The organism is Marinilactibacillus sp. Marseille-P9653, from assembly GCF_916618885.1.
Lineage (GTDB): Bacteria > Bacillota > Bacilli > Lactobacillales > Carnobacteriaceae_A > Marinilactibacillus.
This window is the reverse complement of record NZ_CAKAKH010000001.1, coordinates 576,714-807,399: the sequence shown is the minus strand read 5'-3', so window position 1 is coordinate 807,399 and position 230,686 is coordinate 576,714. Positions and strand designations below refer to the sequence as shown.

The window sequence follows — 230,686 nt, the reverse complement described above, 5'->3', positions numbered from 1 at the left end:
AACGTTTGAGCTGAATCTCCGTCACCGCTCTTACCTTTCAAGAAATCAAACATTCCCATTTTTAACCCTACTTTCTTAGAATTTGTATTCTCATACCCGACTGCTTTGCACTAGTCGACTACTTGATTTAGTTCATCTTACCATAGTTTCACTGAATAGATGAACCAATACGTACGAAACAAGTAATGGTGAACAAGTAATATCTTAATAAACCTTTAAACTTTCATCAAGTAGTTGGAAAATCGGGAAAATTTCGGTATGATAGACGAGGTCAAAATTTTACATAAAACGAATAGGAGTTTATTATGCTAATAGAAATTATCAAAGCCATTATTTTAGGAGTTGTACAAGGTATTACTGAATGGCTGCCAATCAGTAGTACGGGTCATATGATCTTGTTCGATGAATTTCTTGTATTAGATGCCAGTACTCAATTCAAAGAAATGTTTTTCGTTGTGATTCAGCTCGCTTCTATATTTGCTGTTATTTTGCTTTTCTTTAACAAATTAAATCCATTCGCACCTTCAAAAACACACGCACAGCAAAAAGAAACTTGGAACATCTGGTATAAAGTACTCGTAGGTATCATACCAGCAGGGATCATCGGATTTTTGTTCGAAGATCTCATCAACCAGTACTTCTATAATTGGGTAACCGTTTCGGTCGTTCTCATTATTTATGGTATAGCTTTTATTATTATTGAAAAAAGAAATAAGGGTAAGCAGCCAACTATATCCACTTGGGAAGAATTAACCTATAAGACTGCTTTCATCATCGGGATTTTCCAAGTGTTGGCTTTGATTCCTGGAACTTCACGATCTGGTGCAACGATCATCGGTGCTATCTTGATTGGAGCGGCTCGCCCCATTGCTGCTGAATATTCTTTCTTCTTATCGATTCCTATAATGGTTGGAGCAAGTGCACTTAAACTATTAAAATTCGGATTTAACTTTACAGCTGCTGAAATGACTATTCTACTAGTAGGCTGTGTTGTCTCCTTCGTCGTTTCCGTATTTGCTATTCGTTTCTTAATGGGATATATCCGCAGAAACGACTTTAGTGCCTTCGGCTGGTACAGGATTATTGCTGGAGTCGTCGTCATTGGCTATTTCTGGCTTATCGGTTAAACAAAGGCTTTAACGTTCATCTATTATTTAAGCTACTCTGCCTAAAAGCGAGTGGCTTTTTTTATTCAAAAATGAATTATCACCAATGAACACTAAATAATCAGTATCTTCCAATCAGCAATCATAACGTTCAAATTAGCTATTTCTTAACAAAAGACTTACAAAGCACCTCATTTAAGACAATAATTAAAATATTTGTAATATAACGAAACGATTTCTTATAATTAAAGCGAACAACTGTAATCTTTCTGATAACCTATTCGTGCTCATTAAGGGTATACTAACATTAGACAAACAAAAGCTACGCGTTGTCAAAGGAGTATTTTCATAATGAAGCACTTAACTTTTTTACAGAAACTCATGAACTGGATTAAACCAAGTCGCGTTCAAGCCAAATCCAATGAAGATTCTTTTTATGAATCAGATTTGATTGGAAATTGGTCAGTCAATGCACCAAAATCTTCAAAGAATGTTTCCCTGGAAATTTCTTCTGAAGGTACAGGTAAATATCATACCCAATCATTGAAGTCGATATTGCCTCAAGAAACACCAGGCCGTCTTGTACTCAGAGATGATTTTGGCTATCAATTAGTTGTTGAAAAAAAAGACAATGAGCAATACGTGCTGTTTGATGAGTTAGATGATGCAACCTACCCTATTGAAAAAAAGTAACCAGCATTTATAAACTATTAAAAGCTCGCTACAGAAGATGCGTTGGCACCTTCTGTAGCGAGCTTATTTTATTGCTATCAATTGATTAGGAATGTCGATATCAGGGTGAGTAAGAAAAGTAAGCTTATAATCCAGAGCACTTTATTAGTATCTTGTTTTTTTCCAGTAAGCATTTTTATAATCGGAAAAGCAATAAATCCATAAGCCATTCCTTCTACAATACTACCTGTCAACGGAATCAAAAGTATGATTAGTAATAACGGAATCCATTCAGCGATAGACTTCACTTTGATATTCAAATTACCAATAATCATAGACCCTCCCGTCACAACAATGACCGGTCCTACAGCTTCAGAAGGAATATACGATAAAAATGGCGTAATGACGATAGAAAGCAAAAACAATCCACTGACCGTAACAGCAGTCAACCCTGTTTTACCGCCTTCTGCTATCCCTGCACCACTTTCGGCAACGGGAATCGCAGGGCTGGTTCCCAATAACCCTGATAACAAGCCTGATATTGCTCCTACTTTGTACCCCTGATTTGTACGCTTCTGATCCGGAATAAAGGCTTCAAGCATTCCAATCGTTTCAAATATCAAGAGCATTAAAAGTGAGAATACCCCTAGCCAGAATTCAAAATCCAAAAACCGACTATAATCTGGTGCGCTTAAAAGCTCAGGATATCCTGCCAGAGCAGTTAGATCAAAACTAATTGGTTCAAAACTTTGACTATTCACAATCCAGTATAAAATCGTGGTCAAAAGAATCGCAATCAAGAAACCACCTTTAACATTTAGTTTCTTTAAAATAGCAACTAGAATCAAACCAGCTAAACCGATCCAATTAAGATGTAATTGACGATCAATCAAGATTCCCATGTTTTCTAAACCAATCAGGATTAGAAACAGTCCAATTCCAATCGTGATCGCTTGTTTTAATTCCTTAGGTATCGATTCACTGAACAACGTCATAATGCCTAAGAAAGCAACGAGTACGAACAGCACGCCTGTCACCACAACTGCAGCTAGTCCTTCCTGCCATGTCAAACCTAAACCTGCCACTAGAGTAAAGGCGAAAAAAGCATTTTCTCCCATTCCTGGGGCCATAACCAATGGTGCGTTTGCCATGATCCCCATTAAAAATGTTCCAATTGCTGCGACAAAGATTGTCGAAAATACACTATATTCAGCTGGTACACCAACTTGAGCTAGAATACTTGGATTTACAAATAAAATATAAGATACTGAAAAGAATGATACGATTCCTGCTAACACTTCTTGTTTAACGGTCGTCCCGAATTCATTTAAGCTAAATTTGTTGAACATTTTATCTCGTCCTTTTGCTTTACTTGAAATGCAATACAGCAAGATTTAGTGTATCAAGTAAATTCTAAAATTGAAAGCAAAATATTACGCTAGACAAGAAGTCATCTTAGTTATTTCACTTTTAGCACGGTCTTAAACTGGTTCATTTAATGGATGTACGCCTTCCTTTCCTGTACATTGTGGTTTCGCTTTCCATATTTCATCTGCATAACGCTTAATTGTATAATCGGCCGAAAATGGCGCTGAAGCTGCAATATTCAGTAATGACTTACGATTCCATGCTCGTTTGTCTGCGTATAAAGCGTCAATTTTATCTTGAGCATTTACATAATAATCAAAATCTTTTAATACAAAATATTCATCATTATAGTGTACCAGAGCGTCAAATACTGCTTCTCCTTCTTTTTGAGCATCTGGAATTGTTCCATCAACCAAAGCATTGAGGACTCTATTTAATCGCTTGTTTGAGTCATAGATACCTTTTGAATCATAACTATGGGTCTGCTCGTAAGCTTTAACTTCATCACTTGATAGACCAAAAGTAAAGAGATTTTCTTCTCCGGCGTACTCCATGATTTCAATATTTGCACCGTCAAGAGTCGCTAGTGTTAACGCTCCGTTGGCCATTAGTTTCATATTGCTTGTTCCAGAAGCTTCTTTACCGGCTAACGAAATTTGCTCACTAATTTCAGCTGCTGGAATGATTTTCTCAGCCAAAGATACACCATAATTTTCGAAGAAGACAACTTTTAATTGATCTCCTACATCAGGATCATTGTTGACTAGTTCTGCAATCGAATTGATCAATTTTATAATTTGTTTAGCATAAAGATAACTCGGTGCTGCTTTTGCTCCAAAAATAAATACTCTTGGCTGTATGCTGATTGAAGGATTGTCTTTGATTCTCAAATATCGGTCTAAAATGTGTAAAGCATTTAAATGCTGTCTCTTATAAGCGTGCAGGCGTTTAATTTGAACATCGAATAGTGCCTCAGGATTAATTTTGAGAGACTGTACTTTTTCTACATAATCTGCAAGTTTTACTTTATTCTGATATTTAATTTCGGCTAGTTGGTCCAGTGTTTGCTCATCTTTTTCCAACGCTTTAAGGAGCTTCAGTTCTGCCGGGTTCTGTTTCCACTCTTCACCAATTTTAGAATCGATTAGTTCTGTTAAAGTAGGATTAGCCAAATGCATCCAGCGTCTTTGAGTGATTCCATTCGTTTTATTATTGAATTTTCCTGGATATAGCGTAAAGAAATCTTTCAATACATCATTCATCAAAATATCGGTGTGTAATCGTGCTACTCCATTCACACTGTAACTTCCAATAATCGCAAGATGGGCCATATTTACCATACCATCTTGAAGAATGGCTGTTTTCCAAGTTAACGACTCTCCATATAGTGGTAAATTTTCTTCTACAAACCTATGGTTAATTTCGTCTATGATCATATAAATTCTTGGTAACAGTGATTTCATCATTTCAATAGGCCATTTTTCAAGAGCTTCTCTAAGAACTGTATGGTTTGTATAACTACACGTTTTACTAGTTATTTCCCAGGCTTGCTCCCAACTCAAGTGTTCTTCATCGATCAAGATCCGCATGAGTTCAGGCACTACAAGCGCTGGATGCGTATCATTAATGTGGATGGCAATTTTTTCTGGAAAGTATTTTCTAGGTAAATTGTATTTTCTAAATTGTCTTACAATAGATTGTACGCCGGCAGATACCATAAAGTATTCTTGTTTTAATCGGAGCAATCTACCTTCATAATTAGAGTCGTCTGGATAAAGTACTTGGGTAATTTCTTTGATTGGCTCTATTGCTTGAAGTGAATGATAGTTTTCTTCCTCTTCTACAGGAATTTCAGCAGACCACAACCTCAGGTTATTAATCTTATTCGTCTTATATCCAACCATAGGTGTATCGTAAGGAACAGCTAATACATTCTGAGTATCTTCGTATTGCGGAATCAGATGGCCCTGTTGATCTGCTTCTAGCCATATATTGCCTCCAAAGCGTACAATGTATGATGACTGATCATTTCTTGTCTCCCAAACATTCTGGTTACGTAGCCAATACTCGGGTAATTCAACTTGATGTCCATCTACAAATTTTTGGCGAAATAGTCCATATTGATATCGAATACCATTCCCATTTCCAGGTATACCCAAAGAAGCCAAAGAATCCATAAAACAAGAAGCCAATCTACCAAGCCCACCATTTCCGAGCGCTGGATCAGCTTCCGCCTCTACTAAATGTTCGAAATCAAGACCTAACGCCTGAACGCCTTCTTCGATTACGGGCAAAATATTCATGTTATAGGCATTGCTTTTCAACTGACGTCCTGGCAAAAATTCCATTGAAAAATAGTAGACTTGTTTGACTTTGTCCTCTAAGTATTGTTCACGTGTAGCTTTCCAGTTTTTGGAAAGCTTATTTTTGATCAGCGTACCTAACGCAGTATATTGTTGTTCATTTGTACCTTGATCGTATGTGAAAGCATATAAATTTTGAAACTGTTGCTTGTACTCTTGAGTGAATGCATCTACTGAATTAAACATAACTTCCTCCGTTTCTAATATCCCCATACTACAGCTTGATTAAAATAAATAACCCTTGAAATTTTCTACTGAATGATGGCAGGGAAATTTCAAGGGTTACCTCTATTAATAACTTAAATACTTATATTGATCTAAATATTTTTCAGCTGACTTTTTCCAGCTGTTGTCTTTTTTCATACCTCTAATCATCATGCCTTTCCAGTGTTCGGGGTGATCGTAGTATACCGATAAAGCACGATCAATGGTTTCAAGCATCATGGACGCCGTAAATCCATGAAAACTGAATCCAGTGCCTTCTCCATTACTAGAATTATAAGCTTGAACCGTGTCTACAAGTCCACCGACTTCATGCACGATTGGTAATGTCCCGTAACGAAGTGAATTTAATTGTGATAATCCACATGGTTCAAATTGCGATGGCATTAAAAATGCATCTGATCCAGCATAAATCAATTGTGCAAGATCACTATCAAATTCAATTCTTGCACTAAACTTCTCTGGATACCTTGAAGTGAAATAACGAAATGTATCTTCAAAATATTCTTTTCCTGTACCTAAAAGCACGACTTGAAGATTACGATGTGAAAGTAATTCGTCCATTGCTTCAGCAATCAATTGAATACCTTTTTGTTCATCTAAACGAGTGACCACACCAACTAATGCCGTTTCTTTGTCTTCAGGTAAAGCAAAAGCTTTTTGCAAAGCGGCTTTATTCTCATATTTTCCTGATAAATCTTCAACAGAAAATTGAGCAGGAATAACCTTATCCTTACTAGGATCATATATATCGTAATCGATACCGTTTAATATCCCAACAAGTTTATAGGAAATATTTTGTAAGTCATGGTCCAGTCCATATCCATTCTCAGGTGTCTTAATTTCCTCTGCATACGTCGGGCTAACGGTAGTGACAAGATCCGCATAATAGATACCACCTTTAAGCCAACCCACTTGATCTTCATGTTTGAGACCATGATCGTGAAAAGCACTGTATCCCATATCAAAGAAATCTGAAAGGATATATTGATCAAATTTACCTTGAAACAAAATGTTGTGAATGGTCAAAACGGTCTTGATATCCTTCAGCGCATTTACCCAGTGATATTTATCTTTCAGTAATACGGGAATCACCGCAGTCTGCCAATCATTGACGTGAAGAATATCAGGAATAAAATCAATTTTCTCTAGCATTTCTATTACAGCCATGCTGAAATATGCAAAGCGTTCTCCGTCATCTCCGTAGTCATACAAAGTTTCTCGATCAAAATAAAAAAGATTATCAATGAAATAGTATGTGACTTGATCCAAAACGAGTTCTTTAATACCACAATACTGGTTTCGCCAACCTACTTTAACATTAAAGCTGGCAACATCTTTTAATTGGCTCAGGTATTTTTCAGGCATTTTCTGCTTGTAGAAAGGCACAACAACGCGCACGTCGTTACCACCTTTAGCCAGTTCTTTTGGAAGTGCCCCCAAGACATCTCCCAGTCCGCCCGTTTTAAAGAACGGTGCACATTCAGATGCTGCAAACATAATATTCATACTGACTGTCACCCTTTCTTTAACTATTGTCCCCATCGACAACCGAATTTTTACTAATTACAATTGGATTTTCTGGTGTTCCTTCTAAACGAACACCTTTTTTAACATAAACATGCTTATCTAAGATGACATAATTCAAATAAACATCTTCTTCAATGTAGCAGTCTTGCATAATAATAGAATTTTCAACTTTTGCATTTTTAGCAATATTCGCTTTTCTAAAAATAAGCGAATTCTTAACTGATCCATAAATTTCACAATCATTCGCGACCTGTGAATTGTGAATTTCTGCATTCTCACCGTAAAAAGTTGGAGCAGAATTTTTCGAACGTGTCAGCACAGGATCCGCACGATAAAACAAAGCGTTAAAGTTATCTTCGTTTAACATCTCCATGTTGGCTTCAAAGTAGCTCTTAATATCTTCAATTGCTTTTAGATAACCTGTGTATTCGAAACCATACACTCCATCATCGTCTTGAAGTGCTAGTTCAGAGAAGGTCTTCACACTCACACATAAGTTGCGCTCTCTAGCCTTTTGAAGATAGTTCAAAAACGTTTTCTTGTTGATAACCATAACTTCAATGCCTACAGGTATACCTGTTTCTTCATAACCAATTTCCGTCAACGGTACGATTTTATTGATTCTACCGGTATCTTCATCATAGAATTCATAAGAACTATAAGCAGTATCTTCCCTAAATGCTTTGCGATCCATTTTTTTATAGGCGATTGTTACATCACTGGATTTATCGTTATGATAATTTACAATTGATTTAATCTGGATATTTGAAAGCATACTTGAACCCATTAATAGAATGTAATCCGCATGAGAACGTGTCACATATTTATAGTGATCATCATAATAAGCGGGCGTATAACCTTCTTCTGCATTAGAAGTTTTCAGACGAATTTGGGAGTGTGTAAATACCCCTCCGCCCGCAATTGAGTCAAGTCCCCATGTAGCACCAGATCTGATATGGTCATATAAAGAATGTCCCGATTCAGAAATGAATAATGCTGCAGAGATAGCCTCAGCATTATAAAGACTTGAAAAAGGAAAATCGATTAGTCTGTAGCGACAAGCAAATGGTAAAGAAGCAATCGGTCTTCTCTCCGTCAGAGGTCTTAACTTATCTTCATTTTCTACTAAATTAAATATTGCTGCAATTTCATTCCGCATCTTTGTATCCTCCTACTTCTTCTCCATAGCCTACTACTGAAATCTCACCATTATCGCCGATGATTTCTGCACCGTCGTAAATATAAGCATTTTCTCCAATAATTGCTTTTGTTATCGTAACATTTTCTCCAATTACTGCTCCTGGCATAATCACACTATCTTTTACAACGGAATTCTTACCGATTTTTACGTTATGTGAAAGAACTGAATGATTTACTTCACCTGCGATATAGCAACCATCAGTAATCATCGAATCTTTTACTTTAGCTGTATCCGTTAAGAACTGTGCTGTTGTATTTGGATTTTGAGAATAAACTTTCCAGTTTTTATCTCGAATATCTAATTCATGGTCAGGATTCAAAAACTCCATATTTGCGGCCCATAGACTTTCAACTGTTCCAACATCTTTCCAATATCCTTTAAATGAATAAGCATAAACAGACTCGCTGTTTCTCAAATATGCTGGAATAACGTGGTGGCCAAAGTCATCCATCTGTCTATTTTTTGCTTGATTATCTACAAGGTATTGCTTTAGTCTTGGCCAGTTAAAGATATAAATCCCCATTGAAGCTAGGTTAGATTTTGGCTCTGCCGGCTTTTCTTGAAATTCAGTGATCCGTTCCGTGCGGTCTGTATTCATAACACCAAAACGAGAAGCTTCTTCCCATTCAACGGGCATAACACCAACTGTCAAAGAAGCTGCCTTTTCTTTATGGAAATCCAGCATTTTCTCGTAATCCATTTTATAGATATGATCTCCGGAAAGAATGACAACATAATCTGGATTTTGCGCATCAATAAAACTGATATTCTGATAAACAGCATGTGATGTCCCTTTAAAGAATTTTTCTCCATCAACACTTGAATAAGGCTGTAAAATAGTTGCGCCTCCGTTGTGACGGTTTAGTCCCCAGCTTGCTCCATTACCAACATGCTGATTCAAGACTAATGGTTGATACTGCGTTACTACACCTACATTATTGATTCCTGAATTGGCACAATTGGATAAGGCGAAGTCTATGATACGATAATTACCACCAAATGGTACAGCTGGTTTGGCAATTTGTTTTGTCAGTTTACCTAGTCTAGATCCCTGTCCACCAGCTAATATCATTGCTACTGTTTCTGTTTTCATCTATATTCGGAAGTCTCTAAGAGAACTTCCTTCCCTCCTTTTTCTTGATGAGTCTGTTTACAATTACCTTTCGATGCTATTAATAAATTATGATGATTTGGGAACGCCGTAAACTCTTTTAGGTTTAAGAACGATAATACTTAATGCAGGTAACATCAATTCAACAGACTGCTCATACCCATTAGCGGAAATTGCATCGGTTTTTAAGACACCTTGTCCTTTTGTCCATGTCCCGCCTAAAGTGTCATATTCTGTATTCCATACTTCTTCGTATTGCCCTTTAAACGGTACACCAACTCGAATATTATGGCGTTCTACCGGAACAAAGTTACAAAGAACAATTAAGAAGTCTCTAGTTTTTTTACCTTTTCTAACAAAAAATAATGTTGTCTGTTCATTATTTGAAGCATCTAGAATTTCTAAACCGTCTTTTTGATGATCGACTTCCCATAATGCTTTTTCATTCTTATAAAAGTTGTTTAATTGTTTTGTAAATTCAAGATGACGATGGTTGTAAGGATCTTCTAAATTTGTCCATTCCAAACCTTCATCAAATCGCCACTCCAGAAATTGTCCAAATTCTGATCCCATAAACTGCAACTTTTTCCCAGGATGCATCATTTTATAGGTTTCAAGTGTTCTGAGTCCTGCAAACTGGTTGTATCGATCTCCAAACATTTTATCCATTAATGACTTTTTCCCGTGGACCACTTCGTCATGGGAGATTGGAAGAACAAAATTTTCATTGAATGTATACATGAAAGAGAACGTAATAAGATCAAAATGATATTTTCTTTCAATTGGATCCATTTCGAAAAATTTCAATGTATCATTCATCCAGCCCATATTCCATTTATAGTTGAAACCTAATCCACCCTCATGGACGGGATGTGTAACTTTACTCCAAGCTGTACTTTCTTCAGCCATGACTAACAAGTCAGGATGTCGCTCAAATAATACTCGATTCATTTTCTGTATAAAAGCAACCCCATCTCGATTGTGGTTAGATCCATCTTCATTCAGCGTGTGTTCACCAATGTCATAATCCAGATAAAGCATATTACTTACAGCATCGACCCTCAATCCATCAAGGTGAAACTGTTCAATCCAGAATAAGGCATTAGATATCAAAAAACTATGAATTTCAGATTTTGATAAATCAAAATTCAATGTACCCCACCTATTATTGATTGCACGATTTTCATCTTGATATTCAAATTGCGGCGTTCCATCAAAATAAGCTAATGCATAAGCATTTCTATTGAAATGACCTGGAACCCAGTCCATTATAACTCCAACATTCGCCTTATGTGCGGCTTCAACAAAATCTTGAAACTCTTCCATAGTGCCGTATTTTGAAGATAAGGCATAAAATCCAGTCGTTTGATATCCCCAACTAGCGTCTAGCGGATGCTCCATTAAAGGTAGAAATTCAATATGTGTGTATCCCATCTCTTTAACATACGGAATGAGCTCTTCTTGAAGTTGTTTGATTGAATACCAAGATCCATCTTCATTACGTTTCCAGGAACTCAAATGAACTTCATATATATTTAAAGGACGCTCATAGACTGACTTGCGTTTTCTATTCGCCATCCATAGTCCGTCAGACCATTTCTTTTCAGGAAGTCCTTTAACAATCGAAGCGTCTTTAGGTCTAACTTCAAATTCTTTTGCATAGGGATCAATTTTGTAAGTAATTGTTCCATCCTGCTGTACAATTTTGTATTTGTAGTGGTCACCTGTCCTAGCTTCTGGAACAGCCATTGACCAGGCTCCTGTTTCAGATATTCTTTGCATCATGGCTTCCTCTTGCCATTGATTGAAGTCACCTACTACATATACTTCAGCTGCACGAGGTGCCCATAGAGTAAAACGAAAACCGTTATCCAACTCAGTTGTTCCTAAAATAAAGTAACTATCAAAGTTTTCTCCTTTGTTGAATAGGTAAAGTGACTTTTCCATTTCTGAATCAGTCATCTTGGATGAAAATTCATTATCCATTCAAGAAGACCTCCTTTCACTTATTAATATGAGATGAGATGCTTCCTAAGAAACTACTCACATGTGTTGATAAAAACACACAAATATTCTATACGTTACAAATCTCATTTTATTCTCTTCTACCGATATTGTATCCTAACTTCATTATAACACCAAACAATTTCACTTATTCTATCCTATATGTATAGAGTGTGCTAAAGTATTGTAAAGTTTATATTATCTGAGTAAAAATTCATTCTGTTAGAATGTTAAGCACTTAAATTGATCGAACCCTAAAAGAACATTTCAAATAATTACTTATACTTATTTATAATTATTCATTTATAACATGCACGATATCTACTAAGAAATAATCTGCTTCATTCCAGATTTTAACCTTCTTTTCTGTTAAAATTAAGGCATAATTAACATCAAAAAAAAGGTACCAATATTTTATACTCAAGATTTATTTAGTTATATAAATTGTTACACAATAATAAGCAAAATCAATTAGGTTATCCGCCTCCAGACCGATGACTTTATAACAATAAAATGCTATCATTAGTATTGTAAGGTGATCGAAGGAGGTTACATACCGAGTAAAGGAGGCTAAAAAATGGAAGGATTACTACTCGCTATTGGTTTTATTGGAGTTGCTATTGCGATTTTGACACCATTATCAAAAACTGGTTTTTCAGTCACAATGCTCAGCTTTATTGCTTACTTTAGTGTCATTGGAATCGATACTTGGTTACCATTAGTTCTATTCACAGCTGGTTTACTATTGATTATCTTTGAGATATTTGTTCCAGAGTTCGGCGTTGCCGGAATACTGGGTGCACTCTTTTTGATATCCGGTCTCTACCTGACCCTTGGAGATATTACCATGACAATCAGAGATTTAAGTATGGCGATTGTGATCACGTCTGGTGTTGTATTCTATCTCGTAAGAACTGGCTATTCTCTTACGAATGTCAATAAATTGATATTGAATACTGATATAAAAGGCAATCAAAAATCAGCTACAAAAAAATCTACTATACAGATTGAACCAGGTCTTGAAGGCGTCACACAAACACCTTTACGTCCATCCGGTAAAGTCTCATTTGGAACCATCGATGGAATCTTAGTAGATGTATTAAGTGACGAAGGATACATTTCAAAAGATGTGACCGTCGTTATCGAAAAAGTTTTGGGTACAAAAGTGATTGTTAGAAAAAAATAGAATAGGAGACAAACTATATGAATGATTTTATGTTAGATGGTTTTTACGGCATCATTATTTTCGCAGTCTTTGCGATTGTTTTAATCAGTATTTTCCTAAGATTCGTCCCTGTTGGGTTATGGGTTACAGCCTACTTTTCTGGCGTTAAAGTAGGTATTGGAACACTGATTGGTATGAGATTACGTCAAGTTAGTCCTCATGCGATCATCAGACCTCTAATCAAAGCGACTAAAGCAGGTATCACCCTTTCTACAAACGAATTAGAAGCACATCATCTTGCAGGTGGTAATGTAAATGCAGTTATTGATGCATTGATCGCTTCTTACCGTGCAGATATTGACCTTGAATTTGAAAAAGCTGCAGCAATTGACTTAGCTGGTCGTAACGTATTTGAAGCCGTTCAATTTTCCGTTAATCCTAAAGTGATCGTTACTCCAGATATCGCTGCAGTTGCTAAAGATGGTATCGAAATCGTAGCGAAAGCGAAAGTAACTGTTCGTGCGAATATCGAGAGATTAGTCGGTGGTGCTGGTGAAGATACCATCATCGCTCGTGTTGGTGAGGGTGTTGTAACTACTGTTGGTTCTGCAGATAAACACTCAGACGTCCTTGAAAACCCGGATATGATTTCTAAAACTGTGTTAAGTAAAGGGTTGGACTCTGGTACTGCATTTGAGATTCTATCTATTGATATTGCGGATATCGATGTTGGTCGTAATATCGGAGCAAAACTACAAACAGAGCAAGCTGAAGCAGATAAAAATATTGCCCAAGCTAAAGCTGAAGAAAGACGTTCTATGGCGATTGCACAAGAACAAGAAATGCGTGCTGAAACTCAAAAAATGCGTGCTAAAGTTGTCGAGTCTGAAGCAAAAGTCCCACTTGCTATGGCTGAAGCATTGCGTAATGGTACAATCGGCGTAATGGATTACTATAAAATGCAGAATATAAATGCTGATACTGATATGAGAAGTTCTATATCAAATCAAGCCGGACCTACTGACGAAGAAGAGTGATAAGATATGGATATCCTGATCTGGTTAGTTCAATTAGTGATTTTCTTTAGTATTGTATCAGGTGTGCTGAACTCACTAAGTAAAAAAGCAAACAAGAATCAGTCTTCTAATAGAAGAAACGTTTTTAACGAACCGACTCAGACTTCTACTCGTAGATCTACTACTCAAGCTGCGCCTAAGCAAAATAGGCAAGCGACTCCTCAGAGATCCACTCAACAGCAGACTGTAAACCAAAGGCGTTCAGCTAGAGATAAGACTGTGCAAGATGCTAGTACCGCTAGAGGTGCTGCAAGAGATATTACGACTGAGCGAGAAAGACGTAGAAAAGATAGAGAAAAGCTTGATCAAGCTCGACAAGAACGTACAAACAAACTTAGAAATCAGTCCTCGAATACAATGACTGAAGTCAAATCATTGAAAACAAAAAGTATTTCTAAATCTAATGAAACAGCTGAATTTGGATTTACAGAAGATAACATTGTTAGAGCTTTTGCTTATAAAGAAATTCTAGATAAGCCTATTGCTTTAAGAGACGAATAAAAAAGACCCGTCATGATGCATACTGAATAATCAGTATACTTTCACGACGGGCTTTTTTTAATTTTTCGATTTATTTTATTAAACATTGGAATCAAAGGTGTATAAAGTAAAACCATAAATACACTATTCCCAATCGCATGATAGACATCGAACCAGATACCGGCAATCCAGTATCCGATAAACGCTGGAAAAACCATCTGATACATCAGGGCCTGAATGACGGAAATAATGAAACCAAACAAGATACCTGTTACGCCAGAAAAGATCACCCAATAGATAAAATCACCATCCAATTTCTTTATGCATAGGGAGAAAGCATAACTGACTAGAATGATGATGGTGAATGCAACAACCTGAGAGAGCGTCCATGGTCCCATCCCTAAAAATAAATTAGAGACAATAATTGAACCACACCCAACAATTATCGCATCCACAACACCAAATGTGATTGTCATTAAAATCAGAATCGTCGTAACCGGTTGTACATTTGGAAGAAAACTAAAGACCAGCCGACTAGTTTGTACGAGCGCAATCATCAGTGCCAGAACAGTTAATCTGTATACAGAAAATTGGTTCTTACTATTCCTCATCTTGACCCGTTTCAAGTTTCCAGGTAATCTCGTCACCTTCTTCTAAAACGTAATCACCTGCCCCTACCTGAGAAAACTCTCCGTTGATGTCAAATAACCAATAAGCCTTTTTATCATCTTTTTGTTCTAAGCCATTAATAGCAGTAATAAAACCATCGCTATCTACTGCACCGAACTCTTCATGCATGACTTCAAGTAATGTTGTATCTTTTGGACTATTCAATTCCTGATTCATCTCATCTTCATCGACACTATAGAGCTCATCATCGATAGAAAACTCAATCGTATACGTAACCTCTTCATTTTGATCCTGTGTATTTCCAGAAGTTTCTGATTCTGTCGATGCATTCTCTTGATTGCCACATCCTGCTACTAAAAAAATAAGCATGCAAAGTCCTAATATTTTTTTCATTCTAACTCTACTCCTCTTTCAATTATCATTCTGGTTTGAATCTACTTTTTCAGTGAGAAAAAATTCTCTTTTGATTTTGATGAATCGGATAAAATCATTCAAAATCTGAAATAAAATTGCCCTACTCTCAAATTCCTTTCTTGTTTGAGGTAGTTCAGACTCTTTGAACGTTTGATAAAGTTCTGAAATGTCTTGCAACAAGTCTAACCCTGTATTCTTTTCATGAAGTTGTTCTGCGGTTCCTTTGAAGAGATCCGCGAGTATTTGGTTTTGACTAGTCGCCAGTTTAATGGACGGAAGATTTTCACACATTTTCTGCAAGACAACAGATTGTTCTTTTCTCATTTGTGCATAACGCACATAGTAACTGGTTTTTTTGAAAACTTGATTCGCATATTCATTAAACGCAATACGGTTCATTTCTTGTATTCTTTTATCTAACTGTTTAAGCTGTTCAGATAATTCTCTGTAATTCTGATCTCCTTGTAATTGATCATAAAAAATCAAGAGTGCCTTACTCATTTTATTTTCGATTTCTTCAACGAACTTCTCTAATGTATATTGCTGTTTAGGCATCCATAAATTCACTAACAAAGCAGTAAATACACCTATTAGCATCAATGCTGTTCCATTGATCTGCCAGTTCCAAGAGATACTTTCAGCTGTGATGAAATGCGTAACAAGCACTGTTGTCGGCGCAATCCCTGACTCCATCTTACCTTTGCACGCTAAAGGAATAAAAATGGCTAAGTATAATCCAAAAGCAAAAAGAGAGAATCCCAAACTTGCAAACAAGATAGATGCAATACAAAAACCTAGTATCATTGAACCGATTCTTGCTAATGCAATTTTTATCGATTCCTGTTTTGTGTCTAAAACACTTAAAATCGCGATGACTCCGGCTGCTAGTGTATAATCTAGCTCGAATAACTGAGCCATCCATACAGCAAGAACCGTAGCTACCACGATTTTGATGGTTCTTTGAGTTGTATTCATTTTATAACTCCTACAGAAACTCAGTCTCATTCCATCAAGCCAGAGTTTTATTATTTATAAACGTGTCACAACGTACCTGAACGTATAATTGAAATCAGCAGCCATAATCCCATTATCCCAGCTCCTAAGAAAATAATGATAGCCAGAATAGATACGCTTGTCCCTTCTGCGACAGCTAAGATAACCGCTGAAGCTAAAATAAGCGCGGCTATAATGACAGCAAACACAATCCTGTTGACCATCTTATTTAATCCAGTCCATTTTTTATCGCCATCCACTAAATCCAAATGTACTTTAAGTCTACCATTATTAATGGTGTCAAGAGACTTTGTAATCTTTGTAGGAAGAGATGCTGAATGCTGAGCAAACTGATAAAGGCCAATCATGACTTTATCTTTTGAGATGGTTTCAAAAAAGGACACATCATCATTTTCTTTGATATAAGCAGATGCAATTTTTAGAACATTGATATCCGGATGCAATTCAGTGATAACACCTTCAAGTATCGTCATCGACTTTGCCAGTAACAGGAAATCATTTGGCATGATCATCTTATATTTGTTAGTAATATACAGTACGTCAGAAAAGAATGCACTCAAATCTATATTCTTGAAACTTCTTGAGGCATATATGTGATAAAAATCCGCAAGATCTTCACTTAATGCAAATCGATTAACTTTCGTTTTTACAATAGCCATCTGCAAGAGAATATTCATCATTCCCTCAATATCTTCCAGTACAAGCGCTTTGATCAAACGAATCAAGCTCTCTCTAACGTCAGAGGAAAGTTCTCCAGTTATACCAAAATCCAAAAAGACAATTTGTTTTCCTTTAATAATCAAATTTCCCTGATGCGGATCTCCATGAAAATAACCATCGTTAAATACTTGAGATAAAAAAGAATACATCAATTTTTCAGCAATATCTTTCTTGTCGTAGCCTTCTGTTATCAATTTAACGGGATCCAAGCCTTTGATTCCATCAATATATTCCTCAACTAGTACTCTTTTTGATGTATATTTCAAAAAAGGTTTTGGCGCCGTAACAGCTTTGATTTCTTTATTTAATCCTCTGAATCTAACTAGATATTTTGCTTCATTACGAAAATCAAGTTCGATTTTTGTAGTTGCTAAAATCTCATCAAACGCAGAGTCGGCATCTACCAGCATATCCTTGACCGTATTCGGTGCCATAGAAAGTATTTTAGAAAACAACTTAATATCCCTTAAGAGATTTTCTTCTATCTCTGGTCTCTGAACTTTTAAAATGACGCTTTCTCCAGTGTGTAGCTTCGCTTTATGTACTTGAGCAACCGATGCACTCGCAAGGGGCTTTTCTTCCACGTATTCAAAAATATCTTCAAGTGTCTGATCAAATTCCTCGCGAAAGATCTTCCTAATTTCAGAATATGGAAAATGAGGTGCATTATCTCTTAATTTCGATAGCTCTTCTATATAGTTATCCGGTAGCAGATCACGTCTTGTAGAAATAATCTGGCCAATTTTAATAAAACTAGGCCCTAATTCTTCAAAAGCCTGTCTAAGTCTTTGTGCATCTTGTTCATCATCCTTAGATCTTATACGTGTGTTATAAATATGTCCAAATCCATATGAAGCTAGCACTGTCCCGATTTCTTTTAATCTATCCCTACTTGTCTTTGACATAACGCATCCTCCTTTCAATTAAAAAAATGCTGGTTAGAATGAACTAACCAGCACCATTCCAATTATCTTTCGTTAGAGCTGTTTTCAAGTTTCTTTTCTAATTCTTGAACTTTTGCTTCGAGATCATCAATATCTTTTCTCTGAGCTACATTCATACTCAATAACAAAGCTTCTAATCTCTCTTTTTCTTCTGTATCTGTTGTATCCTGGTTTTTCTTTTGAATAAGTTCAGAAGTCAGTGTTTTACCCTCTTCAACTGAAAGCTTTCCTTTAGCAACAAGTCGATCGATTTGTTCCATTGATTTTTCGACAGCCAAAGCAGTACCCCCGACCCCGATCAGTAAAGCTTTTTTAATATCATCTACTAACATAAGCATACTCCTTTCAATGAACCTCATTTACAATTGATCTTACATCTATAGTATAGCACTCAAAAAAGAAATTGTCAGAGATTATCATCAAGATCAAGACTAATGATTCTTCAGTTGTTTAAGGTACGATGTTTCCTGCGGCTCTATATATTTCATACCATTCATCACGACTAATAACTTTACCGGAAGCCGATGCATAGGTTTTGATTCTTTCAGGATTCATGGTCCCTAGAATCACTTGCATTTTAGCTGGATGTCTCAATAACCAGGCAATAGCCGTGGCTTCATTATTCATTCCGTAGTTTTCTCCAATTTTACTCAAAACTTCATTAACTTCAGGGTAATCAGGATTATTTAAGAATACGCCGTTTTCACCTTGAACGGGTGACCATGGTTGGATCGTAATATCATTCAGACGACAATAATCTAAAATAGCACGATCATGGTCAATGGAATTCGCATCTTTCGTATTTACATGAATACCTGCATCGATCATACCTGTATGTGTCACACTTAATTGAAGCTGATTCGCTACAATGTCTTGCTCGATATATTTTTCAAGTAATTGTATTTGATAAGGACTGTGGTTACTTACTCCGAACTGTTTCACTTTCCCAGCTTTCTGTAGACTTGTGAAAACTTCTGCTACTTCTTCGGGTTCAACAAGTGCATCCGGTCTGTGTAGTAAAAGTACGTCCAAATAATCTGTTTCCAGTCTTTTCAAAATTCCTTCAACAGAAGAAGTTAAGTGTTCTTTAGAAAAATCATATTTTCCAAATCGAATACCCGCTTTAGATTGAATTAGAAAATTCTCTCTTTTAAGTGAGCTTTGCTTCAAAGCAGCCGCAAACCGCTCTTCTGATTCACCTTTTCCGTAAATATCAGCGTGGTCGTAAAAATTGATGCCGCTCTCATTTGCAGCTTCTAAAACAGCTGTTGCTTCTTTGACCTCTAATGCGTTCATTCTCATGCAGCCTAAGGCTACTTCTGATACATCTAATTGACTTTCACCTAATTTAATCGTTTTCATTATTATGCTCCTCGTTACAAATTTACTTTCTTATGTCATTTTATAAGTAACACTGAAAATAATCGAGAAATATTGTTTATTTTCTCAATATTTTCTATGGAAAATATTGTGTCAGAATTATGACAATCTAATGACTTTTATTAAATCGCGTATTTGTGACGAATTTTTGTCAAATTCTATTGATTTTTATCTCTATTACTCCTAAAATTGGTCTTGTAACAAATTGTTCACAAATTACACTTAAAACTAATCGGAGATCATTTTACATAAAATGATTAAGCACACTTTTGAAAAGGGGCAAACCAATCATGATTAAATTATACGTATCACCAAGTTGCACATCTTGTCGAAAAGCGAAAGCTTGGTTAGAAGAACAACAGTTAGAGTTCGAAGAAAAGAATATTTTCCACGAACCTCTATCAATAGAAGAAATCAAAAATATTTTGAGCTTAACTGAAGAAGGTACTGAAGAAATCATTTCATATCGTTCTCAAGCTTACCAGGCCTTAGATGTAGATATTGAAGACCTTTCTATGAACGAATTACTTACCTTATTTAAAACGCAACCGAGTTTAATCAGACGTCCTATCATTATGGATGATCGTCGTTTACAAATTGGATATAACGAAGAAGAAATTCGTTGCTTCCTTCCAAGAAAAGTTCGCGAGTTAGAACTTGCTGAAATCCACCGCAAGCTTGCTGATGAAGAATCCGTTGAAATTGCTTAAAGTTAATCACAGAAAATCCCTGAGCTGGTCAACATGATCAGTTCAGGGATTTTCTTATGATTCTTCTTTCTTGTTTTCCTCTTCTGTATCCTTATCATCATCACCGCTTGAGACGATTTCGATTTCTTTATCTGCGTCTTCTCGTTCTTCTTTTTCTTCCGGCGTATCTTCTTCATGTCTAGTTTTATTTTCCTGTTTCGCTTGCTCTTCCTTTTTTTCCTTTTCTTCTTGATCAATGCCATTCTCTTCAGAATCATCATAATAACCGTCATCCATTTTTTCTCCCAATACATCTTTTCTATATTGATTTTCACTATATAGATAGACATTGTGAACGATTCTGATGATTGGTCTCATTAAAAGAAAGAAACTAGCAAAGATATATAAATACATCCCTAGCCTTTCTAAGTTGGTAAAAGCCTGTGTTAAGCTGCCCGCCAGATATAAACCACCTGTAGCGATATCATTTCCAAGAGAAATAATTGTATAATAGTTTTGGAAGTATAATCTAAAATTACCCATTTTAATAATCATATCTTCATCTTTTTGAGGACGAACATCATGTTCTTTCTTTTCAATTTGTGGCATACTATGGATACTCCTTTACCATTATTGATAACTCTTATATTATCATAATCGTAACGTGGTGTCCTATACTTAAACTCTTATTTCACATTAATCTGATGCACTTCATATAAATAACAAAATAATTACGAATGTTAAACAACTGTTATTTTATATAATTTTCACATAAGACATTGTGGGTCTTCCCACTGTTCCGTAAGTACTATGCGCTTCAAGTATATTACTAGCCTCTAGATATCGTACATATTTCCTGACTGAAACATGCGATAAGGAAGATTTCTTTGTAAGCTCTTCTATGGTAAACGATCCTTCAAATTGATCAATTAGCTCTATCAGTAGATTTAATGTTTCTTTGGATAATCCTTTTTCAATCGAATCAGAATCCTGTGTGTAATCTAAATGATCAAACCAATAGTAATGGTCGATATCTTCTTGAGTAATCGCCTGCTTTCCTTTAAGCCATTCTGCTTGTTGCTTGAATTTAATCAGACTTTTCTCAAATCTGTCGAAACGAAATGGTTTTAAAATGTAATCTATTGCACCGTACTGCGCACATAGAGAAATAGTTTTTTCTTCACTCATTGCAGTAACCATAATGAAGTCGGTAGAGTACTCATTCGCTCTTAGCCATTTCACAAACTCCAATCCAGATTCATCATTTAAATGGATATCAATGAGCAAAAGATCTAGAGCCACTTTCCCTTTGATCAAGCACTCTTCTGCCGCTTTGACAGTTGACAGTTCAGCAGCTACTTCAAACCCCTCTACTCTAGAAACAAATCTTTTATTGATTGACGAAACCATTGGGTCATCTTCAATAATCCCAATATAATAAACCATTTAAGATTCCTCCTTTTTCATCCAGTTTTTCTTGATTCTATACCCTGTTTTGAATGTAACTTTTAATGAACCCCGATCTACTAAAATATGAACAGCATCTTGATCCAATGACTTAGCCATTTCTTCTAATTCGCTATCCAATCCTTTAATGTGATACGTCGTGAGAATCGCTTTATCAAGGTACCCTAGTTCAACATGGACCTTTTCAGCACGATTTAATAGTATATGATAATTCACTTCTTTCACTTTCTGAATCCATTTTTTCGTACATGATGGATTCGCGGCCGTTGGTATATCAGGATGAATTTCTACAGAGAAGGGAATAGTCTTCAAGGAAAACTTATGTCTTTCTCCTATCAAAAATCCAGCAATAATCGGTTCATAAATCAAATAAGCCATTCGTCTGGTAAATTCTTCTTCAGGTTCCAGTAGACTAGCTAAATAATTTTTCAATTCATCATATTCCTCTAAATCTGTTAATCCGTAAATGACATGTAATTTGTTCAAGAAATCATGAGACTGTGATTGTAAACTTTGGGCATAATTAGAAGTCGAATACAATTGATCTAATAAAAAATGCAATTCTGTAGCATCTCTCAAACTATATATATGCCCAATCACTTTTCCTTGAAGCAATATGGGTGCGATGGATACAACATAGTGATTGCCTTCAAATTTATAAATCGTTTCATTGGTTTGCTCAGTCTGATCGAGCGTTTCCTGGATATCTTTAGCAAAAGGTAATACTTCACTGATAGACTGATACAATGTTTTATTTTCATGCATAAATCGTTTTGTAGCTTCTTGATTCGCTAAGACGATTTCTTGTTGTAAATTCGTTGCTATAATTGCATCTTTTGCATACTCCATCATAGCATTTCGCTCTTTTAGTAAGCCAACAATTTCATGCGGTTCCATATCATTTAATTGTTTTTTCAAAGAAATGGCTACGATGAATGATACGATGATACCAAAAATACTACTGATTAATAACGCAGCTCTACTACTATTTTGAATTGTCTGTTGGAAGGACCGCATCGTTATACCTAAAGAGACCGCTCCTACGACATTGCCGTCTTTATAAACCGGAACAAAAGCTCTGATAGAGGGCCCTAAAGATCCTTTAGCCGTTGATACATATTCTTCCCCTTCAAAAACACGTTGCTCATCGTTTCCTTTAAAAGGCTGATTAATCAACTTTTCATTGGGGTGTGTTAGCCGTATACTTTCAATTGTCAGTATCACTGTATAATCCAAATCAAATTCCTGACTGATTTCGTTACTGTATGTTTGTAGCTGCTCACTTGTTTGTTTTGTTTCCACAGCACTTTCCACATTAGCTTCGTTGGCTACATGACGAGCAATCTTCAACAAATTCTCTTCCTGCTCTTGCCTTGCTGAGGAAGATAATTGGTGATTTAATAGAAAATAGAGTACAGTAACCGTAATTACTATCGTTGTTAAAATCATGAACATCAATCTATACAGCAATCGCTGTTTTCTCCATTGTTTAGCGACTTTAATCACCTTACCTTTCTTACAATGTATCAGATAGAATAGACTATCCCTTAACTTATTTCAATTACACTTAAATTAGTTTAATAATCTAGAAATCGATCTGTTTTAGGATTAGGATATATATGCATTTGAATAAACGCATTGAATAGGAGGTAAAAAGTTGTTTAACCATTCAAAAGAAATCCAGAAGAATTCAACGGGTCGTTTGTCTTTTCTAGGTCGCCTAAATGAAATTAAAGTCGGACCCTTGTCCTTACCGTATTTCTTAATCGCTTCAGTTATTATTATAATAGCCGTATATATGGATGAACTACCTACTGATGTTATGGGTGGGATGGGTGTCCTTCTCGTATTAGGTTGGTCATTAGGCAAAATTGGTAGCACTATTCCAATCTTAAATAAATTAGGCGGAGCGACAATCTTATCCATGTTGATTCCAGCCATCTTTGTTTTATTTCATCTAATCCCTGATAATGCCCTTAATTCAGTCGAGTTTCTGATGAGCGATGCAGATTTTTTAGATATCTACGTTTTTTCTCTCATTACTGGTAGTATTTTAGGTATGAATACCAAAGTACTAATTAACGGATTTGCTCGCATGGTCATTCCCATGATTGTCGGATTTGTTCTCGCTGTACTCATTCCTTCAACATTAGGCTGGATACTTGGGTTAGGATTCCAGCACACTTTGTTCTATATAGTTGGACCTACTTTGGCAGGTGGGATTGGCGGTGGTATACTCCCTTTAGCCTTAGGATATAGTCATATTACTAGTATCCCTTACGGCGAAGTCGTAGCAACTCTAGCACCAGCGACCATCATCGGTAACTTTTTTGCTATTATCATAGCGGCTTTGATCAATCGTCTTGGTGAAAAGAAACCTGAGTTAAACGGAAATGGTACGCTCATTAAAGCCGGTAAAGGTCTTGAGTTGGATTCAGACGATAAAAAAGTTTCTATACCGATTAGTTTTGGTATTATTGGAGCAGGGTTCTTCCTGGTTACGACTTTATATATTGGCGGCACCATGGCAGCTACTTTGATAGGTTTACCTGCAGCTGTTATCATTATCTTTGCTTCAACATTGCTTAAGTATTTCAGCGTGCTACCATCAAGTCTGGAATCTGGGGTACTTCAACTAAATAAATTGATATCGGCCAATTTCACTTATCCACTAATGGTTGGACTTGGTATCATTTATCTGTCACTTGAAGATGTTTTGAAAATCATGTCTTGGCAGTATGTATTGATCATACTCGTTACTGTCCTCACTTTAGGAGCAACTGGATTTTTCCTAGCCAATTATGTCCATCTTTATCCTATAGAATCGGCGATTATTTCATTGAATCAAGCCTCTATGGGCGGCACTGGTAATGTAGCCATTCTATCTACTGCAAATCGTCAAGAAATGATGCCTTTTGCACAAGTTGCGACTCGAATCGGTGGAGCCATCACAATCACTTTTATGATTTCGCTTCTACGATTTATTTTCTAATACACGGTATAAAAATTTAAAAAAAGATTTATAAAGGAGAACTGTATACAATGAATGTCAAAGAAGAAGCTCTAAAAATCAGTAAAGAAAAAGGTGGAAAAATTGAAGTAAATTCAAAAGTTTCCATCGAATCAATGGAAGATCTAGCTATTGCTTATACACCGGGTGTTGCTGCTGTAAGTTCTGCTATCGCTGAAAACAAAGAAGATGTTTACACATATACTTCTAAGAAAAACCTAGTAGCCGTTGTGACTGACGGATCGGCTGTTTTAGGATTAGGAAACATTGGACCGGAAGCAGCTATTCCCGTTATGGAAGGAAAAGCTGCTTTGTTCAAACGCTTTGCTAATGTTGATGCTGTACCTATCTCTCTTGATACACAAGATGTCGAAGAAATCATCTCACATGTACAAGCGATTGCCCCTTCATTTGGTGGGATTAACTTAGAAGATATCAGTGCACCACGTTGCTTTGAAATCGAGCGTCGTTTGAAAGAATCCCTAAACATCCCAGTATTCCACGATGATCAACACGGTACAGCGATTATTGTTCTAGCAGCAGTATATAACGCTTTGAAATTAAGCGAAAAAAATATTGAAGATGTAAGAATCGTTGTCAACGGTGGTGGAGCTGCAGGAATCGCCATCTCAAAACGTCTTCTTTCTGCTGGTGTCACAGATGTGTTACTAGTCGACAAAACAGGTATCATTTCTTCAAAAGATCCAAACCTTGAAGATCGTCATAAAGAAATTGCTAAAGTAACAAACAAAACAAATATACATGGTGATCTGCACACTGCATTGAAAGGTGCGGATATTTTCGTTGGTGTTTCTGCTCCTAACGTTTTGAAAAAAGAATGGATCGCTGATATGAATGACAAACCGGTTATCTTCGCAATGGCTAATCCAGAGCCAGAAATCAATCCTCAAGACGCAAAAGATGGTGGGGCCTTCATCGTAGGTACTGGTAGAAGTGACTTCCCTAACCAAATCAATAATGTTTTAGCTTTCCCGGGAATTTTCCGTGGTGCATTGGATGCTCGTGCAACAGATATCACAGATGATATGCAAATTGCTGCTGCTCAAGGAATTGCCAGTGTTATTCCAGATGATGAATTAACAGTAGACAATATTCTTCCTAACGTCTTTACTGAGGGTGTTTCAGATATCGTTGCAAACAGTGTTAAAAACGCAAAATAATATTCAAAATAACTCTTTTAATTTAAAAATAGTCTAACGATAAAAAGTGGAACGAATGTTATTCGTTTCGCTTTTTGTTTGTCTAAAACCACTTATTTCGCACAAAAAAAGCTAGGATTTTCATCCTAGCTTTTTTCAGCAACTTTAGTCAAACTAAAGTGAAGTATGATGTTCACAGCACCAGTGACTTCCGATACCAACTTCCTGTTGTGTGCAATGCACATGTATCGTGCTTGACAGTCCACAAATGTGGACTAATCGACTCATCGCATGGACTAACTATAGCACACCAAAACAGATAGTACAATATTTTTTAAAATTCAATCTGATTTATCCATGCTTCTTTGATAAGACCGTGACCTGCAACGGTAGGATGAATCCCATCTTCACCTGTATAGTATGGGTATCCGTACTTAACGCCTTGCGCGCTGAACAAGCCGTCTAGAGGAATTAAATCCGTCTGATACTCACGCGCCATTTTTCTGACGATTTGAATTCTTTGATCCAAGTCTTCTCTTAATTCTATTCTTTCTTTCGGATATGGAAGGACAAAAGGTTCTATTAATACAATTCTGGCATCCGTTCTTTGAATAAGCGACTTTAGTAAAAATCTGTAATCCTCTTCAAATTGCTCGATTGCATTCTGATCCATACGCTGATTTAAATTCAATTGGTGTGAGGAATCATTTATACCTACAAGAATAGATACGATGTCTGGATTTAGATCCAGACAATCTTCTTCCCACCTTGCCTTTAAATCAACCACTTTATCACCAGCAATCCCTTTATTATAAAAAGTCAGTTTTTCTTCTGGCAGCCCCGCCTGCAACTCAGCAGCAACCATTAGCGGATAGCCTTTTCCTAAATCATTAGGATTAGACCGATCTCTATCTACATCCGTGATGCTATCTCCAATAAATAGAATTTTATCTTGTGGTTTGATCTTCATCTACTTGTCCTCGTTTCTCATCTATAATTGACCATCGACTCTACTCAATCAAAAACTAAAGATTTTAAAATCATCCGCCTGATTTAGTTCAGTCTATCATTTCATGTTTTTGCATAAAATTATAGATAGCACCAATCAGATTCGCATCATTCTTAAAGTGACACAATTCAACTACTGGTCTGTAAGGTGGTACTCTCAACCTTGAAAATAGAGCATCCATTTCTTCATTGATTTTTTCAATAAGATCCGGTTTGTTGGATACACCCCCGCCTAATAATAAAACTTCTGGATCAAAGGAATAAGCTAAATTATATAATCCTCTAACCAAGTAATGAAAAAATTTCTGGACTTCTTCTTGAGCGATAGTATCTCCTTTTTCTGCTAACTGAAAGACTTCTTCCCCACTTACTTTGTTCGTCGGGATATTCATCCGCTTAGCATATCTTCTAGCCATTGCAACGGCTGTCCCAAGCTCACTGAATGTTCTCTCTCCATCCAACAGCATAAATCCAAACTCTCCGCCTAGCTGATGGTGTCCGTGCTGGATTTCACCATCTACAATGATCGCTCCTCCTATGCCGGTGCCCAACACGACAAAGAGTACATTGCTTTTATCCGTAGCAGCACCTCTCCAAATTTCTGCTAAACCTGCACTATTCGCATCATTTTCAAAAGAAACAGGTAAGCCAAACACTTTTTCCAACTCATCATAAATTGGAAAAAAATGGATATAAGGCACTTCACTTACACCTTCAATCTGTCTTTCTATTTGATTGATGGCTCCAGGTGCTGAAAAAGCAACACCTGATAGAATATAGTTTATTTCAAACTTTTCCTTTACGTGAAGTAATTGACTTTTTAACTCTTCCCAACTTTCAGGGGTCAAAAAGCTTCCTTTCTCTTTCAAACGATCCTCATCCCAAATAGCGTACTTAACTGAGGTTCCGCCTATATCGAAAGCCAGTAAGCTCATATTACCCCTCCTAAAACTACCTATTTAAATGAAAGTGCTTTCTAAATTATACCATGCTTCTATTTTTTTCGAAATATCTGTTTTTGAACTATTTGATAAGTTTACCAAGTTGCAATGTATCCATCAGCTCTTGGCTCTGTTCCACCAATCAGCACACCGTTTTGATTTCTTAAAATCACTTCGCCTCTACCAAACAAACCTTTTCCAGGTACGATCGTAACTTCGTGTCCTCTTTTGATTAAATCTTCAATAACGCTTAACGGCATTTCTGGTTCAATCGAGACTTTTTTCCCTTCATCCCAGTGCCACCTTGGGGCATCAAGTGCATTTTGCGGATTCAGATGAAAATCTATCATTGAGCTGATGACTTGTAGATGAGCTTGTGGCTGCATTTGTCCTCCCATAATCCCAAACGGTCCGACTGGCTGATCTCCTTTTGTAATAAAACCGGGGATAATCGTGTGGAAAGGTTTCTTGTTTGGACCGACAATGTTTGGATGTCCTTCTTCCATTGTAAATCCACACCCTCTATTTTGCAGACTCAAGCCATATTCTGGCACTACAACACCGGAGCCAAACCCCATATAATTACTTTGAATATAAGAAATCATATTGCCTTCTTCATCCGCTGCCGCTAGATAGACAGTTCCTGAATAATCGCGAATACCCGGTTTTGGATCTAGCGCTTCTTTTTGTACCAATGCAGCTCTTGACTTAGCGTAGTCTTTAGACAACAATTTATCAACGGTCTCATTCATATGCTTTAAGTCCGTTATGGTCGCCTGACCATCACTGAATGCCAGTTTTACAGCTTCGATTTGTTTATGAATCGTTTCAGGATCATCTTTTCCTTTCAATTCAAGGTTTTCTAGTATGGATAAGGCCATTAAGGCAATGATTCCTTGTCCGTTTGGTGGCATTTCCCAGATATCGTACCCTTTATAATTTGTTGAAATAGGCGCTATCCATTCGGGTTTATACTCCTTTAAATCTTCTTTTCTGATCAATCCCTGATATTTTTCTGAAGTACGATCGATTGCTTCTGCTATTTCCCCATTATAGAAAGCTTCTCCATCTGTTTCTCCAATCAATCGCAATGTTCTAGCATGCCCTTTAGACGCCCAGATTTCTCCTGGCTCAATCGGATGACCTTCGGGAGCAAACGTTTCAAACCAAGTCTCTAATTCTGGAAATTGTTCCAGTTTTTTCTTTAAAATGTTAAAGGTCCTTTTCCACGCATTTGAAACAACATTTGAAACAGGAAATCCCTCTTCTGCAATCTTAGCGGCAGGTTCTAGGATTTCTTTCAAAGGCAACTTTCCGTGTTTCTTGTTTAATTCTACCCATCCTGCTGGTACTCCTGGTACGGTGATTGGATCGATTCCATGTGTAGGAATCTCCTGATGCCCTTTTTCTATCAGATTGTCTCTTGTTAGTTGTTTGGGAGAGTGTCCGCTGGCATTTAATCCGTGCAGTTCTCCATCTTTCCACAAGATCGAAAAGCTATCTCCCCCTATACCATTCGATCCTGGTTCTACTACTGTTAACGCTGCAGCGGCTGCGATTACCGCATCGATCGCATTTCCTCCTTTTTTTAAGATTTCTAGACCAGCTTGAGAAGCTAACGGATGTGAAGTAGCCACCATCCCTTTTTTCCCGTATACAAGTTCTCTTCTAGACGCATAATTAAATACGCCTGCATCAAATTCTGGAATCGTCATGTCTTTCTCCCCTATTCTAAGTATGAAAGTAAGCCCGAGAAAAATTCTCGAGCTTACATTATAAAGCTATTTAATTGAATGATTATTTATCTTGAATAACTTCAATTTTGTAACCATCTGGATCTTTGATAAAGAAGTAGTTAGCTGCTCCGTCAGATAATCCTTTAAGTCCAGTTACTTCGTAATCTGTTTTACTATATTCTTCATGTGTAGCTTGTAAATCATCCACACTAATGGCTATATGACCATAACCATTTCCAATTTCATAAGGTTGTTCTTGATCATAGTTATATGTTAGTTCTACTTCGTAAGCGTCCCCAGGTAGTGCAAGATAAACCAATGTGAATTTATCGTCTGGATAATCTAACTTTTTAGTGATTTCCATTCCTAGTACATTTGTATAAAAATCGACTGATTTATCAAGATCCTTGACTCTGACACACGTATGCAATGCTTTTTTAGCCATACTGATTCCTCCTGAATTTAAGTAATATAGTTATTTTGCCTTATATTTTAATATGGGTCAAGTGAATGAACTAAGCACCAGTTGAAGAGTCTGTACAACAACTCTTACTTTTCGTATAACTCTAGCGGTAACTGATCAGGGTCTTTGAAAAATGTAAATCGTTTATCTGTAACTGGATCTACTCTAATAGGTTCCACTTCAACGCCTTTATGTTCCAGCCAGCGGACAGCATTCTCAATATCATTGACCTCAAAACACAGGTGTCTTAACCCTTGTGCCTCCGGTGTACTCGGTCTTTTAGGAGGGGTTGGAAAGGAAAATAGTTCTATCTGAGCGTCTCCGATCGCAAGATCCAATTTATAGGAATCTCGTTCTTCTCGGTAAAGTTCATGAATGATTTCAAGTTCAAGAACTTCTGTATAAAATTTCTTAGATTCTTCATAATTAGAAGCGATAATAGCAGTATGGTGAATACGTTCTAACATTGTAAGCTCCTTTCAGTTTTAACTATAGTATACAATAAAAACTTAATTAAATGGACCATTTGAATTGAATAAATCTTCTATTTGACGCATACTGGAGCTGTACATTTGGAGTGTTATTAGTATGGGACTTGGAAGGATGATCATAATGAATACCATCATTTTAATGACTTTGACAGGATTAATGACTCTTATACCGGCTGCGTTACTCGCATCTTTCTTTAACGATAACCAACCACAAAAAGTCCGCGTTCGTGTAGATGAAGATCAGGACTTTTATAGATAAAATGAAGCGACTCCCACTGGGGGTCGTTTTTATTCTTTTATTGACAATCCATCAAGCGTATAATGACTATTAAATAAGCCTTATTAAGGAGTGTCTATTATGAAAGAGTTTGAAGAATATCTTGAATCTATTGATGATATAGAACAGCGAGATAGGATGACGGAAATTTTAAATAGGATACACAGTGCTTTTCCAGATCTAGTTCCACGAATCGCTTGGAATCAGCCAAATTTTACGGACCATGGGACCTTTATTATCGGATTCAGTGTAGCAAAACATCATATCTCTATCGCTCCTGAAAAAAAAGCTCTTCGTCAGTTCGAATCTGAAATCAATGAAACAGATTACGCAACGACAAAAGAACTTATCAAGATCAAAAGTACTCAGAAAGTGGATTTTGATTTGATTGAAAAAATTGTTCAGTTCAATATTGAAGATAAAAAAGATTGCCAGACTTACTGGAGAAAATAAAAGAACAGGAGAGTAGCTGAAAATATCTACTCTCCTGTTCTTTTATTCCGTTCAGTTATGCACACGAGAAGACTCGAACTTCCACGGGGCATCGCCCCACCAGCCCCTCAAGCTGGCGCGTCTACCATTCCGCCACGTATGCTATTTGATACAATCACTATCATAACAACGTTTCTTGAATGTGTCAATCCTCTTTTTTAGGTCATGATTTATTATGAAGTGTGTCTTTTCCTAGTAGTTCGAGCCTTCCTCTGCAATTAGAACAGACATATCTTTCTGTATTTATCCTTCTTTTACGGTAATATAGCTGTCCACAACCGGAGCACTGATATTTCCACAACTGCTCGAAAACTTTTCTTTCCTTTAAGGCTGGTGTGAACCTTAGCCCAGCTACTTCTTTTAATAACGCTTTGAAATCAGCATCTTGATGCCGATGACCTTTTCCTTCTAAATGTAAGTGGTAGTGACACAGTTCATGCTTGACGACCCCTTCAAAAATATCCATCCCCAATACTTCTAAAACGAGTGGGTTAAAATCTAAGTTATGCGTTTTGAGAAAGTATCTGCCTCCGGTTGTCTTCAACCGTTTGTTGAAGGTGGCTTTATGTCTAAAGGGCTTTGAAAAAACATTGAGTGATAGTTCTTCGACAAATGCCTGCAACTTAACCTGATCCATAGCTTACTCCTTATAATAAAGAACGAGATGCACAGCAGCACCTCGTTACCGTCATTCAGTTCTTTTATTCTTTTCCAAGCATCGTCAAGGCAATACGGCCTTTTTTCAAATCGACTGAATCAATCCATACATTCACAATATCCCCAACAGCTACGACAGCGCTAGGATGCTTAATGAATTTTTTGCTCAGTTTTGATATATGCACGAGCCCATCTTGTTTCACGCCAATATCAACGAATGCACCAAAGTCCACAACGTTACGAACGGTTCCTTCAAGGGCCATTCCTTGCTGTAAGTCTTCCATTGTTAAGACATCAGTTCTGAGTAGTGGCGCTGGCATATCATCACGCATATCTCTTCCTGGAGCAACAAGGGCCTTCACAACATCTTTGAGCGTCTCTGAACCCAAGCCTGTTTCTGCCAGAACTTTTTCTTCATCCAGCGATTTCACACGCATACTTAAGTCTTCTGATCCGATATCAGATTTCTTCAGCCCAGCCATTTCAATAATCATTTTAGCTTCTTTATACGTTTCTGGGTGAATCCCAGTATGGTCAAGCGGTTCTTTTCCATCTGGAATTCTCAAGAATCCGACTGCCTGCTCATAAGCTTTTGGTCCTAGTCGTTTGACTTTTTTAAGTTGTGCTCGGCTCGTAAATTTACCGTTTTCTTCTCTGAAAGTCACAACATTTTCAGCAGTGGTTTTTGTCAGACCAGCAATATGCTTCAGTAAAGCAGCACTGGCAGTATTGACGTTCACACCGACTTGGTTAACCACTGTTTCGATGACAAAGTCCAACTGTTCCGTTAGTTTTTTCTGAGATACATCATGCTGATACTGACCAATACCAATCGATTTTGGATCAATTTTCACTAATTCTGCTAATGGATCTTGTAATCTTCTAGCAATACTGACTGCACTTCTTTCTTCAACCTGCAAATCTGGAAACTCTCTTCTTGCTTCGTCACTTGCGGAATAAACGGAAGCACCTGCCTCATTTACAATGACATAAGCGACTTTATGTCCCGACTCTTTAAGGTTTTCCGCAACAAATGTTTCTGATTCTCTACTTGCAGTACCATTACCAATAGCTACTGTATCTACATTAAATTCCTCAATCATTTTCTTGAAACGGTCTGACGCCTCTGCTCTTTTTTGTTGAGAAGCTGGTTTATGCGGATAAATAACATCAATTGCCAATACTTTTCCAGTCGCATCGATAACGGCTAATTTACACCCAGTTCGGTAAGCTGGATCCAAGCCTAATATTATCTGGTCTTTTAGAGGCGCTTGAAGTAAAAGATTTCTCAAGTTCTCTCCAAACACTTCAATCGCTTGTTCTTCCGCCTTTTCAGAAAGACCGTTACGGATTTCCCTTTCAATCGCTGGTCCGATAAACCGTTTATAGGCATCACTGATAGCTTCTTTTACTTTTTTAACAGCTGGCGTCAGTCGTACACTCTTGATTTCTTGCTTAATGATGTAGTGCTCTATGCGGTCTTCATCAACTTCAATATTGACAGACAGTACACCTTCTTTTTCTCCTCTGTTTAAAGCTAAGATACGGTGAGCAACAAGTGACTGTATGGTTTCTGAATAGTCATAGTACATTTCATAAACAGCTTTTTCATCTGCTGTTTGGTCTTTTACAGTAGAAAGTACTGTTCCTTGTTTACTTGTATATTCTCGAATCCACTCACGGTATTTGGGATTATCTGAAATATATTCAGCGATAATCTCATGTGCACCTGTCAGAACCTCTTCAATTGTCAAAACTTCTTTTTCTTCATTGATATAGCGTTCTGCTTCATTTTCAAGATCAGCCTCTGGAAAAGATAAAATCCAGTCTGCAAATAGCTGAAGACCTTGTTCTTTTGCAATGGTTGCTTTTGTACGACGTTTCTGTTTGAATGGTCGGTATAAATCTTCCACTTTTTGCATCTGTGTTGCTTTTTGAATGGCTTGCTCAAGTTCAGGTGTTAATTTCCCTTGCTCTTCAATAGAAGCTAAGACATCTGTTTTTCTTTTTTCTATATTTTTTATATAAGTATGGCGCTCTTCAATTTCTCTGATCTGGACCTCATCTAGTGAGCCCGTTACTTCTTTTCGGTAACGCGCAATAAAGGGAACTGTATTCCCATCATCTAGTAAATCCAGTACGGCATTGATTTGCTTTTTTGAATAATCTGTTAATTCTTTAATTAATAAGTCCATTACTTGTTTATTTTCTATTTCTACCAAAATATCCATCTCCAATGCATGTATTCAACTTTTCCATTTTATCACAAATCCGCTTAATCAAATACCCGAATTCAGTTCTCTCTCATTATGACTAAAAGATTATCGACACAAAGAAAGGTAGAAAACGAGAAACCTCGACTTCTACCTTTATCTTATAGATCGATTACGACCAGTGTTTTTTCTAGTTGTGCTTTGAAATTCTTGTTGCTCCAATGTCTCTTATTACCTATACACGCAGAAATATAAGTCCGGTCAGTATCTCGATAAGTTTTCCTAAAATGAACATGCCCCATCAAACTGTATTTAATCTGAGGATACTTTGTGTACAGTGACTCATACGACTTGGCTCCTAAAAATCCATTCGCATAATCATATATTCGATTCGGTAAGGGGACAACAAATTCTGAATGTGTCGCTACATGCGTCATCAAAATGATTTTCCGCTTACCAACGGATTCCATATCGCTTGTTAGTTGATCCAGCATCCTCTTACTGACACTCTGATCGTCCATTACCCAGTCTACGTAATGCCGATCATTCCAGGAAGCAAATTTATATTTTTTCTTGTCAAATTGCTCAATTGAATATTTTTGATGATCTCCATATCCATAATCATACCAACCTGGAGATCCTACAATGGCCCACTCATCATTAAGGATTTTAGGATTTCCTACCAGAGACTCTTTTTTTGAAGTGAAAAAAGCATCAATTTGGTTCGTATCTTTCACTTCATGTTCTTTTGACCAGTAATCATGATTCCCTGGTGTAAAAAACACTTGAACGTTCGTGGTCTCTTGTATGTCTTCCAGAAATTTCTGGCTTTTTTCGTAATGATTGGAAATATCTCCTGCAATCAATAAGATATCCAGTTTCTGATCTAAAATCATTTGCGTTACTAGAGATTCTGCAGTTTCACTTGCTTGTAGTGCCTTTTCATTGATATCTATATGCAGATCCGATATCATACCGATTTTCATACTATCCTTTATTCCTTTCGCAAATGGTCGCTGTACGCATACCCTTTGTTTTCAATACTATATTGATTGATTATACCTTCCTTGTCAATCACAATACCATGAAGGCTACCGCCATATACAGCTCCTCCATCAATACCGATTTTCCCATCATCTGTTTTCCATATTGAAGTATCTGTTGGATCTTCATTTAACATGGCTGTGACCGTATGCCCAAATATTATTGTCTTCCCTGTCTTATTTGGCTGATCGTAAAAACCTTCTCGAATCCACACCATATCTCGGTTGCTCGTATTTCTCCAGTTACGAATCGTCAAATTAATCCCAGCATGTACGATGAGAAAGCTTTCCCATTCAAATTTAAGAGGCAAGGTTTCAATAAATGATTTCAACCATGGCGCTTTTTTTTGAAGACTAATGGCTAATTCAGAAGGCTCTTTCCCTTTTAATTCTGTCTGCAAAAAAGAAGCTATCGTCACCATTCCTCCATTCATCGCATAATTAGAACTGAATTCATTCGGGTTTTTCATAAAATTCAGAAGCATCTCTTCATGATTTCCTCTTAGACAAATGGCGTGCTCTTTTTCTATCAGTTCTCTGACTTTTTCAAAACAAGCTTTTGGATTTTCGCCTCTGTCCCCCAAGTCTCCAACTAGTACGAGCTGTTCTTCTTCTTTGTTCCAGTGCTCTAAAAGTTGGTTAAACATGGTGATTTGACCATGAATATCTCCGATTATAAATAATTTATCTTTCACCTTAAACTCCCCCCATAACTCTCATCCTGACATCTGTGTAACTATCTTACCACACACATGAAATGGACTTATACTTTTAGGCATTTTATCAATTGAATCACTCTCCTATGTAGATTCGTGTAAAGGCTTATCATTATAAATTTAATCAACATTCATACATCTTCAAGTTTTCTTCATAGAAATCGTTCATATCGAACGGTATAATCATTATATGAATAAAAATGTACGAATGAAGAGAGGAAGCAGTGTAAATGAATTGGAAAAAATGGTTAGGTGCTATCGTATTGATAGCTGTTTTAGGGTTTATTGGATTTAGTATTTGGAATAGCTCACAAGATGAGCAATCCCTTACCGTGAGAACAGCGGAAGTCGGAGAAGATTCGGTCACAGAAGTTGTCGTTTCAAATGGAACAATTGTCCCTTCTGAAACTCAGGAAGTTTTAGGTCAAGGAATCGTTTCTGAGCTAAACGTAGCTGTTGGAGATACTGTTGAAGAAGATGACACGTTACTCACTTATCTAGACGGTACTGCTTATACTGCAAACTTCGATGGAACGATTACTGAAGTGAATGTTTCTGAAGAGGAACCCGACAATAATGTACAACAAGGACAAGCTTCTATCGTTTTAGCCGACTTAAATAATCTAGAAGTTATGATTCAGTTATCTCGCTCAGATGCTAACTTAGTAGAAGTTGATCAACCAGTATTGTTGACTTATTCAAATGAAGAATATCAAGGAACGGTCTCACGCATTGATCCTGTTGCAAAACAAGAACAATCTCAAGTTGGCTCTACTACATCGCTTGGTGCAGTGGTAACGTTTGATGACCAGCCTGAAGGATTGATTGCTGGATTTGAAATTGATGCTGATATTACGGTTGCTTCTGCTGACCAATCTTTAATTGTTCCTATTGAGGCTTTGAACTATGATGAAAACAATCAACCTTTCGTCTATACAGTTGTAGATCAGACAGCTCAAAGAGTCGAAATTGAGACGGGTATTCAATCAAATACCACTATTGAAGTAACGAATGGATTATCTGAAGGAGATCAAGTCATTTTATCTCCAGGAGACGACGTTACTCAAGACGCGCAAGTAGAACTAGAAGATTAATAGGAGGTATTCTCGTGATCGAGATCAAAGATATCGAAAAGATTTACCGAATGGGCGGGGAAACTTTAAAAGCATTAGATAAAGTTTCTTTATCTATTCAAGAAGGAGAATTCACCTCTATAATGGGTCCTAGTGGCTCGGGAAAATCTACCTTAATGAATATACTTGGATTATTAGATCAATTTGATAGTGGCACCTATCTTTTGAATGGAACAGATGTATCTGGAATTTCGGATAACGAACGGGCCCATATTCGAAACAAAGAAATCGGATTTGTCTTTCAGTCATTTAATTTGATGACTCGAATGAGTGTGCTGGAAAATGTCATGCTCCCTCTTGTCTACGCGAAGGTTCCAAGAAAAGAACGAAGTGAACGAGCGATTGAAGCCTTAGAAAAAGTGGGATTAGGTAATCGTATCAATCATCTCACAAATGAGATATCTGGTGGTCAAAAGCAACGTGTAGCGATTGCTAGAGCCATTGTAAATAATCCTTCAGTGTTGATGGCAGATGAGCCTACAGGCAATTTGGACTCTAAAACAACGGAAGACATTATGAGAATTTTTCAGGACCTGAATGATGAAGGTACAACGATTGTTATGGTTACTCACGAACCTGAAATGGCTGAGTATACTAAACGGACTATTCATTTCAGAGATGGTGTACTTCAAAAAAATGAATATCTGACGCCTAAACGTTTGAAACAAACGGAGGTGGATGAACATGTTCTTTAAAGAAAATCTAAAAATGGCACTGGATAGTATTTTTGCGAATAAAATGCGTTCTTTTCTGACCATGCTTGGAATTATTATCGGAATAGCCTCTGTTATTGCCATACTCGCAGTAGGAAATGGCGCCGCTAGTGAAATCACCGGTACATTTAGTGATTTGGGTGCGACAACGATCCAACTAAGTGCAAGTGATTCGGAGCAAAGTGGCGAAGCTCTATCCAACGAGGATTTATCGGTACTGAAAGAGTCTATAGAAGATATTCGCTATATTTCTCCAAACGAACAGACTCAAGGAACCATATCCTCTGATGATGAAACCCGACAAGCAGTTGTTTCATATGGTACGCCCGATCTTCAATACCTTAGTCAGACAATGAGTTCTGATCTGGTTGATGGTCGTTACTTTAACCAAAATGATTATGATGAATCCGCTGACGTTGTTGTGATTGATGAAGATGCGGCAGAAGCTCTATTCGGACGTACAAATGTCGTCGGAGAAACTTTGCGCGTAACGACAGCCCAGGTTCCACTTAATTTAAGAATCGTCGGGATTGTAGAAGGAAGATTTGGAGATATACAGGGTGCATTCGATACAAGTGAACTGCCATTGTTTATTGCGATGCCAAACTCTACAATTGGAAACGCCATTCCGCAGTTTGCTGGTATTAGTTCTGCTATTATCGAAGTTGGTGCGACTGAACAAATTGAGCCTGTTTCTAACCAGATCGTTCGCTTGCTTGAACTAAGAAACAATGCCGTAGGAGAAAATAAATATAACGCGACAAATTTCTTACAAGCACTAGATCAAGTGGATAATGTGCTTGGGCTATTCATCAACTTTATCGCGGCTGTTGCCGCAATCGCCTTACTAGTAGGTGGTATCGGAGTCATGAATATCATGCTTGTATCTGTTACTGAAAGAACGCGAGAAATCGGTACTCGAAAAGCACTCGGGGCAACAACCAATACGATTCTGACTCAATTTTTGATGGAGTCGATTATTTTGAGTTTGATTGGTGGATTAATTGGATTGACCTTAGGTATCTTGTTATCTAATATCATTGCCGGGTTCCTTGATATCATTCCAAATATTACATTTGGAAGTGTCGTGCTCGTGCTCGTATTTTCTACAGCTGTTGGGGTTTTCTTTGGTATTTACCCTGCAAGAAAAGCTGCAAAACTAGATCCAATCGAAGCTTTACGTTACGAATAAAAGTTATTAGAAAAACCTACGCTAACAATCAATTGATTGGCGTAGGCTTTTTTGTGTTTATATTTTAAATATTTGCCATTACAATAAAGTTAATAATAAATAAAGCTGCTGTGACCCAGATAACTGGATGAATGACTTTTGCTTTTCCTTTGACGACTTTAGTAATGATATAGAAAACAAATCCTGCTGCGATTCCGTAAGAAATACTGTAGGCAAATCCCATAAAGATCGATGCGAAGAATGCGGGTACTGCTTCTTCTAAATCATTCCAGTTAATTTCTCCAAATGCTGACATCATCATGATTCCTACTACAATCAACGCAGGTGCAGTTGCTGCTCCAGGTACGATTGCAATGACTGGAGAAAATACTGCAGCTAACAAAAACATAATCCCTGTAGCTACACTTGTCAGACCCGTACGACCTCCAGCTCCGATTCCTGCTGTACTTTCTACGAATGTCGTTACATTTGAAGTACCAAAAATTGAACCAGCAGTTGTTGCAATAGCATCTGCGAACAACGCTTTTTCCAGTTTCGTATTGATGCCTTTACCTTCGTCCATTGCTTTTTCATCATCTAAAGTGAAAATACCTGTTTTACGACCCGTACCAATAAACGTTCCGATCGTGTCAAAAATATCAGTGAGTGTAAATGCAAATACGGTAATAAATACGAGTGCATAGCGAGATGGATCAGCTAAAAGAGAGCCAAAACCTTCTGAACCAAATGCCGCTCCAAATGTGATTCCAAGATCAGAAAAAGCTGACCCTATTGAGTTTGAAGGATTTGTCAAACCCGACAGATCCGTTACGCCCATTGGTATACCAATCAACGTTGTTCCGATAATTCCGATTAAGATCGCGCCTTTAACATTGGCAATCAACAGGATAATCGTCAAGACTAATCCAATTAACCCCAGTAGTACATGGGGTGTCGCGAAAGCTGTAAGATCAGGAATAATTCCACCACCTGTTACAACTGTATTTAATCCACCTTGATACGTCTCCTTTGCAGCATCAAAAGCTTCATTATTAGCAGAGATGATATTTGGGGCTTCTGAAGTGAATTCTAAAAAATCTGCATTCTTTAATCCGATGTACGCAATAAATACACCGATTCCACCACCAATTGCATGTTGAAGGCTTTCTGGAATGGCATGGATAATCATTTTACGGATACTTGTCATCGTGATAATAATATTCACGATCCCACAGATAAAGACCATCGCTAATGCTTCTTGCCATGAGAACTCTAGTGCGAATACGACTGTATAAGTAAAGAAGGCATTCAGTCCCATACCTGGTGCCTGTGCATAAGGCACTTTAGCATAAAGCCCCATGATCAATGTCCCAATTGCTGAGGAGATGATTGTTGCAAGAAAGACAGCTTGAGATGGCATTCCTGTTAAAGATAAGATTTGTGGATTTACAAAAACGATATAAGACATCGCGAAGAAAGTCGTAACCCCTGCTGCGATTTCACGTCCTACATTTGTATTATTTTCTTTCAGTTGAAAATATTTTTCTAACACTGATATGACCCTCTTTCAAGATAGATACTTCGTTTGTCGAAGCTCTTGTATAACCTCTCTCAATTGTCAGCTTTTTACGGAACCATCTCGCTCTACATTTTTTGTCCGATTAAATCAAATAAGAGCATATAAAAAAGGATGAGAATACTCATCCCTAAAAACTAATCGATCTCTGAGAAATGAAAGAATCCATTATCTCTAGATCTAATAGTCAATCTTTTAAGGTGATTGGTAGAAACGTTAGCCCGTATCGCTAAACTATATTAGATGATTTATACAAATTCATTTCTCATTATAATAGGCATTTATTAAAAAAGCAACCTTATAATAGAACATTATCAGTTTACTTCTACTTAAAGTTCGTGTTTAAAGTCGATTCAATAGTTATTTATCTATTAAAGTTCAGATAAACGGTTTGAACCTGAACATGTAAAAGCTTACAAAATAAAAAGAGAACCTCATATAAAGGCTCTCTTAAAGCTTATCTCATCGTAACAAATTCTTCCGCTGCTGTTGGATGTATCGCCACAGTATCATCAAAATCTGTTTTTGTTGCACCCATCTTGATCGCTACTGCAAATCCTTGTAGCAATTCATCCATTCCTCGTCCAATACCATGAAGACCAACGATTTTTTCGTTTTCTCCTAAACAAACCAATTTCATATAAGATTTTTGTCTGTTTCGGGTAATTGAACTATGCATAGAGGTAAATCTGGAAGTATACACTTTTATGTTCTCTTCTCCATACTCATCTTTTGCTTGTTCTTCAGTCATACCTACTGTACCGATTGGAGGATGTGTGAAAAATACTGTAGGAACCAAAGTATAATCCAAGTATGAATCTTTTTTTCCATTGAACAGTCTTTCAGAAAGTCGTCTTCCAGCTGCGATTGCAACAGGTGTCAACTCAACTCTACCGGTAACGTCTCCTACTGCATAGATGTTATCTGCTGTTGTATTTTGATACTGATCTGTTTCTATATAGCCATTAGGGTAAAGATGTACGTTCGTAACCTCTAGATTTAGATTTTCTGTGTTCGGTGTTCTACCCGTAGCCCATAGTATCAGATCAGTTTCATGTGTTGATCCATCTTCAAAGTACATAATATAAGATCCATCTTCATTCTCTTTTACTTCTTTGACTGTTTTATTTGTATGAACGTTTTTACCTTCCGTTTCAGCAAGTTCAATAAACCCTTCAGTGATAATAGAATCAAATCCATGCAGTGGCATAGGTTTACGGATAAATAAGTGTGTATCGGCTTTAAACCCATGGAATATACCACTCATCTCGACTCCGATATAACCACCACCAACAACAGCTACTCTCTCTGGTAATTCAGTTAAATCAAATACATCATCTGAAATGATACCAAATTCACTACCAGGTATATTAGGACGTTTTGGTCTGCCACCTGTTGCAATTAAAATATGATCTGCCGTATAAATTTCCTCATTTACTTCAACGCTATATTGATCCACAAATTTAGCATACCCTCTGATCAATTCTACTCCATTACTATCCAAGCCACTTTTATAGGCACCATGTAGTCTTTCGATAAAGCTTCTTCTATTTTCAGCCATCTTTTTGAAATTCAGTTTAGGTGTTTGACTTAATTCTACGCCATAATCCTCAGCATATAAGTCCAGTTCTTCCATCATTTCAGAGACATGCCACATAATTTTCTTAGGTACACAGCCTAAATTCACACAAGTTCCACCGAGATCATTTGCTTCAATCAAACCTACTTTTGCACCATGCATACCGGCGCGGTTAGCAGAAGCAATGCCTCCACTACCACCGCCGATTACTAAATAATCATAATGATTTTTGTTGTTTGTCTTTGTCATTTTTTCCATCCTAACTTATACAGTATTCACTTACTTATTGTACAATGAATCTCTGTTCATACCTAGTATCTTTTCCCTAAAGAGTATCTTTCTATTAATGAACAGTTTAGTTCATATTCATTGTTTAATTGACTTGTTCTAACACTATTATAAAAGCATCTCTTTCTCAGCTTAGTGCTGCAAAGAGATGCTTTTTGATTTCGGATTATCTATTTAACTCACCTTGACGGTCATATTTCGTTGCTGGACGTGTTTTGTGTCCATAGATTCTAGGCATTAATTTGCCGTCGATAAAAGGAGCGAGGAAGTTCATAATTAAAATGGCAAACCCTACTCCACCAGGATAATTGAAGACGATTCTGAAGAAAGCTGTTAGCACCCCGCATCCAATCGCAAAAACAGTTTTCCCTGCTGGCGTCAGTGAACCTGAGCTATAATCTGTAGCCATATAAGTCGCTGCGAAAAAAAGCGTTCCAGTGAGTGCATGTGTCATCATAAAGTCGAAATTAAACGCACTCCAGAATCCCATAATTACTACAGTGGTCAATATATATAATATCGGAATTTTTGGATGAATAACTCTTCTAAAAATTAAGTACAGCATACCAATTAGTATAGCTAATTTAGATGTTTCACCAACGTTCCCTCCAAGGTTAATGCCCAAAAACAGCTCCCATAGTTCAGGTACCTGTTCTGAAACAGTCTGAGCACGATTCCCAATAAATTCGAGTGGGGTAGCACCAGCGACAGCATCTACTCCCCAAGCACTTGGTAAAACCCAGTTTGTTATCCATGGTGAGAAAAAAGCTTTCAGCATAACTCGAGCTGCAACAGCTGGATTAAAGTAATTTTTACCAATTCCGCCGTTGAGTTGCTTTACAATCACGATGGCAAATACTGACCCCAACACAACCGTCCAAAGGGGGGCTGTCACGGGCAAACTCAATCCTATCAGCATACCCGTAACGCCAGCACTCAAATCATTAATTTTGACTTGCTGATAACGAATTTTTTGATAGGCATATTCACTTAACACTGCCGACCCAATACCAACAGCTACCATTAAAAGAACTTGTAGTCCAAAGAAGAAAGTAGCAGCAATCATAGGAGGTATAAGGGCAATCATCACTTGTCCCATTATCCACGCTGATGTGCGTTTAGAACGAACATGTGGTGAAGGTCCTACTTTAAGATTCTTTTTAAGGTCCATTGTCTGCGCCATAATTGTCTACCCCGCTTCCTGTTCTTTTATTGCAGCTTTAGCAGCACGAATATTATCTAACAGAGGGATTTTTGATGGACAAATAAATGAGCAGTTACCGCATTCAATACAATCCATAGCACCTAACTCTTTTGCCTTCTGCAAATTTCCTCGATCAAATGCATCACTGATTAGAATAGGCTGTAAACTAACCGGACAAACATTTAGGCATTCTGAACACATGATACAGTCCTTTTCTTCGCCTTCATCTGCTTCTGCTGGAGTCAGGACTGTGATTGCTGTTGTTCCTTTGATGATTGAGATTCCTAGATCAGATACAGGTTTCCCCATCATAGGCCCTCCAGACAAAACTTTTCCTGGTACTTCAGAAAAACCTCCGCAGTCTTCAATCAAAGAATCCATCGGCGTACCGATTTTCACACGTAGATTCTTTGGTTCCTTGATTGGCGTACCTGAAACGGAAACGATTCTTTCAGTCAGTGGCTCTCCATATTCACATGCTCGGTAACAAGCTCGAAGTGTAGATGTATTCATGACCACACAACGCACTTCCGCTGGTAGTCCACCTGGTGGTACTTCTCTACCTGTCATCGTTTGAATCAGGTTCTTTTCTGACCCTTGTGGATACATGGTTTTTAAAGGCTGAACGATTACATCGCGGTAATTTTTTGTCGCTTCTTCCATTGCTTTCAGTGCATTTGGTTTATTGTCCTCAATCCCAATGTAAACTTTTTTAAGTTTGGGGAATAATTTTCTAATCACGTTGATTCCATTCACAATTTCTTCAGAATATTCAATCATCACACGATTATCTGAGGTCGAATATGGTTCACACTCAGCGCCATTGATAATCAACGTATCAATTGTCATTCCTGGTGGCGGACTTAATTTTACTGCCGTTGGAAAAGTTGCTCCACCCATTCCTACGATCCCTGCTTTACGAACTGTTTCAACAATTTCATCATCTGTCATATCCATTGATCTACCTGGTTCCACAATCGGTTCATCTTTTGTATACTCGAAGTCATTTTTAATAATCACTGAATCGATGTCCCCACCTGTGGAAGGTCTTTTTTCAACTGCAATCACTTCTCCTGATACAGAAGAATAAATGTTGGCAGAAATAAATCCCCCAGCTTCAGCAATCATTTGACCCACTTTAACTTTATCGCCAACTTCCACAATGGGTTTAGCAGGTGCTCCAATATGCATAGATACTGGAAAAATCAATACTTTAGGAACGGTCGCGTCTACAATTGGGAGTTTCCTGGTTTTGTCTTTTTTCTCTTCAGGATGTGATCCACCCTGTTTTCTCATAAAAGAAAACTGCATTTTGATCTTCCTCTCTAATTGATGATTTTCTAGTTTGTGTGGTCTTCGTTTAGTATAACTTTTTAATACAAAAGAATCTTTCCTAGAATACTATTATTATTACATTTTAATGATTATAAATTAGATAGTCTTAATTTAATTATACAGAATCCTATAATAATATAAAAGCATTTTCATTTATGATTTTTAATTATTGTAAATAGTTAACTTTGTAACCTATATTTAGTATGATAGAGCTATTATAAAGGACAATTCAGGTTGAGGAGGTTGATTGTATGGTATTCACTAATGTGGAATTACTATTGAGACTTTTAATCGCCGCTTCTCTAGGTGGCATTATTGGTTACGAACGAGAATTAAAAGGACGCGATGCGGGGATACGTACCCATACACTCGTTAGTTTAGGCGCTGCAATTATTACACTAACGCAGTTAGAAGCTAGTCAATGGGTCATAGAATTTGCTAGAGATAACACAGATCTCGCACCAATCGTCACAACCGATATTACTCGACTGACTGCACAAATTGTTAATGGGATTGGATTTTTAGGTGCTGGTACAATTATTGTGAGCAAACGAAGCGTTACTGGCCTAACCACAGCTGCTTCTATCTGGGCGGTAGCTAGTTTAGGGATTTCCGCGGGTATGGGTTATTATTTTATGGCCATTTCCAGTACCCTGATTATGTTACTCGTTTTAAGAACCGTCAAAAGTGTATTTAAAATTGAACGAACAAAGCAATTAGAAGTCCGTTATGTAAATAGAGACCAAACCTTAAGGTACTTGGAGAACTGTTTCAAAGAAAATCATATTAGCGTTGTTTCGACTGATCACTCCATAACGTATCGCGATGATGGTACGTCTGTCTGTCGAGATTTGTACACACTTCATCTTCCAGTGAAGTTCAATATGATGAAATTTATTGCTGTTCTTGGTGACAGCAATAATATCTTTGAAATCAATACGATTAAAACAACCCTGGATAATTAATCTTGAGCTATCAGATTTACTTATTTAAAAATATCGATATAAAAAGAGCGAAACCCCGGGGTTTCGCTCTTTTTCGTTTTATTTAAATTGTGATTCATGTAGTCTGTAGTAATAGCCTTTTTCTTTCATCAGCTCATCGTGATTTCCGACTTCTACTACATTACCTTTATCCATAACTAAGATGACATCTGCTTCTCGAATAGTTGAAAGTCTATGTGCAATAACAAAACTTGTTCTTCCATCCATCATTTTCAAGAAGGCTGTCTGGATTCTGATTTCAGTCAGCGTATCCACCGAACTCGTTGCTTCATCCAAAATCAGCATTGGTGGATCTGCTAGCATAACTCTTGCGATGGTCAGTAATTGCTGCTGACCAGTCGAAAGAGAAATCCCTTTGTTCCCTAATTTTGTATCATAGCCTTTAGGGAGACGTTCGATAAAGGAATGAGCATAAGCAGATTTGGCCGCTTCAATAATTTCTTCATCCGTAGCATCCGGTTTACCGTAACGAATATTTTCTTTCACGGTTCCGTTGAACAGCCAAGTATCTTGAAGAACCATACCAAAGCTCGTTCTCAAACTGTCTCGAGTATATTTCGTACTATCTATACCATCAATTTCAATCGTTCCTTTATCCAATTCGTAAAAACGCATTAGAAGGTTGATCAATGTCGATTTCCCTGCTCCGGTTTGCCCTACGATTGCAACAGTCTCTCCAGGTTCAACTGAAATTGTTAAATCTTCAATTAAGGTTGTCTTAGGATCATAAGAGAATGTAACATCTTTGAAATCTACTTTACCCTGAGGTTTATCTAGGACAATCGCATCTGGTTTATCTTGTCTTTCAACAGGCGTATCAATAATCTTAAAGATTCTACTTAGTCCTGCTATGGCAGTTTGGACTTGCGTCATGATACCTGAGATTTCGATAAATGGTTTCGAGAATTGCGAAGAATAGATAACGAAACTTGATATCGTACCGATTGTTACAGCCCCAGTACCATTAATAACCAGCAACCCACCGACAACACCAATCAACAAGTATGCAATATGATCGATAAAACGACTTGCAGGATTGGTTACAGAAGAAGTGAACTGTGCTTTCTGTCCCCAGTTATATAAATCCAAATTCATTCCTTGAAAGGTTTTTTCCATCTCTGCTTCATAACCGAAAGCTTTAACGACTTTCTGCCCCGTAATCATCTCTGAAGCATAACCAGATAAGTTCCCTAAGATATTCTGTTGTTTCGTGAAATATTTCTGGGAATATTTTGCTACTAACCATCCTACCAAGAAGAATAGTGGTGTAATAAGCACAATGACTAGGGTCAGGATTGGGCTTAAATATAACATAAAGGCTAATGAAGCTAGAATGATAATAACACCAGTAAATAAGTTACTCAAAATTAGTACCAATGCTTCTGATAAACTTTCTAGATCATTTGTGAAACGGCTAACGACATTCCCGTGACTTGTACGGTCAAAAAAGCTCAAGGGAAGCTGGTTCAGTTTGTAGAATGTATCTACACGTAAATCTCTAACAATTTTAAAGGAAACTTGATTAGATAAGACTCTTACTAGCCACTGAGACAATACGGTCACTAGATAAGCGACACCTAACCAGACCAATACACGGTATAAACCGGTGAAGTCCACCTCTCCTGCGCCGACCAGTGTATCAATACTAAGACCAATCAAGAAAGTAGACGCTACCGTTCCGACTCCTGAAACGATCCCAAAGATCAAAGCAACTATTGCAATGATCTTATAATTTTTTAAATATCCAGTTAGTCTTTTTAAATCTGAAGGATGAATTTTATTCTTTTTCATATTTTTTCTTCCTCCTTCAATATTGTCGATGACGGATCTGTTTGTGATTTGTAAATTTCATTGTAAGTTTCAGAACTTTCAAGTAAGGCATCGTGGGTGCCACTGCCTTCTAGTTGACCATTGTTCATTACAAGAATTTGGTCAGCTGATTGGATCGAGCTAATTCTCTGAGAAACAATAATGACCGTTGCGTCTTTAATGCCTTTCAGACTTTCACGTAAGTTATAATCTGTTTCATAGTCTAATGCACTTAATGAGTCATCTAAAATAATGATTTTGGGTTTAGAAACCAGTGCTCTAGCAATCGTCAGCCTTTGCTGCTGTCCACCAGAGAAGTTTTTACCGTTTTCTGATACTGGCGACTCTAAGCCATTTGGCATCCCTCTGACGAACTCTTCCATTTGAGCAATCCGCAGTGCTTCGTATAATTCTTCATCCGTTGCATCTGCTTTTCCCCATCTAAGATTTTCAGCAATGGTTCCACTGAATAAGGTATTTCTTTGAGGTACAAATCCAATCAGATTTCTCAGTTCTTTTAACTGGAAGTGTGTAACATCCTCATCATAAACAGAAATTTTTCCTTTTGTCGCATCGTAAAAACGAGGAATCAAATTGATTAGTGTACTCTTACCACTACCTGTAGGACCTGTAATTCCAAGGACTTTCCCAACAGGCACAGAGAAATCAATATCCGAAAATGCATCAGCTGCATCTGCATCATAATCAAATGACACATGATCAAATCTAATGACAGTTTGTGGTTGATCATGAACGTCTTCTAACGTATACGTACCAGTAGAATTTTCGATGCTCACCGTCGCATCCAATACCTCATTGATTCTTGAAGCAGATGCCTGTGATTTTGTAAAAATCACGACTAAGTTCGCTACAACAATCAACGCTAAAAGCATTTGATTCATGTAATTGATCAAAGCTAAAACTTCACCTTGGAACAAAGCGCCATTATTTGTCTGAATTGCTCCGATATATAAAATAACCATTATACCGATATTCATAACAAAGGTTGTCGCAGGTGTCATTAAAGCAGACAAATTATTTACAAGAATATTGGCTTTAGATAATTGCTCACTGTTTTCAGTTGAACGTTTCGCTTCATATCGTCTTCTAGCGAACGAACGAATCACTCGAACACCGCTCATGTTTTCACTAACCGTTTGGGCCATTTGGTCCAGTTTCAGCTGTACCCTTTTATATAAAGGTACAGTGATCCACATGATAATCCCTAGTATAATGGCAAAAATCGGTAACAGTACCGCAAACACAAGCGCCAATCTCGGACTGATGTAGATAGCCATAATAATCGACCCTACACTTAAGAATGGTGCTCTGATGACTAGACGTATCAACATTGCCAGAGCTAGTTGAAGCTGGTTGACATCATTTGTCACTCGCGTAATTAATGTTGAAGATCCAAAGTCATCAATTTCCTTGTGAGAGAATGTATTGATTTTTTTGATTAGAACCTCTCGTAGTTCTGTACCAAAACTTTGCGAAGCGATTGATGAAGAATATTGACAGGCCATAGCAAAGGCAAATCCAACTACAGAAAGTATGAGCATCAGTCCACCTACTCTAATCACGTAATCTGTATCTCCAGCATTTATTCCTTTATCAATCAGTCTTGCTAATAAAATTGGCAGGAATAATTCAAATACTGCTTCCAGTAATTTAGCTATCGCGCCCAAGTATGCATACATCTGGTTCTTTTTTGCGTATTTAAGTAATCTTATCAAGATAATTGAGCCCCTTATTTTAGTTTCCGTTCTTTCTCACTCTTTTGAGTGTAGACTAGTTCACTTATACGAACAAATACATAATAAATTTGTAAGTATACCCATATCAGTATATCACCGTATATTCTATACTAATTTATATAGATTCAATAGACTTTGCAAACGATTCGATAAATTCCAGTACAAGAGGTATATGCTGACGATCACTTTTCCAAACAACTGCCATTTGAGTCTGAAGCTCTTTGGCATCAATTTCTTTGTAAGTCATTTCTATTTTGTCTTGAGCAGTTAAAGCGGATAAGGGAACAATTCCAATACCAAAACCAGATTTCGTCCAGTTTAATGTCGTTCTTGCATCGTCATTTCTACATCTTATCGAAGGGGTGATTTGTTCTTTTTCAAAAGCGTCATGAATCAATTCTTCAAATCGTCTGTAGATGATTAATGGTTGGTCATACAATTCAATTAGTTCGATTAGATTTTTGTGTTTCCCGTGGTGCTGTCCTTCAGGGAAAACAGCTACAATCGGCTCGGACTTTGCATACCGGATTTCTAAACCACTCTTTTTAAATGGTGTTCTAACGATACCAACATCAATCACACCTTTTTCAAGCATCTCGATTACTTCGTAACTATTGCCTTCATGAATATCGAATTGAATATTTGGATATCGACTAGCAAACGATAAGATAGACTGGTTCGGAATGACGGTACTAGATGAAGAGATGGTCCCGATTGATAATGTTCCCGCATTTCCCTTTTTAAATAGTTCCATCTCTCGATTCGTAGCAGTTGTTAGAGAAAAAATTTGTTCAGCTCTTTGTTTCAGTAATTCTCCTGCCGGCGTCAAGGTAATCTTTCTTGAACCTCTTTTCATTAATTGTACTCCGAGATCTTCTTCAAGTAAGCGAAGCTGATAACTTAATGGCGGTTGTGCTATATGAAGTTTCTTAGCCGCAGCTGTAATCTGGCCTTCTTCTACGATCGTAAGAAAATATTCTAATTGTTTCAAATTCATGGACCCATCTCATTTCTTTATTGATTGACTGCTAATCATTCACAGCACATCAGTTGAGTAAACCTTCAACCATTATAACGAAACTCTTGAATTGAGCACAACCATTGTCTTTTAAATGCATCAACACAATCTTATTAGTTTAATTTTAGACAGATTATGTATAAGATAAATGTAACCACAGTTGAAAGGAGGAGCCTACTATGTCTACTGATAAAGCACCTTTCCCTTTGATTAATACTGTTCAATCCGGTCTTGGTACGATGGATTTTGAAGTCAAAAACGGCAAAGCTGAGTCTGTTCAAAAAATCGTTATTGAAGAAGAAAATGTTGTATTCTATGTACTACCTAATGATATTTTCCTATACTCACACCCTTTATCTACAGGAAGAGAATGGCATTCAAATGGTGCGATCTCTTTAAACGAAGAAGATAAATTGGTTATTGAGCTCGTTTAACGGATTAGCTATATAAAACTTTTAAAGTAGTCGAGATGTTTTGCATCTCGACTACTTTTTATATTGCTTGATGACGATCTCAATGGTACATTGAATAAGTTAGAACACACCTTAGATAGCGTGTCTCAGCACTTTACATTACTTCATTAAACCGAAAGGAACAAATACCTTGACTCTACTTAAGAAGTATTATGATCCTGTGATCATTGTTCTCGCACTTTTTTCTGTTTGTTTGGTCGTTTTGGATATCTTATCCGTACTTAATTTAACGCATTCCCCTTTTAAAGAGATTGATAGAATCATCCTATCACTATTTGCTCTAGACTATTTTGGTAGGTTCTTTGCTTCTAAAAACAAAGTCACTTTTTTTAATTCTAATTTGTTTGACTTGATCGCGATTATTCCTTTAAATTCTGTATTTGCCATGTTCAGACTAGCCAGATTATTTAGAATCACTCGTTTAACTAGAATTTCTCGCTTAGGCCGATTTTCTAGAATGATGAGATTGACTCGAATGATTGGACTGATTGGCAAAGCTACAAGGCACTTAAAACGATTCTTCAATACGAATGGCTTTTCTTACATGTTATACGCCGGTGGTATTATGCTCTTAATCGGTGCGTTTGTTTATTCTATAACGGAAAATGTTTCTTTTATCGATGCTTTATGGTGGGCTTTTGTGACTTCTACAACTGTTGGATACGGAGACATCTCTCCCACTACTCCTTTTGGTAGATTAGCCGCTATGATGTTGATGCTGACTGGTATCGGATTATTTGGTGCACTAACTAGCATCATTACTTCTTTTTTCATGAATACTAACGAAGAAGAGGTCATAGATCAAAGTAAAGCAATCCAAGAATTAAATGATAAAATTAGTTTGCTGCTCGTTAAAATGGATCAATTAGAAGATAAAAATCATCCTTCTTGAATTCTTGGCTACTAAAAAAGTACTGATCCTAATGACGATCAGCACTTTTTTATAATAGATCATTTAGATCAATCTATTCTTTATCCATTTCTTGTGGATAAACAAGTCCCATTTGATTACGACATTCATCTAATAAGCCCATGACTTCAATGGTACTTTTAGATGATACGTATTCCCCTTCTTTTCTTCCAGAGCGAATTTCTTGAGCAACATTTGAAAATTGTTTACCATATAGCAAATCTTCACTCGCCTGAAATTTTCCCTCTCCCTCATCTGTTGTCAATACGGCCTCTTGAGCCATATGGAACTGAGGGACGACTATTGAACCTTTCGTTCCTTTTATATTGAAAAAGTGTCCACCATCTTCTTTCATTGAAACCTTCATAGTTACTTCGAAGCTTGGATAGCGGAATACGATATCTTCTTTATAATCTACCTCGTGCATTTCCCCTTCACATTGAATCGATTCAGGTAACCCAAATAGCTCGTAGCTATATCTGATATTGTATACACCTAAATCCATTAATGCACCACCAAGCATCGAAGGTGTTGTTAGTCTTGGATTATCTGTATAGTTAAGTAAGGAGACTTCAAATGCACTATCAGCTGAGACAACTTCCCCTATTGCTCCAGAATGGATCCATTCTTTCACTTTTAGAGCAGTCTCGTTGTGCCAAGTCCACATCGCTTCTGAGACGTAAACATCTTGTTCTGTAGCGTGCTTAAAGACCTCTTTAGCTTCTTGTTCATTGATTGTAAAAGGCTTCTCGCAAAGAACCGCTTTTCCATTTTTGATAGCCAATTCTGTATAATAACCATGTTGATCTCCGTTCACATTGACGTAAATGCCTTCAACTTCTGGCGCATTAATCGCCTCTTCAGCTGTCGCATATACTGTCCCACCAAACTCTTCTACAAATGCATCAGCCTTAGATCTTGTTCTATTCCATACAGAAACAATCTGGTTGTCTTCTGTTTGAACCAGTTCTTTTGCTGTACCTTGAGCAATTCCGCCACAACCAATATAAGCCCATCCAAATTTTTTCATCTAAAGTATCCTCCGTTTTATCGTCGCTGGTCTATTTATATGGTCATTCATCATAAACCTTCTCTTAAAGATTCTGATGCAACCCCATATTAGTCCATAGGTTATTTTAATACATCTCTATAGTAACATAACGTTGGCGTTCGAAGTAAACGTATTCATTTTATCTAATATCTACGCTGATCTTTCCTTGAAAAATTCGTTTAAGCAGATACACGTTTTCAAAAGCGAAACAAAAAAAGCAGAAACGCTTTTGAATCAGCGTTTCTGCTCTATATGACCTCACCAGAGGGGGGAGATTTATAGTTTCCTACCATTATTTACCGCTTCGTGATAGTTATGAAATCAATCTATCACGCTATTTCTATTCCACACGATTACCAACCGATTCTTATTCTCCTTGGTCAAAACCTTGGTCATTTGTTTTTATAGATTTATCTATAGCATACTTATATGGAAGAAACTTTTTCGCTTCTCTCTTTAATTGAAGTCTTGCTCTTTGTTATGTATTCAGCTACGAAATAATTTATTGCTTTTGACGGTGTTGCTTTTATACTCTTGCAATATTGGGTAAAGAAACTATATGTACTTTCGTCCATTTCAATTTTGATTTTCAAAGTATGTACCTCCTTTTTCTAATTTAATTACTCTACTTTATTATAATACTGTTATTTATTTAAATAAAGTGACTTTTTGAATTTAAATTACTTGACCATTCGAACAAACGTTCCTATAATCATTATATACGGAACGTACATTCGTGTAAAGGAGTGATTGATATGCAAAATGCTAAAGAAGAAGTTACCTTATTGAATCCAGATAAATTGGGATACAAAGATCGTGGAAAGATGAAATGGCAGGGAATGATATTGTCTGAACAGAAAGATTATATCAGGAAAATGAAGATTGATGATGGTTTGGGAGAGATTGAACCTAAAGAAGAAATGACCGAAGAAGCAATCGCTGAGGTTTTGTATACGGCTTATGTGACGAAATTACCTGTAGCGATTCAAGCAGCGATACTTAGAGATGGACTTTACTATCCCGATGTTATAGGAATGGTATTAGGATTTGCGAATGACAAAGTAGTATTGGATGTTCGTAGGAATAATAAAGATAACGTAGAGAAAAGAGTTACACTTGATCAAATTAGAAATGTAGAGTTATTCGACATACTAAAATATTATAACAAAAGAAGAGCAGATGATTAGTCTGCCCTTAACTGTTCTCTTCTATCCCGAATAAGCTGCTCTAGTTCTTGAAGAGCCTCTTCATCAGCGTGATTTCGTATGAAGCTACGGGCTGTTCTGCGGTAGCTTTGAATGGTCGTTTTCTTACGATTTTTCTCTTCCCATTTTCTCGTTGCTTTGATCTGGGCATCACTTGTTTTCTTTTCTGGCATTATCGCTCTTCCTTCCAGTCTGAAATCAGTTCAATGATTTCAAGAACTACCACTACAAGTGTGGCACTATATGTTACGATTCTGATGTTGTCCCAAACTTTACTTTTAAATAGTTTCATAGTATATTATGAGTAAGAAGAAGGGGAGCGAACTCCCCACCTTATTATTTACAGACTAGTTTTAGAAGTTCTAGGAAGATTTTAAGCATTGTTGCGATTGCACTCGCTAGCTTAATCTTTTCTAGGGCTTCTTTTTTTCGTCTGTCCTTACGCTTACCCATATTTTTCACCTCCTTGTATTTATATTATACCGCATACGGTATAATTAAGCAAGTGATTTTTCTAAATTTATTACACTTATTTACTATATCGTTACACAAAAAAGACCCTCGCCAAAGCGAGGGTCAAAACATATACGAGGCGTAAACCTCACATCATAGGACTATGACTTGATAGTACGTTATGTAACTAGATTATATCCTTTAATACTTCTACTTTCAACAACGTAAAAAAATCCCTCATCCAATTAAGGACGAGGGATTTTAAACTTAAAAAGTCATTTATCGTTAACAGTCAAGAATCTAATCTTAATGCAGGTTCCAATCAATTTTAAACTATAGATTAGTGAGAAAACCACTATACACGAGGTAATAATTGATAGTATAGGCAATGAGACTATCCTAAAAGAATCAGATACCGGAAAATATGTGAACGCATAACTCACTGTGAGAATAAAAACTGAGAATAGATTCATAACTCCAGAAAAGTAAAATGTATACATTAATACTTTTATTTTGTAAAACGGATCAGGCTTATCTTCGTTATTTTGTTGACCTTGATTTTCAGAACTTTCTAATACGGAATATAAAAATGTATCACTAACTGTTGATGTTACTATAGCAATGGCCGACAGAGAAAATGCCATCAAACCAATCATTCCACCTATCATCGTTGGTAAAAGATTGGATAGAAAATTTATAGCTTGTCCTTTTGTGTTTAATAACATTACCAAAGCTGTAAACAATAATGATAATATTATTGAGATCCATTTTAAATCATCATTAAACAAGTCTTCCCACATTCTGATATTTTTCATCATGTCTCTATAACCTGATTCTTTAGATAACAAAATTAATTTTTTTCTCTTTTCATTCATTTTGATTACCTCTGCAATCTTATTCGTTTCTGCCAAATATTTTATTTTCTATATATTTATGTGAGTCTTTATTCGACTCGGAGATAGGATCTGTATCTAACACATCTTTTTTGGTATCAATAGTGACAGTTTTTCCCTTTTCTTCTGAATAACCAACTATATTTGCACTACCCCATCCGTTTGAGACGTATTTAAGTAACGCTTTAAATGTTTCTGAGCTTTTCTTCAAAGGACTTTTCTTATCTGCTTCCAAACTTATTTTGGACTTAGCAGCTCCCGTATCTGTTAACATATCAGCAAATTCTTCAACTTCTTCATCAGCTTTACCGTTAGGTTTTACTAGCGTAAATGTTGCGCGAGTTGCTTTGTCAATTTTAGACAGTCTTTTATTGAATGCCCTTTTATCAAATAATAATTGGAAATTAACTTCTTTGATTTCGGGTTGCATCTTAGTCAAGATCTTTCCAAAATACTTATGAAACTCATCTCTACTTAAATCCCTTTTAGGCACAAAAGCGACAATTTCTTGATCCACTTGAAAACTAAAGGCAACTTGAGAGAACATATTTTTAAGTATTTGAGATTCAACCTCTTCTCCATCCAAAAGATTAACTTCTTTACTCTTTTCAACTTTAAATAATCTTCCACTTACAGTTCTTAAAGCGAAATTCTTTTCTATATAATGTAGCCTATAATAGACGTTTTCATCTTCTTCACTATCAACCGACTGTCCAGATTCAAGCTCATTTAGCATTTTCGTGAGTATCTTGTTTAGATAACCAGGGTCTTTACGAATCTTTTCGGATATTTCACTCATATTTAATTTCGAACGATAAATTTTAGCCATTTTAGCTCCTCCTAATATGTACGTCTAAAACTATTAAAACAAAAGAAGAACGAGAAGACAATAGCTTCTCGTTCGACAATACATATATTATTGGAGAATATACTTAATTATAACATAAAAAACCCAAAAGGCAACAAACGTTCCTCTATTTCCTCAAATTATTTTTCCGAGTAAATCCAATATAATCCTGTTTTCCTTTCGTTTTAACCAAACGATAAGGATTTCTCCATTTTTTATCGATTTTATCAACGTATCCAGTTATTGCTGTTTTACGTGCTGGACTTTCTGCATTACTTGTTCCATACAGCTGACTAGCGGTCACTTTATCTCCTACTTTTATTGCTACTGGCATTTTAGCAGTTTGAACAGTTTTAAGACCTTCTAACTGATTCACTCGTGCTCTTACTTTTTCATATTCTGCAGCACTGATTTTAAGTGAATTCTGACGGTTGATATGACCATCCCCATGTTTTCCTTCTCTAACCTCTTGCGCCATCTGATCAATTGTTTTGTTTACTGGTTTTGGTGATAACTTCGTACCTAGTGTTCTTTCATTTACACGATTGCGAACTTGTTGATACATCGCATCCGTAAGACCTAGTGACTCTTGACGGTTCTTGTGTCCGTCGCCATGATCTCCATTAATAACTTCAGTAGCCATCTGTTCAATAGAACGCTCACGCTGAACGACTTCCGGACTGATCGGTTTAACTGCAACTGGTACATTCACTTTATCTAACTTGGTATTCAATACAGCCTCAAGTAAAGCTTTAGCGAATAGATCCGTATTCTGAACCATTTCTAGGACATCTTGCGAATTCGTACCAAAAGCTAGCTCTACTAGACGGTAGTTGATTCCTTTGTTCGCAGCGGTACGAGCGTTTCCTAGATTACGTCCGCTGATACCTAAATCTCCCTTATGAGAATAACGAATTGGAACTCGACTCTTAATCGCTTTAACTAGACTCAAATCAACTGAATCAGCTTTAAACTCATGCCATACGATAACGTGACCACCACGGGCCGCAGTCATTCCAGCATCATAATGCATTTCAATCACGATTGTATTCGGACCATAAGATTTAGCTAATTGTTCCAGATTGCCATGTGAGAGGACATTATAGTCGGAGAAGAAAACAACATTGGCGCCTTTAGGTAGTTGTTTCTTCATAGCTGGAAAGAGATCCTCTTTCATGTATTTATGCTCGCCTTTAGCGATTAACCCAGTTGCTCCTGGATCAAAGGTACCGTTCTTTCTTTTTCCATGTCCTGCGATAAATAAGATTGTTGATTTATTCATGTTATTCTTCCCCCTTATTTTTTAGTTGTTGAGATGTACTATTATTCAGAGTGTTTTCAATATCCGTCACACGTTTTTCTGTTTCTTCATTATTACCCTCAATTTTCATAACATTGGCATCAATATGAATTTTGTTCTCCGTCGACTTCTTCAATTTGATCAATGAACTTCTGACTACGTCTGGCAACGGCAACCCTAAATGGCCCCAGTTTTCTGTAAGACTTATTGCATACGTTATAATCATCCATAACGTAAAACCTTGCGCATACAAGGCAAAACCAAACAGTGGTAAATAGACATTCAAAACAAACATCAAAAGTACCACTAATGCATGTTTGGCTATCCCAAATAAACTAACTGTTGAACTTGTCTCTCCTGTTTTAAACGACTTCAATAGTCCTGTGAGGATATCAAAAAACACGCACCAGATCAGCGCGTGCATGAATCCATTCTTATAAATCTGTACAACTTGTCCTGTGATATCTGAATACTCTAGTAACAACACGGGTTTCCTCTTTTCTATAATTTTGTGTAAAGAAAAAGAGCAGCCGCTATTGGCTACTCTTTTTTGTAAATATTTTTAATTTCTTCATTTTCATATTTACTATACGCTTCGCTCAATTCGATAAAGCTTGAGGCAACTCTATCTTTTTCTCGTACAGTAGTTGTTACCCCTCCTATTTTTGATTTAAGAAGCTGAGCATGTTTATTCTTATTATTTATATTGATAATTGTTTTAGAAATAAACTCTGGATTTAAAGCATTTGATTTTCCTGTCGCTTTAATTGAATACGATTCTATCATTATTAGGAGTCCGTTTTTAAGAATCTTTAAATTGTTAAGCCTCAATTCTGCTCTTATATCCTTATGTTTCAATTTTTTAATGCTATATTGCTGATAGATTTGAAACAATAATACGCATATAGATATAATAGTTGTTACACTGGTCCATTGAAAATTTCCTAAGTGATCATAAAATAAATTATTATTTTCCATATTTAATCCACTCTCCTATATTTTATAATAATATCATAGAGTAATTAAAAAGAGACAAGCTTATTCGCCTGTCTCTACTAGTTTTGCAATCTTCACTTTCAATTTCTCCTGATCGCTACCAGCTTTCTCATATTCTTCTGCTGTCAATCGTACGCGACCACTAAGACTGTTGCCATCTTGTGGTTGTGGCGTTGAGAAATCGACATCATAGGCACTTGGTTCAAAATCTGAAGGCGTAGAGAATACTCTTCGGACATTATTAATTCTAAAGTTGATCATATCTAGTTCCTCCTTAATTTCGCTTCCGATTTCTGTTTTCAACTCAATCAATGATAGCGTTTCGATTTTTTCGAGTTCTAACGTCTGTCTCCCATCGAAAGCTGAACCGTCCTTCTCTACAACGTAGTTGGCCAACACTTGTGGATCATTAAAATCGATACTGGTTAAGTTCATTGTTCATCCTCCTTGTTTTCTTCATAGGCATCCATGAGTAACGAATACCCATAACTAACTTCTGCCGGAATCTTCTCTTCATATTCCTCTAAAGCCTTGAATAACGATTCATACTTTTTACTGTACTCCGCAAATTCAATTACGACTTCTTCATTTGAAAGGACGTCCATTGCATCAGTGAAAGCTTTTTGTTCTGCTTTAGTGGCATCTTTTCTCACTAATGGTCTAGAATCATCACTGTACTCGATCTCTCCGTTTTCATCTATTTGGGCAATCGTCTTCACAATCTCCATTTCATCCGTTGAGAATTCTTTCCGTTTTTCTTCTACACGGTCAAGTAGCTTGTGCTTTCCTCGAGTCGGCTTTGGAGCTAACGTCGCAGAATTTAAAAACCCTGCGATCTTCGGTAAATCTTTATTTTTGAATACTAGCTTTTTCATTAAGCAGCTCCTTCTAAGAGATCCAGTCTCTTTTTAAGTTTTTTGATTTCGATATCTCTTTTCAAATTGTCGTAAGCAATTCTTTCAAATTCACTCATGACATGTTCTTTAAGATTGATGACTTTATTGTCTACCTCTTGAACGGCTTTAATTAGATAGGCATCTACTTTGTAACCGTCAATACTATCTCCTTCTAAAGAAGCAACGATTTGACTATCCTCAGCAATTAGACCGATTTGCGTATGTTCAATACCATCTTTTAAGTCTTTGATCAGATAGTAGTTAACCACCTGTAAACCATGGATGATAGATAATGCATCTACATCTGTAGGGTGGATATTGGTTTTCAGTTTCCGGCTGGAAGAGGTTAAGAAGGTACTTGCACGAATATTGTAATAGTCTCCACTCGTATTCCCCACTCTTACTACGCCAGTTCCATTGGGTGATAAGAAGATATCTCTGGATCCTGTACGAGGGGTTTCGATTCGGTCTCCGATAATCCTGATGGTATTTCCAGTTGTATGTTGTGTTTCGTAATAACTGGCTTCAACTCCTGCATATCCACTGCCTCCAACATTACTATTGTAGATCTGCATTATGACACGACCACCTGTACCAGGCATGATATACATATGGTTATCTAATGCCAGTATACGTTGTTGATAATTTGGATCAGAAAACTGAATATACTTATAGGATCCACGCCCCGTACTAGATAATCTTAAAGATGTGTTCAAACCTGTTCCGGTATTCCCTGGACCATTTAATAGTTCCAAGCCCTCTGCGAAATAATTCAACTGACGACTTTGACTCCCACGGTTGAAAATGATTTGACCTTGAGTGAACGCAACGATATCACTTGTTGCTGGATTAATAAATTCCATTCGTCCAGTAGCCAAATTCCAGCTAGAATTCGCTCCGTTGATTGTACCTGTTGAAATCGCTCGAGCATTCATGTTGATAATATTTAATTGAGCACCGTTCAAAGTCCCTGTTGTAATGTTGTCAGCTGAAATGTCGATTGCCTTGATACTGGAGATAAAGGCTTGTTTAGACGTCAATCTGTCAATCAAAGCCGTTGTGGCAAAGAGTTTATCAATCATGGCTGTATCGGACTTGAGGTGAACGGCAGAGATCGTATTTGCAATGATAACTTTGGACCGTAACGTAACAAAATCTCCCTCGGTACCAAATATTTTATTGGCTTTAAGTTCTAAAATAGCGGCATCAGGAATAAACACCTTACCCGTAAAGTAAGTCGTCTCCGCATCCATCACAATTTGTTTGTTTTGGATCAGGTTTCGGCCAGCTTGTACATTAATACGGCCGACGACGTCGCCTTCTGTTACGGCTAAATCAATTTGATCTTTTAGTACCGATAGTTGCCCTTCTGAAGCGCCCCCGCCTTCAACTACAGAGACAGATCGAATTCTATACGTCCCTTTTTTATGAAAGTAAATTGATAATGTGTTGTCGTTTGTTGCTTCTAAAACAAAACTGATTGTGTTCACGCCATATGATAGTTTCTTTTTAACATTAGAAGCGTTATTCCCTTGGCCAATGGTGATTTCCTTATCGTAAGGAGAATCTGTATTAATAACAACTTTAATTGTGTAAACCATTCCTTTGGTCAAAATCATAGGCACTGATTGCCATATTCTACAACTACTGTCTGCGATAGCCGTATCTATCAATTGAGTAATCGTAAATCCTGGGTTGCTATCACCATGTTTAGTGACATTTGCGCCAGCCGACCAGGTATAGGACATTGCGTTGCCAGCTTCGCTTAAGGGTACTAAATTTTTCACTGTCTGCTTACTCAATACGCTAAAGCCATCACTCAACGTAGCGATTTGAGTAGATAATCCGTTAGGTCCACTTACCGTCTGTAATGTACCGTTGGCAGTGCTTTCTACCGTATTCAATCTCCCTTCAGCTGTTCCAATTCGATTGATTGTTCGATCAACATCAGACTGTAAAGTATTGAAAGCTTTTGTTTCGACCTTACCATCCAGTGTTGATTCAACACGTATAATGGATTGACTGAATCGTTCAGCCGTTTGTTCCATTTCAGTTTGCACTGTGGTTATAGCCTTGTTGGTATCTTCCGGGGCTTCAGACCAACCGGTATCTTTCGTACTTCTTGCAATTTTAACTTGACTTGAAGCTGGATAAGATACTTTTATATAGCGAATATTAACAGGAACAGTCCAAGTAAATTTATTGGTGTTATTTACTTGTCTGGTAACATAATTGACATCTGCATTGTACAAATTCCATCGCCAGTAATTATCCCCAGTCACAGATGTCTTAGTAAACATTAATGTTTCCCCAGGGACAACAGAAATCACAGATTTAATCGTACGCATTTCATGATTAGGCTGTAAAACACCATCGGAAACCAACCACCCTGGGACTTCATCGTGACGAATAACTAAATTACGGCTATCAACCTCTATTCCATCAATTGCATTCGTAATATCCGTCTGCCATACTCGGTTTCGAATACTACCATTAACCTCGTCGACTTTTTGGTCTACACCGTTAATTTTCGTATCTAACTTCCCTGTTTCGTTGAACGAGTCCAAAGCCTTGTTATAAGCTTCTCTCGCTGTCTGATCAGCTGTATTAGACTGTTGGATGATTCGATCAGTCAGGTCCGCAAGGGTTCCGCCAAACCCAGCACGTTGGATAGCATCCTCAATTTGTTGAGGAGCCGTTACGGCAATGTTTCGTACCTTGTCCAATTCACTGTTGAATTCGATTTCAAACTCTTGGCTTTTTTGATTTGTGTATTGTTCAGCATCCACGAGTACTTGTTCGATAGCCTCTTGCGTATTCTTGCGATCTGTCTCAGCATCTTCGATGACAGCTTCAACTTCACGTTTGACTTTGTCGACGTCTTCAGTATTAATTTTTACAATCCATTGACTGCCATCCCATACTTTGAGAAGTGTGTGCGTGCCATTTTCATCGAACCAAACATCCCCAATTTTGTGCTCCATGTCTTCGGGAGGTGTTGAATACCAAACTCTATTACCAGCAGCGTTAATTACGTAAAGCATCTGGTTCTTTTGCTCTTTTTCGATTTTATTCAATCGTTCTGTGGTATTGCCGGTTAACACTTGCCCGAATCTCTGTCCAATAACTCCTAACTCAACCGATTTATTTTCCTCTTTTATCGGATCATAAACAATGACTACTGCCTTAGCTTGATTGTTAGTGATATCAAACTTAGGATAATAAATAGGCAGTCGGTCATTCAGTTCGACTTCTTCCATGTATTCGAATTGTTCATAGTCTAGAGTCTTAGCAAGATCTACATATTCTACTTTGATGTTGGTGTGTGGCGCTCCTACTTCATTACTTTCAATATATTTCTTTGCTAGTTCTCTAACTTTAGTTACTGTGGGTTTATTATCATTATCGAATTCAGAAGTGAAATCAACTAGCTGTATTTTCCTGTGATCATACATACCGGCATACTTGCTATCAATATAGTACTCAGGAAGAGAAACAATTTGAGTAGTGTCCCGATTTTCAGGCGTAAAAGTAGCGAATGGATAAATAGCCGTATACTTACTTTCGTTCTGGTCTTCTTTCTCGATGCTGATAATATTACGTCCATATTCAAGAACGATAGGAGCGTTTCTACCCATTTCTTTATGCAATCGGATCATCTGATTATCAAATTCAAATTCTCCACCTATACGGTCTAGAATCGAACCTTCACGACCACCCAGTACTTCACGAGCGTTGTCAAAATCTTCAATTGACCAGTTAACGGAAACTTGAGTAGATACATCGGACCAAACATCCCATTGATCATCACCTACTAAATTGTTAGCCCATAACCTTAACAGACCTTGTCCGTCCAAATTACTCCCACTGACTTTAGGCTTAATCACATCTTTAGCTGTCCTCATAGAAATATGATTCGCATATACTTGGATGTTTTCACCTGAACGTTTTACAACTCTGTTAATTTCAAACGTTTGCCACTTAGTTCTAACACCAGCATCGGACTTGATTTTCATACCTTCATCTAATTGATCAGCAAGAACACCATCTGGAGCGTACTCCATATAAAAAGTATAGAGTCCATTACGCTCTCTTCTAACTTCTGGAGAAAGTGTAAAATCAGATAATTCTCCTATGCCATAGGTCCGAAATTGCTTCTCATCTTTTTTAAATAAAATAGGTATCACAATTTAACACCTTCAAACATCTTGATTTTTGCTGTAAAAGTTCCTGTCCAATTAATTGTATTGTTACCTACATCCAAGTAAGGTTTATGAGAGTTAGATTCCCTTACCAACTTGTTCCAGGCGCTTAAATTACCGCTATAAACCATGCTGTTTTGCATGTCTAAGACGATTGATCCTTGAACATCTTCAAGCACCGTACGCCTGCCATTAATGGTAATAACGGTATCCCCGTTTCCGGTCAAAGTGATAATTGGATCAGCTCTCACGTTCCCTCTGTTATTGATGATTTGACCTTTAGTTAACGTCCGTTCGACCAAAGAAGTCTTTAAAAACTTAATTGGATGCACTAAAAAAGCAACTCGAATTTTCCCGAATTGCTTGATAACTTCTTCGATACTGATTGAGTTGATTACTGTCGCTTTATACTGATAGTCGGGATCCCAAGAAAGTAGTAATTCATGCCATCCTTTCACATTCAACCATTCACTAATTGGTGCAGTGCTTTGGTAGACATCTTTTCGAAGATGCATCGGATAAGCTTTTTCAATCGGTTTAAGCCTTTGCTTATCAAAAAGTAATACACCGTCTCTACCTTCTATTTCCAACACTTCAATATCATTACTCGCTAATTCATGTTCAACTTCATTGACCATAATTAAACCTAATTCTTCACTGTTCTTTCCGTTATACTTGATATTAGCCATCCAATACACCTCCTTCTTGTTTGATGTACCAGGTAAATTCTTTAAACAACCTTTGTAGGTCTTCTCTTGAGAAGTTGCTAGTACCACTGTTGTTTGCATTTAAAGTATATGATTGATTATTGTTGTAAACATTTCCTGCCATTGCTGAAGTACCCACTAAACCAAGAGATCGACCAACATCAATCTGAGGTAATGCTTTTTGAGCCATCTCTCCAGCAATTTTCTCAACATCTCTAACTCTATTTTTCATACCTTCTACCAAACCGTCACCAGTAAATTGACCTAAAGCAGTGGTAACTCTTGATGGAGAATGGATTTTCAAAGCGCTCTTGATTGTATTAGCTGCACTATTCGCAATAGAACGTGCAGTATTCAATATACCGCCGGTAGTGGATGCTAGACCGTTTCTAAAACCTAATCCCATGTTCTGACCAGCGTATCTAGCTTGACTAGCTGTACTGTTCATAATGGCTGTTGCTTGGCTCATAGTCGATCTTGTAACACCTACCATGTTATTAAGATTTGATTGAGCAGCAGAACGCATAGCGTTATAGCCTGTTTGAGTAGCTTTTTGCTGTGCTTGAATATTTCTTTGAGTTGACTGAACCATTGCACGTTGTTCACGCTCTGTGTTCGTTCTGATTTGCTGATATGAACGCTGATAAGTCAGTGTGATCTGTCTTGTGCCAGTTGTCGCTGTCTGATTCATTTTCTGCATGGATTGCTGCATTTGATTATTAATCGCCGTAGTTTCTGTTTTAACATTTTGATTCATGCCTTTAAATGATTGAGAAATAGTATTCCCTAGTTGTTTCCATCCAGAAACTGATGTCGTATTAATACTTTTTAATGATTGAGTAAAAGCTTTATTTATACCATCAGCCAGCTGGTTAACAGAAGTTAACACTTGAGGACTGGCTGAACTTATTCCTTGTAGTAATCCAGCTACAATATCAGATCCATGACCAATAAAGACTCTAGATGGTGAGTGGATACCTAATTGACCAGCAAAGTTCTTGTCTGCAGTCTTGGCCATATCGATGGTAGCTTCTCCGACGTCTGCCGTACTATCTTTGACGCCTTTAGCAGCGCCTTCTCCGACCATACGCCCATACTCTTCAAATCCTGCACCTTCAATTGCATCCTTCAGACTAGTTTCCGCATTTTGCCAGCCTTCAATCATCACGTTTCCGGCTTCTTCCATGCCTTCACCTAAACTTGTACTGAAAGCTTCACTAGCTGTTTGAGGTGCCTCGTTCATCAAATCAATGAATCTTTGTAGTTCAGTATCACCCATATCAGCAACAACTGCTAATTCAGCTGCAGAGTCCGGTCCTAACCCTTCTAACCATTTAAGGAACCCAGCGTTACCATCCTGAGAAGCGACTTCCATTAGTTGGGCTCTATTGTCCCCCCACTCTTTAGTCATCTTAGCGTTGTGTTCAAGGTTAGCGATCATTTCATCCGCTGATACACTTGACTCTTCATTCATACGAGAGAACGCATCTTGAGTGTTCGAAACCATTTCGTCATAGGTGCCTTTCATGGTTTCCGCTACTTCTCTTTGTTTATCTGTCATGATATCCATAGAGATTCCGAAGTTGGCTACTTGTTCACGTCTGGCATCTTCTGCTTCTCTAGCTGCCTGATTAATCTGAGCTTGTGCTTCAGCTTGTTCAAACGCTAAATCTTGTATAGATTCACCATTACGATTTTGTGCTTCAGTCAGCTCTTCAAGGGCTTCTTCTGCTTCTTTATGAGCATTGAAAACGCCAGCCGCTGTTCCCATAAAACCTTGACGATCTTCATCTAACTGTTTTTCTGTCTCAGCCAGAAGTTTGGTATTTTCTTCCGACTGTTTCATTGCCTCAGCGCGTTCTTCTTCTATTTCAGTAATCCGTTCACGTGCCGCAACTTCTTTTTGTTCCGCTTCATATAGATTCAATCTAGCTTGAAGCGCTTCGTTAGAAATGTTAAGTGAGCCTGTCTCTTCGTTGTAAGCTAAATTAAGACCGTCTAACGCTCCATTAAGTTCTTCAATATTATTCTTCAAGTCACGCTTAGTTATAGCATTAGATCGTTCAGCATCAGCTAAAGCAACAGTCTCACTAGCTAATGTCCTTAATGAATTGACTTGACCTTCAATTCGATTCTGAGTAGATTCATAACTCTCTGCACTACCTTTAATAGAATCCGTTAATCCGTCAGTAGCATCAGCAGCTTCTTTTGCTTCGTCTGTCAAAGCAGATAGCTCCGGAGATGTTTTACCTAAGATGTTCTTAAGTAATACGAATCCTCCCACGAGTAATCCGATACCTAGTATAATTCCTCCCGCTATAGCGGTCGTAGTTAATAAAGCTCCGTTGAATAAGTTGAAACCCGCAGTTGCTAGAGCAACCACTTTGTTACCAATTGTCATCGAACCAGTTAGTATTGCGTACGATGCTGATAAAGCTTTTTTGGAAAAAGCTAGCGCATCTGTCGAGATAGTATATGCAGCTGTAGCAATTGTTGATTTGTGAATTAACGGTATGATTTTGCCTAACACCATCCAAGTCAATAATGCAGAACCAGCAGCCTTTAATACCGGATGAATTGGTTGAGTTGTGTCATATAAGAGTTGAAAAGCATTTGCTGTTCCTACAATAATCGGAGATACTAAGTCAATCGAATTGCCAATTGTAGAAAAAGCTTTATTGATTATAGTCTGTAAACCATCAACGTTTTGAGCAATACTCTTACCGGTTAGCGCGTTTGATAACTCATCTAATTTAGTCAACATGTTGGCTGTATTACGAACAAAAGCAGTCCTTAAATTGGACCAACTAGTTCTTAATGATTCACTATTAGTTTTAGCTAATTCAGCAAATCCACCCTGAGCATTGCTTAATTCAATCAAACGAGAGTTGAATTCACGGAAAGTGATATCCCCGTTCTTCAAAGCCGCATAAAAATCAGTTTGAGCCGATTCACCAGCAAAACCAAATGATTCGGCTGTTTTATTGAGCGCTAACGTCATCGTTTCTTGCAAAGTGCGATAGGATTGTAAGTCTGCTTCACCTTTTGAAAGCATCTGGACGTATTGTTCTGTTCCTCGAGCTGCATCCGATGCGCTTGACCCACTGGCTAAGAAAGCATTGTTTAAAGCTAAAGCTGTATCGGTAGCTAAATTCAAGTCCCCCGTCACGGAAGCTATCCTTTGAACACTTGATACGATACCATCTAAAGTAGTTGGTAATCCTCTTGTTCCTTGATCTAAACGTCTAATTGCTCTATCAGCTTGATCTGTGGAATAGCCTAACCCCTCCATTGTTCGAGGGAAGGTATTAAACGTATCAAAACGATTAATTGCACCGTCTATAGAACCAGTCAACATATCAAAGCCAACACTGACCAATTTGACTATTCCTACTGCTTTCGCAAAGTCTAGTAATGAAAAACTAAGCTTTTTACTACTCTTTTCTGCATCATCAATTGGCTTTTTATCAATACTTTTAATCTCGTCGCTTGCTTTCCCAGCGCTTTGACCCATATCATCCATTTCACCGCTCGCTTTATCAGCGCTCTTGCCAACTCCATCAACGTTATCAGCATCAATACTAGCGATAGCAGAATCTACATCTTCGGCTGTATAAACTAAATCACTCAAATCACCATCAGCACGATCTGCGGTCGTTCCAATCAACTGAATAGCATCACTATCAATACCATTGATTTCACTATCTACATCGCTAGCTGTGTAGATTAAATTGTCTAATCCACTATCTGCTTTGTCAGCGCTCTGTATGACATTATCCAACGCTTTACTGTCGATGTTATCAATTGACTTGGACACGTCAGCAGAAGTAACAGATACGCCTAAAAGTGATGTCCTGGCATGCTCAGCTCCTTTTGCGATTGCTTCAAACGGGTTTATTTTAGATAATCCGTCAAATTGCTTTTTTAGGTCCTGAATACCTTTTACTAAAGTCTTTAATTCCTGGTCATTTGCTTGAACTTTGATCGTTACCGTTCCGTTGGCTGCCACGTTATTCCCCCTTTCCTTTTAATTTGTACTGGTCCTGCAACTTCTTCATTCGAGTGTTGTGTTTAACCTTTTCGTCTGATGGATCCCAACCACGTATCTGCATAATTTGACTAAACATAGTATCTTTAGGCAATCCACTCAGTAATGCCTTAAATTTGAACCAGTGAAGTTTCCCTTGTTCTTCTATCAGATCAATGTGGTAAGTCTGCATAAAAGCGGCATAAATGTAATCCGCATCTTCTTTGTAAGAATATTCAGCACCTGACTCATATTCTTTTGGTGGAATCGGCATAGGATTGCCAGCACGGTCATATACGGTTTGTTCTTTCATTTGGACGTAGATATCAAGAATACGTTCCATATATTCTTGTCTTTCGCTAAAAGGTTTATCCGATAAATCATTGCCAATAAGAGCTTTTAAAATCGTATTGACCTTGGCCACCGGTGAATATCCGTTTTCTTCTAGAAGGTCGATGATTCTTAAAATAACATCGAATGATGCATTTACTTCAAAGATTATTCCGTCGATAATTACTTGATCTTGTTGCTTGAAATGTAAAAGCATGCGATCACCTAACCATTAATATATTTTTCGAGATCCTTAGCACCTTCGAAGTCGTCCAATTCTTTTCTGATATGAATAACAATAGCGACGTAATATTGAAGAATGATCATGCATGAAGGGTTAATTGCATATACCTTCTTAAATGAGCCATCTCCTAGTACGCTATCAAAGCATCTCTCGACTAACTCTTTTGTTGAATCTAAATCCGCTTTTTCTTCATCAATGCTGTCGTACAGTTTCTTTATAACTTCATCTTGTTTGTAGATGTTGTCGATTGAATCATCTGACTTGTCGAACTCTAGAGTTAGTTGTGTTTCTCCGTTATCGTCTTTAAAGTTAAACGGAATTGAATTCTTTTGAATCGAAATGTCAAAAGCCATATTGTCACTCTCCTAAATTTTTATAAGTAAAAAAGAGGAGTGGATGATCACCCCTCTAGTCATTAAGCTTGTGGTCCACCAGTTTCTTCTTCAGCCTCCGAATCGTTGTCCGGAGAGTCATCAGGGCGTATCTTCTTTTGCGATTTCATCAAAAGCGATACGGCATCCGAACGCTTCAAATTCTGCAGCGTTACCGGAACCTGCAACGATTCCAGATAAAGTAGCTAACCCTGTCACGCTTGCAGTTCCATCTGCGGAAATGATACGGTGCCAAACCTTACGGCCATCACCTAATAATCGTTTCTTGCTAGCAACTAAAGCTTGCGCTGGATCTTTAGGGTCGTAAGTTCCTGTAACGTCATATGCTTCTTTGAACATGGTAACTTCATCTTTCTCAGTTCCGTCACCAGCGTAATCAGCATAAGCATCTACTGTTTCATCGGATCCGTCTTCGATATCCGTGATCCATTTTTCAAGTGCTAAGAAGTCGCCATCAGTCGGTACTTCTTTCATATTTTCTAAATCAACATCAGCAATAAGATGCTGACGGAGGGCATTTTTATTTCTAGCCATTTTTCATAATCCTCTCTATTTATAAATTGTGAGTGTTGGTTGAAAATCTAATCGGAAGTAGATGTAGCCATCAGTCGATCCCTCGCTGAAGTACAATTCATTTCCAACAGAGATTTTATTGAAATCAAAAGAACCGTCTTCACTCTTCAAGTCCTTCAACTCGATTAAATCATCAGTTAAAAGGGTAAGAGCATCAACGGTTTTTTGTCTACTTTCGGGTTTTACTTTGGCTTGAATCTCAAAGTTCAGTCTTTTATCGACTGTGCCATCGTAATATTCTTGAATGATGTTTCCTCCAGGTAATCGAGACAGTGATAGTGATTCATCTTCACTGTTTGTATCAAAAAACAAAGGTAAGTCGAGTTCAAGATTATCGATGTGATCTGCAATAACCGCTTCAAAATCTATAGCCCTAACCCCCTAACATATTCTTGTTCTATTTCTTGCATGTGATTCCCTGCAGTTACCAAGTCCCAACGTTTCCCGGTTCCTGGTGTCGTATAGTTTTTAAATGTAACAATACCGTTTGTTCCATAAAATTGAGCTTTTCCGTAAGGTAGTCCGCTCCATTGAATCGTTTCATGGTCTGTAACTTTACCAGCTGACCTCAAACCACCACCCCTTAAAGGCACATACGGTTGCGATCTTTGCAAAAACTTCCCTGTAGCTCTACGATTCGCATTTTTGAGGTTCTTATCCGCAAACATCTTTTCAATTGCTGCAAGATCCTGAGTGATAAGCATTAGAGCACACCCAATTCGAAGATTGACGATTGAGAAGAGAAAGGATCTTTATGTTTATTTGCATCAGCCAGCACATATTCTTGACCATCAATTATCACTTGAGACTGTTCTTCAAATTCTAAGAAAGGTTCGGTATGTTGTTGATAGCAAAAGATACGAGCATTCGATTTAACAGCTGACTCTTGGCTATCTCTGTAATACCTCTTCTTCCTTTCAATCTTCACGAACTTAACGTGCACTGGTTCGTCATATTCATTCACATGACTTCTGTTTTTACCTTTGAATCTCTTATAGAAAAATGAGTCATTAAGCATATTTTTAGGAACCATACTGGATGCCTCCTCTATATAGCAATCCTGTCCCACGCAGTAAATTAACTGCATCTTGGGATAATGCTGCATCTCTTCTATTACTTTCAGTCGAGTTAGAAGAACGATTGTAAGACACTGTTGTGTCGCCTATTCTTACGCTGTCAGGTTTATCGTTCATCTTCTCAGAAGACGTTGTGTCCATGTCAATGTAAAACTGAATCTGAACAACCATCGCCATTTTGAACTGTTCGGTAATATAATCATTTTTAAAAGGATTGGTTCTAAAGTAAAAGCGAGTAGCTGTATCTAACTCAGCCCTCGCTCTTAATTCTAGAAATTTGAAATCTTTCGGCGCCTCAGTACCAGTCAACTCTTTAAATTCTTCTTTTGTGATGTATTCCATCATGATCACTCTTTACTTTTGGGTTTGTCGACTCTTTCCAGAAACTCGCCATCGTAGCCATCATCTTTTAACTTTTTGGCAATTTCTTCTGAACGTTTCACTGTCATTTCGACTGTGTCGCCGGGAACCAAGTCTTCTTTCAGTTCAAGGTCTTTGTAAGCTTGCAGTACTTTAAATTCAGCCATCATTATCCTCCTTATGCAGTTGGTCCATCGGTTTGTTGTTCTCCATCATCTTGATTACCTTCAGCATTTTCTTGAATCACATTCATGTTTTGAACGTTCATTGTTTGTACTGAGTTTGTACCAGCTGTTGCATTTTCATCTTCAGGTCCAGCAATATCAATCTTGACCATACCATCTAAACGTTCAGGGAAGATTAGTATTCCTGATAAAGCAACCGTTTGTACAGACAAGATTTCTAACGTTGGTCCGTGAGCGATTCCAATATAACCAAATTCATCTGTATACATATTGAATTCTTTAAACGCATCTGAATCCGCTGAAATATGAGCAACTTGTAAATTTTCAGATGCAGTAGCATATACCGTTCCTTGTGGAATTGTATTGTTAAGCATAACAACTGTCCCTGTAACATCAGTATAGTAACGTAAGCCAAATTGAGTTTCTAAAGTAATTTCTTTATTAGCAATCTCTTTTGCAACATCCATTGGGTTAACGAAAGCTACAGTAGTAATCACATCATCTTCAAACAGCACTTCCAAAGCTCCCCATGCAGAAGCTAAAGCCCCTTGTAACGTACCAGCGTTCAAATTCACTTGATCAGTACCATGTGTTTTGATCGTGTCAAACAGATAATCACGAATCCCTTTTTGTATTTCTCGAATCATAGCACCATCTGTTTTGTTGATTGCTTCATCACGGCCGAAACGCTGAATAGCTTCAACTGTTGTCACTTTACGATATTTATCCAGAGTGATTTCTTTTGTATCCGCTACTTGAGGGATTACTTTAGAAAGAGGGATCAATTCCCCTTCACCAACTTTACCGTCAGCAAGCTCAACCACTGGAGCTTTATACAATTTCAATGTAAAGCCTTCTTGTACTTCGATGTGACGAGTAATCCCTAACGCTTCAATGAACTTTTTGAAGTTTTCTCCAAATCGATAGCTATAATCAATAGATTTTGCATCTAAGTTATTAAAGTTAGCTTGCTTTTGAGTATTTGGCTCAGGATAGTTTTCTGATCTCTCAGCAAAGAACTGCAGTTGCATTTTCATTAATTTATTTTTATTCATTGTCATTTTCCTCTCTATTGTCTAAACAAGTGAGCATTCTCACTGATTAGTTGTTGTCGTTTACCCGCATCCGGCTCTTTCATAATGTCTTCTTTCGTCATTGCTCCACTTTCTACAGTAGAGTTACCTTGCGACCACTTACCAGGCTTTTTAGGTTCTTCTTTGACTCCCTCAAACAAAAAGGGATGTTTTTCTTTCAATACATCCACATGTTTATCAAAATCAATCAAGTTACCCTCTTCATCCAGTTGTAAGTTACGCAATTTGTCAGAAACGAAGTCTTCATCGGCAGTATTTAAGCCTTTCACTGATAGAGCGATTTTATTTACTCGTCGTTCTTCAGCTAATTCAGCTTCTTTACTTTCTTTGAGTTCTTTGTTTTCTTTCTGCAGCTGTTCGATTTTATCATTCAAGCCCTCACTGTCAGTTGGTTTCTTTTTCAATTCCTCCAACTGTTGCTCATGCTGAGCGATACGATCATCCAGTTGCTTTTTCTCTTTACCTGCATCTTCTAGGCTTTCTTTCAGCGGATTCACTGTCTTCCCATGTTCTTTCATGATTTGACTGATCACATCTGATTCCAAACCTAAATTCTCTAAATAACTTCTTTCCATTTTCCATTCTCCTTTACGTTTTTGATTACGGTTAACGACACCGATCAAGGATTGCCTATGTAACGTCAAGGCTCACGATAGACAGTTTAAGATGTCTTATCTAGGACATGAAAAAAGCCATCAGCATAAGCTAATGACCTAATAAAGTATTCAAATTATTAATAAACTTAATTCTATAACCTTCTAAAGCAAGATATATCTCGTCAATCGGATTATAAAGTCTGTTTGTTTTGTCCTTTGAAGCATTTAACCCATGCCATACATGACGACAATTGCCGTCAGATCCTCGGTGGCCACCAGGTTGTTCATACCTATGTTCTTCATCCCAAATATTTGGATAAACTAGATTTTCAGGACTAGCGTCCGTGCGAGGTACAATACAAATCGTTCCGCTGGCTTGTAGATGAGCACAAGCTGGACGAGGTTTTACAAACTTATGAACCTTAACCAACTCGACACCGTTAAATCGCAACTTCTCGAAGAAACGATTATACGTATTGATGTAAATTTTCTTCTCAATCTGTGCCGCAACTCGCTTCAAAGACCAAACAACGCCGTCAGATTGAATAAACCCACTCGTCAGTCCTTTTTCAAGACTCGCCAAGGTGATTGACCCAAACACTTCAAAGAGTTCTTGTTCGTCTTTTTTTGGCTCTCCAGCGACTTGCTCAATAACTTGTAAATACAATTCTTCGCTAGTTGATGGTAGAGCACGAGTTATGTCTCGATTCAAATATTCAACTGCTTCTTGAGCTATTGATGGATCGTACTCAACCTCAATACCGAATTCCTCAAGCAGATGCAGTCTGACAAGCTCATACGCCCTTTCAGCTTGTGTCTTAACACTTCTTTGTATTGCATTCTTATTTATCGCTAGCAAATCAATGACGTTCTCTGTTAATTGATCTACCTGGTTCAGCCTATCCGCTTTCCAAGTCACGACGGTTTCACCTTTAATAGGTTCTAGATAATTAACAATCAACTGAATAATCGTCCATTCAATATTAAAGTACCGTTCTGCTATCATGTCTCAATCTCCAATTCAGCCTGCGCTATTGCTTGACGACGATTCACAACTTCTTGTCTTCCTGCGGCAGAGATCTCTTGCATCCATTCTTCTGCTTCGTCATCAGATAACTTATAAATACGTTTAATGGTCTCTTTCTTAGGTACTAGGCCATCTTTGAAACCTTGCGACCAATAGGCATAAAGTGATTGACTATCCGTAAAGACACCATCATTAAAGTCGATAGAGATATCCATGCGATCAAGTCGTTCACCCTCTTCTTCATCAGTCATAGTAACCACTTCGTAAACAGCAACAATAAGATCTCTTAGTGCATCTTCAACGATAGATAGATGACTGGATCTTGTTTGATAGGTCTCGCTGTTCTCACTAACTACTTGAGTAGCAGTTTTCATTCCTTGTTGAGTAAAAGTAAATGTACCAGGAGAGAGCCCTACTTGCATGCTCAAGATATCTAGCATCGACTGAATAGACTTTGTAACGTCTTCTACTCTCAAATCGATGGTTAGATCTTTTACTTGCATTTCGTCCATTTCTTGTGAGTTCATAGCTAAAAATAACTCTTCTGAATCATCAAAGTAAATATACGGCCGGCCATTCTCATCATGAGCTGTTTTTACAAGATGCTCCGGAACAGCTACTCGTCTTTTACCTAGCCTAAATTCTGTATACCAAAAGTCATACATCACATCAAGCATCTGCATAGTATCATAAGCCACGTCAAACATTGAAAGCCCTAATGGACTAGTGATACTCTTGTTATTTGCTTCGTTAGGCTTCATATAAATAAATAGTGGCGTTTCACGATTGAAGAATGTAACTTTCTCCATGTCATCGAACGCTTCTTTTAAATTCGTCTTCTCTCCAATAGTACCAAACTCTTTAGATCTATACAGCTCATTTTTAATTCGGTAGTTGAATTTGCCATATTCACCCCACTCATGCCACTTTAAGAGAGTATAGACATATTCTCCCTTTCTAAACTGATTCGCGATGACAGCTTCATCTACTTGTTCTGTGTCGCTACTGATTGGGAAGAATGCATCTGCAGTTGCATAAGCAATCTTCGGTTGATCGCCATCCAAGTAAATTTCTAGCGCAACTCCACCCATCGCAAACATGTACTCTAGGTAGCGCTGCAACTCACGAATGAATTTGTTAGAAGTGAATACATCTTGGACTCTTTCCCACTGTTGTTTCTTATCGGAGTCCTTAGCAAGCGAGATGTTAACTCCTTCGTTCATTACGAGTCTGGCCATCTTTTTAGCGAGCACTTTAGGCATATTTAATGTCTTTTGCCGTCTCTCAACAATTTTCTGATTCGTATTGAGATATCTGAGATCGTGCCATTCTCTAACATATCCTTGATAAAGTCGTTTGTTGAACTCTATTGTGCCATATTCGTTTTCGTCTACATTAATCTGCTTGTGATCTTCGATTCTTTTTAAATCTTTGACTAGTCCCAACTTCTTCATCACTCCTTTCGTGAAGTTTTTTATTTGTCGCCACATGGCTTCACCACCTTTCAGTGATTTAATTATTGTTTCAGTCTCAATCGTCTCAAGTTATCCGTAACAAAATACTGGAACATATCCGGTGCATGGTCATCTTCTTTGATAACTTTAGGACTATCACTATGCATGGTGGATGCATCCCATTCATATTTCTTACATTGTTCAATGAAAATCTTGTTACCTGGTACGTCGAGTACAAAAAAACGACCCTGAGCTAAAAGGTCGTGAGTGTAATCAATCATAATGTGTTTTTCTTTCTTACCTACCCCATGCCACATGATGCCGTAATCTAAGCGATACTGATTTCTAAAACCACCCTCAGCACTATCAATCGTTCTCTTATAAACACTGTAGCCTTTACTTTTAACGAAGTCGTGAACGTCTTTAGATAATTCACTTGGTGCTTTCTTCTTCACTCTTCCTTCAGGACTGTAGTACCAAGTGTCTAAAAGAATGACGTTTCCTTTTGCTGTAATTCCAAAGCAACCAGCGATTGTTGCACTTGTTTGATGCCCAACGTCTAAACTGTAAGCTACGTCGACGACTGGATCATCACTAGGCAGCTCTTTTATCATGTTAAACAGCGACATGTTATAGACATTAGTACCAAGACCAACAGCTTCACCTAAATAAATATAGCGGTAATAATCATAATCGTTAGTTTTAATAAGCTCGATATCTTCAAGCATTTGATCAGTAACGAAGCCTAATTCATCATCCAAATAGGTAGATACATGGACTAAGTAATTTGGCTTGTTCAGCATCTGGTCAGCCCACTCATTTATCCAATGGTACGGATTTCTAGGTGGGTTATAGGACCAAAAGAATTGAACATATGGTGCTAAAACATGTTTTTGCCGCATAAACGTGATATTCGATTGATCAAACTCTTCTTTACTCTTAAATTCTGCAGCCTCTTCATACCAAACAGCTATAATATCTTCAATATCATTCGATTTAAGCTTTTGGAAATCATCCTGACCGTAGAAATAGAAGGTAGATCCGGTTCGCTTATGAGTGATTTTAAAAGGTGACACTGTTGTGCTAAATTTATTCATCATACCAAATAGCTTTAAAGCCCATTGAATCTTGTTAAAAACCGAATCACGAATCGTGTTACCAACCTTACGAACAATCACGACATTTGCTTTCTGACCCTTTAGAATATAAGCTATCATCATAAATACGAGTTTCAAAGCAATAACTGAAGACTTAAAGGAGTTCCGGCCACCTTTTAAAATATTGTAAGGTTTTTTAGACTGCCAGACCTCTTTAAAGTGGGGATTGATATTTTCTTGGACTTTGAACACGATCTTGCGTTTTTGTTTAAGCATCCGAATCAGTCCATTCATCCACGATAACAATCTCCTCTATGTCATCACCATGATCTTCTTTAATTCGATCAGCTTCTGCTTTCGTCTTGTCGATTTGATGCTTCATCAGCTCTAGTTTCTGTCTTCTCTCGTCTGCTTCATCAGTCATAGACACAAACCGCTTAATAAGATTCGAAAGTGTACTAAGCGCTCTAGATTGAGCGGATAAGAAGGTAGCTTGTTTATCCCAAGCATATTGATATTCGTACTTATCTGAACCAGCTTCACCGAATCCGTATTGTGTTTGTTCTTTAGTCGTGTCATCCTGGTCAACAACAAACATAATCTTCTGAGAACGCAAAATAGCCGTATACTGGAACATGATTGAGTCCCAAAGCATATCGGCTTCTGTTCTATCTTGTAACGTCTCCATAATTTCCTGCGTTTCTTGTGGTAACCACTTAGCGAAGAGACCATGAGTGACTGCGTTCTTATTGCCAGGTGGAGCTTTACCTCCAGAATTACCTTTAGCGTTCTTATTACCGCGCATTGAATCGTAACGCTCCTTTTCAATCGGAGCGTTCCTTTTCGTTTCTTCATCCCAATTATCTTCTGATTTCCACTTTCTAACAGTTGATGGAGATGCGTCTATTTCGTTGGCAATATCCTTAAGTTTCTTTTCTTTATTGGATTCTATCCATAGTCGATACGCTTGATCACGTTTCGGATTTCTCTTTCTAGGCACATCTCCACCACCTCCAAATAATCTGTGTTTGTTTTGTAATCCTATGTACAAAAAAGACCCTGTTAGGAGTCTTTTATTTCATATAGTCTAGCATCCGCTGCTCTTAGTGGCATATTATTAGAAGCTTCGCTAACTATATAATACAGTCCTTTAGCAGGTATACTAACACCGTCGCTATCATTTATATATTTATCCTCAATCATTTCATACTCTTCGTCAATTAAAAATTTTTTGTGATTCTCTTCATCTACTATAAAAGCCTTGAAATGTTTACTCATATTTGAAGTAACAACATCCCCGGATTTTGCTTGAAACTCTTGAAAAACTCTATTGCCTATTCTAATAATCAAATTACCACTCCCTTTCTTTTGATTATACAAAAAAGCACCTACGATTGTAAGTGCTTTACGTATATACCGAAAGTCTCAACTCGTTTCCGCAAGTAAGACTAACTAAAATAAAGGAGGTATCGCAAATGCCTGTGCTATTTAAAGCACACTATCATAATAACAGCTATATCCTCTTATTCCCTTTCATGTTTCTGTCAGTTCTCGCTCATAATTCTCCCAAAAGTCTCCCAAAATAATTCAAAGATAATAACTCAGCAATTCGCCACCTTCGTATGCTTCTGCCAGTTCCAACTGCGCCTTCTCTAACTCACGGTAAAACGTACTTTCACTCATGGCTAGCTCTGTATAAATCTTTACGTCTGATAACTCTACCTTATTCATGTACTTTAAGTATAAAAGCTGTCTATTATAGCTATTCAATTTATTTATGGCTTCTACTATTTTATTCAGCTCTTGCTGAGCGACTATTTTACGAGTAACGGCATCCCCAATCGTGTCAGGATTCGTACCTGTATATGATTTGGGCTCAAATGAGTAAGTAGCTGTCATTTTAGGAGTGAACTCTTTATCAGCCATTCTAAGTAATCGTCTATAAAGCTTCATCAACTCATCCGCGTTGTCTTTGGTTATCTCTTTGTTGATCCCCATAAATAACTCCAGCATAGTAATCTCCCCTTTATCAGATAAAAAAAGAGGCACCGAATAAACTCGTAATGAGTCTACTCAGTGCCTCCGGTTCTCGGTCAGCATATTAAAATAAATGTTTTTCAACATTTTCTACTAAAGTAATTTTACCATCATTGCTTTTGATCTTCAATTCCATAAAGTCCGTCAACTGTACTAATTTCACTTTCCCATCAGATACTAGCACCACACAATTATCTAACGGCTTGCCAGTTATCTGATCCGTAGCTATATCAAGTCTTTCTATTTCCATAGCATCCCTTTTCTTTCTGCATTTCTTCCGTTTGTAGTCTGATTCTTATATTCTCGTTATTGGTCCGCATGATCTCATTAATCGTTTTTGCGTTCTTCAACTTGTTATCTAAGCTGAATTGCTTACACACCTCTACTGTGAAATAAATCAGAACACCGAAGATGTACAGGATAACCCCTGCCATAATTAAATTAAACAAACTCATTTTAACCCTTCTTTCTTTTCATATACTTTAACTGCATTTTCAGCAAATCTCACTTGCTGAAGAATATACGGATCATCCGCTTTGTGGCCATCTCCTGAAAGCCAATCAGATATTCGCTTGTCGATATCTGTAGCTACTTTCAATGATATTTCGTTAGGCAATTTATCTAGCGCTTTGCTTATTCGTTCAGCGTAAGTCATCTTTTGACCTCGATTCTCCCGGTAATATAAACAGATGCTGCTGCAATCAAATTCAAGAAGGCAATGACATAATTACCCAATGCCACGCTTACCATGACACCGAACACGTTTAAGAGTGCGATTTTTTTATATCGTTCATTCATGGTCTTTCACCTCAATCGCCATATGCTTAATATCAGGGAAGTGATTATCTAGTTCTTCTTGCGTATATTTGTGGTGCTGATGTTTATCTGCCGACCATTTCGTTTGGATGTTATCCCCAATTCCGCAATAGTAGACTTGATCCGATTTCTGATACGGAACAGGCATAAGATAGCGTGTTTCTTTCTCGACTTCGTAGCCGTTTAGCCAAGCTTTAGCAAATGAATCAAAATTATTATCAGCCCAATTATCTACATCTAAATTCACAAGGCCTTCTGAGATTTCTTGAGCCACCCATAATAAGCTGAAATCTTCTTTGTGTTCTTCTATCCAATCAGCCACAAACTGAGGGACAACCACTTTCTCCCCAACCACCAACTTCCCGCTAACAAACTCATCCTTCACCTGCTCTAAATCCATTCCGCTTACTCCTTTGATTTGTTGTTCCAATTCTGAAAGGCGAATGTTATCAGCTATCATTTCCGCAGCATCTTCAACTCTTAACCCATAACTTACAGTACCACCATGCACAACTAACTTTCGAATGTTTGAAGATAATTGTTCAGAACTTATAGGCAACGTTTCAGCTAATTTATTCAGTGCTTGTTCTTCTGTTATTTCCGGTTCGTCTAATTGATCAACTATTTCGATAGCTAGTTCTAAAGCGCCGTTGAAAACTCTTCTAAAATCAGCAGCTTTATTATTGTCGAAAATATGTTCCAGCATTGTGCCTACCATCATTTCTCCTTTTAAATCATTGATCACTTCTTGCTTATTCATTCCAATCCCTCCAAAATACTCAAATAACCTCTATCGGTCGACACCTGGTACTTAGCTAAATCATCTTGATTAACTGATTTCTTACCGCTAGTCTCTTTCATGTGTATCCAGTCCTTATAAGGCACTGCATAGAAATGCTTCATCTTGAAACTGATTAGAACGAATGCTACAGCTCCTAAGTGGTCGTGTAGTCTTAAATCTCGCTCTTGCTCCTCGATAATGCGTTTAAACGGTATGTTTGTACCTTCTGTGTGTTTCGCTTCAAATACGACTGATTTACCACTTTTAAGCGTACCAGTAAAATCTGGTTGAGCTTTCTTTTCGTAATGCGCTCTAAAGTGACCTTTGACTTTATCAAGTACAGCGATTACCTTCATAGGCTCTGGTGTCTTTTGAATATATGCTACGCCCATTTTTGAGTAATAGGCGCAGGTCATTTCAATTAATCTTTCAAAGTTCTCTCCGTTACGTTTGGCCAGTAATGCGCTATGGCTTTTAGTTCTCTGCATTTGGTGCTCCTTCCTAAAAAATAATGATATCTCCGGTTACATCTTTTCTAGCGCCATCTACTGGCTCATAAGTGTCTTGATCGTTGTTATACAGCAATACTTCTGCATTAGGGTCTAATTTTTCAAGTTGCTTAATCAATTCTTCTACTAACATTCACCTGCTCCTTTCTATTCCCAATAACTAATTTCATCAGAGAAAACTTCTTCTGGGTCTTCATCGGGATGTTCAGCTAACATATCTTTGATATTCTCGTCTGTATAACCAGCAAACCTAAGACGTTGTTCGTTGGTCCATCCCTTGATTTTCTCGGTATAATCGATTTCGAATTCTCTTTGCTTATCTCTCATGACTGCCCATAAAGCATTGTAGTCTGCTTGGTTTAATTTACTGACATTTGTTTTTGCTAATAAATTTACGATGACAGAATAATTGTCATTTAAGTTTTCAATCAGCGCTTGTCCTTCTTCAACTGACATCTCAATTCTCAATTCTGTTTTGTCATAAGATTTAACGATGACTTGCATTTTTTGATCACTCATCAACTTGCTCCTTCCATCAATTTATCAATTACATTTAAATTAAATCCTGATTCGATAAATTTAATCGTTGCCTTGCTATCAACGCCATTCCCCAAATAAGTGTAGATTGAATCGAATTCTTCTTTAGTGAATGAAGTTCCCAGATAATCATTACAAATATTTCTAAGTTTCTTTTGGACTGGATTGCTAACCCCTGTATGACACCCTCTAGAAAGCCATTCAATAACTTTGCGTTGTAAATCCAATTTACTTTCGACATCTTTGAGTCTGAAATAAATATTGTTTCTAGGTATTACAATCAATTCAAGATTGTAATTTATAAAAATATCTGGTGAATGTTTAGCCGCTATCTTCATGAATTCTTGCGCTACTTCTGCGTTCATTGGTTTGCTCCTTCCAGATACTCCATTAGGTCAATTTGTCCGTTTGGCTTAAAGTTCATCCAAAGTACTTCTTTTGCGATCTTTTTATTTTGGTTATTGATGCCCACTCTTGTTTCAAAGTAAATCTTTTGCCAGTCTTTAAGTGAATCACTATAAATCTCACTTTCGTAACCACTCAAGATAACGGGTCCTTCATGTCGCTTTAAAGAATCAATTAAACGAAAGTGTTCTCTCTCATCCATTTCATTCGAGTAATGGTTAGATGATCTCGTAGTATTTAAATATGGTGGATCAGCATAGATAAGCGTATCTTTATCGTTCATTTCTTCAATCAAATCAATTGCATCTTTATGTTCGATTTGAGCATCTTTCAATCGTTCTGCTGCATCTAATATAATGTTAGGTATATTTGACCAGTCGTAAGTGTTGTACGGCCCATTCCAAGAAATGTTTCTTCTCCACCCAACCATTGCGTTAGTCTTTCCTCCGATTGCGAACCAACACCTAACTAACATTCTTCTTGCATCTTCTAAATCATTAGCAGATATATTTCCAGAAAGTTGATACTCTTCTCTGGAGTAAGGCGTCATCTGGATTAAATAACTCAACTCCTGAGGTTTCTCTCTTGTCTGTTTAAACAGATTAACTATACGTCCATCTATATCATTGATCGTTTCTAAAATGTCTTTTGGTTTATTAAAGAAAACAGCTCCACTACCAAAATAAGGTTCTAAATAAGATTTGTGTTCAGGGAACTGTTTTATGATTAGGTCAGCCATACGCCACTTGCTACCTGGATAATTTAGTATTCGTCTCATATATCATTCACCTACTCCAATAAATCCGCATAACGGTAAGCCATATCCAAAACCTCTTTCATAGCGTCAACATCTTTCTCCGCACGTTCTCTAGCACTATTCGACAAAGCTGGCTGAGTCAATAGCTTTTCGTAGTCCTCGATAAACTTCTCGGTTCGTTCAATCGATTGTTGCTTAGTATCTATTTCTAAATTGACTTGAGACATGTTTATCCCTCCTGTTTGGCTTTACCTCTGTTTCTAATTCTTTCTAGTCTTTCAGCAAACTCTTTCTGCTTCTCTTCGTCTATTTCTTCACCCTTGTTCTCTTCATCAGCCCATGCAGGCATCGTTTCGGTTCGACCTGTCGGTTTAGTAGAATACTGGTTCTTATTCTTCTGATCTCTTTGAAGCTGGTAGGCATCTACTTGCTCCAGATTAGTCACGTTGTTTTCAGCCCATTCTTTTAGAACAGCCTTTAAGAAGTTAATAGCATTGTTCTTAGGAACGTCTTTACTACCAGCTAATCGAATAGATGCCGATACTAACACTTCTCCATGTTTGTCAATCAGATCGTAAAGATCTTCTTTCTGGAATTGATTAGGGAATAACCACAATGTTTCAAAATCTCTTAAAGCCGTAAATTTTTGGGAAGGAGAATCTTCGCTACCACCTGTAGTAGTTACTTTACTTTCCTGTCCTTTACTATCCTGTACTATACTTTGTGTACTTCCGTTGTCATTAACCGGGGTTTCTTCCTCCGATAACTCGGTTTCTTCCACCTTTACTACGTCATTAACTAAGTTAACGTGACTAGAAATGTTTTTATCGCCTACAATACAGTACGTTTTTTCAAGTTCCACATTCTTCCTTTTTTCAGTAGCCTTCATGTATCTCTTTTGAATACCGGAAGACGTTAGTATCTTATACGTGTCGAACATTCTCTTATTGAATAGCTCTACTTCAACACCTTTGCTGATCACTTTAGCGACCTGCTCTTCTGTAATACCCAATTCATCTGCTATGAAGAAGTAAAAGTCGTCATCAACTAGGATAAAGTACCCTTCATCTCTGTAAATATTGGATAAAACACTAATTAATATCCCTATTGCACCTTCACCGCACCCTCTTAGAATCTTTCTGATTTTTATATCAGATAAGAAATCGACGTCAAAAGGGAAATAGTCAATGCCCGTTTTTCTTGGTCTTGCCATGCTTTACACTCCTCTAGCTACATATACTGGTGTACCAGTTAATGCCTGAATCTCCTTTTTAAATCTTCTTTCATCTGAGTTATTATCTGATAGATGTAAGAGCCATGTTTCTTCTAATAGACTCACATCATTTGATTTTATGAACGTTTTGACGTTCTCGAGTTCAAAGTGACTCTTTATAACTCTTCGTTTTAAAAACGCTCCAACGGTCTCATTTCGAACATTTTCATTTAGAATATCTACCGAATAATTACATTCGATCATCATGTGCGTTATACCAGGGAATTTGTATTTGATATAGTACGTATCTGTAGCGAACAAGATTTTCTTATTACTTGGTGTTTGGATAAAGAACCCTAAAGGCTCATTTACATCGTGCTGAACATCAAATGGTAAAATAGTCCATTCACCTATCTTCTGTTGCTGTAATGCAGTCAACGGTTTAACTCTATGGTTGGGTAAATTTAAAACCTCTTGCGTTCCCTTACTTGTATAAACGTCTACTCCTGTTTGTTTCAACAAAGCCTGTGCATGCTTTGAATGGTCACCATGTTCATGAGTGATAAGGCAGCCAACAACCGACTGCCATTCAACATCACGCATTCTCTTTAAATTAATACCGGCTTCTAGCATTAAAGAACTCTCTCCATCAGAAATCATATAAGAGTTACCAGAACTACTTGATCCGTATACTTTGATTTTCATGATTAAAAGTCCGGCATAACGTCTTCAAGGTTTTCAAACATAGCCCCTTGCTCTTCAATAACTTCAGAAACAGGTTCAGCTGATTTTCTAATAGTTTGTTGATTATCAGTACTAGTTGTCTGATCAGAAAAATCAATGATTTGTTGATTTGCATTGTCATCAATTTCTTTTTGAACGTCATCGATAGGTTCAGCTGTCTTTATTCCATCTTGTTGTGCTTCTTCTTCCGTATACATAGCTCCTAGATTATCCGGAAAAGCTTCTCTCATAGCGTTAACTATGGCTGTTTTTCGAATCATATTGAGTGGCATAGTATTCCAAGTAGATTGACCTTTAGAAAACTCTTGAAAGGCGATTTTCACGCTTACTGGTCTCTCTCTATCTTTCCTATATATTTTGGCCCAGCCACCTAGTATTTTGTCATTCGACAATTTAATTGCACCCTCTATTTCAACGAGACCATTTTCACGTTCAACGATAATTCCAGCTTGGAATCCATCGTATTGAGGATGAGATTCTGCGCGTTTCATGAATGCTTCTTTTGATACGATGATTTGAGCATCTTTAGTTCCAAATTTAACTAGATAAGCTTCTTTTAAAAATGGATTTAATTTTTGATATTTGCAGAGATTAATGAACATTACTAACTCTTGATCGGATACGGCTCCGTTACCACTAGTTAAAAAACTTTTGACCATAGTTCCGGTCAACTTGACTTCTTCACCATTCACTTCAAATACTGTTGGTTTTTCTAATAGTTCGTTTACCATGTTTATGCCACTCCTTCAATTTTTAATTCGTTTTGTCCTTCAACTACGACTAGTTGGATTGTTTGCGCTTCTGTATCAATTATTTTAGTAATTGATTCGCTGTTATCGATGAAAATTGGAGCGCTCACGCCTTTTAATCGACTCAAGGAGTTAATGATGTCTAACCCTGCATTGATTCGTGCAGCACTGTTTAATCCGTTAGAGAAAGGTATGCCATTTACCAGCGGTTCACATACCTCTTTCAGTCCACCGTTTATCTGATCTTCAAATAATTTAAACTCAACAAAATCAAATAGTTTATTAATGCGCCCAGTCAGCATAGCGACTTTTGTTCTTACAAATTCTTCAAGTAGGTACAGCTGGTTCTCTAATTCGCCGTAACGAGCCGATAAAGTTTTTTCTTCTTCAATCAACTCTTGTTTACGCTGTTCTTGTTTATCAACTTGTTTGAATTGGTACAGCTTATCTTGTAATGCTTCCTTATCTTCCTTAAGCTTTTTCAATCTATGTTCTTTCTCTTTTAATTGTTCATCTGCCGATTCTTCTGTCTTTTTGATATCAAGTTTGATTTTATCGATTTGAGCATTGATAGATCCATATACAGAAGAATCTTCAAAAGGATCTGCTTGATGTTTAATCTCTTCAATTTGTTTTTTGATATCTTCATGCTGACCTTTCAACTTATCACGTTGTCTAGTTAATCTTTCAAGAAGAGAACGATCTAATAGCTTTTCTTGCTTGTCTTCAATCGATTTAGCATAGCTTTCTTTCTTCTTAGTTAGTTCTTTGCCAGTTAAGTTGATATCTTCTAGTCGCTTAGCTTTATTTATATTGAATTGTTCTTTCTCTCTATCATAGTTCCCCTTGATCTCAACTTGTTTCTCTTCCGGGTAGTCTTGACCACACACTGAGCAAGATTGTTTGTGTTCATCAAATTCAGGATATATTTCTGCATGTACTTTCTTGAATTCTTCTCTTAAGTCATTTTGTTCAGCTTCGATATCTTTAATTTCAGACTCAAAAGTTTCTACTTCTTTCTGCAAGTTCTCCGTGATACTTTCTTCATCCTTCAAATCGTTGTTAGCTTCCATTGCAGCATCAAATAATTCTGTTCTCTGATTTTGAAGATCTTCAATTGATTCATTCTGCTTTATTTGGTAATTACTTCTTGCTGTCTGTAGTTCAGCTTCTTTTGTTTGAAGCTTTGATTTGAGATTCGTAAGACGACTGCCATTAGAGAATGAAGCTAACTCTTCTTCTACCTCAGTTATAGTATGTGAAACGATTAATAGTTCTTTTCCTATTTCTTCTTTATCTAATTTGCTTAAATCCGGAAGAGATCTATCAACTTCATCAATACGATCTGGAATACGGTCTAAATCTTTGTTCACATTACGTTTTTCTTCTGTAATCAACTGACGTACATCATCAACTAGACGACCATTTAAAAGGTTATTTAGAGGTATTAGTTCATTTTTGCTATCAATGACCTCTTGATCAGATACTTCTTCAACTAGTGAGAATAGTAAGCTTCGGCGGTCTTTTGCCTTCATAACTTCAGCGATGAAATAAACGTTCGTAAGCTGCTTGAATGTTTCTTCTGGAATGACCTCTTCAATCTTTTTCATATATTTCGTTTTAGTTGTCTTAATTCCATCGATACGGTAAATCGTTTCGTGACCTTCAAATGATTTGCTATCCGATCCACGTTTACGGGTCCATTTTTCACTGACCATTCTAGAAAGAACTAACTCAGAGCCATCGATATCTAGTGTTGCTTCCACTTCTGTTTCTAAGTGATTGATCTCTTTATTTCTCTTATCCAGTGGCTTCCAAGCAAAAGCAGATGAATCATGGCTGTCTTTTCCAAATAGTACCCAAGAAAATGCATCATAGATTGAAGATTTACCAGTACCATTCTCTCCTTCTATTTTTTGATTCTTTCCACTTGGAGTAAATTCAAACTCCTTAAACCCTTTGAAATTCCGTATTTTCATAGATGATAATTCGATTCTTTGCATATAAATCGCTCCTTTTATTTGTTATAATATGATTAAGTTATTTTTCTTAGGCACCTTTGCAGAGGTGTCTTTTTTTATGCATACCAGTCATTCCCTTTAAATTCTTCCCATGATTCTCTAAAGCTTTTGATCAAGTAATACAATAGTAGTCCGATAGGAATGATTAATATTTCTCCTCCCCATGTAGGTGGATTTCCCATCGAAATACGCCTTTCAACTTCTGACTTGTGAACTTCAATCGTTAAGATGAACAGCGCAAGTAGTCCTGCTAATTTGATCAAGTTTCTATCTACATAACTTCTGAACCTTTCTAACAATGTTTTAGCACCTCTTTTCTCTACTTCTTGAGATAACGTTTTGATACCCATAGCGGTCTCCTTTGCTTAATTGCCTGCATTAAACTCATATCCAATAGATCCAATAATGAAATGACGTATCTTAACTCGATGAAGATCTCATCTAAAAAGTTCATTGCGTAATTCCACAGCGCTTCTTTATCCTCTTTATCTAGATTTTCTTTATTTTTAGAAACGGCTATTAGCGCAGCTTGTTTGTAACTCTTTCTTTCTGTTGCTTCAATTCCATGGATAACTTCCATACTCAATACGTTGTCTTGGAATACATCACTATTCATTGATGGAAACTGTCCGAACCCCATGTTTGCAAAGTCTTGAGAGAGTAAGCTATCGTTCATTGCTTCTGCAATATCTGCCATCGCATCAATTGGTGCTGGTTCTGTATTTGCGTAGCCGTTAATAGTAGAGTTTGCTCTGTTCGTTTTCTTAGCTAGCTGTGACTGCTTCATACCTTTTCTACTTATTGCTGTTTTAATTTGAGTGTTAATCACCATTGATTTCATTGTTATTAAATTCCTCCAAGTATTTATTGATAAAATAGAATTGCCCTTTGCCTGTTACTTTAGTTGTGATTTTGATCTCACTACCTTCAGAACGTTGAATGGTTCTTTCTGTTGTCTTGAACAATCCCAAGTCCATCGCTTTCTGAGTAGGTGTGTTTTTCCGACTTCCACTTTTAATTAGATAACCATCTTTTCTAAGTCTTTCGAATAATCGATTCTGGCCAATGTTCATACCGTTTTGTTTTAAGAATCTAGCAAGGTCCCTTACCAGAATCGTATCTCCAGATGCCGTAACACTATCTGCGAATGCTGCTTTAGGTTTCATTTCATCATTCTCCAATGCTAGTTGCTTGGTTCTTTCTTGCTCTACTATCCATTTCTCAGCTCTTTTAACTGGATCATCTATCATGTAAGAATCCCAATTAGTCATTTCCATTTCATTAAAACGCTGGACATACTTCGCTGTGAAAATGGTACCGTTTCGACCAGTTAATTTATTTGCAACCATTTCGCATCCTTGTTTGCTTAATAGATAGCAAGGTCTTGGTTGATTATTTTGATCAAAATAAGATGATTCTAAAAAGAATGAGCCGGAGTGAATTTCCCCTTCGGCTAAATAGCCTATAATTCTACGAATATATTTCAGTAGTTCCGAATGCTTCCGATCAATCATTTCTGCAACTTCTCTAGATTCAATAGTTTGCGTTGTAGTCATTGAAATCATAGTTTCCATTTAATTTTTTCCTTTCTATATACGTTCAGCAGCAGCAACATTAATCTGATGATCTAGTTTGTATTGAGCATCAATTACTAGATTGTCAATTTGATCATCGGAAGCAAACTTGATGATTTTTTCCAAATTTGGTGAGACTTCTAAAATAAATTCAATTTTTTCTTTCTGTTCCATATTCAGCAACTCCTTTCTAAATTTTGTATTTGATTATAAATTCATCTAAATCTTTGCGATCGTATAAAACTATCTGATCTCTAGTGAATCTTTTCAATCCATATTTGATAACCCATCGATCTAAGGTTGCTCTTGAAACTCCACAATAGACGACTGCTTCCGGAATCCTTAAATACCTTTGACGCTGTTTGTTCCGTTCTTCATTTTTGGCTATGCTAATTTCCACGAGAGCTAAAACTCTCTCTGTTAACTCCTCTTCTGTCTCCTTGCTTAAAATTGACATTGCAATTCCTCCTTAATTCCGTATTTATAGTTCTACATTACGTAGAATTCCACGGTATAATGAATTTAAGAACTAATATTACACACTACGTGACTCTCTGTTGTAAAAAAAATACTCCACTCTACGTTAAGTTTGCGACCCAATTCGATTGCTCTTTGTGGACTAGGCGTTCTTTCGCCTAATTCGTACATAGCGTAGGTAGTTCTAGGTAAGCCTAGAGTCTGTGCCATTTCTTCCTGAGTTAAATTACTTTTTTCTCTAATCTCTTTGAGCCAGATTCTATTTTTCATATAATCACCTCGCTTTCATTATGTCACGTATCGTGTAATTAAACTATAATACACACTACGTGACTTGTCAACCTATAATGTCACTTTTTGTAGAATATATTCAATTTTCTTTAAATGTCACGAATTGTGTAGTATTCTATCTAAGAGAAAACCGATAGGAGCAACTTATATGTTAGGTCATAGATTGAAAGAAAAAAGGAAAGAAAAGTCTTTAACTCAAAAGGAAGTAGCGGATAAGTTAGGCATTGGAAGAACCACATACGCTATGTATGAGTCTGAAAACCGTGATCCTGACACTGACACTCTGCAAAGGATGGCTGATTTTTTTGAAGTATCTACCGATTACCTTTTAGGCAGAGATGCTCCTGAATGGGCTTCTTCTAATGATGTTGTAGCGTTAGACGATTTTTTAGACAATCACGCTAATATGTCTTATGGCGGAGAGAACCTTACAGAAGAAGAAAGACAACGAGTGAAAGATATTATTACTGGGCTTTTTTGGGAGAAAGCTAAGAAACGTAAAGAAGGTGGTGGTAATGACCGAACAGACTGAACACATGAAAGATTTGTTAATGCAACTGAGAGATGAATATTCAACTGTGAATCCGATCTATCTAATTGAAGAACTAGGTATCGAAGTACAATATGTTGATTTTTTGGAATATCCAAATGGTTTATATCAAAAGGTTTTTGACGATAAGGTTATCTTAATATCAGAAAAAATTGAAACTAGTAATAAACGCTATTTTGTACTGGCTCATGAACTTCATCATGCTCTAGAACATGAGGACATTGTTAGTTACTATACTCAAAATAGCAAGAATCGTAGCAAGATAGAACATGAAGCCGATTTATTCGCTACCATAGTTTGTTTAAACCTTTTTATTGAAGAATACGGAGTAGAGTCCATGACTAAACAAGACTTAGAGAATTTATACGGCTTACCGATGGAGTTGTCGGAAAAATACTTATGAGGAGAATAAAAATGTTTGAAGCTAAGTTTGGAAGAATACTCAAAACTAAAGTGACTTATGATGGAGAACGCTTAACTATTGATAAAAAATCGATTCCTTTAGACGACATACAATGTATCTACAGAAGACCTTTCAGTCTTATGAATAATCAATTTGCTTCAATATACATAAGTACTGATGGAAAAAACATAGACAAACCTGATCCTTTTAATTTCAAATATATTGAACATACAAAGAAACAAGCTACCTATATTGATGACTTACTTAATCTGTTAGATAAAAATGTTATTAATCAAGACAATACGAATCCGATTAAAAGGCTATCTAAATTACAAGAATATGCTGAAGAAGTATTAGGCGATAATCATGAGCGCTTAATTCTTGAAGTTTTAAACGATACCGATCCGTATAATTCATTAAAAGTTATTACTTTTCACCATGACGATAAGGGTAATGCATTAGTTGAGTCCAGTACAGCAGAAGGTTTTAAATCACAATATTCGATCGTGGAAACAGTAGTCACAAATTCAATTGATACTGAAAAAAAGAAAAAGTGGCTAGGTAGAGCAATCGTTGGAAATATGATTTTGCCTGGTGCTGGCGCAATCGTTGGAGCAATGACAGCTAAAGAGAAAGAGATTATAAAAAAAGACAATTCAACTGCTATGATTGTGCTCAGGAAAATAGAGGATCAAAGCATCAGACGTATAGTAGTTAAAGTGAATCAGAAGAACGAGCGTTTAATTAAGTATTTACCTACAGTCGAACAAAAAGACGTTCCTACTCCTCTAATTGTTGCTGAAAAATCTAATATAGATTTGTTGAAAGAATACAAGGAATTGTTGGATCTAGAGATAATTAGTAAAGATGAGTTTGATGCTAAGAAGAAAGAATTACTAAACTAATTTCCAGAGGAATGATTTAATGCATTTAATGATTAATACACCAAACTTGAATATAGATGACTTGATTTTCTCTAAGGTGACAACAACTAATGATAATCCCTACTTTACAAATGGCTCAATTATTGCAATTGATACTAATGTTAAACCGGATTTTTGGAGTACTATTCAAAATGGAGATTTCGTTACGATTGAATCCAATGGACTCACTGCTGAAAAAGAAATGACTGTTCAAGTAACTAAAAAAGAGAACACTCTCCTACTCAAGTCGACTTCTTCGTATTTTGATTTTGAAACAGAGCTGAGTATTACTAATTTAGATAGTATAAAAGTTGTTGGAAAAGTCGTTTTTAGCTTTAAATCTTTCAATGATGATGTAGATTTGAAGATTCATAATTGAACTTGGATATCTTAGTCTAGGAATGTCTTTACTCAGTAAAAAACATACCTCCCCGTTCGCCAAGGAATGACTGATAAAATAATAGAATATTTTAATTAATTAGCAGATATTTTTAGCTAATCGGTAGAAATTCTTCGCTAATCAGTAGAATTGTTAGATAAAAGTCTATTATAAAAGGAAAATTTATATTAGCTAATCGGTAGAAATTTAATATAATCAGTAGAATACTATAGATGAGGATACTAAAATGACACCTATAAGAAAACGTCAATTAAGTAACGAAGGCAAGCATTTAGAATATAAAACAGCAAAAAATGCACTTCCAAAAGATTTTTGGGAAACTTATTCCTCTTTCGCTAATACAGAAGGTGGATTAGTCGTTCTCGGTGTAGCCGAGCCTAAAAAAGGAGAATTTGAAGTAGTCGGTATTAATAGCGAGGCTAAAATTCTATCAGATCTATTTAATAGCTTAAACAATAAGCAGAAAGTGAATTTCAATTGTATATCAGAAAAAGATGTACAGGTTAGAGTCATAGATGAGAAAAAGGTTATTGAGATCAAAGTGCCTGAAGCTCCTCAAAGTAAGAAACCTATATATCTAAATGGAAACATTAAAAAGACATACATTAGAGAGTATGAAGGAGATCGTCACGCTTCCGAAGATGAACTAAAGTATATGATTCGAAATTCTAAAGACAATTTAGATAGCGAACTGCTTGATAACTATGATATTACTGATCTTAACTCATCATCCGTTGAAAGTTATAGAAGAATGTTAATAGGACAAGATGAAAATTCAAAATATCATCAAATGTCACAAGAAGATATTTTAATTGAAATAGGAGCGTATAAAAAGGATAGAACATCATCAAAAGGAAAATACAAATTATCTTTAGGCGGATTACTTTTCTTTGGAAATTATCAGTCTATAACTGAATTAGTTCCGCACTTTCATTTAGATTATCAATATAAAACTAGTTCCAATGAACGGTGGATAGATAGAGTTGCTACAGGAGATCCTTCTTATACAAATCTGAATATCTTTGAATTTTTTAGAATAGTCCTAGATAAACTAAAAATAACTCTTGCGGACGAATTTAAATTAGATGAAAATTTGTCTAGATCAAGAGTGACTACTGATTTTGAAATTGCTTTAAGAGAAAGCTTGGCCAATGCGTTAATACATGCTGATTACTATTTTGAAGAACCAATTAAGGTTGAAGCGTATAGAGGTTATTATATTTTTTCTAATCCAGGAAATATGAGAATTTCAGTTGAAGAATTTTTAAGAGGCGGAGATTCGAAACCTAGAAATAACACAATAGTTACTCTTTTCAGAAGAGTTGGCCTTTGTGAAAGAGCAGGTTCTGGAGGGCCTAAAATATTTCAAGCAGCAGAAAGAAATAAATTGAAATTACCTGATGTGAAAAATGAAGCTCACAAAACAATCATAAAGTTGTGGAAAATTGATATCGTCGATTCACATCCAGAGTTAAACGATAATGAGAAGAAAATATTACGTTATATACTAAAAAGCATATCTTCTGTATCAAGTTCAGAAATCAGAGATAATTTAAAAATAACCAAATATTATTTTGATCAAGCAATAAAGAATTTGATAGACAAAAAAATAATTGTTCAAGAAGGAAAAGGACGTTCTACCAAATACGCATTGAACCAATCAACTTCGGAATACTTGGCTCAATTGCAACATGCTTATAAACAACTCGAAGAGTTTTATATAAACAATTAAATAAACGCACCTCCTTTTTTATACTAAATTTTCAACCGCTATTAGCAGTGTCCAATAATATGGAAAAATATTAAACTACTTCATTAACGATAATTAATTAAAGTAGTTTTTATTTCACACTAAAAAGAACATACGTACGTAATTATCACCAAAAAATACGAAATTAGGAGAGATGATATGTTTATTATTGAATTAACTAAGCTAGAACCGGATTTTATTAAGAAAAGTACGGAAACTAAAGAGTGCGAGAGAACTCGTTCATTTGATATTGATCACAAAGGCGCTATGTATGTCTATTACTACAAAGATCATGTTCAAATTCAGTTGATGAAATATGGAAAGCGTGAAACTACTTCAAAAGATTGGGAAATTATTAAACGTTTCCCTATTCTTCTTCATGATATCAATATAAATAAGCCAGTACGTGTGTCACACAACTTAGAAGATGACTACTTGAATATTTATCTGAGATATCAAAACAAAAAAGCTAAAAAGAACGACTGATCAAGGGAGACTGAATCAAATGGCTCAACTTAGAAAGTATACAAAGAGCAACGGGTCTACTGCATGGATGTTCAAGATTTATCTAGGTGTAGATCCTAATACTGGAAAAGAAAAGCACACTACTAAAAGAGGGTTTAGAACTCAGAAAGATGCAAAAATAGCTCTTAAACGATTAGAGGCAAAAGTAGCTGACGGCACTATCTTTAACACAACGGATGATCAAAACTACTCTTTTAAGGATGTATGGATTGAATGGCGTGAAGGTTATAAGCAATCAGTCAGTGAATCAACATTATTAAAAACGGACAGAATGTTTAAGCTGCACATACTCCCTATTTTCGGGGATTACAAAGTGAAGAGCCTCGATACCGCTACTGCACAATCAGGAGTCAATAACTGGTCAGAATATGTATCTTCTAATAAAATGATAGGATATGCAAAGAGTGTAATGAATTATGCTTTAACTGAAGAGTACGTTATACGAAATCCATTTGATTTAATTGTTAAACCTAAAGTCGAACCGTTAAAAAAAGAAAAAAAGTTTTACGAAACAGATGAACTTAAAAAACTTATGTCTGCCATTGATGACTGGGATCACTTGCAAGCCAGAGCTTTAATTAGATTAATCGCCTTTACTGGATTAAGACGTGGGGAAGCTTTAGCGCTAACCTGGGATGATTTAGATGAAAAAAACAAAACCTTGATGGTCAACAAAGCTTTAGGAAGAAAAGAACGTGAGGGCAAAACGGAGATTTACTTAAAAGGACCAAAGAATAAAGCCTCTAACAGGATAGCTTCAGTTGATCAAAAAACGATGGATATGCTTTTGGAGTGGAAAGAATTTAATGAATCAAAATGGATTTTCACCAACGAACGTAATGATGGCTGGCTCACTCTCTCTAAACCAGTAAAGTGGTTAAAGATAGCGGAAAAGAAAGCTGGCTTACCCTATCTTGATGTTCATGGTTTAAGACACACACATGCCAGTTTGCTATTTGAAGCAGGTGCATCTGTCAAAGAAGTTCAAGCACGATTAGGTCATGGCCAAGCATCTACTACGATGGAAATCTACACTCACATTACTAATGCCAGTCGTGATAGTTTTGCTGAGAAATTTTCTGATCATGTCGATTTTTAAGCTACCCTTGGTCAATTCCTTGGTCAACAAAACAAAAACCCCTTCATATAGGGGTTTAAATGATTATATACCTCACCAGAGGGAATCGAACCCCCAGCTTGAGAACCGGAATCTCAGGTGTTATCCATTACACCATGGTGAGTGATGACTCAATTAACTAGTTTACTTTAAAGTTACCTTTAAAACAAGGTGGAATCCCGAGAAATTCTTTTCAGGATCCCTCTTTTTCAATTAAGCTGGATACTCTTTTAGCTCTTCCGCCATTTTATTTAATTTTCTGAGACGGTGATTGACCCCAGATTTGGATACGCCACCGTTAGGCACCAGCTCTCCGAGCTCTTTCAGACTAACATCTGGATACTCTACTCTAAGCAAGGCAATTTCTTGAAGTTTATCAGGAATAGAATCCAGTCCAACCATTTTGTCAATCAGCTTGATATTTTCGATCTGCTTTCCTGCTGCATCAATCGTCTTGTTCATATTCGCATTTTCACAGTTAACAAGTCGATTAACAGAATTCCTCATATCCCTGACAATTCGTACATCTTCAAATTTGAACATACTTCCTGTCGCGCCAATAAGAGAAAGGAAATTCGCGATTTTTTCTGACTCTTTCAAGTAAACGATATGACCATTTCTTCTTTCATGTGTACGACCATTTAGTTCAAATTCTTTCATCATATTACAGATATCTTCGTTGTGTTCTTCGTAACTAGAATGGATTTCTAAATGATACCGACTGGTTCCTGGACTATTCACAGATCCTCCTGCTAAAAAGGCACCTCTCAAATAAGATTTCGCTTTTTGTCTATTTTTCGTGATTTCTTCAGGAACGTGACCATGATAAAGCATCCCATCCATAATACCTAGTTCAGATAAAATTAATTTACTTCCACTTTTCAATCGAACAATATAGACATTATTTTTCTTTAACTTCATTTTCTTACGAACAAGCAATTCAGATTCTACATCAAAGTTATCTTTGATCAGCGAATAGATGCGTCTAGCAATCGCTGCATTCTCTGTCTGTACGTTCAATAAGAATTCTTGATTCACTATACTTAATGTTCCGTTCATTCGAATCAACGCGGCAAGTTCTGCCTTAGCATGTTCCGGATGAACTTCCAGCATCGTTAATTCTTTTTTCACTTCAGCTGCAAATGACACGTTTTCTCTTCCTCTCTTACCAACTCCATCATCTACGGTTAAAACTTCAGAAAAGTTCTTTGTGCATTAAATGCTGTCCTAAAGATTTCTTCTGCTACTTTTTCACCATTGTGATAAACGCCTTTGTTTCTATACTCCAAAAAATCATCCGAAATAATAATCGGAACTTCTTTTTGCATACTCTTGAAATCATGCTCCACTTGAAGTAGATTTTCTGTGGATTGAATGTCTTCAACATATTCATCGGGCACTTTGCCAATATTTGCTAAAGCAATATCCACAAATTTCTTCCCTAAATGTCTATGCAATACTTGAATATGTTCTGCATCAGAAAGATTCTCCGTTTCTCCAAGCTGGGTCATGATATTACAGATATAAACCACTTTGGCTTCTGTATTCATAACAGCTTCTCCAAGATCTGGAATCATCAAATTGGGTAGGATACTGGTAAACAAGCTTCCGGGCCCTAAAACGACCATATCCGCATCCATAATAGCAGAGACTACTTTACGGCTTGCCATAATCGGGTGTGCTTCTCCTACACAAGAAAGCGCCACGTAGTCAATCATTTTACCTTCTTTAGCAATTTTCGATTCTCCTTTTTCAGTAGAACCATCCACATACCTTGCATTCAAAATTAAAGGTTCTTCTGCTGCTGGATACACATGCCCTTTTACCTGCATCATTTTAGCAAGTAACTGAATCGCTTCATAAATATTACCTTTCATGTCTGCTGTTGCAGAAATAATCAGATTTCCAATTGAATGACCTGCGAGTGTTTCGTCATCTGTTTTAAAGCGGTATTGGAAAATCTCTTTAAATGTTTCCGGGATTTCAGACAAAGCGATTAGGACATTTCTTAAATCACCTGGTGGAACAGCATTGATGCTCTCACGCAATGCACCACTGCTTCCTCCATCATCTGCGACAGTCACAACCGCTGTGACATCGGCATCTTTTTCTTTTAAACTTTTTAAAACGACCGGCAGCCCTGTTCCTCCACCAATCACGACGATCTTTGGTCGTCTTTTTTTCTGTTTTGAATTCATCATGATCGAACGGTAGACTCCTTTGTCTTATCTTTATCCCGATGAGTGATATTGACCAGATATCCATCAGCCTGAATTTTATGTCCGAGCCTTTCAGCAAGTGCAACTGAACGGTGTTTCCCACCTGTACAGCCTATTGCGATCGTAACACTACTCTTTCCTTCTCTTTTATATCCAGGAAGCGAATAATCTAGTAATTCAGCAAATTTCTTGTAGAAAGGTTCTGTTTCGGGTTGTTGCATCACATAGTCATAGACTTTTTTGTCTAATCCTGTTTGAGGTCTCAGTTCTTCAATGTAGTGCGGGTTCGGTAGAAAACGGACGTCCATTACTACGTCAGCATCAATTGGAAGTCCATATTTGAAACCAAAAGACACCATTTCCACTCTAAACATTTCTTTTTCTTTTGTTTTAAAATTACTAATTAATTCTTCTCTTAATTGTCTCGGCGTCAAATCTGATGTATCAATGACAACTTGCGCCCTTGTTTTAATGTCTTCAAGTAATTGACGTTCTTTTCTAATGCCATCAATCGTTCGTCCACTTGTTGCTAAAGGATGTGATCGACGCGTTTCTTTGTAACGAGAAACCAGTTCTTTTTCCGTTGCTTCCAAATATAGGATTCGAGTCGTAATATGCGGACTATTTTCCACTTTAAATATTGTTTCTTTCATTTGATCAAAAAAGTCTCTCATTCTTAGATCCATAACTAGAGCGATTTTTGAAAATTGCCCTGACTCTCTGACTAAATCCCAAAATGTCGGAAGTAAATTCGGCGGCATATTATCTACACAGTAATAGCCCATATCTTCAAAACTTTGCATTGCTACAGTCTTACCTGCGCCACTCATACCCGTAATGACTACGAGCTCGATATTTTCTGCCACTTGCCAGCACTCCCTTTTGTTTGTTCCTTTTTATCAGTAAATTAAAATGACTCATTCTATTTATTATAACATTCCGGGTGTGTCATGTATACAGTCTAGCAAAATTATTCTGAAAAGGATTAAAAAGAAGCAGACAGCATACTGGAATGTATGCCAACTGCTTCTTTAGATGTTGAATAGTTATTTATTCAATTCATTTATATGAAATTGAATATGTTTTTTGATAAATGTCGCAATCGTAAAATAACTATGATCATAACCGAGCTCCGCTTGATACTGAACCGTTTTACCTTCTGCAGCTTTCAAGAAAGTATCTTCCTTTAACTGCTCCTCGTAAAACTGATCATTCGTTCCTTGAGTGATCAGTAGAGGAGGTGCTTGCTCAACTTGCTGGATTAAATACGTCGCGTCCCACTCTTTCCAAGACGCTTCATCTGTCCCAAGATACGCTGTGAAGGCTTGTTTGCCCCATGGCACCTCACTAGGTGTCATGATTGGCGCAAAGGCCGATATCGCTTTAAATCGTTGTGGCTCTTTCAATCCCAGTACCAATGCACCATGGCCACCCATCGAGTGTCCCATAATACTTTCTCTTCCAGAAAAATCAGGAATCAACTGATGTACGATTTCTGGCAATTCTTCTGTAAGATAAGCATACATCTGATAATGTTTTGCCCATGGTTCTTGTGTAGCATTGATAAAAAACCCTGCGCCTTTACCTAGATCGTATTGGTCTTCATCTGGAACGTCTTCCCCTCTTGGAGAAGTATCCGGAATAACCACTGCAACAGCTTGATCAGAAGCGGCTTTTTGAAAACCACTTTTTTGACTGAAGTTGTCATCCGTACAGGTTAGTCCAGATAACCACCAGATCAATGAAGTAGGCTGTTTTTCAGAAGATTCAGGCAAATACAAGCTGAATACCATATCACAGTTCAGAACTGAAGAATAATGGCTGTATTTGCGCTGTTCACCTTTAAAGACTTTATGTGTTTCAAGAAGTTCGATAGTCATTCAATCACTCTCCATATGTCAGAATTGTACGGATAGATTCTCCTTTGTGAAGTAACTCAAAGGCTTCATTAATTTCACTGAATTTCAGATGATGGGTAATAAACGAATCTAAATCAATGTCTCCATTCATATAATCATCAACCATACCTGGTAACTCAGAACGTCCTTTAACGCCACCAAAGGCAGAACCTTTCCAGACTCTTCCGGTTACAAGTTGGAATGGACGGGTATGAATTTCTTGTCCAGCACCGGCAACCCCGATGATGATACTTTCGCCCCAGCCTTTGTGGCAAGCTTCTAGGGCAGATTTCATTACTTCTACGTTTCCGATACACTCGAAACTATAGTCTACTCCACCGTCAGTCATTTCAACGATGACTTCTTGAATCGGTCTATCATGGTCAGATGGATTAATAAAGTCCGTTGCGCCCATTTCTTTTGCCAGTGACCACTTATCTGGGTTCATATCAATAGCGATAATGCGTTTTGCGTCAGCCTTTTTAAGTCCTTGAATAACTGCAAGTCCTATTGCGCCTAAACCAAATACAGCTGTTACGGCGTCTTCTTCTACTTGAGCTGTTTTCTCTACAGCACCGATACCCGTTGTAACCCCACAACCGAATAAACAAACTTTGTCTAACGGCGCTTGTTCATCTACTTTAACTAAATTGATTTCATTCACAACTGTGTATTCACTAAAGGTACTTGTTCCCATGTAGTGATAAACAGGTTCTCCATTATATGAAAAACGCGTTGTACCATCCGGCATCAAACCTTTTCCTTGAGTTTCGCGAACGGCTCCACACAAGTTTGTTTTACCTGAAAGACAGAATTTACATTTTCCACATTCAGGCGTGTAAAGTGGAATAACGTGATCCCCTGGTTTTACAGAAGTAACATTTTCTCCTACAGAAACAACTTCTCCGGCACCCTCATGTCCAAGAACTGAAGGGAAAATCCCTTCTGGATCTTGTCCAGACAATGTAAAAGCATCTGTATGACAAACGGAGGTGTAAAGAATCTTGACCATAACCTCATTTGCTTTTGGTTCTTCAACATCTAATTCTACGATTTTAAGTGGTTCTCCTGGACCGAACGCTACGGCTGCTTTACTTTTCATAGTGAATACCCTCTTTCTCTCTATTTCTTTTATATCGTTCCGTCTAATTGTATTGTATAATACATTCAATGTGAATACTGACATTTTTGTCACTACACCAATTTCCTAAGTAGAAAGGATTCAATCACATGATAGAATATAAAAATAAATCATTTCCTTCTAGCAAAGACCTTGCTTTATCGGTTGTAGGCGGTAGATGGAAAATCAGTCTGATCTGGGCACTTTTGAACCAACCTTCTTTACGGTTAAGTGAACTCCAGAAAACATTTCCTGACATCAACCAGCGAATGCTGATCCGCCAGTTACGGGAACTGGAAGAAGACCAAATTATTTATCGGACCATCTACCCTGTAGTTCCACCAAAAGTCGATTACACACTGACTGATATCGGACGTTCTCTAGAGCCCGTAGTATCCGCCATCTGCTCTTGGGGAGACAATTATGCTGATTTCCTTGAAGCAGATACTCTTACAACTGAAAAACCAGACAGACCCTAAATCAGCGGTTTCTGCCTGGCTTTTTCATGCTTTTATCTTTATTAAGGTAAACAGTTTAGATGATTATTTACCGTCATAGGTACTTCTACCCATTGCTTGATACATACTGCACTTTTGAGTTTTACCTGATGCAAGCAATCCAATACCAATAATTCCTAATACTTTCCCAATACCTTTTGTGAAAATCAAGTTAGGGACTAGCGCTGCTCCAAATACGATGCGGGCAATACTTTCCATTTCTCCAACATTCTTGTCCATAAGTTCACTTCCTTTCATTCTTGTAGGGCTATACGTTAATTATAAAAGACTTGTGGTTATTCCAAAAGAAATACCCCTCAAGTCATTCTCATTTATTTACATTTAACTTCTTGTACTTTAAGTGAGCTGACTTTATTCAACAAAAAAAACCTAGCGTACTCTGATTCTTTAACAGAGTACGCTAGGGGGTTAAGTTGTAAGTTTACTGACCGTCTACAATAGATTGAATCGCTTTTTCAAAAGATTCGATTTTTTCTTCGACGGCTACTCCTGAATCATCAAAGGCAGCGATATAGAACTTGATTTTTGGTTCTGTACCTGACGGACGCGCTGCAATCCAGCTAGAATCGACTAATCGATATTTCAGCACATCTGCTGAAGGCATATCGATTGTCTCTACTTCTCCGTCACAGTTTGTACGTTTACTTGTTTTGAAATCTTCTATTTCTTGAATCTTGATTTTTCCAAAGCTAGTTGGAGAATCATTTCTGAGTGAATCCATCAAGTCATTGATTTTTTGAGCACCTTGAATGCCATCCATTGTGATTGAAATGGTTTTTTCTTTATAGTGTCCATGCTCGTGATAAAGATCTTGAAGTGCATCAAAACAGCTATATCCAAGTTCTTTATGGTATGCAGCCATTTCAGCACACAAAATAAGAGCTTGCATGGCATCTTTATCGCGTACGAATGGTTGAATAAGATAGCCGTAACTTTCCTCAAAACCAAACATAAACGTATTAGACTGATCGTTTTCAAAATGCTTGATCTTTTCGGCGATAAACTTGAATCCTGTTAGGACATCAATCGTTCTTACACCATTTTTCTCAGCAATGGCTTTAGGTAAATCACTAGATACGATTGATTTCAAAATCACACTGTTTTGAGGTAAAATCCCTGTTTTACGGTGTGCTTTCAATATATAATCTAGCATCAAACTGGCAATTTGGTTACCAGAAAGAACTTCATATTGTCCTTTTGCTGTTCTAACAGCCATCCCCAAACGGTCTGCATCTGGGTCAGTTGCGATTAGAAGGTCTGCATCTACTTCACAGCCTAATTCAATCGCCATTTCAAAAGCTGCCGGATCTTCAGGATTCGGTGATTTAACCGTTGAAAACTCAGGATCTGGTTCGGCTTGTGCTGAAACTAAGTGCACATTGCGGAATCCCGCTTGTTTTAATGATTTTTCCCCAATCATCTTTCCTGTACCATGAAGTGGCGTGAAGACGATTATTAGATCTTTCGCGACTCTTTCAATCAAATTAGGATCGATCGTTACGGTCTTCATAGCTTCTAAGTATGCTTTATCAACATTATCTCCTATGATTTCCAGCAATCCCGAATCTGCGATTTCTTGTTCATCTGCTACTTCAATAGACAAAACATCTTCTACACTTCTAACAAGTGAAGTCAATGCATCTGCTTCTTTAGGCGGTAATTGTCCACCGTCTTCTCCATATACTTTATATCCATTATATTCAGGAGGGTTGTGACTAGCAGTGATCATAATTCCGGCAGCAGCTTGAAGATGACGAACGGCAAATGAAAGCTCAGGTGTTGGACGAAGACTTTCGAATACATAAGCCTTGATTCCATGTGCACCTAGTGTTTTTGCTGATTCAAATGCGAATTCTCTGGACATATGACGAGAATCATACGCAATCGCAACGCCACGCTTTTTAGCCTCTTCGCCTTGTTCTTTTTCAATAAACAATGCAAGTCCTTCAGTTGCTTGACGAACAGTATATATGTTCATACGGTTGATTCCTGCTCCGATGATCCCTCTCATACCTGCTGTACCAAACTCTAAAGGTGCATAGAAAGCATCTTCTAGTTTCGATTCATCCTGCTCATTTTTTTCCAAATCTTTCAGTATATCGGAATCTAGTTCAGTATAGTTTTTCCAAGTAGTATAAGTCTCCTGCCAGCTCATTTTTAAAACCTCTCTTTTTAGTCATTTTTATTTTTATATTGATATAATTGTACCATTTTTGTTTATATTATGCATGATATTGACATAAAAGGCTTTCATAACAACTTTCATTATACTAGTTTGTATCGTATTTAACAATACAAAAAAGTACAGAAATAGCAGGCGCGACTGTCGTCGACCACTGTTTCTGTACTTTTAGGCTGTTTGATAATGAATCTTTAAAATGTATGTGATTTATGCATGTGTTTTTTCAAGTTGTTCTTTAAGGTCTTCAAGATATTGATATGCAGCATTTCCGGCAATAGATCCATCTCCAACGGCTGTAGCTACTTGACGTAAGACCGTTTTACGAACGTCACCAATAGCAAAAACACCTGGTACCTTTGTTTCCATGTTTTCATCTGTTTCGATCCATCCTTCTTCATCTGTAATGCCTAAAGAACGGAATTGATCAGAGTTAGGCAAGATCCCGATATAGATAAACGTACCTTCTGCTTCAAGAGTAGAAACCTCTCCAGTTTTAAGATTGCGAATACGGACGCCACTTACAGCTTGGTCCCCTTCGATTTCTTCAATAACTGAGTCCCATACAAAATCCACTTTTTCATTTTTAAACGCTCTATCTTGCAAGATTTTTTGTGCACGAAGAGAATCTCTTCTGTGAACAATGGTCACTTTGCTTGCAAATTGAGTCAAATAAGTTCCTTCTTCAACAGCTGAATCTCCTCCACCGGCAACAACAACATGTTTTCCTTTAAAGAATGCTCCATCACAGACCGCGCAGTATGATACGCCTCTACCGTTGAATTCTGCTTCTCCAGTAACACCAAGCTTTTTATGCTCAGCACCGGTAGCCAAAATGATCGAACGTGTACGGAAAGTCTTGCTTGTTGTAACGATTTCCTTGTATTCTTCACCATTGATGATTTCCTGAACATCTCCATAAGCGTATTCAGCTCCGAACTGAATGGCACCCTCATACATTTTAGTCGACAAATCAGGTCCTTGAATACTGCTGAATCCAGAATAATTTTCAATTTCAGCATAATTGTTCATTTGTCCGCCCGGTAGTCCACGATCTAACATCAAAGTTGATAGATTAGAACGTGAAGCATAAAGTCCAGCAGTTAATCCTCCAGGACCAGCGCCGATAACAATAACATCATATATTTTTTCAACAATTTCCATTAGAGAGCCCCTCTCACTTGTTCTTATACCTATTATAGTAGATATTGAGTCTTTTATTCCACTACACAGACTTACTTTTAGTAAGTTTTAATCTTTATGATGATTTTCTGTCATTTGTTGTTCAATCATTTTCTTCATTTCATCCGCTTCATCAGAATAGGTTCCATTCTGTCTAGAAGCTCTGTACACATCTAGCATAGCTTCTGCTGTTTTATAATCATTGAGATGAATGTAGTTCGTTGCTTGAAAGAAGTAAACATCATAATACTTTTCGGATTCTTTTTCCAAGACTTCGTTGAGTACGGCAATAGATTCTTCGAATCTGAAAGAATGCTGGTAAATCAAAGCTAACTGTACTTTCCCAAATATTCTTTCATCTTTGTTTTCCGCAAGACTGAGTCCGGTTTTAAAATGTTGTTCAGCTTTTTTTAAATCTTTCTTTTCGTATGCGATCATTGCTCGCCCATAATACGTTCTGGCATTGGGAATAAGTGAAATAATCTGGTGTTCATCTGCTTGCTTCATACAAGATACTCCCCTCGTCAACAATTAAAGCAACTCTTTCAATGGTATAACTTTTGCAACTGATTGTAAATAGATGTATCTGAAAATGTCCTATTGACGATTTTTAGATACATCTAGTATATCAGATATACAATTATTTTAAATCTATCGATTTATTTTCGTATAAAAAACACTGCCTGCTTCATCGAGCAGGCAATGTTTCAATTAAGATTATTTTGATTTTTTATCTTCTAATTCATGTGACTCAGCATCCATTTTTGTTTCGCCGCCACCATTTTCCAACTCTTTTGCTAATTCAACAATATAGTTTCTCAAGTTATCTTTAACTTGTGGATGTGTCAGACCATACTGAATCGTTGTTTTCAAGAAACCGAATTTATCGCCGACATCAAAACGATCACCTTTAAATTCTTTTGCAAAAACGCGTTGTGTCTTGTTCAACGCATCAATTGCATCTGTCAGTTGGATTTCTCCACCAACACCTGGCTCTTGTTTTTCAAGTAGATCAAAGATTTGCGGCGTCAACAGGTAACGACCAATAATCGCTAAGTCACTTGGAGCATCTTCTGGTTGAGGTTTCTCTACAAATTTACGAACATTGTAAAGACCTTCTTCAGCTTCCGCTTCAGGATCAATGATTCCGTAACTAGAAGTCTCTTCGTGTGGCACACGCATAACAGCAATATTAGATGCATGTGTTTTTTCGTAACCTTCAATGAGTTGCTTAGTCAACGGAACTTCGTCAGCCATGATATCGTCTCCAAGCATGACTACGAAAGGCTCATCTCCAACAAATGCTTTCGCTTGAAGAACCGCATGTCCTAGTCCTAGTGGATAAGATTGTCTAGCGAAGTACAAGTTCAAACCAGTTGTTTCTTCCACGAGTTTCAACAAGTCATGCTTCCCTTTAGCTTTAAGGCTTTCTTCAAGTTCAGGGTTAGAATCGAAGTGATCTTCGATTGGACGTTTAAGCTTTCCGGTAATGATCAGGATATCTTCAATTCCTGAAGCAATTGCTTCTTCAACGATAAACTGAATCGTTGGTTTGTCCACGATTGGAATCATTTCTTTTGGCATTGCCTTAGTAGCTGGAAGAAAACGTGTTCCATATCCTGCTGCAGGAATAATCGCTTTTCTAACTTTTTTCATTTCTTTCTTCTCCTTTTCCCTTTTCATACTGTTCTCCTTCATATAACAAAATTATGTAGAAAGGCTCTCGCCCTCCTCCTACATTTGAATCTTTTAAATACTACATTCACTTACATTGTGCACTAAACGGGGGGATCAGAGATTATTCTGATTTCCCTTCTCGTTGCATTAAATTCAGTATAACATATTTTACTTCTGCGTCACTATAAACTACTTTATAGATGGCTTCTGTGATTGGCATATCGATTTTATACTCTTGAGCAAGTTCGTAGGCAGCTTTTGTAGTCGAAATCCCTTCAACGACCATACCCATTTCATTTAAAATCGTCTCTACTTGCTGTCCTTTTCCGAGTAAATTTCCAGCTCTCCAGTTTCTGGAATGTGGACTTGTACAGGTTACAATCAAGTCACCGACACCGCTAAGTCCCATAAAGGTCAAAGGTTCAGCTCCCATCGCGACACCTAATCTAGTGATTTCTGCAAGCCCTCGTGTGACCAATGCAGCCTTAGCATTATCTCCAAAACCCATTCCGGCAATTGCTCCGGCTCCTACAGCTATGATGTTTTTTAGTGCCGCACCAATTTCAACACCTATTATATCTCGGTTTGTATACACTCTGAAATAGTCATTTAAAAATAAGGTTTGCACCGTTCTTGCGCTCTGTTCGTCTTCACATGCTGCTATTATTGTCGTTAAATCTTCTGCCATAACTTCTTCAGCATGACTTGGTCCAGATAGAGCAACGACTGCCATTCTATTCACAAAAGAAACCTCTTCTTCTAGTATGGTAGAGATCCTTTTGTGAGATGCTTGTTCCAGTCCTTTTGATGCATGAACGATGAGCTTTGGACTACTGATAAAGTCATTGACTTGTTCAGCTAATCCTCTAATCGCCTTTGTAGGTACAACAAAAACGATAACGTCTGCTGCTTCTACTACCAACTTAAGATCTGTTGTTGCTTTTAAATTTTCAGGTAACGTTGAATCTGGAAGGTAAGACTGATTGGTATGATGTTCGTTTATTTCATCAACTTGAGTTTGATTGCGACTCCACAGGTTTACCTGATGTCCATTTTCTAGAAGAACTTTAGATAAAGCTGTCCCCCATGACCCAGCTCCTAAAACAGCTACTTTTGTGTTCACTGTTTAGGCGCCCCCTCTAACTCACTAGTCGTATCCAGTTGCTCTTTCGAGCTCCCTAAAATCAATTCTGTTAGTTCTGACATACTCTTCACGCTGTAAGTTGGATTATACGGTGCCATCTCTTCAGTGGTTTTTTGAGACCATTCGACAAATACACTTGGAATCCCTGCATTTGTGGCAGCTTCGATGTCATGATTGTTATCGCCAATCATAATCGCTTGATTATGATGAACATTTAATGCTGCAAGAGCTCTATATACGGGTTCAGGATTTGGCTTAAAATGCATGTAGGAATCTGATCCAATAACGATATCAAATAATCCTTGTAGACCCAGGACTTCAATACCTCTTTCAATCATATCATTACGTTTAGTTGATACAACTGCTAATTTCACACCGCTTTTTTTCAACTGTTTCAATTCCTCAAAAACCCCATCGAATAAAGAAATCATACCATCGTGCAGATCAGAATTCAGTGCACGGTAACGTTCAATAATTTCTTCTGTTCGGTCGGGAATTAATGTTCCATAGACCTCTGTAAGGGATGGTCCGTTGAATTGTCGAACCGAATCAAGTGTATATTTCCCTGGAAAAAGTTCTTCTAAAATCGTTAGGTGTGTACGGTTGATCAACTCGTTCGAGTTGGCCAGCGTGCCATCGAAATCAAATAATGCTGCTGTATATTCCAAAATAATGTCCTTTCTAAGCTACTATCTCTTTATTTTTTAAATTTAGATTTTTTCTTTTTTTCTGCAAAAGTTCTTTCAGGTAGCATACCTTCTGTGTAATAAGGTGGTGTTGGATACACATAGAATCTTCTGTAAAGAATCAGTGATACTGCAATAACGAGTAAGACCCCAGAAAGGACTTGAGAGACACGTAAAGGTCCGATATACAAACTATCTGTCCGCATACCTTCTATCCAGATACGACCCAGACTATACCAAGTTACATATCCTAGGGCAGTTTCCCCTCTTCTGAGAACCCCCTCTTTACTACGGACAACCATCAAGATAATAAAACCGACTAGGTTCCATAACGATTCATATAGGAAGGTTGGATGGTAATACGTACCTTGTATGTTCATTTGTTCAATGATGAAATTCGGTAACATCAATCGTTCTAAAAACGACCGCGCAACTTCTCCACCATGGGCTTCTTGATTCACAAAATTTCCCCAACGGCCAATTGCTTGAGCAATCATAACATGAGGCGCTAGCACATCTAGTAAAAGCCATACAGCTATATCTTTCTTTTTGGTATACCAAACGAGCGTTGCAAATCCTGCTAACAATCCGCCGTAGATTGCAATACCGCCTTCCCATATATAGAAGATACGAATAGGATCCTGAAGGTAAACATCCAGCTCAAAGAGCACATAGTATAGCCGCGCGCCAATCAGACCAGCTGGAATGATTCGAAAAGCCAAATCTACTATAAAGTCTTCTTCGATTCCTCTTTTTTCACCTTCTTTGATACTCAACCAGACGGCAACGAACATACCGAATACAATAATAATTCCATACCAGGCAACTCTTAATGGTCCAAATTGAAAAGCAATCGGATCAATCGCTCCTAAACTAACGTTCATAACATTGAATCCTCCATACTATATATCCTGCGAATTTTTCTTGATCAACTGTCCTAAATTACGTTCAAATGTTTCGGTAGCATCATATCCCATTTGTTTCGCTCGGATATTCATTGCAGCAATCTCAATAATAATTGATAGATTTCGACCGATACGAACGGGAATAGATAACCTAGGTACGTCCACGTTGAAGAACCTCATATTTTCAAGATTATTCCCTAGTCTATCGTACTGACGGTTGCGATCCCAATGCTCTAAATTCATGACCAAATCTACAGTCTTGCTCGAACGGATCGATCCAACACCAAATAAATTCACGACATCAATGACTCCAATCCCACGAATTTCAATTAGATTACGCAGAATTTCAGGTGGCTCACCAATAATACGATTTTCATCCATCATGTAAAGTTCAACACGGTCGTCAGCAACTAAGCGATGCCCTCGCTGAACCAGTTCCAAAGCGGTCTCTGATTTACCGATTCCAGAATCTCCAATAATTAACACGCCCATACCGTAGATATCTACCAATACACCGTGTTGAGAAATTCTTTCTGCCAGTCGTTCTTCCAAAAAGTTTGTAACGTTAGAAGAAAGTCTCGTTGTCGGTCTAGTAGATACTAGAACAGGAATCCCTTTTTCTGAAGCTGCCTTGATTAATTCTTTTGGTGGTTCCTGGTTTCTTGAAACTAAGAATGCCGGAGTATCTCCTTGGCACATTCTTTTCATAATGATATAGCGCTCGTCACTTGTCATACGCTCAACAAAGGATAATTCTGTTCTACCTAATAACTGTATTCTATTTTGAGGATAAAAACTAAAATATCCCGTAAGTTCCAGTGCTGGTCTAGATAAATCACTAATCGTGATTTTTCGTTCAAGGTTCTCTTCTCCAACGATGACATGAATATCACTCATTGCTTCAACTAGTTGTTTTATTGTAACTGTATTCGCCATGTTAAGCTCCTTTACTTAGATTGAATGCTTATATTAAAAAACCTTTTGCATCGAACCATGATTTTATAAGATTTATATACTTTTAAAATGAATCTATCTTTACTTATAAAATGAATAAGCACTTACATCATATCACAATTGATGTACGGTTTATAGTGAATAAATCAAGAGAATGATACATATTCATACAATAAAAAAACCTTCAGAATCAGCTAAAGTACTGACTCTGAAGGTTACATTTAATTTATTTTGTCTCTTGAAGCTCGTCTTTTTACTCATAACCGCTGCTGAAAAATGCATTTAATGCAGATACGATTAAGGCAACAATCAGCGACATACCGAAAGAGCTAAATTCGAATCCACTCACCAATGATGCAGTAAACCAAAGCATCAAACCATTAATCACGAAGTAAAAAAGTCCCAGCGTCAAAAAAGTGATTGGAAGGGATAGAATCACTAGAACAGGTTTAACGAATAAATTCAATCCAGCAAAAACTACAGCTGCAATTAAAGCCGTTTCCCAAGTCGCGATTCTAAACCCATCCAGAAATCCAGCTAACGCTAGAAATATAATTGTGTTAGCAAGAATTTTTTGCCACCATTTCATAATTAAAAGTCACTCCAGTCATCCTCGTCCACTTTTTCAGCTTCTTTTCTCTGTGACGGTTTAGCGCCAGAGAACGGATTAGGACGATCATTAAATGTATGGTACGTTCCTGATTTTTTAGAACTTTTACCATCAGGCATTAGCAATGCAGCAAACAGATATAACGGAACAGTTAAACCTACTCCTGCAAAAGTTGCGACAACTACGATGACGCGTAGAAGTACTGGGTCAACATTAAAATATTCTCCTATGCCGCCCAAGACTCCGAAAATCACCGAATTCTCTTTAGATTTTCTTAAATTTCCCATTGTACTGAACCACCTTTAATTTAATTGAATTTATGCTTTGTCTGTATCTTTCAAAAGAATATTTCCAGAAGTCGTCTGAGCTGTCAGTTGAAGTGCTTTTCCTTGTCTGATTCGATTGAATTTAAGTTTTGTATCTTGTTTTGACTGTACATCAATATCAGATAATCTTGATTTCACTACTCCAAAGACTGTTTTTGCTTCGCCTTCGATATCTAGTTCTTTTGGAATAGCTATTTTAACGCTTCCGTTCACAGAACTTGCTTTGATACGTGTCATTTCTTTGTTGTTCAACGTCAATTTAACTTCTCCGTTAGTAGTGGATACGTCGGCACTTAACGGTGCTCCGTTAAATACGATTGAACCACTGACTGTGCTGACAAGGAAATCTCTAATCTCAGAGTCTTGAACTTGAACCGTTCCGTTTGTTCCTTTAACTTCTAACATAACCGCGTTCGTATCTTTGAACGTCATATTTCCATTCGTAGATTTCACAAATACGTCTTTACCTTTAAACGATTTAAATTGAACGTCACCATTTAATAGCTTGATAGAAGTGTAATCATAAACACGTTTAGGCAAAGAAATTGTGACGATTGCTTCTATACGTTTGTTCGGAACGTGGAAGACAAATTTATCTTCATCCAGTTCGATTTGACTACGTTCTTCGAAAGCTTCTAATGGAGTTTCTTCCTCTATTTTACCATAAAGTTTAACTTTTGCAGAAACTTTGATTGTGTCATCTGAGCTTGTTTTAAGTTTAAGCTTACCGTTTGCTAATTTAAAGTCTAAAATGCTTGCTGTAGTATTTTCAAATGTCCACTCATGTTCAAAATTAGTAGAAGCTAGTTTAGGCACTCTGATATTGATATCTTTCCAGTCAAAATTCTCAAGAGCTGAATTGAATGAGCCTTTTACAGACTTCGCAGTATCACTCTTCATTGTTGAAGAAACAGACTCACGAATAAATTTACCCAATTCTTTCCCACTTACTTCAAGTTGCTTCCCTGCTTTATTAAGGGTTTCAGATGCTTCGTCTTTCCAGTTTTCTGGAATTTCAATTTTTTCAGAAACTTGTTTGGCCTTATTGGTCCACTGTTTCATTTTAGTTGCGTGAAGTTTTTTCATGACCGAAATTTTTTGTTTCTGTACGTTCTCAAACGTTACTTCTAGTTCGCTGATTTCTTCTCTTAGCGTATGCATTCTTTCAGCTGTTTCCGGCTCTTGTCTTTCTTCTAATTCCGTTAATGCGTCCTGTTTAGATTGGATATCAGCTTTTAATTCAGCGACAGCTTCTGTGTTATCTAATTCATCAATTTTTTGAATCAATGATAGTTCTTTTTCTAAGTTCTTTAAGTCCGTTTCGATTTCTGAACGTTCTTGACTCTTTCTTTCTTTGGAACCTTCTTGTAAGTGATAAAGCTCTGCTTTTTTATTGTCTAATGTTCTTTTTGTTTCTGAAAGAGTATTGTTTACTTGATCCAGTTCAACAGAATACTGATTGATTTCAGTTGCTAAGCTTTCCAGTTCTTTTTCTAATTCAACATTGCGTTCTGCTTTTTCGACTTCTTCTGAATCTTCTGTTTCTTGATCATCCGCAGAAACAACTTCGGTTTCTTCTTCCTCGTCCATTGTTTCATTAAATGAATCATTTTGATCGAATTCTTTGTACTCATTTTTCTTGTTTTCTTTTTTAACTAAAGACTCCAGTAAATCTAAACCTTCTTGAGTTGAGATTACACCACTTTTAACTAATTCTAAAATACGTTCTCTCTCTTGCATGTTTTTTCCTCCCATTCGATTCTTCACTACTTTGTCGTCAATTGGTTATTACAGTATTTTTAACTTTCTGTTAACTACAATTAGAATAGAGGTTTTCTTCTACCCGTATCTATAGTATGCAACAGATCAGAAAAAAAGTCATAGGACTTACGACTGATATTTGAGGGTTATTTTTATTTAATCAAATCATACCAAGTAGACTAAAAAACCTCCAAAGGATACCCTCTGAAGGTTTCAAACAACTTAGTTTTTACTTTTGAGCTTTTCTTTACGTGTGATTTCTTTATCGAGTACTTCTTTAAGATAGTACCCTGTATAACTTTCTTTTACTTCTGCTAACTCTTCTGGTGTACCTGTCGCAAGAATTGTACCGCCACCTGCTCCACCTTCTGGCCCAAGGTCAATGACGTAATCTGCTACTTTAATGACATCCAGATTGTGTTCGATGACTAAAACAGTATTACCTGCTTCTACAAGTCGATCTAATACGACAATCAGTCTAGAAATATCATCTGCATGTAGACCTGTAGTCGGCTCATCTAAAATATAGAAATTGTGACCACTTTGTCTTTTGTGCAATTCACTAGCTAGTTTCATTCGTTGAGCTTCTCCACCAGATAAGGTTGTTGCTGGCTGTCCAAGCGTCATATAGCCTAACCCTACATCAATAATCGTTTGCATTTTTCTTGAAATCTTCGGTACATTCTCGAAGAATTCTGCTGCTTCTTCAATGTTCATCTCAAGTACTTCTGCAATACTTTTACCTTTGTACTTAACTTCTAATGTTTCTGAATTATATCTCGTTCCATGACAAACTTCACAAGGTACGTATACATCCGGAAGGAAGTGCATCTCGATTTTCAAGATACCGTCCCCTTTACAAGCTTCACAGCGTCCACCTTTTACGTTAAAGCTAAAACGGCCTTTTTTGTAACCGCGCATCTTCGCTTCATTTGTTTTGGCGAATAAATCTCTGATGTCATCAAAAACACTTGTATACGTTGCCGGATTACTTCTAGGCGTCCGTCCAATCGGGCTCTGGTCGATATTAATAATTTTTTCAATATCTTCATATCCGCTGATGCTTTTGTGCAAGCCAGGTTTGACTTTAGAACGTCCGACTTCTCTAGACAAAGCTTTTCTTAAGATACCATTTACCAGAGAACTTTTACCCGATCCTGATACTCCAGTCACTGCAGTAAATCGTCCAAGTGGAAAGGTAACATCCACATTTTTCAAGTTATTTTCCTTAGCACCTTTAATCACGATCGCTCCTAAATCTTCTGAGCGACGGGTTTCAGGAACAGCGATAAACTTCTCTCCCGACAAGTAAGCACCCGTTAACGAGTCTTTATTATTCTCGATTTCTTCAGGTGTTCCACTTGCAACGATGTTTCCACCGTGTTCTCCTGCACCAGGACCAATATCGATTAAGTGATCTGCTGCACGCATCGTGTCCTCATCGTGTTCAACAACAATCAGCGTGTTTCCTAGGTCACGCATATTTTTAAGTGAATCAATCAGGCGATTATTGTCTCTTTGATGTAATCCAATTGAAGGTTCATCAAGAATATATAATACCCCAGAAAGATTCGATCCAATTTGAGTCGCTAATCGTATACGCTGAGCTTCTCCACCAGATAAGGTTCCCGCTTTACGACTAAGTGTAAGGTAATCTAACCCAACATTCTTTAAAAATCTCAAGCGATCAAGAATTTCTTTCTGAATAGGCAAAGCAATCGTAGTATTACGAGAAGATAAATCCATTTTATCAAAGAAATTATGTGCCTCTTCAATAGAAAACCCACTTACGTCTCCAATATCTTTTCCGAGCACTTTTACAGATAACGCTTCTCTGTTCAGTCTTTTTCCTTTACAAACTGGACATTCCAGTTCGGTCATATATTGAAGCATTTGATTTCTAGTAAAATCACTGTTGGTTTCTTTATATCTTCTAGCAACATTCGGTAAGATTCCTTCAAAGGGAATCATCGTGTCTCTGACACTACCAAAGTCGTTTTTGTAATGGAAATGGAATTTCTTATCTTTGGATCCATTTAATACAATATCTCGGTCTGCTTCAGGCATTTCTTCGAATGGAATATCTGTTTTGATTCCAAAGTGCTCACAAGCTTGTGAAAGCATCTGCGGATAATAATTCGAGCTAATTGGATTCCAAGGTATAATCGCACCGTCATCTATAGACAGAGACTGATCCGGTATAACCAAATCCAAATCAACTTCTAGATTTGTTCCAAGTCCGTCACAGGCAGAACAAGCTCCAAAAGGCGCATTAAATGAAAAGAGTCTAGGTTCAACTTTTGGCAGTGTAAATCCACATTTCGGACAAGCGTAATGTTCACTGAATAACTCTTCTCTATCTCCGATGAAATCAGCAATCACAAAGCCTTCTGCCAATCCTAAAGCGGATTCTACTGATTCGAATAGACGTGAGCGTATACCTTCTTTGATTACGATTCTATCTACAACAACTTCGATTGTGTGTTTTTTGTTTTTTTCAAGTTCGATATCGTCTCCAATATCCATCATTTCTCCATTGACTCTTAAACGAACAAATCCTTGAGATTTAATCTTGTCGAGCGCTTTTTTATGCTGACCTTTTTTCCCTTTGATAATAGGAGCCAGAATTTGAATTTTTGTTTTTTCAGGACTGTCCATAATCTGATCTACCATTTGTTCTACTGATTGGCTTGAGATTTCTGTACCATCATTTGGACAAAATGGTGTTCCAATACGCGCATACATCAATCTCATGTAATCGTTAATTTCTGTAGCTGTACCAACTGTTGACCTAGGATTGTTACTCGTTGTCTTTTGATCAATAGAAATAGCTGGACTCAATCCATCAATACTATCAACATCTGGTTTATCCATCTGCCCAAGAAACTGTCTCGCGTAGGCTGAAAGAGATTCTACGTATCTACGCTGACCTTCAGCATACAGCGTATCAAACGCTAGGGAACTTTTTCCCGAACCAGATAGACCTGTCATGACAACAAATTTATCACGTGGTATCGTTACATCGATGTCTTTGAGATTATGCGAACGTGCACCACGAACTACAATTTTATCGTTACTCATTTATCAAATCATTCCCTCTACTAAAGTCTAGCCTGCTTCAACAACTTTCTGAATGGGGCTTATACGGTTATTTATATTTTAATGATTCACAAAACGAAGAGGCAAGCGGATTGCTCCCTTACCTCTTCTTTCTAGTCCATTATAGCACATACGTTCTTAATTAGCGAATGTTTGTTCTGTATTTCGTTCTTTTAAGATTTTACTCGTTCTTCGTTCTAGTTCTGCCTGATTCGTGAATTCTCCACTGATTAGATCGGGTAAAATCTCCTTGAGCAAGTACTGTACACTGTCTAATTCTTTGAACTCAAGAATAGTGACCAGAGATTCCTCGTAAATCTCTGTAAATAAGGATTCAGGATTCCCTTTTTGGATCTCACCAAAAGACTCATATAATAAATCGACTTTATCGGCTACAGATAAGATTTTGCCTTCTAAAGAATCATCTTTACCTTCTTTGAATCGATTGCGGTAAACTTCTTGAAATTCTTTCGGAATCTCTTGATCTATAAAATGATGCGCCATTGTTTCTTCTACCGTGGCCAATCTTTCTCTTAAATCAGGATCAGCATATTTAACAGGTGTTTTAATATCTCCAATGAAAATCTCTGTATAGTCATGATTTAATGCTTTTTCATAAAGCGAGCGCCAATCTACTTCTTTCCCAGCTTTCTCCTCTACAGTTCCGAGAAATTGCGCGATTTTCGTCACTTTGAACGAGTGTGCTGCAACAGAATGCTCTTCATACTTGAATTTTCCTGGACAACGATTGATCTTTTCCAAATCACTTAAACTTTTAAAATACTCATGCATTCCCATTTGATCATCTCTCTTTCTCTATTTCGTGTTTTTTCAGAGTAAATTTTCACTATATTATCAGTTAAGATCATAAAATGCAACTTCTTATTTATTGTAATATGCCTTAATCCTATAAAGCAATTATCACGATTCAATAAAAAAACCAGCCCGTATGAATAGGCTGGTTTTCTTACTAACGTCTTTGACTTGATGGATTTTCGAATATAATCGGTAAATAGACTTCAAACATTGTCCCTTTTCCTACCTCACTGACTAGTTCTATATGTCCGTTCAAATTCTCAACAAGGTATTTTACGATTGATAGTCCAAGCCCAGTTCCACCAGCATTTCTACTGCGGGCTTTATCGACTCTGTAAAATCTCTCGAAAATTCTTGATTGTTCTTGCTGCGGAATACCGATACCATTGTCTCGAATTTTAATGACTGCTTCCTGATTCAAGTAAGTCATTTCTACTTCTACTTTTCCTTTTTCAGGCGTATAAGACACTGCGTTCCCTACAAGATTCAATATAATTTGTTTTAACTGATCATGATCCACTTCTAAAGAAACATTTTCATGATTTATTATAGAAAGTTCCATTTCTTTTAATTCTGCTTTTTGCTGCAAGATTTGGAAGACTTCTTTTACGACTGATTTAGCTTCAATAGATTCAACATTCATTCTTACTTGTTTTTGCTCCAGTTTAGATAACTGTAAAATATCTTGCACCATTAAATCTAGTCTGCTACTCTCTTTCAACATGATTTCCAGAAACTCAACGAGGACTTCTCGATCTTCTAGCGCTCCATCCAACAAGGTTTCGCTGAAACCTTTCAAAGCCGTTATAGGTGTTCTCAATTCATGAGAAGCATTTGCTACAAAGTCGGTTCGAACTCTTTCAAGTCTCCTGATTTCTGTTATATCATATAATAGTACGATAAAATTGGTCGTCCCCTGGATACGTCCAGGTATTGGGACAATATTGGTATCCACAATTCTTTCGTCCTGTAGAAACAAAGAAATCTCTCGATTTTGAAGTTCGTTTTTTTCAAAAGCCGCTTCAATCAATCGATTTAGTCCATAACTTTTAAAGACTTCCAAGTAACTATGCCCTATTTTCCCGTAAAGATTTTCACCTAATATCTCATTCATAATAGGGTTAACCATGGTGATTTCTCTATTCTCATTCAAAACCATGACGCCGATGACCAAATGATTAATGAGTTCACGCATCCGTTTGTCATTCTGCTTGATTTCCTGCATTTGTGACTCCAGATTGCCGGCAAGATCATTGATTGTTTCTCCAAGATCATCAATTTCATGATAAGAAGCCGACCGATAACGCGTACCATATTTCTGGTGAGACAACTTATTGGTTATCTGTTTGATTTCTTCAATAGGATCGCCGATTCTTCTAGTCCAGTAATAAGTGAACAGTACGGTAAGTAAAAGTGAAGTCGCTATAAAAACCAATAAGAATCGAATCAACTCCTCTGTAACACCCGTCATTTCTTCCACTCGTTTTGATAATCTCAAAATTCCTACAGTTTCTCCCTCCGTACTCAGTAAAGGAGCTGCAGTATAATATCTTAAGTCTTCTGTGCTCGTACTGACACGGTCATACGTACTTATACCGTCGCCATTTAAAATCGATTGAATTTCTGGTCGATCCAAATGGTTTTCGACCATGTCCTGATCAGCATGCGAGTCATAGATAACATTTCCTGAAAGATCAATAAGTGTAATTCTTTCAGAAACAGCTTCTGCTGCTTTTTCCAGTCCTGTCATCAGCTCTTCTAGATCCTGTTCTGAATCAATCGTATCGTTTAATTGACTCTGAAGCGTTACAAGTTGTGCCTTTAGGTCTTCGCCTTGTTGCTCCAGACCTTGTTGTACAAAAACATTCGAAGAAATGTAGAAGAAAATAATAGAAAAAACACCAAACACCGCAAGGAAAAAGAGAAGAATTCTTCCTCTTAACTGTTTCATTTGGGTTCCTCAAGCTTATAACCAAAGCCTCTAGCTGTTTTGATATATTGAGGATTCTTTGTATCTTCTTCTATTTTCTCTCTTAAATGACTGATATGAACATCTACGATTCTAGTTTCACCTGCAAAATCATAATCCCATATTGCATTCAACAATTGTTCTCTACTCAAGATTCGATTTTGACGTCTTGCCATATAAAGAAGTAAATCAAATTCTTTAGGCGTGCATTCAATGGCCTCTCCCTTTAAACGGACTTCATACTGTTCAGGGAAGATTTCGACATCTTTAAGAATAATGGATTTTTCAGGCTCATTTTGAGATTCTGTTTCAACTTCACTGATTTTCTCATATCTTCTGAAAATTGCCTTCATACGTGCAAGGACTTCTCTTGGACTGAAAGGTTTTGTCATATAATCGTCTGCTCCAATTTCAAGACCAATGATTTTATCAATCTCAGAATCTTTTGCAGTCAGCATGATGATCGGTGTATCTACTTTTTCTTGTCTAAGACCCTTACAGATATCGATTCCGTCTTTAGAAGGTAACATTAAATCTAGAATAATCAGATCATATGAACCTGTACTTGCCATTTCATATCCTTCTTCTCCATCCAAAGATGCTGTGACCTGGTAACCTTCTTTTTCTAAATTATACGATAACAATTTGACGATCGACTGCTCATCTTCGACAATTAAAACTCTTTTCATAGTTTACAATCCCAATCCTTTCGTATAAAACTCGTTTGATAACAGAAGTATTACTTTCTATTCTGAAATAATTATTTGACTAGTTTGATTTCTTCAAGCGTAATTAACCCAAGATCATGTGGATCATCTTCATAAATAGCTGTTTCTGAAAGAACGATTTCATTATCGATTCTATTCACTTTCAAGTGACAATATGCACGGTTTGAAAAGAGCGCTTCGTTTAAATCTTCAATCGTATGCAGCTGTCTGTCGTTGCATTCTAAAAGTGCATCTCCAATACCAACACCCATTTTTTCAGCTGGGCTCCCAGGTCTAATCGCGATAACTCTCAACCCTTGTTCAGCTGGACCAAAGCGGAAACTCCACTTCTGCTCACGCTTACGGTGACGATACAGTACAAAGACTCCGCCTATCATAAGTACGAGCAACCCTAAAATCGCGAATTCTTTTAACCAGAATGTTAGAGCGAATAAAACCATTCCCGCTACTGACAATCCAAGAAAATCTTTTAACAGCCGTTCTTTGGCTTCTTTAGGTATTTGAGCCTGAACCGTGTATCTCAGCCCCATTAAAACAGGCAACAAGAAAAAGGAATAGGTCTGGTTACCTACAGAAAAAACTGGCCACCAGTCAAAGAAAGGTCTAAATCCTTCTCCTGGAATAACGAGTAATAAGGGTACGAGCCAAAAAGGCGTCATACGGTATTTAGCGACTAGTTTCCCTCGTTTTGTTGCCAAAAATCTTGGGATAAACTTAGACATGTTTCCTGTCTGAAGAACCAGTACAGTACTTAGTAACAATAATAAAGCAATGATAAAGCTCACTTGAGTCAATTCGTACGCTACTGATAATCCTTGATTCAGTGGGCTGTACCAGTTTTCAGGCATGGAGAAAAATTGATCTGTAGTGACTCCAAAATAAGTCAAGGCCAGGAACACCAAGCTGGTGATTGAGAAAGTGAATATAGGATGAATAAATCGGTAACCTAACCCCAAGGATAAGATCGTAACGATCTGATAAAGTATGATCCAGTCAAGTGTAACAGGTAACCCTGCAAACACTGTCAACGCCGATAACAGGAGCCCTGGAAGAAGTCCCCATACTAAAAATCGTTTGATTTCAAAGTTGTCTTTATAGATTGTCGCTCGTAGTTGTTTACGGTCGTAACTAACTCTTCTACTTTTTGCTAATAGAACTAATGCTATACCAACTAAAAATAGTGGCTGAATAAAAAATAGTCCAAAAGCGAGTAGCAAACTTTGCAGTATATTCATTTAATTTGCACCTTTCTTATTTTCTTTCACTATTATTTTAACACATCTTATGAAAAAGTTATGCATTGGTTTGAATTTATCAGATGATTTCATCTTCAGTCTGTAAAGGTCTTTTTGATCAGATCACTCTATGCTATACTGTTTAGATTAAGTATGATTGAACAAGTCTATTCAAGGAGTGATCTATATAAAACTATTGCAACAATTCGGTTGGATTTTATTTTATTCTGTACTTGGTGAACTCCTCTCTTACGTTATGCCTTTTTCTGTTCCTGGAAGTGTGATTGGTATGATTTTATTGTTTTTATCGCTCCATTTCGGATTACTGAAAATAGAAAAAGTAGAAGCTGTAGGCACCTGGTTAACGCAAAATATGGCGATTCTATTTGTACCGGCTGCAGTGGGTTTAATGATTCACTTTGAACTAATCACTTCTATATGGTGGCAGATTGCAATCATTTCTCTAATATCAACGTCAGTCGTCATGATTATTGTTGGAAAAACTATCGAGGTTTCAAAAAAACGTAGACACCCTATTAGTCCAAAAGAAACTGAGGAAACTTAATGAAAGAAATACTTACGAATACGCCTATGTTTGGTCTATTACTGACCATTGTGGCTTACACGATAGGGCATCATTTACACAATCGTTGGCCTTACCCTATTTTTACGCCGTTGATATTTTCTGTTATCACAATTATTAGTCTACTGATTCTTTTTGATATAGAATACGAAACATTTTTACTAGGTGGAGAATTTATTCATATGATGATTACACCTGCTACGGTTTCATTAGCGATCATACTGGAGAAAAATTTCCGCTATTTGAAGAAGCATTATCCCTCTATCTTTTTGGGTGTCGGCATCGGTACGATCGCGCATACACTTGTCATCATATTCTTTATGATTTTATTCGAATTTGATCAGCAAGTTTTTGCTTCTTTTTTCTCGAAAAGCATCACCACTGCTATTGCGATTAGTGTTTCAAACTCTCTCGGTGGGATAGAATCTTTAACCATTGCTCTGGTGATCGTAACAGGGACTTTAGGTTCGGTACTCGGACCGCTACTTTTCAAGCTCACTCATATTACAGATCCAATTGCTCAAGGTGTCGCGCTTGGAAGTGGCGCACACGCAATGGGTACATCAAAGGCTATTCAGTTAGGAGATGTGCACGGCGCAATGTCAGGTCTTTCCATCATCTTGACGGGTATCGCTTATGTTTTACTAGCACCATTGACCAATTTTATTTATAGTATATCGTTTTGATTTCTCAATGATTTTCCAAAACATTTCTGTCCATTCCTGATCAGATGAATAGAAAAAGGTTAGTCCGAACACAGTTTGTAACTGTATCTGGACTAACCTTTTTGTTGTTTCACTTGTTGTTTTAGTAAGTTCTGTTTAATTAAGGACGTCCAAATCCAGCTACATAGTTAGACCAATATCCTGAAGTAAAGGAAGCAACTGCCACCCCTGTAGAAGTTTGCGCTCCGATAAAGCTTCCGCCACCTAAATAGATTCCAACATGATCAATAGATCCACCTTGATTGAAGAAGATTAAATCGCCTGGTTGTGCTTGAGATTGAGAAATTCTTGTAGTTGCGCTGTATTGTCCAGCAGCTGTTCTTGTAATACTACGTCCTGCTTGACGGAAAACATACTGTACAAATCCTGAACAATCAAACCCTGCTGGCGTACCGCCACCAAATGAATAACGTACACCTTTAAGTCCGTGAGCAATCCCAGTGATAGATCCGCCGTTTGAAGAAGCTGGTACACTTGCTTCAGGCGCTTTTGCCGGTTCTGGAGTTGTTTCAGACGCTTGATTTGAATCACTTGAAGAAGTGCTAACAACTTCTTCTTCAACGTCAGCTGTTTCAGTTGCAGCTTCTGTTGTGTTAGAAACAGCAATCGTTGTTGTTTCGGCTGCTGCTGCTCTAGCAGCTTGTAATTCTTTTACTAATGCTTCAGCAGCTTTCTGCTCAGCAAGGAAAGTTTCTTTTTCTTCTGCAACATCAGACTTTTCAGCTGCTATAGAAGCAACTAAACGTTCTTGATTTGCTTGTTCTTCTTCAAGCTCAGCTTTTTGGCTTTCCATTTTTGCTGCTCTTAATGTTTGCTCTTCTTGTTGTGCTAATGTTTCTTTTTCTTTAGAAACCACTGCTTCTTTATCACTAACTTGTTGCTGGATCAAGTTTTGGTTTGCTGAAACGATTGTATTCACAACGTCCAGTCTTCCAATAATATCTCCTAATGATTCAGATTCCATTAAAAAGTTCAAGACTGACTTAGAATCTCCTGTTACCTGAACAGCTCTTGCTTGCTCTTCTAATTTCTCTTCACGATCAGCAATAACCGTGTTCAATGTATCAATTTCTTCTTTTAATTGAGTCAAAGTCGTATTCGTTTCTTCCATTTCGTCCATAAGTACATTTAGATAGGCTTCTTGCTCAGAAATTTTAGAAGCAACCGCTTCTAATTCTTTTTCAGCTTCGTTTTGGTCTTTAGAAAGATTTTCTAATTTTTGATTAAATTCAGATTCGCTTTCAGGTGAAGCGAATACTGGCATAGCTGGTGTTGCAAGATAAGTAAGTCCTAAAGATGCTGCTAAAGTTAATTTCAAGATTGATTTCTTATTCAAGTTATTTTCCTCTTTCTATTATGTTTTTTTAACACTATGTAGTACGAGTGAACGAGAAAATAATTTTCTCGTTCACTATGATCTCTAAACTTTCAAGAATTTTCTAATAGATAAAGCTGATCCTAAGCTTCCGATGATGATTCCGATTCCAAGTAGTAAAGCTACAAGTAAAATTAGGAATGGATTGGGTTCTAATAAGGAATAATAGGTTCCTTGTAGTGCATTCATTAAGGTATCGTACCCTTGAAGATATACATAAGATATAATTCCTACTGGAATCAATGATCCAAGTAATCCAATCAATGCTCCTTCGATTAAGAATGGCCATCTGATAAACCAGTTTGAAGCACCAACTAGTTTCATAATCTCGATTTCTGTTCTTCTCGAGAAAATCGTAATTCTGATTGTGTTTGCAATCAGGAACACTGCAGTGAAGATTAATGCGATAATTACAATTGCTCCGACATTTCTCACAACACTTGTTACTTCAAACAATCGATCTGCATCTGATCCTCCATAGTTTACGTCGGCAACATAATCAAGTGTTTCTGCTTCCTGCGCAACTTCTGAGGTTTGTTCTGGCGTATTCGTATTGACTACAAACACATCATATAAGGGGTTATTATCTCCATCGAATAGACCAAAGGCATCCCCGTAACTTCCGATAACATTATTTAATTCAGTATCTCTACTAGAGAACTCTACGGATTCAACATTATTTAATCCTTCAAGACTCGCTCGTAAATTATCTCGATCTGCTTCTTCAGCTGCAAGGTCGACGTGAACTCTAATACTGACATCATTTTCAATATCTGAAACGATTTTGTTTACATTCATCAACATTGCGATAAAACTTCCTACTAGAAGTAAAGTTACCGCTACTGCGCTCACCGCTGCTAAGGTCATCCAGCCATTACGTACAATACTTCTTAGTGACTCTACAATATGACGTCTGATTGTTCTAAATTTCATATCCGTATTCCCCTTCCTCTTGATCTCGGGCAATACGTCCGTTTTCAACTGCTAAAACCCTGTGTCTCACACGATTCACGATTTCACTATTGTGAGTCGCCATAATGACAGTTGTACCTTGATTATTGATTTCTTCAAGTAATTCCATGATTCCCCAAGCTGTTTCAGGATCTAGGTTTCCTGTAGGCTCATCTGCAATCAGTACGCGCGGCATATTCGCAATTGCTCTAGCAATCGCAATTCTCTGCTGCTCACCACCGGATAACTCATTCGGAAACATTCTAACTTTATGTTTCAATCCAACTAAATCAAGAACTTCTAGTACACGTTTTTGAATTTGTTTAGGATTTTTTTCTAGTACTTGCATTGCGTATGCAACATTCTCGTATACTGTCAATCTTGGTAATAGTTTGAAATCCTGGAAAACTACACCAACGTGTCTTCTCAAATGTGGTATTTTTTTAGGTTTCAAAGTAGCAAGATCAAATTCTCCTACTTTAACCGTTCCTTTGGTCGGAACTTCTTCTCTATAAATCATTTTGATGAAAGTTGATTTACCTGCTCCACTTGGACCAACAACGTAAACGAACTCGCCTTGCTCAATACGAACGTCCAACCCATTAATAGCTGTAATACCATTTGAGTATTTCTTGTAAACATTAGACATTTCTATCATTATATACTCACCTATCTATTTTGTTTTAAAGTCATCTAAACCTGGTAGGCATGTTGAGACTTCTTTGCGAAACCCTTAAGATTTCTCAAGCCTTTCTTAGTATATCACTGGTTGAAAAGAAGTCTGTTTTAATCCAATTACAATCATATTTCAAAAAGTCATACTTCTTGAGTTCACTACTAAAAAATTCCACTAAGAACCCATTAAAAACCTCTTCAAAACCACTTATCGTTCAATTGTCACCATAATAAAGAAACCACTCTCCACTTACCTCCTTTTAACGTGCTTAAAATGGTATTTGTTTAAAATTCTAATGTTACAGTTGTGTTAAAACAAGCCTCTTAAAAGTATGTCTAAAATTTGACACTTCTCGGTTTCGTAATAAATGTAAAAAGGCATTACAGCCTAATAACTCACTGTAATGCCCTTTTACATTATTCTGCTGCATTAATTAAAGAGCGCAAATAAGCTTCGATGAAGCGGTCAATGTCGCCATCCATTACAACATCTATGTTTCCAGTTTCCTCATTTGTTCTATGATCTTTTACCATAGAATATGGATGAAAAACATAGGAACGGATTTGAGATCCCCAGCCAATTTCTTTTTGCTCGCCTCTTATAGCGGCCATTTCTTGTGCTTTTTCATCAAGTTGTTTTTGATACAACTTCGCTTTCAGCATCTTCATTGCGGTTTCTTTGTTTGCTAGTTGAGATCGCCCTGCTTGACTAGCTGCTACCAATCCAGTTTCTTTATGCGTCAATCTTACTGCAGATTCTGTTTTGTTGATGTGTTGTCCACCTGCACCACTTGCTCGATACGTGTCTACACGAATATCATCTGGGTTGATTTCAATATCGATGTCATCATCTATTTCAGGTGACACTTCTATAGAAACGAAAGACGTATGTCGACGGCCACTTGAATCAAAAGGAGAAATACGAACTAAACGATGAACGCCTTTTTCTGCTTTCAAAAGTCCGTATGCATGTAATCCCTTTATGAGTATCGTAACACTTTTGATCCCCGCTTCTTCTCCATCTTGATAATCCAGTATCTCATAAGAAAAGCCTCTTTTATCAATCCATCTTGTATACATTCTATAGAGCATTTCGCCCCAGTCCTGCGACTCGGTACCACCTGCACCTGGATGAATTTCCAAAATAGCATTATTATTATCGTAAGGTTCGCTGAGTAGCATTTCAAGTTCAAACTGCTCGATTTCTTTTTCAAGAGACTCTACACCATGTTCAAGTTCAGCTCGCAAACCTGCGTCGCTTTCTTCTTCAAGCATCTCCATCATCATTTTGTACTCTTCAACTTGTTCTTCCATAGAACGAAAAGTATTATAGGTACTTTTAACCGTATTCGCTTCATCGATAACTTTTTGAGCGGCTTGCTGGTCATTCCAAAATGATGGATCTGACATTTGTTCATCGTATTCTGCAATGTCAACTTCCATTGTCTCTAAGTCAAAGAGACCCCCTGAAGTCAGAGACTTTCTGACTTGCTGCTTGAATTGAATTTCTAATATCACTGATTTCCATTGTAATAGCCTCCTAGATTTATGGTAGAAAAATCCCTCTTGCAAAAAAACAAGTCCTCAGGAAACCACAATAAATCCCTATAGAGATCCTTGCCTGAACGATCATTTACTAAAAGGTAAACTTTCGCTGACTCATTGAATTGTAAGAGGGCTGTTTCTATTTTACGAGAAGAGGAATTAACCTAGTCTCGTATGTGTCTCTTCATCATGTGAGAAAACGGCTTCTTTCGCTTTTCCACGATCCGCTTTCCCTTTAGCTGTTGTTTGTTCACGTTGCAAGTTCTGACGGATTTGAGATTTCATTAATAAACGAGTTACTTCGTAGTCTATTTCACCAATCATATCTTCAAACAAAGTGAACCCTTCTTGCTGATATTCAGTTAGTGGATTAAATTGTCCATATGAACGAAGTCCGATACCTTGTCGTAACTGATCCATTTGATCAATATGGTCCGTCCACTTACGGTCCACTACTCTTAAGATAACCACTTTTTCAAACTCAAGAACTTGTTCTTTACCGTTTAGTTGAGCGGTTTTCTCTTCGTAATTTTTACGAGAAAGTTCGATTAGTATCGTTTCAATTTCTTTTGCTGATTTCCCTTTTAAATCTTCTTCAGATAATTCTTCAGGGTGTACGAGTACAGTATGCGCAAACTCAATGATATGAGAAAGATTCCACTTAGTACGGTCTTCCTGTTGTGTATTCAATTGAACATAGCGCTCAATCGTACGACGAATCATCGGTACTGTTACGTAGTTCAATGTTTCGTTTTCTAGAATCACTTCAAGCCTTTGGTTGTAGATGACTTCACGCTGTTCACGCATTACATCATCGTATTTCAAGACGTTTCTACGTGTATCGTAGTTATTCCCCTCAACACGTTTCTGTGCAGATTCAACTTGTCTACTAATCATACGACTTTGAATGACTGCGTCGTCTTCAGAAATTTTGAGTTGTTCTAGAACCATACGAATACGTTCTGAGCCAAATCGTTTCATCAAATCATCTTCAAGTGATAGGTAGAATTGAGAAACACCAGGATCTCCCTGACGACCAGCACGTCCACGTAATTGATTATCGATACGTCTTGATTCATGACGTTCCGTACCAATAACGGCTAAACCACCCATTTCTTTGACTCCGGGTCCAAGTTTGATATCTGTACCACGACCAGCCATGTTGGTTGCGATCGTTACAGCACCAGGTTGTCCAGCATTTACAACGATTTCCGCTTCTCTGAAATGGTTTTTGGCATTCAATACTTCGTGTGGCACGCCTTCTTTAGTCAATAAACGACTGATTCGCTCAGATGTTTCAACCGCTACAGTACCAACTAAAATCGGTTGTCCTTTTTGGTGACGTTCTTTGATGTCTTGTGCAACAGCATTAAACTTGCTTTCAAGTGTTGGGTAAAGTAAATCATCGCGGTCATCACGAACAAGCTCACGGTTAGTCGGTATAGCGATAACGTTCATATTGTAAATCTCACGGAATTCTTCTTCTTCTGTTTTAGCCGTACCTGTCATACCAGATAGTTTTTTGTACATACGGAAGTAGTTTTGGAAGGTAATGGTTGCCATAGTCTTGGACTCTTTTTGAATCTCAACGCCTTCTTTAGCTTCAATTGCTTGATGAAGACCGTCAGAATAACGACGACCATCCATAATACGTCCAGTAAACTGATCGACGATCTTAACTTCGCCGTCGTCAACAACATAGTCAATATCCAGTAGCATAATAAAGTTTGCTCGCAACGCTTGATCCAAGTGATGAATCAAGGACTGGTTCTCTAAATCGTATAAGTTTTTCACTCGGAATGTTTTTTCAGCTTTTTCTATACCATCTTCTGTAAGAGAAATGGATTTAGATTGAAGGTCGATTGTATAATCTTCTTCTTCTTTCAGACCTTTAACAAAAAAGTCTGTACGTGTATAGAAAGAAGTTGAGCGATTAGCTTGACCAGAAATGATTAAAGGTGTTCTCGCCTCATCCACTAAGATTGAATCGACCTCATCCAAAATAGCAAAATTCAATGGACGCTGAGCCATTTGCTCTTTGTAAACGACCATATTATCTCTTAGATAGTCGAATCCAAGTTCATTATTTGTAGAATACGTAATATCACAAAGATAAGCTTCTCTTTTTTCATTCGGATTTTTCCCGTTCAGGTTTAAGCCAACCGTTAGTCCCATCCAGCGATACAACTCACCCATTTCTTCAGCATCACGCGTCGCAAGGTAATCATTTACTGTAACAACATGGACACCTTCCCCTGAAATAGCATTCAGGTATACAGGCATAGTAGCTGTTAAGGTTTTACCCTCACCAGTTTTCATTTCAGAAATATTTCCTTCGTGAAGGGCTATCCCCCCCATTAACTGAACACGGAAAGGAAATAGTCCAAGTACTCGTTTAGCTGCTTCTCGAATCGTTGCAAAAGCTTCTGGTAGAAGATCATCTAAAGTTTCTCCATTGTTAAATCGTGTTTTAAATTCCTCAGTACGAGCTTTCAATGCTTCATCTGTTAAAGTAGCAATCTCGCTTTCCATACTTTCAATCTGGTCAGCAAGTTTACCATAACGACGTAGCTCTTTTTTGTCATTATCGAATAAGTTTTTAAGTAAATGAGCCATTTTTAAAAATCTCCTCTTTGATCGTTTAATCTCTTTTTCGTTATATATCAAAAGCTATTCTTGTCGATTTTCACACTATACTATCATACCATTATTATATAGTAAAAAAAAGTCCAGTTGTCATGCTTTACAGAGGTTTACAATTTTTTAATCTCTATGCAAAAAACGGCTAAATAATTTCACTTTAAGTATGTATTTAAAAGTAAAAAAAAGACAGGCAACAAACTGCCTGTCTTTCTCTTGAATAGAATTAATCTGTTTCAATCAATCCGTATTTACCATCTTTACGTTTATAAACGATACTTGAGCCATTTGTATCTGCATCTTCGAAAATAAAGAAGTTATGTCCTAACATGTCCATTTGAAGAATAGCTTCTTCAGCATTCATTGGTTTCAAGCTTAAACGTTTTGTTCTGACGATTGCAGCACCAATTTCTTCTTCTGTTGCTTCGTCATCTTCTGCCTCAAGATCTGCCCATAAATCAGGGTCTGTAGGTTGCGGTGCGTCTACCCCTTGTGATTTACGGTTCTTACGATTAATTTTTGTTTTATATTTTCTCATTTGTCTTTCCAGTTTGCTTACTACTAAATCAACACTGCCATATAGATCTGGAGAAGTTTCTTCCGCACGTAAAACGATGTAAGGAAGTGGTACAGTCACTTCTACTTTCGCAGTTTTATCAGAGTAGGTTTTCAAATTCACATGTGCGTTTGCTTCTGGCACATCCTTGAAATATTTCTCGATCTTACCTACCTTTTTCTCAACATAATCCCTAATCGCTTGGGTCACTTCTATGTTTTCTCCGCGAACATTGTATCTTAGCATATTCCTTCACCCTTCCAAATCTTATTTACTTTGAGTTATTCTAGCACAAATCACAGAATAACTCTCTAACAAACCATTGAAGATTGTTTGTTATCTTATATTGATTATACATGATAGCGGTTACTTTCTCAATGGATCTCTACCATTTAATGGATATTACTTTTATCTGAATACCGATAAGGATTGAACATTCCTTGCTCCTTCTGATATAAGGCACTCCATAGCATAGATCATCGTCCTTCCAGTTGTGTAAACATCGTCTATAACGAGCACTCTTTTCCCTTTTATTGATACCTTGTTCTGATCAGCAATGCGAAAAGGTTGGATAGATTGTAACCTTTCCTGCCTTGTTTTCTTTGACTGATTTTTTTCTGTTGTCGTGTTCTCAAGTAAGTTCGTATAAGGAATCCTTGCTGTCTTAAGCATGATTCCCGTTTGGTTAAATCCTCTAATCTGAAAACTTTTCTTAGATACAGGGATAGGGACAATCATATCAATTGTAGCTATATTTCCAATTGCTTTGATTAAATCTTCTGAAATCATTCTGGCTATCCTAGTGTCTCCTGTAAATTTGTATCTTTGCATCCATTCTTTGGCAAAAGCATTATAGGTATATAAAGCTTTATGATTCAGCGACTTTATCTTACCAGCCTTTATCCATTTTTGGCAGTCTTGACATACCTCAGTTGTTTCTTGCAAGCGAGAACAACAAGGACAGCTAGGATGACCGATTATTTTCTCCAACTTCGAATAACAAGATGCACATGCTGATTTAGCTTTCAGCTTTTTAAATGTAAACAAATCACTTATCGTCAAAGAACTGGTTATCTGTTGAGCACACCAGATACATATTGTCATGTTAATAGAAGCCCTCTCTTTTTTGCAATAGTATTCATCTTCTTGATTTGACGAATGGCTCTTTTCATTTCTATCGTCATTCCATCGTGAAAGTACAAAACCTCTCCTGTTGGGTATTCTGGAGAGCGACCGGCTCTTCCGGCAATCTGAACCAGAGAAGATTCTGTAAATATTCGGTCATCCGCCCCAATAACAAGTACATCAATATCTGGAAAAGTTACGCCCCTTTCGAGAATGGTTGTCGTCATTAAGAAGTCCAATTTCTTCTCCCTCATCAAGAGGACTTTTTGTTTTCTTTGGTCATCTTGTGAATGAACAGATTCAAATCTAGCTGCTTTGAACGTTCGTCGTAAAATGACTTCAAATGTCTCCATCCATTCTATATTAGGTAAAAACATTAGAAACTTCTTTTGAAGATCTAGTCGCTTTGTGATTTCTTTAAACACTTTCGAAGATTTCTTAGGTTTAAGTAGCCTCTTTTCCCAATCTGTCTCCCTTATCGTAATCGGCATTGGGAGCGGATGGCCATGATATCTGGCAGGTAGTATGCTCGCTTTTAATTTCTTCTGACTAATTTTTTTCTGATCACTACGGTCTGGCGTCGCCGTAAGATAAATCAGTGCAGACTTCGGTTTTCTTGCTTTATCTACCGCGAAATGTAGTGCATCATCCAGTCTGAATGGAAAGGCGTCGATTTCATCAATAATCAACAAGTCAAAAGCTTCTTTGAATCGATAGAGCTGGTGTGTTGTGGCTACAACTAATTGAGTGTATGTATAAGCCTCCTCCATTTCTCCATACAAAATACTCATAGATACATTAGGAAAAGCTTGCTGAATTCTTGGAGCCAGTTCAAGACAGACATCTACTCTTGGAGAAGCCAAACAAATTCTTTTATGTGCTTTGATTGCTTTTTCTATTCCCGGAAACAACATTTCTGTTTTCCCAGCGCCCGCTACTGCCCAGAGTAAACGAACTTCGTTAGAATCAATAGATTGAATAATTTCCTCAGAAGCTTCTCTTTGCTGGTTGGATAAAGTACCTTTCCATGTTAAAACCGGACCTTTAGGAATCTCGAATTGATTCGGTTCCGGTGTATGAAAAAATCTTGAGCACCTTCTGACTTTTCCCATCTGCAGACAATTCGTGCAGTAAGTACACGGTTGCTCGCAGTAGCAGTCGTTGAATTCAATCGGAGTGATTTTTGTGTTGCATCGTCTACAATACTCTTGACCTTTCTTTGAAAAAAAGCCAGAGGTTTCTATTCGATCACTTTCTTCTAGTTTTTCAAAATCTAAGTTAACACATTCGGATTCCAAGACTTCTCTGCCATATAATTGATCAATCATTCCTAGCTCCATTCATATAGACTTGTTTTCTTCCTATCTATATAAACTATTAAAATAATGATTTTCTGACGAAAAAAAGCCAGTACACAGATGTACTGACTTCATTTAATGATATAGAAATAATTAACATTATTTTTAATTTTAAGATTCATCTGTTTTGATTGTCCAAGTTAGGCCAATTGCACCTTCGCCAGTATGAACACCAATAACAGGACCTAAAAAGCTTAAATTGAATTCGACTTCTGGGAAATCAATTTCAAGTCTCTCTTTAAACGCTTTGGCTTCATCTTCGCTGAACGCATGAACAATCGTTGCTTGAATTGAATAGTCAGAGTCTTTAACTGACTTTTCAAGCAAGCTTTCAATTTTTTTTAACGCTTTTCGTTTTGTACGGATTTTATCAAAAGGTACGATTAATCCATCAACAAAGGTTAATACTGGTTTGATATTTAAAAATGTACCGACACTACCAGCCGCTCTCGATAAACGTCCGCCTTTCACTAGATTCGTTAAATCATCTACAACAAAATATAATTCAGTTGCGGCTTTTATCGTATCCAGCTTTTCCAAAATCGCTTCAACACTTGCACCGTTCTTAGCCAATTTGGCAGCTTCCATTACTTGAAAAGCTTGACCTGCAGCAGCAAGTTCAGAATCGTATGGGTAAATATCCACATTCTCCATTGACTTTGAGACACTAACAGCATTTCGATACGTACCGGAAATATTACCTGATAAATGTATACTTATAATGGCATCGTACGTTTTTCCGAGTTCTTCATAAAGTGCTATAAAATCTCCCACTGTCGGTTGTGAGCTAGTAGGTAGTTTGTCCATTTCTCTAACTTTTAAGAAAAATTCCTCAGATGTAATATCTCGTTCTTCTTTATATACTTCATTTTCAACAATACAAGATAATGGCACCGAATAGATATCATAGGCGTCATATTGTTCATGTGATAGATACGCTGTACTATCTGTTACTACGGCTATATTCATTCTTTCACCTCGTTTCATTCGTTTGGATCCAGACTTTTATTTCTAACAAAATAGATAATCGTTCTTTTGAATATAGTATCTTATTAGCTCAATAAATCGCCTTGTAAATACACCTTTTTCATTATACACTAACTGGATAAAAAAAAGAAAGGCTGAAAATAACATGGAAAATTTTCGGACCATAAAAGAAAGCGGTTCTTATGAAATCGACATAAAAAAGTCAAAATTTATCTGTCATCTTAAAAGAACAGAAACAGAAGAAGACGCGCATGCTTTTATTGAAGCGATCAAAAAAGAACATTGGAAAGCCAATCATAACTGTTCTGCGTATATCATGGGAGAACGTTATGATATTCAGCGTGCACATGATGATGGTGAACCCAGCGGAACGGCTGGTGTTCCTATGCTTGAAATTTTAAAGAAGCGGCATTTGAATAATGTAACAGCTGTTGTTACCCGCTACTTTGGTGGAACCAAATTGGGTGCTGGTGGATTGATTCGTGCTTACGGCGGAGTCGTTAATGAAGCTCTTTCTTCTATTGGAATCGTTGAACGCTTATTGCATCAGTATATAACCGTTACTGTCTCTTATCCTCAAAGCGGACGATTAGAAAATCAATTACGCCAATCCGACTATCGACTTCAAGATATTCATTACACGGATACTGTTTCTTTTGAGTGTTTAATCGCGCTAGAGAAAACTGATGCTTTCATCTTGGACATCAAAGAATGGACAAGTGATCAGGGAGAAACCGTTTATGGACAAAAAGCTTGGATTGAAGTCCCTGTAGAAGAATAAGATAGTGGTTTAATCCTTTCAGATTCAAGCGGTCGAGAGTGATTCGTTTTGTGACTACTTATGCACACTATAAAGAGTTCTGTCGTTTTTTTAACAAGAAAGCTTGACACTATACTTGAGAAAGAGAATAATGTATTTTAGACAATTATGTCTAAAAATCTAAAATTTTTCGTCCTATAAAGGAGTATTTATTTTGTCTAAAAACAATTCTAGTCGTGCGGATAACCGTCGTTCGAATAAAAGTAAAAAGAAAAATCAAATCATTATCCTCTGCATCTTGATTCCTATATTCATCATCATCCTATTCGCAATGGCCTATTTCGCAAGACTGTTTGCCACTACAGAAAATGCGATTGACGCTTCCTATCATGAAATTGAACGCGCTAATCCTGTAGAAGAAGTGGATCCGATAGTAGAACCTGTGTCTTTCTTGATTATGGGTGTTGATAATGATGAAAATGATTCGCGTTCTTTAGGTTCTGCTAGAGCAGATTCAATCATCTACGCTACCGCCAATCCAATCACTCGAGAAATGAACATGGTCTCTATCCCAAGAGATACATACTTGCCCATTATAAAAAATAATCAAGTCGTTCGAAACGATAGAATTAACGCTGCTTACGCTGTTGGAGAAGAAAGTACTATGATCGAAACAGTAGAAAACTGGCTGGACGTTCCGATTCATTACTACGCTACATTCAACTTCGATGCTTTCCTTGAAATCATCGACGCTTTGGATGGTATTGATATGGACGTTCCGATCACTTTTTCTGAACAAAATTCCTCTGGGAAAATGGGCATGGTTCATTTAGAAGAAGGATTCCAGACACTAAATGGAGAAGAAGCCCTAGCACTTGCTCGAACAAGAAAAATCGATAATGATGTAGAACGTGGGCATCGCCAACAGCTTGTCATTCAAGCCATCATGAGTAAAGCATTGAACCTAGCTTCCCTTCCAAAATACACAGAAATCGTTGAGACAGTCGGCGCAAACATGAGAACCAATATGAGAATGAAAGATATGACTGCATTAGCTCAAACAGGTCTAGACAGTAAATTTGCGATTGAATCTCACGTATTTGAATGGTCAAGTTTTACGGAAAGAGGTATGGATCTGGTCAAAATCGATCCAACTAGCTTTGCCAATATTCAAATGGACCTAAAAAATTCACTAGTTGTTAACGCATTTTCAAACCAATCCTATACGGAAGATTCAGACGAAGAAACCTCTTCTGGTCAAACAACTTATGACCAAGACGCCAGTGCTTCAGACCCTGTTACATCTAGCTCTAGTTCGGATTAACAATCTTAAAAAAGAAACCAGACGCCTTATTGGTCGTCTGGTTTCTTTTTATTTAATCGATTTCCGAATTCTCTTAGTGATTTGAGTAAAGGTCTTCTATCAACGCCAACTAAACCAATAATTTCAACAAATAATTCTACACCGATCACAACTGAAATGGTTAAAAGAGCCGAGCCCCAAAACGTAGAAAAGTTGTAAAGTAAAGCAATCACTGAAAAGATAGCCGATACACTATAGATTGCTAACACCGTTTGCCTATGAGATAATCCCAGCGACATCAATCTATGATGAATATGATTCTTATCTGCGACAGATATGGACTGACGATTGATTTTTCGTCTGAGTATGGCAAAAAGCGTATCCGTTATCGGAATACCTAAAATCACGACAGGTAAAACCAAAGAAATTAATGTTGCATTCTTAAGTCCTTGTAATGAAAAGACGCCTATCATAAATCCGATAAACAACGCTCCCGTGTCTCCTAGAAAAATACTAGCCGGTTGAAAATTATAGGGCCAGAATCCAGCGATTGCACCAATCAGGATAAAGATCATAATAGAAATCGAGACTTCCTGAATCGTTAAAAAGAAAAAGCCAATAATTCCCATAGTCGTTAATGCAATAATGGATACCCCACTAGCTAATCCATCTAGTCCGTCTATTAAATTCACCGCATTCGTAAAGCCAAGAATCCAGATTAGTGTGAATGGTAAACTCCAAGAACCAAATTCTAGTGTACCTATAAAGGGCAAGGTCATGGTTTCCAAGGAAACATCCCCAAAATAAGAAACGATAAACGCTCCAATGAGGATACCAGCAATTTTTAACAACGGACTAAGGCTTTTCAAGTCGTCAATCATACCGGTAATTAAAACTGCTAATGATCCTAGAAAAATAGGAAAAACAATAGACTGTGGAATCGGCAGTAAGACAAACAAAGAAAAATAGAACGCAATAAAGATTGTCACACCACCCATTGTTGGCATCACTTTATTGTGCACCCTTCTTGCATCCGGTATATCAACTAATTTAAATTTAATTGCGATTCTTTTATAGATTGCCGTCAGCCCTATACTAATAATTGTAGTAGCAATCGTGACAAGCAAAACTAAGTACATATCATACATAATCATATCTCATTTCTGGTATACTTTCTTTCATTATATCATTGCGAGAATCCAAAACACAATTGCATTTCTGAATCAACTGAATTAAACTATAGAATAGAAATAGCGAGACTTATTTTGGAATTACAATGTCTTATATAACGATAAAGAATCGAGGCAGTCATGCGTTCACAAAAACACGAAAAAAAGCAGAATAGAAATAAATGGTTTATAAGAGGATTGCTCTCAGTCCTTGTTTTACTGATATTCATTCTCGGCTCCGGCGTAGGCTATTACGGAAGTAAAATCCTTGAAGTTTTAAATAATGTTTCAGAAGGCACGCCCGAAGAATTACAAGACACTACCGAACAAGATATTCTCTTAAAAAATAAAAAACCCTTCTCAGTTCTGCTTCTTGGTCTTGATGAAGATGCAGGAACCAGACGATCAGATACGATTATCGTTGCCACTATCAACCCTACTGAAGAATCTGTTAAAATGCTTTCTATCCCTAGAGACACCATGATCGATCTTCCGGGTACCAATCGATCTGAAAAAATTAACGCTTTATATGCTTTATACGGTATATCCGGTACGATTGACTATATTGAAGATTACCTTGATATCCCAATCTCTTATTACGCTACCTTAAACTTTGAAGGACTTGTCGATCTTGTCGATGCCGTTGGTGGCGTTACAATAGACTCTCAATTATCTTTTACGGTACAAGACAGCACTGAAAAAGCAGACGCTATCGAAATTGATGAAGGTGTTCAGACTTTAGATGGTGAACATGCACTGGGCTATGCTCGAATGAGAAAACAAGATCCTCGTGGTGACTGGGGCAGACAGGAAAGACAAAGAGAGGTCATTCAAGCTTTGTCTGAAGAATTACTTTCCTTGAATTCTTTTACAAATTTTTCTCCAATAATGGATGCAATCAGCCCCAATTTCCAGACAAACCTTTCCGGAATGCAAATCTGGACGATTGCAAACAATTATACTGAAGCTGCTAACGACGTAGAATCACTAGAATTACGTGGTGAAGCAGACTATGTCTATTTCCCGGCGTATGGTTTGGATTTGTATGTTTGGCTACCTTTCGATGAATCTGTTAAAGAACTCCAAGATACGTTCAAACAGCATCTCGAATTAGATACGTCAACGACAACAAACGAAACTGGTGTCGGTCTCGACGATCAGCTCGAGGACATTCCAGAAGAAAATCCTGAAGACCGTTCCTTTGAGGATCCTTTAGAAGATGACTTAGATATAGACGAAGACTTCAATTAAAAAGAAACCTCTTGAAAGATACGTGAACACGTATCTTTCAAGAGGTTTTCGTGTATCTACACTGTTTATAACTCTGATAGTGGTGTATTTAGTCTCTCATTAATCAATTCAAACCACATCTGATAGCCATCTCCATTAGGATGAACCTCATCATCTAGATAATCTTCTATATTGAAATCCAATGCTTGAATTTTTTCGTTCATTAACGTAAAAATATCAATAAATGGCCATTCCTGATTTCTTACGAATGCTGCAATCTCTTCATTGTACTGTTGATACGTTAGAACTCCATCATCTAAGTACACTTCGTTATAAATCGTAGGATTTGCCGTTGTTAGCACAACAAGCGTTTCAGGTAATTCTTCACGGAAACGATTCATAATCGCAATCAATTCTTCCTTTGTATGAGAAAGATCATTTTGAGGAAACCGGTTATTATTGATCAGACATAACTCAAATAAAATAATATCAGGGTTCAGGTCTATGGTTTCTTGTATCTTTCCTTGGACCATTAAATCTGTCGTACTGAATCCATTAAATCCCTGGTTCCAGACCGTTGTTCTAATGCCTTCACGCTGAGATAATTCTTGCTCCAGTCGTTTTCCCCATACTGGTTTTTCAAGCGTAGCCCCCATGCCTCTTGTCACACTACTGCCCAGCACTGCAATATCTACCACGCCATCTCTATTAGAAAGAAATCGTACTCTATCCAGAAAGGTTTCAGATGCTTGTGCATACACTTTAGAGTGGTCATTAGTCAATTCTTGCGAAAGAGATTCCTGCTGTCTGTTTAATCCCCAGTACAGACCACTAAATAAAAGTAGAATTCCAAAAAATCCCACAAGATAATACTGGCTCCCAGCTTTTTCTTTTTCGTTCATATGACTCACTTCCATCCTATAAGAATATAACACATTATTTATTTAGAATTATGTTCCTATCTTACATAATTCTTTACTACTTGTCTTCCTTTTTCCGATCATATTTTCTACTTTATCAATCAGTCGTAAAATCTCTGGCACATTTTAGAGTAGCTAGTTTTCTGGACATAAAAAAATGACCTGAAGGAATTGTACCCCTCAGGTCTAACGGATTGTTCGTCGTTATTTTTTTGTGGCTTCTAAGAAAAATTCGTATCGGTCTCCAACATACTGAGAGCGAACGTATTCAAAGGGGGTTCCTTCTTGGCTATAACTGACTTGTCTAAGCCGTAACACAGAAGAACCACGTTTGATTCCAAGCATTTCTGCTATAGACTCAGATGCCCATGTAGCAGAAATGGTTTGTTCAGAACGCTCTACGCGCATCCCTTTTTCCATTTCAAGCGTTTTGAAAAGGTGTTGCGTGATTTGCGTCTTACTTAAATCCTCAACAAATTTAAAAGGAATCGTCGCGACTTCATAGCAAATTGGGATGCCGTCTGCTGTACGGATTCTTTCCATGATGAGCACTTCTTCGTTGTGTTCAATCATTAATTTTTCTGATTCGCTGATACTAGCCGGTTTCGTATGGAAAGCTACCAGTTTACTAGCGGGACTTTTCCCTTGTCTCTCAACTGTTTCTGTAAAACTTGGAACACCGCTCATTTTCTCTCTAACCTTTTCAAGCGCTACAAATGTTCCAGCGCCTCTTCTTCTCTCAAGCAAGCCTTCGTCTACTAAAGTATTCACGGCTTGTCTAGCAGTCATTCTACTTACATCAAATTGAAGAGCGAGATCTCTCTCTGAAGGAATTTTCCGGCCTTCTTCCCATTCGCGAGAGTTAATCCACTCTCTCATTTGATTATGCATTTGTATATAAACAGGCATCTTCTTAGGCATGCAACTCATCCTTTCCAACATCACACTTAACTAAAAAAATGATTTAGATAAATGTGTTAGAACACTTTAAAGTCTACTTGCAGCTGCCTCATCGATTATAATCGTCACGTTATCATGTGTCTGTAACACACTTGCCGGCACTTGTTCAGTTATGGAACCATTGATCATTTGATCTATAGCCTCAGATTTTTCTTCACCGTAAGCCATCAACACAATCTGTTTTGCGGACAATATCGATTTGATCCCCATTGAAAAAGCATACTTTGGTACTTCTTCTTCTGACTCAAAATATCGTTTGTTTGACTCAATCGTCGCATCTGTCAGTTTTTCCATGTGTGTTTCTTGTAAGAAAGAAGTGCCAGGCTCGTTAAATCCAATGTGTGCATTCGTTCCAATTCCCAAAATCTGCAAGTCGATCGGGTATTCTTCTATTATCTTATTGTACCTTTTTATTTCTTCTTGTTCATCCCCTAATCCGTCAGGTATAAAAGTTTTTTTGAATGGTTTAGATGAAAATAGATTATCTTCCATGAAAGTATGATAACTTTGTGGGTGATCCGCTGGAAGTCCGACATATTCGTCAAGATTGACAGAAATCATGTCAGAATAATCCAACTCACTTTCTCTCATTTCCTTGTATAGCGTTTCAGGCGTACTTCCAGTCGCCAATCCTAGAACTTTCGCTCCAGATTCCATCGCTTCTTTAATGAGTTCAAATGCTTTTTTCCCACCTTGCTCTTTATTTTCTACTACAATAACGTTTAATCCATGTTTAGTTTTAAATTGTCTAGCTGATGTCATGTATTTCTCCTCCTACAATCGTTTGAACTAGCGCCAAGTCTTCGGTCAATACAAGCATATCTGCATCATTACTTGGCATCAGTGCTCCTTTGCGCTCCAGCTTGAACTCTTTTGCCTGATTCACTGAGCTCATTTTAACGGCTTCTTCAATAGAACACCCTGTAAACTGAATCACATTTTTGAAAGCATCTATAAATGTCAGGACACTTCCGGCTAAAGTTCCGTCCTCCAGTCTGGCTTGTTTGTCTTTCACCATAACTTTTTGACCACCCAGTTCACTTTCTCCCTCTGGAGCGTTTTTCGCGCGCATAGCATCTGTAATCAATTCAATACCATCGGCACCTTTTGCTTTGTATGCTAACTTAACCATTTCTGGTGAGATATGAAATCCGTCTACGATCATCTCTACAGTGACCTCATCTTCTAGCAAACCAAATCCGCTGACTCCAACCTCTCTATGATGCAGTCCACGCTGTCCGTTGAAAAGATGCGTTACATGAGTCGCTCCAGAATCTTTGAGTTCCTGATATTTTGCGTCTGAATGTCCTGCTGAAAGGACGATATCCTGTTCTTCACAGTATTTCTCAAAATCTGAAACGTCTCCAGTTTCAGGTGCATAGGTGACTAACTTGATTAATCCACCGCTTAGCTCATTCCACTTTTCTATTTTTTCTTTATCTGCAACGGCAATATATTTTTCAGGTTGAGCGCCTTTGTGCTCAACGGATAAAAAAGGACCTTCTAAATGAATCCCTTGAATCATCGAATTCATTTCACCAGCTTCTTTGATTTGTTCCATCGCTGCTTCAATACTTTCATCTGATTGCGTCATTGTTGTTGGGAAGTAACTCGTGATGCCTTCAGACAGCATTTTTTTAGTCATTTCGCTGATCTCTTCTGCAGTACCATCCATATTATCCGTTCCGTAACCACCATGACTATGAACATCAATAAATCCGGGTACAATCAATTTGTTTTTCATATCGATTTCTTTTTCATCTTCTTGAGGCTCATAGGCATCCATCTGTCCAACACCGATAATTTCCTGATCAAAGCGTATATAACCATCTTCTATTAGGCTTTCTCCTGTATAAATTTGCGCGTGCGTATATACTGTTGTCATAACTGCTCCTCCTTATGCTCTATTCTGCCTCATTGTAATTGGTATATACCAAAATGTCAACTGTATAACCCGTCGTGCACTCATTCTTTATAAAATAAAAACCCCGGAACGAAAGATCCGGGGTCTAAGCTATTCTATTTCCAGAAATCGTCGAAAACTGTAATCGGTAAATGGCGTTTGTGCTGTGTTTTCAAATACCATTCTTCAATTTTTTCTGCTGCTTGCTCAGAGACGTCTTTACCTTCAAGATAAGCGTCAATTTCCTCATACGTTACTCCAAGGACATCTTCATCAGCTAATCCAGGTTTATCACTTTCCAGATCAGCTGTCGGAACTTTTTTGTAAAATGCTTCCGGCGCGCCTAATGCTTTCAGTAATGACTTACCTTGTCCTTTATTGAGTCTAAATAACGGGTTCAAGTCTGTTCCACCATCGCCATACTTCGTAAAGAAACCTGTCACACTTTCGGCAGAGTGGTCAGTACCTAAAACCGCTCCATTATGGTGTGCAGCTACAGCGTACTGTATAACCATTCTTTCTCTAGCCTTAATATTGCCTCTATTAAAATCTGAAATATCCACTCCACCAGCTTTCAGCGAAGCTACTGAAGCATCTACTGTAGGTTTGATATCCACTTTGACAACTTTATCTGGTTTCATCCATTCAATAGCTGCCATTGCGTCGTCCTCATCAGCCTGCTCGCCGTATGGTAACCTCATGGCTACGAAAGCATAGCTTTCATCTTTGGTTTCTTCACGCATTTCTTCCATGGCGATCTGCGCTAATCTCCCTAATAAAGAAGAGTCTTGCCCTCCAGAAATACCGAGTACAAAGGTTTTTAAAAAAGTATGTTTTTTAAAATAGTCTTTCATCAGATCAACACTTCTACGAATTTCTTCTTGCGCGTCAATTTCTGGTGAAACGGCCATTTCTTCAATAATTTGTTTTTTTAAATCTGACATCATTTTCTTTCATCCCCTATCAAATAATATAAAATGATTCTAGTTTAGTTTAACAAAAAATCCAATTTACTTCTAAAATACTGATTTTGATTTATCTGTTGGCATATTTTTAAATTGTTTGATCGTTTCTACTTTGGCATCAAATAATTTTTGTGATAAATCGACTGGATAAGGTTCAGGATTTAACAAACGTTTATTTTCTTCCCATTGTTCAGCTAAACTCTTTTTAGCATACGTTCTAACGTCTTCAAGCGGTGGCAAGTCGTAGATGGTTTCCCCGTCAACAATGATATCCTGTAAGAGCGGCCTAGCCTGAAACTCTGTAAGGGTTTTGTTAATATAGTTGTACTGTGGGTGGAACATAAATAGGTCTGCCTGATCATTTGGTTGCTCTTCAACCAAAGTGATATAATCCCCCTCAGGTTTCTGATCATTATTTGAACGAATTCTCCAAACCTGTTTTTTGCCTGGAGTTGTGATCTTAGCGGCATTTCCTGTTAATTTGAGGGTATGATGCATTCCGCCATCATTTCCTTCAACGGAAACAATTTTATAGACAGCACCTAGGGCTGGTTGGTCATACGCTGTGATCATTTTTGTTCCAACGCCCCATACATCGATTTTAGCGCCTTGCATTTTCAAGTTCAAAATGGTTTCCGCATCAAGATCATTTGAGACAAAGATTTTGGCGTCTGTGAATCCAGCATCATCTAACTGTTGACGGACTCTTTTAGACAAGTAAGACAAATCTCCTGAGTCTAGTCTAACCCCTAAAAAGTTAATGGTGTCGCCCATTTCTTTTGCAACTTTAATTGCATTTGGCACACCTGATTCCAAAGTGTTGAAAGTGTCTACTAAAAAAACACAATCTTTATGTGTTTCAGCATATGCTTTAAATGCTTGATACTCATCACGATACGCTTGCACTAATGCATGCGCATGGGTTCCAGATGCGGGAATACCAAAGATTTTAGCTGCTCTTGTATTACTCGTCGAATCGACCCCTGCGATATAAGTTGCTCTCGCTCCCCAAATCGCTGCGTCCATTTCTTGGGCACGTCGAGCCCCAAACTCTAAGACAGGATCCTCTCCAGCCGCACTTTTAATCTGGGCTGCTTTAGTGGCAATCAATGTCTGGAAGTTCACGATATTCAGTAACGCTGTTTCAATCAATTGGCAGTCAATGATCGTTCCTTCCACTTGAATCAGTGGTTCATTTGCAAAAGCTACTTCTCCTTCTTTAAATGAACGCAATGTTCCTTTAAAGCGCCAATCTTTAAGAAATTCCAGAAACTCTTCTGGATAATGTTCAATGTCTCTCAAATAATCAATATCCGATTCTGTAAATTTTAAATTTTCAATGTATTGAACAATTCTTTCAAGTCCTGTGAAAATCGTATAACCCATACCAAACGGATTATTTCGATAATAAACTTCAAATACGGCGCGTTTCTGATCGTTCCCTTTCTTCCAGTGGGTCAAAATCATGTTGATTTCATACAGGTCTGTATGTAACGCAACGCTATCATCCGCATATGTGGGGTTCATAGTGTAGTTCCTCCTAATTGGTGCTTACAATATGTTAGCTAGTATATCATATTCTCTTACTGGTTTCTTTCAATGTGACTAAAACCATCTTGACTCATAAACAATTTCTATAAACTTCCATTGTTTCAAGCCCTTGCTTTTCGATAGTGAATTGCTTGCTCCACTCGTAAAAGCGCGTTCCTTTTATCTTCAAAGTACCTTGTTCCCACTCAAAGTAAGCTTCTTCAATTGCTTGAGCAAGAGCAATCGGATCTTCTGCTGGAATGAGCCAACCAATCGTTTTGTCCGGGATCATTTCTTTTACGTCTCCCACATCTGTAGCGATGACAGGTCTCTTATTTTCCCCGGCTTCCAAAGCAACGAGTGGAAAACTTTCACTAAGTGATGGATTGATCAAGATATCCGATTCAACGATCTGATCCCCTACAGCTTTCGCTTCAATCCATCCTAGAAAATGCACTTTTTCTTTTAGTCCCGCTTTTTCAACAGATTCGCGTAGAGCAAGTTCTTGTTCACCTATCCCGCAAATGTTCAGTTCCCAGTTGTCAAAACGAACGAGTTTCAACGCTTCAATCAAATGGCGATGACCTTTCACCCATTCCAGTCGACCAACAGTAATCATTTTAAAATGATTTCTTTTGTCACTAATTCTTTGCTGACTGATTGACTGTTCGAAGGCACGACCGTTATGTACGACCGTGATGTGTTGTTCATTTACATGACGTTGAACCAATATTCTTTTTATTTCACCGGAAATAGCAATCAAATGATCTGGTCTGGTCAAGGATTTCAAGTTGAGCCATTCAAAGACTTTCCCTTTCAGTCCTCGGCCTTGGAAGTCTAATGTAGGATCGCTATGAATGGTTGTGATCCACTTAGCCTTCATAGTCGAACGGATCAACCCTACAAGTAGATTGGCTCTTGGGCCGTGTGAGTGGACGATATCGAACTGATTCTGATTGATCCATTTTCTTAATTTTGAAAGAATCGACAAATCATATCTTGAGCGCTGGGGAAGTACCGTAACCGATATGCCATTTTTTCGAGCATTTTCTGCTACTGGACCTTCTTCAAATACGAGTAATTCCATATCGATTTTGTCTATTCCTTGAAAGAGTGACATGATATGAAATAAGCCACCGCCATACTCATTCCCAGCATTAATGTGTAAAATTTTCATTTCGTTACGTTCCAAAATCTTATTTTCCATTTTTAGGTACTCTCTTTAATTGACGTTGCTTACGGATTTCTCCCATAAATACAGGTAGCGCTAGCATGCGTTTATATCTGGAAGGTTGTTTTAATAATCTATAAAGCCATTCGATATGTAACTTCTGAACGATCTTTGGCGCGCGTTTCGATTTTCCAGATAACACATCAAAACTTCCACCTACTCCGATCGCAATGCCTCGGTCAGCTACCTGAAGATACTGATGAATCCAATTTTCTTGTCTTGGAAATCCAAATGCCACAAGAATCAAATCAGGTTTCAAATCAGCGACTTGCTCAATCATCTTAGGATCTGAATGGTCAAAATAACCGTGATGATATCCGACGATTTCCAGACCTGGCCAGCGCTTTCTTGCATTTTCTACTGCTTTTGCAACAACTTCCTCTTGAGCTCCAATAAAGTATACGCGTTTTTTGTATTCACTAGATAATTCTAGTAAGCCCAGCATCAATTCAAAACCAGGTACTCTCTCTTTGATCGGCGTTTTGAGTGTTTTTGCAGCTCTGACGATTCCAATGCCGTCTGGAGCTATGTAGTCTGCTTTCAATAATAAATCGAAGTACCTGTCGTCTTCTTTTGCGTACATGACAATTTCCGGATTAGCTGTGACCAGAAAGGTTTTCTGCTGATTTTCCATTCTCATGAGAAGCTGGGTCAGAAATTCTACTCGAGTTAAATTATCAAAAGGAATGCCTAATATCGATATCTTCTCATTGTTCATTCCATTCATCCGTTCCATAGATTCTATTGCTTTTATTGTAATACAATTCTTTCCTACCGTACAGTCCATCCTTGCTTTAAATATCTCTTAATTCAGCTTTTTTTAGTTACTCTTATTCTGATTCAAAATATCTCTGACAAATTTCTGTATAAGATTGAATTTCCATCCCTGGCTGCACTACAAGTTCTTGCTTCAATTCCTTATAAGCTTCTTTTGCTTGGCTGTTCTGGTTTAAATGATTTCTAAAAAACAACAAATCATTCCACTTCTTTGAATCTTTTTCAACAAGATGAATAAAGTGAGTTTTAACTGAATAACTTTTGTCCGTAAAACGCGCAAGCACAATCTCATCTGGTTTCTCAACTTTCAATCTTAAAAAACCAGCTTCTTTTAACTGGGTAAACAGCTTAGCGTCAATCTGTTTTAAAGAATCGATCCCTACCATAATATCAATGATTGGTTTTGCTGGCATCCCGACTATTGAGGTACTACCAATATGCTGAATTCGATCCGGCTTTAGTGCTGTACAGTCAATTATTTGCTTTTTAATATTCATAAAAGCTTTTTCCCAAGATGGATCATACGGGCTTAGTCGTAAGTCATTTTTCTTCAATCCAAGTTCCATAAACAAACACCTCTTATAAGTAGTATAAAGAATTTTCCATATAATATTAAGCTATTCTATTATAATTTATAGGACTGTAATCATATCATTATTTTTAGAAATAAAAAGAGCAGAAGAGTTATGCTCTCCTGCTCAATATTTTAAATCATTTAGTTTTTTATTTTATAAAGAAACGTCTTCTGACTCGCTTCCTTTTTTGTTTTTAACGGTAACTTTTTTAGGTTCGACTTTTAAAACAAGAATGTTGGGATCTTGTTTGCTTTCGTAACGCTCGTCCATGTAATCATTCCAAGATTTATCAATTACTTCTTGATTTTCAGTTGTTGAAACAACACCTTCTATTTCAACATAATCTTTATTGATCAAACCTTCTTCATGTCCAAGTAACACAAAGACATTTGGATTTTGTTCGATATCTTCTACTTTTTCTGTTCTTTTATCAGTAACCGTATAAAGGGTTAACCCTTCACAATGAAAAGACATGTAGCGTGCTACTGGTTTATTTCCTGAGATAGTTGCTAGTATACCTGTGTCATTCTTGTCCATGATTTTTAAAGCCTTTTCTTTTGAATTAGCCATATTACTCATCTCCTTTGAAGTTATCTTTACTATGCCAGAGATGTTACTTGTATGCAAAGAATCTGCTTTTAGGTAAATAAAAAAAGCAATCTTTGAAGACTGCTTTTTTCTCGAAATCAATATAGGATGCTTAAGATTCAACTTGATTTTTCCCAGTACTTTTCACTTTGTAAAGCATACTATCTGCTCTGTTAAATAATTGACTTACCGTCTCTTTGGGTTGATACTGCGCAACACCAGCACTACTCGTCACTTCAGCTGGTTCAGTGAAATCTGCTTTTGACAATTGAGTTCTAATTGTTTCTGAGAATTCATGCGCTTCTGCTTTTGAAGTGTCGGGTAAGACGATCACAAATTTTCCACCTTCAAAATTCCCTGCGTAATCTCCATCTCTTAAGTTGTCATTAATAATTTGACCAGCTTTCTTGATGATTTCATCTCCAAAAAGCGGACCAAAAAGAGAATTCTGATGACTTAAATTGTCAATATCCAGTAAACTGATCGAAACAGTTTTATCTTCACCCATTTGAGCTTCGTTTACGAGTTTGCCTAACTCGAACAAAATATTCGCTCGATTATATAAACCTGTCAATGAATCTTTTTTAGATTGGATTGCCCATTCTTTGTTTTCTTCTAAAAGTCTGCGTCTTTCTTCTTCATAATCTGTAACATCGAATACGATACCCGACAAGAATAAAGGCGCGCCTTCTTCAGAGCGCTTGGTGACTTTGCCACGATCATAGTACGTACGGTAACCACCATCTTTGGTCTTAATTCGATATCTTACTTCCCATACTGGACTCTGGTTTGATAAATGATCTCGCATAGCGTCCATTACGCGCTCATAATCATCTGGGTGTAGTTTATCCGTAAAGAATTGGAAGTCAACGTATTCTGGTAATTCTTCTTTTGTGTATCCTAATGCCATAGCTTTCATAGGATTGAATGTCACTCTATTTACTTGGAAGTCCCAATACCAGTGTCCTAAATTACCAGACCACGCGAAATCTAGAGAATCTTGTTCCTCCTGTAGGGTTAATAACTCTCTGTTTAATCGTTTAACAGATTCCAATTCTGATTTGAGTGCTTCAAGTTCTTTTTGTATATCTTTCTCGCTCATCTACTCACACCTCTCACAAATAATTATATGACACAGCAACATATGTATATACTGTTATGAGAGACCCTCAATCAAAAAAATGACTGTCTGTTCACATTTAAGACAAAAGATGAAAACACTTTTTCTTATAATCGGAGTATATTAACACCTATTCTGTAATATATCTAAATCTTTTATTAATAATTTTTTTATTTCAGTTTATACTTATTCTAAGTAATACTTATTATTTTCTCATTAAGTCAATATTTTTTTTATTTGTTTAATTTCCTTATTCGCTTTCAGGATTAAAATCCTTTTATCAGAACAATTACTTAAAGCGTTTAAAATTAATGGTCGATTCGTTTTATTGAAATTCCATACAAAATTCAAAAAGTCTTTTTCGATTTTATTGGGATTTCCAAAAGTTCCCTTATGTAACATTTTTGCTTTGACGAAGCGTTTGAGTATCCTATAAATGCAAAGTGTTCTAGGCAGGTCTAGCCATATTACGGTATCTGCTGCGATCAGTCTTCGACTAAGCGTCCGGTTGTAATTCCCGTCAATGATCCAACGATCTTTTGATAGAACCTTTTCTAATTGATCATCAAATTCAGCTCTACTGAGAGTATGATGGTCATTTATCCAGTTGATTCTGTCCAAGTGGATTAGTTCTAAATCTAGTGCTTTGGCTAGTCTCTCAGATAGCGTTGATTTACCAGAACCTGGACAACCTATGACCAGTATCTTTTTCATTTCTTTCCTCCTTTCTAATCGAATGGTTATAAAATAATAGAATAAAACAACACACTAATCAAACCTATAACCGTTAGCACAGCCGCTATCGGTATACAAAATTTGAATACCGGTTTTTGAGTCTTATGCCGAAACTTGGTCATTCCTGTCCAAGCACCAATACCACCAAGTAAAAATGCACTGAGGAGTAAGTGTTTTTCGGAAACTCTATAAGCACCTTTCTTTGCGCGCTTTTTGTCTGAGTAAAACAAATAAAATGTGTACATATTTACCAAAAAAATGTATGTTATTGTAATCATTTGAAAGTAGTTTAACGTTTCAAACATTTCTGTTCCTCCTAGTCGAATCGATTGAAAAAGCATCTTCTATTTTGCTAGAAGATGCTTTTTATCATACCATTAAACGTCTCTTGACAGTAGGGTTCTAGTTAACTGTTCAATGTCTTTTTTACTTTGTCCTTCTGGTAACTGTTGAATGAGTTCTAGCGCCTTTTCTGTGTATCGTTCCGCCAGTTCAAAAGCTGCATCTAGCCCCTTCGTTTCCGTTAAGGTTTTTCGAATCAACAATAAATCTTCTTGTGTATAGGATTCTTTAGCAAATTGAGCTTTGAAGAATTCGGGCTCTTTTTTCATTGCAAAGAGGATCGGAGCTGTATAAACGCCATTAGATAAATCTTGAAATAGAGATTTCCCCCAAGTGGATTCTTCTTGAGTATATTCTAGTAAATCATCCAGTAGCTGAAACGCCATACCAACTTGAACACCAATACGGTAACTGATCCACTGTTCTTTTTCAGATAATCCAGATTCCATTGCACCAGCGTAACAGGACAGTGCAAATAGTTCTGCCGTTTTCCCGCGAATCTGCGTCAGATATCGCCTCATTGTGATTTCTTCATTGAAAGATTGATCTAGTTGATGGAGTTCTCCTCCAATCACGCGCTCCATTGCTCGCGTTAATATGCCTTGAACATCTAGTTCAATTCGGTAAGGATGGGTGATTCTAAAACAGATAGATAGTAAGAAATCTCCTGCATATACAGCTGCTTTCTTCCCGTAAGCCGCCTGAATGGTCGGACTCCCTCTTCTAATCGCTCCTTCATCAACAATGTCATCGTGTAATAAAGTCGCATTATGAAAGATCTCGATAGATGCTGCTACAATCTTTGCCCTCTCAGATTGACTATCTGGTCCAAGTCTAGAGAACAACAAAGCGTATGCTGGACGAACCATTTTTCCGCTCTCTTCAAAAATATGTTTTGCTGCATCATTGACTTGCTTATTACGAATGAAAATTTTATTGTAGATGAGCTTTTTTGTCTCACTCAACTCTTCTTTTAAAACTGGATATTCATCCCACAACGGGTGCATGCTCACTCTCATTCCGCCTTAATCGTCATTTAGAAGACGCGTATTCTCTTGCATTGGTTTCTGATAGACCTTTATTTAAGATACATATCGATCTTGTTTTGAAGCAGCAATTTCCTGCTTCAGATATTTGCTAAGGTTGGACAAAGATTTCATTTGTCCCCATGTCATTAAATTTACAAGATGTTTCATCGTTACCGCAATCGGTCCCTTGATATGTACAAGGTCCATTAAGTAGCCAACACCATATGTTGCTCCGACTGAAACAATCGTGCCTTTCTGGTTATTTTTATGCAGAGTCGACTTCAATTCTGGACGCAGCTCTGCTGCGATATTCTCCGCTGCTGTTAAGGCTGTCTGCTCAGCTGTTTGAGTATTTTGAGGCAAAGCAGTGCCCGAAGCATCTTCATAATGAACTAAATCTCCAACTACATAGATTTTTTCCATATTTTGCGCAGACATCGTACCGAACGTTTTTAGCCGCCCTGCTTTTCCAAACTCCCCCGCCAAATCTACAACGTCAGATGTAGCTTTCACGCCAGCTGTCCAAATCAATGAATACGTCTGAAGGGGTTCTTGACCTTTGATTTCAACCGAGTCAAAGGTCACTTTCGAAACCGAAGCTTCGGTCATTAAGTTCACTTGGTTTTCAGCAAAATACGCCTTTACTCGCTGTGACTCTTTTTCAGGCAATACCGGTAGAATGGTTGGAGAGGCTTCGACTAAGGATAAAGAAATCTCGTTTTCTTATAGCCCAAAACTTTTTTCAAGCTGCGGTTTCCATTCAACGAGTTCTCCCATGATTTCACTTCCTGTTAGTCCTCCACCACAGATCACAAAATGTAGCATCGCCTGACGCTTCTTAAGATCTGTTTCTTTGGCAGCCTGTTCGACCATCGCTAGAATATGTTTTCGAATTCTAACCGCTTCTTTCCAAGACCACATCGTAAAGCCGTATTCGCTGACACCTTCGATACCAAAATCGTTGGGTTCTCCGCCCATTGCTAAAACGAGATACTCATATGAAATTTTCTGAGACTTTGTCATCACAAATTGCTCATGTTAGTCGATTCTTTTCATTTCGTCCACAATAATTTCAACATTTTCATAGGATTTAAACAAGGTTTTCAAATCATGTACCGCTTCTTCTGGACGAATTCGACCACCAATGACTTCATGTAGTCTGGTTTTATAAGTGAAGAATGGATTTTTATTCACTAATTTAATATTAACTTGAGTATCTTCACTTAATTTTCGGGAAAGATGCATGGCTGTAAAGACTCCAGAAAACCCAGCTCCGAGTATGATGATCGTTTTCTCTTCCAAATGAATCTCTCCTCTTTTTGAACTCCGTATGGTATATTTTATGTAAAACAGCTGTTATCATTATACCGTTGAAAAAGATGAAAGTCTAAGACTAAGGATTTGTAAGTGACGTTCATATTTTTATCGAAAAGGAGCTTGATCATGTCTATCCCACAATTTATGCGCTTCGTTGATATTCGCACAAAATTTACCAGCATGTTGCCAGTCTGCATTGGTGTACTATATGCTCTATATTATTTTAATTCATTTAATTTTTTAAATACCCTAATTTTCTTTATTGCAACTGTACTACTGGATTTTACGACGACTGCCATTAATGTATTAGTTGATTATCAGACCGCTTCTGTAGACTCTTTGGAAATAGAATCCAATATCATGGGTAGGGAAAACATTCCTGAAAAACTGGTTATCTACTATATTTTCGGTATGCTGCTTCTTTACTTTATATTGGGATTCATTCTTGTCGCTCGCACAGATTTAGCCTTGCTTCCGCTGGGCATTATTTCTGCAGTGATTGCGGTCACCTATACATACGGGCCGATTGCTTTGTCAAGAATGCCCTTAGGTGAGTTATTTTCTGGTCCACCACTTGGGTTAGGAATTATCTTTATCTCGATTTTTGTTAATTATAGAGAAGAACTGATTTTGTCGCTGAGCTTTCAAGACAACACTTTCCTTTTACTTGGAGATTGGCTGATAATCCTTGCCATCGTATTTGTTTCGCTACCGCAAGTGCTTTTAATCTCTAACATTGTTTTAGCGAATAATATCTGTGATCTTGAACAGGATGTGGATAATCACCGATTCACCCTCGTTTATCATCTTGGTAAAGAGAAAAGTATTCGACTCTACAATTGGCTGACTTATGGAAGTTACATCACTTTAGCTATACCGATTCTTTTTGGCTGGTTACCGAGGATCATGTTACTCATTTATCCAACGCTGATTTTTACACACCAACAAGTTAAGCTATTCAATCAAAAACAAGTAAAAAGCGAAACCTTTATTACTTCTGTAAAATCTTTCTTAGCCTTTACTTTAGTAGAAATCATTCTATTCGTTGTTGCCATTCTGTGGACAACTTTTTAACAAAAAAAGCTCCTTTCACCCTCTAGAGTAAGGTTCTCTAGGGTGAAAGGGGCTTTAACATTCTATTTCCACAGGTTTATCCACACAGTTATACACAGTATGGGGATAACTTCTTCTTAACTTTATTTGAATACTCTTTTTATCCAACGTATACTCTTTCTATTAGCATAATAAAAGGAGTTTTGATTTTGAGCCAATCTGCATTAACGTTTAGAAAAGCTACACGAGAAGATGTACCACTCATCTTGAAATTTATCAAAGAGCTTGCTGCTTATGAGAAATTGGCAGACGAAGTTGTTGCTACTGAAGAGATACTGATTGATCAGCTATTTCATAAAGAAAAAGCTGAAGTTTTATTTGCAGTTGTGGATAACAAGGAAGTTGGGTTTGCACTATATTTCCACAACTTCTCCACTTTCCTTGGTCGTTCGGGTCTTTATCTGGAAGACTTGTATGTTGATCCAACTTATAGAGGTCATGGTTATGGTAAAGGTCTTTTGAAAAGACTAGCTCAAATCGCTGTTGAACGAGGATGTGGACCCATGGAATGGATTTGTTTGGACTGGAACCAGTCGAGCATTGATTTCTATCAATCCTTGGGCGCGGAGCCTATGGAAGACTGGACGATTTACCGTGTTTCTGGCGATACACTGACTACACTTGCAGGTATATAAAACGAAACAGACCAATCGGATGGTGTAATCCAATTGGTCTGTTTGTTTATTATGATTTAAATTGTTCTATTTGTTGCATCAATTTTTCACTTGATGTTTGCAAATCTTCTGCTGATAACGTAATGGTTTCAAGAGCAGTCAATTGCTCGTTAGCCGATGCGCTCACTTCTTCTGAAGCTGCAGCTGTTTCTTCCATGACAACCGCAATTTCGCCAATTGCAGAAACAACTTTTTCTTTGTTGGTTTCAATACTCGAAATTTGATTTGTCATATTTGAAACCAGCTTCATCATTTCAAGATTACTAGCAGCAATCTGATCAAATGAAGCAACGGTTTGCCCCGTGATGTCAAATTGTTCTGCGGAAAGCATTCTAGCAGTGCCCATTTCAGAAGAAGCCAGTTTCGCTTTCGCTTGAATTTCTTCCATTGTTCCTCTAATATGGCCAGTTGCTGAAGCGGCTTCTTCCGCCAGTTTTCGCACTTCTTCAGCGACAACCGCAAACCCACGTCCATGTTCTCCCGCTCTGGCTGCTTCTATAGAAGCATTCAGGGCAAGCAGGTTTGTTTGTTCTGATATAGAAGCTATCGTACTGACAATCGAAGCTACTTCGTTCATTTGTTCTGTCAGATCTTCCACGACAGTTTCAACCTGTTTAATTGTACCATCTGTCTGTTCTGCTTTCGTTTGTAGTAATGCGGTTTGTTCACTACCATTTTTATTTGTTGCTTCTACTTGACTCGCCTGTGCAGTCAGTGATTTTGAAGCAACGGTCAACGCAGATAACTGTTCTGATAGCTCTGTTGTCTTTCTAGATGATTCTTCTGCTGAGGCAGCCGCTGTTGTCGTTCCTTCCGCTACATCTTCAATAGCACGGTTGATCTGTTCCGTTGAAGCCATTGTTTCTTCTGAAACGGCACTCAATTGAGATACTGCTTCTGACGAAGTCTGCACAGATTCTCTAACTGAACCAACTAGGTCTCTTAAATTCGAAACCATTAAGTTAAAACTTGTTGTCAATTCACCTGTTTCGTCTTTTGTTTTAACTGCGATTTGACGAGAAAGGTCGCCTTCAGCAATATATTTCACTTCATTGTTTAGTGTTCGAATGGGTTTTGTAATCTGCGCTGCAAGTAGAAAGACAGCTAAGGTTGTCAGTATAATAACTACTATTGCAATCAGAATAATATTTCTTAATAAGTTATTTACACCTGCGTATACTTCAGATTCTGGTAATACTAGTCCCAAAGCCCAACCATTCTGATCCAATTGGTTGTAAGAAACCAGCGCATCTCCTGAATCATACGAAACACGCTCTAAACCTTCTTCTCCAAAGTCTCCAATGATACCTGCTAAAGCGGGATCGTCCGCTATTTTATCTGCAGTGGGATGATACAAAAGATTGCCCGCTCCATCTACTAAAAATGCCCAGCCAGCTTCTCCTACTACAATATCTTCTGTCATTTTTTGAAGACTCGAGATTTCTATATCGCTTGATATCACACCTAATAAAGAGTCATCCTCTGCGTAAAAAGGCGTGATCACCGCAACAATATCTGTTTCTAGAGTTTCATCATAAAATGGCTCTATCCAAGTAGTTACGCCTGCTTCTACACCTGCTACGTACCATTCCAAACTAGTATAGTCGTAATCCTGGTCAGGTTCAGCTGAAAATTCTACTCCATCTTCTGCTCTAAGACTATAAGGTTCGAAGAGTTCAATATTCTCATCGTAAGTATATGGTTCAAAAAAAGCACCAATTCCTAGTAATGAATCGGTTACTCCAATTGTTCTTCCTAAAATGGCTTCGTAGCTACTCTCATCTAGCTCCGTTCCTTCTACACCTACTACATCTGATAAAGTTTCTCCTATACGCTGGTATTCTGCGAGCTCCACTTCCATCTCTCCAGATACTTGTCCAGCTTCATGAATGAGGCTTTTTTCAATCTGTTCTTCAATTTCTCCCTTTGCAAAGCGATAACTAATTCCTGCAATCAGAACAACTACCATTATCATGATCGGAATAAAGCTCAATAGTTTTGTACGAATCGATACTTTCATTGCTTTCTCCTCCTATTTCCTACGTATCTATTATCGTAAGATTTAGGAAATCATTAAGCTGAGGTATCTTTTATATGGATGATTATGTGAACATTCTATTTATAAAGCGGTCTCTTTGGTTTTAGGTAGGTTGTTTAATAACGCATTACTAGCTTGAACTATCATGGCTGATCTTTATTGTTGAAAAAAGCATACAAAACCGACCCTCCTAACAGTCCAATAGCTGGTCCGATACCTAAGAAAAAGATGAGTGGAACATTTCGGAATACTAAGTTAAGTAAGAGTCCAAGCACCGTTCCAATCAACGGACCAAAGGCTAGAAAATAAATGGCACGATCTTCATTCGGTTCTGGTTTCATTTCTTTATTCCTCCTTCATTTTTCGAAAGTCTGTGTGCAGTCTACAGGTTTTCAATCATTTTGTGTACTGAAGACGATCTGCAACCAGCAGATGTTCAAGCGCTTCATAAGAATGCACTTCATAGTCTGGTTTGATATTCGTCTGGTTATCTAGTTTCAAAGGATTAAACCAGATACTGGTCATTCCTGCATTGATCGCTCCTTGAATATCAGAATGAAGAGAATCACCAATCATTACAGTGTTTTCTGGTGTAATTTCTGCGTTTTGATCGAACAACTCTTTGAAGAAACGAGGATCAGGTTTGGCTACGCCGATTTCGTCTGAAATAATCACTTCATCAAATACACGGTCAAGCCCTGTTCCTTTTAACCGTTTGCGTTGAGTTGAGGATTGTCCATTTGTACCGGCGATTAATTTATATCCCTGTTCTTTTAAATGAGTTAGTGATACTTCTGCGCCTTCAATCAAATGGAAGTTTTCATCTAAAAAGCTTCTATAGGTATTTTCCAAATATACACCATCTTGTTTGATATTGAATTTCTGATACGTTTTTTCGAACCGAGTATCTAGCCATTCTTTAGGCGAACCACCCGCTTCAATTTCACGCCATACATCGCGATTGACTGCATTAAATACTTCCAACCATTCACCGAACCGTACGTCTGGGACCGGATATTGATTTAAAATCTTTTCCAGTCCTTCTTGCGCCCCTTTTTTAAAATCCAGAATGGTATCATCTAAATCGAATATCATATTGACCTTATTTTGCATGTTTCATCCTCCATCTTATGAATCTTCTATAGACATTTTACCGAAAAAAGAGTATCCGTCTATGAGAAATTTTGTAGATGGATACCTTTTTCAGTTTCAGATTTCAGTTCTTTTTTACTATTTTTAATGCATACTTCAATTTAGAGACGATTCTTTGGTGTCTATATTCTTACTTGTAAAACTGATATAATTAAAAAACAGATAAAATGAAAATTTGTTATTGAGGAGTTTTAAGATGACACCAATCATTTCACTTATGGATGCTTATATGATCGAAACGCTTTTGGCTAAAGGCGTTGAAAAAGAAACACTTAAGCAAGCGATCCAAGAACATACTGCGGAACAATTCAAAAAAATTGATAATTCTTTTGATTACGCGGAATTAAATCAAGCTGTCATAGGAAAAGAAGATTTGTACCAAGAAGCTGTAGAAAATGGTTATGCTATCAGCTATCTGACGATTGTCGGTTTAAAAAACCTATTGAGGATGAAGTTTGGATTCGAAGAAGACGCTGATTATAAAGCGTATGAAAGAAAAATTGAAAATCTAATCGTCACTCCTACAGAATTAAAAGCATTAACTAAGCTTGTTGGAAAAATCTGGACAGTAAAAGAAACAAATCGAACAGATGCTAATTCTATAGAAGTTTCCGTTCTTCATATTAGTTTGTCAGAAAATCTATAATTGAATTACTTTAACTTAAATAAAATATACAAAAAGCCTGGTGGTTTTCTCATTCGAGAATAACATCAGGCTTTTAACTTCTTTTTGATAATTTATTAATATTGCTATAACTCGGTTAGTTTTCACCCCTAAATTCTCTCAATCAAATATTTTTCACCTAATATAATTAACTAATCCTTTTACATTTCACCTTTTAATTTTTCGTATATCAACTATACCACTATAATATTTTGTCTTATCTTTCAGCTATTTACTCTGCTTATAACGAGTGGTATCTTTTGTTTTGTAGTTCCAACCCATCCACTGATTATTCATTCAAAAGGAGTTCAAAATTTATGACTATGCGTGTCGAACAAGACTCTATCGGCAAATTACCGATTCCTCAAGAGGCCTATTATGGCGTTCAAACGTTAAGAGCAAAACAGAATTTCACAATCTCAAATGAACCTTTACATCCTATATTTATTAAAAATATGGCGTTGATCAAAAAGGCTGCGGCTTTAACGAATTATAAGGATAATCAATTAACGAAACCAATTGCTGAAGCCATTGTGCAAGCATCCGACGAAGTAGCTGCTGGGCATTTTCTTGATGAGTTTATTGTAGATGCTGTTCAAGGGGGTGCTGGAACTTCAGCAAATATGAATATGAACGAAGTTCTGGCCCATCGTGCAAGTGAATTACTAGGAGATACAAAAGATACATATGACACTGTCCACCCTAACGATCATGTTAACCGTTCGCAATCTACAAATGATGTTTTCCCAACTGCCGGAAAACTCACTGTACTGGAACTGATGCCACAATTAATTTCTAGCCTTTCTTACTTGGAATCACTACTCGGACAAAAATCCGAACAGTTCACTGATGTCATTAAAATGGGCAGAACACAATTACAAGATGCTGTTCCAACTACGCTGGGTCACTCATTCAAAGCCTATCAGTCAGCTATCAAAAGAGAAATCCGTCATTTAAAAACCGTAATCGAAGATATGTATATAGTAAATATTGGTGCCACAGCTATTGGAAATTCTATCAACGCTTCTGATGAATACTGTGCGAACATTACAAAAAACCTTGCGCATGAAACAAAGCTTCCTCTTAAACAAGCAGAGGATCTCTTTGATGCAACACAGAACGTAGATGGATTTGTACGTGTTTCAGGTGCAATCAAAACAACCGCAATCACGCTTTCAAAAATGAGTAACGATTTGAGACTTATGTCCAGCGGTCCGAAAACAGGGTTTGGTGAAATCAATCTGCCTGCTAAACAGAATGGCTCTTCCATTATGCCAGGTAAAGTTAATCCCGTAATTTTGGAAGTTGTCTCTCAAGTAGCTTATCAAATCGTAGGAAACGACGTGACGATTACTATGGCAGCGGAAGGTGGGCAACTCGAATTAAATCCTTTTGAACCAATTATTTTTAGAAATTTATTTAGTTCTCTTGATCTTCTGACAAATGCTGTATTTACTTTGGCAGATAATTGTATTATCGGCATCACTGCGAACAGAGAACATTGTCTTGAACAAGTAGAAAATAGTGTTGGTATCGCAACTGCTTTATGTCCATATATCGGCTATCAAAAAGCGAGTGATATTGCAAAAGAAGCTCTTAAAACAGGTACGTCTATTCGTACACTTTTGTTAGAAAAAGATTGGATGAATAAAGAAGAGTTAGCTATCGTTCTTAATTTGAAAGAACTCGCAGAGGGTCAATCCTTTATTAAGAAAAAAACTACTGTGTATATGTAGATGTTCAACTACCCGAATAAATTATTCAATCTAACGACCAAGTGTCGACCTATACCAATTCAACAGAACCTATGTAAAGATTAATAGTTCCTTTTCTTTAACTTTTATTGTTTAAAATTGTTGTTGACAGCTCATAGTGTCTCTTGCTATAGTAATGACTAACAACTAATAGCAAAATGAAATGCGTAAAGATAAGTACTATTCGAAAGTCTTCATAGAGAGCCCGGTCTGGTGAAAAAGGGTAAGATGGAAAGATAGGAAAATGGTCTTTAAAAGTCTGGATGATCAATCCGAGTTCAGACTAACGTTGAATAGGCGAGTTTCAAAACAAGCTTATTACGGTCACACCCGTTATAGTGTCACAGTATTAAACACAAGAAAGAGACGTGTCGTACTGGTAGAGACAATGAGAAGCAATTCCATTGTAAATCAAGGTGGTAACACGAGATGACTTTTCGTCCTTGAAGGAAGTTCGCAACAAGCGAGTTTCTTTCAAGGACTTTTTTTATACATACAAACTTAAACACTGAAGAGATGAGTAAATGACACTGAGGTAACAACAGAGAACCTGTGCATGGTGAAAGCAGGTTTACCTCAAGACATTGAATATGGTCTCTTCCCCTCACTACTGATTCAAGAGAGTGAATGTGGGATACCAAGTCTACGATTAGATTAGGCTATCACGGTCGCACCCGTTAACGTGCATGAGAAAGAGAGTTAATAGTCTCCTTTTCTCTTGGAGGTATTTTTCGCGAGAAGAATGCAAACAAAGGTGGTACCACGAAGATAGCGTTCGTCCTTTGATCAAGTAGCCGTAAGCCAAGAACTGGTTTATGCGCTACCTGGTCAGGACGAGCGCTTTTTTTGTATAGACAATCAGCCAAGAACTTACTAGGAGGAAACAATTATGATCGAACTTAATCAAGTCGATGTCCAATTTGAATCAGATAAAAAAATCATCCATGCCGTTCGAAATGTCTCTCTCAAGATTGATCAGGGAGATATTTACGGAATCGTCGGTTACTCAGGAGCTGGAAAAAGTACGCTCGTTCGAACCATCAACTTACTTCAGCGACCTACTAACGGAACGGTTCAAGTGAATGGTCAAAATCTACTCGATCTGAATCCAAAAGAATTAAGAACAGCACGTAAAAAGGTCGGAATGATTTTCCAGCATTTCAACTTGATGAATGCACGCACGGTTGCCGGAAATGTTTTGTACGCTTTACGTTCAAGCAAGCTTCCGGCTGAAGAAAAGAAACGTAAGGTATCAGAGTTACTGGAACTCGTAGGATTAGCTGATAAACAAGATGTCTATCCTTCTCAACTTTCTGGTGGGCAGAAACAACGTGTTGGGATTGCTCGGGCATTGGCAAATGATCCAGAAGTCTTGCTTTGTGATGAAGCAACAAGCGCTCTGGACCCTAAAACGACCCTATCGATTCTAGAACTCGTCAAAGATTTAAATGAAAAGCTTGGACTAACCATTGTCATCATCACGCATGAAATGGAAGTCATCAAAGAAATTTGTAATAAAGTCGCTGTCATGGAAAACGGCGCTGTGGTCGAACAAGGAGATGTCGTTTCGATCTTTACTGATCCAAAAGAGCCTTTAACACAAGAGTTTATCAATACCGCAACACATATCGATCAGGCACTAGCAAAACTAGCTAAACACCCTTCTGTACTGAATATCAGTGAAGAAGACACAATCGTTCGTCTCTCCTTTGTAGGAGAAAGTACCAACAGTCCCTTGATCTCAAGTCTCTATTCCAAATTCACTGTGACCACAAATATTCTTTATGGAGATATTGAGATTCTCCACGATACACCGATCGGAAACTTGATTGTTACTTTAAGTGGAACAACCGCACAACGAAAATCAGCGATTCACTATTTGAAATCACAAGATGTAAAAGTCCAACAACTTGAACAAATTCGCTTGAACAATCAACCAAAAGTCGTTTCAATCAATAGAGAAAAACACATACTATAAGGATAGAAAAGGAGCAAAGAGATGAATCAGATAGCCGCATTTTTAGAAAGTATCGCACCCAATGCCTGGAGTATTCAAGATCGTATTCTTGAAAGTACTTGGGAAACCATCTATATGACACTGATCGCAGCTGTCATCGCCGGAATAATTGGGATCATTTTCGGGGTGATTTTAGTCGTGACAAACACACAAGGCATTTTAGAACGGCCAAAATTTTATAACGTCTTAGACCAGTTTGTTAATACTGGACGTTCGATTCCTTTTATCATTTTGATGGCCCTACTCGCGCCCTTTACACGGATCATTGTTGGAACAACCATCGGAACCACTGCCGCAATCGTTCCAATCGTTATTGGAATTATTCCTTTTTACTCTAGACAAGTAGAAAATGCTTTGCTTGAAGTGGATCCCGGTATTGTGGAAGCCGCAGAATCCATGGGTTCCTCGCCACTTGAAATTATTTTCGGCGTTTATTTAAAAGAAGGTTTTCCTTCTCTGGTTCGTGTATCAGCCGTTTCTATCATTAACTTGATCGGACTCACTACCATGGCTGGAGTTGTTGGGGGTGGTGGTCTTGGAGACCTTGCAATTGCAAGAGGCTATAACCGATATCAAATTGATGTGACCATCGTTGCCACTTTGATCATCATACTCATTGTGTTCTTCACACAATGGGTTGGACGCATCTTGATTCGTAAAACAGCTCATTAAATAGATTAGGCGTTTAATTAAGAAAGCATTTCACAATAATGTAAAGGGGAGAAAAATATGTCTACAAACATTTCAACGACATTTGAAACACAAATCCTGGATTATATTGAAACACATAAAGAAACGTTTATTGAAACGAGTCATACGATATCTGCCAATCCTGAAATTGGGAATCAGGAGTATTTCGCTCAAAAGACGTTGACCGCTTTACTGGAGGAAAAAGACTTCCACGTCACAAAGAATATTGCCGGACATGAAACAGGTTTTACTGCTACAAAAGATTCTGGAAAAGTTGGTCCGCATATTGTGTTTCTTGCTGAATACGATGCCCTTCCTGGAATTGGACATGCTTGTGGTCACAATGCAATTGGAACGCAAAGTGTTTTGGCAGGGATTGCCCTGTCGGAAGTAATTCAAGAAACTGGCGGTAAGGTTTCTGTTTTTGGAACACCTGCAGAAGAAGGCGGACCTAACGGCAGTGCCAAAGGAAGCTTTGTTCGAGAAGGTTATTTCAATGATGTAGATGCCGCACTCATGGTTCATCCAGGAAACAGAACGGGATTGACCGGAAAAACCTTGGCAGTAGATCCACTTGAATTTAAGTTTTTTGGGCAGACCGCCCATGCTTCTGCTCAACCGGAAAAAGGGATCAACGCCTTAGATGCTGTGATCCAATTGTTTACAGGCATCAACGCTTTACGCCAACAGTTGAAACCAACTATCCGTATTCACGGTATTATCACAGATGGCGGAGAAGCACCAAATATTATTCCTGAGTACGCTGCTGCTCGTTTCTTTATTCGCGGAGAAACTTGGGAGGAAACCACGGAAGTTTCCGAAAAAGTTCAGAATATCGCTCGCGGTGCTGCACTTCAAACGGGCGCTCGCGTAGAGATAGACCGATTCCAAAATGAAGTTCATGAATTCCAGCTCAATAAGGCTTTAGATCAATTAGTAGAGCAAGAATTACTGAAACTCGGAGAAGACATTGACTACACTCCGAGAAAATCCTATGGTTCAACCGATTCAGGCAATGTCAGCCGTGTGGTTCCAACCGCTCATCCCCATATCAAGATCGGTCCGGATTCACTTGTCGGACATACAAAAGAATTCCGAGAAGCTGCTATCTCTCCTCTTGGAGATGAAGCATTGCTCAAGTCAGCTAAAGTATTAGCACTTACCGGTTTAAATTTAATTGAAGATAAAGAAGCATTAAAAGCGATCAAAACAGAATTTGAACAAACTAAAACAAATCAGAAGTGAGGAAGAAAAAGATGAAAAAGATTGTATTGGCATTATTTAGTTTTGTAGGTGTATTATTTTTAGCAGCGTGTGGAAGTAACGGAGAAACGGTTAAGCTCGGTGTGGTTGGAGAAAACAATGAAGCATGGGAAGACGTAAGAGACCGCTTGGCTGATCAGGATATTGATCTGGAGATTGTTACCTTCTCTGACTATCAAACACCTAATGTAGCTTTAGCTGATGGAGATATTGATTTAAACGCATTTCAAACGGTTATCTTCCTTGATGATTTCAACGCAGATACGGGCAATGATTTGACCCCTATCGCGGATACGACATTGAATCCTTTAGGTATTTATTCTGAAGAAGTGACTTCAGTGGAAGATATTCAAGATGGCGACACTATCGTGATTCCAAATGATGCATCCAATGAAGGACGTGCACTGATTCTTTTACAATCAGCTGGTTTGATTACTGTTGATCCAGAAAAAGGCAATTATCCTATCGTTGATGACATAACAGACAATCCACAGAATTTAGACATCGTAACGGTTGCTGGAAACCAGACTGCTCGTTCATTAACCGACGCTACGGCAGCTGTCATTAATGTTGGGATGGCCGTAGATGCTGGATATATTCCATCTGAAGATGCGATTTTCTTAGAGCCCGTAAATGAAGAATCAGAACCTTATACGAATGCTATCGTTGTTCGCGCTGATGAAGTCGATAATGAAGTTTACCAAAAAATTGTAGAAGCTTATCAAACGGATGAAACTGCCGCAATCATCGCGGAAGTGACACAAAACTCTTCTATCCCTGTTTGGGAATAGTTAATGTGCAAGTTTAGTGGATACTTTGAAAGCTATCAAATATAGGACTGTTTGTCCTCAATTTGATAGCTTTTTTTGTTGTTTTTAAATTAAAGAATGGATTCAATCACGCCTTCTTCATCTCTAAATATATCAGCGAGACTTTTACTTTTCAAAAAGATTTCACTTAAATGTTCTTCAAAATTCTTTTCAAAGGTCTTACTCACGGCGGTTTGGTCGATCCATACCGTTCGCCCTTCTCGACTATGACCAATAAAATAGGATTGACCCTGATAGCTGAACTCTATTTCTCTTCCATGTTTAAGATAATATATCAAACCCTCCAATGGTAGCGGAGCGTATTCGGTTCCTTTTTCGTATTCATCTACGTCGAATCCTTCATTACTCATATAAGCACCTCTTTTATTAGTATTTTGTTCTTTTCCCACTAGACCGTGCATGCTTAGTCAAAATTTAAAGCAATATGACCATATACGTATAATTCTTTTGTTCATCTTTTATTATACGCTTTAAATGTGCTTGCTTCTGCTTTTTCCAGCGTCACCACAGCTGTAATCATGCTAAAAAAAGTTTTCAAATTATTTTTATTTTTTTGTTGACTTTTACATCGTACCTCGATATACTAACCTCAAATAAAAGTATATCGAGGTGCGATACAAAATGAGTGATGAAGATTTACACAAAGTATATAATCCGATGACAGAAACCGCCTTTTACGTTCTGCTATCCCTGCAAGAAGAAAGACACGGATATGGCATTATGCAAGATGTTGAAGAACTAACCAATAACCGACTCAGCTTTGGAGCCGGAACCTTATATGGTAGTTTGTCTAAGCTTAAAAAAGATGGTTTGATCGACATTGTTAAAGAAGAAGGCAAACGAAAAATTTATCAAATTACACCAACAGGAAAGAAATTTTTACTACTAGAAAAAAACCGTATTGAAGAACTATACAAAAATTCTGAGAGGATTGATTAACCATGAAAAAGTCCGTTTATAAATTTATCACTGTTGATAACTATGAAAAAGAAGAAGTCTTTTTGAAAGAAATGGCACTCAAAGGCTGGCAATTTACTGAATATAAAGGATTGAAATACCACTTTGAGCAAAGCGAACCAGAAAATATTGATTACCGTATAGATTATTTCGATGGTAAAAAAGACGAAAAAGACGATTACGTTCAATTGTTTGAAGACAGTGGTTGGACACTTGTAACTACATATACAATTTTCGACGGTGAATGGTGCTACTTCAAGAAAGCTGCACAAGACAATGAAGTAAATGAAATTTTTACAGATAATGAATCTAAAATTGCCCTTTTCGAGAAAATACGCTACCGCTGGACTCTGTATGGCTTTATGTTAATGGTGCTGATCCCATTCAGTCTTTCTACAACGTTACCAAGAGGGATTATTTTCCTTAGTATTCCCATGGTCATCCTGTTCAGTGTCGCGATTATTCTTTACGTCAAATTATGGTTAAACTTATCAATGAAAATTAAACGCATGAAGCGTTAATGTCTTATACATTGAGTAAAAGAGTAAGCCCACTTAGATTAACGACCTAAGTGGGCTTACTCTTTTTAAGTTGTTGAAGACGATAGATTGATTAGGAATAAAATCATCGCTAATAAGCTTGCTAATGTACGAACCTGATTCCATATTGTCCAAGTTTTAAGGAAGTGTCTCCATACCTTGCTCTCTTTATCTTCTGCACTAACCTTGGCTAATTCATTATTGAGCGGTACATTCCTTGTTCCTGTAACCATAAAACAGCCAAAGAAATATAATGCGGCGCCAATCAGTCCCCATATTGTAACTAGCGGAGTAAAGAAATATAAGACCATTAAAATCAAACTAGAAAAAGCTGTTCCTAAGAAGAACAAGAAAAACCAAGGATTCAAAACTGCTTTATTGATTTCTTGCATAGAAGCCAGTCCATTTGAATGAGAGACTTTAGAAAAAGCCTTCATGATAAAATTTGAAAAAGCAAAAAACATCCCTGCCACTAAGCCCGAACCAATTAGCGAAAAAAACAGTAGACTATTTACTATGTCATCCATAATGATGCTCCTTTAAAGTTTTGAGTCATCAGCGATTTGAAATGCAATCGACTGATCTTGACCTTCATAATCCACATCTGGAAATACGATTGTTTTAAACTCCTCGAGTTTATACGTATCTCCTTTAATCGTAAATTTCTCCTGTCCCTTTTTGATGATGTTAATGAGATCAACCGCTTCTTCGTTGGATATCATATATTCTTCTGGGAAATTATCTTTGTAAGTTAGAGTGACATCAATGTTTTCCATAAACGCGTCCTATCTTTTCAAGTTTTTAATGCTACTATTGTTCGCCGAACTGAAATGCGATTCCTTGCAGTTCGCCTTCATATTTCACATCTGAAAATGAAATCGAACTTAAATCTTCCGTGTTATATGTCTCTTCTTTAATAGTGAATTCCTGTACTTCCTCTTTAATCGTACGAATTAGATCTACCGCTTCTTCGTTAGACATTTTATGTTTTTTTGGAAAGCTATCGTTATAAAATAGTGTTACATTGACTTTATTCAAGTTATGTTCTCCTTTTTTTATCATGAATTTTCAAACTATCTTTTAAAGTATCTATTTTTTGGTATGTCAACACTTTTTTGAACAAAAATTATAAGGTGTAAATGATGATTGAGTTCACTTTCCTTCTGCCTCTCTAACTGAATGAGAGGCTAGTTTCGACCAGCTGGGGAACAACGGATTTGCAGACTTCCATTTCAGACTGTTCCTGTTCCCAATCTTTTCGATAATCGATAGGAGATTCGTAGTCCAATGATCCATGTGGGCGAAAATGATTCCACCAATGGACGTAGTCCATAAGTTGGACCTGCAGTTCATAGAGTGTATGGAATGTGTTGTCGTAGACAAATTCAAACTTTGGTATGTCAACACTTTTTTGAACAAAAATTATAAGGTGTAAATGATGATTGAGTTCACTTTCCTTTTGCCTCTCTAACTGAATGAGAGGCTAGTTTCGACCAGCTGGGGAACAACGGATTTGCAGACTTCCATTTCAGACTGTTCCTGTTCCCAATCTTTTCGATAATCGATAGGAGATTCGTAGTCCAATGATCCATGTGGGCGAAAATGATTCCACCAATGGACGTAGTCCATAAGTTGGACCTGCAGTTCATAGAGTGTATGGAATGTGTTGTCGTAGACAAATTCAAACTTAAATGATTTATACGTGGACTCCGCTACGGCATTGTCGTAAGGATTCCCTTTTCTACTTAACGAGCGCACAATATCAAAGGTATCCAGTAACTCATCAATAGTATGGTTGTCGAATTCTTTTCCCCGGTCAGTATGGAACACGTTGACCGTATGTAAATCACCCTTAACTGTAGCGAGAGCCTGCAGGACTAAGTCAGCTGTCTTATTGGGACCAGCAGAATACCCGATGATCTCGCGGTTAAACAAGTCTAAAATAAAACAAACATAGAACCACTTATTGGCAACTTTGACATAGGTCAAGTCCGTGACGATAGCTTTCATCGGCTCTTTCGGATTGAACTCACGGTTCAATGCGTTTTCAATCTTCGCTTGATTGACTCCACTCTTTTGTGGTTTGTATGATGGTCTATCATACTTGGACACCAGATGAAACTTTTTCATAATGTGTCCAATTCTCCGACGAGATACGATAAACGCACGCTTCTTCAATCTTTTCTTCAGTTTACGCGTGCCATAATTGTTTTTGCTTTTGGCAAACTCTTCAATAATCGCTTGTTCGAGTTCCGCGTCACTTTCTTTCTTTATTACTTCGTAATAATAAGATCCTCTACTGATCTTAAGGGCACGGCACATCGCTGATATAGAATAGTTATGTTTGTTGCGTTTGATTACTTCGACTTTCGCCCGAATATCAGCGCCGCTTGCTTTAAAATATCATTTTCCATCTTAAGCTGGGTATTTGCTTTCCTTAATTCTTTCAATTCTTTCTGTTCAGGTGTTAAGTTATCTCTTTCTTTGAATGAACCGGTTTGACTATGTTGACGTACCCATTTGTCAAAAGCCGATCCTGTAAGATCATATTCTTCTATGATTTCTTTTCTTGATTTTCCTGCTTTGTGTAAATCAACAATTTGTTTCTTAAATTCTTCTGTATAAGTTCGACGTGGACGACGAGTAGACATGATAGATTCCTCCTGTGTATGTTGTGTTTAGTATACACACCTTATCTTTTCTGTCCAACTGAGTGTAACCTATCCAGTAACCTATCCATTTATTATATATTTTGTGACTCTTACATACTATAGTCAATAATTTTCATTTTACGATATTTACGATTGGATGAATAGAATACTGTGAGCTTTTATACGAGAGATATTTTATGCTATAAGTAAGGTTCTATAATATATGACGTTGGTGAGAAATCACTAGCGTCATTTTTTTCTAAAAAAATAGAAAACAAGTGAGTTCTCCTGTAGAATGATAGTCGCCTAAAACCAAACATCTATAGGGGGAACTCACTTGCCTACTTCAAATGATATGCAAATTTATAGACTGTACACTGACTTATACTCCTACGGAATGTAAAAAATGTCAGGTGCCAAACAAAAACTTCTCTATCTATAAAAATGGGACTCAGACCTCTAGAATCACTTTTCCGATGTCTGGTATTTATCCGACCTATCTCAGAGTGAAAAAGCAGCGGTTCAAATGTAAATCTTGTGGATCAACGTTTACTGCCGAAACACCCATTGTAAAAGAGCAGTGCTTTATTTCTAACTTCATCAAAGCAGAAATACTGACGAAGTCAGCTGACGCACGTTCAATCAAGAGCTTGTCTGAAGAGACGACTGTCTCTGCCACAACCATTCAAAGAATCATCAATGAACAAGTGAAGTATTATCGACCTTACTATCATTCATTGCCTGAGAACTTGTCAGTGGATGAATTCAAGTATGGTGAAGGCCAAATGGCTTTTGAGTATATCGATGTTGTGACAGGTACGATATTAGATATTCTACCAAGTAGAGATACACGAACAATCAAAGATCACTTCTATTCTCGATATAGTCAAAAGCAAAGAAATCAGGTTAAACCTATTACGACAGATATGAATGCCAGTTACGTCAGCTTCTTACCTGAACTGTTTCCGAACGCTGATATCATTATCGATCGATTTCATATCGTTCAGCTCGTGAATCGATCCATGAACAAGACACGCGTAAAAGTCATGAATCGACTTCGAACCTCTAATGGAGAAGATCAAAAGAAATACAGACGATTAAAACGATTCTGGAAAAAACTTCTGAAGAAAGAGTCTGAATTATCTTATACCGTTTATCAATAGTTTCCGCTGTTTGGGCAACGTTTGGAAGCCGCAATTGTTTCAGAGATGTTGGCTTATGATCCAGAACTGAAAGAAACGTATAGGGTCTACCAAGCTGTTCTCAAGTCCGTTGAAGAGAATGACTCAAAGCAGTTAAGAGCTATTTTAGATCAACCTGCTTCTCCTGAACTATCTGGATACATGAAAACTAGTTTAAAGACGCTAAGAACTCATTTCACTCATATCCAAAACACCTTTATTTACCCTTATAACAACGGAAAGATAGAGGGAATCAATAACAAGATCAAAGTATTAAACCAGGTAGCCTATGGCTACAAGAACTTTATTCACTATAAAAATCGTATTATCCTACATTTCAATTTAAAACCAATTAGATTTAAACATCGAATAATAGAAAAAGGAAGAGACTGCACAGTAGCGTAAGCTAGCCGTGCAATCTCTTCCTGAGATCATTCTTGATTATCTAAATTCTTCACCAACGTCATTTGACGTAGAACCACTTTTTTAACTATATTGAATTCACTCTATTTTTAATCAAATATTAAATATTATTCTGTTAATTTAACATGACTAGTAACTTATATTTCATTCCCACTCAATTGTAGCAGGCGGCTTACTCGTAATGTCATACACTACTCTGTTAATGTGATCTACTTCGTTTACAATTCTTGTTGAGATTTTTTCTAGTACATCAAATGGAATTCTTGCCCAGTCTGATGTCATACCGTCGATTGACGTTACGGCACGGATTCCGATCGTGTAGTCATACGTTCTACCGTCTCCCATTACCCCAACGGATTTGAAGCCTGGTAAGACAGTGAAGTATTGCCATACATCGCGGTCAAGTCCTGCATTGGCGATTTCTTCGCGCAAGATTGCATCACTTTCACGAACAACTTCAATTTTCTCTTCTGTGATTTCGCCAAGTACACGAATCGCAAGTCCTGGTCCTGGGAATGGTTGACGCCATACTAAACTTGATGGCATACCTAACTCTTCTCCAAGCGCACGAACTTCATCTTTAAACAAGGTATTCATTGGCTCAATCAACTCAAACTGCATGTCTTCTGGCAGTCCACCAACGTTGTGATGTGATTTAATCGTTTGCGCAGTCGCTGTTCCACTTTCAATCACATCTGTATACAATGTACCTTGAGCTAGGAAATCGATGCCTTCGAGTTTTGTGGCTTCATCATTGAATACTTCAATAAATTCATTTCCAATGATTTTACGTTTCTGCTCAGGATCACTTACACCTGCCAGTTTGCTCATGAAACGTTCTTTTGCATCCACTCGAATCACGTTCAGTCCAAATTTATTCTCCAGACTCCCCATTACTTGATCGCCTTCATCTTTACGCAGCAAGCCGTGGTCAACAAAGATACATACCAGTTGGTCACCAATCGCTTTGTTCAGCAGCACACCCGTAACACTCGAATCTACCCCACCTGAAAGCCCAAGCAACACTTTACGGTCGCCAACTTGCTCACGAATCTTATCCACTTCTAAATCGATAAACTGACCCATATCCCAGTTACCTTCAAAGCCACATACGTTAAATGCGAAGTTACGTAGAATTTCATTTCCATGCTCTGTGTGACGCACTTCTGGGTGGAATTGAACAGCATGGAAGTTCTTTGCCTTATTTTCGATTGCGGCGATTGGACAATGTGGATTCACAGCTGTAATTTCGAATCCTTCTGGAAGTTCTGTTACATAGTCTCCGTGGCTCATCCAAACCGTTTCTTCTTGTTCAAGTGTTGTGAAAAGCTCTGCTGAGTGGTTCTTGATTTCAAGAGTCGCCTTACCATACTCACGAGTACCAGCCGGTTCTACTTTCCCACCTAGTTTATGTGCCATGAGTTGCATCCCGTAACAAATCCCAAAAATTGGAATACCCAATTCAAAAATCTCTGGATCAATTGAAAAAGCTTCTTCATCATAGACACTCATTGGTCCACCGGAGAAAATGATGCCTTTTACGTTTGATTCTTTTAACTCTTGAGCTGAAACCGTATGGGGTAAAAGTTCTGAGAAGACGCCAAACTCTCTAATACGACGCGTAATTAACTGGTTGAACTGGCTCCCAAAGTCCAGAACGGCCATTTTTTCTACTTGTTGCGCAATTGATTCACTCACTAAGACTGCACCTCTACTTTTAAATTTTACTTACTCGTTTTACTATGTACCTCATGGATACATCATGATTTTATATAGTGTATCATGATTGTTCGCTTTTATGTACCATAAATTCACTTTTTCACCGTTTTCTTTCTAAAATTAAAGAAAAGACAGTCATCCATAAAATGACTTTCTTTAACAAAACCTATTAAAATACGTACATCAAATTTCTAAAAAGAACAACTTTATTCCAAAACACGAATAATCTCTATATTTCTAAACCTACTAAACCGTATTCAATTAGCGAACAAGGAAATTTCAACTTTTGGTTGTCTACCAAACCGAATGAACGCCAACTTAATATAAAAAACTACAATATTTATCTGAAATACTTTTACTCAAAAAAACCTTTCTCGCGAATCAATTTAACGTTGAATCGCGAGAAAAGTTGAATGACATTTAATTAGAGTTCTTTATATTCTACTTCAAGCGCACGTTTAACAGCTGGTCTTTCAAGAATCTTGTCTGCCCAGGCTTTTAAGTTTGTATATTCATCTGCTTTCAAGAATTTATCGGCTTCGCCATACAATTCACCTTGAACTAAACGACCATACCATGGCCAGATTGCCATATCTGCAATTCCGTACTCGTCACCGTTGATGTACGCATTGTCTGCTAAATGTTTGTCTAAAAGATCTAGCTGACGTTTCGCTTCCATTGTGTAACGGTTGATTGGGTATTCTTGTGCTGTTGGTGCATAGTTGTAGAAGTGTCCAAAACCGCCACCTAAGAATGGTGCAGCTCCTGTTTGCCAGAACAACCAGTTCATGAGTTCCGTACGCTCAGCAAGTGCTGTTGGCATGAATGTTTCGAACTTTTCAGCTAGGTAAAGTAAGATCGATACGGATTCAAATACACGAATCGGTTCTTTTTCTGAATGATCCATTAGTGCTGGAATTTTAGAGTTGGGATTAATTTTGACAAAGTCACTGCCGAATTGATCTCCTCTTGAGATATCAATTTTATATAAATCATATCCAGCATTTTCAACACCGGCTTCTTTTAGCTCTTCAAGCATAATCGCTACTTTTACGCCATTTGGAGTACCAAGAGAATAGACTTGTAGAGGTTGATCTCCTACTGGTAGTTTTTGTTCGAATCGGCTTCCGGCTGTAGGCTGGTTACCTGTCTTGCTTTTTTCGTCTGGTTCCCATTCCCATACTTCTGGAATTTCATAGTTTGACATGTTATCCACTCCTTCTCATTTACTCTCAGTATACTGACTAATGATTTTTTTGACAAGAATTCCAATTACACTTGAAATATCCTATTATTCATTTGAGCTTTTTGTCTAGATGCTATATATTTATAACGTATTAAGACTATATAACAACGAAATCTATCTACTGAAATACTTGGACGGTATTGAATGTACTTCGTAAAATAGAATTAGAGTAGGTATACATCTTGGGAGTTCGGGACACAATAAAAAAACCAATAAATTTAATTTTGCCAATAATCTTATGGAGGTAATGAACGATTGAAAAAGAATCTTTTCTTAATTTTTGCATCGATTCTTTCTGTCAGTTTGTTAACTTCCTATGACGAGTCTTCTACTATCCACAGGAAATATAGTTTTCACCAGGTAAGTCCGGATTATTCAGAAAATGCATCTACAAATGTATCTTTAGAAGGCGACGAGTTATTCGATTATGCAGACTTATCTGATGCAACGATTGAAATAGTGATTGAGAATAATACTTCCGACAATATAGAATATGGGCAACTTTTTGAAGTTGAATTCTATGAGAACGGTTGGAAACACCTCAATGTAGAAGTTCCTCATAACGATATTTTAAATGTTTTAGAACCGGGAAAAAAATGATCAGTTAACGCTAGACATAGAGGGGTATTTTGTTGATTCAAACGATATAAAATCGGGAACTTATCGTCTTCAAAATGGTGAATCAATAGAAGTGCTAATTGTTATTGGTGGATTTGAGTAGAAAATCTTCAATTTAAATATCTCAGGTTTACAATTTAAATCCTATAATATTAAGCGTTGACGAGAATTTGCTAGCGTTTTTTTGTATTTCGGAAAATATTCTACTTGATATAGTAAATATTATATCGTGCATCTTTAAAATTTAACTAGAATCTTAAACCTTTTTTATATTGTAAATTTCAAGTTTAAGTTAGTCACCTAGTAAGAAAAGATGTTCCTATTTAATTGATTATCGGAAAATATCACCCGTCATTCGGTAAGCACTAACGCGCTTAGGCAACTTGGGACATTGAGAGTAGAGCCTTAGCAAAGCCAAAGCAGGCATGAGGCGTTTGATATCCGAGTATCTTCCGTAGATAGTCATTCATCCACTGTTGCATTCTCGAGCATTGTGCTTGGCTAATTTGACTGAGGGCATGATCAACAGATTCTTTGTCTTTACCCTTTAGTTTAAGGATGATTTCAAAGCGTGTTTGACGTTCAACTAACATCAATAAAATCGAATCGATTTTCACTTTATTTTCGACAAATGTGTCAATTTCCCAGTGACCAAAGGTTTGTCGGTCATCAATTTCTACTGGGCGATGTTCAATGGATTGGCCTAAAATCAGCTTGTTTGTCCGTCCTCTATAAGAAGCATCTTTTGGTTTGCGTGATAGTTTTTCAAATAAATCCATATTCTTGGTTCTCATATTACCCTTGTCAATCCTTCCATAAACAGTCATTGTACAGGGAATAATAGAAGAATCAAACAAGTCATGTGTTTTAGTAAAACCAATGACCACGTCCGGAGACCACTTTTCTAGTAACAGTTCATCATCCGCCAACTCAATAAATGTATCCGTGTCAGCCCATTTTGGCCGACAGTCGTAGTTCAATCGAAGCCTATCATAAGCTGCTTGTCCAGTATCTGGATCGTAGCTAGTCGCATAATAGTCATAAATTTTACCATTTTACTTTTGACTTTTGAGTTGAGTAATGGTTCCACGATGGATTTCACTATTAATGGTTTGCAGGGCGTGTTTCAATGCATTCGCAATTTGACGATTAAGGTAGTTCTCAGTCTTTAAAATAGCAGTTTGAGACCGTTCTGAATAAGATAAGTGTTTTCCCTTACGTGCTGATGTGTTATCGTTAGAGTGCGTCATATGAATCCATCCTGTCTATTGAGAGTTAGCGGTAACTTCAATATAATATGAAATTCACATGGTATTTTTTTAGGTTAGCCTAAGTGGCTAACTTTATTATAAAATCCAGCAAAAAACAAAATAGTTTAATTAGTCGATAAAAAAGCAATTAAATACATAGCATATTTTCGTATTTTTTTCATAAATTTCATGTAAAGATTTTTTTACCATTCTACGTATCTAAATTACAGTAACAATTTTGAGATACACATCTATATGATAGTAATTCTTTAATATCTTTGTAAAGTTTGATTAAAGTAATACAGATGTATCAACTTAGTTAGTAAAGGAACAAAATTAAAATTGAACATAGTTATGAACTAATTAGGATAGGTTAAATATTTTCAATATTGCTAATTATAAGTAAATTTTTTTAATTCAAAGATATTAAGCTTTCTATTATAATACTTAACATAATTCCACCCCTAGCTAACCATTTTTTCTATATAACTTATCATTTTTCTTTCATTTAATTGATCTGAAATAGTCGGCATTCGATTCACTAATTTTTTTGCCTGGTTGATTAACAATAAAGCTTTATCTTTTTCTTTTTCAACGATATAAACATATGCAGCTTGTATTCTTTTAGCATCTGCTCTTTCCATCTTATTAAAACTGCAGTAAGGTTCTCCACTCTTTATAACTTTTACTTCTTCTCTTTCTGGAGAAATTAATAACAATAAAAAAAAGTACTCTTTAGTAATTTCCAATTGATAGCTTGATTCAAGTTTATCTATAACTTCCCATAATGGTTCTATTATTTCAAATGCTAACTCGTATTTTTGTTCTTCATTATAAGCATTTACTAATACAGAATACATGATGATATTAGTAGGACTAAATATGGGTTGTCGTTCGTCTAAATACACATATTCTTTTAAATTTACATATGATTTTCCTTGCATTATTCCAACGTGAATTTTTAATATATTGTCTATTTGTCTTCTATAATCAATATTTTTCAAGCCTTTAAGAATATTTGCACCATCACTTTGTCCATATGGTATAGCATTACTAATACAAGATAAAATTCCTATTAATGTAAGTACTAACATACTAATTTTTATATATACATCAGTATTTACGAAATACAAGATTAAAGCAAATAAGAAAATAAGGAAATTTGCTATTATTCCTCCCAAATGATAAAAAATGAATTTGCTACTATTGGTTTTTGTTGGTGATATCATCAAACATTGACCTAAAGGAGCAGGGGATTTTCGTTTGCCAATTTCAATTTTCCGATTTTCTTTTATCCATATTATATTCATGATACTGAACAACAAAAACGAGTATCCTCCTAGCAATCCAGCAAATAGATGTCCTAGTTCATGAAATAATATATTAATTATTAATCCGAATAATATACTAACGAATAGAATGAAAGTAAAGTAAATATTCCACTCGTTCCAGATTATTTCACCTACTATATGCAATCCATAACCAATCATTAAATAATAGATTACTTTGGAAACTATTTTAACAAGACCATTGTTTAATATATTTTTTTTAAAGTTATTTATACCTTGCATTTTTATTCCTTTCGAAACTAAATTTCTATTAAATTTATAATTTAAATTTTTTATGGAGAAACGCAATTAGTCAATATTACATCATTTTTACAATCAATTTATATCATACTCTACTAAAAGATGTACTCGAAAATAACAGTCAAGTCCAAACTTCTGTGTAATTTGTACGATACTTTGTTTATCGTTTAGTTAGTTCGATTCAAACTGGATATATTTTCTTGGAGAACTTATCCAATTTTCGTGCACGTCCATCAGGACGGCTCCAATTAAGCGATTAGCTGAAGCAGTGTTTGGAAAAATACGGATCACTTTTTCTCTACGTCTAACTTCTTCATTTAATCGTTCAAGTAGGTTCGTACTTTTCAATCGGTTGTGACTTTTACCTACAACAGTATATTGGAAGGCGTCTTCGAAACCTTGATCTAACGCTCTACAAGCCTTCTGATATTTTGCCTGATCAGCGTATTCTTCAATCAATGCATTCTTAGCCTTACGAGCTAAATGAATATCTGTAAACTTAAATATCGCTTTTACTGCTTCACGAAAAGGTTTAGAGCCTTTTCTAGGTACTGAACTTAAAATGTTTCGCATAAAGTGAACTTGACATCTTTGCCAAGAAGTTTCTGTAAAGGAAGTCTGGATGGCAGAAACTAGGCCTTTGTGCGCATCTGAAATCACCAGTTTCGTACCTGTTAATCCACGATTTTTTAAATAGTCGAAAAAAGTTGTCCATGTCTCGTGGCTTTCTTCGTTTTGGAGCATAAGTCCAATGATCTGACGGTCTCCTTCTTCTGTGACACCTACAGCGATGTGGCAACTCTTAGAAATGACACGGTCGTCTACTCGTACTTTTATGTAGAGAACATCTACCATCAAGTAAGGGAACTTCGTTCCAGCAAGAGTTCGGTTCTGCCATTCTTTCACGATTGGATCTAATTGAACGTCAGAGATGAAACGAAAGATTTAGAGACTGACTTTCCACATAATTCTTCTACGATTTGAGAGACTTTACGAGTGGAGACACCAGAAACATACATTTCAAGCATAGAAGTCAATAAAGCTTTCTCGTTACGCTGATATCGTTCAAACACGGTAGGAGAAAAAGCACCGTCTCTTGTTCTTGGAACCTTCAGTTCCAACGTACCTACGCGAGTGGTCAGTTCTCTTTCATAGTAGCCATTGCGCTGCCCAGTTCGATTTTCAGAACGTTCGTAATCACCAGCTTGAATAAATTCCGTTCGTTGGTGTTCCATTAGTTGATTGAAAACCGTCGCTAAAACAACCTTAGCAGCGTCGTCTTTTACCGACGTTTCAATTATATTTTGTATCTCTTCTTTTTCTAGTGTAAAATGTACTTGGGTCATATGAATGCCTCCTGGTATGTTTTTAGTGGTTAAAAACATTGTACCGTACAGGCGATCATATGGCCTTTCTTTTTACACAATTATATGGACTTTATCAAAATAACTAATTAACCTGAATAATTCATACTTTTAATTTAAACCGTCTGAAACTGCTCAACGGCAGTCTATAATTACTTTTTAATTTTCACCTGTTAAGTGATGAAAAAAGAACGCCATTCTGATATGGTAAAGGTGACTAAACCAACCATAAGAAAGGAGTTCTTCTATTGATTAGTTTACAGAAAAATCAAGTTAATTTCAATTCAAACATGACCATTTCACATACAGGTGGCAGATTATCGAGTGATTCGGGTTTAGTGTTAGTTAAAGAAGTAATGAACACCTTCGGTTTCTCAGATTTAGCTAAATACCTGCTTCACATAAAAGATAATCGAGCTTACTTCACACATGATAATCTAGCGATATTTGAACAGCTCATTATGCAGCTAATCGCTGGCTATTCGGCGGACTCGTCAGCTAATTTGTTAAGACAAGATCCCGTATTCCAGATAGTACTAGGTAGTAAGCAGTTAGCATCACAGTCCTCGATCTCAAGATTTCTAGATCGTTTTACTGAAGAGAATATGGATCAATTTCAGTCATTGAATCAAGCATTAATTGACAAAGAACGTCTGATCCGCAATGACACCGAGTTAATCATTGATATCGATTCAACGCATTCAGATACCTATGGTCATCAAGAACAAACAGATTATAATGCCCATTATAAAACCTATGGGTATCATCCTCTAGTTGCCTTTGATGGACTGACTGGGGATTTCTTAAAAGCTGAACTGCGTTCAAGTAACCAGTACACATCCAAAGGCGTAAAAAAGTTGATAGAGCCACTGCTCGATCACTACTCTAATGCGTTACCCCATACCGACATTCTGGTTCGAGGAGATAGCGGATTCGCTACACCAGAGGTGTATGAGTCTTGCGAATCCAACAATAGTCACTATGTGATTCGATTAAAGAACAATAAACGCTTAGGTCAGCTAGCTGAACAGTCCATCCTCTATGGAGATAATCAAAAATGGGAAGAGCGAGAAGTCCAGTATTTTTCACTATCCTACCAAGCTCGATCATGGTCGAAACCTCGTCGTATCTGTATTCGCTCCGTTCGTGAAGGAGGAGAACTACTCTTCCACCATACGTTTATTGTGACTAATCTATCAGAAACTGTTTCACCTAAAGTCATTTTCTCTCTCTATGGCAAACGAGGGACAATGGAAAACTATATCAAAGAAGCCAAAGCAGGCTTTTATTTTGATAAAACCGACAGTCCACGCTTCTTAGAAAATCAAGTCAGAATGATGATGAGTGTCCTGGCTTATAACCTTGTTAATTTTCTAAAGACTATTGGCTTTGATAAAGTAAATCAGGGTATGACTATTCATTCTATTCGACTGAATTTGCTTAAAGTTGCCGGTAAACTCGTTCAAACAGGTAGGAAGGTTTATCTCAAACTGTCGAGTTATCATGTGCATCAAACTGAATTTTATAAGGTTTTCGAACGCCTGCGGCGATCCAGGCAATGGATTTAGAATAATTTTCGCATAAATTTTTAATTCGCTTCTTTTTTAAGGGGTCAGTCTGCACTTAAATAGACAAAAGACTTTTTAAGAACCTTCTTCCACAGGTATCCTGTTCGAAATCGCATCATTTTGAGAAAACGTATTTGGCTTTTTAAAAAAATAAGCAATTTGTCCAATAAAAATAACTTTAATGTAGAGCTATGAATTATTCAGGAGGAATTAATATTAATTTTAAATTTTAATGATAAGTAGTTAAAATGATTTTAAAATTAAAAATTTAAGGGTTAACAATTTCATTATATTCTTTTAATGATTTCGAACTAAAAAGTCCACTTTTTTCCCAATACTGATATTCATAATTTGTTTCATCATACCTACCTATAGCTCTCTTGTAAGTTTTAAAAATCGCCTCTTGTTTATGGGAAAACTTTGGGTTATGATTTTCTAAAATTTTTGTTATACTATTTGTTAATCTTTCCATATTTTCTTCTTCATTGTCATACGTATTCATAAATGTATAGGCATCTTCTACATTAGCCCCTGCTGTTTCTAATATACCAGATAAATACCTTATAACTTTTTCATTTCCGTTACTTTCGCTTGTGGTGATAATAATACATGGCTTTCCAACCAATTTGAAAAAATGAACCCACAAGGAAAATATTCTTTCAATAAACATAACCATTCCAGAAGAAGCCATATGACAATACACAGGAGTAGCCAGTATAATTAAATCGCTATCAAGCATTTCGTGTTTAATTTTTTCCACATCATCTTTGCTATCTTGATAATGAACTCCAGTTTCGTAAAAACTAGTATCTCCATTATGCGGAAAAAGTGTGGTGTTATAAAGATTATTATCATATATTTTACAGTCACTGAATTTACTCTTTATCGATTCGGTATAAGTATAGATTCGTGAACTTTTCTTCAATGAAGAATTAAAAATAAAAATTTTTTCCATTTTACACCTCTGTATTTTTATATAAAGATTTGTACAGTTCATTTTGTTCGATTAACTTTTCGTGAGTACCATAGCCTACGATTTTCCCTTGATTCATGACAATAATTTTATCGAAATGTTTGATCGTATCTAAACTATGAGAAATAAAAACCATACCGATAGGATAATTTTTTAAAGATGATATTATCTTCTCTTCGGAGATATTATCAAGAGAACTTGTTGCTTCATCTAACAACAGTAAATCTGGCATTTGTATTAATGATCTTGTAATAGCAATTTTTTGCTTTTGCCCTCCAGATAAATTCATGCCATCTTCAGATATTTTAGTATATTCTTTTTGAGGTAACGAATCTATTAATTCGTCCAATGTGGTATCCTTAATAACTTTTTTTAAATATGAGAGGTCTGTATCTAATTCTTTTAAAATCAAATTTTCTAAAATAGTCATATTAAAAATTGTGGTTTTCTGTGGAACATATCCAACCTTTTTATTATAGTCACTATAATTAACATTACTAAAGTCCATTCCATTAACTTTGAAGTCCCCAGATTTACTAGAATACAAACCTGCTAATATTTTGAGTAGTGTACTCTTGCCAGCCCCACTAGGTCCTACTAATGCAACTTTCTCATTTTCACTGACAGACAAACATATGTCTTCGATGATATTCTTTTCAAAATAACTATACGAAAATTTCACTTTCGATAAACTCAAATCGTTAACTTTGTCTATTTTCTCACCTAAATCATTTGAATAATTGTGACTTTTTTGAATTAAAACTTCATCAATTTTTTTCATATATGAATTCACAACCAAAGTTTGTCCAACAGTAGTAGCCACTTCGGATATTGGGTTTACGAATGTTGTAGCTAATGTCGTGAAACTAATTATCGTCCCCCAACTCAAATCATAATTGCTCCTCAAATAACTTCCGAAAATTATTATAAGAAAAGGAATAGAAAATTGAATAGTTTGTACAATATTGGAAAGCCAAGAAGTGACAATATTACTCTTCAAACTTATCTCTTGATGTTCATCAAAGTGATACTTCCAATCTCGGTAAAAATTATCTTCGATTCCTATAGCTTTAATTGTCTCAATTCCATTTAAAAGCTCTAAAAATGAACTTTGTGCAGAACTTTGTGCAGACATTATTTTATAGTTCAAAGACATTATATATCTGTTATTAATACTTGTTACTATTATAACAATTAGAGAAATTGATAATATTAGAAATGTTAATTCAATTGATAAATATATCATTATTGATATATAAACTACTGAGAAAACAATATCGATACTTGTTTTCAGTAAATGTGTATCTAACATCTGTTGTATATAACTTATTAAATTATATCTATATACGAGTTCCCCCGAACTTCTATTTACAAAAAATGATAACGGTAATTTAGTTATTTTATCAATATATTCTTTATTCAAGTTAGTGTTAAACTCTTTTTTCAACCGCTCTATACTAGTATTTCTATAAACCTGCACAAAAAAATACATTATTAATGATACGACAAAAAATATCAAAATATTTTGGTTTCTTAGTAAAACACTGTTATCTATTAAAGATCTTATCATTAATGAAAAAATCAATGTCAAACCTTGTACGAAAAAAGATAATAAGATAATAGTTATATATTTAGTTTTATTTTCTACAATTTGATTTAAAATAAATTTTTTCAAAAAACTTTTATTGTTAATTTGGATTTCTTCTGTAGTCTCTAAAGACTCAATATAAAGAATAACAGAACGATATTTTGACTGAAAACTTTTATAGCTTAATGTTTCTCTACCGATATTTGGATCAACTATAGTCACATTTCTTTTAGAAACTTTTTCTATAACGATAAAATGACTATTTTCCCAATAAGCAACACAAGGTAACATATCGTCTGTTATATTTCCAACGTTTACTTTTATGGCTTTACTTTTCAATCCGTATTCTTTAAATATAGTAGCTAGTTCATTAAAATTATTACCTCCTAAAGGCACTCCAAATTTTTCTCTTAAGTTTATTAAGTCACTTCTGATACCGTGGTAATTTAGCAACATAACTACACATGATAGGCCGCATTCACTATGTTCGTTTTGTTCTACGTACTTGACTTTCTTGTTCATAATTCCCCTTCTGTCTTTAAATTTATGAAAATTAATTTCTATAAAATATTGTCTTAAAAGAAAAAAACACTTATTTAATCCAGCGTAAGGACACTAGGCACTGTTTCTCTTGCAGTGATCCTTAACATTTGATAACCTATTCCAACTATGCCAGTAAACATACTATAATCGGGTAAATTAAAATCATTAATATTTTTAACCCCAAATGTACCAGAAGTATATTTCTTATCAATTATTTTAGACATTATTTTTTTTGCTAAATCTTCTCTTCCTATTCCTAAATAGAAATCGATTCTACCTGAATTCCCATGACATAGGGTGTCATCATCGCTTAATTTGTTACTTGTTATATGTTGCTCTGCTATTCTCACATCATTTTCGATAACACTATCATTATAGTAGTCTTTAATTTTCATCCTACTTATACCAATACCTAAAGATCCATGACACCAATACGAAGGATACTTATTATACACGTCCTCTCTGTTATCAATCCAACTACCTTTATCAGCTTTGAAATATTCATTATCTAAAGTAATTAATTTTTTTCCAATGTCTGTATATTCTTTGTCTTCCAAAATGTTACCGATTTTAAAAAATAGAAATGCCAATGAGCTGTATCCATGCGAAAACCCACCTAACTTGGTAGTCGATAACTGTTGCTTTATGATTTCTGCACAAATAGTAGGGAGTTCTAGGTACTTGTGATTACTAGTTTCTGTAAAAATATTCAAGTATACATTTGCTAAGCTTGAGATACCATTAATCCAATCATTCTTTTGTAAGTTCTCCTCTAAATCTATTGATATTAAAGATGTAATTTCGTCAACTTTTTCTAAATAACTTGCGTCTTTCTCTTCTACATACAGTCTATAATATAAGTATAGTTTCCCTGTTTCTCCATTGAATAAATCATTTGAGTTAGTATATTTATTGTGTTCGATAGAATACAATAACTTTTCATAAAAATCATAGTATTTATTTTTTTTACTAACTTTACTTAGATAATAAAAAAATAGAGCTATTCCAACATGTCCAGAGTACAAAGAGTTATTCATAATTAAAGGAGATACCGACTTCTCATCATACCCAAAAGTGAAAAAGGATGCTTCCTTTTCATTAGAATATGCTTTACTAATTATCCAATCTCCAATTACACATGCTTCCTCTAGCTCATTGAATCCTTTCGCCAGAGCTACATTAGATTCATCGTAATTTCTTTCTTTCAATTCTACTAGATTATTATATTTATAAATTTTACTGATCAATAATGACTTTTGAAGTTCTTTATCTCTTAAACTACCAGTTTCTCTTTTCGAACAACTTTCGATAAAAAACTTTTCGGAACACACGTTCATATCACTTGAATATAAATGATCGTCATCTACTCTATTAAAAAATATCGGAATATCATTAGAGATTAAGTCATTATATTCATTAATCAATATATTGTCATCGTATTCATTACTGAATAAATTCATTAAAATATTTTCTCGCAAAATGCTATTTTTTAAATACCCAGGATGATAGGTTGCTTCAAGAAGACTCGCATAGTTTTGTGTATTTCTTAGCAAGTGTCTAACAATAAAGTCATCCGGCACATCTTCAGAAAGAACATCCGGATTGCCTAAAATAAAATTGTATAAATTGTTAAACCCTTCTATTATTTCTCTATTATATTCATGATAATCTATCTCTTCTGAATGATGAATTACTAGATTATTAGATTTTTCAATTTCCAATTCCTGTTCTTCTAACTTCATAGTATCAAGTCCTAGATTAACAATTTTTTGTGCTTTTATAATGTTTTTTTCTTTACCCCCTGATAATGCACTAAGATTGATATTGAAGTGAGTCATATCCTCAGGTAATAACCCAGAGCTTAAAACGCTTTTGTTAAACACCAAAATCATCTTTTTGTATAACGAAGATAATTCTTTCGGAAACTTTTTGCTTTTTTGTAAGATCATTTCTAAATCTGTAACTACAGGATATTTTCCATTAGCTATTAAGTTTTCCATATGTAAATCTTTACCTGAGAAAAAGTGCATTAGACAAAGCAGTTGTCCAAATCTTATATAGTATTCCTTTACTTCTTTTCTTGTTTCACAAGGTTTTTGTTCGACAAACTCTTCAATGGAAAAATATTTGCTATAAAAACCTTTATAAACTTTAAAATTTAATATTGATAATTCATTTTCAATATTATTATTAATCTTGTTTAATATATTGTTGTAATACGTTACTACTCTTAAATCTTTAGGCTTATATATTATTGTTCGATTACCTTCTAACAGTATTTTAATTACAGTTTGTCCCTTTTGATGAGAATCTCCTTCTCCCAATTCAATATTTTTCAATTTAGTATTACTTATAAATCCAAGAACATTAGAAATAGAGTTTAAATTTTGTGAATATCTTTCGAAAAATATTTTTATATTTTCTATTTCATTATCAACATTAGTGGCTAATAATCTACACAATACCGGATACTTAGAGTAATAATTTTCAATGTTAGTAATATCAGTACCTAACTTACAAAAATTTAGAAACCCTTCTTCTGAACTTTTCTTAATTTTTGTATTTTGCTCTCTATAATTGTTCAACTCTACAATCAATGACTTATATGAGATCTTCATCATATTCTCTTTGATTTGATATACCAATGATGTAGTTAAATCTTGTACCGAATCTATATAATTATCATATTCTAATAGCACTTTAGCTATTTCTTTTTTAAAATATTCCTCGAAAATCTTTAAATAAATAGTTAAGTCTAAACTTTTCATATCTGAAAAGTATTTGTTTTGAGAAGTATATTTTAGCGAATCAGAGTATACTTGATACCATTTACTACTGAGTAAAAAATTTTCGTATTGTTTGTCATATTTATTATTTTCCATATCTACTACGTTAGAGAATATGTCAATATCATAATCAAACTTCTCTAACATTTTAGAAAAATTATCTTCATTCAGTAAACTTTTTAATTCTCTAAACTTTATTAAAGCTTGTTTATTAAAAATCATTTTTTCGTTAGATTTGTTCAATATTGCATACTTTTCGTTAATAGTTAAAGCGTTTATAAATTTCATATTCCACCTCTTCTTTTTTATTATGTAATTTTAATAAACCAAACCAAAAGTCGTTCTTTTCAAGTTCATTTTTAAAAAGAACGACCTCCTGCTCAGTTTTGGCTGGCTATACATTAATTACAAAAAACTATTTACAATTGAACGCTGCACTTCCTAGCCAACTTATTACGAAACTTCCAAAGAATGCACTTACCCCTTGAGGACTAACTTCCATATCTTCCGAAGCACCCACTATACTTTTCATCTCTTCTTCCGACAACTCATGAAAAGAAGGTCCTAGGTAATCCATACTATTTGCTATGTTATTTTCGTTCATAGATGATCCCTCCTCTTAACAATGTCTGTAAGATATTAATCCAGATACAGCGCTAACACAAGCTTTTGCACTGACAGCAGATACATATTTAGAAACAAAAGTAGCTATTGGTGATACCACTATAGCATTCGTTTCTACAATTTCTCCACCTACAATTTCAGCCATTTCAGCCTCATTTAATTCATGGAACGAGGGGCCGATGTAAGTCTTATCATCTTTATTCATAATTTCACCTCTTTTCTTTTTTTATTATTTGCTGGATTTTATAATGAAGTTAGCCACTTAGGCTAACTCATAAAAAAACGCCATGTGAATTTCATGTTATATTGAAGTTACCACTAACTCTCAATAGACAGGATGAATTCACATGACGCACTCTAACGATAACACATTAGCACGTAAGGGAAAACACTTATCTTATTCAGAACGGTCGCAAATTGCGATATTGAGGACTGAAAATTACTCTAATCGTCAAATTGCTCATGCGTTAGGACGTGTCCCGCAAACCATTAATAGTGAGATCCATCGTGGAACCATTACTCAACTTAAACGTCAAAAGCAAAACGGTAAAGTTTATGACTACTATACGACTAGCTATGATCCCAATGCCGGACAAGCAGCTTATGATAGGCTTCGATTGAACTGCGGCCGTCGGCCAAAATGGGCTGATACGGATGCTTTTATTAAATGGGCCGATGATAAACTATTACTAGAAAAGTGGTCTCCAGATGTAATTATTGGTTTTGCTAAAACACATGACTTGTTTGATTCTTCTATTATTCCCTGTACGACGACTCTTTATGGATGGATTGACAAAGGGATCATGAGAGCCAAGAATATGGATCTACTTGAAAAACTATCACGAAAACCAAAAGACACTTCTTATAGAGGACGAACAAACAAACGAATTTTAGGCCAATCTATTGAACAAAGACCTCCAGAAATTGATAATAGACAGACTTTTGGACACTGGGAAATCGATACAGTTGTCGGAAATAAAGTGAAAACCGATTCGGTTTTATTGACGTTAGTTGAACGTCAAACACGCTTTGAAATCATCCTTAAGCTCAGAGGTAAAGATAAAGAATCCGTTGATCAGGCAATCCAACAATTACGGCTTAAAGCCGGCGATACCTTTTCTAAAGTATTTAAGACCATCACCTCGGATAATGGATCTGAGTTTGCAGGGCTTCACGAAGCGCTGAAAGAGACACTTGAAGTGTATTTTAGTCATCCGTATGCTTCGTGGGAAAGAGGCACAAGCGAGAACCAGCATAAATTTATCCGCCGATTTATTCCAAAAGGTAAAGCTATCAGTCATTTTAGTGAAACTCAGTGCTTGAGAATACAACAATGGATGAATGACTATCCTCGGAAAATACTTGGCTATAAAACCCCTCATGACTGTTTTGCCAATGCTCTACGCTTGTTGTCCCAAGTGGTCTAAGCACGTTAGTGCTGAAGAAATGACGACTATATCCTTCAACAACCCACTAACAATTAAGGTCAAATATCTTTTTTAACTAGGTGACTAACTTAAACTTGAAATTTACGTTTTTTATTATTTATAGCATTAAAAATTTAAAATATACTCTAAGAACTTATATATATTTCTTAGAATTTACATATTTTTTTATGCTATATTAACACTATAAAGAAAAAGAAAACGATATCAAAGTTTTCTTAACATTCTAATCAAATTTTAATTTTAGTTATTACAACTAAATCATGTTTTATTTTTTTAAGATAATATTATCAAAATCATTTTATATATACTCTGAACCAATTAAAAACGCCTAACAGGCGAGTCTTTCGACTCACTTGTTAAGCGCGTAAAGGGGACTAAATTATACGATGACCAAGTAAAGTAATCCTGCAAGAATTGCACCGATCATTGGAGCGACAACTGGGATCCAAGCGTATCCCCAGTTAGAACCACCTTTGTTCGCGATTGGTAAGAATTGGTGTGCAATTCTTGGACCTAAGTCACGAGCAGGGTTAATTGCGTATCCTGTTGATCCACCTAGTGAAAGACCAATTGAAAGGATTAGTACCCCAACAACAAGTGGGTTCAAACCTTCAGTAAAGGTGTTTTGACCAAACATCATTAGACCAAATACGAGTACGAACGTACCGATAGCTTCTGAAAGAATATTGCTTACAGTGTCTTCGATTTCAGCGGCTGTTGCAAATGTTCCTAAAATTGCGCCTTGATCCGTAGTGATTCTGAAGTGTGCTAGATACGTTAACCATACTAGAACTGCTCCGGCAATACCTCCAGCTACTTGAGCGATGATGAACGGTATAACTAATGCCCACTCAAAATCTCCAATAATGGCCATACCGAGTGTTACAGCTGGATTTAAGTGCGCGGGTCCCATAAATCCAGCGATGTAAACAGCCATTGTTACCGCTGCTCCCCATCCCATTGTGATGGCAACCCATCCAGCGCCTTCAGCTTTACTCTTTTTCAAACTAACGGCAGCTACTACACCGTCACCTAGTAAAATCAAAAACATTGTTCCTAAAAATTCACTAAAAATCGTTAACATATCTCCACTCATCTAACTCAGTCTCCCTTTAATGTTTTTAAATCAGATTCAGCAATTGCTTTTTCCAATTCATTTTTGTACTGTGCTCTTGCTTCATCTGACCATTCATTATAGCGAGCCATTTCAGAAATCACTGGTTCGATGATGTTGTCCAAGGTGTCTCTCATAAACAGCATATGATTGGTACGGCGAATCAAGAAATCACTTGGTGTTAAAGCCATTTCTTCTTGCATGGCATAACGTAAACTAATGGTATCTGCCATCGTTAAGCCTTCTACTTGTTCGACATCATCCAGTAGCGCATAAACTTTAGGTGTGTTTGATCCATAAAGATTCGCCAAGTAAGTCGCTTCAGATTCACTTAAGCCTTTTTCTATACCAGATTTTGCTAAGGCTTCTGTTTCTTCGTCTACTTTTTGAGAATCGATGTCTCCACCAGATACGGCATATTTCTCAGAATCGATTAATTCGTATGATTTACCGAAGTCTCTATCTAAGATTTCAATTGCCAGTTTGATAGCGCCAAGAGCCATTTTACGGTAGTCCGTGATTTTACCACCGGCTACAGTTACTAAACCATCTTCGTCCGTCTCAAGAGAGCTTCCGCGTGATAATTTAGAGGGGCTTTCTTCTGCTTCTGGTCTGTTGCTTTCGATATTTTTGAGTACATCCGCAACTTCATAGCGTTCTACTTTACCTTGTTGGTATTGTTCAACGATAGAAATCACTTCGTCAAAGCTTTCGTCTGAAACCGTTTTGTTGCTTAAACCGTTATAGTCAGAACCACCATTTGTCGCGATTAGTGGACGTAAACCTGCCCAGCTTGATTCGATATCATCAAGCGTAATATTTGCTGATGGATAACGACCATTCACGATTTCTAACAAGTAATCCACGTCTTCTTGCTCCACTTGTGGATTTGAGAAGTCGCCTTTGTAATCTGTGTCTGTTGTACCAAAATACGTTTTTTCTTCACGAGGAATTACAAAGACCATACGTCCATCTTGTTTGCCTGTATCGAAATACGTAGGCTGTGGTACGTGTAATTTCTTGTTGTCCACGACTAAGTGAACACCTTTTGTTGGGCGCATTTGAGGGGCTGCCTCAAGTTTAGAATCCATTTGACGAATCGTGTCTGACCAAGGGCCTGTCGTATTCATCACGATACGGGCTTTAATACTGAATGTTTCACCCGTTAATAGATCTTCTACTTCTGCACCATTGGCTTTGCCGTTTTCGTCGTGTGTAATGTTCACGACTTTCATACGACTTACCATGTGTCCACCGTCTTCAGCGGCACGTTTAATATTTTCAATTACTAAACGAGCATCGTTGTTACGGTAGTCCAAGTACACACCAGCACCTAGTAAGTTTTCACTGTTCAGTTGTGGTTCAAGTTCTAGCACTTCTTCTTTTGTGAGTGTGTAATTCGCATATTTTGTTCCTGTGACACTCGCTAATTGGTCATATAAATCCATTGCAACTTTCAAAGAAAACATTGTAAATGTTGAATTTGGTTCATCATAGATTGGTAAAATCATTGGATCAGCTTTTGGAATATGTGGTGCAATCCCTTGAACAACCGCACGTTCTTGAACCGTGTCCGCTACCACTTCAACGTCGAAGTTTTTCAAGTAGCGCAAGCCACCGTGAACAAGTTTCGTTGAACGAGAAGACGTTCCTTCTGCAAAATCCTGCATTTCTACAAGACCGGTTTTAAGACCAGAAGCGCTGGCCTGCAAAGCAGACCCCGCTCCTGTAATCCCGCCACCAATAATGAGCACATCTAGTGTTTCTTCTTTTAAAGCTTGAATATCTTGCTTTCTTCTTTCAATTGAGAAAACCATTAATCTTTTCCTCCTATGCTGCTCTTCCTACTACGCTTCTGGTTTATATACTTGAGTTGCTTTAACAGCTAATCTCCAGTTTTTGTATAATTTTTCGCGTTCTTCTTTTGACATTTGTGGCTCAAACGTGCCGCCTTCTTCGTACATGTCTTTGATTTCGTCCATACTTTCCCAGAATCCAACTGCTAAACCAGCAAGGTAAGCTGCACCTAGTGCTGTTGTTTCCAAGTTGTGAGCACGTTGAACTTTAGTACCTAAGATGTCTGCTTGGAATTGTAATAACCAATCGTTATTCGCTGCTCCACCATCTACTTTTAGTAATGGAATATCGATTCCAGCATCTTTGTTCATTGTATCGATAACGTCACGTGCTTGGTAAGCAATAGATTGTAGAGTCGCTTTTACAAAATCTTCTTTTGTTGTTCCACGTGTTAAGCCAAAGACTGATCCACGTGCGTCTGAATCCCAGTACGGTGCGCCTAGTCCAGTAAATGCTGGAACCACAACGACTTCGTTATCGCTCTTAGATTTCTTCGCGAGCGCTTCTGAATCCGCAGAGTTTTCAATCATTTTAAGTCCATCACGTAACCATTGGATAGATGAACCGGCAACGAAGATACTACCTTCTAGTGCATAGTAAATCTTACCGTTGATACCGTAACCGATAGTCGTTAGTAAGTTGTTTTCTGAAAGCTGAGGTTTTTCACCTGTGTTCATTACAATAAATGAACCTGTACCATAAGTGTTTTTAACCATTCCAGGTTCGAAGGCCATTTGACCGAATAATGCTGCTTGTTGGTCTCCAGCCATACCTGAAATCGGAGTGTTCGCTCCGTAGAAGTGATAGTTTGCTGTTTCACCGTAAACTTCTGAGTTTGATTTAACTTCTGGCATCATTGCCATTGGAATATTCAGTAAGTCTAGGATTTCTTGATCCCACTCTAATTTGTGGATGTTATAAAGCATTGTACGACTTGCATTAGAGTAATCTGTTACGAATGATTTTCCACCTGTTAATTTCCATACTAACCAAGTATCAACCGTTCCAAACATCAATTCTCCTTTTTCAGCACGTTCTTGAGCGCCTTCTACGTTATCAAGAATCCAACGAATTTTTGTAGCTGAGAAGTAAGAATCAATAATCAAACCTGTTTTTTCGTGGATCATTTCTGAATGTCCAGCTTCGTGAAGTTTCGCAGCAATTGGTGCTGATTGACGAGATTGCCATACAACTGCATTGTAGATTGGTAATCCTGTTTCTTTATCCCAAACAATTGTTGTTTCACGTTGGTTTGTGATTCCGATACCAGCGATATTTTCTGGTTTGACACCGGATTCAATAAATGCGCCAGCAATAACGGATTGAACTGAATTCCAGATTTCATTCGGGTTGTGTTCTACCCAACCACTTTGAGGGAAAATTTGTGTGAACTCTTTTTGTGAGCTTCCAATTGTATTGAGTTGTTTGTCATAAATAATTGCTCTTGAGCTTGTTGTTCCTTGGTCAATCGCCATAATATACTTAGTCTCTGTCATGATTAAAATCCTCCTATTTATAATCCATTGTTGCAACCGATTTCTTTACTTTATTATTGTAACCGTTTTTCACTGATTAAAAATGTCAGCTTTTTTTGATTTTTTGAATTTTTTGAGAGTTTTTTATTTTGATTGGAAGTATTTTGTGATTTCAATAATGCTTTAACACCAACAAAGATACCGTTTTCCTTTTAGTAGCTTGCTTTCATTGAAAAGGGTGCCAGGAAGAATGGTGGAGAGATAAAATGATGTTAGTCCCTCTCTACTTAGTAAAGTGCTAGAAGAGGAATTGAGAACTTGTTTAATACCCTCTTGTAAAGTCAAATAGGAAAAAGCTTTACATCTTCCTTTTATTTCCTAAAAAAAAGAACAAGCTACAGGATAGACACTGTGCTTGTTCTAGGCATTCAGTTCTTGAATGATTCTTTGAATATTTTCCATATCAAAGGATGACAGTATTTCAGAGAGGATATAGACACGAGCTTCTTGATACTGATGTTCTTCGTCTGGTTTTTCGTTTGTTAGGATCAGGTCATAAGTTTTACCAGGCTGATACACTTCGATATGAATCCCGTTAATAGGACGCATTTTAAGAATCAGTAATTGACTGAGTGTATCTTTGTAAAGTCCATCCATTTTCAGGTCAATGCCAATTTGGATCACTGTCGTCATCTTGAATGAAATCAGCGTCAGCAAGCTAATGTACTTGAGTAATTCCATCTTCAGTAAACTGTTGTCGCTCACTTCTGTGCTCATAAATTTATCTGTACTGGTCGTGAGTAAAGTTCGAGCAAGTGGCACAAGGTTCTTTCCAACCACTTGCTTTTCTCTCGCCATCATTTCCTCGTACTCATAGATTTCGATATCTCCTTGAAAAAAATACAGTCTTGTATGAATATGGGTCAAATGATAATACATATCTCGTTCCAGCATATAAGGAAGTTTGCGAAACTTGAAATGAATGATAATCGTTTCTACTATATACGTGTCCAGTGAAGCGATTGGGGCATGCCGGTCACGAATCAGTGTATACTCATGAAAGTCATGTTCCGTCAGGATCGGAAAAGCGAGTAAGAAAGCAAAGTGAAGCATCGCCTCTTCTTCATCAACCTCTATCGAATACCGACTGTAATAGCGCAAGACCATGACATGTATTTTATGATACAAGGGGTCTTTTAAATAGGGTTGCATTTGTTTGCGCAGTTGTTTGTAGTTTTTATTTTTGTTGGTGATTCTAGATTTACTGATGATCAGCCAAATATTCAAGCGCTGACGGTTCTCAGGAACCACGTTCACTTGCAGGAAGTTTTCTACGGACTGTACTGCTTGCGTGATTTGCTGGTCGGAGCGCAAACTGATCAGGGCGGATTTATCTTCTATATAATAGTAGAACTGAAAATAAAAATAGCGGATCTGCAGTTCTTCTCCTTGTAGTTGTCCGTTGCGAATCTTGAGTCCGAATTCTTTTAAGTGTGTATTCAGTTCTTTGATTTTGCGGAACAAAGAAGAGTCACTGATCGCCAGTTGTTGGGTTAATTGAGTGATTGAAAACTCTTGGTGCTTGAACAAGAAATTGATGATTTCTATTTTAATAGACTGATCAAGGTATAACCGGTAAATTTGCTGCAGTGAAATATCATCACTCATCGTTAACTCAATTTGTTGGCCATCATAATGAACTTGAACCTGTTGACCGAAAACAGCAATCCGAGAAGTGATAGATTCTAGATCATTTTCAAGTGAAGCTTTTGAAATGGATAAATGATCTAGCATTTCCCCGTAAGAAAGCACGCCATTGTTCAAGACAAGTTGTTTGAATACGGTGATTTCTCTGACTTCATTTTTTTCAAGGAAGTGTTCAACTTTCATCTTCTTCAACCCTCTCTTCCATCCAAGAGACTAGGTTCGTGGTTGAGACCATCTGAGAATATGAAGGATTAAAGAAAAAATCTTTCTGCTGCAAGTCTTCTAAAGTCTGTTTTGTTTGAATCGCTAACGCCATTGTATTGATTTTTTCTAAAATGTTGGCTGTTGAAATCATTTGAGCACCTAAAAGTACGTGAGTCTCGGCATCATAAACCCATTTTAGCGTAACGGTATCTGAATTTGGCAAACTATTTAAGCGTACGGTTTGTCGACGGGTTTCAACTGTCTGGTTCGTAAACAAGCTTTCTGCTTCAGTCATTCCGGTACTGGCTACAAAGTATCCAAATACAGAAGTCCCGATTGTACGTAAAGAGCCGTTAAATTGAACGGTTGGTTCCATTAGATTGGCCGCAGCTACGATTCCTGTCCGCACAGCATTGTTGATCAGTGGAATGTAAACCATGTCTTCTCCTGGACCAGAAAGCTGGATGCAGTCGCCTACTGCAAAGACATCTTGCACAGAGGTTCTGAGATATCGGTCAACGGCAATTGTTTGATCCATATGCAGCTCAATCTGATCATCTAGAAAATGTAGGTTTGGCCTTACGTTCACACCCATAATGACGGCGTCACTTGTAATGGACGCTTCACCAAGGTGAACGGTAACTTTTTGATCGGATTCTGTTTCTATAGAAGAAACGGTTTGTCTTAGTTTTAAATCGATGCCTTTTTCGATCATCTTCTGCTCAATCGGTAGTATCATGTCTTCATCCAGGTATTTAAATAAAACGTAGTCCATACTTTCAATCAGTGTCACTTGTTTTTCTTGCTTGTTTAACAGATCAGCGGCTTCTATTCCAACTTGACCGCCGCCAATGATTGTAATATGCTGGCTTTCTTCTACTTTGGATAAAGCAGCTTGCGCTTCTCCGTAACGTTTATATTTCAATACACTCTCATGATTACTGCCATCGATTTTCTCTGATAGCTGTCTCGAGCCCGTTGCGATAATCAATTTATCATAGGTCATGATTTCTTCTTGTTCTTGAGCGTCGTAATAAAGGACTTTCTGTTTCGTATTGATCTTCTGAACGGTAGCGCCTAGCTCGCAATGAATGCGTTCTTTATCCAACTGTTCTTGGGTAATGAAACGAGCATCATCTAGATTCTCGATTTGATTGTCCCAGTATAAATGTAGCCCATTTGGAATGTAGCCTAAAGTAGCTTGCTTCTCCAGCAGGACAATTTCTGCCTGAATATGTTTTTTTCGTACTTCCAAAGCGGCAGCTACCCCCGCAAAAGATGCCCCTATAATGACTACTTTCATTCCTCTACTCCTCATCGATCGGTTTTGGATTAGTATACCATAGAGAGGAATAGACTAGTAGAATGGATAAAAGCCTATCTTTTTCAGGTCATTAAAGTTTTACTGGCCATGTTTCTTCTGTGAAGGCCATTTCCCAGAACATTAATTCAAGCTGACAACTTTTCAAAAAAGCATCTTTCATGCGTTTTTTCTCTGCATCAGAAGCAGTTTCGGCATATTCATCTAATCGATTTCTAAATTGTCCAGTTCCTTCTGTTGATGCATAAAACGTGATCCACTCATAAAATGGATGGTCTTCTTGTACATTTAGTTTATTTTTCAAATAGACGCCAATTTCATAATACGTCCAGGGGCACGGCAGCAATACGGCAAGGATTTCTCCAATGCGACCTTTATTGGCAACATCTAGCATGTGTCGAGTGTAGTTTAAAGCAGTAGGCGCTAGCGGCTCATATTGTAATTCATCATAATTCACTCCGGCTACCTCACAAAAATTGTTGTGTGGATGTATTTCCTCATTCAAAATAAAAGCCATTTTATCGTGAAACAGACGCATATCTTCTCTTTTCTCACAACGAGAAATCGCCAGTCCGTAAATCTGGATGAAGGTATTTAAATATTCAAAGTCTTGCTTAACATAATGAATCAGTTGTTCCGGTTTGAGTGTTCCTGTTTCAATTCCTTTAACAAAAGGGTGTTGGAAAATAGCCTCAAAAATCGGATCTGCTTCCATGCGTAGTTCTTCCGTAAATGTCATCTGTTTGTTTCCTCCAATAGGTTTATTTTATAAAAAGTAATGTTCTCGAACGATAAAGATTAAAACGGCGCTTGTTACTAATAGAACGCAGTAAAGTATATCTGGTTTGCCCCAGTGAATGGTTCGGTAGTAACTTCTATTTCTATCTCCAGTAAAGCCTTTTGACTCCATCGCAATCGCTGTACGTGTGGACTTACGAATCGCACTAGCCAGTAAGGGAATGCTGTAGCGACGAGTCTGCTCAACCGCTCCACGAAGGGTTTTCTTTTCTGTAATGCCTCGTAGACGGTAGGACAAGCGTAGTTGTTCCAATTCCTCTTTAAAAGTGGGCAATAATCTATACGCTACCATTAAACCATAGCCAAACTTTGGTGGTAACTTGGCATGTTGTACCATGCTGAGTAATAAAGCAGTCGGTTCGGTGGTAAAGATAAATAGTAGCGACCAAGTACCAAAAACGACGCTTCTTAATCCTAAAGAAATGCCGTGCATGAGATTTTCTAAAGCAATCGGCATTCCTAAAACGGTAAACAAAATGGTTTGCCCACGCTCAGATGGAAATACCGTATAAATCCATATGAAAGACAATCCAAATAGGAAAAAAGGGATGGTCGTCAGTAACACTAGCTTGATCGGGACCTTTCCTAATAAGACAATCACCGAAAACGTCATAATGTAAATTAAAAGCGGCGTCCAAGGATCCAAAAAAAGCAACATGGTTAAAACAACCGTTATCAAACTCACTAATTTAAGCAAGGGATTCACAGATTGCAAGAACCCTTCTTGTTTTTGTATACGATCAAGCATACTGTTTCCCTCTACTTTCGTTTACAAGTCTCTCCAAACTCAACTGTTCCGGCACAATCAAGTTTGCTTGGCTGACAATAGAATGATTCGAAGGGGTATGGAACAAGGCTTGCGGTGAGCCTTGATACAAGCATTTCCCTTCATCCAGTACAATCACTTTAGAAGCATACCGCTCCACTAAATCCATATCATGTGTGATCATAATAAAGGTAAAGCCTTCTTGTTGCTTCTTAACTAATTGCGCCATTAACGCCTTTGTATTCGCTGCATCTTGACCAAATGTCGGTTCATCTAGTATCAAGCATTTTTGTCCATTCGCTAACATAATGGCAACCGATAGACGTCTTTTCTGTCCTTGTGACAAGGTATAAGGATGTGCCTTTTTCAATTTAGCCAGACCAAACTCTTCAAGCAAGACATCCGTTTCTGTCTCCCAGTTTTCTAGTTGAAGCAAAGACGGACCAAATGCCATTTCCGCTGCAACCGACTCCGCAATAAACTGTAATTCTGGTCTTTGAAAGACTAAGCTAACTTCTTGCAGAAATTCTGTATCGCTATAATCTTGCAAATTTTTTTGTTTAAATGAGATACTTCCAGCCTCAGGTGTTAACGCCCGAACCATCAGTTTTGCTAATGTAGATTTTCCTGCTCCGTTTTCTCCAACAATCGCTACGATACTACCTTTTTCTACGGAAAAGGATAAATCATTAAACAAGGATGCTTGTTCTGGATAGTGAAAAGTTAGATTAGACACTTTAAGTAATGTCTCTTTCTTCTCATTTAAAACTATTGGAAGAGGTGGAGAAGATGCTTCTATTTGACCCTTCAATTCTATTCCCGTTAGAGGAAAAGGATTCCAGTTTTCTCCAGTTTTCAAAGCCAATGTAGAAGCGTAAGGTAGAAAAATGCCTTCTTTCATTAAGATCTTTCCTTGTTGCTGAAACACTTCTCGCGGAGAACCTTGTACGATTTTATAGCCTTCTTTATCCAAAGCAATGACCTCGTCTATGATCGGTAGTACGTCTTCGACTTGATGTTCAATCACAATCAAGGTTTTCCCGGTATCCTTCGACCACTCATTGAGTAATTTGATTAAGTCTCGACTGGATTGCGGATCCAGATTAGCAGTCGGTTCATCCAGAATCAGTACATCCGGATCAATTGCCATCAAACAGGCAAAAGCCAATTTCTGCTTCATCCCTCCAGACAGCGAATAAATAGCCTCTTTTCGACGATCAAACAACCCGACTTTTTTTAAAGACGACTCGATCACTTTATCCATCTCTATTTTTGAATAAGAGAGATTTTCCAGACCAAAAGCCACTTCTTCCTCTACTGTGACCATACAAAACTGTGTTTCGGGGTCTTGAAAAAGTATTGCAACTTGCTTGCTTAAACTTCCTTGTGCGCTTGCTTGTGGATCAATCTCGCCCACTAGGATTTTTCCTGTAACGGATGCCTCTATGGATTGGGGAATCAATCCATTCAGTGCTAAGATAAGAGAACTTTTCCCGGCACCACTGGGACCAATCAGCAAAGTTCTCTTACCGCTTGAGAATACAGCAGAAAAATCTTCGATTGCAGGTTTTTTTCTAAAAGGATACTGGATAGTTAAGTTTTCACATTTTATCCTAGCCATCAACAGCACGTCCTTGATTTCCTTTCATTACGGGGAAGGAATCTAGTACCCCCGTTTTACCCAATGACTCTGCAATCAACACACTCCACCATCCGGTAATACCACCGCTTAAGAGCATGATGATGATCAAAGAAGTCAACATCCAAGGCGCCAAAAGATTCCATTCAAATAAGTAATACGACGTTAAAAAGTTCCCCATCGTTCCAGCCATTCCCATCAGAATAATCGTCTTCCTTCCCCAAGCTTTGTACATCAAAATCAGTAGAATCAGTTCACACGCTAGTCCTTGTGTAAAACCAAGTATTAAAACAGAACCTGCGCTAACCGAACCGACAAGTACTTCTGTTAAAGCCGCCATCATTTGTGCCACAAAAGCCACTCCTGGTTTTTGAATAATGTAACCACACACTGTACATGCCATAATCCATAAACCGGATAAAATAGCTGTAGAAAAAGGCCCTATAGCTGCTCCGAACGTTCCGTTAATGAAAATCCAGAAAAGATATAAGATTCCGAAAACAATTGAAATCACCGACATTGCAATCACATCGCGCAAAGTCATCTTCTTATTTTTGTTCATTTATCTATGTCCTCCTAAACTATTTTTGAGGAGAGTGAAGATCAGCAGCAGCCTGTTTGAACTTGAGTAGATAATCCAAGGTAAGTAAAAGACGGCCCTTAAAAAATATGTATTCAATTTAAGTTGAATTTTAATGGACTAATATTTAGTAACATTCGCTCCACACAAAAAAGCCACTCTACTTTTTTGCGTAGAGTGGCTCACTAAATGTTCATCATTGTCAAAAAGCATACCTATCCATACTGGGTAGATATTCCTTTATCAAAAAATTCGTGGCTCACTTCCCTACGCTAGTATTAACTAGATCAGGTTCAAAGGGACTAAGCAACTGCTTTTCTCAGCCAACGATCAATTGGCGCCCCTAGTGAAAGATATTCAATTTTCTTTCAAAATCATTGTGACATACCCTTTCAATAAAAGCAACAAGATTTTATTCGCTTACAATTAGATTCCTTTTAGTCTCCAAATCTGATTGATAGCAGAAAACAGTTTATTCTAATGATAACGCTAGTCATAAAAAAGTGAAAATTTCTAATGTAACTATTTTTAAAAAATCGAAAACAAAAAAACAAGGTGCTGGGAAATAAGTAATCATCTATATTTAAGTCTACAGTATATTCTTGAATCAGGTCTTGAAGACTACTTAAATACAAAATTCTAGTTTTTCCAGTTTTTTGTTCTATAATTCTTGGGTTTTTTGAGGAGATAATGTCTTTCTTTTTCAGTTTAACAATATCTGACATACGCAATCCACTATTGATTCCAATTAAAAATAGAAAAACGTCTCTCTTAGCATTTTTGTTTCTTCGCAAACAAAATAAGAAGTCATTTATCTCTTGCTGTGTTCTTAACGGCTGTACATTATAAGTCATTGAAATGCTCTCTCCTTAGATTGTTATGATACATGATTCTAATCATGATACCACTAAATCGTGTATTGGACACTACAATAAAAAAAGAACCCTATAGGTATGGGATTCTTGATACATGATTTTATCTAATTTCATGTATTAGATGGTAACACCTCCCTTTATTTTCGTTATTACCTGTAACGAAAATAAAGGAAGGTGAAGGGTATGTTATCAGCAAACGTCTATATACCAATAAATGCTAAGATTTTAGTACTTGTTGAAGAAATAAAAGACTATTTAGAAACGCAATTGCTTATTCAAGCCATGCAGCAAGATGTTATTGAAAATGTAATTGTTGCCTTACGTACTCAATATAAAATAACAGTATTAGAAAAAGGATTCTATTGCTTTTTAAGCGATAGAATCCTTTTTCTAATCAAAAAATGTTTATATTCAATTTAGTGTATTTATTTAGTTTTTAATAATCGTAGACCATTTAGTATTACGACTAAGGTACTTCCTTCATGAATGATGACACTAATGGCTATATCCGTTAATCCTAATAAACTAACGACAACTAAAAAGGCTACAACGGCCATTGAGAAAATAATGTTTTGCCAAGTAACACGATTCATTTTTAAAGAAATCTCATGAGCTTTGACTAATTTAGATAAATCATTTTTCATTAAAACTAAATCAGAGACATCTACTGCAACATCAGTACCATCTCCCATAGCAATTCCAACATCTGCTTTCACAAGAGCAGGTGCGTCATTTACACCATCTCCCACCATAGCGGTCACGCCATAATTTTCTTGTTGTTCAGTGATAATTTTCGATTTATCTTCCGGCATGACATTTGCAATCACTTGGTCTACTCCTAATTGTTTACCGACGGCTTGTCCTGTCATTTCAGAGTCCCCAGTTATTAAAGTAGTATGGATACCAAGTTTCTTAAAATAATCTATCGTTGCTTTCGCATTTTCACTTGGAACATCCATTAATCCTATAAGAACGATTACTTGTTCATTCTCTGATACGTATACAACCGTCTTACCTTCTGAAGCCCATTCTTTATTCAAACGTGTGTATTCATCAGATACAGCGTCAAAAGAGCTCGGTTTTCCTATACGATAAGTTTTTCCGTTATAAACACCTGTTAAACCTTTTCCAATCTGATTTTCCACTTCAATAGCTAGTTTATTTTTTTGTTCATACTTTTTTAAAATAGCACTTGCTAATGGGTGATTTGATTCTTTTTCAAGAGCCACTACGATATCAATCATACTTTCCTTGTCCACAGAATCAGCAAAATAATCATTTGTTACTTCAGGTTTTCCTTTAGTTAAGGTTCCAGTTTTATCAAAGGCAATGGCTTGAATATCAGCTAACTGCGACAAATAGGAACTTCCTTTTGAAAGTACACCTCTTTTTGCTAGATTCGACGTAGCTGATAATGTTACAGATACAGTAGCTGCCGCTAGAGCACACGGTGAAGCCGCAACTAAAAGAACTAGTCCTCTATAGATACTTTGTGACCATGTCCAATCAAAAAGTACAGGAGTGAGTAAAATAAATAGTGGAATTGCAATTAAAACGAATTTAACATACTTAGGCTCAAATTTTTGGATAATGCTAGAAGCTTTTGTTTGATTCTCTTGATTTTGATTTACTAGCTGTAAAATTTTTGAAAAAACAGTATCTTTATTTTCTTTCGTGACTTCCATTGTAAACGTACCTGTTCCGTTAATTGTACTCCCAAAAACTCCGTCTCCTTTTGACTTCTCTTTTGGGATACTCTCACCATTAATAGAAGATTCGTCAATGGAAGTAGACCCAGATAATATGGTACCGTCAATAGGCACTTGGTCACCGTTTAATACTTGAAGTTGATCTCCCACTTTTAATTCATTCACATCCACGATTGTTGTATTTCCATCACTCGTGATCAGTCTAGCTGTTGTTGGATTCATTTCTAACAACTTGGTAATTTCTCTTTTACTTCTTCCTTCAGCGTAATCCTCAAGAAAATGTGCTCCAGAGAAGATAAGTATCAATAAAGTTCCTTCCCAAAAATTTCCTATCAGAGAAGCTCCTAGTGAAGCTGTTCCCATTAAAATATGCGAGTTGGGTGTAAATTTCTTTTTATTTTTAGTGTTTTCAATCGTTTCACCAATTCCTTCAAGAATAATGACATGATAGCCAGCGCTAATTGAAGCGATTGAAAATAAACTATTTTGTAACAAACTATTTTCTCCGTCTAAAAATAACGCAATGAGTGCCAATGCTAAACCAATAAAGTATAATACAATGGGCATTTTTCCGTGATTATGGTCATGATTATGACTACCATGTTCGTGAGTGTCTTTCTCCTGAATATCTTTCATTTTATATCACCTTTCTTAATAAAACTTTTGTTTTTTGTTTATATTAATTATTTTCTTAAATCGTAATGTTTACGCATTACAAATGAACAACCATTCATATGTTTGTGCATTCATTATATAACGTTATGTCTGACTTGTCAAAAAAATAGGTATCTTATTTATTTGATAAAAAATAGAAGGCTAAAACAGCTGCTTTTCATAAAAAACTTGCTTTATCCTTATCTTTTGATAATCTAAATATGAACCATTACACATATGAAGGAGAGATAAATCTATGAAACCATCGTTAACTTCTCCATTAGAAAATGAATCTATACAAGAGGTAAGTAAGATCTTTAAAATTATCAGCGACCCCACACGACTGTCGATTTTATTCCTTTTGCAAAAGGAAGAACTGAGTGTTGGAACTATTGCGCAGTCTTTGAGTATGGAACAATCCGCAATTTCTCACCAATTAAAAACGTTAAAGACTTCAAGATTAGTAAAAGCGAAAAGAGCTGGTAAAAGTATGATCTATAGCCTTGACGATCTTCATATTTTTAGTATCCTTGAGCAAGTTTTGACCCATATCAAAGAACCAGAAAAATAAAAAATTCTAAAGCAACAAGCTTTTACAATTCGTTATTTCAAACAAAAAGGCAGCGAGGTTTAATAACCTCGCTGCCTTTTTGTTTGAAATTCACTATAGTGCTAGTTTAATAAATTGAGAACTGTTTGTATGGTTCCATTTTCAACCAAAATAAAGATTCCTAATCCAATAAACACCACAGGGACGATAATTCGTTCATATTTTTCTAACGTTTCAGAGACAAAAGAAATTTTTGCCAGTTTATAACTGATATAGCAAAGAACCGCCACGGAGATAGCAAATACAACTAGAGAAATAACAATTTCTGAAACAACTAAAGAAGTGAAGTAAGGAATATAAATACCTAAATTATCTCCACCAGACGCAATTGTTATTAAAGCAACTGTCCAGAACAAGCGATTTGTTCCTCGAGATTCTAGTTTCTCAACAACTTCTTCTTCCTCCTCTTCCTCTTCACCAACCATGGCAACTCGAATTCCTAGATAAATCGGTATTAATCCAAGAAGTCCAATAATCCAATCCTGAGGAATAAAATTCAGCACATAAGCTGCAAATAAACTTACGGCTACTAAAATACCTGTTCCAAGGTATTGCCCCAAATAAATCTGACGGAGACCTTTTTTCGTATGACTTTGAGAAAAAATAATCAACAAGATAAATAAATAATCAATACTGGTAGAAATGTAAACAGCGATTGCTGAAATAATACTTTGTAACAAACTAACTTCCCCCAAACTAAAGTTTCATAGATAGATTTTCTGATGTGTTTAAAAAAGCCCGAACAGCCGAAAAGACGTCTTCATTTGCGAATGAGTAATAAACTATTTTTCCATCTTGACGTGATTTTGCCACTCCATGCTTTTTCAAAAAATGTAAATGGTGCGATGTTGTAGCCATACTAGCATCTAATACCGCTGCTAAATCGCAGACACACATCTCCTTATAAGTCTCTAGCGCATAGAAAATTTTAATTCTAGAGTAATCTGAAAAACATTTTCCTAGCACAAGCAAAGTTGATAAATCATTATTAATTAAATTTTTTTTTATAGTTGCTACTTTCTCTTTATGTATTAAATTAGTTGTACATACTTCTGTATTCAATAAAATCACCTCTTCATTCAAACGAACTTTTGAATGAAGTATACCTAGTTGCTCACTATCCTGTCAACAGGTCTTATTTTCAACACTTGATTTTACTCGAACGAATGTGTTGAACAAGTTTAGATTAGTACTTTTCAGACACAAAAAGGAAGCTTATTTTAACAAGGTTCTAAATACACTATTTTAAGCAATTTCATGTATTGAAAGAAGTCTAGGTAACACTGTTCACCTCTTATTCGTTATTACTTATAACAGACAGGAGGTGAATATCATGCCATCAGTAGACGTTTATGTGCTCATTAATAACTCTATTTTAGTACTTGTTGAAGAAATAAAAGAGTATCTAGAAACGAAATTACTAATTCAGGCTACTCAACAAGATATTATTAATAAATGCCATTGTTGCACTAAAAGCTCAACTAAATTAACTTTATATAAAGAAAAGAGGAACACTACAACATAAGTGAACCTCTTTTCTTTATTTTTTCTACCATTAAATTTTTTTAAAAAAAGCAAAAAGACTTTAAAAAGTTTTTTAAAAGACTTATAATAGATTTAAGTAAAGGAGAGGATTGATATGGCCATGAAAATATTAGATATTCCAACATCTTCTATTTCTGAAGTAAAAAGGTCTCCTATGGAGGTCTTTCAAAAAGCTGATAAAGAAGCTGCTGGGGTTTATGTCTTTAATCGAGAAAAAGTAGCTGGAGTTATGTTGACACAAAAACAATATGAAACATTAAATAAAGAAGTTGACGGTTTATATGATCAAATTGCTGATTTAATTGCTGAAAAAAGATTACTGAATGAAAAAGTAGCTACTTTTTCTGATAGTGAAGTCCGTGGATCAATAGCAAATGAAGTGCCTACTATCGACGAAGAAGATGGGTGGGAGTAAGCTTTGTACCAAATTGAATGGACAGAATACTCAAGAGATGATTATGATAAGCTTGACGGAAGCCAAAAGACTTTTGTTGATAAAGCTCTTAATCGTATTAAATTGCGTGGTATGGACGCTGGTCAACCGTTACACGGCGCTTTAGCTCAATGTAATAAACTGAAAAACAAAAAAATGGGACTTCGCGTTATTTTTAGAGAAGTACAAGGTAAACTTGAAGTGATCCAAGTTGTTGTTATTGGAAAAAGAGATAAAAAAACCGTCTATAAAATTGCTGAAAATCGTATAAACTAATCAAATAAGAGATCTAACACTCTAATTAAAAGTGTTAGATCTCTTGTTTTGCAATACATGATTATATCTAATTTCATGTATTAATCTAATTTTTCTGTCTACTAATTTAAGCGTAAATTTCATATCTAAAAAAGAAGATTGAATTTACTGAGTAAATTCAATCATGCAAATATAAAGTTACCGTTACTATGTCCCCTCCATTTTTCCCTATTGCGTCTCTAATCTCCTTATTGATTGAAATGATCTTATCTTCATATTTCCTTGGAGCCAAATAAATGTTTTTGACTTCAAAATCGTCAATTGTACCAGATACTTTTAAATGTCCCCATTTCCCTTTAATGTCAGCTGTTCCTGGAAGTCTAAGGTGATAGGTCCATGATCCAAATCCCTCTTTATAATGCAACTCGAGTTTCTGATTATCAATTATTTTTATCATTTAAATAGCCCCGTTTCTTATTAACTTTATCTATCAGTTATGTTACACTAAACTATCCAATTTCGTGTATTGAACTATTATATGTACGACAATACTTCCTTCAAATGATTTAGATCAATATTTCGTCTAGCAACTGTTTGATTATCCCAAAATTTGTCTTCTGTGTATCTAGGAACTATATGTACATGAAAATGAGTTCCATCATCCATAACTTTACCGTTATTTTGAATAATACTAACGCCTAGAATATTAAAGTTATTTTCTAAAACTTCCACTATTTTCTTCTCCAACATTATCAGCTCTAAAAGTCTCTCTGATGTAAGGTCTATAATACTGTTAGTATGTGATTTCGAAATTATCAATAAGTGTCCTAACTGTATTGGATCAATCGTACGACCTGAAAAAGTAGAACGACTATAGGCAAATAAGCACATTTTAAGTAACATGGCAGGGTGAAACGCAGGACGTCCCGTATGAGATGTTTCTTCCAGAAGAAATTCCGCAGGAATAGAATCAACGAAACGACTGATAAGACGTGCTTCGTGATCCTCGGGAATAGTGAAGTCTAGTTGTAGTGTTAAAGCAGTTTCCATTGTGTTATACTCTTGATACAAAGTGAGCCCCTCCTTTAATTGCTGTTGGTACTTCAATTATAGCCGGTGGGGCTCATTTTGTCTTTATAAAAGAAACATCCCTCGACCATTTTTTCTCAAAATTGGTCGAGGGATGTATTCATTTTAGGGGAGTTTTTTCCCAGCCCCCTTGTTTCGTCATTACTTTCAAGACTTTTTAACGCATTACCGATCCACCTGATAAGTTGATATTTTCTCCGACAATATTTTCTGCGGCATCCGATAATAAATAAGCGATTGTGTTAGCCACTTCATCTGGATTTGTAATGCGTCCAGTTGGTAGTTTTTCGCTTTCGATTTTAAATTGTTCTTCAAAACTACGACCTGCTTGCTCGCCTTTAGAACGAATACCATTTCTTCCCATCTCAGTATCAACATACCCTGGACAGACACCATTAACTCGAACGTTGTGTTCAATCGCTTCTAGTGCAAAAGATTGAGTGAATGCATTCAGTGCAAACTTAGATCCAGTGTACGCCGTTCCACCATACGTTCCTCTCACACCTGAAAGAGACGAAACATTTACAATGGAACCTTTTCTATCTTTTTTCATATTTTTATAAATTCTTTGTGTCAAGAGAATCGGGACTGTGTGATTTAAGTGCATCACGCGCTCCAACTCTTCTTGGGTTAATTCTTCCAAAATGCCTCCACCCGTCATCCCAGCTGAATTAACTAATAAGGAAATGGTTCCAAACGTTTCTTCTGCGACTAGAACTAATTCTTCTCTGTCCATTGCATCTGTTAAGTCGGCAACATACATCAGAACCTCAGCATTCGGCGACTCGTTTTCGATTTCTTTTTTTAATTCGCTCAAAACCTGTTCTTTTCTACCCGTAATCGTAACATTCGCACCCATAGCTGCTAATACCTTCGCTGTCTCACGACCAATCCCTCCGGTCGCTCCTGTAACTAAAGCATGTTTCCCCTTAAATACGTCAGATGAAAAAATAGACATAATCTTCCTCCTAAAAGTTTTGTTATTTGAATTGTGACATATAAAGAAATGATTATCTAATATTATGTTTGGTAAATAGTCTAAGTATTAAATAGAAAGCAAAGACCATGAAGCCATTCAATTAAGATGGCTTCATGGTCTTCTATCTATTAACTATTGAATTACAACTCTGCACCATTCGATTCAATCACTTGCTTGAACCAGTTAAATGAATCTTTTTTGCTACGTTCCATTGTTCCGTTACCCTCGTTGTCACGGTCTACGTGAATCATGCCGTAACGTTTCTTCATTTCACCTGTAGTGAAGGAAACGATATCAATAACGCCCCAAGGTGTGTAACCCATCAATTCAACGCCATCATAGTTTACCGCTTTTTCCATTTCTTTGATGTGCTCACGCATGTATGAAATACGCTCATCATCATGGATACTACCATCTTCTTCCACTGTATCCACTGCGCCAAATCCATTTTCTACGATGAATAATGGTCATCCTTTTGATTATTCTGTAATCAAATATCACTACGAATAAGCACAATTCTATATGCAAGGGATTAAATTGTAAGCTTCCCTGTTTAAAAAGTTCCAATGATTCATTATGTTATTTTGAAAACTTTCTTGTATTTGTTATAGTTAATATACAGCTAAAAAGTAAATTTTTAATGCTGTTGCTTCAGCTACGTATGGCTTGCGACAATCCTATTAGACAAGTTAATCCTTAAAGAGAGTTGTTTGTTATGCAATATGGAAAATATATGAAATTCTCAAGACGTGGTTTTTTCTTCGGATGTTTTCTATTTTTTGATACATGCTTTTATTTATATGTTTATCGTTGGAGGTTTTTTCGAGAATTGGCTTAGACTGACGTTTTTTGTATATCTATCGTCATGCATATGGGCATTTTCCTATCTTGAAAGTGTGATAGAGGATTTAGAAAATGACAGCAAGTTTATATTGAATGGAACGTTATCAGGGATGTTTATTTTTTTACCATTTGTGTATCTATGGGTAAAAATTGAAAGATAAACCTAAGAACAAAACGTTCACTGCTTGATTGATTGGATTGGGCAATTCAGTCCATCCATTTAAATATACAAATAAAGCCAGTTAAAGAGTAGCTTCTGTCTGCTACTTCTTAACTGGCTTTTATTAAGTTAATCCTAATCAACTGACTTACGATCTCGCATATCTGTAAGTGCACTAGCAATACGTTCTAACTTTTTGTTTTTTTCTTCAGTCAACATAACCATCTTACGGCACATCAGTATAAAGTAGATTACGACTGCTGGGATACCAACATAAAAAATCAGTATGAGTATAATAGAAAAGAAATCAAATGCATAGAAGATGATTAAACCCCCTTTCAGTATCTTTCTCGCAAAAAGAATTCATTTAAGTATTATTTGCGACTCGAACGCGTTTTATTGTTTTGACTCTATTAAAAAAATGGATAAGGCATATGAACCAATGAGTAACATTCCCCAATAAAACAAACTCAACATACCACCTACTGCACTAACGGGTAACAGTGTGTTCATTATCGGATTTAACAATAAATTCAACGCTAAAAAATTCAAAACAGTTTGAATGAAAATTTTGATTTTTGCCATCCTACACCCACTTCTCTAGATTATAGAATCTGTTAATTCTTTTGTATACTAGTGTTTTTTCAACAACAACTGATCAATAAAGTGATCTGTCGTTTTATGGACAATCATATCTGCTCTAAACCTTGTGGGAAGAATATACTCTTCCAGGTTTGTCAGATTGACCGCTTTCCAGACTTTACGTGCTGTATCAAAAGCTTTCTCTCTATTTCCGGTTGCTAGTTCATAGTAATAATTGGTAGGATCTTGAAAGGCAGTATCTAGCAGTAAACCGAATCGTTCCAGATACCACTTTTCAATGCGTTCTGGTTCAGCATCTACATAGAAACTGAAATCAAAAAAGTCACTGACAAAGATTTTTTCATTTGCCGGTAGTTGTAAAACATTGATCCCTTCCACAATCAAAATATCTGGTTGATCAATGACGGCATATTCATCAGGGATAATGTCATAGAACTTATGTGAGTATACTGGAACTTCAATGTTTCGGTGTCCACTTTTCACGTCTCCCATAAAGCGAATCAAACGCTGCATATCGTAGCTTTCCGGGAAGCCTTTACGGTTCAGACTATTTTTCTCTTTCAATACCTCATTTGGATAAAGGAATCCATCTGTCGTAATCAGATCCACTTTTCTATTCGAGTATGCTCGGTCCATCATCATCTGAAGAAGTCTGGCCAAAGTGCTTTTTCCAACAGCCACACTTCCAGCGATCCCTATAATGTAAGGATCTTTTCTAGCTGGTTGATTCAATAGCGTTTTCATTTCGCTTTGACGTTCATCATAGTGCTTGATATGTGTGTGCAATATCTGCAAAATAGGTACGTAAATTTCTTTAACATCTTTCATTGAAATCCGGTCATTCAGTGATCTTAGTGATTCTAATTCCTCATCGGTCAGGGTCAATCTAGTATGTTCATTGAGTTCTTTCCATTCATCTCTATCAATAATATAAAACGTATCCGATTCTTGCATGCGGTATAAACCTCCGCTTCTCTTAGTCTTTAGTCGTGTTCAAGTTTACCAAAATAAATAGATTTTGACTATCTAAATTCTAAACGCCTTTTTAGACTGCCCTCTTTTATCCTAGAAAAATTTCGTGTAAAATGGAACTCTTTGATTATGAAGGGTTTCTTTATGTATTTTTAAAGTAATATTGATACGATATAGTGGAGTCTAACAGTCAAGTATAGTACGATTGTAGTACAGTAATCACGGAGTAACTTATCAAGATTATAGATAATAGTATCAACGAGGAGTTGACAGGATGAAAACTCTCTCCGATCAAGCCATTGGAACGGCTCACGGAAAGATCATATTAATTGGAGAGCATTCCGTAGTGTATAATAACCCTGCAATTGCGCTCCCTTTCCCGGCGGCTCATGTTGAAGTCACCATTGAAGCCATTCAAGGCCATAGTCAGATCCGCTCGAATTATTATGAGGGGTCTATTTCTGATGCACCTGTCTCACTGAATAATTTAATCAAGACCATTGAAGTGATTTGTGAAGATTTAGGATATGAGCCTTCTGGTATGCAAATCTCCATTTCTAGTCTCATTCCCGCTGAACGCGGTATGGGCTCCAGCGCAGCTGTTGCTTCAGCCCTTGTGCGAGCGCTGTTCAACTTTTTTGAACACCCACTCGAGTACGACGTGCTACTACACTATATTGGCATTTCAGAAAAAATCGCTCACGGGAATCCTAGTGGGCTCGATGCACGTGTCACAAGTGGCAATCAGCCTCTATTTTATATGAAATCCAAACTTCCTGAACGATTCGATCTTCATTTAACAGGATACCTTATTGCGGCTGATACAGGTTTAAAAGGTCAAACTAGAGAAGCTGTTCAAGATGTTGCAGATTTGCTAAAGAAATCTAGAAGAAAAACAAAGCATCTTCTCAGTTCGCTTGGCAAGCTGACCTACCAGGCAAAAGAAGCGATTGAGCAAGATAATATTACTGATCTAGGCAAGATTTTATCTAAAGCACATCATCATCTTTCTGACCTGACCGTCAGTAATGAAAAGCTAGACAGACTGGTTCAAGTGGCTTTAGAACAAGGTGCACTAGGCGCTAAGCTAACAGGAAGCGGTCGTGGTGGTTGTATGATTGCTTTAGCCAAAACCTTTGATCAAGCAAAACACATCGCAAATGAATTAATGAAAAATGGAGCCGTAGAAACTTGGGTCCATTCACTAGGAGCAGATACAAATGAGTAAATGGGTTCGCGCACATACAAATATTGCATTAATCAAATATTGGGGAAAAGAAAACGAAGCCCTCATTATTCCAAAAAACAATTCACTCTCTTTAACGCTAGATGCTTTCTATACAGACACTAAAGTGACATTTGATCCTTCATTAAAAGAGGACGAACTGATTTTAGATGGCGAGAAACAATCATCAGGTGTATTGAACAAAGTCGTGACGGTTCTCGATTTAATTAGGGAACAAGCTGGAATAACGGATCGTGCTCATGTTGAAAGTATCAACTATGTTCCAACAGCAGCGGGTCTCGCTTCTTCTGCATCAGGACTTGCAGCACTAGCTGGTGCCGCAAATGAGGCTGCGGGCTTGAATTTATCCCCAAAAGACTTGTCGCGCCTAGCAAGACGCGGCTCAGGATCTGCATCTAGAAGTATCTTCGGCGGATTCGTTGAATGGGAAAAAGGCACAACAGATGAAGATTCTTTTGCTTCTCCAGTCGATGACGCAAACTGGGATATCGGCATGCTGTTTATTATCGTAAAACAAGCTCAAAAAGATGTTTCGAGTAGAGATGGTATGCGCCGAACAGTTGAAACTTCACCTTTTTATGACGGCTGGCTAGCAACACTCGACCAGGACTTAGCTGATATGAAAGAAGCTATAGAAGAACAAGATATCGAAAAAACGGGTGCCATTGCCGAACGCAATGCTTTGAAAATGCACGCAACGACACTTGGTGCGAATCCGCCTTTCACTTATTGGACAGCTGACAGTATGCTTGCAATGGACGCTGTACGTGCATTAAGAAAACAAGGATTCACAGCTTACTTCACTATGGACGCTGGACCGAATGTAAAAGTGATCTGTCGACAATCTCAAATGAAAGAAATCAAACAGAAATTAGCTGAATATTTTGATGAAGAACAGATCATTTCCGCGAAACCCGGACCTGCCATTCATCTTTTAGAAAACTGATTTTTGGTTTTCTCCTTACATATCACTAAAAATCCAAAGGATACTGATTCGAACGGAACAGATCCTAAAAAAGGAACGAATTGAATGAACCAAGTAGAAGCCTCTGCTCCTGGAAAATTATATATAGCTGGCGAGTACGCCGTTGTTGAACCTGGGCACCCCGCAATTCTTGTCGCGGTCGACCAGTTTCTAACCGTTAAAGTCAGTCCATCTGATACAGTTGGAACGATTCACTCATCTCATTATTCTAGTATTCCCCTTCAATGGACAAGAGAAAACGGGAAACTAATTATTGATGAAAGAGAGAACCCCTTCCACTACTTGCTTGCAGCGATTGATTACACTGAACGTTACGTAAAAGAATGCGGAAAAGAGTTATCCATCTTTCATCTGGTTGTGGATAGTGAATTAGATAGTGCTAACGGCTTGAAATACGGTCTCGGTTCTAGCGCGGCTGTTACCGTTGCTACTGTACGAGCGCTATTAAAGTATTATGGGCTTACTGAAACCGATGAGCTGGTTTTTAAATTATCTGTTCTAGCGCATCTATCCGTGAAAAGTAACGGTTCGTTTGGAGATATTGCGGCGGCAACCTATACTGGGTGGCTAGCTTACAGTAGTTTTGACCGTAAATGGGTTAAGGATCGTCTGAACACACACAGCATCAAATCCATTGTTGAACTCAATTGGCCTGCTTTTATGGTTGAAAAACTGACCCCTCCTTCAGAACTGAAACTACTGATTGGATGGACAGGTTCCCCTGCTTCTACTACTGATCTAGTCGATCAAGTGAAAGCAAACCGAGAAGCCAAAGAACAAACCTATCAAGATTTTTTAAATAGAAGTAAAGCTTGCGTGGAGAATATGATTCTAGCTTTTAGAAGGGGTTCATTAGCGGACATTCAAACCGAAATCCGTAAAAATCGCCAGATTTTGAAAGAAATGAGTGAAAATACAGGCGTCTCCATTGAAACGGAAACGCTCGAACAATTGTGTGAAGATGCAGAAGCTTTTCATGGTGCCGCTAAAACTTCCGGTGCTGGTGGTGGTGACTGCGGTATTGCCTTGTTTGACCGTTCTTCTAGTTTAAACGAATTGGTTTCGAGATGGCAGACACACGATATTACCTTACTTCCTTTAAAAGTTTATGCTCGTTCGTAGTCCATTACTCATCATTGTTTGCTATAATCATTTTATGAACTTATAAAAGAGTCTATCCATACTGGATTCTTCTAAAACTGACATACTGGAGACAACACTATGCCAAAACAAAATAACCGAAAAAATGAACACGTATCTCTTTCTGAAAAATTTTATGATTATGGGCAATCATCCTTTGACGATGTCCGATTTGTCCATCATTCTTTTCCACAGATGGATGTAAAAGATGTGGATATGTCTGTTCAACTGGATGGGCTGACTTTTAATGTTCCGTTTTTTATTAATGCCATGTCTGGTGGAAGTCCCTGGACAGGAAAAGTAAATGAAAAATTAGCAACCATCGCTAGAGAAACAGGTCTTGCGATTGCCACGGGCTCTGTTAGTGCAGCGTTAAAAGATCCTGAACAAGAAGGCACTTTTAAAATTGTCAGAGAAACGAATCCTAATGGTCTTGTATTTGCAAACTTGGGTGCAGGACACGGTTTAGAGAATGCAAAAAGAGTCGTTGACTTGCTTCAAGCCGACGCGATGCAGATTCATATCAATGCGCCTCAAGAAATTGTTATGCCTGAAGGCGACCGAGAGTTTTCCGGATGGATTGAAAATATTCATGAAATCGTTCAAGGTCTTGGTGTACCGGTCATTGCTAAAGAAGTGGGTTTTGGTATGAGCCGCGAGACGGTTCACTTACTTGAATCCATTGGGGTTCAATTGATCGATATCAGTGGTCGTGGTGGAACAAACTTTGCTCAAATCGAGAACTATAGAAGACCCGAACAGAAACTCGATGACTTGGAATCTTGGGGACAAACAACTGTGGAATCTTTGCTAGAAGCTCACGAGGTCGTTCAGGCGGCTCATATCATCGCTTCAGGCGGGATTCGTCGCCCTATGGAAATGGTTAAAGCTTTGTCTATTGGCGCTTCTTTGACTGGTTTATCCAGCCAATTCATGCATATGGCGCTTGAAGATGTGGATCAGACAATCGAAACGGTTCACGCCTGGAGAGCAGAAATTGCCAGTATCATGACACTTCTGGGTACGAAAAATATTGCTGATTTAAATAAAACGGATTTAATTTTATCAGGTCAAGCAGCTGACTGGTGTGCTACTCGAAATATCTCTATACAAAAATACGCTTCTCGTCACTAACGAGAAACGTATTTTTTACTATCTATTTAAGGAGCCGGTTCTTATGTTTCAATCTAAAGGGTTGCTGATTGTACTGAAGATTTTATATTCCCTAGTGCAGTCTACTTGGGGATTCATCCAGACTGCTGTCGGACTTTTACTGTTTCTTTTTTATTATAAGCAACCCCATAGTTATTTTCATGGTGCTATTCGAACAAAATGGACCCGCACAGATGGTGTTTCATTAGGCTTATTTATCTTCACACCTAACGAATCAGATCCTATACTTTTAAAACAGAGAAACGCTACAACTTTTGCAGAGTCCTGTAGTAGAATGGCTGTGCATGAATATGGTCATACTTTTCAGTCACTCTTACTTGGACCTCTATACCTTCCCATCATCGGTTTGATCTCCTTTACCTGGGCAAGACATCCACGATACAAAAAATTGAGAACAACCTATCACGTTCCTTACTCTTTTTGCTGGGTCGAACAATGGGCAGACGCACTTGGGGAAAGTATACTAAAACAACCGTCCTTAAGAAAGTAATATTAAAATAAAAACCACAAGCAAGTAATCCCACCTATACCGACAACCATAGACCACAACAAGCTTTTCGTTTTATAAGCAATTAAAAAAACAACAATAGATGGAATCAATTTAATATTGATTGTTGGTTGTAGATTAAAGGAGCCATCCCAAAAAAAGATATCTGAAGCGACAAGGGCCGCAAAAATCGATACCGGGATGTATGTCATCCAGCGACTAAAAGAAGGTGAAATTTCTTTCTTGCTCAACAGAAGCATTGGTAAGAAGCGCGGAATATAAGTTACAACGGCCATTCCTAAAATCAGTACCCACACATTATTCAATAGCTTCACTCCCTTTGATGTCCGGTTTTGTATGACGATTTTTTCTAACTTCTAGATAATACCCTATAAAAGAAGCGATAACCGTGGCGATGACGAGCGCAATATTATGTTTCAAGACAATGGTTAAAATAACTGTCAGTACGATTGAACTGATTCCTGCGATAAGATGTTCTTTGGAAACAAATTGCTGGACCATCATATATAAAAACATCGCAATCAGCGCATAGTTCATGATAATCGTATTAACTTGAATTTGACTTCCGATTACGCCACCAATGATTGTACTGATTACCCAAGTTGAATAGTTGGCAATACTTGTTACCATAGCTTCCTCAGGAGACCAGTTCCCTTCTCTGAACTTAGTATAGTTGATCCCATAAGATTCATCCGTCAATACGTGACTGAATAGTGCAATAAATCCAAGAGACCGCTCTTTTACATAAGTAGACATACTGGCAGACATCAAAATATGCCTTAAATTCAAGAAAAAGACCATCACAATAACTGACGGTATAGAAGCGCCTAAAACGAGCATACTAGCTGCCAGAAACTGTCCAGCTCCTGCATAAACAAGTACACTCATGAAAGAAATCCCTAGGATAGAAATACCAGCATCATATAAAACAATTCCACAAGCCATCCCTAGCGCTACATAAGTAATCATAATTGGCGCACTGGCCTTTAACGCACTTTCCATTTCTGTCAAATACATTCATTCACTTCCTTCATACTGAGTGCCTTAATGATTTCTCTAAATAAAAAAGAGCCTTTGAAAAGTTGGAACGGCCTTTTGAAGACCGCATCTGCATACTCTTCTGACTCTAATTTATACAACTATTTGATAATATCGTAGACTAGTGTTAGTGGTTCTGCTGTTTCACTGATTTCCATACTTTGACGAATCGTTTGTATTGTTTCTTTTGCGATTGGTTTGTTTGAATAGAGTGTTGCTAGAGATTCTCCAGCTTTCACAGAGTCGCCTACTTTTTTATTTAAGTAGAGACCTGCTGCTAAGTCAATTTCACTTTCTTTTGTTTCTCTTCCGGCACCAAGTCTCATAGCTGCTAACCCAACTTGATCGGCAACAATTTTAGAAATCACCCCGCCTTTTTCAGCCGTTACTTCTGTCGTGAATTCAGCTGAAGGTAGGACTTCATCTGTATGTTCAACAACTGAATCGTCTCCACCTTGAGACTTCACAAAGACTTTAAAGGCTTCCAATGCTTTACCGTTATGCAGGTTTTCTTCTAGTAAGGTTCTGGCTTCTTCTAGCGAGCTACCCACACCACCTAAGAATGCCATCTGGCTTCCCAAGACGAGACAAAGTTCTGTTAAATCTTCTGGTCCATTTCCTTTTAGTGTTTCGATTGCTTCTTTAACTTCTAATCCGTTTCCGATCGCATTTCCAAGTGGCTGGCTCATATCTGAAATAACTGCCATCGTATTTCTACCGACTGAATTCCCGATTTCTACCATAGCTTTCGCTAACTCTCTAGCTTGATCCACACTCTTCATGAATGCACCGGCACCCGTTTTTACATCTAATACGATTGCGTCTGCTCCAGAAGCAATTTTCTTACTCATGATTGAGCTCGCAATTAACGGAATCGATTCAACGGTACTTGTTACATCACGTAATGCATACAATTTTTTGTCTGCCGGCGTCAGGTTTCCTGACTGACCAACAACAGCGACTTTGTTTTCATTAACGAGTTCCACAAATTGTTCTTTTGAAATTTCAACGTGAAATCCTGGAATTGCTTCGAGTTTGTCAATTGTTCCACCCGTATGACCTAATCCTCGTCCACTCATTTTTGCTACAGGTACACCAACACTTGCCACTAGTGGTGCAAGTATTAAGGTTGTTGTATCCCCTACGCCACCTGTTGAATGCTTATCGACTTTGACACCTGCAATTGCAGAAAGGTCAATTTGATCTCCCGATTCAACCATCGCCATCGTTAATGCACTACGCTCTACTTTTGTCATCCCTTTAAAGTAAATAGCCATATTCATTGCACTCATTTGATAATCAGGAATGGTTCCCTCTGTATATCCTTCAATCATCCATTTAATTTCTTGCTCAGTCAACTCTTGATCATGCTGTTTTTTTTCAATTAAATCGATCATTCTCATTTTATATTCCTCCAAAACAATTTTCATAATGATTGCTTCTATTCCTTCATCTTATCACATTTTACGAATCAAGTTTGGACAAAATTGTAATCTCTTTCAATTTTAATAAAAGGTGACGTTTGATTCTATATTAGAAGTACAAATTCCTAAGAGATACGGTTATTACACCATCAAACTGGTGCATGCATTCGAATAGTGCTTATTTGATGCTAATATTGAAACGCGAGTACTCACCAAATTTAGTGTCCCAAACAAAAAAGCCCAGAAAGAATTGTAATAAGTACAATTCTTTCTGGATTTAATGATATTTGAGCACGATCTAAGACTACTATCCTAGACTTTTTATGATCAAATGCGTATTAGTTATTTTGGTTATCGTAAGCAGCACGTTTTTGTTTTAGACGAGGGACATCTGACTCTCGGCAATATACATAGTGTCCTGGAACGATTTCACGAAGTTCTTCTTCTTCGTCATTTGCAATTCTAGCCACATACGTTGTACGTTTACGAGCACGCTCATATTCTGGATCCGGTAAAGGAACCGCAGATAGCAAGCTCTCAGTATAAGCATGTAGTGGTTTGTTATAGACATCTTCTGCTGGCGCTAATTCAAGCAATTTACCTGAGTTCATTACGCCGATACGATCACTAATATATTTAACCATTGATAAATCGTGGGCAATGAATAAGAACGTTAAATCTTGAGATTTTTGTAGATCCATCAACAAGTTGACCACTTGCGCTTGGATTGAAACGTCCAATGCTGAAATGGGTTCATCTGCTACAATAAATTTAGGTTTAACGGCTAGCGCTCTAGCAATCCCGATACGTTGACGTTGTCCACCTGAAAATTCATGTGGATAACGACTTGCGTGGTCAGGGTTCAATCCTACCAATTCAAGTAATTCGATCACACGTGCGTTACGTTCTTCTTTAGAGTTCACAAGACCGTGGATATCGATTCCTTCAGCAATGATATCTCGAACTTTCATTTTAGGATTCAATGAAGCATACGGATCTTGAAAGATCATTTGCATATCGCGTCTGAATTGTAATAGATCCTTTTTCTTAGAAATTTTGTGTACTTGCGTTCCCTGGAAGTCAATTTCTCCAGCAGTCGGTTCGTACAAGCGGATGATTGAACGTCCAGTCGTTGATTTTCCTGAACCAGATTCTCCTACTAGCCCAAAAGTTTCACCTCTGAAAATATCAAAGGTAATATCATCTACTGCGCGTACTTCATTCTTTGAACCTTCGTTGAAGTATTGCTTCAGGTTTTTGACTTCTAAAATCTTTTCTTTTGATTTTTCCACTATTTCACGCCTCCATCATTGTGACGTTTGGCAAACTTCTCTTTGTAAAGCTGCTGACGGCCTTTGATCTCTGCAGGGGGATCAATAGCTGGAGCATCTTCATGAAGTAGCCATGTTGCTGCGTAATGTGTTTTTGAAACTTTAAACATTGGCGGCTCTAGTTCTGTATCGATCTTCATTGCATACTCATTACGAGGTGCAAAGGCATCTCCTTTTGGTGGTTCTAGTAAATCAGGAGGCGTACCTGGAATCGCATATAAAGAGTTTGCTGTATCCAAAGTTGGCATAGAAGCTAGCAATCCCCAAGTATACGGATGTTGTGGATTATAAAAGACTTCATCAACAGTCCCTACTTCTACGAATTTCCCAGCATACATTACAGCTACTCGATCCGCTACGTTTGCTACAACACCTAAATCGTGTGTAATGAAGATGATCGATGTATCGATTTTTTCTTGAAGTTCTTTCATTAATTCTAAAATCTGAGCTTGAATCGTTACATCAAGCGCTGTAGTCGGCTCATCTGCAATCAAAATATCTGGGTTACAAGCTAGCGCAATCGCAATGACGATTCGCTGTCTTTGACCACCAGAAAATTGATGAGGATACTGCTTCATTCTTTTTTCTGGATCTGGTAAACCAACTAATTCCAGTAATTGTAACGCTCTATCGCGTGCTTGACTTTTGTTCATCTTTTGATGAAGTTTTAGTGGCTCTGCGATTTGTTTTTCAATTGTCATTGTAGGATTTAAAGACGTCATAGGATCCTGGAAGATCATTGCAATTCTTTTTCCTCGAATCGCCTGCATCTCTTTTTCTGATGCATGAACCAAGTCTTTACCATTAAATACGATTTGTCCCTTTTCAATGTTAGCGTTTTGAGATAACAGACGCATGATACTTCTGGAAGTAACGGATTTACCAGAGCCTGATTCCCCAACGATTGCTAATGTTTCACCTTTTTTCAGGTCAAAACTGACACCACGAATGGCTTGTACTTTGCCCGCGTAAGTGTCGAAATTAATATTTAAATCTCTCACTTCTAAAATGTTACTCATCAATAGTCACCTCGCTAATCTTTCATTTTTGGATCAAAAGCATCTCGTAGTCCATCGGCCAATAAGTTAAACGAAATCATCAAGAGGCATAAAACACCGGCTGGATACCACATAATATGCGGTAAGAACTGGAATGTTTTATATCCATCATTGATCAACGTACCTAATGATGCAAATGGAGCAGGCATACCGATACCAATAAAGCTCAAGAACGCTTCAAAGAATATCGCAGATGGAATAGAGAACATCGTTTGAATAATGATGACACCTGATAAGTTTGAAATTAAATGTTTCAAAGCAATTTTAATAGAAGACTCGCCTAATGTTTGAGCAGCCAAGATGTATTCTTGGTTTTTCAATTTCAGCGTCTGTGCCCGTACGATACGAGCCATTGGAATCCATCCAGTTATCGCAAGTGCAATAATGATTGCCTGGATACCAGGTTCCAATACTAATAGTGTTAAAATAACGACCACTAAGTTTGGAACACCAGATAAGATTTCTAAAATTCTTTGCATGACGTTATCGATCCTTCCGCCTTTCCAGCCGGAAACTAGACCATAGACGACTCCAAAGGTCAGATCAAAGAAGGCTGCCGCAAAAGCGATAATCAAGGAAACACGAGTCCCATATAAAATACGAGAAAGTAAGTCACGTCCTAGACTGTCTGTTCCTAAAATAAAGTAGGTTCCTTCTTCAGCGCCTACTTGAGCATATTTATCAAAACGTTCTCCACCACCGGCTGTAGTTGTTCCGTTTAATCCGTTAATATCAATACCCGGAATTTTCGGTGGTAAACTTGTTTGTCCGCTATATTGATCATATGGGCTATGTGGTGAGATCAGTGGTGCCGAAAAAGCTAGTATCATAATGACAAGTAGTATGCCTAAACTGATAACTGCTGCTTTGTTTTTCTTTAATCTTCTCCAAGAATCTTGAAGAAAGCTCAACGATGGTGCACTGATTTTTTCATTATCTTCTGTACTCGCTCCGCTGGCTTTTTCAAACATATCAGGAGAAAATTTAGTTTTCTCATTTATTGTTGCATTGTTATCATGAGTTTCCATATTAATTTCCTCCTTCAGATGATACACGAATTCGAGGATCAACGATACCATACATAATATCTACTAATAGAATGATTAATACTAACATAGCAGAGTAAAGAATCGTTACACCCATAATAGTCGGATAATCATTTGATAAGATTGACTTAACAAATTGCTCTCCAATACCAGGGATTGCATAAATATTTTCGACTACCATTGAACCGGTCATTAAAGCAACTGCCATGGGCCCTAAAATAGTAAGCAATGGAATCAAGGCATTTCTAACTCCATGTTTGAAGGCAACTATCCAACGGCTAAGACCTTTTGCTCTGGCAAGTTCAATATAATCACTGCTGAGTACATCAACCATTTCTGTACGAATAAAACGAGCAGAATCTGCCAATGGTCCAATTGCTAAAGCGAGTGTTGGTAGCACAGAGGATTCAAATCCACCGTTCCAAAGCGCAATTGGGAACCAGCCCAATTTAACGGCAAATATGAGTTGTAATAATACAGCGAATACGAAGTTTGGAATTGATCGACCAAGAATGGCCACAAAAGTTGCCGATGTATCAATCCACGTATTTTGTTTCATTGCTGAAATCACTCCAAGAATGATTCCAAAGAATGTCCCTAATACAACTGCTTGAAATCCTAATTGAAGAGAAGGACCAACTCGAGTGGATAAGAGTTTTGTGACAGGCGTATTATCGTATTGAAAAGATGTTCCTAAGTCTCCTGTAACAAGTCCGCCCATGTAAATACCATATTGGACAACAGTCGGTTCGTTTAATCCATATTGTTCATTCATAATTTCAATTTGCTGATCAGATAATTTTTCTTGATTTGTATAGGGTGTTCCGGGCAGCAACTTGCTTAGAAAGAACGTAATCGATGCAATTAGAAATAAAGTTACAAACATGTAAAATACACGTTTTCCTAAATATTTCAAATAATGATTCATCGATTTTACACCTCCAGTTTTATTTTTTATTAATTTTAAAAAAATGCACAATATATAGAATAGGCTCTCCACGCACTGATTGCAAATTTTTTTGTTATTATGTGACTATTAAACGGTTCCTATTAGAAATCTGTAAGGAGTTATTTCATTCTCTTGTCATTTCCGTTTAATTTTCCCCACTCGCCTATTTACTCTGATTCTCTTATTGAGGTTTTTCACCATATAAGGTACAGTATTGAATAGACTTTTTAAAACTTTAGGAGAATCTAATATGCGCATAAAATTAAATTTAGTAAGCTTTACTAGTGCCGTTATTTTGTTGATTTTTATTCTCGAATGGTTCCTTTATGGAGAAATCAGTTTCCTTCAAACAACTAACTTGTTCTTTTACCCCGCAGGATTATTTCTAATCCTTGGCGTGTTTGGTTTAGTCATTCGTTCAGGATCTTTTGACTTTTTCCATTATAGCGTGAATAGAGCCACTCGCCTGTTTCGTAAATCAAGTTCAATAGATGACGAAGAGAAACCAATCTCTCACTTGTCTAGTCAATTCGGTAAAGGATACGCCGTTTTACTCAAAATCGGTCTGATTTTGTTGAGTATCTCTCTACTATCTTTAGTAGGATTTTATTTGTTTGAACAATAAAATACGTATAAAAATGATGGTGCTTTTTATGCATAATTATATTATAGGGCTTAAAAAAAGAGTGGATATCCACTCTTTTTTTGTAGCCTTTAATCTTAGATGCTTTTCGAAAGATTATTTACCTTCGATATAAGCCCATTTGTATGAGTAATCCGCACCTGTTAGGTGATGAACTAGGTCTTGAACGTAATCTTTTTCAAGAACTGCATACGCACGTTGATAAATTGGTGCGATACCAGCAGAGTCTAGTAAGATTTGTTCCGCTTCTAGCATAGCTTCCCAACGGCCTTCTAAATCACTTGCATCGTTTTGTGCTCTTTCAATTAAAGCATCGTATTCAGGGTTACTGAATCCAGATTTGTTGTTTCCGTTTTCTGTTTCAAACAATTCCAAGAAGTTGATTGGATCAGCATAATCTGCTCCCCATCCAGCTAGTTGAATATCGTAATCTTGTTTTGAGTTAGCATCCAGACGAACTTTGAATGGTACGTTTCTCAAGTTGATTGTTAAGTTTGGTAAGTTTGATTGTAATTGTGATTGCATGAATTCTAATGAACGTTTAGAGTTTTCAGTGTCATCTCCAAGCATTTCAAGTGTTAGTGAATCTACACCTAATTCATCAAGACCTGTTTCAAAATACTCAACAGCTTGTTCAGCGTCGAAAGAAAGCAAATCTCCATTTTCAGCACGGAAATCTTCGTTAGAAGCTGGTCCAACTGCTAATTCGGCAGGTACTAAACCATTTGCTGGAAGAGATCCATTTTGTAAAACTGTATCAGAGAAGCTTTGTTTGTCGAATGCCATTGCAATAGCTTTACGGATGTTTTCATTTGCTAATGGTGTTTCTTCTCCATTACGTTCTTGGTTGAACTTGAAGTAGAATACAGAAGACGTCGCTTGTGATAGTAAATCAGGAGCACCTTGTTTTGTTTGAACATACTCTCCAGTAAGGATCATACGGTCTGCTTCACCGGCATTGTATAAGTTCAATGCTGTTGAAGTTTCTTTAACGGCATCTACATCGATACGATCAAGTTTTACAACATCTGCATCCCAGTAATCTTCATTTTTCTCTAATGACCAGCTAAGCCCAGCGCCATCCCAGTCAGTTAACTCAAATGGTCCGTTATAAAGAATCGTATCACTGTTTGTTGCGTAGTCATTTCCTTGTTCAGTTACATATTCTTCGTTAAGTGGGAAGAACATTGATAGTGTCAATAGATCTTTAAAGTAAGGAACTGGTTTTGCTAGTTCAACTACAAAAGTTGTTTCATCTTCAGCAGTAGCACCAAGTTCTGAAGGATCCATTTCTCCAGTAAGGATTTCTGAAGCGTTTGTTACAACCCCATCGATCATGTATGCATATTCTGCTGCTGTTTCAGGATTTGCTAGACGTTGCCAAGCATAGACAAAGTCATTTGCTGTTACGGGTTCGCCGTTTGACCAAGTTGCATCTTCTCTGATTTTAAATGTATATGTTAAGCCATCTTCGCTTACAGTTGGCTCTTCTGCTGCCATACCTAATTGTAGGTCATTTTCAGGTCCTTGACGATAAAGGCCTTCGTTTACGTTATTCAGTACGTTATTACTTACTGAGTCTGTAGAAGTAGTAGAATCCATTGAAGGGATTTCAGCTGTTTCAATCAAATGTAGAACTTGCTCATCGTTTGATCCTTCTGATCCTTCTGAACTTGATTCTCCGGCAGAGTCGTTTCCACCATTACCACAAGCTGCTAATAATAAAGCACTTGTTAATGTTAATCCTAGAGTACGTGCTAGTTTGCTGTTCTTCATCTGTTGTTTCCTCCCAAAATATATAACTAATTTGAATAATAAATTATAATTTAGATTACTTGGAATACTTTATCAGCTTTCTATCATAATTACAACAGGTTATTTTAATTTTTACATTTCTCTCTCACTATTTTGATATTTTTAAGAAATTGTTCATTTTTTGTTCGTTTAAATCGACTTCACTCTTTCATTCCTTTCAAACGCCTTGTATTACATGTTATAATAAAAAGGTGTGATAGACCGCTGTTTTGCTTATCTAATAGCGGTTCTATCTGTAATGAGCAACTATATAGGGAGAGATTAGATGACTAGTAAAACATTGAACCAATTTTTGGAAAGTAATCTAAACGAATTGAAAGAAATGGGATTATATAATGAAATCGATACGCTAGAAGGTCCAAATGGAGCAGAAATTACGGTCAGAGGAAAGCAACTGATCAATATGTCTTCAAACAATTACCTTGGGTTTTCTAATGATGAACGATTGAAAGCAAAAGCGAACGCCGCTACTGATCAATATGGCGTAGGGGCAGGTGCAGTTCGTTCAATTAATGGGACACAAAGTATTCATGATGAACTTGAAGCTAAAATTGCTGATTTCAAGCAGACCGAAGCAGCTGTTGCTTTCCAGTCAGGTTTTAACTGTAACATGGGAGCTATTTCAGCAGTTATGAACAAAAAAGATGCGATTTTATCGGATGAATTAAATCACGCTTCTATTATTGATGGTTGTCGTTTGTCTGGTGCTAAAGTGATTCGAGTCAAACACCAAGATATGGAAGACTTACGTGCTAAAGCAAAAGAAGCTACTGAAAGTGGCCAATATGATAAAGTGATGTATATTACGGACGGTGTCTTCTCAATGGATGGAGATGTAGCCAACTTACCGGATATTGTCAAAATCGCTGAAGAATTTGATTTAATCACTTATGTAGATGATGCTCACGGTTCAGGTGTTATGGGCAAAGGTGCCGGAACAGTTAAGCATTTCGGACTACAAGACAAAATCGATTTCCAGATGGGCACACTTTCTAAAGCTGTTGGTGTTGTTGGTGGTTACGTGGCAGGAACTCAGAATTTGATCGACTGGCTAAAAGTACGTGCCCGTCCGTTCTTATTTTCTACTTCACTAACACCTGGTGCTGCAGCTGCCTGTATTGAAGCAATCGATATCATGTCTGCTTCAACAACAGAACACGACCGTCTATGGGAAAATGGTCGTTACCTGAAAGCTGGACTGGATGCATTAGGCTTCAACATCGGAAATTCTGAAACACCAATCACCCCTTGTATTATTGGTGATGAAAAACTGACTCAGACATTTTCAAAACGATTAACAGAAGAAGGCGTTTATGCTAAATCTATCGTCTTCCCTACTGTTCCAAGAGGTACTGGACGTGTTAGAAATATGCCAAGCTCGGCACATACTAAAGAGCAGTTAGATAAAGTCCTTTCGATTTATGAAAAAGTCGGAAACGAATTAAACGTTATATAAGTCTTTTATAAAAAGCAGTTAACTAGAGTGAGTTCCTATTAAGAGTATTTGAGCGTATAACTCAGTCCACTGCTTTTTCTTTTGGAGTAAACGATATGATTGAATCATTACTGGAGGAAAGAAACTTGGAAACCATCTTAATTACTGGCGCACTGGGACAGATCGGAACTGCTCTGACAGCTCGCTTGAGAGAGAAATTTGGAGTAAATCACGTTATCGCAACAGATATTCAAAGACCAGAAAACTCTACTGTTGTCGAAAATGGCATTTTCGAATATCTAGATGTAACGGATCAATTAGCTATAGAGCAATTAGTCGAAAAATATCAAATTGATACAATTATTCATCTAGCAGCTTTGCTGTCTGCGGTAGCGGAAGAAAAGCCTCAGTTAGCCTGGGAATTGAATATGGGTGGATTAATGAACGCACTAGAAGTAGCGCGTATTCATGATTTGAAATTCTTCACGCCTAGTTCAATCGGTGCTTTTGGACCTCAAACCCCTAAAGTACAGACACCACAAGTAACCTTACAACGTCCAACGACTATGTATGGGGTAACGAAGGTAAGTGGAGAATTGCTTTGTGATTATTACTTCCAGAAATTCGGAGTAGATACGAGAAGCGTCCGTTTCCCTGGACTCATTTCTTACGAAGCACTACCAGGTGGTGGAACGACTGATTATGCAGTAGATATTTACTACGAAGCATTGAAAAAACAAGCCTACACCTCTTTTATCGACAAAGGTACCTATATGGATATGATGTACATGCCGGATGCGGTAGACGCTATTATTCGTCTAATGGAAGTACCTTCAGAGAACCTCATTCACCGTAACGCATTCAACGTTAGTGCAATGAGTGTATGTCCAGAAGACTTTGAAAAAGCGATTCGAGCTCATATACCAGAGTTTACTCTAGATTTTGAAGTCGATCCCATTCGTCAGACGATTGCGGAGTCATGGCCGAATTCAATCGATACGATACAAGCTCGTAAAGAATGGAATTTCAGCCCTGAATATTCTCTTGAAAGAATGACAGCAGATATGCTAGAAAAACTAAAAGAAAAATCACTATCTTAACTTTTTTTTTATTTTAATAAAACGATCAGATTCTACTATATCTAGTAGAGTCTGATCGTTTTAATTTTATCCTCTATCAACTTGTTCTACAATTGCACCTTCTTGTGTCCCTACGATGATCGTGTCGACACAATTCAAAAACAATCCATGCTCCACTACACCTGTTAAAGAATCCAACCAAGTCGCTAATGATTCAGGATCCTTAATGATTTCCATATGAAGATCAATAATCAAGTTACCTGAATCCGTGACTAATTTTTCACCTTCTTCGTCTAGTCTCCAAGAAGGTTTGTAGCCTTTTTGATCAAACTTCTTGAACAATTGTCCAGAACCAAAATGAACCACTTCTACTGGTAATGGAAAAGCACCAAGCTCTTCTACTAGTTTGCTTTCATCTACGATCCAGATATTTTTATCTGAAAGGTTGGCCACTGTTTTTTCAAATAAGTGAGCCGCTCCGCCACCTTTAATGCCTTGATAAGTATTTGAAATTTCATCTGCTCCATCAATGGTTATATCAATTTTTTCAACATCATCTATACTTTTTAACGGAATATTCAAATCAGCTGCTTGCGCTGTTGTTCGAATAGATGTCGTTACACCAACGATGTTTAATCCTTCTTCGTTCACTCTTTTACCAAGGGCTTCTACCATGTAATAAGCCGTTGATCCTGTTCCAAGACCAACCGTCATGCCGTCTTCAATAAATTCTGCCGCTTTATATCCTACTAACTTTTTTAGATTCATACCCATTTCCCTTCCAGATATAGTTTATGTACCGCTATCATTTTCAACTGTATTGTAACATAAAAAGGAGCTGCATCAGCAGCTCCTTTTTATTATCTAAGCATTTTGAATTCCAGGAACAAGTCATTATATTTTTCAATGTATTCAGGTCCAAGATTTTCGTACACTTCTAATTTTTCAATGGTTTCAGCAGATGGATAAAATTGCTCGTCTTCCGTTGTTTCTTCCGGAAGCAAATCCATGGCTGCTTTATTTGGCGTACTGTACCCAATATAATCAGCATTCTGAGCAGCAACTTCTGGCTGCAACATAAAATTAATAAAGGCATAAGCCGCTTCTGTATTTTGCGCTGTCTTAGGAATCACCATATTGTCAAACCATAAGTTGGATCCTTCTTCAGGTAGAATGTAATGTAACGATTCATTTTCCCACATCATATCAGCCGCTTCTCCAGAAAACGTCACCGCAACGGGCGCTTCTTCTTGAATCATATACATTTTGATTTCATCTGCAACTAACGCCTTAGCATTTGGCGCAAGACCACGAAGCAATTCAAAGGCTTCATTCAATTCTTCATCATTTTTCGAATTCAATGAATAACCTTGAGTCTGTAAGCCAATTCCAATAACTTCTCGCGCCCCGTCAATAAACAAAATACTTTCTCTGAATTCAGGATTCCATAAATCACTCCAAGAAGTAATATCTTCTTCATCCACCATTTGTTCATTATAAACAATCCCCAAAGTTCCCCAGAAGTAAGGAATTGAAAACTGATTATTAGGATCGAATGGCTGATTGAGAAATTCTGAATCAATATTTTCTAAACCAGTAATTTTGGAATGGTCCATTGGTAAAACGAGATCTTCTTCAATCATTCTTTCGATCATATATTCACTTGGAATCGTCAGGTCATACGCTGTTCCGCCTTGCTGAACTTTTGTATACATCGACTCATTGGAGTCAAAGGTTTCATAAACCACTCGGTAACCCGATTCTTCTTCAAACTGTTCAAGCAATTCTGGATCGATATAATCTCCCCAGTTAAAGATATTTAGCGTATCTGCTCCACTTGCACCTTGGGAATGTTCGATGAAAAAACTACCCAAATAGAGTATGCCCGTTATCCCCAATACAGCTAAAGCTAATTGAATTAACTGTTTCATTAAGGTGTCACCGCCTTCTGATGATTCGTTGGATCGATATCGGTTAGTTTACGTTTGCGGTTACGCTGTTGCTGTTGCTGTTGAACAAAGTAGTATCCACTGACTAGTCCTAGAGCAACGATGAATAGAATCGTACTCAATGCGTTGATCTCTAGACTGATTCCTTGTCGAGCTCTTGAATAAATTTCAACAGACAAAGTTGCAAAGCCATTTCCGGTTACAAAAAACGTAACAGCGAAATCATCGATAGAATAAGTGAAAGCCATAAAATATCCAGCAAGTATGCCTGGTTTAATGCTCGGAATAATGACACTTTTCAGCACTTGCCAGTTGTTTGCTCCTAGATCTTTTGCTGCAGTAATCATATTTGTATTCATTTCCTGCAATTTAGGTAAGACCATTAAAACAACAATTGGAATACTGAATGCGATATGTGAAAACAATACAGAATAAAACCCTAAGCGAAAACCAGCCATCGTAAATAAAAGCAAGAAACTTGCGCCAATAATAACATCCGGTGACACAAGTAGAACGTTATTCAGACCAAGTATGGTCGACTGTGTTCTTCTTTGTCTAACAAAAAAGATTCCAATCGCCCCTAAAGTACCGATAATGGTTGCCAGCAAGGAAGAGAGCAAAGCGACTCTGAATGTATCTAGCACAATACGAATTAGTCTCGTATCTCCCGCTAACGCTTCATAATGTTCCGTTGTAAACCCCGTAAATTCATTCATTGTTCCCGCTTGGTTGAAAGAATAATATATCAAATATAAAATTGGAACATATAACAAAACAAAGATAAAAATTAGATACATATTTGCCCAACTAAATTTAGACTTGATCATGATTTACGGACTCCTTTCTTACGTCCTGAAGTAAGGACCATCGTTAGAATCATCAATACGATCAGAACAATCCCAATCGTTGATCCCATCCCCCAGTTTTGTGTCACTAAGAAGTGTTGTTCAATTGCTGTACCTAAAGTAATCACCCGGTTTCCACCAATCAACCTAGTCAGCATAAATAGTGAAAGAGACGGGATAAAGACAACTTGTATTCCACTTCGGACACCTGAGAGGGATAACGGGAAAATAACGTTTTTAAAGGTTTCCCAAGTATTCGCTCCAAGATCTCTACTTGCATGAATCACAGAAGGATGAATCTCTTCAATCGCATTATAGATTGGTAGTAGCATAAAAGGAATCTCAATATAGGTAGCCACTAGAAGAAAACTAGCATTCGTAAACAACAGTTGCTGACGTCCTACCCCTATCCAGTCAAAGAACGTATTCGCACTCCCTTGTTGACTCAGTAAGCCAATAAAAGCATAGGCCTTTAATAATACATTGATCCAAGTCGGTAAAATCAATAAGAGCATCCATAAATCTTTTCGTCTTGTTTGTGTTAAAAAATAGGCTGTCGGGTAACTGATGCAAAGCGTGATTAAGGTAATAATAAATGCATAGAGAAAAGATTGTGCCGTCATTTTAAGATAAGTTGTTGAAGTAAAGTAAGTGACAAAATTCGAAATCGTAAAGGTTCCATTCAAACCAATAAATGACTGATAAATAAGTAAGCCTACTGGGATAAATACAAACAATGCTATCCAGATAAAATAAGGAAAAAAGAGCCATTTATTCTGTTTAGAGGTCATAATTCAGCTCCACTCCTTTTTCACTTTCGATCGCTTCTTGTACGCTCGTCCCGTTATTTACGGCGTAATCTGCTAAACGCTGGTTGAACGCTTCTTCTGTCTCTCCTAATCTCATAATATGGATATCTCTAGGCTCAAATGCCAAACCAATTTCGTCTCCAACCTCTGCTTTACGAGTCGTATGAACCATCCATTCGTTTCCTTCTGGATCTTCTCCGATGATTTCATAGTGTACACCTCTAAATAGCTGAGACTGAACGATCACTTTGAGATTTCCAAGAGCTGGTCTTGTAACCACAAGGTCTTCTGGTCTAATCACAATTTCAATTTCTTCGTTTTCTGGCATCCCACCGTCAACACAATCAAAAACTTTCCCAGCGAATTCTACTTTATAGTCTTGAATCATCTTACCGGCAACAATATTGCTTTCACCAATAAAATCAGCTACATAATTATTAAGTGGTTCATCATAGATATCAATTGGTGTACCACTTTGAACAATTTCGCCTTCTTTCATGACAAAGATTTTGTCACTCATAGCCAATGCTTCTTCTTGATCATGCGTCACAAAAATAAAGGTAATGCCTAGTCGTTGCTGCAGTTCTCTTAATTCATACTGCATCTCTGTTCTTAATTTTAAATCTAGAGCAGACAACGGTTCATCTAAAAGTAAAATCTCTGGTTCGTTTACAAGGGCTCTTGCAATGGCTACCCGCTGGCGTTGTCCGCCTGACATTTCAGAGATTTCTCTCGTCTCAAAACCAGTCAATCTAACGGATCTTAATGCTTCCGTTACTTTTTCTTTTATCTGACTTTTAGGCAGTTTTTTGATTTTCAATCCAAACGCTACATTGTCAAACACATTCATATGAGGAAATAGAGCATAATCCTGAAAAACAGTATTTACTTTACGTTTATCTGGAGGCAATTCATTCACTTTTTTACCATCCAATACAATCGAACCTGAAGTCGCTTGAGTGAAGCCAGCAATCAAATTCAAGATAGTAGATTTACCGCACCCTGATGGACCCAGCAAGGTATAAAATTTTCCTTTTTCTAAATCGAATGAAACACCTTTTAGTATCATACTTTCATCATATTGTTTTTGAACATCTTTAAACGAAATAATAGTCTTTTCCGTCACAGTCTTACACTCCCCTTACATCTTTTCTCAATTCAATTGAAACCTATTTTATTATAGCTTGCCCTATCATAAGTTCAATCTTTTACGATTTCATGATACTTTCCTACTTCTTTTTGGATGAAAAACGACCGTTCAAAATGAACGATCGCAATTCTATCTATTCTGTAGTTCTTTTACTTTATCTTATAAATTGGCATTTCTTAAAATCGTTTCGCAAACTTCATGACTAACTAAAGAAGACTCAAGCGATACTGGATTTTCTCCATTCGTACGAACGGCTTCAAGAAAAGCTTCGATCATAGAAGAAAATCCTCTTTTATA

The 230,686-nt window shown here is 37.1% G+C and carries 234 protein-coding genes, 1 tRNA gene, 8 pseudogenes and 2 riboswitches (2 of these 245 only partly in view); of the genes and pseudogenes, 57 read left to right on the top strand and 186 right to left on the bottom strand.

The genetic code is table 11. The features are described from left to right. Positions 1-59, bottom strand: the 5' end (the start) of a protein-coding gene (locus LG377_RS04075) for a PTS glucose transporter subunit IIA (RefSeq protein ID WP_225743433.1). 448 nt of this gene lie to the left of the window's left edge; 59 of the gene's 507 nt are visible here — the first part of the coding sequence; its start codon is at positions 57-59; its stop codon lies beyond the left edge, outside the window. A gap of 246 nt (positions 60-305) precedes the next feature. Here LG377_RS04075 and LG377_RS04070 point away from each other — a divergent pair, with 246 nt between their 5' ends. Both LG377_RS04070 and LG377_RS04065 read left to right on the top strand, forming a co-directional pair. Next, positions 306-1,127 carry an undecaprenyl-diphosphate phosphatase gene (locus tag LG377_RS04070; RefSeq protein WP_225743432.1) on the top strand — a complete coding sequence of 274 codons (822 nt, stop codon included), beginning with the start codon at positions 306-308 and terminating at the stop codon, positions 1,125-1,127. Between the two features lie 330 nt (positions 1,128-1,457). Beyond that, complete coding sequence (locus LG377_RS04065) at positions 1,458-1,799, top strand: DUF4828 domain-containing protein (protein ID WP_225743431.1); 342 nt, start codon at positions 1,458-1,460, stop codon at positions 1,797-1,799. Positions 1,800-1,876: 77 nt separating this feature from the next. On the opposite strand, the gene LG377_RS04060 is transcribed toward LG377_RS04065, so the two are convergent. From LG377_RS04060 to glgB, 6 genes are all read right to left on the bottom strand, one after another. After that, positions 1,877-3,127 carry an NCS2 family permease gene (locus LG377_RS04060; RefSeq protein WP_225743430.1) on the bottom strand — a complete coding sequence of 417 codons (1,251 nt, stop codon included), beginning with the start codon at positions 3,125-3,127 and terminating at the stop codon, positions 1,877-1,879. 132 nt (positions 3,128-3,259) lie between these two features. Next, positions 3,260-5,695: a glycogen/starch/alpha-glucan phosphorylase gene (locus LG377_RS04055; protein WP_225743429.1), complete on the bottom strand. Its 2,436-nt coding sequence runs from the start codon at positions 5,693-5,695 to the stop codon at positions 3,260-3,262. 105 nt (positions 5,696-5,800) lie between these two features. Beyond that, the gene (gene glgA / locus LG377_RS04050) at positions 5,801-7,240 is read right to left on the bottom strand and encodes a glycogen synthase GlgA (protein WP_225743428.1); all 1,440 of its coding nucleotides are present in this window, start codon (positions 7,238-7,240) and stop codon (positions 5,801-5,803) included. Between the two features lie 19 nt (positions 7,241-7,259). Beyond that, complete coding sequence (gene glgD / locus LG377_RS04045) at positions 7,260-8,420, bottom strand: glucose-1-phosphate adenylyltransferase subunit GlgD (RefSeq protein ID WP_225743427.1); 1,161 nt, start codon at positions 8,418-8,420, stop codon at positions 7,260-7,262. Further along, positions 8,410-9,555: a glucose-1-phosphate adenylyltransferase gene (locus LG377_RS04040; RefSeq protein WP_225743426.1), complete on the bottom strand. Its 1,146-nt coding sequence runs from the start codon at positions 9,553-9,555 to the stop codon at positions 8,410-8,412. The genes glgD and LG377_RS04040 overlap by 11 nt, the downstream gene beginning before the upstream one ends. An 87-nt stretch (positions 9,556-9,642) precedes the next feature. Continuing rightward, on the bottom strand, positions 9,643-11,559 hold the full coding sequence (gene glgB / locus LG377_RS04035) for a 1,4-alpha-glucan branching protein GlgB (protein ID WP_225743425.1): 1,917 nt from the start codon (positions 11,557-11,559) through the stop codon (positions 9,643-9,645). A 595-nt stretch (positions 11,560-12,154) separates the two neighbouring features. On the opposite strand from glgB, the gene LG377_RS04030 reads away from it, so the two are divergent. Genes LG377_RS04030 through LG377_RS04020 form a run of 3 tightly spaced genes read left to right on the top strand, consistent with a single transcriptional unit; the run spans position 12,155 to position 14,319 of the window. Then, positions 12,155-12,763, top strand: a complete 609-nt coding sequence (locus LG377_RS04030) for an NfeD family protein (protein ID WP_225743424.1) — start codon at positions 12,155-12,157, stop codon at positions 12,761-12,763. A gap of 17 nt (positions 12,764-12,780) precedes the next feature. Further along, positions 12,781-13,779 (top strand): flotillin-like protein FloA, encoded by a 999-nt coding sequence (gene floA, locus LG377_RS04025; protein ID WP_305067549.1) that lies wholly within the window; start codon positions 12,781-12,783, stop codon positions 13,777-13,779. Between the two features lie 6 nt (positions 13,780-13,785). Further along, entirely contained in the window at positions 13,786-14,319 is a 534-nt protein-coding gene (locus LG377_RS04020; RefSeq protein ID WP_225743423.1) for a hypothetical protein, read from the top strand. Between the two features lie 41 nt (positions 14,320-14,360). On the opposite strand, the gene LG377_RS04015 is transcribed toward LG377_RS04020, so the two are convergent. From LG377_RS04015 to LG377_RS03990, 6 genes are all read right to left on the bottom strand, one after another. Then, positions 14,361-14,909 carry an ECF transporter S component gene (locus LG377_RS04015; protein ID WP_225743422.1) on the bottom strand — a complete coding sequence of 183 codons (549 nt, stop codon included), beginning with the start codon at positions 14,907-14,909 and terminating at the stop codon, positions 14,361-14,363. Beyond that, positions 14,899-15,321 (bottom strand): DUF4430 domain-containing protein, encoded by a 423-nt coding sequence (locus tag LG377_RS04010; RefSeq protein WP_225743421.1) that lies wholly within the window; start codon positions 15,319-15,321, stop codon positions 14,899-14,901. The genes LG377_RS04015 and LG377_RS04010 overlap by 11 nt, the downstream gene beginning before the upstream one ends. An 18-nt stretch (positions 15,322-15,339) precedes the next feature. Beyond that, complete coding sequence (locus tag LG377_RS04005) at positions 15,340-16,317, bottom strand: aromatic acid exporter family protein (protein ID WP_225743420.1); 978 nt, start codon at positions 16,315-16,317, stop codon at positions 15,340-15,342. Between the two features lie 65 nt (positions 16,318-16,382). Further along, complete coding sequence (locus tag LG377_RS04000; RefSeq protein WP_225743419.1) at positions 16,383-17,981, bottom strand: AarF/ABC1/UbiB kinase family protein; 1,599 nt, start codon at positions 17,979-17,981, stop codon at positions 16,383-16,385. 62 nt (positions 17,982-18,043) lie between these two features. Further along, positions 18,044-18,352: a phasin family protein gene (locus tag LG377_RS03995; protein ID WP_225743418.1), complete on the bottom strand. Its 309-nt coding sequence runs from the start codon at positions 18,350-18,352 to the stop codon at positions 18,044-18,046. Between the two features lie 118 nt (positions 18,353-18,470). Continuing rightward, the gene (locus LG377_RS03990; protein WP_225743417.1) at positions 18,471-19,382 is read right to left on the bottom strand and encodes an aldo/keto reductase family oxidoreductase; all 912 of its coding nucleotides are present in this window, start codon (positions 19,380-19,382) and stop codon (positions 18,471-18,473) included. Positions 19,383-19,690: 308 nt separating this feature from the next. On the opposite strand from LG377_RS03990, the gene spx reads away from it, so the two are divergent. Continuing rightward, positions 19,691-20,110, top strand: coding sequence for a transcriptional regulator Spx (gene spx, locus LG377_RS03985; RefSeq protein WP_225743416.1), 420 nt, complete (start codon positions 19,691-19,693; stop codon positions 20,108-20,110). A gap of 54 nt (positions 20,111-20,164) precedes the next feature. Here the strand turns inward: spx and LG377_RS03980 are convergent, their stop codons facing one another. The 3 genes from LG377_RS03980 to LG377_RS03970 all read right to left on the bottom strand — a co-directional run bounded on the left by LG377_RS03980 (position 20,165) and on the right by LG377_RS03970 (position 23,062). Then, positions 20,165-20,698 carry a YrhK family protein gene (locus LG377_RS03980; RefSeq protein ID WP_225743415.1) on the bottom strand — a complete coding sequence of 178 codons (534 nt, stop codon included), beginning with the start codon at positions 20,696-20,698 and terminating at the stop codon, positions 20,165-20,167. Positions 20,699-20,845: 147 nt separating this feature from the next. After that, positions 20,846-21,535 (bottom strand): response regulator, encoded by a 690-nt coding sequence (locus tag LG377_RS03975; protein ID WP_225743414.1) that lies wholly within the window; start codon positions 21,533-21,535, stop codon positions 20,846-20,848. Beyond that, positions 21,536-23,062 (bottom strand): sensor histidine kinase, encoded by a 1,527-nt coding sequence (locus tag LG377_RS03970; RefSeq protein WP_225743413.1) that lies wholly within the window; start codon positions 23,060-23,062, stop codon positions 21,536-21,538. Between the two features lie 151 nt (positions 23,063-23,213). Between LG377_RS03970 and LG377_RS03965 the strand changes: the two genes are divergently transcribed. Together LG377_RS03965 and LG377_RS03960 are read left to right on the top strand one after the other, a co-directional pair. Continuing rightward, positions 23,214-24,548, top strand: coding sequence for a 2-hydroxycarboxylate transporter family protein (locus LG377_RS03965; protein WP_225743412.1), 1,335 nt, complete (start codon positions 23,214-23,216; stop codon positions 24,546-24,548). Positions 24,549-24,589: 41 nt separating this feature from the next. Further along, on the top strand, positions 24,590-25,747 hold the full coding sequence (locus LG377_RS03960) for an NADP-dependent malic enzyme (protein ID WP_225744623.1): 1,158 nt from the start codon (positions 24,590-24,592) through the stop codon (positions 25,745-25,747). A gap of 313 nt (positions 25,748-26,060) precedes the next feature. Here the strand turns inward: LG377_RS03960 and LG377_RS03955 are convergent, their stop codons facing one another. From LG377_RS03955 to LG377_RS03935, 5 genes are all read right to left on the bottom strand, one after another. Continuing rightward, positions 26,061-26,696 (bottom strand): SGNH/GDSL hydrolase family protein, encoded by a 636-nt coding sequence (locus tag LG377_RS03955; protein ID WP_225743411.1) that lies wholly within the window; start codon positions 26,694-26,696, stop codon positions 26,061-26,063. A gap of 88 nt (positions 26,697-26,784) precedes the next feature. After that, positions 26,785-27,669 (bottom strand): ROK family protein, encoded by an 885-nt coding sequence (locus tag LG377_RS03950; protein ID WP_225743410.1) that lies wholly within the window; start codon positions 27,667-27,669, stop codon positions 26,785-26,787. A 101-nt stretch (positions 27,670-27,770) separates the two neighbouring features. Further along, positions 27,771-29,390 carry a gamma-glutamyltransferase gene (ggt, locus tag LG377_RS03945; protein ID WP_225743409.1) on the bottom strand — a complete coding sequence of 540 codons (1,620 nt, stop codon included), beginning with the start codon at positions 29,388-29,390 and terminating at the stop codon, positions 27,771-27,773. A gap of 82 nt (positions 29,391-29,472) precedes the next feature. Next, on the bottom strand, positions 29,473-29,856 hold the full coding sequence (locus LG377_RS03940; protein ID WP_225743408.1) for a VOC family protein: 384 nt from the start codon (positions 29,854-29,856) through the stop codon (positions 29,473-29,475). Between the two features lie 104 nt (positions 29,857-29,960). Next, a complete protein-coding gene (locus tag LG377_RS03935; protein ID WP_225743407.1) occupies positions 29,961-30,341 on the bottom strand; it encodes a VOC family protein in 381 nt (126 codons plus the stop codon). Positions 30,342-30,486: 145 nt separating this feature from the next. Here LG377_RS03935 and LG377_RS03930 point away from each other — a divergent pair, with 145 nt between their 5' ends. Continuing rightward, positions 30,487-30,624, top strand: a complete 138-nt coding sequence (locus tag LG377_RS03930; protein ID WP_225743406.1) for a hypothetical protein — start codon at positions 30,487-30,489, stop codon at positions 30,622-30,624. Between the two features lie 99 nt (positions 30,625-30,723). Beyond that, positions 30,724-31,095: an iron chaperone gene (locus LG377_RS03925; RefSeq protein WP_225743405.1), complete on the top strand. Its 372-nt coding sequence runs from the start codon at positions 30,724-30,726 to the stop codon at positions 31,093-31,095. 58 nt (positions 31,096-31,153) lie between these two features. Here LG377_RS03925 and LG377_RS03920 read toward each other — a convergent pair. From LG377_RS03920 to LG377_RS03900, 6 genes and pseudogenes are all read right to left on the bottom strand, one after another. Beyond that, positions 31,154-31,237: transfer RNA gene (locus tag LG377_RS03920), tRNA-Leu, on the bottom strand. 60 nt (positions 31,238-31,297) lie between these two features. Further along, entirely contained in the window at positions 31,298-31,771 is a 474-nt protein-coding gene (locus LG377_RS03915; RefSeq protein ID WP_225743404.1) for a SprT family protein, read from the bottom strand. A gap of 64 nt (positions 31,772-31,835) precedes the next feature. Then, positions 31,836-33,188 (bottom strand): annotated as a pseudogene (locus LG377_RS12510) (helix-hairpin-helix domain-containing protein); the annotation flags it as partial. Positions 33,189-33,482: 294 nt separating this feature from the next. Then, a pseudogene (locus LG377_RS12505) lies at positions 33,483-33,986 on the bottom strand (Tex-like N-terminal domain-containing protein); the annotation flags it as partial. A gap of 179 nt (positions 33,987-34,165) precedes the next feature. Beyond that, a complete protein-coding gene (locus tag LG377_RS03905; RefSeq protein ID WP_225743402.1) occupies positions 34,166-34,990 on the bottom strand; it encodes a metallophosphoesterase in 825 nt (274 codons plus the stop codon). An 8-nt stretch (positions 34,991-34,998) separates the two neighbouring features. After that, positions 34,999-35,742 (bottom strand): metallophosphoesterase family protein, encoded by a 744-nt coding sequence (locus tag LG377_RS03900; protein WP_225743401.1) that lies wholly within the window; start codon positions 35,740-35,742, stop codon positions 34,999-35,001. 251 nt (positions 35,743-35,993) lie between these two features. Here LG377_RS03900 and LG377_RS03895 point away from each other — a divergent pair, with 251 nt between their 5' ends. The 3 genes from LG377_RS03895 to LG377_RS03885 are packed head-to-tail and all read left to right on the top strand — an operon-like array spanning position 35,994 to position 38,801. Continuing rightward, positions 35,994-36,857 (top strand): HlyD family efflux transporter periplasmic adaptor subunit, encoded by an 864-nt coding sequence (locus LG377_RS03895; RefSeq protein ID WP_225743400.1) that lies wholly within the window; start codon positions 35,994-35,996, stop codon positions 36,855-36,857. 14 nt (positions 36,858-36,871) lie between these two features. Further along, entirely contained in the window at positions 36,872-37,591 is a 720-nt protein-coding gene (locus LG377_RS03890; protein ID WP_225743399.1) for an ABC transporter ATP-binding protein, read from the top strand. Continuing rightward, positions 37,581-38,801 (top strand): ABC transporter permease, encoded by a 1,221-nt coding sequence (locus LG377_RS03885; protein ID WP_225743398.1) that lies wholly within the window; start codon positions 37,581-37,583, stop codon positions 38,799-38,801. Before LG377_RS03890 ends, LG377_RS03885 begins: the two co-directional genes overlap by 11 nt. Before the next feature lie 64 nt (positions 38,802-38,865). On the opposite strand, the gene LG377_RS03880 is transcribed toward LG377_RS03885, so the two are convergent. From LG377_RS03880 to rsxC, 4 genes are all read right to left on the bottom strand, one after another. Further along, positions 38,866-40,332: an NCS2 family permease gene (locus tag LG377_RS03880; protein WP_225743397.1), complete on the bottom strand. Its 1,467-nt coding sequence runs from the start codon at positions 40,330-40,332 to the stop codon at positions 38,866-38,868. A 188-nt stretch (positions 40,333-40,520) separates the two neighbouring features. After that, positions 40,521-40,618, bottom strand: a riboswitch (purine riboswitch). A gap of 195 nt (positions 40,619-40,813) precedes the next feature. Further along, positions 40,814-42,184: a glutathione-disulfide reductase gene (gene gor, locus LG377_RS03875; protein ID WP_225743396.1), complete on the bottom strand. Its 1,371-nt coding sequence runs from the start codon at positions 42,182-42,184 to the stop codon at positions 40,814-40,816. A gap of 205 nt (positions 42,185-42,389) precedes the next feature. Then, entirely contained in the window at positions 42,390-43,406 is a 1,017-nt protein-coding gene (locus tag LG377_RS03870) for an RnfABCDGE type electron transport complex subunit D (RefSeq protein ID WP_225743395.1), read from the bottom strand. 6 nt (positions 43,407-43,412) lie between these two features. Beyond that, complete coding sequence (gene rsxC, locus LG377_RS03865) at positions 43,413-44,738, bottom strand: electron transport complex subunit RsxC (protein ID WP_225743394.1); 1,326 nt, start codon at positions 44,736-44,738, stop codon at positions 43,413-43,415. Between the two features lie 275 nt (positions 44,739-45,013). Here rsxC and LG377_RS03860 point away from each other — a divergent pair, with 275 nt between their 5' ends. After that, positions 45,014-45,727 carry an MgtC/SapB family protein gene (locus LG377_RS03860; RefSeq protein WP_225743393.1) on the top strand — a complete coding sequence of 238 codons (714 nt, stop codon included), beginning with the start codon at positions 45,014-45,016 and terminating at the stop codon, positions 45,725-45,727. A gap of 78 nt (positions 45,728-45,805) precedes the next feature. On the opposite strand, the gene LG377_RS03855 is transcribed toward LG377_RS03860, so the two are convergent. The 3 genes from LG377_RS03855 to LG377_RS03845 all read right to left on the bottom strand — a co-directional run bounded on the left by LG377_RS03855 (position 45,806) and on the right by LG377_RS03845 (position 50,329). Then, positions 45,806-47,557, bottom strand: a complete 1,752-nt coding sequence (locus LG377_RS03855) for an ABC transporter ATP-binding protein (protein WP_225743392.1) — start codon at positions 47,555-47,557, stop codon at positions 45,806-45,808. Next, complete coding sequence (locus LG377_RS03850) at positions 47,554-49,311, bottom strand: ABC transporter ATP-binding protein (RefSeq protein WP_225743391.1); 1,758 nt, start codon at positions 49,309-49,311, stop codon at positions 47,554-47,556. The genes LG377_RS03855 and LG377_RS03850 overlap by 4 nt, the downstream gene beginning before the upstream one ends. A gap of 136 nt (positions 49,312-49,447) precedes the next feature. Then, positions 49,448-50,329: a LysR family transcriptional regulator gene (locus tag LG377_RS03845; protein ID WP_225743390.1), complete on the bottom strand. Its 882-nt coding sequence runs from the start codon at positions 50,327-50,329 to the stop codon at positions 49,448-49,450. Positions 50,330-50,529: 200 nt separating this feature from the next. Here LG377_RS03845 and LG377_RS03840 point away from each other — a divergent pair, with 200 nt between their 5' ends. After that, positions 50,530-50,784, top strand: a complete 255-nt coding sequence (locus tag LG377_RS03840) for a hypothetical protein (protein WP_225743389.1) — start codon at positions 50,530-50,532, stop codon at positions 50,782-50,784. 169 nt (positions 50,785-50,953) lie between these two features. Further along, positions 50,954-51,715: a potassium channel family protein gene (locus LG377_RS03835; protein ID WP_225743388.1), complete on the top strand. Its 762-nt coding sequence runs from the start codon at positions 50,954-50,956 to the stop codon at positions 51,713-51,715. A 73-nt stretch (positions 51,716-51,788) separates the two neighbouring features. On the opposite strand, the gene LG377_RS03830 is transcribed toward LG377_RS03835, so the two are convergent. Next, positions 51,789-52,763, bottom strand: a complete 975-nt coding sequence (locus LG377_RS03830; RefSeq protein WP_225743387.1) for a Gfo/Idh/MocA family protein — start codon at positions 52,761-52,763, stop codon at positions 51,789-51,791. 446 nt (positions 52,764-53,209) lie between these two features. Then, positions 53,210-53,377, bottom strand: coding sequence for a hypothetical protein (locus tag LG377_RS03825; protein ID WP_225743386.1), 168 nt, complete (start codon positions 53,375-53,377; stop codon positions 53,210-53,212). A 162-nt stretch (positions 53,378-53,539) separates the two neighbouring features. On the opposite strand from LG377_RS03825, the gene LG377_RS03820 reads away from it, so the two are divergent. Further along, positions 53,540-53,971, top strand: coding sequence for a hypothetical protein (locus tag LG377_RS03820; RefSeq protein ID WP_225743385.1), 432 nt, complete (start codon positions 53,540-53,542; stop codon positions 53,969-53,971). Here LG377_RS03820 and LG377_RS03815 read toward each other — a convergent pair. From LG377_RS03815 to LG377_RS03580, 48 genes are all read right to left on the bottom strand, one after another. After that, on the bottom strand, positions 53,968-54,162 hold the full coding sequence (locus LG377_RS03815) for a hypothetical protein (protein ID WP_225743384.1): 195 nt from the start codon (positions 54,160-54,162) through the stop codon (positions 53,968-53,970). The two genes, LG377_RS03820 and LG377_RS03815, sit on opposite strands and share 4 nt — an antisense overlap. A 555-nt stretch (positions 54,163-54,717) precedes the next feature. Next, positions 54,718-55,353 (bottom strand): hypothetical protein, encoded by a 636-nt coding sequence (locus LG377_RS03810; protein WP_225743383.1) that lies wholly within the window; start codon positions 55,351-55,353, stop codon positions 54,718-54,720. After that, positions 55,337-56,164 (bottom strand): hypothetical protein, encoded by an 828-nt coding sequence (locus tag LG377_RS03805; RefSeq protein ID WP_225743382.1) that lies wholly within the window; start codon positions 56,162-56,164, stop codon positions 55,337-55,339. Before LG377_RS03805 ends, LG377_RS03810 begins: the two co-directional genes overlap by 17 nt. Before the next feature lie 145 nt (positions 56,165-56,309). Then, entirely contained in the window at positions 56,310-57,464 is a 1,155-nt protein-coding gene (locus LG377_RS03800) for a hypothetical protein (protein WP_225743381.1), read from the bottom strand. A gap of 1 nt (position 57,465) precedes the next feature. Continuing rightward, positions 57,466-57,966, bottom strand: a complete 501-nt coding sequence (locus LG377_RS03795; protein ID WP_225743380.1) for a phage holin family protein — start codon at positions 57,964-57,966, stop codon at positions 57,466-57,468. A 56-nt stretch (positions 57,967-58,022) separates the two neighbouring features. Beyond that, complete coding sequence (locus tag LG377_RS03790) at positions 58,023-58,460, bottom strand: hypothetical protein (RefSeq protein WP_225743379.1); 438 nt, start codon at positions 58,458-58,460, stop codon at positions 58,023-58,025. Positions 58,461-58,520: 60 nt separating this feature from the next. Further along, the gene (locus LG377_RS03785; protein WP_225743378.1) at positions 58,521-58,913 is read right to left on the bottom strand and encodes a hypothetical protein; all 393 of its coding nucleotides are present in this window, start codon (positions 58,911-58,913) and stop codon (positions 58,521-58,523) included. Then, positions 58,910-59,353 (bottom strand): DUF1617 family protein, encoded by a 444-nt coding sequence (locus LG377_RS03780; RefSeq protein ID WP_225743377.1) that lies wholly within the window; start codon positions 59,351-59,353, stop codon positions 58,910-58,912. The genes LG377_RS03785 and LG377_RS03780 overlap by 4 nt, the downstream gene beginning before the upstream one ends. Next, on the bottom strand, positions 59,353-63,561 hold the full coding sequence (locus LG377_RS03775) for a phage tail spike protein (RefSeq protein ID WP_225743376.1): 4,209 nt from the start codon (positions 63,559-63,561) through the stop codon (positions 59,353-59,355). Before LG377_RS03775 ends, LG377_RS03780 begins: the two co-directional genes overlap by 1 nt. Further along, positions 63,558-64,265 carry a distal tail protein Dit gene (locus LG377_RS03770; RefSeq protein WP_225743375.1) on the bottom strand — a complete coding sequence of 236 codons (708 nt, stop codon included), beginning with the start codon at positions 64,263-64,265 and terminating at the stop codon, positions 63,558-63,560. The genes LG377_RS03775 and LG377_RS03770 overlap by 4 nt, the downstream gene beginning before the upstream one ends. Then, entirely contained in the window at positions 64,258-68,292 is a 4,035-nt protein-coding gene (locus LG377_RS03765) for a tape measure protein (protein ID WP_225743374.1), read from the bottom strand. Before LG377_RS03765 ends, LG377_RS03770 begins: the two co-directional genes overlap by 8 nt. A gap of 1 nt (position 68,293) precedes the next feature. After that, the gene (locus LG377_RS03760; protein WP_225743373.1) at positions 68,294-68,857 is read right to left on the bottom strand and encodes a Gp15 family bacteriophage protein; all 564 of its coding nucleotides are present in this window, start codon (positions 68,855-68,857) and stop codon (positions 68,294-68,296) included. A gap of 8 nt (positions 68,858-68,865) precedes the next feature. Next, positions 68,866-69,237, bottom strand: coding sequence for a hypothetical protein (locus LG377_RS03755; RefSeq protein ID WP_225743372.1), 372 nt, complete (start codon positions 69,235-69,237; stop codon positions 68,866-68,868). Positions 69,238-69,357: 120 nt separating this feature from the next. Continuing rightward, a complete protein-coding gene (locus tag LG377_RS03750) occupies positions 69,358-69,810 on the bottom strand; it encodes a phage tail tube protein (RefSeq protein ID WP_225743371.1) in 453 nt (150 codons plus the stop codon). Between the two features lie 15 nt (positions 69,811-69,825). After that, positions 69,826-70,161 (bottom strand): capsid protein, encoded by a 336-nt coding sequence (locus LG377_RS03745; protein WP_225743370.1) that lies wholly within the window; start codon positions 70,159-70,161, stop codon positions 69,826-69,828. A gap of 53 nt (positions 70,162-70,214) precedes the next feature. Continuing rightward, on the bottom strand, positions 70,215-70,553 hold the full coding sequence (locus LG377_RS03740; protein ID WP_225743369.1) for a minor capsid protein: 339 nt from the start codon (positions 70,551-70,553) through the stop codon (positions 70,215-70,217). Then, positions 70,553-70,882 (bottom strand): putative minor capsid protein, encoded by a 330-nt coding sequence (locus tag LG377_RS03735; RefSeq protein WP_225743368.1) that lies wholly within the window; start codon positions 70,880-70,882, stop codon positions 70,553-70,555. Before LG377_RS03735 ends, LG377_RS03740 begins: the two co-directional genes overlap by 1 nt. After that, entirely contained in the window at positions 70,872-71,267 is a 396-nt protein-coding gene (locus LG377_RS03730) for a hypothetical protein (RefSeq protein ID WP_225743367.1), read from the bottom strand. The genes LG377_RS03735 and LG377_RS03730 overlap by 11 nt, the downstream gene beginning before the upstream one ends. A gap of 5 nt (positions 71,268-71,272) precedes the next feature. After that, entirely contained in the window at positions 71,273-71,452 is a 180-nt protein-coding gene (locus LG377_RS03725; RefSeq protein WP_225743366.1) for a hypothetical protein, read from the bottom strand. A gap of 11 nt (positions 71,453-71,463) precedes the next feature. Beyond that, complete coding sequence (locus LG377_RS03720; protein WP_225743365.1) at positions 71,464-72,525, bottom strand: phage capsid protein; 1,062 nt, start codon at positions 72,523-72,525, stop codon at positions 71,464-71,466. A gap of 14 nt (positions 72,526-72,539) precedes the next feature. Continuing rightward, positions 72,540-73,139: a phage scaffolding protein gene (locus LG377_RS03715; protein WP_225743364.1), complete on the bottom strand. Its 600-nt coding sequence runs from the start codon at positions 73,137-73,139 to the stop codon at positions 72,540-72,542. Positions 73,140-73,269: 130 nt separating this feature from the next. Continuing rightward, a complete protein-coding gene (locus tag LG377_RS03710; RefSeq protein ID WP_225743363.1) occupies positions 73,270-74,166 on the bottom strand; it encodes a phage minor capsid protein in 897 nt (298 codons plus the stop codon). Continuing rightward, on the bottom strand, positions 74,163-75,641 hold the full coding sequence (locus LG377_RS03705; protein ID WP_225743362.1) for a phage portal protein: 1,479 nt from the start codon (positions 75,639-75,641) through the stop codon (positions 74,163-74,165). The genes LG377_RS03710 and LG377_RS03705 overlap by 4 nt, the downstream gene beginning before the upstream one ends. 62 nt (positions 75,642-75,703) lie before the next feature. Continuing rightward, the gene (locus LG377_RS03700; protein WP_225743361.1) at positions 75,704-77,032 is read right to left on the bottom strand and encodes a PBSX family phage terminase large subunit; all 1,329 of its coding nucleotides are present in this window, start codon (positions 77,030-77,032) and stop codon (positions 75,704-75,706) included. After that, entirely contained in the window at positions 77,007-77,738 is a 732-nt protein-coding gene (gene terS, locus LG377_RS03695; protein WP_225743360.1) for a phage terminase small subunit, read from the bottom strand. Before terS ends, LG377_RS03700 begins: the two co-directional genes overlap by 26 nt. Positions 77,739-77,800: 62 nt before the next feature. Beyond that, a complete protein-coding gene (locus LG377_RS03690) occupies positions 77,801-78,118 on the bottom strand; it encodes a hypothetical protein (protein WP_225743359.1) in 318 nt (105 codons plus the stop codon). 207 nt (positions 78,119-78,325) lie between these two features. Then, positions 78,326-78,751, bottom strand: a complete 426-nt coding sequence (locus tag LG377_RS03685; RefSeq protein WP_225743358.1) for an ArpU family phage packaging/lysis transcriptional regulator — start codon at positions 78,749-78,751, stop codon at positions 78,326-78,328. Between the two features lie 88 nt (positions 78,752-78,839). After that, entirely contained in the window at positions 78,840-79,025 is a 186-nt protein-coding gene (locus LG377_RS03680; protein WP_225743357.1) for an XtrA/YqaO family protein, read from the bottom strand. After that, positions 79,006-79,230 (bottom strand): hypothetical protein, encoded by a 225-nt coding sequence (locus LG377_RS03675; protein ID WP_225743356.1) that lies wholly within the window; start codon positions 79,228-79,230, stop codon positions 79,006-79,008. Before LG377_RS03675 ends, LG377_RS03680 begins: the two co-directional genes overlap by 20 nt. Further along, positions 79,227-79,430, bottom strand: a complete 204-nt coding sequence (locus tag LG377_RS03670; RefSeq protein WP_225743355.1) for a DUF6877 family protein — start codon at positions 79,428-79,430, stop codon at positions 79,227-79,229. Before LG377_RS03670 ends, LG377_RS03675 begins: the two co-directional genes overlap by 4 nt. After that, positions 79,427-79,573 (bottom strand): hypothetical protein, encoded by a 147-nt coding sequence (locus LG377_RS03665; RefSeq protein WP_225743354.1) that lies wholly within the window; start codon positions 79,571-79,573, stop codon positions 79,427-79,429. The genes LG377_RS03670 and LG377_RS03665 overlap by 4 nt, the downstream gene beginning before the upstream one ends. Further along, positions 79,566-80,351 (bottom strand): DUF1642 domain-containing protein, encoded by a 786-nt coding sequence (locus LG377_RS03660; protein WP_225743353.1) that lies wholly within the window; start codon positions 80,349-80,351, stop codon positions 79,566-79,568. Before LG377_RS03660 ends, LG377_RS03665 begins: the two co-directional genes overlap by 8 nt. After that, positions 80,348-80,860 (bottom strand): Holliday junction resolvase RecU, encoded by a 513-nt coding sequence (locus LG377_RS03655; protein WP_225743352.1) that lies wholly within the window; start codon positions 80,858-80,860, stop codon positions 80,348-80,350. Before LG377_RS03655 ends, LG377_RS03660 begins: the two co-directional genes overlap by 4 nt. 13 nt (positions 80,861-80,873) lie before the next feature. Continuing rightward, positions 80,874-81,014 carry a hypothetical protein gene (locus tag LG377_RS03650; RefSeq protein WP_225743351.1) on the bottom strand — a complete coding sequence of 47 codons (141 nt, stop codon included), beginning with the start codon at positions 81,012-81,014 and terminating at the stop codon, positions 80,874-80,876. Positions 81,015-81,028: 14 nt separating this feature from the next. Further along, positions 81,029-81,400: a hypothetical protein gene (locus LG377_RS03645; RefSeq protein WP_225743350.1), complete on the bottom strand. Its 372-nt coding sequence runs from the start codon at positions 81,398-81,400 to the stop codon at positions 81,029-81,031. Further along, complete coding sequence (locus tag LG377_RS03640; protein WP_225743349.1) at positions 81,400-81,783, bottom strand: hypothetical protein; 384 nt, start codon at positions 81,781-81,783, stop codon at positions 81,400-81,402. Before LG377_RS03640 ends, LG377_RS03645 begins: the two co-directional genes overlap by 1 nt. Then, positions 81,780-82,601 carry a DNA adenine methylase gene (locus tag LG377_RS03635; RefSeq protein ID WP_225743348.1) on the bottom strand — a complete coding sequence of 274 codons (822 nt, stop codon included), beginning with the start codon at positions 82,599-82,601 and terminating at the stop codon, positions 81,780-81,782. Before LG377_RS03635 ends, LG377_RS03640 begins: the two co-directional genes overlap by 4 nt. An 11-nt stretch (positions 82,602-82,612) precedes the next feature. After that, positions 82,613-82,807, bottom strand: a complete 195-nt coding sequence (locus tag LG377_RS03630) for a hypothetical protein (RefSeq protein WP_225743347.1) — start codon at positions 82,805-82,807, stop codon at positions 82,613-82,615. 2 nt (positions 82,808-82,809) lie between these two features. Beyond that, positions 82,810-83,793, bottom strand: coding sequence for a Lin1244/Lin1753 domain-containing protein (locus LG377_RS03625; RefSeq protein WP_225743346.1), 984 nt, complete (start codon positions 83,791-83,793; stop codon positions 82,810-82,812). 3 nt (positions 83,794-83,796) lie between these two features. Continuing rightward, positions 83,797-84,498 carry an MBL fold metallo-hydrolase gene (locus tag LG377_RS03620; protein WP_225743345.1) on the bottom strand — a complete coding sequence of 234 codons (702 nt, stop codon included), beginning with the start codon at positions 84,496-84,498 and terminating at the stop codon, positions 83,797-83,799. Between the two features lie 2 nt (positions 84,499-84,500). Continuing rightward, entirely contained in the window at positions 84,501-85,268 is a 768-nt protein-coding gene (bet, locus tag LG377_RS03615; RefSeq protein ID WP_225743344.1) for a phage recombination protein Bet, read from the bottom strand. A 2-nt stretch (positions 85,269-85,270) separates the two neighbouring features. Further along, positions 85,271-87,289, bottom strand: a complete 2,019-nt coding sequence (locus LG377_RS03610) for an AAA family ATPase (RefSeq protein ID WP_225743343.1) — start codon at positions 87,287-87,289, stop codon at positions 85,271-85,273. A gap of 74 nt (positions 87,290-87,363) precedes the next feature. After that, positions 87,364-87,657: a hypothetical protein gene (locus LG377_RS03605; protein WP_225743342.1), complete on the bottom strand. Its 294-nt coding sequence runs from the start codon at positions 87,655-87,657 to the stop codon at positions 87,364-87,366. Next, positions 87,627-88,148 (bottom strand): helix-turn-helix transcriptional regulator, encoded by a 522-nt coding sequence (locus tag LG377_RS03600; protein WP_225743341.1) that lies wholly within the window; start codon positions 88,146-88,148, stop codon positions 87,627-87,629. Before LG377_RS03600 ends, LG377_RS03605 begins: the two co-directional genes overlap by 31 nt. Continuing rightward, positions 88,129-88,881 carry a phage regulatory protein/antirepressor Ant gene (locus LG377_RS03595; protein ID WP_225743340.1) on the bottom strand — a complete coding sequence of 251 codons (753 nt, stop codon included), beginning with the start codon at positions 88,879-88,881 and terminating at the stop codon, positions 88,129-88,131. Before LG377_RS03595 ends, LG377_RS03600 begins: the two co-directional genes overlap by 20 nt. Before the next feature lie 15 nt (positions 88,882-88,896). Continuing rightward, complete coding sequence (locus LG377_RS03590) at positions 88,897-89,055, bottom strand: hypothetical protein (protein ID WP_225743339.1); 159 nt, start codon at positions 89,053-89,055, stop codon at positions 88,897-88,899. 16 nt (positions 89,056-89,071) lie between these two features. Further along, on the bottom strand, positions 89,072-89,338 hold the full coding sequence (locus tag LG377_RS03585) for an AlpA family transcriptional regulator (protein WP_225743338.1): 267 nt from the start codon (positions 89,336-89,338) through the stop codon (positions 89,072-89,074). A gap of 65 nt (positions 89,339-89,403) precedes the next feature. Then, positions 89,404-89,628, bottom strand: coding sequence for a helix-turn-helix transcriptional regulator (locus LG377_RS03580; protein WP_225743337.1), 225 nt, complete (start codon positions 89,626-89,628; stop codon positions 89,404-89,406). 169 nt (positions 89,629-89,797) lie between these two features. Here LG377_RS03580 and LG377_RS03575 point away from each other — a divergent pair, with 169 nt between their 5' ends. From LG377_RS03575 to LG377_RS03545, 7 genes are all read left to right on the top strand, one after another. Next, entirely contained in the window at positions 89,798-90,181 is a 384-nt protein-coding gene (locus tag LG377_RS03575) for a helix-turn-helix domain-containing protein (RefSeq protein ID WP_225743336.1), read from the top strand. Then, the gene (locus LG377_RS03570) at positions 90,165-90,602 is read left to right on the top strand and encodes an ImmA/IrrE family metallo-endopeptidase (RefSeq protein ID WP_225743335.1); all 438 of its coding nucleotides are present in this window, start codon (positions 90,165-90,167) and stop codon (positions 90,600-90,602) included. Before LG377_RS03575 ends, LG377_RS03570 begins: the two co-directional genes overlap by 17 nt. Positions 90,603-90,613: 11 nt before the next feature. After that, positions 90,614-91,507 carry an SHOCT domain-containing protein gene (locus tag LG377_RS03565; protein ID WP_225743334.1) on the top strand — a complete coding sequence of 298 codons (894 nt, stop codon included), beginning with the start codon at positions 90,614-90,616 and terminating at the stop codon, positions 91,505-91,507. A 19-nt stretch (positions 91,508-91,526) separates the two neighbouring features. Then, positions 91,527-91,904: a S24 family peptidase gene (locus LG377_RS03560; RefSeq protein ID WP_225743333.1), complete on the top strand. Its 378-nt coding sequence runs from the start codon at positions 91,527-91,529 to the stop codon at positions 91,902-91,904. Between the two features lie 247 nt (positions 91,905-92,151). After that, entirely contained in the window at positions 92,152-93,657 is a 1,506-nt protein-coding gene (locus tag LG377_RS03555) for an RNA-binding domain-containing protein (protein WP_225743332.1), read from the top strand. 177 nt (positions 93,658-93,834) lie between these two features. Continuing rightward, a complete protein-coding gene (locus LG377_RS03550) occupies positions 93,835-94,161 on the top strand; it encodes a hypothetical protein (RefSeq protein ID WP_225743331.1) in 327 nt (108 codons plus the stop codon). A 19-nt stretch (positions 94,162-94,180) separates the two neighbouring features. Then, on the top strand, positions 94,181-95,299 hold the full coding sequence (locus LG377_RS03545; RefSeq protein ID WP_225743330.1) for a site-specific integrase: 1,119 nt from the start codon (positions 94,181-94,183) through the stop codon (positions 95,297-95,299). A 231-nt stretch (positions 95,300-95,530) separates the two neighbouring features. Here LG377_RS03545 and whiA read toward each other — a convergent pair whose 3' ends face one another. The 5 genes from whiA to LG377_RS03520 all read right to left on the bottom strand — a co-directional run bounded on the left by whiA (position 95,531) and on the right by LG377_RS03520 (position 100,536). After that, positions 95,531-96,466 carry a DNA-binding protein WhiA gene (gene whiA / locus LG377_RS03540; RefSeq protein WP_225743329.1) on the bottom strand — a complete coding sequence of 312 codons (936 nt, stop codon included), beginning with the start codon at positions 96,464-96,466 and terminating at the stop codon, positions 95,531-95,533. A 38-nt stretch (positions 96,467-96,504) separates the two neighbouring features. Beyond that, positions 96,505-97,515 carry a uridine diphosphate-N-acetylglucosamine-binding protein YvcK gene (gene yvcK / locus LG377_RS03535; protein ID WP_225744622.1) on the bottom strand — a complete coding sequence of 337 codons (1,011 nt, stop codon included), beginning with the start codon at positions 97,513-97,515 and terminating at the stop codon, positions 96,505-96,507. Continuing rightward, positions 97,515-98,402: an RNase adapter RapZ gene (gene rapZ / locus LG377_RS03530; protein ID WP_225743328.1), complete on the bottom strand. Its 888-nt coding sequence runs from the start codon at positions 98,400-98,402 to the stop codon at positions 97,515-97,517. The genes yvcK and rapZ overlap by 1 nt, the downstream gene beginning before the upstream one ends. Before the next feature lie 180 nt (positions 98,403-98,582). Beyond that, complete coding sequence (fghA, locus tag LG377_RS03525; RefSeq protein WP_225743327.1) at positions 98,583-99,416, bottom strand: S-formylglutathione hydrolase; 834 nt, start codon at positions 99,414-99,416, stop codon at positions 98,583-98,585. Between the two features lie 4 nt (positions 99,417-99,420). Then, positions 99,421-100,536 (bottom strand): S-(hydroxymethyl)glutathione dehydrogenase/class III alcohol dehydrogenase, encoded by a 1,116-nt coding sequence (locus LG377_RS03520; protein ID WP_225743326.1) that lies wholly within the window; start codon positions 100,534-100,536, stop codon positions 99,421-99,423. A 128-nt stretch (positions 100,537-100,664) separates the two neighbouring features. Between LG377_RS03520 and LG377_RS03515 the strand changes: the two genes are divergently transcribed. Then, the gene (locus LG377_RS03515; RefSeq protein WP_225743325.1) at positions 100,665-101,033 is read left to right on the top strand and encodes a helix-turn-helix domain-containing protein; all 369 of its coding nucleotides are present in this window, start codon (positions 100,665-100,667) and stop codon (positions 101,031-101,033) included. A gap of 63 nt (positions 101,034-101,096) precedes the next feature. Here the strand turns inward: LG377_RS03515 and LG377_RS03510 are convergent, their stop codons facing one another. The 17 genes from LG377_RS03510 to LG377_RS03430 form a co-directional block, all read right to left on the bottom strand. Further along, a complete protein-coding gene (locus LG377_RS03510) occupies positions 101,097-101,291 on the bottom strand; it encodes a DUF2892 domain-containing protein (RefSeq protein WP_225743324.1) in 195 nt (64 codons plus the stop codon). Positions 101,292-101,493: 202 nt separating this feature from the next. After that, a complete protein-coding gene (locus LG377_RS03505) occupies positions 101,494-103,227 on the bottom strand; it encodes a phospho-sugar mutase (protein ID WP_225743323.1) in 1,734 nt (577 codons plus the stop codon). 234 nt (positions 103,228-103,461) lie between these two features. After that, the gene (trxB, locus tag LG377_RS03500) at positions 103,462-104,415 is read right to left on the bottom strand and encodes a thioredoxin-disulfide reductase (RefSeq protein WP_225743322.1); all 954 of its coding nucleotides are present in this window, start codon (positions 104,413-104,415) and stop codon (positions 103,462-103,464) included. 87 nt (positions 104,416-104,502) lie between these two features. Further along, positions 104,503-104,940 carry a hypothetical protein gene (locus LG377_RS03495; protein ID WP_225743321.1) on the bottom strand — a complete coding sequence of 146 codons (438 nt, stop codon included), beginning with the start codon at positions 104,938-104,940 and terminating at the stop codon, positions 104,503-104,505. Between the two features lie 210 nt (positions 104,941-105,150). Then, positions 105,151-106,089, bottom strand: coding sequence for a UTP--glucose-1-phosphate uridylyltransferase GalU (gene galU, locus LG377_RS03490; RefSeq protein WP_225743320.1), 939 nt, complete (start codon positions 106,087-106,089; stop codon positions 105,151-105,153). 142 nt (positions 106,090-106,231) lie between these two features. Further along, positions 106,232-107,233, bottom strand: a complete 1,002-nt coding sequence (locus LG377_RS03485; RefSeq protein ID WP_225743319.1) for an NAD(P)H-dependent glycerol-3-phosphate dehydrogenase — start codon at positions 107,231-107,233, stop codon at positions 106,232-106,234. Beyond that, positions 107,230-107,922, bottom strand: a complete 693-nt coding sequence (ppaX, locus tag LG377_RS03480) for a pyrophosphatase PpaX (RefSeq protein ID WP_225743318.1) — start codon at positions 107,920-107,922, stop codon at positions 107,230-107,232. Before ppaX ends, LG377_RS03485 begins: the two co-directional genes overlap by 4 nt. A gap of 29 nt (positions 107,923-107,951) precedes the next feature. Continuing rightward, the gene (gene lgt, locus LG377_RS03475; protein ID WP_225743317.1) at positions 107,952-108,824 is read right to left on the bottom strand and encodes a prolipoprotein diacylglyceryl transferase; all 873 of its coding nucleotides are present in this window, start codon (positions 108,822-108,824) and stop codon (positions 107,952-107,954) included. Between the two features lie 18 nt (positions 108,825-108,842). Beyond that, positions 108,843-109,781 carry an HPr(Ser) kinase/phosphatase gene (gene hprK / locus LG377_RS03470; RefSeq protein ID WP_225743316.1) on the bottom strand — a complete coding sequence of 313 codons (939 nt, stop codon included), beginning with the start codon at positions 109,779-109,781 and terminating at the stop codon, positions 108,843-108,845. Positions 109,782-110,052: 271 nt separating this feature from the next. Beyond that, complete coding sequence (locus tag LG377_RS03465; RefSeq protein ID WP_225743315.1) at positions 110,053-110,388, bottom strand: phage holin family protein; 336 nt, start codon at positions 110,386-110,388, stop codon at positions 110,053-110,055. A gap of 2 nt (positions 110,389-110,390) precedes the next feature. Then, positions 110,391-110,696 (bottom strand): PspC domain-containing protein, encoded by a 306-nt coding sequence (locus LG377_RS03460; RefSeq protein ID WP_225743314.1) that lies wholly within the window; start codon positions 110,694-110,696, stop codon positions 110,391-110,393. Positions 110,697-110,726: 30 nt separating this feature from the next. Next, the gene (liaX, locus tag LG377_RS03455; protein WP_225743313.1) at positions 110,727-112,475 is read right to left on the bottom strand and encodes a daptomycin-sensing surface protein LiaX; all 1,749 of its coding nucleotides are present in this window, start codon (positions 112,473-112,475) and stop codon (positions 110,727-110,729) included. A 243-nt stretch (positions 112,476-112,718) separates the two neighbouring features. Then, positions 112,719-115,577, bottom strand: a complete 2,859-nt coding sequence (gene uvrA / locus LG377_RS03450) for an excinuclease ABC subunit UvrA (protein WP_225743312.1) — start codon at positions 115,575-115,577, stop codon at positions 112,719-112,721. 156 nt (positions 115,578-115,733) lie between these two features. Further along, positions 115,734-116,393 (bottom strand): HD domain-containing protein, encoded by a 660-nt coding sequence (locus LG377_RS03445; RefSeq protein WP_225743311.1) that lies wholly within the window; start codon positions 116,391-116,393, stop codon positions 115,734-115,736. A 172-nt stretch (positions 116,394-116,565) separates the two neighbouring features. Then, positions 116,566-118,362, bottom strand: coding sequence for a two-component system histidine kinase PnpS (pnpS, locus tag LG377_RS03440; protein ID WP_225743310.1), 1,797 nt, complete (start codon positions 118,360-118,362; stop codon positions 116,566-116,568). Next, a complete protein-coding gene (locus tag LG377_RS03435) occupies positions 118,359-119,069 on the bottom strand; it encodes a response regulator transcription factor (protein ID WP_225743309.1) in 711 nt (236 codons plus the stop codon). Before LG377_RS03435 ends, pnpS begins: the two co-directional genes overlap by 4 nt. A gap of 71 nt (positions 119,070-119,140) precedes the next feature. Next, entirely contained in the window at positions 119,141-120,343 is a 1,203-nt protein-coding gene (locus LG377_RS03430) for a PDZ domain-containing protein (protein ID WP_225743308.1), read from the bottom strand. Between the two features lie 157 nt (positions 120,344-120,500). On the opposite strand from LG377_RS03430, the gene LG377_RS03425 reads away from it, so the two are divergent. Both LG377_RS03425 and LG377_RS03420 read left to right on the top strand, forming a co-directional pair. Next, on the top strand, positions 120,501-120,908 hold the full coding sequence (locus LG377_RS03425) for a CidA/LrgA family protein (RefSeq protein ID WP_225743307.1): 408 nt from the start codon (positions 120,501-120,503) through the stop codon (positions 120,906-120,908). Beyond that, positions 120,908-121,612 (top strand): LrgB family protein, encoded by a 705-nt coding sequence (locus LG377_RS03420; protein WP_225743306.1) that lies wholly within the window; start codon positions 120,908-120,910, stop codon positions 121,610-121,612. The genes LG377_RS03425 and LG377_RS03420 overlap by 1 nt, the downstream gene beginning before the upstream one ends. Before the next feature lie 139 nt (positions 121,613-121,751). On the opposite strand, the gene LG377_RS03415 is transcribed toward LG377_RS03420, so the two are convergent. From LG377_RS03415 to LG377_RS03375, 9 genes are all read right to left on the bottom strand, one after another. Then, complete coding sequence (locus LG377_RS03415) at positions 121,752-122,987, bottom strand: NlpC/P60 family protein (protein WP_225743305.1); 1,236 nt, start codon at positions 122,985-122,987, stop codon at positions 121,752-121,754. Positions 122,988-123,071: 84 nt separating this feature from the next. Further along, a complete protein-coding gene (gene ftsX / locus LG377_RS03410; protein ID WP_225743304.1) occupies positions 123,072-123,959 on the bottom strand; it encodes a permease-like cell division protein FtsX in 888 nt (295 codons plus the stop codon). Beyond that, positions 123,949-124,635, bottom strand: coding sequence for a cell division ATP-binding protein FtsE (ftsE, locus tag LG377_RS03405; RefSeq protein WP_225743303.1), 687 nt, complete (start codon positions 124,633-124,635; stop codon positions 123,949-123,951). Before ftsE ends, ftsX begins: the two co-directional genes overlap by 11 nt. A gap of 434 nt (positions 124,636-125,069) precedes the next feature. Next, positions 125,070-126,180 (bottom strand): peptide chain release factor 2 gene (gene prfB / locus LG377_RS03400; RefSeq protein WP_225743302.1). Its coding sequence is split into 2 segments (ribosomal slippage): positions 125,070-126,107 and positions 126,109-126,180, totalling 1,110 coding nucleotides; the frame shifts between segments, so codons are not numbered across the junction. A 176-nt stretch (positions 126,181-126,356) separates the two neighbouring features. After that, a complete protein-coding gene (secA, locus tag LG377_RS03395; protein WP_225743301.1) occupies positions 126,357-128,813 on the bottom strand; it encodes a preprotein translocase subunit SecA in 2,457 nt (818 codons plus the stop codon). 250 nt (positions 128,814-129,063) lie between these two features. After that, positions 129,064-129,639, bottom strand: coding sequence for a ribosome hibernation-promoting factor, HPF/YfiA family (gene hpf / locus LG377_RS03390; RefSeq protein ID WP_225743300.1), 576 nt, complete (start codon positions 129,637-129,639; stop codon positions 129,064-129,066). Between the two features lie 162 nt (positions 129,640-129,801). Next, positions 129,802-130,182, bottom strand: coding sequence for a ComF family protein (locus LG377_RS03385; protein WP_225743299.1), 381 nt, complete (start codon positions 130,180-130,182; stop codon positions 129,802-129,804). Positions 130,183-130,493: 311 nt separating this feature from the next. Beyond that, positions 130,494-131,846, bottom strand: coding sequence for a DEAD/DEAH box helicase (locus tag LG377_RS03380; RefSeq protein WP_225743298.1), 1,353 nt, complete (start codon positions 131,844-131,846; stop codon positions 130,494-130,496). Positions 131,847-131,987: 141 nt separating this feature from the next. After that, on the bottom strand, positions 131,988-132,845 hold the full coding sequence (locus tag LG377_RS03375; protein ID WP_225743297.1) for a DegV family protein: 858 nt from the start codon (positions 132,843-132,845) through the stop codon (positions 131,988-131,990). Positions 132,846-133,008: 163 nt separating this feature from the next. Here LG377_RS03375 and LG377_RS03370 point away from each other — a divergent pair, with 163 nt between their 5' ends. Continuing rightward, complete coding sequence (locus tag LG377_RS03370; RefSeq protein ID WP_225743296.1) at positions 133,009-133,644, top strand: YigZ family protein; 636 nt, start codon at positions 133,009-133,011, stop codon at positions 133,642-133,644. Positions 133,645-133,837: 193 nt separating this feature from the next. Continuing rightward, a complete protein-coding gene (locus LG377_RS03365) occupies positions 133,838-134,947 on the top strand; it encodes an LCP family protein (protein WP_225743295.1) in 1,110 nt (369 codons plus the stop codon). Between the two features lie 26 nt (positions 134,948-134,973). Here LG377_RS03365 and LG377_RS03360 read toward each other — a convergent pair whose 3' ends face one another. Continuing rightward, a complete protein-coding gene (locus LG377_RS03360) occupies positions 134,974-136,065 on the bottom strand; it encodes a glycosyltransferase family 4 protein (protein WP_305067562.1) in 1,092 nt (363 codons plus the stop codon). Between the two features lie 171 nt (positions 136,066-136,236). Between LG377_RS03360 and LG377_RS03355 the strand changes: the two genes are divergently transcribed. Next, a complete protein-coding gene (locus tag LG377_RS03355) occupies positions 136,237-137,346 on the top strand; it encodes an LCP family protein (RefSeq protein WP_225743293.1) in 1,110 nt (369 codons plus the stop codon). 65 nt (positions 137,347-137,411) lie between these two features. Here the strand turns inward: LG377_RS03355 and LG377_RS03350 are convergent, their stop codons facing one another. The 16 genes and pseudogenes from LG377_RS03350 to LG377_RS03275 form a co-directional block, all read right to left on the bottom strand. Beyond that, positions 137,412-138,227: an SGNH/GDSL hydrolase family protein gene (locus LG377_RS03350; RefSeq protein WP_225743292.1), complete on the bottom strand. Its 816-nt coding sequence runs from the start codon at positions 138,225-138,227 to the stop codon at positions 137,412-137,414. Between the two features lie 222 nt (positions 138,228-138,449). Beyond that, positions 138,450-139,166, bottom strand: a complete 717-nt coding sequence (locus LG377_RS03345; protein WP_305067548.1) for a GntR family transcriptional regulator — start codon at positions 139,164-139,166, stop codon at positions 138,450-138,452. A gap of 66 nt (positions 139,167-139,232) precedes the next feature. Beyond that, positions 139,233-139,967, bottom strand: a complete 735-nt coding sequence (locus tag LG377_RS03340) for a glucosamine-6-phosphate deaminase (protein ID WP_225743290.1) — start codon at positions 139,965-139,967, stop codon at positions 139,233-139,235. Further along, positions 139,954-141,090, bottom strand: a complete 1,137-nt coding sequence (nagA, locus tag LG377_RS03335) for an N-acetylglucosamine-6-phosphate deacetylase (RefSeq protein ID WP_225743289.1) — start codon at positions 141,088-141,090, stop codon at positions 139,954-139,956. Before nagA ends, LG377_RS03340 begins: the two co-directional genes overlap by 14 nt. Before the next feature lie 134 nt (positions 141,091-141,224). Next, positions 141,225-142,052 carry an ammonia-dependent NAD(+) synthetase gene (nadE, locus tag LG377_RS03330; protein ID WP_225744621.1) on the bottom strand — a complete coding sequence of 276 codons (828 nt, stop codon included), beginning with the start codon at positions 142,050-142,052 and terminating at the stop codon, positions 141,225-141,227. Between the two features lie 72 nt (positions 142,053-142,124). Continuing rightward, positions 142,125-143,600, bottom strand: coding sequence for a nicotinate phosphoribosyltransferase (locus LG377_RS03325; RefSeq protein ID WP_225743288.1), 1,476 nt, complete (start codon positions 143,598-143,600; stop codon positions 142,125-142,127). A 94-nt stretch (positions 143,601-143,694) separates the two neighbouring features. Next, positions 143,695-144,810 carry a glycosyltransferase family 4 protein gene (locus tag LG377_RS03320; RefSeq protein ID WP_225743287.1) on the bottom strand — a complete coding sequence of 372 codons (1,116 nt, stop codon included), beginning with the start codon at positions 144,808-144,810 and terminating at the stop codon, positions 143,695-143,697. Next, positions 144,800-145,552 carry a WecB/TagA/CpsF family glycosyltransferase gene (locus LG377_RS03315; protein ID WP_225743286.1) on the bottom strand — a complete coding sequence of 251 codons (753 nt, stop codon included), beginning with the start codon at positions 145,550-145,552 and terminating at the stop codon, positions 144,800-144,802. The genes LG377_RS03320 and LG377_RS03315 overlap by 11 nt, the downstream gene beginning before the upstream one ends. Before the next feature lie 112 nt (positions 145,553-145,664). Continuing rightward, positions 145,665-146,177 carry a GrpB family protein gene (locus LG377_RS03310; RefSeq protein WP_225743285.1) on the bottom strand — a complete coding sequence of 171 codons (513 nt, stop codon included), beginning with the start codon at positions 146,175-146,177 and terminating at the stop codon, positions 145,665-145,667. Between the two features lie 162 nt (positions 146,178-146,339). Further along, a complete protein-coding gene (locus tag LG377_RS03305) occupies positions 146,340-146,756 on the bottom strand; it encodes a pyridoxamine 5'-phosphate oxidase family protein (protein WP_225743284.1) in 417 nt (138 codons plus the stop codon). A 130-nt stretch (positions 146,757-146,886) separates the two neighbouring features. Then, entirely contained in the window at positions 146,887-147,876 is a 990-nt protein-coding gene (locus tag LG377_RS03300; protein WP_225743283.1) for a sensor domain-containing diguanylate cyclase, read from the bottom strand. 234 nt (positions 147,877-148,110) lie between these two features. Continuing rightward, on the bottom strand, positions 148,111-148,608 hold the full coding sequence (locus tag LG377_RS03295) for an AAA family ATPase (RefSeq protein WP_225743282.1): 498 nt from the start codon (positions 148,606-148,608) through the stop codon (positions 148,111-148,113). Between the two features lie 26 nt (positions 148,609-148,634). Continuing rightward, positions 148,635-148,934 (bottom strand): DUF1294 domain-containing protein, encoded by a 300-nt coding sequence (locus LG377_RS03290; protein ID WP_225743281.1) that lies wholly within the window; start codon positions 148,932-148,934, stop codon positions 148,635-148,637. A 72-nt stretch (positions 148,935-149,006) separates the two neighbouring features. Further along, positions 149,007-149,978, bottom strand: a complete 972-nt coding sequence (locus LG377_RS03285; RefSeq protein ID WP_225744620.1) for a polyprenyl synthetase family protein — start codon at positions 149,976-149,978, stop codon at positions 149,007-149,009. 75 nt (positions 149,979-150,053) lie between these two features. After that, positions 150,054-151,022: pseudogene (locus LG377_RS03280) on the bottom strand (NAD(P)/FAD-dependent oxidoreductase). 15 nt (positions 151,023-151,037) lie between these two features. Then, the gene (locus LG377_RS03275) at positions 151,038-151,301 is read right to left on the bottom strand and encodes an FAD/NAD(P)-binding protein (RefSeq protein WP_225743280.1); all 264 of its coding nucleotides are present in this window, start codon (positions 151,299-151,301) and stop codon (positions 151,038-151,040) included. Between the two features lie 141 nt (positions 151,302-151,442). On the opposite strand from LG377_RS03275, the gene LG377_RS03270 reads away from it, so the two are divergent. Together LG377_RS03270 and LG377_RS03265 are read left to right on the top strand one after the other, a co-directional pair. Further along, positions 151,443-152,390: a UbiA family prenyltransferase gene (locus tag LG377_RS03270; RefSeq protein WP_225743279.1), complete on the top strand. Its 948-nt coding sequence runs from the start codon at positions 151,443-151,445 to the stop codon at positions 152,388-152,390. A gap of 188 nt (positions 152,391-152,578) precedes the next feature. Continuing rightward, positions 152,579-153,064, top strand: coding sequence for a GNAT family N-acetyltransferase (locus LG377_RS03265; RefSeq protein WP_225743278.1), 486 nt, complete (start codon positions 152,579-152,581; stop codon positions 153,062-153,064). A gap of 49 nt (positions 153,065-153,113) precedes the next feature. On the opposite strand, the gene LG377_RS03260 is transcribed toward LG377_RS03265, so the two are convergent. From LG377_RS03260 to LG377_RS03250, 3 genes are all read right to left on the bottom strand, one after another. Next, complete coding sequence (locus tag LG377_RS03260) at positions 153,114-155,123, bottom strand: methyl-accepting chemotaxis protein (protein ID WP_225743277.1); 2,010 nt, start codon at positions 155,121-155,123, stop codon at positions 153,114-153,116. Between the two features lie 161 nt (positions 155,124-155,284). After that, a complete protein-coding gene (locus tag LG377_RS03255; protein WP_225743276.1) occupies positions 155,285-155,482 on the bottom strand; it encodes a hypothetical protein in 198 nt (65 codons plus the stop codon). 55 nt (positions 155,483-155,537) lie between these two features. Beyond that, a complete protein-coding gene (locus LG377_RS03250; protein WP_225743275.1) occupies positions 155,538-156,254 on the bottom strand; it encodes a YjjG family noncanonical pyrimidine nucleotidase in 717 nt (238 codons plus the stop codon). Positions 156,255-156,489: 235 nt separating this feature from the next. Between LG377_RS03250 and LG377_RS03245 the strand changes: the two genes are divergently transcribed. From LG377_RS03245 to LG377_RS03220, 6 genes are all read left to right on the top strand, one after another. Next, a complete protein-coding gene (locus tag LG377_RS03245; RefSeq protein WP_225743274.1) occupies positions 156,490-156,939 on the top strand; it encodes a hypothetical protein in 450 nt (149 codons plus the stop codon). A 335-nt stretch (positions 156,940-157,274) separates the two neighbouring features. Further along, positions 157,275-158,693, top strand: a complete 1,419-nt coding sequence (locus LG377_RS03240) for an aspartate ammonia-lyase (protein ID WP_225743273.1) — start codon at positions 157,275-157,277, stop codon at positions 158,691-158,693. 907 nt (positions 158,694-159,600) lie between these two features. Beyond that, entirely contained in the window at positions 159,601-160,689 is a 1,089-nt protein-coding gene (locus tag LG377_RS03235) for a methionine ABC transporter ATP-binding protein (RefSeq protein ID WP_225743272.1), read from the top strand. Between the two features lie 30 nt (positions 160,690-160,719). After that, positions 160,720-161,400: a methionine ABC transporter permease gene (locus tag LG377_RS03230; RefSeq protein ID WP_370632560.1), complete on the top strand. Its 681-nt coding sequence runs from the start codon at positions 160,720-160,722 to the stop codon at positions 161,398-161,400. A gap of 57 nt (positions 161,401-161,457) precedes the next feature. Next, positions 161,458-162,663 (top strand): M20 family metallopeptidase, encoded by a 1,206-nt coding sequence (locus LG377_RS03225; protein ID WP_225743270.1) that lies wholly within the window; start codon positions 161,458-161,460, stop codon positions 162,661-162,663. 11 nt (positions 162,664-162,674) lie between these two features. Then, positions 162,675-163,472, top strand: coding sequence for a MetQ/NlpA family ABC transporter substrate-binding protein (locus LG377_RS03220; protein WP_225743269.1), 798 nt, complete (start codon positions 162,675-162,677; stop codon positions 163,470-163,472). A gap of 89 nt (positions 163,473-163,561) precedes the next feature. On the opposite strand, the gene LG377_RS03215 is transcribed toward LG377_RS03220, so the two are convergent. After that, on the bottom strand, positions 163,562-163,861 hold the full coding sequence (locus LG377_RS03215; protein ID WP_225743268.1) for a hypothetical protein: 300 nt from the start codon (positions 163,859-163,861) through the stop codon (positions 163,562-163,564). A gap of 271 nt (positions 163,862-164,132) precedes the next feature. Between LG377_RS03215 and LG377_RS03210 the strand changes: the two genes are divergently transcribed. Further along, the gene (locus tag LG377_RS03210) at positions 164,133-164,450 is read left to right on the top strand and encodes a PadR family transcriptional regulator (protein ID WP_225743267.1); all 318 of its coding nucleotides are present in this window, start codon (positions 164,133-164,135) and stop codon (positions 164,448-164,450) included. Between the two features lie 2 nt (positions 164,451-164,452). Beyond that, complete coding sequence (locus LG377_RS03205) at positions 164,453-164,989, top strand: DUF2812 domain-containing protein (RefSeq protein WP_225743266.1); 537 nt, start codon at positions 164,453-164,455, stop codon at positions 164,987-164,989. A gap of 65 nt (positions 164,990-165,054) precedes the next feature. Here the strand turns inward: LG377_RS03205 and LG377_RS03200 are convergent, their stop codons facing one another. The 5 genes from LG377_RS03200 to LG377_RS03180 all read right to left on the bottom strand — a co-directional run bounded on the left by LG377_RS03200 (position 165,055) and on the right by LG377_RS03180 (position 167,658). Then, a complete protein-coding gene (locus LG377_RS03200) occupies positions 165,055-165,534 on the bottom strand; it encodes a DUF1772 domain-containing protein (protein ID WP_225743265.1) in 480 nt (159 codons plus the stop codon). Positions 165,535-165,546: 12 nt separating this feature from the next. Further along, positions 165,547-165,783 (bottom strand): hypothetical protein, encoded by a 237-nt coding sequence (locus LG377_RS03195; protein WP_225743264.1) that lies wholly within the window; start codon positions 165,781-165,783, stop codon positions 165,547-165,549. 34 nt (positions 165,784-165,817) lie between these two features. Continuing rightward, positions 165,818-166,045 carry a hypothetical protein gene (locus LG377_RS03190; RefSeq protein ID WP_225743263.1) on the bottom strand — a complete coding sequence of 76 codons (228 nt, stop codon included), beginning with the start codon at positions 166,043-166,045 and terminating at the stop codon, positions 165,818-165,820. A gap of 133 nt (positions 166,046-166,178) precedes the next feature. Then, a complete protein-coding gene (locus tag LG377_RS12500; protein ID WP_370632559.1) occupies positions 166,179-166,406 on the bottom strand; it encodes an IS3 family transposase in 228 nt (75 codons plus the stop codon). Positions 166,407-166,474: 68 nt separating this feature from the next. Next, a protein-coding gene (locus LG377_RS03180; RefSeq protein WP_225743066.1) for an IS3 family transposase occupies positions 166,475-167,658 on the bottom strand; the annotation gives its coding sequence in 2 pieces (ribosomal slippage) (positions 166,475-167,373 and positions 167,373-167,658; 1,185 coding nt in all). 350 nt (positions 167,659-168,008) lie between these two features. Between LG377_RS03180 and LG377_RS03175 the strand changes: the two are divergent. Beyond that, positions 168,009-169,244: pseudogene (locus tag LG377_RS03175) on the top strand (ISL3 family transposase). Positions 169,245-169,406: 162 nt separating this feature from the next. Here LG377_RS03175 and guaA read toward each other — a convergent pair. Both guaA and yghU read right to left on the bottom strand, forming a co-directional pair. Continuing rightward, on the bottom strand, positions 169,407-170,927 hold the full coding sequence (gene guaA / locus LG377_RS03170) for a glutamine-hydrolyzing GMP synthase (RefSeq protein WP_305067561.1): 1,521 nt from the start codon (positions 170,925-170,927) through the stop codon (positions 169,407-169,409). Between the two features lie 478 nt (positions 170,928-171,405). Then, complete coding sequence (yghU, locus tag LG377_RS03165) at positions 171,406-172,188, bottom strand: glutathione-dependent disulfide-bond oxidoreductase (protein ID WP_225743262.1); 783 nt, start codon at positions 172,186-172,188, stop codon at positions 171,406-171,408. 294 nt (positions 172,189-172,482) lie between these two features. On the opposite strand from yghU, the gene LG377_RS03160 reads away from it, so the two are divergent. Continuing rightward, positions 172,483-172,827 carry an immunoglobulin-like domain-containing protein gene (locus LG377_RS03160; protein ID WP_225743261.1) on the top strand — a complete coding sequence of 115 codons (345 nt, stop codon included), beginning with the start codon at positions 172,483-172,485 and terminating at the stop codon, positions 172,825-172,827. A 392-nt stretch (positions 172,828-173,219) separates the two neighbouring features. On the opposite strand, the gene LG377_RS03155 is transcribed toward LG377_RS03160, so the two are convergent. The 4 genes and pseudogenes from LG377_RS03155 to LG377_RS03140 all read right to left on the bottom strand — a co-directional run bounded on the left by LG377_RS03155 (position 173,220) and on the right by LG377_RS03140 (position 177,030). After that, a complete protein-coding gene (locus LG377_RS03155; protein WP_225744618.1) occupies positions 173,220-173,891 on the bottom strand; it encodes an IS30 family transposase in 672 nt (223 codons plus the stop codon). 9 nt (positions 173,892-173,900) lie between these two features. Further along, positions 173,901-174,095 carry a helix-turn-helix domain-containing protein gene (locus LG377_RS03150; RefSeq protein WP_225743260.1) on the bottom strand — a complete coding sequence of 65 codons (195 nt, stop codon included), beginning with the start codon at positions 174,093-174,095 and terminating at the stop codon, positions 173,901-173,903. Between the two features lie 464 nt (positions 174,096-174,559). Next, the gene (locus tag LG377_RS03145; RefSeq protein WP_225743259.1) at positions 174,560-175,666 is read right to left on the bottom strand and encodes a hypothetical protein; all 1,107 of its coding nucleotides are present in this window, start codon (positions 175,664-175,666) and stop codon (positions 174,560-174,562) included. A gap of 189 nt (positions 175,667-175,855) precedes the next feature. After that, positions 175,856-177,030: pseudogene (locus LG377_RS03140) on the bottom strand (IS256 family transposase). Positions 177,031-177,296: 266 nt separating this feature from the next. Between LG377_RS03140 and LG377_RS03135 the strand changes: the two are divergent. Next, complete coding sequence (locus LG377_RS03135; RefSeq protein ID WP_225743258.1) at positions 177,297-178,616, top strand: IS1380 family transposase; 1,320 nt, start codon at positions 177,297-177,299, stop codon at positions 178,614-178,616. 268 nt (positions 178,617-178,884) lie between these two features. Here LG377_RS03135 and LG377_RS03130 read toward each other — a convergent pair whose 3' ends face one another. From LG377_RS03130 to LG377_RS03110, 5 genes are all read right to left on the bottom strand, one after another. Further along, positions 178,885-179,571, bottom strand: a complete 687-nt coding sequence (locus tag LG377_RS03130) for a flavodoxin family protein (RefSeq protein WP_225743257.1) — start codon at positions 179,569-179,571, stop codon at positions 178,885-178,887. Between the two features lies 1 nt (position 179,572). Then, positions 179,573-181,699, bottom strand: a complete 2,127-nt coding sequence (locus LG377_RS03125) for a peptidase domain-containing ABC transporter (RefSeq protein WP_225743256.1) — start codon at positions 181,697-181,699, stop codon at positions 179,573-179,575. 74 nt (positions 181,700-181,773) lie between these two features. Then, positions 181,774-184,794: a type 2 lanthipeptide synthetase LanM gene (lanM, locus tag LG377_RS03120; RefSeq protein WP_225743255.1), complete on the bottom strand. Its 3,021-nt coding sequence runs from the start codon at positions 184,792-184,794 to the stop codon at positions 181,774-181,776. 127 nt (positions 184,795-184,921) lie between these two features. After that, on the bottom strand, positions 184,922-185,110 hold the full coding sequence (locus tag LG377_RS03115; RefSeq protein ID WP_225743254.1) for a lichenicidin A2 family type 2 lantibiotic: 189 nt from the start codon (positions 185,108-185,110) through the stop codon (positions 184,922-184,924). Between the two features lie 15 nt (positions 185,111-185,125). Next, the gene (locus LG377_RS03110) at positions 185,126-185,335 is read right to left on the bottom strand and encodes a lichenicidin A2 family type 2 lantibiotic (RefSeq protein ID WP_225743253.1); all 210 of its coding nucleotides are present in this window, start codon (positions 185,333-185,335) and stop codon (positions 185,126-185,128) included. Between the two features lie 142 nt (positions 185,336-185,477). On the opposite strand from LG377_RS03110, the gene LG377_RS03105 reads away from it, so the two are divergent. After that, the gene (locus tag LG377_RS03105) at positions 185,478-186,557 is read left to right on the top strand and encodes an IS30 family transposase (RefSeq protein WP_225743252.1); all 1,080 of its coding nucleotides are present in this window, start codon (positions 185,478-185,480) and stop codon (positions 186,555-186,557) included. Positions 186,558-186,957: 400 nt separating this feature from the next. On the opposite strand, the gene LG377_RS03100 is transcribed toward LG377_RS03105, so the two are convergent. From LG377_RS03100 to LG377_RS03055, 10 genes and pseudogenes are all read right to left on the bottom strand, one after another. Beyond that, positions 186,958-187,674 (bottom strand): MIP/aquaporin family protein, encoded by a 717-nt coding sequence (locus LG377_RS03100; protein WP_225743251.1) that lies wholly within the window; start codon positions 187,672-187,674, stop codon positions 186,958-186,960. A gap of 5 nt (positions 187,675-187,679) precedes the next feature. After that, a complete protein-coding gene (gene glpO / locus LG377_RS03095; protein WP_225743250.1) occupies positions 187,680-189,509 on the bottom strand; it encodes a type 1 glycerol-3-phosphate oxidase in 1,830 nt (609 codons plus the stop codon). A gap of 30 nt (positions 189,510-189,539) precedes the next feature. Beyond that, positions 189,540-191,045, bottom strand: coding sequence for a glycerol kinase GlpK (gene glpK, locus LG377_RS03090; protein ID WP_225743249.1), 1,506 nt, complete (start codon positions 191,043-191,045; stop codon positions 189,540-189,542). Between the two features lie 399 nt (positions 191,046-191,444). After that, entirely contained in the window at positions 191,445-192,914 is a 1,470-nt protein-coding gene (locus tag LG377_RS03085; protein WP_225744617.1) for a helix-turn-helix domain-containing protein, read from the bottom strand. Then, positions 192,904-194,238, bottom strand: a complete 1,335-nt coding sequence (locus tag LG377_RS03080) for an FAD-dependent oxidoreductase (RefSeq protein WP_225743248.1) — start codon at positions 194,236-194,238, stop codon at positions 192,904-192,906. The genes LG377_RS03085 and LG377_RS03080 overlap by 11 nt, the downstream gene beginning before the upstream one ends. 91 nt (positions 194,239-194,329) lie before the next feature. Beyond that, positions 194,330-194,995 carry a thiaminase II gene (gene tenA / locus LG377_RS03075; protein ID WP_225743247.1) on the bottom strand — a complete coding sequence of 222 codons (666 nt, stop codon included), beginning with the start codon at positions 194,993-194,995 and terminating at the stop codon, positions 194,330-194,332. Between the two features lie 27 nt (positions 194,996-195,022). Further along, a complete protein-coding gene (locus LG377_RS03070) occupies positions 195,023-195,802 on the bottom strand; it encodes an energy-coupling factor transporter transmembrane protein EcfT (protein WP_225743246.1) in 780 nt (259 codons plus the stop codon). Next, positions 195,795-197,441 (bottom strand): ABC transporter ATP-binding protein, encoded by a 1,647-nt coding sequence (locus LG377_RS03065; RefSeq protein WP_225743245.1) that lies wholly within the window; start codon positions 197,439-197,441, stop codon positions 195,795-195,797. Before LG377_RS03065 ends, LG377_RS03070 begins: the two co-directional genes overlap by 8 nt. After that, a complete protein-coding gene (locus tag LG377_RS03060) occupies positions 197,434-198,021 on the bottom strand; it encodes an ECF transporter S component (protein WP_225743244.1) in 588 nt (195 codons plus the stop codon). Before LG377_RS03060 ends, LG377_RS03065 begins: the two co-directional genes overlap by 8 nt. 265 nt (positions 198,022-198,286) lie before the next feature. After that, positions 198,287-198,394: riboswitch (TPP riboswitch) on the bottom strand. Positions 198,395-198,593: 199 nt separating this feature from the next. Next, positions 198,594-198,893, bottom strand: a pseudogene (locus LG377_RS03055) (tyrosine-type recombinase/integrase); the annotation flags it as partial. Between the two features lie 204 nt (positions 198,894-199,097). Between LG377_RS03055 and LG377_RS03050 the strand changes: the two are divergent. Continuing rightward, complete coding sequence (locus tag LG377_RS03050) at positions 199,098-199,334, top strand: hypothetical protein (RefSeq protein ID WP_225743243.1); 237 nt, start codon at positions 199,098-199,100, stop codon at positions 199,332-199,334. Between the two features lie 5 nt (positions 199,335-199,339). Here the strand turns inward: LG377_RS03050 and LG377_RS03045 are convergent, their stop codons facing one another. Then, entirely contained in the window at positions 199,340-201,259 is a 1,920-nt protein-coding gene (locus LG377_RS03045) for a heavy metal translocating P-type ATPase (RefSeq protein ID WP_225743242.1), read from the bottom strand. A gap of 274 nt (positions 201,260-201,533) precedes the next feature. On the opposite strand from LG377_RS03045, the gene LG377_RS03040 reads away from it, so the two are divergent. Beyond that, complete coding sequence (locus LG377_RS03040) at positions 201,534-201,848, top strand: helix-turn-helix transcriptional regulator (RefSeq protein ID WP_225743241.1); 315 nt, start codon at positions 201,534-201,536, stop codon at positions 201,846-201,848. 101 nt (positions 201,849-201,949) lie between these two features. Here the strand turns inward: LG377_RS03040 and LG377_RS03035 are convergent, their stop codons facing one another. Further along, complete coding sequence (locus LG377_RS03035; RefSeq protein WP_225743240.1) at positions 201,950-202,567, bottom strand: CadD family cadmium resistance transporter; 618 nt, start codon at positions 202,565-202,567, stop codon at positions 201,950-201,952. Positions 202,568-202,583: 16 nt separating this feature from the next. Next, complete coding sequence (locus LG377_RS03030; protein WP_225743239.1) at positions 202,584-202,949, bottom strand: metalloregulator ArsR/SmtB family transcription factor; 366 nt, start codon at positions 202,947-202,949, stop codon at positions 202,584-202,586. A 271-nt stretch (positions 202,950-203,220) separates the two neighbouring features. Here LG377_RS03030 and LG377_RS03025 point away from each other — a divergent pair, with 271 nt between their 5' ends. From LG377_RS03025 to LG377_RS03015, 3 genes are all read left to right on the top strand, one after another. After that, the gene (locus LG377_RS03025; protein WP_225743238.1) at positions 203,221-203,412 is read left to right on the top strand and encodes a hypothetical protein; all 192 of its coding nucleotides are present in this window, start codon (positions 203,221-203,223) and stop codon (positions 203,410-203,412) included. 114 nt (positions 203,413-203,526) lie between these two features. Beyond that, complete coding sequence (locus LG377_RS03020) at positions 203,527-203,847, top strand: type II toxin-antitoxin system Phd/YefM family antitoxin (RefSeq protein ID WP_225743237.1); 321 nt, start codon at positions 203,527-203,529, stop codon at positions 203,845-203,847. 3 nt (positions 203,848-203,850) lie between these two features. After that, positions 203,851-204,141 (top strand): type II toxin-antitoxin system RelE/ParE family toxin, encoded by a 291-nt coding sequence (locus LG377_RS03015; RefSeq protein WP_225743236.1) that lies wholly within the window; start codon positions 203,851-203,853, stop codon positions 204,139-204,141. Positions 204,142-204,298: 157 nt separating this feature from the next. On the opposite strand, the gene LG377_RS03010 is transcribed toward LG377_RS03015, so the two are convergent. The 7 genes and pseudogenes from LG377_RS03010 to coaA all read right to left on the bottom strand — a co-directional run bounded on the left by LG377_RS03010 (position 204,299) and on the right by coaA (position 208,748). After that, entirely contained in the window at positions 204,299-204,577 is a 279-nt protein-coding gene (locus LG377_RS03010; protein ID WP_225743235.1) for a DUF1905 domain-containing protein, read from the bottom strand. Positions 204,578-204,654: 77 nt separating this feature from the next. After that, positions 204,655-204,966, bottom strand: a complete 312-nt coding sequence (locus LG377_RS12495) for an HIT family protein (protein ID WP_370632558.1) — start codon at positions 204,964-204,966, stop codon at positions 204,655-204,657. Next, positions 204,964-205,191: pseudogene (locus LG377_RS12490) on the bottom strand (transposase); the annotation flags it as partial. The pseudogene LG377_RS12490 and the gene LG377_RS12495, both read right to left, overlap by 3 nt. A gap of 175 nt (positions 205,192-205,366) precedes the next feature. Next, a complete protein-coding gene (locus LG377_RS03000) occupies positions 205,367-206,167 on the bottom strand; it encodes an SDR family NAD(P)-dependent oxidoreductase (RefSeq protein WP_225743233.1) in 801 nt (266 codons plus the stop codon). 161 nt (positions 206,168-206,328) lie between these two features. Further along, positions 206,329-206,655: pseudogene (locus LG377_RS02995) on the bottom strand (family 1 glycosylhydrolase); the annotation flags it as partial. 932 nt (positions 206,656-207,587) lie between these two features. Beyond that, the gene (locus tag LG377_RS02990) at positions 207,588-207,776 is read right to left on the bottom strand and encodes a hypothetical protein (RefSeq protein WP_225743232.1); all 189 of its coding nucleotides are present in this window, start codon (positions 207,774-207,776) and stop codon (positions 207,588-207,590) included. 48 nt (positions 207,777-207,824) lie between these two features. Beyond that, complete coding sequence (coaA, locus tag LG377_RS02985; RefSeq protein ID WP_225743231.1) at positions 207,825-208,748, bottom strand: type I pantothenate kinase; 924 nt, start codon at positions 208,746-208,748, stop codon at positions 207,825-207,827. Positions 208,749-209,040: 292 nt separating this feature from the next. On the opposite strand from coaA, the gene mvk reads away from it, so the two are divergent. The 5 genes from mvk to LG377_RS02960 all read left to right on the top strand — a co-directional run bounded on the left by mvk (position 209,041) and on the right by LG377_RS02960 (position 213,800). Continuing rightward, a complete protein-coding gene (gene mvk, locus LG377_RS02980) occupies positions 209,041-209,994 on the top strand; it encodes a mevalonate kinase (protein ID WP_225743230.1) in 954 nt (317 codons plus the stop codon). Continuing rightward, positions 209,987-210,958, top strand: a complete 972-nt coding sequence (gene mvaD, locus LG377_RS02975) for a diphosphomevalonate decarboxylase (RefSeq protein ID WP_225743229.1) — start codon at positions 209,987-209,989, stop codon at positions 210,956-210,958. The genes mvk and mvaD overlap by 8 nt, the downstream gene beginning before the upstream one ends. An 84-nt stretch (positions 210,959-211,042) precedes the next feature. Then, complete coding sequence (locus LG377_RS02970) at positions 211,043-212,119, top strand: phosphomevalonate kinase (RefSeq protein ID WP_225743228.1); 1,077 nt, start codon at positions 211,043-211,045, stop codon at positions 212,117-212,119. A 99-nt stretch (positions 212,120-212,218) separates the two neighbouring features. After that, entirely contained in the window at positions 212,219-213,271 is a 1,053-nt protein-coding gene (gene fni / locus LG377_RS02965) for a type 2 isopentenyl-diphosphate Delta-isomerase (RefSeq protein WP_225743227.1), read from the top strand. A gap of 43 nt (positions 213,272-213,314) precedes the next feature. Beyond that, positions 213,315-213,800: a hypothetical protein gene (locus tag LG377_RS02960; RefSeq protein ID WP_225743226.1), complete on the top strand. Its 486-nt coding sequence runs from the start codon at positions 213,315-213,317 to the stop codon at positions 213,798-213,800. A 2-nt stretch (positions 213,801-213,802) separates the two neighbouring features. On the opposite strand, the gene LG377_RS02955 is transcribed toward LG377_RS02960, so the two are convergent. From LG377_RS02955 to opp3b, 7 genes are all read right to left on the bottom strand, one after another. Then, positions 213,803-214,114: an AzlD domain-containing protein gene (locus tag LG377_RS02955; RefSeq protein WP_225744616.1), complete on the bottom strand. Its 312-nt coding sequence runs from the start codon at positions 214,112-214,114 to the stop codon at positions 213,803-213,805. A 1-nt stretch (position 214,115) separates the two neighbouring features. Further along, positions 214,116-214,835 carry an AzlC family ABC transporter permease gene (locus LG377_RS02950; protein WP_225743225.1) on the bottom strand — a complete coding sequence of 240 codons (720 nt, stop codon included), beginning with the start codon at positions 214,833-214,835 and terminating at the stop codon, positions 214,116-214,118. 122 nt (positions 214,836-214,957) lie between these two features. Then, positions 214,958-216,259 carry a pyrimidine-nucleoside phosphorylase gene (locus LG377_RS02945; RefSeq protein WP_225743224.1) on the bottom strand — a complete coding sequence of 434 codons (1,302 nt, stop codon included), beginning with the start codon at positions 216,257-216,259 and terminating at the stop codon, positions 214,958-214,960. A 359-nt stretch (positions 216,260-216,618) separates the two neighbouring features. Next, positions 216,619-217,572 (bottom strand): ABC transporter ATP-binding protein, encoded by a 954-nt coding sequence (locus LG377_RS02940; RefSeq protein WP_225743223.1) that lies wholly within the window; start codon positions 217,570-217,572, stop codon positions 216,619-216,621. Then, positions 217,572-218,630 (bottom strand): ABC transporter ATP-binding protein, encoded by a 1,059-nt coding sequence (locus LG377_RS02935; protein ID WP_225743222.1) that lies wholly within the window; start codon positions 218,628-218,630, stop codon positions 217,572-217,574. The genes LG377_RS02940 and LG377_RS02935 overlap by 1 nt, the downstream gene beginning before the upstream one ends. Positions 218,631-218,644: 14 nt before the next feature. Then, on the bottom strand, positions 218,645-219,697 hold the full coding sequence (opp3C, locus tag LG377_RS02930; protein ID WP_225743221.1) for an oligopeptide ABC transporter permease: 1,053 nt from the start codon (positions 219,695-219,697) through the stop codon (positions 218,645-218,647). A gap of 1 nt (position 219,698) precedes the next feature. Next, positions 219,699-220,643, bottom strand: a complete 945-nt coding sequence (opp3b, locus tag LG377_RS02925) for an oligopeptide ABC transporter permease (protein WP_225743220.1) — start codon at positions 220,641-220,643, stop codon at positions 219,699-219,701. Between the two features lie 271 nt (positions 220,644-220,914). On the opposite strand from opp3b, the gene LG377_RS02920 reads away from it, so the two are divergent. After that, complete coding sequence (locus LG377_RS02920; protein WP_225743219.1) at positions 220,915-221,289, top strand: DUF3899 domain-containing protein; 375 nt, start codon at positions 220,915-220,917, stop codon at positions 221,287-221,289. 114 nt (positions 221,290-221,403) lie between these two features. Here LG377_RS02920 and LG377_RS02915 read toward each other — a convergent pair whose 3' ends face one another. Further along, a complete protein-coding gene (locus tag LG377_RS02915) occupies positions 221,404-223,083 on the bottom strand; it encodes a peptide ABC transporter substrate-binding protein (RefSeq protein WP_225743218.1) in 1,680 nt (559 codons plus the stop codon). Positions 223,084-223,387: 304 nt separating this feature from the next. Between LG377_RS02915 and LG377_RS02910 the strand changes: the two genes are divergently transcribed. Beyond that, a complete protein-coding gene (locus LG377_RS02910; protein ID WP_225743217.1) occupies positions 223,388-224,578 on the top strand; it encodes a glycine C-acetyltransferase in 1,191 nt (396 codons plus the stop codon). 125 nt (positions 224,579-224,703) lie between these two features. After that, positions 224,704-225,657 carry an L-threonine 3-dehydrogenase gene (locus LG377_RS02905; protein ID WP_225744615.1) on the top strand — a complete coding sequence of 318 codons (954 nt, stop codon included), beginning with the start codon at positions 224,704-224,706 and terminating at the stop codon, positions 225,655-225,657. Positions 225,658-225,723: 66 nt separating this feature from the next. On the opposite strand, the gene rpiA is transcribed toward LG377_RS02905, so the two are convergent. The 6 genes from rpiA to LG377_RS02875 form a co-directional block, all read right to left on the bottom strand. Further along, complete coding sequence (gene rpiA, locus LG377_RS02900) at positions 225,724-226,404, bottom strand: ribose-5-phosphate isomerase RpiA (RefSeq protein ID WP_225743216.1); 681 nt, start codon at positions 226,402-226,404, stop codon at positions 225,724-225,726. Between the two features lie 92 nt (positions 226,405-226,496). Beyond that, entirely contained in the window at positions 226,497-227,567 is a 1,071-nt protein-coding gene (locus tag LG377_RS02895) for a PotD/PotF family extracellular solute-binding protein (protein ID WP_225743215.1), read from the bottom strand. After that, complete coding sequence (locus LG377_RS02890; RefSeq protein ID WP_225743214.1) at positions 227,567-228,412, bottom strand: ABC transporter permease; 846 nt, start codon at positions 228,410-228,412, stop codon at positions 227,567-227,569. Before LG377_RS02890 ends, LG377_RS02895 begins: the two co-directional genes overlap by 1 nt. Beyond that, the gene (locus tag LG377_RS02885) at positions 228,409-229,221 is read right to left on the bottom strand and encodes an ABC transporter permease (protein WP_225743213.1); all 813 of its coding nucleotides are present in this window, start codon (positions 229,219-229,221) and stop codon (positions 228,409-228,411) included. Before LG377_RS02885 ends, LG377_RS02890 begins: the two co-directional genes overlap by 4 nt. Continuing rightward, positions 229,211-230,308 (bottom strand): ABC transporter ATP-binding protein, encoded by a 1,098-nt coding sequence (locus tag LG377_RS02880; protein WP_225744614.1) that lies wholly within the window; start codon positions 230,306-230,308, stop codon positions 229,211-229,213. The genes LG377_RS02885 and LG377_RS02880 overlap by 11 nt, the downstream gene beginning before the upstream one ends. Before the next feature lie 240 nt (positions 230,309-230,548). Further along, positions 230,549-230,686: the 3' portion of a Gfo/Idh/MocA family protein gene (locus tag LG377_RS02875; protein ID WP_225743212.1), read on the bottom strand. 777 nt of this gene lie beyond the right edge of the window; 138 of the gene's 915 nt are visible here — the last part of the coding sequence; the start codon falls outside the window, past its right edge; it ends in the stop codon at positions 230,549-230,551.

Bases quoted from the DNA above. Each gene is read 5' to 3' on its own strand.
- LG377_RS04070 (WP_225743432.1), top strand. From the start codon at position 306: ATGCTAATAGAAATTATCAAAGCCATTATTTTAGGAGTTGTACAAGGT.
- LG377_RS04065 (WP_225743431.1), top strand. From the start codon at position 1,458: ATGAAGCACTTAACTTTTTTACAGAAACTCATGAACTGGATTAAACCA.
- LG377_RS04060 (WP_225743430.1), bottom strand. From the start codon at position 3,127: ATGTTCAACAAATTTAGCTTAAATGAATTCGGGACGACCGTTAAACAA.
- LG377_RS04055 (WP_225743429.1), bottom strand. From the start codon at position 5,695: ATGTTTAATTCAGTAGATGCATTCACTCAAGAGTACAAGCAACAGTTT.
- glgA (WP_225743428.1), bottom strand. From the start codon at position 7,240: ATGAATATTATGTTTGCAGCATCTGAATGTGCACCGTTCTTTAAAACG.
- glgD (WP_225743427.1), bottom strand. From the start codon at position 8,420: ATGCGGAATGAAATTGCAGCAATATTTAATTTAGTAGAAAATGAAGAT.
- LG377_RS04040 (WP_225743426.1), bottom strand. From the start codon at position 9,555: ATGAAAACAGAAACAGTAGCAATGATATTAGCTGGTGGACAGGGATCT.
- glgB (WP_225743425.1), bottom strand. From the start codon at position 11,559: ATGGATAATGAATTTTCATCCAAGATGACTGATTCAGAAATGGAAAAG.
- LG377_RS04030 (WP_225743424.1), top strand. From the start codon at position 12,155: ATGGAAGGATTACTACTCGCTATTGGTTTTATTGGAGTTGCTATTGCG.
- floA (WP_305067549.1), top strand. From the start codon at position 12,781: ATGAATGATTTTATGTTAGATGGTTTTTACGGCATCATTATTTTCGCA.
- LG377_RS04020 (WP_225743423.1), top strand. From the start codon at position 13,786: ATGGATATCCTGATCTGGTTAGTTCAATTAGTGATTTTCTTTAGTATT.
- LG377_RS04015 (WP_225743422.1), bottom strand. From the start codon at position 14,909: ATGAGGAATAGTAAGAACCAATTTTCTGTATACAGATTAACTGTTCTG.
- LG377_RS04010 (WP_225743421.1), bottom strand. From the start codon at position 15,321: ATGAAAAAAATATTAGGACTTTGCATGCTTATTTTTTTAGTAGCAGGA.
- LG377_RS04005 (WP_225743420.1), bottom strand. From the start codon at position 16,317: ATGAATACAACTCAAAGAACCATCAAAATCGTGGTAGCTACGGTTCTT.
- LG377_RS04000 (WP_225743419.1), bottom strand. From the start codon at position 17,981: ATGTCAAAGACAAGTAGGGATAGATTAAAAGAAATCGGGACAGTGCTA.
- LG377_RS03995 (WP_225743418.1), bottom strand. From the start codon at position 18,352: ATGTTAGTAGATGATATTAAAAAAGCTTTACTGATCGGGGTCGGGGGT.
- LG377_RS03990 (WP_225743417.1), bottom strand. From the start codon at position 19,382: ATGAAAACGATTAAATTAGGTGAAAGTCAATTAGATGTATCAGAAGTA.
- spx (WP_225743416.1), top strand. From the start codon at position 19,691: ATGATTAAATTATACGTATCACCAAGTTGCACATCTTGTCGAAAAGCG.
- LG377_RS03980 (WP_225743415.1), bottom strand. From the start codon at position 20,698: ATGCCACAAATTGAAAAGAAAGAACATGATGTTCGTCCTCAAAAAGAT.
- LG377_RS03975 (WP_225743414.1), bottom strand. From the start codon at position 21,535: ATGGTTTATTATATTGGGATTATTGAAGATGACCCAATGGTTTCGTCA.
- LG377_RS03955 (WP_225743411.1), bottom strand. From the start codon at position 26,696: ATGAAGATCAAACCACAAGATAAAATTCTATTTATTGGAGATAGCATC.
- LG377_RS03950 (WP_225743410.1), bottom strand. From the start codon at position 27,669: ATGAGCTTACTGGCTTTCGATATAGGCGGAACCTCAGTTAAGTACGCT.
- ggt (WP_225743409.1), bottom strand. From the start codon at position 29,390: ATGACGATTCCAGAATTTGATGCAGGCGTATTTAATTATGCGTCTAGA.
- LG377_RS03940 (WP_225743408.1), bottom strand. From the start codon at position 29,856: ATGGCTAAAAAAGCATTGCATACGTGTGTCAGAGTCAAGGATCTTGAT.
- LG377_RS03935 (WP_225743407.1), bottom strand. From the start codon at position 30,341: ATGTTAGAACGTATTCACCATACTGCTATTATCGCTTCTAATTATGAA.
- LG377_RS03930 (WP_225743406.1), top strand. From the start codon at position 30,487: ATGAATACCATCATTTTAATGACTTTGACAGGATTAATGACTCTTATA.
- LG377_RS03925 (WP_225743405.1), top strand. From the start codon at position 30,724: ATGAAAGAGTTTGAAGAATATCTTGAATCTATTGATGATATAGAACAG.
- LG377_RS03915 (WP_225743404.1), bottom strand. From the start codon at position 31,771: ATGGATCAGGTTAAGTTGCAGGCATTTGTCGAAGAACTATCACTCAAT.
- LG377_RS03905 (WP_225743402.1), bottom strand. From the start codon at position 34,990: ATGAAAATCGGTATGATATCGGATCTGCATATAGATATCAATGAAAAG.
- LG377_RS03895 (WP_225743400.1), top strand. From the start codon at position 35,994: ATGAATTGGAAAAAATGGTTAGGTGCTATCGTATTGATAGCTGTTTTA.
- LG377_RS03885 (WP_225743398.1), top strand. From the start codon at position 37,581: ATGTTCTTTAAAGAAAATCTAAAAATGGCACTGGATAGTATTTTTGCG.
- gor (WP_225743396.1), bottom strand. From the start codon at position 42,184: ATGACAAAGACAAACAACAAAAATCATTATGATTATTTAGTAATCGGC.
- LG377_RS03870 (WP_225743395.1), bottom strand. From the start codon at position 43,406: ATGGCGCAGACAATGGACCTTAAAAAGAATCTTAAAGTAGGACCTTCA.
- rsxC (WP_225743394.1), bottom strand. From the start codon at position 44,738: ATGCAGTTTTCTTTTATGAGAAAACAGGGTGGATCACATCCTGAAGAG.
- LG377_RS03860 (WP_225743393.1), top strand. From the start codon at position 45,014: ATGGTATTCACTAATGTGGAATTACTATTGAGACTTTTAATCGCCGCT.
- LG377_RS03855 (WP_225743392.1), bottom strand. From the start codon at position 47,557: ATGAAAAAGAATAAAATTCATCCTTCAGATTTAAAAAGACTAACTGGA.
- LG377_RS03845 (WP_225743390.1), bottom strand. From the start codon at position 50,329: ATGAATTTGAAACAATTAGAATATTTTCTTACGATCGTAGAAGAAGGC.
- LG377_RS03840 (WP_225743389.1), top strand. From the start codon at position 50,530: ATGTCTACTGATAAAGCACCTTTCCCTTTGATTAATACTGTTCAATCC.
- LG377_RS03830 (WP_225743387.1), bottom strand. From the start codon at position 52,763: ATGAAAAAATTTGGATGGGCTTATATTGGTTGTGGCGGAATTGCTCAA.
- LG377_RS03820 (WP_225743385.1), top strand. From the start codon at position 53,540: ATGCAAAATGCTAAAGAAGAAGTTACCTTATTGAATCCAGATAAATTG.
- LG377_RS03815 (WP_225743384.1), bottom strand. From the start codon at position 54,162: ATGCCAGAAAAGAAAACAAGTGATGCCCAGATCAAAGCAACGAGAAAA.
- LG377_RS03805 (WP_225743382.1), bottom strand. From the start codon at position 56,164: ATGGCTAAAATTTATCGTTCGAAATTAAATATGAGTGAAATATCCGAA.
- LG377_RS03800 (WP_225743381.1), bottom strand. From the start codon at position 57,464: ATGAATAAATCAACAATCTTATTTATCGCAGGACATGGAAAAAGAAAG.
- LG377_RS03790 (WP_225743379.1), bottom strand. From the start codon at position 58,460: ATGGAAAATAATAATTTATTTTATGATCACTTAGGAAATTTTCAATGG.
- LG377_RS03785 (WP_225743378.1), bottom strand. From the start codon at position 58,913: ATGAACTTAACCAGTATCGATTTTAATGATCCACAAGTGTTGGCCAAC.
- LG377_RS03780 (WP_225743377.1), bottom strand. From the start codon at position 59,353: ATGAAAAAGCTAGTATTCAAAAATAAAGATTTACCGAAGATCGCAGGG.
- LG377_RS03770 (WP_225743375.1), bottom strand. From the start codon at position 64,265: ATGGCTAATATCAAGTATAACGGAAAGAACAGTGAAGAATTAGGTTTA.
- LG377_RS03760 (WP_225743373.1), bottom strand. From the start codon at position 68,857: ATGCTTTTACATTTCAAGCAACAAGATCAAGTAATTATCGACGGAATA.
- LG377_RS03755 (WP_225743372.1), bottom strand. From the start codon at position 69,237: ATGGCTTTTGACATTTCGATTCAAAAGAATTCAATTCCGTTTAACTTT.
- LG377_RS03750 (WP_225743371.1), bottom strand. From the start codon at position 69,810: ATGGCTAGAAATAAAAATGCCCTCCGTCAGCATCTTATTGCTGATGTT.
- LG377_RS03740 (WP_225743369.1), bottom strand. From the start codon at position 70,553: ATGCTTATCACTCAGGATCTTGCAGCAATTGAAAAGATGTTTGCGGAT.
- LG377_RS03735 (WP_225743368.1), bottom strand. From the start codon at position 70,882: ATGGTTCCTAAAAATATGCTTAATGACTCATTTTTCTATAAGAGATTC.
- LG377_RS03730 (WP_225743367.1), bottom strand. From the start codon at position 71,267: ATGGAATACATCACAAAAGAAGAATTTAAAGAGTTGACTGGTACTGAG.
- LG377_RS03725 (WP_225743366.1), bottom strand. From the start codon at position 71,452: ATGGCTGAATTTAAAGTACTGCAAGCTTACAAAGACCTTGAACTGAAA.
- LG377_RS03720 (WP_225743365.1), bottom strand. From the start codon at position 72,525: ATGAATAAAAATAAATTAATGAAAATGCAACTGCAGTTCTTTGCTGAG.
- LG377_RS03715 (WP_225743364.1), bottom strand. From the start codon at position 73,139: ATGGAAAGAAGTTATTTAGAGAATTTAGGTTTGGAATCAGATGTGATC.
- LG377_RS03710 (WP_225743363.1), bottom strand. From the start codon at position 74,166: ATGATAGCAGAACGGTACTTTAATATTGAATGGACGATTATTCAGTTG.
- LG377_RS03705 (WP_225743362.1), bottom strand. From the start codon at position 75,641: ATGAAGAAGTTGGGACTAGTCAAAGATTTAAAAAGAATCGAAGATCAC.
- LG377_RS03700 (WP_225743361.1), bottom strand. From the start codon at position 77,032: ATGAATGGACTGATTCGGATGCTTAAACAAAAACGCAAGATCGTGTTC.
- LG377_RS03685 (WP_225743358.1), bottom strand. From the start codon at position 78,751: ATGCTGGAGTTATTTATGGGGATCAACAAAGAGATAACCAAAGACAAC.
- LG377_RS03680 (WP_225743357.1), bottom strand. From the start codon at position 79,025: ATGGAAATAGAAAGACTTGATATAGCTACGGATCAGATAACTGGCAAG.
- LG377_RS03675 (WP_225743356.1), bottom strand. From the start codon at position 79,230: ATGAGTTTGTTTAATTTAATTATGGCAGGGGTTATCCTGTACATCTTC.
- LG377_RS03670 (WP_225743355.1), bottom strand. From the start codon at position 79,430: ATGACTTACGCTGAACGAATAAGCAAAGCGCTAGATAAATTGCCTAAC.
- LG377_RS03665 (WP_225743354.1), bottom strand. From the start codon at position 79,573: ATGAATGAACGATATAAAAAAATCGCACTCTTAAACGTGTTCGGTGTC.
- LG377_RS03660 (WP_225743353.1), bottom strand. From the start codon at position 80,351: ATGAATAAGCAAGAAGTGATCAATGATTTAAAAGGAGAAATGATGGTA.
- LG377_RS03655 (WP_225743352.1), bottom strand. From the start codon at position 80,860: ATGCAGAGAACTAAAAGCCATAGCGCATTACTGGCCAAACGTAACGGA.
- LG377_RS03650 (WP_225743351.1), bottom strand. From the start codon at position 81,014: ATGTTAGTAGAAGAATTGATTAAGCAACTTGAAAAATTAGACCCTAAT.
- LG377_RS03645 (WP_225743350.1), bottom strand. From the start codon at position 81,400: ATGAGTGATCAAAAAATGCAAGTCATCGTTAAATCTTATGACAAAACA.
- LG377_RS03640 (WP_225743349.1), bottom strand. From the start codon at position 81,783: ATGAACGCAGAAGTAGCGCAAGAATTCATGAAGATAGCGGCTAAACAT.
- LG377_RS03635 (WP_225743348.1), bottom strand. From the start codon at position 82,601: ATGAGACGAATACTAAATTATCCAGGTAGCAAGTGGCGTATGGCTGAC.
- LG377_RS03630 (WP_225743347.1), bottom strand. From the start codon at position 82,807: ATGTCTCAAGTCAATTTAGAAATAGATACTAAGCAACAATCGATTGAA.
- LG377_RS03625 (WP_225743346.1), bottom strand. From the start codon at position 83,793: ATGGCAAGACCAAGAAAAACGGGCATTGACTATTTCCCTTTTGACGTC.
- LG377_RS03620 (WP_225743345.1), bottom strand. From the start codon at position 84,498: ATGAAAATCAAAGTATACGGATCAAGTAGTTCTGGTAACTCTTATATG.
- bet (WP_225743344.1), bottom strand. From the start codon at position 85,268: ATGGTAAACGAACTATTAGAAAAACCAACAGTATTTGAAGTGAATGGT.
- LG377_RS03610 (WP_225743343.1), bottom strand. From the start codon at position 87,289: ATGCAAAGAATCGAATTATCATCTATGAAAATACGGAATTTCAAAGGG.
- LG377_RS03605 (WP_225743342.1), bottom strand. From the start codon at position 87,657: ATGGGTATCAAAACGTTATCTCAAGAAGTAGAGAAAAGAGGTGCTAAA.
- LG377_RS03600 (WP_225743341.1), bottom strand. From the start codon at position 88,148: ATGAAATCAATGGTGATTAACACTCAAATTAAAACAGCAATAAGTAGA.
- LG377_RS03595 (WP_225743340.1), bottom strand. From the start codon at position 88,881: ATGGAAACTATGATTTCAATGACTACAACGCAAACTATTGAATCTAGA.
- LG377_RS03590 (WP_225743339.1), bottom strand. From the start codon at position 89,055: ATGGAACAGAAAGAAAAAATTGAATTTATTTTAGAAGTCTCACCAAAT.
- LG377_RS03585 (WP_225743338.1), bottom strand. From the start codon at position 89,338: ATGTCAATTTTAAGCAAGGAGACAGAAGAGGAGTTAACAGAGAGAGTT.
- LG377_RS03580 (WP_225743337.1), bottom strand. From the start codon at position 89,628: ATGAAAAATAGAATCTGGCTCAAAGAGATTAGAGAAAAAAGTAATTTA.
- LG377_RS03575 (WP_225743336.1), top strand. From the start codon at position 89,798: ATGTTAGGTCATAGATTGAAAGAAAAAAGGAAAGAAAAGTCTTTAACT.
- LG377_RS03570 (WP_225743335.1), top strand. From the start codon at position 90,165: ATGACCGAACAGACTGAACACATGAAAGATTTGTTAATGCAACTGAGA.
- LG377_RS03565 (WP_225743334.1), top strand. From the start codon at position 90,614: ATGTTTGAAGCTAAGTTTGGAAGAATACTCAAAACTAAAGTGACTTAT.
- LG377_RS03560 (WP_225743333.1), top strand. From the start codon at position 91,527: ATGCATTTAATGATTAATACACCAAACTTGAATATAGATGACTTGATT.
- LG377_RS03555 (WP_225743332.1), top strand. From the start codon at position 92,152: ATGACACCTATAAGAAAACGTCAATTAAGTAACGAAGGCAAGCATTTA.
- LG377_RS03550 (WP_225743331.1), top strand. From the start codon at position 93,835: ATGTTTATTATTGAATTAACTAAGCTAGAACCGGATTTTATTAAGAAA.
- LG377_RS03545 (WP_225743330.1), top strand. From the start codon at position 94,181: ATGGCTCAACTTAGAAAGTATACAAAGAGCAACGGGTCTACTGCATGG.
- yvcK (WP_225744622.1), bottom strand. From the start codon at position 97,515: ATGAATTCAAAACAGAAAAAAAGACGACCAAAGATCGTCGTGATTGGT.
- fghA (WP_225743327.1), bottom strand. From the start codon at position 99,416: ATGACTATCGAACTTCTTGAAACACATAAAGTCTTTAAAGGTGAACAG.
- LG377_RS03520 (WP_225743326.1), bottom strand. From the start codon at position 100,536: ATGAAAAGTAAAGCAGCCGTAGCGTTCGGTCCAGGAGAACCACTTAAA.
- LG377_RS03515 (WP_225743325.1), top strand. From the start codon at position 100,665: ATGATAGAATATAAAAATAAATCATTTCCTTCTAGCAAAGACCTTGCT.
- LG377_RS03510 (WP_225743324.1), bottom strand. From the start codon at position 101,291: ATGGACAAGAATGTTGGAGAAATGGAAAGTATTGCCCGCATCGTATTT.
- LG377_RS03505 (WP_225743323.1), bottom strand. From the start codon at position 103,227: ATGAGCTGGCAGGAGACTTATACTACTTGGAAAAACTATACTGAACTA.
- trxB (WP_225743322.1), bottom strand. From the start codon at position 104,415: ATGGAAATTGTTGAAAAAATATATGATGTTATTGTTATCGGCGCTGGT.
- LG377_RS03495 (WP_225743321.1), bottom strand. From the start codon at position 104,940: ATGAAGCAAGCAGATGAACACCAGATTATTTCACTTATTCCCAATGCC.
- galU (WP_225743320.1), bottom strand. From the start codon at position 106,089: ATGAAAAAAGTTAGAAAAGCGATTATTCCTGCAGCAGGATATGGAACA.
- lgt (WP_225743317.1), bottom strand. From the start codon at position 108,824: ATGAACGTTAGTTTAGGAGCGATTGATCCGATTGCTTTTCAATTTGGA.
- hprK (WP_225743316.1), bottom strand. From the start codon at position 109,781: ATGGCGAATACAGTTACAATAAAACAACTAGTTGAAGCAATGAGTGAT.
- LG377_RS03465 (WP_225743315.1), bottom strand. From the start codon at position 110,388: ATGAAATGGTGGCAAAAAATTCTTGCTAACACAATTATATTTCTAGCG.
- LG377_RS03460 (WP_225743314.1), bottom strand. From the start codon at position 110,696: ATGGGAAATTTAAGAAAATCTAAAGAGAATTCGGTGATTTTCGGAGTC.
- liaX (WP_225743313.1), bottom strand. From the start codon at position 112,475: ATGCAAGAGAGAGAACGTATTTTAGAATTAGTTAAAAGTGGTGTAATC.
- uvrA (WP_225743312.1), bottom strand. From the start codon at position 115,577: ATGAGTAACGATAAAATTGTAGTTCGTGGTGCACGTTCGCATAATCTC.
- LG377_RS03445 (WP_225743311.1), bottom strand. From the start codon at position 116,393: ATGGGAATGCATGAGTATTTTAAAAGTTTAAGTGATTTGGAAAAGATC.
- pnpS (WP_225743310.1), bottom strand. From the start codon at position 118,362: ATGAAACAGTTAAGAGGAAGAATTCTTCTCTTTTTCCTTGCGGTGTTT.
- LG377_RS03435 (WP_225743309.1), bottom strand. From the start codon at position 119,069: ATGAAAAGAGTTTTAATTGTCGAAGATGAGCAGTCGATCGTCAAATTG.
- LG377_RS03430 (WP_225743308.1), bottom strand. From the start codon at position 120,343: ATGAATATACTGCAAAGTTTGCTACTCGCTTTTGGACTATTTTTTATT.
- LG377_RS03420 (WP_225743306.1), top strand. From the start codon at position 120,908: ATGAAAGAAATACTTACGAATACGCCTATGTTTGGTCTATTACTGACC.
- ftsX (WP_225743304.1), bottom strand. From the start codon at position 123,959: ATGAAATTTAGAACAATCAGACGTCATATTGTAGAGTCACTAAGAAGT.
- ftsE (WP_225743303.1), bottom strand. From the start codon at position 124,635: ATGATAGAAATGTCTAATGTTTACAAGAAATACTCAAATGGTATTACA.
- secA (WP_225743301.1), bottom strand. From the start codon at position 128,813: ATGGCTCATTTACTTAAAAACTTATTCGATAATGACAAAAAAGAGCTA.
- hpf (WP_225743300.1), bottom strand. From the start codon at position 129,639: ATGCTAAGATACAATGTTCGCGGAGAAAACATAGAAGTGACCCAAGCG.
- LG377_RS03385 (WP_225743299.1), bottom strand. From the start codon at position 130,182: ATGATTTCAGAAGATTTAATCAAAGCAATTGGAAATATAGCTACAATT.
- LG377_RS03380 (WP_225743298.1), bottom strand. From the start codon at position 131,846: ATGATTGATCAATTATATGGCAGAGAAGTCTTGGAATCCGAATGTGTT.
- LG377_RS03375 (WP_225743297.1), bottom strand. From the start codon at position 132,845: ATGAATATAGCCGTAGTAACAGATAGTACAGCGTATCTATCACATGAA.
- LG377_RS03370 (WP_225743296.1), top strand. From the start codon at position 133,009: ATGGAAAATTTTCGGACCATAAAAGAAAGCGGTTCTTATGAAATCGAC.
- LG377_RS03360 (WP_305067562.1), bottom strand. From the start codon at position 136,065: ATGTACTTAGTTTTGCTTGTCACGATTGCTACTACAATTATTAGTATA.
- LG377_RS03355 (WP_225743293.1), top strand. From the start codon at position 136,237: ATGCGTTCACAAAAACACGAAAAAAAGCAGAATAGAAATAAATGGTTT.
- LG377_RS03350 (WP_225743292.1), bottom strand. From the start codon at position 138,227: ATGAACGAAAAAGAAAAAGCTGGGAGCCAGTATTATCTTGTGGGATTT.
- LG377_RS03345 (WP_305067548.1), bottom strand. From the start codon at position 139,166: ATGCCTAAGAAGATGCCTGTTTATATACAAATGCATAATCAAATGAGA.
- LG377_RS03340 (WP_225743290.1), bottom strand. From the start codon at position 139,967: ATGACATCAGCTAGACAATTTAAAACTAAACATGGATTAAACGTTATT.
- nagA (WP_225743289.1), bottom strand. From the start codon at position 141,090: ATGACAACAGTATATACGCACGCGCAAATTTATACAGGAGAAAGCCTA.
- nadE (WP_225744621.1), bottom strand. From the start codon at position 142,052: ATGTCAGATTTAAAAAAACAAATTATTGAAGAAATGGCCGTTTCACCA.
- LG377_RS03325 (WP_225743288.1), bottom strand. From the start codon at position 143,600: ATGAACCCCACATATGCGGATGATAGCGTTGCGTTACATACAGACCTG.
- LG377_RS03320 (WP_225743287.1), bottom strand. From the start codon at position 144,810: ATGGAAAATAAGATTTTGGAACGTAACGAAATGAAAATTTTACACATT.
- LG377_RS03315 (WP_225743286.1), bottom strand. From the start codon at position 145,552: ATGAACAATGAGAAGATATCGATATTAGGCATTCCTTTTGATAATTTA.
- LG377_RS03310 (WP_225743285.1), bottom strand. From the start codon at position 146,177: ATGGAACTTGGATTGAAGAAAAATGACTTACGACTAAGCCCGTATGAT.
- LG377_RS03305 (WP_225743284.1), bottom strand. From the start codon at position 146,756: ATGGCTAATTCAAAAGAAAAGGCTTTAAAAATCATGGACAAGAATGAC.
- LG377_RS03300 (WP_225743283.1), bottom strand. From the start codon at position 147,876: ATGAGCGAGAAAGATATACAAAAAGAACTTGAAGCACTCAAATCAGAA.
- LG377_RS03295 (WP_225743282.1), bottom strand. From the start codon at position 148,608: ATGAAAAAGATACTGGTCATAGGTTGTCCAGGTTCTGGTAAATCAACG.
- LG377_RS03290 (WP_225743281.1), bottom strand. From the start codon at position 148,934: ATGTTTGAAACGTTAAACTACTTTCAAATGATTACAATAACATACATT.
- LG377_RS03285 (WP_225744620.1), bottom strand. From the start codon at position 149,978: ATGCACCCGTTGTGGGATGAATATCCAGTTTTAAAAGAAGAGTTGAGT.
- LG377_RS03270 (WP_225743279.1), top strand. From the start codon at position 151,443: ATGTCTATCCCACAATTTATGCGCTTCGTTGATATTCGCACAAAATTT.
- LG377_RS03260 (WP_225743277.1), bottom strand. From the start codon at position 155,123: ATGAAAGTATCGATTCGTACAAAACTATTGAGCTTTATTCCGATCATG.
- LG377_RS03255 (WP_225743276.1), bottom strand. From the start codon at position 155,482: ATGAAACCAGAACCGAATGAAGATCGTGCCATTTATTTTCTAGCCTTT.
- LG377_RS03250 (WP_225743275.1), bottom strand. From the start codon at position 156,254: ATGCAAAATAAGGTCAATATGATATTCGATTTAGATGATACCATTCTG.
- LG377_RS03245 (WP_225743274.1), top strand. From the start codon at position 156,490: ATGACACCAATCATTTCACTTATGGATGCTTATATGATCGAAACGCTT.
- LG377_RS03240 (WP_225743273.1), top strand. From the start codon at position 157,275: ATGACTATGCGTGTCGAACAAGACTCTATCGGCAAATTACCGATTCCT.
- LG377_RS03235 (WP_225743272.1), top strand. From the start codon at position 159,601: ATGATCGAACTTAATCAAGTCGATGTCCAATTTGAATCAGATAAAAAA.
- LG377_RS03225 (WP_225743270.1), top strand. From the start codon at position 161,458: ATGTCTACAAACATTTCAACGACATTTGAAACACAAATCCTGGATTAT.
- LG377_RS03220 (WP_225743269.1), top strand. From the start codon at position 162,675: ATGAAAAAGATTGTATTGGCATTATTTAGTTTTGTAGGTGTATTATTT.
- LG377_RS03215 (WP_225743268.1), bottom strand. From the start codon at position 163,861: ATGAGTAATGAAGGATTCGACGTAGATGAATACGAAAAAGGAACCGAA.
- LG377_RS03210 (WP_225743267.1), top strand. From the start codon at position 164,133: ATGAGTGATGAAGATTTACACAAAGTATATAATCCGATGACAGAAACC.
- LG377_RS03205 (WP_225743266.1), top strand. From the start codon at position 164,453: ATGAAAAAGTCCGTTTATAAATTTATCACTGTTGATAACTATGAAAAA.
- LG377_RS03200 (WP_225743265.1), bottom strand. From the start codon at position 165,534: ATGGATGACATAGTAAATAGTCTACTGTTTTTTTCGCTAATTGGTTCG.
- LG377_RS03195 (WP_225743264.1), bottom strand. From the start codon at position 165,783: ATGGAAAACATTGATGTCACTCTAACTTACAAAGATAATTTCCCAGAA.
- guaA (WP_305067561.1), bottom strand. From the start codon at position 170,927: ATGGCCGTTCTGGACTTTGGGAGCCAGTTCAACCAGTTAATTACGCGT.
- yghU (WP_225743262.1), bottom strand. From the start codon at position 172,188: ATGTCAAACTATGAAATTCCAGAAGTATGGGAATGGGAACCAGACGAA.
- LG377_RS03150 (WP_225743260.1), bottom strand. From the start codon at position 174,095: ATGACGCACTCTAACGATAACACATCAGCACGTAAGGGAAAACACTTA.
- LG377_RS03145 (WP_225743259.1), bottom strand. From the start codon at position 175,666: ATGCAAGGTATAAATAACTTTAAAAAAAATATATTAAACAATGGTCTT.
- LG377_RS03130 (WP_225743257.1), bottom strand. From the start codon at position 179,571: ATGGAAAAAATTTTTATTTTTAATTCTTCATTGAAGAAAAGTTCACGA.
- LG377_RS03125 (WP_225743256.1), bottom strand. From the start codon at position 181,699: ATGAACAAGAAAGTCAAGTACGTAGAACAAAACGAACATAGTGAATGC.
- lanM (WP_225743255.1), bottom strand. From the start codon at position 184,794: ATGAAATTTATAAACGCTTTAACTATTAACGAAAAGTATGCAATATTG.
- LG377_RS03115 (WP_225743254.1), bottom strand. From the start codon at position 185,110: ATGAACGAAAATAACATAGCAAATAGTATGGATTACCTAGGACCTTCT.
- LG377_RS03110 (WP_225743253.1), bottom strand. From the start codon at position 185,335: ATGAATAAAGATGATAAGACTTACATCGGCCCCTCGTTCCATGAATTA.
- LG377_RS03105 (WP_225743252.1), top strand. From the start codon at position 185,478: ATGACGCACTCTAACGATAACACATTAGCACGTAAGGGAAAACACTTA.
- LG377_RS03100 (WP_225743251.1), bottom strand. From the start codon at position 187,674: ATGAGTGGAGATATGTTAACGATTTTTAGTGAATTTTTAGGAACAATG.
- glpO (WP_225743250.1), bottom strand. From the start codon at position 189,509: ATGGTTTTCTCAATTGAAAGAAGAAAGCAAGATATTCAAGCTTTAAAA.
- glpK (WP_225743249.1), bottom strand. From the start codon at position 191,045: ATGACAGAGACTAAGTATATTATGGCGATTGACCAAGGAACAACAAGC.
- LG377_RS03085 (WP_225744617.1), bottom strand. From the start codon at position 192,914: ATGAAAGTTGAACACTTCCTTGAAAAAAATGAAGTCAGAGAAATCACC.
- LG377_RS03080 (WP_225743248.1), bottom strand. From the start codon at position 194,238: ATGAAAGTAGTCATTATAGGGGCATCTTTTGCGGGGGTAGCTGCCGCT.
- tenA (WP_225743247.1), bottom strand. From the start codon at position 194,995: ATGACATTTACGGAAGAACTACGCATGGAAGCAGATCCGATTTTTGAG.
- LG377_RS03070 (WP_225743246.1), bottom strand. From the start codon at position 195,802: ATGCTTGATCGTATACAAAAACAAGAAGGGTTCTTGCAATCTGTGAAT.
- LG377_RS03065 (WP_225743245.1), bottom strand. From the start codon at position 197,441: ATGGCTAGGATAAAATGTGAAAACTTAACTATCCAGTATCCTTTTAGA.
- LG377_RS03060 (WP_225743244.1), bottom strand. From the start codon at position 198,021: ATGAACAAAAATAAGAAGATGACTTTGCGCGATGTGATTGCAATGTCG.
- LG377_RS03050 (WP_225743243.1), top strand. From the start codon at position 199,098: ATGTTATCAGCAAACGTCTATATACCAATAAATGCTAAGATTTTAGTA.
- LG377_RS03045 (WP_225743242.1), bottom strand. From the start codon at position 201,259: ATGAAAGATATTCAGGAGAAAGACACTCACGAACATGGTAGTCATAAT.
- LG377_RS03040 (WP_225743241.1), top strand. From the start codon at position 201,534: ATGAAACCATCGTTAACTTCTCCATTAGAAAATGAATCTATACAAGAG.
- LG377_RS03025 (WP_225743238.1), top strand. From the start codon at position 203,221: ATGCCATCAGTAGACGTTTATGTGCTCATTAATAACTCTATTTTAGTA.
- LG377_RS03020 (WP_225743237.1), top strand. From the start codon at position 203,527: ATGGCCATGAAAATATTAGATATTCCAACATCTTCTATTTCTGAAGTA.
- LG377_RS03010 (WP_225743235.1), bottom strand. From the start codon at position 204,577: ATGATAAAAATAATTGATAATCAGAAACTCGAGTTGCATTATAAAGAG.
- LG377_RS03000 (WP_225743233.1), bottom strand. From the start codon at position 206,167: ATGTCTATTTTTTCATCTGACGTATTTAAGGGGAAACATGCTTTAGTT.
- LG377_RS02990 (WP_225743232.1), bottom strand. From the start codon at position 207,776: ATGGCAAAAATCAAAATTTTCATTCAAACTGTTTTGAATTTTTTAGCG.
- coaA (WP_225743231.1), bottom strand. From the start codon at position 208,748: ATGCAAGAATCGGATACGTTTTATATTATTGATAGAGATGAATGGAAA.
- mvk (WP_225743230.1), top strand. From the start codon at position 209,041: ATGAAAACTCTCTCCGATCAAGCCATTGGAACGGCTCACGGAAAGATC.
- mvaD (WP_225743229.1), top strand. From the start codon at position 209,987: ATGAGTAAATGGGTTCGCGCACATACAAATATTGCATTAATCAAATAT.
- LG377_RS02970 (WP_225743228.1), top strand. From the start codon at position 211,043: ATGAACCAAGTAGAAGCCTCTGCTCCTGGAAAATTATATATAGCTGGC.
- fni (WP_225743227.1), top strand. From the start codon at position 212,219: ATGCCAAAACAAAATAACCGAAAAAATGAACACGTATCTCTTTCTGAA.
- LG377_RS02960 (WP_225743226.1), top strand. From the start codon at position 213,315: ATGTTTCAATCTAAAGGGTTGCTGATTGTACTGAAGATTTTATATTCC.
- LG377_RS02950 (WP_225743225.1), bottom strand. From the start codon at position 214,835: ATGTATTTGACAGAAATGGAAAGTGCGTTAAAGGCCAGTGCGCCAATT.
- LG377_RS02945 (WP_225743224.1), bottom strand. From the start codon at position 216,259: ATGAGAATGATCGATTTAATTGAAAAAAAACAGCATGATCAAGAGTTG.
- LG377_RS02935 (WP_225743222.1), bottom strand. From the start codon at position 218,630: ATGAGTAACATTTTAGAAGTGAGAGATTTAAATATTAATTTCGACACT.
- opp3C (WP_225743221.1), bottom strand. From the start codon at position 219,697: ATGGAAACTCATGATAACAATGCAACAATAAATGAGAAAACTAAATTT.
- opp3b (WP_225743220.1), bottom strand. From the start codon at position 220,643: ATGAATCATTATTTGAAATATTTAGGAAAACGTGTATTTTACATGTTT.
- LG377_RS02920 (WP_225743219.1), top strand. From the start codon at position 220,915: ATGCGCATAAAATTAAATTTAGTAAGCTTTACTAGTGCCGTTATTTTG.
- LG377_RS02915 (WP_225743218.1), bottom strand. From the start codon at position 223,083: ATGAAGAACAGCAAACTAGCACGTACTCTAGGATTAACATTAACAAGT.
- LG377_RS02910 (WP_225743217.1), top strand. From the start codon at position 223,388: ATGACTAGTAAAACATTGAACCAATTTTTGGAAAGTAATCTAAACGAA.
- rpiA (WP_225743216.1), bottom strand. From the start codon at position 226,404: ATGAATCTAAAAAAGTTAGTAGGATATAAAGCGGCAGAATTTATTGAA.
- LG377_RS02895 (WP_225743215.1), bottom strand. From the start codon at position 227,567: ATGAAACAGTTAATTCAATTAGCTTTAGCTGTATTGGGGATAACGGGC.
- LG377_RS02890 (WP_225743214.1), bottom strand. From the start codon at position 228,412: ATGATCAAGTCTAAATTTAGTTGGGCAAATATGTATCTAATTTTTATC.
- LG377_RS02885 (WP_225743213.1), bottom strand. From the start codon at position 229,221: ATGACCTCTAAACAGAATAAATGGCTCTTTTTTCCTTATTTTATCTGG.
- LG377_RS02880 (WP_225744614.1), bottom strand. From the start codon at position 230,308: ATGATACTAAAAGGTGTTTCATTCGATTTAGAAAAAGGAAAATTTTAT.